Here is a 230,686-nt window from a genome sequence, read left to right as displayed (position 1 = left end):
CGTGCCTTTTCTAAAAACAGATTGGATTGTAACTCATTCATTAAGCTAAAAATAGGAGGAAATTTGTACTTACAACTACAAAAAGTAAGTTAGATAAACTGACAATACGCGTCAATTTGCTAAATACTTTACCTGATTTGCTTACTTTTAACTTTCTAAACTAATTATGAGCCAGGCAGGAAAGATCGAACAGCAAAAAATACTTCGTGTTTTCAAATTGATAAACCTTTTGCAAAGCAATATTGGTAAGCCTGTGCACAGACTTGCCGAACTTTTGGAGACGGACGAGCGGACGATCTATCGCTACTTCAAGCTGCTGGAAGCATTGGGTTTCGAGGTGGTGAAGGAATTCAGTAAATACAAAATTCAACAGCGCCCAGGGACTGATCAAACCTTGAATTACGGGGCTTTTTCGCAGGAGGAAAGTCAATGGCTGAGAAGTGTGATAGAAAGTCAGGGCAAGAATAACTTACTTCACGATTCGATTATCAAAAAGCTTGATGTAAGATCAGAAGTAAAACAGGGAACAGAGCAGCTTTTTAAAGCGAACTTAGGAAGACTGGTAGATGAAATCGGCCGGGGGATTCAGCAGAAAGTGCAAGTCTGGCTAAAGGATTATTATTCCCTCAGTTCGGATACCACCAGTGATCGCTTAGTCGAGCCCGTGGCTTTTTCCTCAAATTACGAAACTATCCATGCGTTCGAACCTGCAAGTAAAAGCATGAAGGTTTTCAAAATCGAGCGGATCGGGGAAGTGGTCTTAAGTCAGGGAACTTGGAAATATGAAGGGAAACATCAGCTTCCCGGAACGCAGCTATTTGGGTTTACCGGTAAAAATAAGTTCAAGGTAAAATTAAAACTAAGCAAGAAGGCCTATCAACTGATGATGGAAGAGCATCCGAATGCCCGCCCATTTATGGCTATCAAGAACAGAAATCAATATTATTTCAATGGAGAGGTACCCCAGTTGCCGGGTTTGGCCAGATTTATTCTGGGATTGCCTGGAGAAATCAAAGTGGAAGAAGGAGAGGAGATGAAGGCTTATTTAAGGGAGCAGCTGGCTGATGTGAGTTTTGTGTAAGGCTGTTTTAAGTTGGTCACATCTGTTTAACCCAGATTTTGCATTAGTTTTGCATTAGCATTTCTACAAAAGCATTCATAAGAGAGGACTTTACGAGCGGTGACGAAAGGATCAATTAAATCCTGCTTCTGGAGAAGCAGGATAACAGGGTTTCATCAATTTACCTTACTGGCGAATCTGTAAACTTTTTCCCAAAAACAATCAAAACTACTGCACCTATTAAGACTACGGAAATATTAATACTTCCACTTAGATCTGGCTTATTTAACCCAAATGCAGCAAAATATCCGGCAATTATTATTAACCCCATGAGACAAAAGACAATAAATGCGAATGTAGGCAAGCCGTTGCTTATCGAATTTTCTCTTTCTCTCTGGGATAATTGATTATAGCCTGCTAGTAAATTCGGGAATAATTTGATCAAAATTCCGATTGCTATAAAAGCTAAGCCTGTGATATGGTTCCCTTGATTGTACCGTTTGATGCTTAAAAATAATCAATTATGGAATATAGCGAATTCAAAGCTATTTGACAAGAAAGTTAGTTTTTCTTACTCTTATCTATGATCGCGTAGTTCTTTAAAATAGGCAATGGATCTAACTATCAGTTATCAAATATGCCATTACAGTAGATAAGAGCAGCCAGATGCCTCTCATCGGTTTTTTTCATAAATCACTTTTCCCACTCTCCTAATATGGTCTAGCAATGCTTCATTATTGATGTAACTCAATATAGCAACATCAAAAAAATAAGGCTGGTAGCTATCATCAAGGTCTCCTGAGAAATTCAACTGGTCTTTAAATTCGAGTTGATCTCCTACTATCACCAAGTCCAAATCACTTCCCGGTTTGAAAGTCCCCTTTGCACGTGAGCCATAAAGAATGACTTTTTCAATGGTTGGATATTTTTGGGCGAAATTCCTTATTTCCTCTAAATGGGCATCTGAAATGCCAATTTCTTCCGCTAGCAAATCTTTGATCATAAGCATTAAATTAACTTTCTGAATCAAGTCTTTCAATTAATTTTTTGAAAGCTGGGTGAAATTTCTTTTCTATATCATTCTCTACGAAGCTTGCTGTTTCCATGTTGTAGGTGTGACTGGTTAGATTTCTACTTTTAACCATCTCCATCCAGAGATCCCCATCTTGGATCAAATTTACTTGGAAAGCCAATCTAATTGTGTCTTTCGAACCCATCAGATCGGTATTTCCCTTCTGTATAAGAAAATCTCTCATGGTATTCCATGCCAGTTCGTAGGTATATTCAAATGATTTGATAAGCCCTTGCCTTTCTAATTCGTTAAAATCACCCTGGCGAACTGCCTTATCCAATTGAAAAAAAGCTTTCTTTAAATTATCAAACCGTTGTTTCCAGCGTACATCCTGATTTTCCATTGCTGAATTTATAAAGAATAAATCCAAGAGTGAAAAGTTTCCACCCTTGGATTTTATTGAATTTCCCAGTTTTACTTATATACGAGATACGTCAATCAACGAGTCTCGTCAGCTTCTCCACTTTCTTGCTCAAGTCCAAAATTGCTTTAGCATAGCGGGCATCCCATTCTTCCAAGCGGCCTGTTGATTTGGTTTCTACCTCGTATTTGATGCCTGGCAATATCCATGATGCGTAGCCAGAAAATGGATCTGTGCTCACATAGAGCGATCTATACCAGCTGCCAAAGTACATACCTTTGGGGTCGATCCAGCTTTTCTCCAATGCGATCAATCCTTTGTTCAATGCGACTATTTCTTTTTCAGAGAGCTTTCCTGCTGCCAAAGCAGCATTCATAGCAGTTTGATAAGCATCGGAACTGGATTTCAGTTTATTGATAGCAGCATCTACTTTGTCAAAAGAGGTGAATGTGGAGTCCAACTCCTTAACGGAATTCACGGCATTGTCAAAATGCATTCTCAAATCTTGCGCATATTTAGGAACATCATAAGGAATGATGGTGGCATTAGCCAACCGTAGGGTAAGTACACCAATCACTGAAGCTACGGTTCCGCCCATTTTGAACGTAGGATCCACAAACGTGCTGTAATAGTGGAAGTTGTCATAGTTAGAGTGATAGGCAGAAGTTCCACCGGTTCCTCCACTCAAACTTGGCACTCCGGCATACATATAGAAGGCAATGTGATCAGATCCACCTCCGAGATTTCCGATTCTAGGCTCTTCGTTCTTTCCGGCCCAGACCTCATAGACTGACTTCGCTGAATCCGGATAAGCAACTTCCTTGGAAGCTTCTATAATCAGATTCTTCAGCGTAGGGGCAGCGGACACACCAAAATTACGTCCTGAAACCGCTGCGTCAAAATTCATATATACTACCGCTTTTGCTCCCAGCTCATCCTTGAACTGTTCTACCCATTCGGTAGAACCGATCACACCTTGCTCTTCGGCATCCCAATGCCCTATCAGGATTGATCTTTTTGGGCCTTCTCCTTTTTTGATCAATTCTCCCAATGCTTCAGCAAGTGTGAGCATCATTGCAGTACCTGAATTCGGGTCAGTAGCACCAAAGCTCCATGCATCGTAGTGACTTCCCAGAATGATCCACTCGTCGGGATATTCACTCCCAACAAACTTTCCAACCACATTATTTGCCCTGATATAATCAATGGGTTGCTCCACTTTCACCCGAACTTTCAATTCTGATCCTCCGGTGATTCTATACTCGAAAGGCAACCCTCCCTGCCATTCTTCAGGCACAGAAGAACCTTTCATTCTGCTCAAAATCTCCTTGGCCGCACCATATCCTATCGGCGAAACAGGGATCGAGTGAAAAGCAACATCTTTTGGATCCAAACGCTTCACTTTTTTGTCGCCATCCAGTGGAAGCGCAGGTTCAAACGGGGTCAATGGATCTCCGGTGTAATCTAGCGTCAGCAAAGAACCCCTTTGAATAGTAGTTTCGTTATAAAATGGCCCATCCGGATATACATCGCCTCTCTCAAATCCGGAATCTTTTGGATCAGTATAAATAATCAATGCAGCAGCTCCATATTGCTCAGCAAATTGTGCCTTGTATCCGCGGAAGTTTCCTCCATAGCGGGCTATGACTACTTTTCCTGTTAGATCAACTCCCATTTCAGCAAGTTTTTCAAAGTCGGCCTTTACGCCATAATTAGCGTAAACCACCTCAGACGTGACATCTCCGGAGCCGGAATAAGCATTGAATCCCTTATGAAGCCTGGGATCTGTGGAGAATGGATCGCCTTCGATTGGGCCCTCTTGCTGAGATAATGTGATCTTGTCTGGTGTGATGATCTCCAGAAGTGACTCTCCGGGATCATTTGGCAAATACACATCATAAGGGTAGGAGATCACGTCCATTCCTGCTTCGCTCATCACGCTGGTCAAGTAAGTTGCTACCTCTTCATTTTCGGGTGTCCCTGCTATATGTGGTGATTTGGTCAGCTCTTTTAGATGGGCTTTGAAGCTTTCAAAGTTGATAGCTTTCAGCAAATCCTGCTCGATGGCTGTCTGCTTGCTTTTATCCTGAGGGAAAAAGCCGGTGACTTGTTGGGCATTAGCTGAAAGACCCAAGCTAATTACCATTGCAATTCCTAAAAAAGGTTTGGTGATGGACATATTTTTATTTGTTGGTTAACAGTTCTGAAACGGATAAAACATGCTCCGAAGGAACATTGACAATTCTTTTGGTTCTAAGGTATCTTCCTAATTCATACTCATCGTAATTGGGATTTTCAGGGTCAAAGCTTGAAATCCTCACCAAACCTCTAGAGTGGATAAATTCTCTATTCCCAATCCACATGCCCACGTGTACTACCCGCTCTTTTTTCTCAGGAGTACCTTTTACGCCGAAAAAAAGCAAATCTCCCACTTGCAGTTTATCCCAGTTTTTATCTGCATCTACCAGTTCACCCTCATGGATTTGCTGGGAGGCATCCCGGGGTATTATTTGTCCATTGAGGTAATATACCGTTTTGGTAAAACCGCTGCAATCCACTCCTTTGATGGAAGTTCCGCCCCAGAGATAAGGAATACCCATCATTTGCTTCGCCGTAGCTATTAAAGCCTCCGGTGATGTCTCTCTGGATGCTATCCAGCTTTCCCAGTCCCGGGCCTCGCTACTCGAAATCCAACCCTCACGTCCGTCGGGAAGGCTTACCTTCAACTGATCCTTTGTTTCTTCTTGGAGTGTTAGGATATTTCCGGCTACGAGGTCAGACACCATTTCCTTCTGATCAGTATTTTGCCAAAGGTGGCCGCTGAGTGCAGTGAAAACTATTTTCGGCTCTTTGTGCCATCGCTCCAATTCCGCTTCGCTCATCAGCTGTATTCCTGCTCTGTCTACCCAGGAAAGATAACCATCAGGAGTTTGTACCAGAAACCATCCATCGTCTTCTTTAAGGACATTCAAAGGTGTTCCCATCAATGCTTGCGTGGCAAGCTCAGCAGAGTGTTTGGGATTGCTTCGGATATTAGCAACAGAGATAGTTACCAAGGCTTTGGTTTTTTCTCCAAGTGATGAATCAGGCAACCGGTGCACCGCATCCGTAAAACTGATTTCCTGAGACTTGAGCTCGGCTAGTAGTTCTTCCAAGGCATCAATCAGATCAGTTTCCCCTTTCAAAGAATCATTTTCAAATTTTAAGTCCCAAATCGCAACCCTTTTGTCAGGTGCAACTTCGGCTCTTTTGGCTTCAATCAATGTGCTTACTTCATCACTATTCTCCTGGCTTACGCAAGAAAAAAAGGCAGTAATCAGGGATACTAAAATTGGGATATATATTCTTTTCATAACTGAGACAAAATAAAAGAAAACCACAAGAAAAGCTCATAATTTGAGTTTAACCTGTGGTTTAAAATGAAATAGATTGGAAGTTTAATTCATCTTCAGTCCAGGAGAACGATCAAGAAACTCTTGGTATAGTCTGATCTGACGGTTAGACAACGGCATTCTATAGCCGTCTATAAACACGTGCTGGATATTGGTTTTGGTTTCGAATGGATCTCCATCTGCGACGATTAGATTTGCCACTTTTCCTGTCTCTACAGACCCGTACTGATCGGCCAAACCGAAGATCTCGGCAGGATTGATTGTCACGGCTTTCCAAGCTTCTTCCTTTCCCATACCATATGCAGCAGCAAAGGCTGCGAAGAAAGGAAGGTTTCTCACATTTTCTTGACCGTTGGTTCTGATGGCAACCTTGACACCTGCTTTAGCCATTTTTCCCGCATTCGCATATGGGGCATCGTAGCGATCGGATTCCCTGGTCGGAAGTGATTGGATTGGTCCTGTCACTACAGGTATTCCTGCTTTTGCGATTTCATCGGCAACTCTCCAGCCTTCTGACACTCCCATAAAAATCACTTTAGCATCTTTTCCCTCTACCCATTTGATCGCTGCTTGAATGTCAGAAGCTGTATTTACTTCAATCAAAAGTGGAAGTTCGCCTGTCGTCGCTTTGGCGAACTGCTCCATTTCCGGATAATATTCCAATTCTGCACCATTTGAAGCTAGAGATGCATAGCTCTTTGCATTCTCCCAAAGTTCATCGGCTTCATTCAGTGCTTTTTCTTTAGCTTTTTTGATATCCTCATCAGATCTCCTGTCGTATCTTCCTCTTCTTCCGGAGCTTGGGAAATTCATCACAATTCCTTCAAAACCTGCATACATCTGATCGGGAGTGTATCCATTGAGATTGATTAGTGCGGCTGTTCCCGGAAATAATCCACCACCCGGAACAGAAAGCACCGTTGTTACCCCGGAAACTCTTGTCACTGGAATGGCGACAGAATTAGGATTCACGGCAGTCAATGCCTGCATGTTAGGAGTAAAATTTCCCAGTTCCATATAATCCACGGTTTCCTGAACAGAGTTGATTTCCACTAACCCAAGTTTGGTTCCTCCATCGATCATTCCGGGGTAGATGAATTTCCCGCTACAGTCAATGACTTCAGCTCCATCAGCCGAAATCTCAGCTCCAATTTCTTTGATTTTACCATCTTCAACCAAGACTGAGGTGTTGTTCAGGGTACCATTGGTGATGGTTACTACTGTGGCATTTTGCAGCAAGAACTTCCCTGCTCTAGGCTTGACAACTTCACCGTCAAGTTGTTGCCCTATCGCCATCATAGGCAATAAGGCAAGGAGAAAGGCGAAAAAGGTTATAGTTAATCTTTTCATATCTTTTTTAGTTGCGGCTGATTATTGATTTAAAAGGAAAAGAGAATTGGTGGTCTCGAACAGATGTTCAGTATCCTGCATACACCGGTCATTATGGTCGTCAGCTATCCTAACCGGTTCTACCATTTCAGTGGGGCTCACTTTTAATCGCTGGTCATCAGCATCTTCCTTGATATCGAAATATTTCACGCCATCTACAAAAGTCATTTGAGGAACAGTATAAGATGAAAGAGGATGTCCTTCAAAGATCACCAAATCAGCCTGCTTGCCTACTTCTATTGAACCTACTTTATCAGAAATCCCAAGTTGCTTTGCCGGGTTTATAGTAATCATAGCAAGTGCCTGCTCATCTGTCATTCCACCATAGCGCTGGGTTTTGGCCGCTTCATGGTATAGATGACGGATGAGTTCAGCGTCATCAGAATTGATAGAGGTGATAGCTCCGTTTTCTGTTAAGATAGCAGCATTGTAAGCTGTGGAGTAGTACACTTCAAATTTGTAAGCCCACCAGTCTGCAAAAACCGATGCACCCATCGTATACTCTGTAATTTCCGGAGCCACTTTGAATCCTTCGTTGGTATGCTGGAATACCAATTTGGTGATCCCAAAGTCCCTTGCCACAGTGATGAGCATATAGATCTCATCGGCACGGTAGGAGTGGCAATGGATGATTATTTTTCCCTCTAGAATGTCTGACAAAATCTGTAGTCTTTCATTATGGACAGGGGGTAGTACGGTGCTGTTCTTTTGGGAAGAAGCCGAGTTATATTCATCCCACGATTTTTTGTATTGAATTGCTTCATTGAATCCGTTTCTGAGAATCGCTTCTACGCCCATTCTGGTACGCGGCTGAATACCATTTCCTCTTCCGTGTACTCTGGTTGGATTTTCTCCCAAAGCAAATTTGATCGTACGGGGAGCATCCTGCATAATAATATCTGCCGGATCTGTAGATCCCCATCTGTGCTTTAGCGTAGCATTTTGTCCACCGATCACATTTGCTGATCCATGCATAGCGTGAGAAATAGTGACTCCACCCGCCAAAGCACGATAAATTCCAACTTCGTAAGGATTCACGACATCCTTCATCCTCACTTCAGCTACAATAGGGGAGGTAGCTTCATTTACCACATCCAGTCCAAGGTGAGAATGTGCATCTATAATTCCGGGCATGAGGTACTTTCCCGTAGCATCTATAGTCGTCACTCCATTCGGAGCACTAAGATTTTGTCCGACTTTTTTGATGATTCCATCCTGAACGAATACATCAGAATTTTCAAGAGTTCCTTCTGTAATCGTAAGAACGGTTGCATTTTTTATCAATATGCTGCCTTTTTTCACTTGGGCCGAGGCAAACTGAATACTCAGACCCAACAGAACGGCAAGAAAATAATTTGTTTTTTTCATGTGTTTATAGTTTGCTTTTCAAAGGTCACACGGAATCTTTGACGATTGAAATAATCACTGCTCCGTATGTTTTAATGATGATTTTAATCGTGTCGATTTCATGCCTTTATTTCTTTGCTGTTAGGGTTGGATTGAGTGTGCCATTGAATGGGAATGTCCCAAATTCCCCAACCGTCATGGTGGCTTCATAGCTGTCTTCGCTTACTTCTCCCGATACATCTACAGTGATCTCCATGCCATTTGCCGAAACTTTAAATGAAAAGGATAAAGTACTTCCGTCTAACGTCACATTCTGAATAGCAGCAGTAGCTTTTCCTGAACCTGATGGATCATCATAAGTAATCGTGCCGGTGTAATCAGCCCCTTCTTTCTTAATAATAAGTACTCCATCTGAAGATCCCGCAGGACTTTCTGATGTATAATCCCAGTTTCCTTCGATTTTCGCTGATCCCTCACCGTTGCCCTCTTTTGAGGCTTTCTTTTTAGCCTTGGTTTCATAGTCGTAGATAAAGCCATCCACCACCATGTGCTTGATTTGAGTATCTTCTGCGAAAAGGGAATCTGTACTCAAAATCAAATTTGCCATTTTGCCTTTTTCGATTGATCCCGAAACTTTGCCGATTCCTAAAATGTCAGCCGCATTGCTAGTCAAAGCTGCAAGAGCTGCTTTTTCGGAAAGGCCGTTCGCAATCATTGTCCGTAAGGCTTTAATAATATCTCCTGATTTTACTCCAACAGTAGTGAATGCGAAAGGAATTCCGGTTTCTTCCAATTTACTTGCCTGTGCAAGCGCCTTGTCATATGCTTCCTTCACTTTTGCATTTAGCAACTTCACCTCGTCTGTAGCATCCTCTTTCTGAGCTTTGATAGCCTTATCATCCGGAATTTGCAATTTTACCAGCACACCAACACCTGATGTTTTCAATACATCCAAGACTCCTTCGTATTCTTCTAGATCGGTCAGTATTAATTTGAATCCTTTTTCCTTTTGAAGACTGATAGCTCTTCGTATTTCCAATTCGGAAGATGCAGAAAACATTACAGGGATTTGACCCCTAATTACCTCTTCCATGGCACTGTAGGTAGGAGTGATCTCAGGGCGCTTTAGTCCTGATACGGTTGTGTATTTCTGTTCTCTCAGGGAAGTAAGCTTAGCATTGTCATATATCTCACGGAATTTGGCCATTACGCCTACAGCAGTCCCCGGGTACATACCTCTTGATCCCCTAAAATTTGCTGCCAAGGCTGTGTTTTCCAGTAATAAATTAGTAGAATGCCCATTGCCTAACAGCATAACTGCTGTCTTCCCTGCGAGCATACCGCCATCGGGCACAATCTGCACTATGGCAAAACCTGCTTTTCTCAGGTCATCGATTTTACCGTCCTTGATAGAAAATTGATCAACTGCCGATCTCCAGGGAGTGATACCGGCGATTTCATCCGATGGGTTTGAAGAAACAAAATCTTCAGTGCGCTCCGGATCATTTGGCTTCGTAATTCCGACATCACTCGCTCCGGCCACAAAGGCGGGATAGACGTACAAAGAGTCGCCGGCGATCGTTTTTGCTTCTTTGGGAAGTGCAATATTGCTTCCTACTCCTTGTATTAAGCCATTTTTTATAAGGACAGTTGCTTTTGTCCCTTTCTCGCCCGCTGCAGTAAAAACGGTGGCATTTGTAATTGCATAGGTATCAGTGATTCTTTTCTTGCCGGATGGGTCACTCTGAGCATGAGCCATGGTAGAGGAAAGAAAACCTGTGACCAACATGCAAAAAACTCCTGCATACAGTAGTTGTTTTTTCATATGATTAAAATTTGTTTTTCAGAGGTCATATGGAATCTCGCCATGATAATCATCCCGGTGTGCGACGTTCTTCGTCATGCTCGATTTCATATGTTTATATTTTGTTTTTCAATGGACATAATCAATCGGGATGCCTGTTCCGAACTCGATTCGAGTGAGTCCCGCATGGCTTATAATCATGCCAGTGTGTGACGTTTCTGTCATGCCTGGCCTCAGGCAGGCTCGATTTCATGTGATAGAATTGGTTTTAAATTAAAGAGGAAACATTGAAACTATGATTGAATGTTCTTATAATTATTTACTGCTTCAATCTCCTCCGGGTTGATGGTTGAGTTTAGGAAAGCAAGCTAATAAAAGCACTATCAGAATCCATTTGGAATTATTTTTTACAACTTATTATTTGATCAATGGCATGTTAATGGGTATGAAATGCTGTTTAATTTCTATAAGAAACATCCTCGCTAATGTAAATTTATTTGACTGGTAAATAAGGCATGGTTTTAAGCATTAGATATTATATTTGAGACTAGTATTACCTAAAAAAGAATGAAAAAAATCCTGATCATCGAGGATGATTTGCTTATTTCTAGCCTAGTTCAATTCCGCCTCAAAAAAGACGGATATGATACGGTAATGGTAAAAGATGGTAATGCAGGAATTACCGCCATCGATACAGAAACGTTGGATTTGATTATCACTGATGTCATGATTCCTTTCAAAAACGGAATTGAAATCATCCATCATGCCAGAAAGACAAAACCTGAAGTCCCTATTATAGTCCTGAGCTCTTTAGGGGAAGAGGAGAAAATCGTTTTGGAAGCGTTCAATTTGGGCGTTGCTGATTTTATCCCAAAGCCATTTAATCCGAATGAATTGGCTATTCGTGTGAAGCGTGTCCTAAAGTCTTGATCTATGTTTGGCAAAAACGCAGTTGCATTCGTGTTCTTGCTGTTTTTGATGACCAAAGCAGTGGTGGTTTTGGGTCAAGAAGAGGAAGTTTTCACTGACTCTGTTTCTTTTATCGGTTTTTTGGGCAGTCAGGGAGAAATTCCAGGATTGGAATTTCGCTTAGTTGATAATTCCGGAAAGGAATTTTTGGATACATCATCAACTCGCTCATCGGAAATATGGGCTACACATGATTTTGAAACAGCTCTTCTTCTAAAGGATAGTCTTTGGATTTTGAATCATGTCTATAAGATACAATTTCTTGTTTATGGAGAACCAAATTCCTTTACCGCAGCTCAGGAACATGTGGCAAATCTTCTGAGAAATGGAGATATAGAAGTCAAAACTGCCAGTAATTTAAACGGTAAAGATTACATTTCTCTAGCAAGCAAAGAAAGGTACTCACCTCTGTTTACTGGAAGATTCGCCTATTTGGACAATTTTAAAGCTTTTACGATACTCCTGATTCTTTCATTTTTCTTGCTTTTTGCTTTTGGGATGGCCTTATTTATGTTGATTTACAAAGCTCAGAAAAACCGAAAGGAAAAATTACTGTTATTATATGATGAGCAGGTTATTGAGCCTCTTTCTGAGATTTTATTTGAAAAAAGTTTAGAGGAGCTGGAGTTACTGAGTGATGAAGAACTCTATAAGAGCTTTCCGGCCAAACAGCTGCAGAAACCTCTATATGTGCAAGTACTCGTGAAGCGAATATTGACCCTGAACAAGAAGGTTAAAGGCGATTTTAAACTTAAACTAAAAGCACTCTATAGAAGACTTAAGCTTGACAAGATTTCTATTATGAAGCTTCAAAGCTCACAATGGGACACAGTCGGGATGGGGTTGGTAGAAATAAACGAAATGGATTTGAAAGAAGCATTAAGGGAAGTAAAACAGCTCGTTAATTCTCCCAATTTTCAAATTCGTTCCCAAGCTGTAGCTACCGTATTGAATCTTTCTGAAAGTATAGACCTTTCATTTCTTCGTGACCAGACTTATCCACTTTCCCGCTGGCAGCAAGTGAATTATTTGAGGATAATAAAATATCTTAATACTTCCAGAGATCTTCATATTAATGTCTTATTTACTTCCAATAATCAAAGTGTAAGATTGTTTGGATATAAGCTGGTACGAATCCTAGGGCTGACAGATTTATTGGAGGAATTAGAAGGAGGTTTTGAATCTGCTCCTTACTTAGAGAAAATTGAGATTATCAAGACATTCGAATATTTGGGGATACCTTCAGAAATACAACTTGTAAATGGCTGCTTAAAATCTGAAAATACTGCACTGGTTTCGACGGCAGCAAAGGCTGCGGGAGCTATTGGTGATGACAGTTCAGCCGAAATAATTTTGGAATTATTGAAAGATGGTCCTGATTTCAGACTGAAACTCATTTTGCTTAGAAGTCTTTTAAGCTTAAGCAGAGAACTTTATAATCAATTTATTGATGAAAATCCAACTTCTGATTTGCTCAGAATCAACAAGCACTTATTAGATCCTTTGCTAAAAGATGTATAGTTTCTTATTTTATTTTATAATGGAGGTATTGGGGATAGTTTTTCTTATTCTCAGTTTAATCGTGATTGTAATTTATTTTTTTATAATGACTCTAAGTGCATTGGAAATGCGCAGTCACAGGAAAAAAAACAGATTTGCCGATTACCAAGATATTATAACTTCACCGATTGCTCCCGGTGTTTCTATTTTGGCTCCAGCCTATAATGAAGGAGAGTCTATCGTACAAAACGTCAAGAGTCTGCTGTCTCTTCATTATGGGAAATTTGAAGTGATTGTAATCAACGATGGCTCAAAAGATCAAACGCTGGATAAGCTTATTGAAGCTTTTGAATTGGAAATTACCGATTTCGCCTATTTTGAAGAAATACCTGCGCAGCCGGTACGGGGCATCTATAAATCCAAAAATCTATCGTACAACAGGCTTGTGATAATTGATAAGGAAAATGGAGGGAAAGCGGATGCACTGAATGCTGGAATAAATGTTTCTTCAAAGGAGCTTTTAGCCTGTATTGATGTAGACTGTATCCTTTCGAGCGAGTCTATCACCAGGATGGTCAGGCCGTTTATGGAAGAGACCAACCGACAGGTCATTGCTGTAGGAGGTGCGATTGGTATTGCTAATAATTGTGATGTACAAGATGGGACTGTAACGACGTATCGGGCACCCGAAACGCTTTTGGGGAGATTTCAGGTTATAGAATACTGTAGGGCCTTTTTAATGGGAAGAATGGCTTGGACTAGAATAAATGGGCTGATGCTTATCTCAGGTGCTTTTGGTTTTTTCAAACGTGATCTTGTAGTGGAAGTAGGAGGATATTTTCCCAAAACTGTAGGAGAAGACATGGAGCTGGTAGTTCGTATGAGACGCTACATGGAGGAGCGGAAGATTCCACATAAAGTTGGGTTTGTCCCTGACCCGCTTTGCTGGACGGAGGTTCCTGAGAAGGAAGAGGTACTTTCCCGACAAAGAAATCGCTGGATGCGGGGAACAATCGAAACATTACAGCTTCATAGGTTGATTCGTTTTAATCCAAGTTATGGCGTCATGGGGACGGTATCCTATCCTTATTGGAATGTGTTTGAGAAAATGGCTCCCGTTTTAGAATTATTAGGCTTACTATATACCCTTATCTTAATCATTGTCGGGGATTTTTCAGCATTCTATTTTATTACTTTATTTATAGTTCTATACTTGTTGTCAATTTTGGTTACAATATTCAGTCTACTATATGAACAGGTTTCTTACAATAACTACAAGGACAAAAAGGATCTTCAAAGGCTTATCCTTACTGCTTTTCTTGAACCTATGATGATTCATCCAAAGATTGTTTATTGGGGTTTAAGTGGACATTGGGACTTTATTAAAGGAAAAGGTGGCTGGGGAAAAATGATCCGAACGGGTTTTAAGAAATCGGAGGATAAAAAGAATCTGGAGCCTAATACATTGAATTCATCATCATGAAAAAAGCTTCTATTCTTCTGATTTCATTCATAGTTTTCTCAACTGCTGTAACAGCTCAGGAGTCATTTGATCCGGATGTTTTGCTTGTAGATGCAAGGACTCTGATTATGGATGATAAATATATTGAGGGTAGGAAAATCGCTTTTCGAGCATTGTCCAAATATCCAGATTATGCAGACATTCTAATTTTGGTAGGTAGGAGTTACTCCTGGGAAGGGAAGAATGATTCGGCATCAATTTATTTAGAACGAGCTATCGTAGTTGCTCCTGATTATGTGGATGCCTATTCCGCCTATCTGGATAATCTGTTCTGGGCAGATCAGTATGACGATGCCGACGTAGTTCTGGACAAGGCTAAAATAAATCTTGGAGAAACCCTTCCCGACGAGCTTCGCTATAAAGAGTCTAAGTTGCTGTATTATAAAGAAGATTTTGATGCTGCCTACAAAATAGCCGGAGACCTTTTTAAAAAAAAACACAAGTATGAAGGTCTGCTTGATTACATGCAAACCTTACAGCGCTTGAGAAGAAATAACGCTGTGGGCGTTGCTTACGATTATGATTCTTTTGAAGGAGATATTTCCGCATGGAATACTTTTTCACTTTATGCAAGAACGAGGACTAAATTGACAGGAACCCTCATAGGAAGGGTAACTCAATCCTCTAGGTTTGATGATAACGGCACACTTTTCGAACTTGATGCCTATCCATCTTTGGGAAAGAAAATGTATGCCTATTTGAATGTTGGGGGATCTTCAGCAAACTTCTTTCCGGAGTTTAGAGTGGGAGCCTCACTCTATTACAATCTGCCCAAAGCATGGGAGATTGATGGTGGGTTTAGATACCTTCAATTTTCGGAGGCCACTACAATTTACACAGCTTCTTTAGGTAAATATTTAGGCAATTGGTGGTTTAACCTTCGGGGAAATTTGATCCCAGGAACCGGCAACAGCCTCGGAACCTCCGCCAATTTGCACGCTAGATACTACTTTAAAACAGGGGAGGACTTCTTCTCCGCACAGTTGAGTTCTGGTGTTTCACCTGATGAGGAAACACGGGATCCAACCCAGCTTTTAAATTCATACCGAATTAGACTGGGTTATCAGCAGTTGGTTACCGAACGTTTTATGGTTTATGCATTCTCAGGGTATAGCCATGATGAGCTTGGCCCGGATCGGTTTAGAAACAATTTGAACTTTTCATTGGGTGTTGAATATCGTTTTTAATGAAAGAAATAATTACTGAGGAGTTTAAATTCTTTGTAGGCAAGGTCTATCCGATCGCTGTGATTTTTGTTTTTTTGCCATTGATCAGTTATCTGATTTGGCTATTATCTCCCGCCAAGGAGATGGAAATTCTTATCATAGATAAGACCGTTCCCTCAGATAGCTATCAAGAGCACCGCTCTATTTTTTGGGCATTGGATTACCTCAAGTTTCAAAATGGTAATGGAGAGCTATATGACGAGGGAAGGGACTATTTCGGCTTTTTCCCAGATAAGACTCCTTCCTTTGGAACTGCGAGAGATCTGAGACAATTGTCAGAAATCGAGATTGTAGAAAAAGCCGCTAGTCTAGATCTAATTTATTTTGCTGACACCTATGGTGTGTATGAAGATGATTTCAAAGAGATGGATTCAGAGGAGAGATCAAAGAAGATTTACGGTGGATTGAACCGGGGAGATATCAATTTACTTCGTGAAGCAGCCGCACAAAATAAAACCATTGTTGCTGAATTCAATACCATGGCTTCACCTACATCTGTTGGTTTTAGAACTGATTTTGAGAACCTTATGGGACTCAAATGGACAGGCTGGATCGCACGGTATTTTGATGAAATGGATACCACTATCAATGCTGATATACCGGATTGGCTAGTAAGCCAATATGTAGAACAGCACAGTAATACTTGGGTAGCGGGCGGTCCTGGAATTGCCTTTGTCCATGAAAATGGAAGGGTCGAAGCATTTTCCAACAGTATAGATTACTTTGGAGAAACTCCCAAAATCCGTACTCAAAAGATCAATCAGCATGGATTTAAACTTCCTGAAGTTGTTCCGTACCCCGACTGGTTTGATATAGTGCTTATTGAGCGTGATTATCAGGTTATTTCCTATTTCGACATAGATCCATCTGAAGAGGGTAAGGCGAAATTGAGAGATATGGGATTGCCGCGGTATTTTCCTGCTGCTGTGATCAAAGAGATGGAAGGTGGACAATATTATTACCTGTCCGGAGATTTTTCCGATATGCAAAATTCCATCGGATCTTCCCGCTTTCGCGGTTTGCCAAAGCTTTGGAGAGGCCTTCATGTAGTTACCGATTACACCGATCGGGAAAGCTTTTATTGGAATTACTTCTACCCACTTCTTTCACAGATTTTGGCAAAAACATACACCGAAAAGCACTCCGACTAAGAATTAATCCTGGGGCAATAGCTTTCGAGTCTGTATGGTGTAATTATTTTTGCTTTTAAAATCCTCGAATTCTCCGATCATTTTATTTTTTAGACTCTGATCTTCCACAGGATCTATATTCAGGCCATCAGTAATAACAAAAAGTTGATCGTCTGAGAGGAAATATTCGCTATTCAAATATTCTATCAATTGGGTTTTAGTACGCATTAGAGGCATGGCGATTTTGGATTGAAACACACGGGAAGTATCCAGCACTTGTCCCATCCAAATTTTCTTATCAGGAAGTTCAATTCCCACTTGGGCTCGTAAGAATGCCAAAAGGGAAGGGGTGACTTCGAAGTGGCTTACCATCGCCTTAAAATACGATGGTCGATTGATCAATGGGGAATATATAATCAGGGGAACATGGAATCTGTCGATTCGGGAAGCCATAGGTATTTCCGGTAAGCGATGGTCACCGGTGAATACAAATATTGTATTGGCAAACTCTGGCTTCTTTCGGTATGATGTAATGAAATCCCTTACGGCATCATCAGCATAAAGTACCGTCATATAAATATTTTTATAGTCTCTATACTCAGTTTTTTTAGATTCGGGTAGTTTCAGGTAGTTTTCTAAGTGATCTTCAAACTTATGTGAATAGAATTCCCTTTCCGGAACCAGATAAGGATCATGTGTCGTGCTAGTTTGGAATATTCCAAGTTGAGGTTTGCCGTTATTTCCGGGAAAAAATGACAACCCGTTATTAAATAATTCTTTATCTCCATATCCCCAAGAGAAGCCATTGACAGAAGGCATTTTTTTATACTTAGGATCGAAATGCCGGATATCAACTAATTTTGAAACACCTGCGTATTCAAGAAAATCTCTTTCGTGATCAAAGCTTAAATCACTCCCCATAAAAAAACTGGACTCATACCCGTTCTTTCCCAAGATACTGAATAAGCTGTTGTGATGGGGAAAATCCTGATATAGCTCCATAAACCCCCTTTCTCCGTAAGGGAGCCCTGCAAAAAGCCCTGGGAGTAGACCAAAAGTTCTGCCAGTAGAAGATAAAGTATTAGTCCAGACTAAACTATGGGATTCCAATGAATCGAGAAAAGGAGTAAAACTTCCCAGATATGCATCTTTTCCGGAATATGCTTTACCAAGACTTTCGAGAAGTACAAAAACAATATCAGGAGGAGTGGAAAGACTGTCAAAATATGGACTCAGTACATCAGGATAATCTGTAAAATGAAGAAATGGGTATGTGGGATCGGTAAATTCTTTTTTGACAAACAAAGCATCGTTAAGTGATCTAAGATAAAAGTCAAAGTAAAACTCATTCTTATACATAAAGTAATCGAACGATTGCTCGGAAAGGTATTTGGATTTATTCAGCTGAATATTCGATTTTGTATCACTGAGTTTTTTTGAGTCTGTGACTGGTACGAAATAGAAAAAAATCAGAAAACAATACATAGTAATGGTAAAAATCAAGGCTGGTTTCGTGTTAAATACCAGGTATTTACTGGCAAAATTAAAAATGAAAAATATTAGAATGCTGATAAATAAGCCACAGAGGACAGTGGTTGCATTGAGCTGTCCTGAAGAGCGGACAGTAAGAATTATGTCGTTTATATTGTACGCAAAAAGATCTTTCCCCAGCGGCTGAAGTGTTTTGAAAAAGTATAGAGCCAAGGCACTTTGAATTAAAAGTGCAATCACTAGCCAAACTTGGGTGAAACTTTTTGCAAACCTCACTGACAATAAAAAACTATTGATGATATGAAGTATAAAAAGTAAGCCCAGAAAATAGAGAATCCAACTCAGATCCTCAAAGAGGCTAAAGCCGATCACATCTCCAAAACTTAATCGTACAGCATGATTATTGAAAATTAAAGTCAATTCAATGATTCTCAGTAAAATCATTAAAACAGAGAAAATCAGAGACATACCCCAGAAGTCACTTAAGCATTCTTGAATTTTTGCAGGTAGGTTGGATCGAATTTCAGCCTTTTGGGCCATATTTGTACGTTAACTTTTTGTCAATGGACTGAAAAGATAGGGCAAAATCAGGTATCTTCAAGAAGAGAATTAATTATTATATGGGTAAATCGGATTTGTTGTTGGAGCTTTATTCCAACCTGGGAACCACTGGAGCATTGACTTTCAGTTCAAAAACATTGGTTAAAAAAATGCTTACACATGTAGATTTTAAGGGAGCCAAACTGATTATTGAATTGGGAGGTGGGGACGGAAGTATAACCAAAGGGATAGTGGATAAATTGGATCCTGAAACAGAGCTTTTAGTTTTCGAAATCAGCAAATCTTTCTGTAGTACCATGGAAAAGTTGTTTCCCCAACCAAACGTCCGAATTATAAACGATTCAGCTGAAAATATAGGCAAGTATATCCAAGGCCGAAAGGCGGATTATGTACTTTCTAGCTTACCTTTCAGTTTTATTGCCCCTGATGTTAGGAAGCAGATTTTGGCACAGAGTAAAACAGCGCTTACACACAGCGGAAGTTTTATTCAGGTTTGTTATTCCTATATGTTGAAGAATCTATTCAAAAAATATTTTGGGGATGTGAACACGAGCTTTACCCTTAAAAATTTGCCTCCCGCATTTGTGATGGTCTGCAAGTAAATCTCAGCTATGGAAGTACTCCGAACAGCCATTTTAGACATGCTCAGACGTAAAAAAGGGGAGGGTTTTCTCACATCTGAGGTAGTAGAGCAGATGTTTCCTGAGGACTGGGAGGAATTTCTTGAAGAAGTGAACAGGGAAGCTATGATTTTGTATCGTGAGGGACTAATAAGTATCGATGGGATAGGTAGTCTTGAAGTGAGAGATACTTACAAGACTAGTTCTTTGCAGATATTACCGCCAAACAAACTTTAATAGATTCATTTACCTAAGGTTTTTGACGATCGAATTGTAACTGAGGTTTCGGCTCTCATTAAGTTTTACCGCCTCGAAGAATATCACAGAGATTATTATAATCAGAACGGAGCTCAGCTTTACAGGAGAAATCGCTTTTTAAAATACATTTCACCTCCTTTGGGGTTAACATGAAGCGGTAATCCAACATTTTCTATAAATGTTTCAATGCTTCAGATTTTAATCCCGAAGAGCATGCCCGCTACTGGGATAATAAGATTATAGCTTAAAATGTCTTTATTTTGTGTAATACCCCCGAAGGGTGGCATTATTTCTATCTAGAAAATTAAAAGTGATTTCCCTGTCAGCCTTATTGCCAGTTGGTAATCAAACCTAAAATAGATAAGTTGAAAAAATTCTTTGCTGAGCGCTTAAAATAGTATTTACTAGTTTTGTCTAGCAGAACCCATTTGCACTTATGATGAAAAGAACCCGAGCACACGAATCCAGAGCCGCGATTGAACGATTGTACATCACGATGAGGCACCTTTTTACCCGTGGCAGCTACAAGCCTATGGGGGTGTCGGGTGAAAGTTTGGTAGATGCCCTCCGTGTATTGAGTCCTGAGATTTATGGATTGGTTACGGATCATGAAAAGATGGAATTGGATGGTTTGCTCTATGTGATGGAGCGACTGCCAAGGGGAATAGAAGAATGCCGCTTTGTAAGACTGATTAGCCGTGAGGGATACGAAACATCTAAGTTGGAGGCTATTGTGCCTGCCAAGCGTAAGCGAAATTGCTACAGATTGGACGAGCACATCATGTATGTGGAAATGACCCGTGGCCGTTCTGATATCTATGATATTCTGACTCACCTGACATTTTTATACATAGAGTCAAATAAAATCTATAACAACAGCACTGATGCTAAAGGCAAGATTTCTACCAACTGGCTTATGCTGGAGGAGTTTGTGCAGAAGGAAGCAGCAGGTGAAGAGTTTGAAAAGGAAGCCGCAAGTGCTTATTTGAGTCATCTTATTGGCAGAACTTACGAGGAGACGGTACATGCGGTGGATAAATTTGAGAAAAGCAGTAATTCCAATAGCCTATTTTCCATTGTTTATCACATGGGGAAACTGGCGCAGGAAGAAGCTACCAAACACTTGGATCGTGAAATATCGTTTTCTACTACTCTAAGGGAGAGAATAGGACATCACGTCTATGGAGAGATGTGGGCGGGAAGAATAAAGATTGCGCTTGATAAGCATGATTTGCTGAAGCGTCCCATACATATCATATCCGCCAATCTTCACTCTGTAGCCAACACCATCTATGGAACGCAACTGCTCGGTCTGAAAGACTACGAAGCACTTGAAAATGTGGTGATGGACATCTCGGTAAAAGCAAAAAACAACAAAGGTGCAGCTATAGATAAGTATGCCGCAAATCACGGCTTCACCAACCTTCCGGATGAGTCAGGTACAAACATCGGTGCCCAGCTCATTGATACGGCTCTTTTGGAGAAGGATGAGTTGATCCCCGGCGTGAAACTACCAAAGGAAAAGGAGAAGAGACCCGTGTTTGTGGTGATGGATTATGCTTTCGGAGAACAGGCATATGAGTGTTTTGATGAGCTGCTTAAGCCTTACAATAAGGATGAAAAGACAATTCCCTTGAATGTGGTATCCACTTCAATCATGGGAAAAGCAGGGATACTCTATGGGGGAAAAGGCGATCTTATGATTCCGGATGCCCATGTATTTGAAGGTACAGCGGATAATTATCCATTTAAAAATGAATTGAAAAAGTCTGACTTTGAAGGATTTGGACTTGGGGTGTACTCAGGAACTATGATTTCAGTATTGGGCACTTCACTTCAGAATAAAGACATTCTCACCTACTTTATGGAGTCATCCTGGAAAGCAGTAGGTCTGGAAATGGAAGGAGCACATTACCAGAAAGCAATTCAATCCGCATCAAAAATCCGTAAATCCATACGTTCCAACGTGAAGGTTCTCTATGCTTATTATGCGTCGGACAATCCACTGGAAACAGGAAGTACACTGGCATCAGGGGCTTTGGGAATGGAAGGGGTAAGACCTACTTATTTGATTACCTATAAGATTTTGGAGAAGTTATTCGGTTAAAAATCAGGAGAATAGTAGCACTCATCCTAATTTTGTCGTCTTTTGGAAAAAAGACTGAGCATGAAATCGAGCCTGTCGAATGAGACACACCCTGGAATGATTATTTCCCATGCGAGATTCCATGTGACCGCTAAGGATCAAATTATAAACACATGAAACATTTTCTAACCCTTCCGCTTCTACTTTTCCTTTTTCTTCAAGGCTGCCAAGAAGAGAACACGTTAAATCCCGTGGAATTCTACTGGGAACAAACTCACTGTACTGATCCATGGTATAATAGTGCCCATGAGTCAGATGGAGGTCAGATGGAGAAATCCTACAAGCAGTTGAGGGTTATTTGAATGAAGAAGGAGTAAAGGGGGCAAAAGTAATTTCAATAGCAAGTGATCAATCTCATTTAGTTTGCTATGCATGCTCTTGCACAACCGGAAATCGGATTAATGTGACAGTTCTCAGAAATCAAAAAAGCAAGATGATAGCATTGGGATTTCAGGAATCTAACTAGCTAAAATTAGCTGTAATAGCCTTATTCATTGTGCTTTAATTTAACCGGAACCCAGAATTCCTCCTCAGAATCCGGGTCATTGTTTTTATACTTTTCTCCCATCAATGCAAAATGAGGCCTATGGTCAAGTTCGTACACTGAATTGGGTAACCAGTCTGACATTATGTATTGATACATTTTAGGAACTTCACTCTCGGATCCCCTAAATGGAAACACAGCATAAAGTCCTGTTGGAATAACCAGCTTTTCCATACCAACCGGAACAAACACAACATCTTCCACTTTTACAGCCGCCCATTTCTCAAATTCCCGGGCAGGATCAAAAGAATCGAAGTAGGAGAGGGAGTCATGCACTTCGACGGAATAAAATTCACCCGAGATGTTATGCCGGATTTCCTTTTTTCTAGGCATAAGCGACTTCCATAACTGTCCTGTCTGATTGTTCAGAAGGCTCATTCTTTTCTTTATCCCAACGAGTTTTGTCTCAGGAAGTGTGATGATAGTTGGACTGATCATGTTCTGCTCTTAGAAAAGGAAATTTCATTCCACCCATTTCAGATCAGGCTTTGACTTCTTCCTGTCTGAAATGGAATAGGAATGGTACATACATTAAATTTACTGAACGGTTGTATTATTGCAAATTGGAGTTAATAGGAGGAGGGCCATCGGGTACAATTCCTTTGTAGACATAATCTCCTTTTTTCTCCTTAAATTCTTCTTTTACGGCAGTTCTGAGTTCTGCACTTTGGAATAAATCCACCATAGTCATCGACAAGGCTTTTGCTGCATAGGCCATTCCTTTATGCCCGATAGACATCCCGCCGGAAGCTACCACGGCCCAGGAGTGCCAAGGCGTGCCATTTGGCGCAGTAGTGGCACTTAGACGTATTGTAGGGACTACATAACTCACATCTCCTACATCGGTCGATCCACCCATGGAATGTTCTGCAGTTTCTTCCATAGGCTTGATTTCAGACACCAAACCTATTTGAGGCTTGCCGGTGCTTTCCTGGATTTTCTTTGCAAAAACCTGCTCCTCTTCGGTGTATGTGATCGGACCAAGTGCTTCCAGATTCTTTTGCAAAGCAGCTGATCCGGTACGGTTGACCAATACTTCATGGATCCCTGAAATAAGACTCACTTTGTAATCCACATTGGCCATAATAGCAGCTCCTTCGGCCATTTTCTCTACCTGTTTCCATACAGGTTCTAATCCATCTCTGCTGGAATCACGAACTCTCACCCATATTCTGCTATAATCAGGTACTACGTTGACTACTTGACCTGCATCCTGAATATGGTAATGGATTCTCACGGTAGGCTTGATGTGTTCCCGATAGTAATTTATCCCAGTAGTATAAAGCTCTAATGCATCGCTAGCACTTCTTCCATTCCAAGGATCTGCCGATGCATGCGCTGCCTGACCGGAGAATTCCACCTGAAAATCCACCAGAGCCAATCCTTTCTGAACGGCAGCTTTTGTTTCTGCAGCAGGATGCCAGTCCATCACTACATCTACATCGTCAAAAAGCCCTGCACGGATCATCCATAGTTTGCCAAAGAATTTCTCCTCTGCCGGTGTACCATAGAAGCGTACGGTTCCTTTGATTTTGCCTTCATCCATCAGATCCTTGATGGCTGCGGCAGCTCCGAGAGATGCAACTCCGAATAGATTATGTCCGCATCCGTGCCCAGGAGCACCTTCATGCAGGGGGCTTTTGGTCGGCACGGTGTTTTGCGATAAGCCAGGCAACGCATCAAACTCACCCAAGATCCCTATAATGGGAGAACCACTTCCGTATTCTGCTACGAAAGCAGTGGGAATTTCCGCCACCCCCCGGGTGACTTTGAAGCCCAGACTTTCAGCATAATCGGACAATGCTGCAGCGGATTGCGTTTCTTGGAAAGCAATCTCCTCAAAGGACCATATTTTATCACTCAGGTCTGTCAAGGCTTCAAAACGTGAATCCACAGAGTTAACCACCTCAGCTTTTAACGGGTCAGCTTTGGATTTTTTCTGCGCTATAACATTCCCCGTAACTAAGAGGACAGGGATGAGTAAAAGATTAAAATAGTTTTTTTTCACTTTTGTAAGTTTATGGGTTGATATTTAGATTAGGCTATTCTGGGGGTGCATATATCTTACCATGCAATTCCGTAATCATCTCCATAATCGCTGGATCCTCCCCAGAAACTGCCATGTTTCCGGTCAAACCAAATCGCATTAATGGGACCTGAAGTCTTATTCCAAAATTCTAATTTATAGCCTCTTTTTAAGAGTTCTTTTCTGATCCATTCTGGTGTATCTTCTCTGAGTACGATAGCCCCCGGGCGGACTTCATGATCTCCAAAAGAGCTCTGCATCTGATAAGAATTGAAATTTGGTGCTTCAGTTGCTTCCTGCACATCCATCCCGAACTCTACGATATTCAAAAATAGTTGCAAGAGATTTTGATCTTGGGAATCCCCTCCCTGGACTGCAAATGAAAGAAAAGGGTTACCGTCCTTCATTGCCAAGCTGGGCGTAAGTGTCACTCTGGGTCTTTTTCCGGGTTCGGGCAGATTAAAAGGGCTTATCGTTTCATCCAGCACAAAACTCTGCATACGCTGGGACAGCCCAATTCCTGTATTCCCGGCTACCACGGCTGGAATCCATCCGCCACTGGGTGTCACGGAAACTACCCAGCCTTCGGCATCGGCAGTTTCTATAGAAGTGGTGCCGCTATGAAAGTCGGCAATAAACTGCTCATCTAAGGTGCTATTAATCTGATCCGGTGAAAGTGATGCCATAGCCGCTTGATTCTTCTTCAGCAATTCTCTGTAAGGGCTGGTCTCATTCCGGAAAGGATAGGGATCTCCTGCACTGATCTTAGGGTCATTTAGTTCTCCGATTAGCTTTGCACGCTCCTTGGCATACGCTTTAGAAAGGAGCCCCTTCATGGGAGACTTTACATAAGCAGGATCTCCATAGTAAAAATCACGGTCGGCAAAGGCCAAACTCATTGCTTGATATACCGTGTGGATGTAATTGACAGAATTGTAGCCCATGGGCTGCAGATCAAAGTTCTCCAAAATATTCAATGCCTGCAGCAATGCAGGCCCTTGGGTCCATTCTTGAAGTTTGTAGACGTCTATTCCTTTGTAGTTGACATGAAGAGGTTCTTCGATTTTCACTTTCCAGTTTGCCAAATCTGTCTCAGTGAAAAGCCCTCCTTGTTCACGGGTTCCTCTCACGATTTCTTTGGCTATGTCTCCTTTGTAAAATCTATCGTAAGCTGCATAAATGGCTTCTTTTCTGCTTTTGCCTTTCGCTAAAGCTCCCTTTTCCGTCTCCACCAATTTAGCCAGCATCTGATAAAGGTCTTCCTGTACGAAAATTTCTCCTGCCGACGGTGCTTCTCTAGCTTCTCCCAAATGAGGAAGGAAGATCTTTTTAGAATAGGGCCATTGTTTGATTCTCGTTTTTTGGGATTCTATAGCATTTGCCGTTTGCGCTTCTATGGGATATCCCTTTGCAAGTTCCATGGAAGGTGCTAGAATTTGTTCCAAACTCATGGTGCCATATTCAGCCAGCATGGTCATGATTCCGCCCGGAGTTCCCGGGGTAGTCGCAGCCAAGGGGCCATATTGCGGAGGGTAATCCATGCCTTGGGATTTGTAGAAATCTACTGTGGCACCTGTGGGGGCATAGCCCAACGCATTGATGGCAATCACCTTTTTAGTGTGTGGATTATAAATTAAGGCTTGTGTTTCTCCGCCCCAGGAAAGCACATCCCACATAGTTGAAGTGGCTGCAATCATGGCGCAGGCCGCATCTACGGCATTACCGCCTTGCTGAAAAATAGCCGATCCGGCAGTCGCACCAAGAGGCTTTCCTGTGATTGCCACCCAGTGTTTGCCATGTAATATGGGTTTGTTATTAGGGGTAGTTCCTGCTCCCAAACCGGGAAGTCCTTGGCTTTGGAGTTGGCAAGTAATGAAGAATAAAGTGATAAGGTAAAGTTTATTCATATGTTTATAATTGTTTTTCAATGGCCATATGGAATCTCGCCGTGTGAATAATCATCCCTCTGTGTGTCGTCTTCGACATGCTCGATTTCATATGATTATAAATTGATTTTTAAAGGCCATATGGAATCTCGCATAGCTGATAATCATTCCAGTGTGTGAGGTTTTTCCTCATGCTCGATTTCATATGAATTGGGAAAACGGTTTAGTTATATTTTACCAGCGTTGTCATTACCGGTTTGAAATCAGGAAATTTGGCATTATAAAAAGTGAACAGCTGAAACAAGGTTTTTGGATCTTTTACGGAAAGCTCATTTGAATCGACATATTCTTTCATTTCTTCGGCTTTTTGCCCGAAGATTCCGAAAAGCTTTTTCCGGTTGGTGGGCACCTCTATCACATCCCTGCCTACCAAGTAATAATAAAGATCCCGCTTGATTAGTTGATGGTTTCTATTGCCTATCATTAAGGCCTCATTGTAATTGGACTCTTTGAAAATGGCTATAGTTCTTCTCATAAGCGGTAGTTCACCATCCACCAGCACTTCAAAAAAGCCTGAAATTGGAGCTCCCTCATCCAAGAAATCTTTTCCATTGACAAAATACCGTGGAACCCTGTGCGCAGAATCCACCCAAACTAAATTTTGAACGCGAATTCCCGGTATTGTGCTGATTTTTAGTGTCTCAGAATTCAATAGCTCAAACAGATTGGAGGTAATGTTGTAACGGACTCTTGATCCTTCAAGCATTTTATTATCTCTATAGAGAAGGATAGAGGCAGTATTCCACTTGGAATCCAGGTAATTATCACCCTCTACTTGGGTAGGCTCGGGTGCGATGCCGTAGATCATATTGCCGCCCATCAGGTTAGGCCTTTCATTGAAAAGATTGGTGATGTTGGTAGCTCTGATTGTATGGTTCAGAGCTGCACCTGTCCCGGAAGCCCCTTGTTTTAGCAAATATATTGTGCCCAAGTCCAGTTCATCTTTGAGATTAACTACTTGCTCATAATGTACATATCCTTTAGCGTTTATGAAAAGTGTGTACCTGCCTTTGGTAATATTTTCTAATTTGAAATAGCCTCCTCCCACAGAGACTTCACTAATGTCTGAGCCCTTCAGATTAATATTCGCATTGTCTATGGTTTTTTGGGTTTCGGCATCAAGTAGCTTTCCCCTAATCCCAAAATTCTGCCCATTAATCACCAATGGGTCAGTGAAAAACAGAATGAAAAAGCATCTGAATAACAAGATAATCCTGTATTGGAGTTTAAAGTAAACCATGATTTATCAATTTCAATGAAATATAGCCTAAAAGAAGGATTCAAACCAACCCTAATCTTAGAGAAGGTTTGGAATTAAAGTAATTTGATTTCTAAAAATCCATGTATTTGTGTTTCTGTACATTTAGGGGTTATATTTGGGAAGGCGAAAAAGTATTGCCTGCTTTTTATAATACTACACTCACCACAATTTGGAATTCTCAGCATTTAATTTCGAAATCTCGCTCCAGGAAGGACTGGACGCAATGGGTTACGAAAAACCAACTCCAATCCAAGAAATGGCCATTCCGGTCATTATGGAAAACAAGGATCTTATCGCCTGTGCCCAGACAGGAACAGGCAAGACTGCCGCATTTATTCTTCCTATCCTTAATAAAATAAGCAAAAAAGGGAGCAGTACACTGAATACACTTATTCTGGCTCCGACTCGTGAGCTTGCTATACAGATAGATCAGCAAATCCAGGGTTTTGCCTATTTCTTGGGAATAAGCTCTATCCCAATTTATGGAGGAGGGGACGGCATCGTATGGGAGCAACAGAAAAAGGCTCTAGAAACAGGTGCAGAGATTATCGTAGCTACCCCCGGTAGACTGATTGCTCTGCTGGCGGGAGGTAAAATCGACTTGACATCGCTAGAACATTTGATTCTTGACGAAGCGGACAGGATGATGGATATGGGATTTTCAGATGATATTCTGAAAATAGTCAATTACCTTCCCAAGGATCGTCAAACGGTCCTTTTCTCAGCCACCATGCCTCCGAAGATCAGGCAGTTCAGCATGAAGTTTCTGAATAATCCTTCTGAGATATCCATTTCAATAGGAAAAACTGCTGAAGGAGTCACTCAGTCAATGTACTCTGTATATGATACGCAGAAGGAGGAATTAGTCAAAAATATTCTTTCTCAGAAAGCTTACGAAGCAGTGATAATTTTTGCTTCGACTAAGGATAAAGTGAAATCACTGTATAAAGTGCTGAAAAAGCATTTTGATATAGAGGCATTTCATTCAGATCTAGAGCAGGTAGAGCGGGAAAAGATCATGTCTGCCTTCAAGAATAAATCAGTGAAAATTCTGATAGGAACAGATATTATTTCCCGCGGCATCGATGTGGTAGGAATAGAATTGGTGATTAATTATGACACTCCATCTGACCCTGAAGACTATGTACACAGGGTAGGGCGTACCGCCCGTGCAGATGCTAAAGGCGCTGCTATTACGTTCGTCAATCCTAAGGATCAGCATAAGTTTGACCGAATAGAAAAACTAATAGGGATGAAAGTGCCTCAAATGCCTTTGCCGGAAGGATTTGAAGCAGGACCGGTGTATACAGGAACTGCTGAAAAAGGCAAATCTGACTTTGGTTCAAAGAAAAAACCAACACTCAGCAAAAATAAGAAATCAGGTTCCGGAGGAAATAAAAAGCCATTTCCAAAAAGAGAAAATTCTAAAAGCCAGACGAATATTGAAGGGCAAGCTAAGCCAATAGAGGGAAAAAAACCAACTGAACCGAAGGATCCTTCTGAGCCAAAAGCAATGAAAGCCAGTAAGTTTGGAATGCGTAAAAATGTGATTGATCCTGAATAATTGGTAATAAATGTAATTGCTAATATGAAGCGCTTCAGTTAACTTGAAGTGCTTTTTATTTTTAACTGATATAGCAATGCAAACTATAAGACTGAGATCAAGGGGCTCATCTGTTTCATTTTTACAGGAGCTTCTCGGAAAGGTTGGCTATGAGATTCCCGCATCAGGATATTTCGGAGTTGAAACCGATACTGCTGTCAAAGACTTCCAGAAAAAGGAGCAACTCGTAGTCGATGGGGTAGTGGGAGTAAAAACCTGGACTCTGCTCATTGACAAAACAAAACCTGCAGATGTATTTGGTGATGTATTTCTTGGGGAGCAGGATCTCATTGATTTCGCAACTAAATATCAACTGGAACTTGCTGCAGTAAAAGCTGTAAATGAAGTAGAAAGTTCGGGGAAAGGATTTTTAATAGATGGCAGACCCAAGATTCTTTTCGAGGGGCACGTTTTCTGGAGGCAGTTAAAAGCCAGAGGCATTGATCCGGAGCATTTCGCCAATTCTTCCAACAAAAGTGTACTGCATAAGAGTTTTGTCAAAAAACACTACTTGGGAGGTACAGCAGAGTACCGGCGCTTGGAGCAGGCAATTTCGATTTCCACTGATCCGGGATTCAAAGAAGCTGCACTTGCTTCTGCATCATGGGGAAGCTATCAGGTTATGGGATTTCATGCACTACCCCTTGGTTATGAATCTGTTCAGCAGTTTGTAGATGAAATGCACCTGCATGAAAGAAATCACTTGGAAGCTTTTGGTAGATATATCCTCAAAAATCGATGCTTGACGTATCTACAAGATAAAAACTGGGCAAAATTTGCGTACTGCTATAATGGCCCTGCATACGCTCAGAATAAATATGATGAAAAAATGGCTAAAGCCTATTTGAAATACTCTACATTTTAACAAATATGACAATTGAAGAATTAATACAACTTTTTGAGCGGGATACAGATCGACTGAAACAGGAAATCGAAGCTTACTCCAACGAAGAAAACTTGTGGAAAATAGACCACAGTATTGCAAACTCAGCGGGCAACCTTTGTCTTCATCTGCTGGGAAATATGTCTCACTTTGTAGGCAAAGAAATAGGAGGGTTTGACTACATCCGCAATCGGGAATTTGAATTTTCCGGCAAGGGTGTCCCCAGATCTGAATTGGTGGATATGGTGGAGAAATTACAAGGCATAGTGACAGCCAGTCTGGAAGGTTTGGATGAAGCAATGCTTGACAAAGACTATCCTTTGAAAGTATTTGGATCAAAAATGTCTCACAGTTATTTTCTAATACACCTTTATGGCCATTTCAACTACCATTTAGGCCAAATAAATTACCATAGAAGGCTTCTGGATAGGTAGCGTAGACTAAGAATGCAATGCAGTCTTCAGACTGCATTGTTCAGGGGATCAAATCAGTCTAGGTAAAAAGAAGTCTTGAGCCTTTATTACCATAAGTCCAAGGTTGCCTGCCGTTCCAGGCAGGTCATGAGATGTCGGTCAAGCAAAACACTTTTATCCTAAAAAACTCTTCAAGGGTTCGTTAACGTAAGTGCGTTTATTTTCAAATATTAACCCTTGAAGAGTTCTACAAATTGGAATTTTAGAGGTGATTTCCCTTCTGTAGTAGTTTATCTTACATAGCCATAACCTTTTCTCAGCAAGGAGAGACTTTATTTTCCAATAATTCTTCCCAGTGCATTTTTCAGGTTTTGTAATTCTTTTTCAGCTTCAGAGAGATTGCGAGAGGGGGATAAATGGATTCCGTTTTCGGATAACAATTTTAGAATATCCAACTTGTAAATATCTCCCATCAAAGCAAGTTGTGCAACAGTCGGCTGGGATTTGTTGCTCTCTATATTGGATAGTGTCTTTTGTGAAATGCCTAAAAGGTCGGACACTTCATGCTGGCTTAGTTTGTTAGATTCTCTGGCTTTTTTCAATTGATGGCCTATTTTCATCGCTTAAAAGGTTAATTGGGTTAGTAAAAAGTTACTGAAAATTAGAAAATACGGTATAGTCTTTTAAAAACTTATTTTTCAAATTTATTGAATCATTTTAAACATCAAAATTTTAGTTGAATTTTTATTTCTTCTCAATGGATAACTGTTTTGTCATTTGCAAGAGATTACTGGAAGCCCTTAAGGTGCCTTATACTGGCAAATTCCTTAAAGAAAAAATTCTCACCCATCCCCAATATCCCAGCTTACTTGGTATATCAGACACCTTAGAGGAGTATGGGGTTGGATCTATGGCGGTCAAGCTGGGGTCGGATCGGCTGGATGGCTTTCCTCTACCGGGAATCGTTCAGGTATCGCTGCCTAATGGCAGCTATTTTAATGTGATCACGGCTGTTTCTGAAAATTTAGTATCACTATTTGATGAAGAGGGAAAGCAAAGGGATGTATCCCGGCTGGATTTCTTAAAGAGTTGGACAGGTGTGAGTCTATTGGTAGAAGCTGGAGAAGATGCGGCGGAACCGGAAATCAACCAAAAGATTCGGGATCAGAGTATCATCCAAGGTATATCAATAGTTTCTGGAGTTAGCCTTTTGTTTTGGCTTGGACTTAGGATAATTGAAAATGGGATTTCAGGATTACACCTATTTTATTTTGTTCTTAAACTATTGGGATTGTCCATTTCGGCTGTCCTACTATGGTACCAGCAGGACAATGATAATCCTACCCTTCAAAAGTTCTGCTTGGGAGGTAAGCAGGTAGATTGTAATAAGGTTCTGAATTCAAAAGCTTTCCAATGGCTGGAAGGAAGAATCAACCCAAGTCTGCTGGCATTCGCATACTTTTTTACAGGGACGGTTTTGCTTGTAGGATCAGCATTCTCATCCATTACATTTCTTGCCTGGATAAGTGTAGCGACCCTCCCGTTGGTGATCTACTCTTTTTATTATCAGTCACTTGTAATCAAGAAATGGTGTAGTTTCTGTTTGCTGATTCAGGGAGTGTTAATATTAGAAGTTCTGGCTGTATCTGGAGGACTATTTTGGTCAGGCGGAATTGATGTGTCTGTAGTCGGTTTCTTTCTGTTTTTATTCTCTGGAATAATCTTAGTAGGGATTCTGATCAAACCCCTACTTGGTCTACAGGATAAGATCTATAGCACCAATAGAGAAATGGCTAAACTTAAAAGCAACAAGGAGTTATTTGAATTGTCTCTTTTGCGGTCCAGAAAGATCAAGAATGATCCTCATGGGCTTGGAATATTGATGAAAGGAGAAAATGCGAAACACCAAGTCATAAAAGTATGCAATCCTTATTGCGCCCCATGTGCCCAAGTACATCCAGTATTGGAAAACCTTTTTACAAAGGGGAATATAGATCTTCAGATTCTTTTTACACCGGGTAACGGGGATGAGAAAAAGGAAAAGACTGTTCGGCATTTATTGGCAATAAAAGGTAAAGGTGATTCAAAACTTACGCACCAAGCTTTGGATGACTGGTATGGAGCAGAAAAGAAAGAATATAGTGCATTTGCTGCCAAATATCCAATGAACGGTGAACTGATACAACAGGAGGAAAAAGTGATGGCTATGGAGGAATGGTGTGTTAAGGAAAACATTTCTTATACACCAACCTTGTTTATTAACGGGTATGAGTTGCCTCAAGATTATAACGTAGACTATCTAAAGTACTTACTTGATTAAATCAACTTTTCAATTTTTCCAGTTGGGAAGTAAATAATATTCAGTCGCGATGAATGGGCATATTCCTAGGTGCTCCGCCAGGTCTGGGAGGTTAAATACAGTTTTTAAACATTTAAAAAAACCAAATTATGAAAAAGTTAAGATTAGGTAAAATCAACTTTGCAGGAGCAGAGGTGCTAAGCAGAGAGCAGTTAAAAAGAGTGATGGGTGGAAGTGGTTCCGGTTCAGGTACACCAGGAGGCAACAACGGCAACCCTTGTCCGAATAATTGCACCCAATATTGTCACGCAAATAATAGTGGTAGCTATGGCTATGGCACATGTGGCTCTAGTGTCGGTGGTACAAGTTGCCATAACTACTGCTGTGACGGCGGCTCATATAACAACGGTTCTACCTATTGGTGCTAGTTGTAATTACTGCCAGCAAAAGAAATTGACCAAGAGAACCCGGAGCAGTCTCTTTTGTTGGCTTTAGTACAAGTTAGGATCTTCGCTTATATAGATTCTATTGCACTAACATCGGCTTGCTAGATGTTCAGTTCTTTAGACAAGCACTTTACTCTAATAAATATGCTACCTGATTTTTATAAGACGCTTTCCATTCTTTCATACCTGTTTATTTGGTGTGTTTCATGTTATTCGCAGAATGCCGAAGTGCTCTCTGATGAAAAGCCGGAAATCTATAACACAACAATTGTAATAAACCTCAAAAAAAATGCTGACAGGAAATATTTGTCTCTTGGCCAACATAATCCACTGTTTTTTAATCCTAGGTATGTTCCTCCCCCACTAAACACTATTGATACTACAACCAATCTAAAAACAGAAATAAAAGTTGCCATAGATAAGCCGGTTTATTTGTCCTTAGATTTTAGTTTTTTTTATATTGAGCCGGGAGACAGCTTAAACATGGACTTTGAAACCTTGCTACACACAAAGACAGTCTACAAGGACACCCTACACATTAATCATGGAAATGTATTCTTTACACATAGAAATGGAGGTCACCGGTCCTTGTTCGATAAATATTTGGACAATATTTACGGTTCTCTCAAAAATATAGAAACGGCTGACCGAATGGCTGAATTCCTGTCTACAGAAAGCCTAATGAACATGACTGATAGTTGTACCGTGCTGATTTACAAAGATCACCCCAACCTGAAACATGACAGTTCTACTTTTGGAACTGTAAAAAAAAGTGGTGCTGACCGGTTTTCACGAGAATTGATTTACAGGATTAAGCATCTTTATATTAATACAAAAGACGAATCTTTAAAAAATGCTATTGAAAAAAGTGTACTAAACATCCTTGAATACTCTTGTGTGCAAGAAAATGCTTATGATGACCCCATGACCTGGGGGAAATATGAAGCCATCTATCACTTTTTCAAGGAAATGGATCTAGATGCACAATCTATTATTGAAAAGTTCAATGGCTGTAATGATACCGTTAAGCAGTATGCAATCCTAAGTCTTTTTAATGACGGAATGTTAAGCGTAGAAGAAAAATCAGGCATTATTGACAGACTGACGTACCCGGCTTTTAAGGAATATGCAATTAAGGCAAATCAAAACCCCAATAAGGGGATTGAAAAATCGGGATATATAAACAATGCAATTAGAAGTGCCCGATTGTTTGATGTGAATGACAAAGAACTTGTTTTTGAAGAGCTGTTTAAGACAACAGACCAGCCCTATCTATTACTTGATTTTTCAGGATCATGGTGTAAGCCCTGTCTGGAAGAGATGTCTGTATATGCAAAAACAGGACATTTGGACAACTCCAAAAAAGTACGACCTATTTGGCTATTTTTCGAAAATGATAAAACAAAATGGCTCAATATTGTAGAGAAATACAATTTAAAAAAGGAAAACTGCTTTGTGGTTGTGGGTGAGCCAGGCCCCATATTGCAGAAAGAGTTCGCTTTGTTGTTTGGATGGGAAGGGGAATTTCCTCACTATTTTCTTTTTGCCAAAGACGGGGGAATAATAAATAAGAGAGCGAAACCACTATCCATGTTTGAGGAAAACGATGTGTCTAATTTGCCGCCAAGGGAAAACAACAAGAAATCCGGATCTTCAATACCCCCACCACCTCCAAAACAATAACCTAAAATATGATAAGAACAATTTTATATTTCTTTATCGGCCTCAGAGAGATTGCGGGGGGGATAAATGTATTCCGCTCTCGGATAATAATTTCAGTATATCTATCTTATAAATGTCCCCCAAAGCGGCCAATTGGAGGACAGAAGGTTGTGTTTTGCCACTTTCCATATTGAATAGTATTTTTTGGGAAATTCCTAAGCGATCCGATACTTCCTGCTTGCTTAGTCTTTTGGATTCTCTGGCTTTTTTCAATTTATGTCCAATTTTCATGGGGTAAAAGGTTAATTGGGATAGTAAAAATTTACTGAAATTTAGTAAATACGGTATAGTGTTTTAAAAACGTAATTCCCAAATTCATCCAATCTATTTAAACAACAGAGTTTTAGTTGAATTTTTATTTACCAGTCTATGGATAACTGTTTGGTCATTTGTAAGAGAGTATTGGAGTCGCTTAGGGCGCCTTTTACCCAGCAATTCCTGAAGGAAAAGATTCTCACCCATCCCCAATATCCCAGCTTGCTTGCTATATCGGATACGCTAGAGGAGTATGGAGTGGAGTCTATGGCTGCCAAGCTGGGATCGAACTGGTTGGATGAGTTTCCTCTTCCGGGAATTGTACAGGTTTCACAGGCTAATGGTACCTACTTTAATGTGGTCACGGCTGTTTCTGAAAAAATGGTTTCCGTATTTGATGAACAAGGGAAACAAAAGGATGTATCCAGACTGGAATTTCTGAAGAGTTGGACGGGTGTGAGTCTATTGGTAGAAGCTGGGGAAGATGCAGCAGAACCGGAAATCAATCAAAAGATCCGGAATCAGCGAATCATCAAAGGCGTGGCAATGCTATGTGCGGCTAGCCTCCTGCTTTGGTTAGGGTTTGGTATAGTGGAAAATGGAATTTCGGGATTATCCCTATTTTATTTTGTGCTTAAGTTATTGGGATTGTCTATTTCGGGTATACTACTGTGGTATTCACTTGATAAGGAAAACTCTATCCTTCAAAAGTTCTGCTCTGGGGGAAAAAGCGTGGATTGCAATTCCGTGCTGGATTCAAAGGCCTTTCATATTTTGGACGGCCGGATTAACCCAAGTCTGCTGGCCTTTGCCTACTTCTTTGCCGGGACAGGTTTGCTAGCAAGTTCAGGCTTATCCTCTGTGACATTCCTTGCTTACTTGAGTATAGCGACCATTCCGGTGGTGATCTCTTCCTTTTATTATCAGGCTCTAGTTATTAAAAAATGGTGCAGGTTCTGCCTGATGATTCAGGGAGTGCTGGTAATGGAGGTTCTGACAGTACTGGGTGGAGCGTTTCGGTCAGGAGGAGTTGATGTGTTTGTTGTCTCTTCGTTTCTTTTACTTTTAACAGGGGTGATCTTGGGAGGCATTTTGATTAAACCAATGCTTGGACTACGGGATAAAGTCTATAAAACCCAAAGAGAACTTGCCAAACTCAAAAGCAATAAGGAATTGTTTGAATTGTCTCTTTCGCGATCGAAAAAGATCAAGAGTGAGCCTCGGGGGCTTGGGATATTACTGAAGGGTGAAAAACCTAAATACCAAGTTATTAAAGTGTGCAATCCATACTGTGCCCCATGTGCCTGGGTTCATCCTGTATTGGAAAGTCTCGTTGATAGAGGAAATATAGACCTTCAGATCATTTTTACACCTGCGAGTGGAGATGAGCAAAAAGAAAAAACAGTTCGGCATTTACTTGCTATAGAAAGTAATGGTGATTCAAACCTTACCCGCCAGGCGTTGGACGACTGGTACGGATCAGAGAAAAAAGATTATGGAAGATTTGCCGCTAACTATCCGATGAATGGAGAGCTTAGGCTTCAAGAAGAAAGGGTGAAAGAAATGGAGGACTGGTGCAATAAAGAACAGATTTCCTATACGCCGACCCTGTTTATTAATGGTTATGAGCTTCCTAGTGAATTTAAAGTGATGGATTTGAAATTTATACTTGTCTAAGTTACAAATACAAGTGTGCTTGTATTTGTCCTAAAAATATTCGGTCGCGACGGATGGGCATACTCCCAGGTGCCCTAATTTGTCTGGGAAATTTTATAATAATAATTTTATTAGCATGAAAAATTCTAATTTTAAAAAAATGAATCTGTTTCCTGAGGAGTTACTTGATCGTACTCAATTAGCTACTATTATTGGAGGTACTTTTTATAATTGTACCTGCAATGGAGGTGAACCTTTTACTGTAATGACTGATGGAGACCCCGTAGACGATTCTGGATGTCCTATTGATCAGGATGTTAGTTGCGTCGAGGCGTAAAATTTTGATTAATTTTCATAATTAAATGGTAAGCCATCAGTTCGATGGCTTACCATTTAACTACTGGGTTAATAATATCGAATTTATTTTAAAATATTAATATTTTGGTATGCTGAAATATAGGTTTAAGAATTTAATTTTGTTTCCTTCTAGTTTTAAACTATTAATTGTTTGTATTGTTTTTCTTTATTTAAGTGCAGCGTGTTCGAACTCTATTTCGAATGATTTGCATTCGATTGATATTCCTGATACTGATTCAGAATTGTTGATAGAGGATTTAGCAAAGTCAATAAAATATATTCAGCTTGAAACAACCGATGGTTCCTATTTGACATCAATTATGGAAGTTAAGTATTCAAATGGGAACTTATATGTGAGAGATGTGAGTGGAAAGGTCTTGATTTTTGACTCAGAGGGGAAATTCTTGAATATTTTAGGTAAATTAGGTGATGGCCCAGAAGAATATTCTAGAGCTTATTCAGTAGCAATTGATAATTCTGGATTGATATATTTGGGCTCCCAGAGAAAATTGCAAGTTTATTCAAATGAACATGAGTTTATTAAAGAAAAAAAATTCCCATTTTTTATTCAATATTTAAGTGTTGAAGGGAGTGAGCCGTTAGTAATATCTAAAAAAAGTGGAATTCAGGTAGGAACAGGGTACTCTAGTCAGACTTTTGTATATAGTTTGAATACATCTCTTGATCTTATAGATAGTGTCCTTTTTAGGACTGAAATTCATAAGAAAAATACGTATTCAGGCTTTACAACTAAGAATTATATTTCTAAAAATAATAACGGATTGTTTCTGTATACCCCAGTGTTAATTAGTGAAAAATTTATTAGAGATACGTTATATAAGATTGATGCAGATTCGGTAGTGCCTATAATGAAATTTAATTTTGAAGACCCTACTATGTCTAGTGATGATGTTAAGACAATTGATCTTTATAATGTAATGTACTCCACTTCATACCTGCTGTGTCAATATTCTAGAAATAAAATTCCTATGTTATTTATATATAATATAGATAACGGAATTGGTTACAATTTTAAAAGGGGGATCTTGAATGAACAGGGAAATCGCCTTCAGTTAAAGCCTTTAGACTTAGCTAATGACATTTTTTATTTTATTCAAGAAGGAGTTTTTTTTGATAGTTCTTCAGAAGAATTAAATCCTTCAATTGGAATAGTTGAATTAAAGTAAATTTGAAAGTCTCATTTCCATTTTATAAACAACCCGACTCAAAGGACTGCGGGCCGACCTGTCTGAGAATCATTGCAAAGCACTACGGCAAGCTGATCTCTCTCCAGGAAATCCGAACCCTATCCGAGACTACCCGATCCGGAAGCAACTTGCTTAAGCTTAGTGATGCAGCAGAAGCAATTGGTTTTAAGACCATAGGTGCTAAACTGGATTTTAAAAGGTTGGAGCAGGCTCAGTTGCCCTTAATTGTACACTGGGACAAGAACCACTTTGTGGTAGTATATAAAATCAATAAGGGGAAGGTTTATCTTTCAGATCCGGCGTATGGGTTAATTCACCTTACGAAAGAAGAGTTTATCTCCCGGTGGATAGGTAACAATGCCACGGAAGAGAGTAAGGAAGGAATTACCTTGCTTCTTGAACCCACCCCCAGATTCAAAAAAATGAAATGGGAGAGTGCGGATAAGCGCTCATTGGGTTTTCTTTTCAAGTACCTGTTCAAGTATAAGAGCTTGATCGTTCAACTGGGTATTGGTTTGTTAGTGGGTAGCCTTCTCCAGTTGATTTTTCCATTTTTGACCCAGAGTATAGTTGATATTGGGATTCAAAACCAGGACGTAGGATTTATCTACCTAATATTGATAGCACAGGTGATGTTGTTTTTTGGCCGGACAAGTGTTGAAGTTTTTAGGAGTTGGATTCTGCTACACCTCAGTACCCGAGTCAATATCTCTCTGGTATCCGATTTTTTTATCAAGTTGATGAACCTGCCAATTTCCTTCTTTGATACGCGGATGACCGGGGATATTATGCAGCGAATCGGAGATCATAGCCGGATAGAAAACCTGCTGACAGGCACGGCATTGAACACCTTCTTTTCTTTTTTTAACCTTTTTGTGTTCGGTGGGGTGCTGATGTATTACAGCCCTATGATCTTCCTGATATTTATGGGAGGAAGCGTAGTCTATATCCTATGGATTCTCTATTTCCTAAAGCGGAGAAAAGAGCTGGATTACATGCGCTTTGCCCAGCTTAGCCAGGAGCAAAGTACCGTAATCGAGTTGATCAATGGCATGCAGGAGATCAAGCTACACAATGCCGAAACCCAAAAGCGCTGGAAATGGGAGTTTGTGCAGGCCAGTCTCTTCAATGTTTCTATCAAGACACTCGCTTTGGAGCAGACCCAAGGTGTCGGATCTTCTGTAATCAATGAGCTGAAAAATATTTTTGTGACCTTTGCCTCTGCACTTTTGGTGATAGAGGGACAGCTTACTTTGGGTATGATGTTATCTCTCCAGTATATCATCGGCCAGTTGAACGGTCCGATTATGGGTATCGTGAGCTTTGTGCGTACTTATCAGGATGCAAAGATCAGCTTGGAACGGCTCAACGAGATCCACGACAAAGAAGATGAGGAAAGCCGCAACAGGCAACTAGTCCATGAGATCATACCCGGGGAGGATTTAAGTGTTGAAAAGCTCAGTTTTCGGTATTTGGGAGCTGATGAAAATGTCCTCCAAGAACTCAGCCTGTGTGTTCCTTCGCAAAAGATCACAGCAGTAGTGGGGGCCAGCGGATGCGGGAAAACCACTCTGATGAAACTCCTCCTTAAATTTTACGAACCGACTAAGGGGGAAATCCGCTATGGGAGACATGGTTTTGATTCCATCTCACCCCGGAGCTGGAGAGACCATTGTGGAGTCGTAATGCAGGAAGGCTACATATTCAATGATACCATTGCCTCAAATATAGCGGTGGGAGAAGAAGTGATCGACCTCGATCGACTGGTCGTGGCTTCCCAGACTGCCAATATCTATGACTTTATCCAATCCCTACCCCTTAGATTCAATACTAAAATTGGGAATGAGGGAGTAGGGATCAGTACCGGGCAAAAGCAACGTCTGTTTATTGCCCGTGCAGTGTATAAAAATCCGGAGATTCTTTTTTTTGACGAAGCAACCTCTGCCTTAGATGCCAAAAATGAACGTATTGTAATGGAAAATTTAAATAGATTTTTGAAAGGGAAGACGGTTTTCATTATCGCCCATCGGCTCAGTACGGTAAGAAATGCAGACCAGATCATCGTGATGGATGAAGGGAGAATTAAGGAGACAGGAACCCATGAAGAATTGGTTTTACAAGCTGGTGTGTATTATAATCTGGTGAAAAATCAATTGGAACTGGAAAAAATTAGAGAAAACTAGTTATGCCAGAAAGCCCCCCAAGCATTGACAATCTACAGCTCAGATCCGAAGAGGTTCAGGAGATTATTACAACTCCTCCTGCCTGGCTGATCCGGTGGGGAATCACGCTGGTGTTTTTGATTACCTGTGGATTGATTTTTTTGTCCTTTTTCATCAAATACCCCGATTTTATTATGTCTAGGGTAATGGTTACCACAGTGGAACCAACTGAAAAGATTATAGCGAGAAGTTCAGGGCAGATTGATAAGCTATGGGTGGACAATGGCGAAAAAGTACAGGCCGGTCAGTCATTGGCCAGTATAAAAAGCACCTCTGATGTGCAAAGCGTATTGTTATTGAAAAAGATGCTGAAAGACATTCCCTTTGGGAAGAACAATGGGTTTTTCTTCCCGTTGGATTCTCTTTCAAATGCGGTCTTGGGAGAAATAGAACTGGCATTTGTGGAGTTTGAGCGAAGCTATATGGAATTCAGACTGCTCGAAAGGCTTCAGCCATCCCTGGTCCAGCTGGAAGGGAACCGGCAGTCTATTCAGGAAATCCATGAACGGCTCACAAGCCAAATGGCTCAAAAGGAAATTTTGGAGAGAAAGGTTAGTCTGGTAGAGACCGATTTTAAACGAAACAAGATACTCTATGAAGACGGGGTAATTGCATCCAAAGACTTTGAGAGCCGGGAGATGGAATACCTTCAGATGCAGGAACAGGTAAATGGAATGACCATAAGCATTTCCCAGCTTCAGGAAGCTTTAGTCAATGCGGGGCAAACGCTTAAAAGTACACAAGTGTCCAAAGAACAGGATGAGTCCAGAGCCTTAATTAATCTTATCCAGTCCTATCATGGTTTGAAACGGGTAGTAAAAGAATGGGAGAATAATTATGTGCTGGTTTCCTCTACCGATGGAGAGGTTAGCTTCCAGGGAGTATGGGGAGAGCATCAATTTGTCCAGGCAGGTGAACAAGTCTTTTCCATACTGCCTGAGCAGCGGTCAGAACTTCTGGGTAAAATGATTGTCTCTTCGCAAAATACAGGCAAAATCACCATAGGACAGCGGGTGTTGATCAAGTTGGATAATTTCCCTTTTCAACAATTTGGAACCCTTCGAGGAGAAGTAGGGAGTATTTCAGTTTCTCCTGATGAGGAAGGGAATTATCTGGTGTATTGTTCTCTTCCAGCTGGTATGGAAACCTCCTACGGAAAGGAGATACAGCTGAAGCAAGAACTGCTGGGTACGGCGGAGATCATTACAGAAGACCTGAGTGTGGCTGAAAGGCTGTTTTTTAAGTTGAAATCGGTGACAGAGTATTAATAAATCATATGCATAACCGTGTAACTACATGTATGGGTTTTGCAGAAACTATAGAAGTTCCTATTTGGCAACTCCCCCTTTTTCAAAGGGGGTAGGGGGATTTTCACTGGTTATAAACGACATTAATTCTGTCACATGCATTCATGTGGATACACTATAAAATTTAGTAATATGAAACAAGCATTGAAACAACTTCATAAAATCAACGAACTTCTATTGGAAAATGCCAAGGAAGAAAATGGGTTGGGCTTGCTGCACGGAAAGCTGGGATTGAGTATTTACTTATATCACTTGGCAAAGAAGACCGAAACCCAGGAATTTTTGGAGGCAGCGGAAAATCTGGTAGTAGAGATTTTAGAGAAGCTAAGCGAAGCCAAACTTTCTTTGGATTTTGAAAGTGGTCTGGCCGGTATTGCTTATGGTATTAGTTATTTGGTTAATTCAGATTTTGTCGAAGCGGATCTTGACGATACTCTGGGTGAGCTGGACGATAGGATTTTTAAGTTTTTGGAAGATCAAAAAAACAAGCTGCCGGCGAATTTAAGGAATGGGATCATCGGGTACCTCTTTTATTGCCTTGACCGCTTGGAAAGTTCCTTGAAATCAGGCCATCAGTCAAATATCTATGTTTTTAGGAGACTTGGTGCTGGCCTGCTTAACCAACTCGGACAATTGATAGAGGAGGAAAAAATACAGGATAGGGAACCGCAATTGTTTAACATATTTTGGGATCTGCCTCTTGCATTGATCGTGATGGCAAAGGCAAAAAGCTTAGAAGTGAACGCATATAAGGTGAATCGGATTCTTGAATACCTGCTTCCAAACTTGCTTTCTCTTTTTCCTTGTCTCCATAGCAATAGATTGTATCTGTTGCTGGGAATCGAAACGGTGCTGAAGGAGATTGATCATTCTGATTTAAGAAAACATGCATTGTTTTTACAAAGTACAATTGACATGGAAACGGTCCTCAACATCGAGTGTAAAAACCTTAATATCTCCTTCATGGATGGCACTAGTGGTCTATGGCAAATACTGCATAAACTTGAAGATAATTCTGGGAATATACGGCTTTTACTATCAGATGAGCAGTTTCTCAATAAGATCATTAATGCAGCATGTTGGGGTGATAATGATTTTTACAATTCATTTAAAAAAAGCATTGGTTTAGCGGCAGGTTTGTCAGGGGTTGCTTGGACTTTATTGGAAAGTATGACTGTGGCAGATATGGAAATGGGTAAAAAATCGGATGTAGTAAAAGTTTGATACTATGGGAAAGATAAATTTAAATGATTTTACTTTTTTGATTCCCTTGCGGATTGATACGGTCAATCGCTTGGAGAATACGTTGGTGACCATTGAGTATATTTTGTCTAATTTTGATACACAGGTAAGTGTGTTGGAGGCTTCGGGAAGAAATACTGGTTTGCTAAGTAAATTATTGCCTCAGGAGGTAAACTATGTATTTATAGAAGATATGGATACTGTTTTTCACAGGACTAGGTATATAAACCAAATGGTCAAATTGGTTGACAATGATTATATAATTGTTTGGGATACTGACATAATTATTCCTGTAAACCAGCTAAACCAGTCTGTTGATGTGTTGAGGAAAAAAGAAGCTGATTTTGTTACTCCGTATAAGGGTAAGTTTTTGGATACTTCTGAAGCATTAAGGGATCTCTATATTCAAACGCGTGACATAGAAGTTCTTAAAATTCACCAGGGTAAAATGAAGGCCTTGTATACTCCTGATCCTGTAGGCGGAGCATTTTTAGCTCATAGGCAAACGTACATAGCTTCAGGTATGGAAAACGAAAAATTTTATGGATGGGGACGGGAAGATGGCGATCGCGTGAACCGTTGGAATATTTTAGAATACAAGCACCAACATGTTGAAGGAATTCTTTATCACTTGACCCATGAGCGGGGAGTGAACAGCACTTTTCATAGTCCCAATCAAGACAGTAGGAAAATGACTGAAATTCACAGATCTATAGCTATGTCCAAAGATGAACTGCTGGAAGAGATCAAAAAATGGGAATGATTTTGTGAGAGGTATATTTTGGACATTCTTTCCAGATAGACTATTCAGGCTTTTTCAGTAGTAATACTTTACCGAAATTCAGAAAAAGTAAGTAGTGTAGATGCCTAGATTCAGGTGCGGTGTAAAATTCGATCACGACCTTAAACCAACAAAAAAGTCCCACCTTAGCGGGACTTTTTTGTTGGAAAAGAATCTTATTTCTTAATAAAGAACTCTAAATCGTATAGTTCCCGGAATAAGTTTCAAGGCATTGATGGCTTCATTGGAATATGCCTTGTCGATATCTGTAATCACATATCCGATTTTCTCGTTGGTCTTTAGGTATTGACCTACGATATTGATTTCAAAATCTGCCAAGATCTGGTTGATCTTTGCCAATACACCGGGCTCATTTAAGTGAATATGGATAAGTCTATGAGCATTTTGCAAGAAAGGCAACTGGATATTAGGGAAGTTTACGGAATTGTAGGTATTCCCCGTGTTGATGTATTCCATGATCTTGCCGGGAACGAACCGCGCTATGTTCTCCTGTGCTTCCAGTGTACTGCCCCCGATATGCGGAGTCAAAATTGTATTAGGCAAACCAATCAATTCAGAAACGAATGGCTCTTTATTATTTTTAGGTTCTTCCGGAAATACATCGAAAGCACAACCTGCTAATCTTCCGGAAAGGATGGCGTCACGAACAGCAGGGATTTCTACCACATGGCCACGACTTAGATTTACTAAGTAGGAGCCAGCCTTCATTTTCTCTATTTTCTCTCTGCTCAAGATATTATGATTTTCTTTTCTGCCATCTACATGAAGAGAAATAATATCGCATGTTTCAAGCAATTCGTCCAGAGAATTGACTTTCGTTGCATTACCAAGGGCTAGCTTTTCTATGACATCATAATAGAACACATTCAATCCCATATTTTCTGCAAGAACTGAAAGTTGAGCTCCGATATTTCCGTATCCAATGATTCCTAGCTTTTTACCTCTGATCTCGAAACTCCCTGAAGCAGATTTGTCCCACTTACTTTCATGCATGGAAGCGGTTTTATCCACGAAATTTCTCATTAGGAAGATGATCTCAGCGATTGCCATTTCCACCACAGATCTGGTGTTGCTGAAAGGGGCATTGAATACTGCGATTCCCTTTTCCTGGCAAGTTTCTAGATCAATCTGATTTGTTCCTATGCAGAATGCACCTACAGCGATCAGTCTATTAGCATGCTCCAATACCTTTTTGGTGACATTGGTCTTAGAACGAATTCCAAGAATGGAGACGGTTTTTATTTTCTCGCAAAGTTCTTCCTCTGACATGGCAGAGCTCACTACTTCTACTTCGTAGCCTTCTTCTTTGAGTAAATCGATACCGATTGGGTGTACATTTTCAAGGAGCAATACCTTGATTCTGCTTTTTGGATAAGAAAATTTCGTGTTCAAATTATTGACGTATAGGATTTCATCCAAACTAGGCGCAATATGGTCTGCCTCTTTGGTTACTTTGGGACGGTTTACATTTTCGGTAAAAGCATAAAACTTATTGGCCAAACCGGATTTCTTGATTTCGTAATCTGTGTAACCATCACCGATTACATAGATTTCTCCTTCAAGATTGATTTTTTTGATCGTTTCCGCTTTGCCGTTATTTTGGGAAAGCGGGTTGTCGCGGTTGAAATCCACGATATTATCCGATTCGTCGTAGACAAATTCATTGGCAAAAACGTTGTCGTGATGAATACCATAATCGGCCACAATAGGGATGATGAAATCCTTAAAACCATTGGAAACAATGTAAATATTCTCCGAATTATCCTGAAGAAATTCTTTGTTTCGTTCAAAGGATTTGGAAACTTTCAGCTTTAATGCCGCAATAAGATCCGTTATTTGGGACTTGCTGGCTTTAAGAATATCTATCCGTTGGATCAAGCTGTCCCGAAAGGTCACATTGCCTTCCATTCCTCTATCGGTAATATCCTTAATTGCCTGTAGTTTTACTTCCCGTTCAGGATCATTGAGAAGACTGATTTCTCCCAGTATATCCAGCGCTTCTACTTGCGTGAACGTACTGTCAAAATCAATGATGAACTTTGTTGGATGAGGCATGTGCAGGGTCAATAGGTTAATTAGTCTGCAAAATTACAGGATTGTTAAAAAAATCGAAGTTTTATTGAAAGAATTGTTTAAAATCTTTTTCGCAATCGATCTTTTCGTAATAAATAGAGCAGATAGACGGTAATTTCGAATTACTATAAGTTTTCCAAACATTTCAGTATTTCTTTTACGCTATAATTTTAACCCGTATTTTTGAGCATAAATATCAGCAGGCTATGAAAAACTCTCATTTGATTATACTCGTCTTCGGTCTTATGCTCAGCGCAGCTTGTCAAAATAAAAATTCTGAAACGGCTCTACCTGAAGTAGGTACTGAAGTGAATGCTACTGATACCATTCCTGGAGTCTATGGTGCTAAAGTGGATGCCTCAGGCGTAGTTTCTTCTGCCGAGATGCTTTCTGTGGTGGAGAAGGAGGGGGATTTCGAGGGGAAAATTTCCGGACAGATAAAGGAAGTATGCACCAAGAAAGGCTGCTGGCTTACCATGGAGCTTCCCAATGGAGAAAACATGCGTGTGACTTTCAAGGATTATGAATTTTTTGTTCCTACTACTTCTCAGGGATATCCCGTAATTTTGGAAGGCGTAGCTGTGGTGACTGAAACGGATGTGGAAACGCTGAGACACTATGCTGAAGATGAAGGAATGAGCAAGGAGAAAGTGGATGCGATCACTGAGCCTAAGCGTGAAATTACTTTTGAGGCTGTGGGAGTAATCATAAAGAATAAAGCCTAATATGCCCATAGCACTTGATAACCTACGTGTAGGAAGAAAATATCAGTTGGTCAATATGGGAGAAATCAGACAGGTGGAGATTATCTCCCGTCTGAGAGGGACGAATTTCAAAGTCAAGGATCTTGATACACTTGAATATTATACCATTGAAGAACTTCTTCAATGGGGGATAGGCAAGGATTACGATATAGACGAGATCTTTCGGTGATATTAGTCAGGCGATTTCTTCACCTATAGTAAAGCCCTTTATACCAGCCCGTTTCTTTCTGTAATTCCTTTACAATCCCAAGAACTAATAATGAGTAATAAAAGTACGATTAAGGCAGTCATAGGGGCCAAATGCCCTCAATGCCACGAAGGAAAGCTATTTCCTGTGCCTGTCAGCAGTTTTCGGAAATTGTCTGATGTCAATAAATCCTGTTCAGTTTGCGGAGCTAATTTTCATGCAGAACCTGATTTTTTTTACGGTGCGATGTATGTAAGTTATGCCTTCTCGGTTGCGTTGGTAATCACTGTCATGGTGGTTTTGAATGTATTGATGGAGAGACCTGCACTCTGGATGTACCTTACGACAGTTGCGGTGTCAAACATCATTTTAATGCCAATGATGCTCCGCTATTCCAAAGTGCTATACCTCTATAATGTCGGGAAACTGAAATATAGAGGCTATTGACCGTTCAAGCAGGGCTTGCTGAAAAACCGTTCGCATGAAATAGAGCATGACTCAAAAGTCGCACACTGGGATGATTATCTGTTATGCGACCTGCCTGTGGCAGGCGGGGATTCCCTGTCCTACGACAGGCTGGCACATGGCTTAAAAAATCAATTATAAACAGATGAATCGAGCATGTCGAGAGCGACACACACTGGGATGATTATAAGCCATGCGAGATTCCATATGACCATTGGAAATCAAATTATAAACAGATTAAAAAAGGGTTAATCATTCAAAACGATAGCCTTTGATCTTTTACCGGCGTTTTTCAGCATGTCCTAAATATTTTTTTGGAGAAATAAGAAGCATCAGCAGGCATACAGAAACTAAAAGCAAGAAGAATAAGGCAGGTAGTCCGCCTATCACTGACAAAATCCGCACACCGTCTATTCCTGAGTAGCTTATCATTATCCAGGAAAGAAAACCAATCAGTACTCCCCAAATGACTTTTAGGTTGGTGTCAGAGCGAAATGGATCCCCTTCTTGCTTTTTCATGCTAATACTGGCCAACGCATCGGTGCTTGAATCAGCAGCAGTTACGTAGGAAATGAAAATACCGAGAATGAATAGCTGTGCGAATAGTTTGAAATAACCCATATCCTCAAAAACCCTGTAAATGATAGATTCAGGCCCTGAATTCTCAAAAAGGATTATGTAATCGCCGACATTCAACGATGCGAAGTCAAGCGTAGTCCCTCCAAAAATCCCCATCCAGATTAGACAAAAAAGAGCCGGTAAAAACCAGTTGACTAACAGAAACTCCCTGACGGTTCTACCGACTGCTATTTTCCCCAGAAATAAAGCCGTCATGGGAGCCCAAGCCATCCACATGGCGAAATTGAACGTGGACCAATCATAAGTCCATTTGTTTCCGGCTCCACTCAGCTGTAAGCTTAGGTCCGTGAAATTTGCGAAGTAGTGGCTGAAGCCTGTCAGAATTGAGCCTACTATTTTACTTTTTTCTCCTAAAAACACAAATAAAACAGCGATTAGGAAAAAGAATCCCAAATTGAAAAGTGAAAGGTTTCTGATTCCTTTCTCAATTCCTGTGGAAGCAGAAATAATGAAGGTGATCAAAATGGCGAGTGTAATAAATCCCGTAAGTATAGTTGGGTCCAAACCAGGAAAGAAAGCTAAAAATCCACCTGAAAGACTCAATATTCCCGCTCCAAGGGCAGCTGCCATTCCTGTGACTAAAGCAAATAGACTGAACAAGTCCAATCCTGTTTCCCATAATCTATGAGGAGTATTGCCGATCAGCGGTCTCAGCATGATTCCAAGACTAAACCGGCTTCTGCCAGAATAATACATCAATGCAAAAACTAATGCGGGGACAGCGTAAATCGCATAAGGGGTAAAGCCCCAATGAAAATATAAAGCTCCCAATGCAAAAGCCTTAGCTTCTTCTGAGTGCGGGGGGAATGCTTTGAAATCCGGTGGGTATAGAAAGTGGGAGAGTGGCTCAGCAGCCCCCCAAAACAAGATCCCTACCGCTATGGTTGTGCAGAGAACAATAGCAAACCAACCGATTCTATTTAATCGCGGAATGGCTGAATCACCGCCAATTCTATATTTGCCCAATGGAGAAAAAAGAACAGCTAATACCAGTAAGGTCATCAGTAATGAAACCCAGCTAAATCCTAGCGAGAAGTTGGTAAGTATGTTCTGCTGTGTATTTCTGATTGTCTCAATAAAGGACTCAGGCAAGAGAATACTAAGCAATACCGCTAGTATCAAAAGGATAAATGGAGGCCAGAAGACCCAAGGGCGGATATTGAATTGAAAAAAACTTGATTTGTCGTTCATCGGAAATTAAGATACCTGATTTTGTAAAAGTCAAAAAATAATATCATATAAGTTTGCTGAGCGGTTAGCATCTCTTGTCATCTACAGGGTTCCAATTAGCTTATTTCAGGCTATCCTATAGTTGGGCGGACAGCCAAATGAGGTGAAAGAAATACGCTGACAGATGCTGTGATAGAGATGATGGTTATCTCCTTGGATTTATCAATTTTTGGACATATCCACTTTACGGGAGAATACTATTTGGTCTTTACTTTAATAAGGATCATATCGTTGTATAAGATCCTGAAACTAGTTATTGGTATTGCTTTTTGGTCTATCTACGAAATTTAATACTAGTCAATGTTTAATGGATGGAATTTTACATAGAGTTTGGTTTTGTTAGTAATACTAACTTTTTGAAAGATTTGTTAACTTTTTTGGGACATACCCGTTTCATAAATCGTTAATACTGCTTTTATTATGGAGAATTTACTCAATAATTTGAAGATGGAGGTGCATGACAATCTCTACCTAAAGGAACCATTTAGTTCAGAATTGGGTAGTTCCATAGTGCAGGAAGGAGCCATGCTTATACGGGATCTGGGTATGGAGCACTTTACATTTAAGAAGCTAGCGGTGCATATAGGAGTGACTGAAGCGGCAGTTTATCGCTACTTTGAGAACAAGCATATGTTGCTTCTATATCTCACTGCTTGGTATTGGGCATGGATGGAAGTAAATTATGTGTATGCTACAGCTAATCTGGAAAGCAGTAAGTCCCGTTTGTCCATAGCCATGAAACTTTTGGTCAATGGGCCGGTTTTTATAAAAAATGCACATATAGATCCTCAGGATTTGCGGAGCATAGTGGTCAATGAATCTCTGAAAGGGTATTTGACTAAAACAGTTGATACAGAGCATGAAAACGGTATTTTTGCCCAAGTCTATAGCTTCGGTGAGCGAATTTCCGAATTGATTGCTGAAATAAACCCATCTTATCCCTACCCAAAAACCTTGGCATACACAGTCATGGAGTCCAGTTTGCTTCATGCATTTAATTCGAAGCATCTGCCTAATATGACAGAGCAATCATTAGACTCAGAAAACAGGTTGGTCTTTTTTGAAGATTTAATAGTAAAGGCAATTTCAAATGAATAATGCAAAGAAAATCAGTCCGATGAAGCGATTTTTCAATCTGCTGAAGGAGGAAAAGGATCAGGTGTATTCAATCTACTTTTATGCTATTTTGAACGGTCTGGTAGCACTTTCTCTGCCGTTGGGGATTCAGGCAATTCTGAATTATGTCCTTGGGGGAAGAATTACTACTTCTTGGATCATCTTGGTTATAATAGTGGCAGCCGGTATTGCTTTCGGGGGCTTTCTGCAGATTTCCCAGCTACAGATTACCGAGAAACTACAACAAAGGATATTTGCCAAATCCGGTCTTTCCCTAGCCTATAGACTTCCCAAGATCAAGTCAGAACTCTTTCATGGTAAGTATGCGCCTGAGGTTGTAAATAGGTTTTTTGATACCGTTAATCTTCAAAAGGGAGTTTCCAAGATTCTAGTTGAATATTCTACCGCATTGATTCAGGTGGTGTTCGGATTGATCCTATTGTCCTTTTATCATGCTACCTTCATCTTATTCGGAGTTATACTTATCATCCTCCTATTGACTATCTTCTATTTCACTAGTCCCAAAGGCATGTCCACGGCTATGAAAGAATCCACGCACAAGTACGAAACTGCATATTGGCTGGAAGAGATCGGAAGGACACTCAACACGTTTAAGCTAGTGGGCGGCAATTCGAAATTGCCGATTTTACGTGCTGACAACCTATTGAAAAGATATGTAGAGTTCAGAACACATCACTTTTCTGTGTTGGTTTTTCAATACAAAATACTTATCGGTTTTAAGGTGTTGATCGTGACCAGCCTTTTGGTAGCGGGCAGCTTGCTGTTGATCAATGAGCAAATCAGTATTGGTCAGTTTGTGGCAGCGGAGGTGATTATTTTGATGGTAGTGAATGCTGTGGAGAAATTGATTATCTCGCTGGAGACTGTGTATGATACGCTAGTGGCTTCAGAGAAACTTGGTCAAATCATGGACATGGAACTTGAAGATCACAATGAATCCGAAAAGGATATCACATCGCAATCAAAAGGGATCAAACTTACAATGGAGAATGTAGTCTTTCAGCCTAGAGACGTAAGAAAGCCCATTTTGAACGGTGTGACACTTACGGTTGAATCAGGTTCAAAAGCAGTGATTACCGGCAAAAGCGGTAGTGGAAAAAGTGCGATGTTAGCACTCTTTTCAGGGCTTTATGAAAGTTATCTGGGAAGCATCAAGATCAATGACCTTTCTCTTGAGATGATTCATTTGGATAAATACAGAAGTGTAGTAGGGGATTGCATGGAACTGCAACAGATTTTCCATGGGACTATTGAAGAGAATATTTTGGTAGGGCGTAAAGTTGACCCGAAGCAGCTGGAGTTTCTTATAGAATTGGTGGGATTGAAGGATTTTATATATCAATTACCGGAGGATCTACAAACCATGTTACTTCCTGAAGGCAGAGGTTTATCAAGAAAATTGGCACAGGCTATAATTTTGGCGCGCTCAATGGTAGGAGAGCCACAGGCAATGATTCTGGAAAATGCCTTGCAGCATGTGGACAGCGACATTAAAGCCAGAGTAATGGCTCACCTGTTTGGCGGCAAATGGACTCTATTGATGGTCACACAAGACGAGGAAGTGATCAGGCAGGCCAATCAAGTAATCGTAATGGAGGAAGGTCAAATCATCTACCAAGGAAATCAGGCGGGATACCAAGACTTTTTAACCCTCAACTCATAACGCTATGTTAAACATCTCTGAAAATAAAATCAAAGATCGAAGGCCATTTGAGCAAGCAGAAAGCCTTAAGCTGACGGTGGCAAGTGAACAGAAGAGGAGGCGTGTAAGGATCTTGTTTGTGACCTGTTGTATAGTGTTTCTTATGCTGTTTCTTCCTTGGACTCAATATATCCGCTCTAAGGGTTATGTCACCATGCTGCAGCCTGAGCATCGTGCACAGACTATTCATTCGGTGATAGCGGGTAGAATAGAGAAGTGGTATGTAAATGAAGGTGCGTTTGTAAGTAAGGGAGATACCATAGTCAGTATTACGGAAGTAAAAGACGAATACTTCGATTCGTTGCTTTTGCCTAGAACGCAAAGACAAGTGGATGCAAAGAACCTTTCTGCCCTTTCTTATAAAGAAAAGGTAAAGGCATTGGAAAGCCAGATAGCTGCCTTGAAGCGAAACAATATATTAAGGAAGGAACAGGCTAGAAACAAACTTGAAATGGCAGAACTGCAGGTAGAATCAGACAGTATCCGCTTCGAGCAAGCCAAAGTCAACTATGAAATTGGCCTTAAGCAACTCGGAAGAGCGGAAAAACTTTACGAGGAAGGCTTACGGTCCCTTACAGATCTAGAAACCCGTAGACTTAAATTTCAGGAAGTGCAGGCAAGTGTGATCGGTGTAGAAAACAGCCTTTTGAGCAGTAGGAATGCGTTGATTTCCGCTAAACTGGAACTGGATGCAATAGACAATGACTTCAAGGACAAGCTGTCCAAGGCAGAATCGGATATGTACACAGCACAATCTAGCCAATACGATGCTGAAGGATCTGCCACCAAACTGGAAAACCAATATTCAAACTATGAAGCGCGAACCGGCTTTCGACACATACTGGCTCCTCAGGATGGATTTATAGCTGAAGCTATACAGGTCGGGCTTGGCGAGACGATAAAAGAAGGGGATCAGATAGTCAATATTGTGCCATCAAATGGTAAACTGGCTGTTGAAATGTACATATCTCCCGTGGATTTGCCTTTGATGGAGGTAGGCAAAAAAGTACGGTTCATCTTTGATGGCTGGCCTGCTATTGTTTTCTCAGGATGGCCGAGACTTTCTAACGGCACTTTTGGTGGAGTAATTGTGGCAATAGATCAGTTTGCAGGAAGAACAAATCAATACCGGGTCTTGGTGGCAGAGGATCCGGAAGAGATTCCATGGCCTGAGATGCTGCGGGTGGGATCAGGTGCAGATGGAATAGCCCTTCTAAACGACGTTCCTGTTTGGTATGAAATCTGGCGACAGCTTAATGGGTTCCCTGCTGATTTCTATACCCGAACTCAGAAGGAGGAAATAGCAAAAGGAAAGAAATGAAAAGATTACTCTTCACTTTCTTACTAATTTCAGGCAGCATGAGCCTACATGGGCAGACTGCCGATACATTGTCGTTTGAGACTTATTTGGAATGGGTAAAGGCTTATCATCCTATTTCAGCTCAAGCAGATATTGTCCTTACCATGGGAGATATGGAAGTCCGTACCGCAAGGGGCAATTTTGATCCCCTGCTATTTGGAAACCTGGATAAGAAAAGCTACGATGAAAAGACGTACTACGAAAAGCGTGAAGCCGGTATTTCGATTCCTACTTGGGCGGGAATCGAATTGAATGGAGCATTTGAGCAGAATTCAGGACAATATCTTAATCCTGAAAATTCGGTACCCTCAGGAGGTCTGTTTTCGGCAGGTGCCTCTGTAAATCTTGGTCAGGGTTTAATATTGGATGATCGAAGAGCTGGCTTGCGTAAAGCTCAGATTTATCAGCAATCTACAGAATCAGAGCGAAAAAACTTATTGAATGAGTTATACCTACAGGCATCAAGCGCATATTGGAACTGGTCTCTGGCTCATGCAAATAAGGCCTTACAAGCAGAAGGAGTGGCATTGGCCAGAACCAGATTTGAGGCTGTGAAAATAAGCTACGAACAGGGCGATTTTCCTGCGATAGATACTGTTGAAGCGTCTTCTCAACTTTTGAACAGAGAATACTATTTGCAAGAAGCAGAAAATGAGCTTTTCGTAAGAACTCAGGAACTCAACAATTTCTTGTGGGATGAAACAGGAAATCCAATTGCGCTGGATCAGGGGATTCTCCCTGAGGACCTGTATTCCGATCAGTTGCTGATTTTAAACGAAGAAGAGCTGCGCGTGATGATTTCAGATCATCCCGAACTGATGCTGGCAGATTTTGAATTGGCTAGTTTGGATGTGGATAGACGACTCAAGGCACAGCAGATCCTGCCTGTGGTGAAATTGAAGTACAATTTCCTCACCGAAAGTCTCAATCAATTTGATCAGGCAAATTTCTTCGAGAATGACTACAAATGGGGACTTACAGTTTATACTCCCCTTATGTGGAGAAAGGCCAGAGGGGGGATGCGCCTAGCGGAAGCCAAAATTAATTTTAAGCAAAACTCAAGGCAGTTGAAGGAACTTCAGCTCCGGACTAAACTCGAAAATGAACTCAATGGGTGGACTGTGATAAATTCACAGATAAGTACTTATACCCGCAATGTTGAGGCATTGGAAATGTTGCTTCAGGGAGAATTAAGGAAGTTTCAAATAGGTGAAAGTAGTCTTTTTTTAGTGAATACCAGAGAAGTATCTGTTTTTAGTTCAAGAATCACTTTAAACGAATTGCTAACTAAGCGAAAAATTTCCTTTGCCAAAACCAGGTATGCTGCCGGTGTAGGATTTGAATGATCCTAGTATTTAAAGTAAGTTTACCAATAACCAAAATCAGATTTTATGCCTGCCTTTGTAATAGTAGAAGTAGATATCACTGATCCGGAGAAGTACAACGAATACAAGGAACTGACTCCTGCGACTATCTCTCCATTTGGAGGAAAGTTTGTGCTACGTGGCAATCCCGTTACCGTATTAGAGGGAGATTGGAATCACGAGCGCTTGGTTATGTTACAATTCCCTACCAAAGAAAAAGCGGAAGCTTGGTACAATTCAGATGACTATCAACACGCCAAATCGGTAAGGTCCGGAGCTGCCAATGCAAAATTTTTATTGATAGAATCGTAACTATAGTGTTAAACCTGCATTATGCATTAGCATTTCTACGCCACGGCGTACAAGTTATTGCGACCAATAATTGCTTCTAAATCAGTCACTGCGTTGCAATTTTCGACTTCACCGTATCCGCCGCGCCGGACTCAGCCTCCAAACAGCCTGATTTTAGTGCAATTAATGGTCTCTTAACGAAACCTAATGCAAAATCCAGGTTAAAAACCTTATATAAAAAAGGCTTTCCATGGGAAGCCTTTTTTAATTGATTTACAGCTTGTTATAAATCAGGTTGAGGAGTAGTTCTCAAGTAAGGTTTGATCACTTTGTGACCTTTAGGAAATTTGGCAGGGATATCCTCGTCTTTAATAGCGGGAGCAATCACCACATCTTCTCCCTGCTTCCAGTTTGCCGGAGTAGCTACTGAATAGTTAGCGGTTAATTGAAGAGAATCGATTACTCTGAGTAGTTCTTCAAAATTTCTTCCTGTACTTGCAGGATAAGTGATAATCAGCTTGATCTTCTTGTCATTTCCAATTACAAAAACAGAGCGGACGGTAAAGTTTTCATTGGAATTGGGATGAATCATATCATACAATTCCGATACTTTTCTGTCCTCATCTCCGATGATGGGGAAATTAACATTGGTGCTTTGCGTCTCATTGATGTCAGAGATCCAGCCTCTGTGGCTTTCTACGCCGTCTACACTTAGCGCCATTACTTTTGTATTGCGCTTAGCAAACTCATCCTTGAGCTTAGCTACTGTACCCAGTTCGGTGGTACATACCGGAGTATAATCTGCAGGGTGGGAAAACAGGATTCCCCATCCATCACCTAGATACTCGTAAAAATCAATTTTTCCTTCTGTGGTGTCGGCCGTGAAATTTGGGGCCAAGTCGCCTAGTCGTAATGCCATGTTCGTTTATTGTTTAAAAGTTCTGAATTCAATACGTTCAATATAACATACATGGTGCTTTTCAGTTCCTGTTTTTTTACAATCTTTATAAAAAGCGGTCAAACCTAAACCCATTTCCAAAAATGTGAGTTGTAAGTCTAGCTAATACTTTTACTTCGTAAATATAATCCAATCAAAGCACTCATGAAAACTTACTACAATCCCGATGATCTTAAGAATTTTGGCAAAATAGGCGAATTTCAAAAGCCCCTTGCAGACAAGTTTTTCGATTATTACGGAGAAGTCTTTGCCGAAGGCGCACTTACTGCCAGAGAAAAATCACTGATAGCACTGGCTGTTGCCCATGCGATCCAATGTCCCTATTGCATCGATGCTTACACTACAGACACAATGGAAAAGGGCTGCGACGAAGAACAAATGATGGAGGCCGTCCATGTGGCAGCTGCCATCAGAGGAGGGGCTTCACTCGTACATGCCACTCAGATGATGAATAAAGTGAAGGAAATATCTATGTAATCAATGAAGTCCCTTAAAGCACAAGATCATCCATTATCCAGCTCTGAAGCTGAGATTCAATTCTTAGAAAGCAAGATGCCCGGCTTTTCGGGGGATCGCTTTGCTTCTGAGCTGAAAAAATCAAATCTCTTTCCGTTGAAACCGACCCAGATCGAAATATTACAAATCAATCTGGGGAAAATGTGTAACCAGGTTTGCAAACATTGTCATGTAGACGCAGGTCCAGACCGAAAGGAAATAATGACCAGAGAGACTATGATGGACTGTCTTGAAGTCATTGAAAATCATAAAATCAAAACAATTGATTTAACGGGAGGCGCTCCCGAAATGAATCCTGATTTCCGATGGTTTGTAGAATCCATCCGATCCATTGACACTGAGACAACAATAATTGTGCGATGCAATCTCACCATCATTCTGGCAAATCCCAAATACCTCGATTTACCCGGATTTTTCAAAAAGCATAGGGTTGAAATTGCCTCTTCTTTGCCTTATTTCACCGCTATGAAAACGGATTCACAGCGCGGAGATGGTGTTTTTGACAAATCCATAAAGGCTCTCAAACTGCTAAATGAGCAAGGGTACGGAATGAAGGAAACAGGATTGGTATTAAATCTGGTGTATAATCCATCGGGAGCTTTTATGCCTGCAGCTCAAAGTGGCTTGGAAGTCGAATTCAAAAAGCGGCTTGCAGATAAATTTGGGATTTTCTTTAATTCTCTCTTTACTATTACAAATTTGCCGATTAGCAGATTTCTGGATTATTTGATAAAAAGTGACAATTATGAGGGATATATGGAAAAGCTAATCGACAGCTTTAATCCGGTAGCGGCAGCGGGAGTGATGTGTAGAAATACGATCTCAGTAGGTTGGGACGGATATTTATACGATTGCGATTTCAACCAAATGCTAGAGCTAAAGGTGACGTCCGAAAATTCCCAACATATCAAAGACTGGAATGAAAAATCGCTTACAGAAAGAGATATCATAGTCAAAAACCACTGCTTTGGCTGTACTGCAGGCGCAGGATCAAGTTGTGGGGGAACCACCGCTTAAGATGAAAGATGGATTATTGATTTTCCAGAAAAATGCAGAACCGGGAAAAGTAAAAACAAGGCTTGCCGCTACCATGGGAGATCAGGCTGCTTTTGAAGTATATGGGCAATTGGTGGAATATACTCATAGTGTAGCTGCCCAATGTCCTGCCCAAAAGATTCTCTTTTTCTCAAATTGCCTAGAAGGAGACCTTTCGGTATATCCCACAAATTATAGATTTGAACTACAGTCAGGAGGCGGATTGGGTGAAAAAATGAGTAATGCGTTTCAGCTACTCTTCGGGGAGAAATTTGATCGCTTGGTAATAATAGGAACGGATTGTGTAGAGATTACATCAGAACACATTTCCGCAGCATTTGAAAAGTTGAATACAAGGGAGGTGGTCATAGGTCCTGCCGAGGATGGAGGATATTACCTGCTTGGCATGCGTAAATTTATACCGGGATTATTTACCGGGATTCCATGGAGTACGGATCAAGTAGCCTCTCTGACTAAGGAATATTTGACCCGAAATGAGATTTCCTTTGCCTTGCTTCCAATGCTTTCAGATGTAGATTTTGAAGAGGATTGGAACAGAGCTAAGGATAAGTTTAAATCTTAATGTTTCTTCAATCTTTGGGAGGAATTAAGGTAAACCTCCATCTTATTGTAGATTTGACCCATTGAAAATTATAAAGTCAGTCCCTTTACTTCTTGATAGATATATATGTTTTTAAATAGCTTTAAATCAGTTAGTTTTGTTTTAACAGTTCTTGCCCTTTCGTTAGGAGTAAGTCCCAAAGGCTTTAGTCAAACCAAAACAAATACCTATGATATTGTGCTTGCCGGATTTACAATCGGTAGCATGAAGGCTGATAAAACTACTACTCCGAAAGGGGAAGATTATCAGATTCACAGTAAAGTGGAATTCTGGTTTTTTGGTAAAATTCATGTGGAGTTTTTGCAAAAAGCACAGTATGAAAACGGTCAACTGATGAAGGCAACTACGAATTCAGACTCTAATAGGGGGAATTTTTTGACTTCAGTCACGTGGAACAAAGACCATTACGAGGTGGATGCGAATTCCTATAAATTCCACAATGGGGATCCCATCGATCAGGTCATTACTTCAAGTACGGCCACATTATATTTTCATGAGCCGAAAGCCGGGGATGTATTAATCTCTGAGAATTTCGGAATGTTGACTACCGTAAAGGAAGTAGAAAAGGGTGTGTATGAGATTGATGTAAATGGTAATATGAATCGTTTTTATTATGAAGGTGGGCTTTTGCAAAAGGTAGTGCTGGAAAACAACATCAAAAATTACTCTATCAAACGCAGAGTTGACTGAGGCGAATAAGATTTCGGTGATAATCCCATGCTTAAATGAGGAATCAAATCTCAAAGAATTGATTCCTTACCTTATGGAATATGGAGAGGGGTTGATTTCCGAAATTATTGTAGCAGACGGAGGATCTGAAGACAATTCTCTTGCAATAGCGGGGTCATTAGGAGCGCAGACTATTCTTTCTACTGTTTGCAATAGAGCTAATCAATTAAATCTAGGGTCAAAATATGCCAGAGGCTCCATTCTTTACTTTGTGCACGCAGACACTAGGCCGAATAAGAAATTTGCGAAAGTGATCCTCGAAAGTATTGAAAAAGGAAAGCAAGTTGGATGCTTTCGATACAAATTTGATTCTGACAGTAGCTTATTGAAAGTTAATTCATGGTTTACCCGATTTAATGGGCCTTTTGCCGGAGGGGGGGATCAAACGCTATTTATAAAAAAATCATTTTTTGACTCTTTGGAAGGTTTTAATGAGTCCTATTGCATCATGGAGGATTTTGAATTGGTAAGGAGAATCCGTCAAAAATCTGATTTCCATGTCCTTCCGCAGGAAATTACAGTTTCCGCACGCAAATACAGCTCAACTAATTGGGTAAAAGTACAGCTGGCTAATCTTATGGCTTTTTCTCTTTTTTTGTTAAAAGTTAAGCCGGCTTCAATCAAAAGTTTATATTTAAATCTTTTAAACCAAAAGAAGTAAAAGCATAACAGTAGTTGAATGAATCAAGCGACAATTAATGGAATCCAGCAAGTAGGGATAGGAGTAAAAGATGCAGATCAGGCTTGGGCTTGGTACAGAAAAGCATTTAGAATGGATGTGCCGATCTTCCAGGATAGTGCTGAAGCTAAATTGATGACTCGTTACACTTCTGGTAAGGTAGAAAGCAGACATGCTATTCTAGCTTTGAATATGCAAGGTGGCGGTGGATTTGAAATCTGGCAATACACTTCAAAGGAGCCCATGGCATCGGAGAAAGCGCTTAGTTGGAAAGACCTGGGGATTTTGGCTGTGAAAATGCGCTGCCACGATATTCAGAAAACCTATGCTCACCTTAGAAAGATAGGGGCAACCATGCTTGGGGAGCCTGTAAAAAACCCATTGGGCGTATGGCATTTTTATGTAAAAGACCCTTATGGCAATACGTTTGAATTGATTGAAAACGGTTCCTGGTTTAGCAAAAACAAAGACCTTACAGGCGGCGTTTTGGGTGTAGTGATTGGGGTGTCATCTGTGGACAATGCATTGCCTGTGTATCAAAAGCATTTGGAGCAAACTGAAATACTTTGTGATAAAACCGGTGTTTGGGCAGATTTCGCACAAGTAGGAGAAGGGGCTACAGAATACCGAAGAGCTATCCTACAGGGATCTTCGGTAATGACAGGTGCATTTGGCAGGTTGTTTTGTCAAACGCAAATTGAGTTGATCGAGACAAGTGCCCAACCTAGGAATAAAGTATTTGAAAACAGAAACTGGGGGGATTTGGGATTTATCCACGTTTGTTTCGATGTCAACGGTATGAGTGATATCAAAGAAAAACTGTCAAAAGATGGTATAGAACTTACCGTGGATAGCCAAAATGAATTTGACATGGGCAAAGCGGCCGGACGATTCTCTTATTTGGAAGATCCGGATGGTACCTTGATCGAGATGGTAGAGACTTTCAAAGTCCCTATTATGGAGAAGTTTGGCTGGTATCTCAATCTGGGGGAACGAAAAAAGAAAGGAAATCTACCAAACTTTGTAGTAAAGCTCCTTTCTCTTAACCGTGTAAAAGCTTAATCCTTACTTATTATTATTCTCTGATATCAAGCGGGCTAGGTCGACCAAACGGTTGGCATAGCCCGCTTCGTTGTCGTACCAGCCTACGAGTTTGATCATTTTTCCTTTAGCAGAAGTAAGCGCAGAATCTATAATACAGGAATGTGGATTTCCTATGATATCTATAGATACAATAGGGGAGTCTTCCACTTCCAGATAGCCCTTCAAATAGCCATTAGCGGCATCTCTGAATGCGGTATTTATTTGCTCTTCGGAGGCCTCCTCTTCTAGCTCCACGATCATGTCCGTCAATGAACCGTCCGGTACAGGAACCCGCATGGCCGAAGCTTCAATTCTGCCTGACAAATCAGGCAATATCCCGTCCAGTGCTTTTCCTGCATTGGTAGTAGTGGGAATAATAGAATAGGCAGCCGCTCTTGCACGTCTCAAGTCTCGGTGGGGTGCATCATGAAGGTTTTGATCATTGGTATAAGAATGGACCGTGGATGCGAAACCTTTAACCACTCCGAAATTGTCATCCAGTACTTTTACCATGGGAGCCAGGCAATTTGTGGTACAGGAAGCATTGGAAACGATTTTTTCATCCCCTGTCAAAATAGAATCGTTGACCCCCAAAACCACCATTTTGATAGTCGGATCAAGTGAAGGTGCGGAAATAATGACTTTTTTAGCACCGGCCGTCAGGTGTTTTTCGGCTCCTGACCTATCTGTAAATCTCCCCGTACATTCAATGACAATGTCAATAGCTAAACTTTCCCAGGGAAGTTTTTCGGGATCAGATTGTCCAAACAGCAGGATTTCATGCTCATTTACTTTAAGGATGGAATCCTTAAGCTCGATTTTACTTCCGGATTTCCCATGAATGGAATCGTACTTGAGCAAGTGTGAGATGGCAACTTGATCTGCCAAATCATTAATAGCTACCAGATTAAATCCTTTTTTCTCCAAGATCAATTTGGCTGTATACCTTCCTATCCTTCCGAAGCCGTTTATGGCTACTCTGATGTCTTTTGTTGGTTTCATGGGTAGTTTTCTAATTTGAAATCAAAAGTAGGAAAATCAAGAACAAACCATTCCAAGAAAATTTTATTCCTTTGGACTCAGCTTTTTAACTCAAATCAGAAGAAATTTTCGAAGCCAAATTGGTTTTAAAAACATAACCCTCTATATTTGCACAACCATTTGAAAAAGCAAGTTTTTCAAGGTCATTAATGGTCGGTTCGTCTAGGGGTTAGGACGTATCCCTTTCACGGATAAAACACGGGTTCGATTCCCGTACCGACTACATTGTCTCCTGTTTTACAGGAAGTTGTGAATATTTTTGATTTAGTATGGTCGGTTCGTCTAGGGGTTAGGACGTATCCCTTTCACGGATAAAACACGGGTTCGATTCCCGTACCGACTACCAAGACGTTTAAGCTCAATCCCCGCTTTGTCTTCAGAAATTTTTGTTTTATGGTTGTTAGTGGTTAAAGTGAACAAAATCCCGATCCTTGGTCGGGATTTTTGTTTTACTCTCTTTTTGATTAATGGCTTAAAAGGCATTTTTAATTTTGTTAATTTCAAATTTGGAATAATAAAATTAACCTATGCCTCAACCCAAAATTAAACAATGCTACGTCAAAATCATTTTGGCCGCCGCAATCCCTCTATTAATTTCTTGTAGTGAGAATGAACCGGTAGATCTCCGTGAACGGACATTGACCAAGGAAGAAATCGCCCCTATGGTTCAAGCAGCCGAAGCAGGAATAAATCCCACGCTCAGCCCCGGACTTAAACTGTCCTTATGGGCGGTTGACTCATTGGTGTATGATCCCATTTCGATCCAGGTGACTGATGATGGTAGTTTATATTACACCCGGACCAATCGCCAGAAAAATTCTGAATTTGACATCAGAGGTCATCAGGAGTGGGAAATTGAATCAGTTAGTTTGCAAACCGTCGAAGAAAAAAGAGCTTTTCTTCAAAAGACGTTATCTCCTGAGATGTCTGATAAAAATACTTGGCTCGGTGATGTGAACGGTGACGGATCACACGACTGGCGGGATATGACAGTGGAAAGAGAGGAACTTTATAGACTTGAGGACAGAGACGGGGATGGACTTGCGGAGTATTCCCAGATTATGGTTCAGGATTTCAATGATGTAACCACCGATGTGGCGGGTGCTTTGTTGAAACTCGAAGACAATCTCTTTGTAGGTGTGGGGCCGGATGTATGGAGACTTACTGACAAAAACGGCGATGGCATCATGGATAAGAAAGAATCAATCTCACATGGCTATGGCGTTCACATTGGTTTTGGCGGGCATGGGATGTCCGGGCTTAAATTGGGTCCCGATGGCAGGATCTATTGGGGAATTGGAGATATTGGTTTCAATGGAGTAGGACCTGACGGGACTGAATGGAAATATCCAAACAGAGGTGTAGTGGCCCGTGCAAATCCTGATGGAAGTGATTTTGAGGTGTTCGCCATGGGCGTGAGAAATACGCATGAGTTCACTTTTGACGAGTACAACAACCTTATCTCTGTAGATAATGACGGGGATCATGCAGGGGAAAGTGAAAGGCTGGTTTACCTAGTCAACGGATCGGATACCGGGTGGAGAATCAACTGGCAGTTTGGAAAATACCGTGATCCGGACAATAATACTTATAAAGTCTGGATGGACGAAAAGTTGTACCTGCCAAGACATGAGGGACAGGCGGCCTACATCACTCCACCGATTCAGAATTACATCAATGGGCCTACAGGAATGGTTTATAATCCGGGAACAGCCTTGGCAGAAAAATGGAAAAACACCTTCTTCGTGGCTTCTTTTGTAGGCAATCCTACGCGATCAGGAATTCATGCCTTCAAGCTGGAGCCTGACGGGGCTTCGTTTAAGATGTCCCAAACAGAGAACATCATGTCAGGGGTGTTGGCTACCGGATTGGATTTCGGTCCGGATGGCTCTCTTTATTTTGCTGACTGGATAGATGGCTGGAACACCAAAAACTATGGTAGAATCTGGAAAATCGAGGATGAAGGAGGAACAAACTGGGAAGCCAGAAAGATCACTGCCCAGGTGATGAAGACCGATTTCAAAACACTTACCGATGAAGCTCTGAGTGGCTATTTGAGTGATGAGGACATGAGGATCAGAAGAAAAGCCCAGTTTGAATTGGCAAAGAGAGGAGAGGACGGAGCGAAGATTTTTCAAGCTGCCCTTAATCAAAAAACCAATCAATTGGCTAGAATCCACGCTATCGTTGGGATGAGCCAGCTGGCGAGAATGGATAAAATGGACTATGCAGATGCATTGATTCCCCTGCTGAAAGACCGGGATTTTGAAATCCGGGCGCAGGCTGCCAAATGGCTTGGAGACATTAAGTATGCGAAAGCGGGGGCGGCCTTGATGCCCTTGTTATCGGACAGTGAAATAAGGGTAAGATTCTTTGCTTCAGAAGCATTGGGCAGAATCGCCCATGAGCCTGCGATTGAAGGCTTGATCGGAGTACTGGAAGCCAATAATGACCAAGATGCATTTTTACGGCACGCTGCGAGTTTAGCGTTGGCAAGAATCAATAAGAAAGAACCAATTATTGCGCTGGCTTCTCATCCCTCAAATGCAGTTCGCCTTGGAGCTGTTTTGGCACTGCGTAGAATGGTAGACCCGGGTATCACAGCTTTCTTGGCAGACTCGGACGAATATATTGTCACAGAAGCCGCCAGAGCGATTAATGATGATTTCTCTATAGAAGATGCTTTACCGGCTTTGGGTGACCTATTGGTAAATACAAATTTCGAGAACGAGCCGCTGATTAGAAGAGCTATCGGTGCAAACCTGAGAGTAGGGAACCAAAAGTCAATGGATAACCTGAAAACTTACATTGCAAAGCAGGGAGTAAATTCCATTCTGAAAGCAGAAGCAATTGCAGCGTTGGGAACTTGGGCAAAGCCATCAGTTCTGGATCGTGTGGACGGCAGAAACAGAGGAGCTATAGAAAGAGATCTTGTCCCTATTCAAAAGTCAGCTGAATCAACTTTGATAGGAGTTTTGGATGATAAGGATGAGGCTGTACGGGAGGCAGGAGTTAAAGCAATCGGGAAATTGAAGATCGCCAGCGCCGAATCGAAACTAGTTTCCTTGTTGAAAAATGATAAATCAGAAAATGTACGAGTAGCTGCAATTTTGGCATTATCGACGACAAATCCTGAATCCATCTCAGCTCCAATAGAACTGGCAATGAAAGATAATTCCAGAGCTGTACGGGTGGTGGGGTTGGACTTGTTGACTAAAACGGATATTTCTCAGGAATTAATGGTGAGTTTGCTTCAGGATGTGATTCAAAACAGGACCACTACAGAAAAGCAAGCCGCATTGCTAAGTCTGGGGAACCTGGATAATTCAGGTGAACTTCCTCTTTGGAATACGCTTCTGGATGATTTGTCAAAAGACAAGTTGCCGAATGAAGTGATGATAGAGTTGGAGGAAGCTATAGACGCTACCAAGTCTACTGACCTAAAGGCTAAATATGACAAAATCCAAGAGACTCGTACCAAGGGGAACTTGGTGGCTCTTTATAGTGGTGCCCTCGAAGGGGGTAGTGCGAGAGCGGGAAGGGCAATATTCTTCCAAAATCAAACCGCACAGTGTATTCGCTGCCATGGATATGATGATATGGGAGGTGTCGCCGGGCCGCACCTGAATGGTATAGCCAATAGAGTCTCTAAGACAGAACTTCTGGAAGCACTGATCGATCCAAGCAAGCGTTTGGCGCCGGGCTATGGATTTGTGCAACTGGAATTGAATGACGGAACTTCTTTGAACGGAACCCTGATGGAAGAGAAGGCGGATGGGTTAGTCATTAAGGAGGGGGCTAAGCCGGATACCTTGATTATGAATAGCAGTATTGCTGAGCGGAAAAATTCTCCTTCCAGTATGCCTGACATGAAAGTATTGCTTACCAAAAGAGAAATCAGGGATTTGGTAAGTTTCCTAAATACGTTAGACAAGGAATGGGAGTGAGAAGTCTAATTATCGGCTTGATAATTATTGGGATCATCACTTTGGTGGTGGTCCCTTTGATTTTGATTCAGGTTGGCAAATCGCAGCTACATGATTCCGAAATTCCACAACATGAGCTACTATTCCAATCCGATGGGCCGAAGACTATTATGGCATTTTTTCCTCACCCTGACGATGAAGTGACCGTCTCCGGCACCTTGATGAAAATGAAAGATGAGGGACACCGAATCATTTTAGTTTGCTTGACCAAAGGAGAAGCAGCCGAAACGGAAGGAAAATATTCCAGAGAAGAGCTAGCCCGGATTCGAACATCAGAAATGCAACATGCGGCGCAGACAATCGGAGCAGACCATTTGGAACTTTTAGACTATTCTGATGGCGGAATGGAAAAGTTGGGCTTGGATTCGCTCAAATCCATTGCGGTAAAATTAATAGGACAATTTAAGCCGGATGTTTTAGTGAGTTATGATTCAAAAGTAGGACTCTATGGACATCCGGATCACCGGCTGACTGGACTGGCAATTGAAGAGTTATTCATGGAGGAATTTAGGAGAGCAAACTTTACTCCACAAAGGTTGTTTCAGGTTACGCTATCACCCAAACAAATCCGGGTGGAGCTGAAGCTTTCGGAGGGATTTCAAAAGCATTATCCAAAAGACTTGACCCAAGGACTTCCTGAACCTGACTTTTCCATCAATACTACCGAGTATTTTAATCGGGTATTGCAGGTAATTTATGGTCATGAAAGTCAGGCAGAGACCTTGAAGGACTTGCTGCCGTACCATGATCAAGTTCCTTCAATCATCTACTCTAGAATTTTTGACCGGGAATATTTCTATGAGGTAAAACCAAAAAAGCCACCCGGAAATTTGCGGATGGCTCTCAGGTAAATTGGGCTAATGTTTATCAGTTTTTGCATCAATGACAAAATCAGCGAGATGAGCCACTCATTTTTGTCAACTTGTTGTAGGAATACCAAGAATTAAGAAGTCCTAAACCTCAGAAAATAACCGCCTGATTCATTCAAGCGGCCTGGATATAAGGTAGTATTCAAACAAGTGCTATTGCACAGGTAAGTCATTCCCAGGGATTGCGTTTGGATTAAGCAATGGTATATTTGATCCCCATTTTGCATTTATCTTATGTATAAATTCATTGGCAATAAATCCATGAGCTCTTCCATTGGGATGTACTCCATCGACTGAGAAACCTCCGTTTGGAGGAATAATACTTGCCGTAAGTGCCGCTCCGCCGTAGTTTACCTGTCCTTGGAGAACACGATTCAACATTCCGTTTATATCCACTAAGACCAATCGCTCCGCATTGCTCTCAACTGCTGATGAAATCACTGCATTGAAGGCGTTGATCTTATCTTGGATTTCATTTTGCTCAGTCGGAGTGAGGACGTAGGGATCTTCTACCGGAAAACTTACGCCCCTTACTGCTTGTGGGTTACCATTTATAGGTTGACCCAAAGCCTGAGAAAGTGTTAATGTCGGTTTATCGGTTGATTTACTTTGTCTGATGGACGGAAGTCCGAATTGTGTCAAATCGGTTAAACTTTCATCAGACATCAGAAACCCGTTTTGTCCTGCTGTAAAATTTATTGTACGTAAAATCCTCTCCTCTTCCGTGATAGCCTCCATTGACTCCAACTGGAGTAGGGCACCATTGTAAGCGGCAAACCCTTGGTTAACCGCCCCGGCAGTCGGGCCATCCAGTGGCAAAGCATTCCAAGGGACAAGATTGAAATAAGGAAGAACATTTAGGTTCGGAATGTTTGCTACAGCTCCTTTAGCCTCCGGATTGGCTTGAAGCATAGCGCCTAGCGCCAAAGAGAATCTTTGAGCGAAGGCATCATCAGATGTCAAAATATCAGGATTGGAGGCACCTCCAATAGCATAACCCAATACATCGCTATTACCAAGCCAGAAAGTAAAGAAAGTTCCGCTTGATCCCAGAGCTGCAGCAGCATCCCCAATTGGTGTAGAAGTCCCCGGGTTAGAAGCAAATCTAGCATAAAGTGGATTGTAAGCCGGATTCTCAGGGACATTTGGCCCACCGGCCTGTGGCACTAGTGACACACCTAAGGTCATATTCGGAGCCGAGAAATTGTTCAATTCAGCTTTATTTCCATCGAAAGGAGTAGGGATGTCACCTATCCCAATCGGAGCAGGAGCTGTAGTTCCGTTAGTGGTTTTTAGTATCAACCTTCCCAACACCGTATTTCCCGGTCCCAAGGCATAAAAACCATTAGGTGAATCAATGGAAGGCAGATTAAAATCGCTTCCATTGATTAGCTTCATCTGTTCTGCTAAATGAACAGCAAAGGAATTACCTTGCCCCCGGTCATAGAGAGCTCCATCCATAAAACCTGCAGCAATTCCATCACCGATGACGATCATCTTAGTAAAATCTGCGGTACCTGCTGTAGGTTCCTGAATATCTTCCACAGGAAAATCATAGTTACATGAAGCTAGAACTCCTACAACCGGTATAACTATATATTTTAGAATATTTTTCATAAACAATTTAGTTTAGCAATTCATCAAATGTGATGGAGATGTAATAAATGGATCCAATAGTAGGTCCTCCAAAATTCATGAAGTACCTATTGTTAAAGACGTTTGAGCCTCCCACTTTGATGATTGATTTGATAGAACTTACCTTGTAGCTAACCTGAGCATCGAAATTAGAAACCGCGGGAACATCACCTCTAGCAAATGAAGATTCCCAGCGAAATGAAGTCTGGTATCTCCAAGCTACATTGAAACCAAGATTTTTAGTCAATTTCCTATTGCCGAAGACAAGGTTTCCTTTATGTTCGGGAGTGTTGAAGTCATTCAAAAATCCTTCTGTAGGTGAAGAAATAAGCTTATTGAAGTTATAGTTTCCTGAAAGACTGTAGTTCTTTGGTAGATTAAATGTCAATCCAAGTGCAGCCCCATGTGCCTTTACATTTCCACCGGTAAAGTTCGTGTAGGTCTGAAAAGTATTTTCACTACCCGGAGTGGTAATGGGAGTAAGCAGGGTAGGGGCGTTTACAGCATTGATAGCCAATTCCTCTCCGTTCGCAGGGACAGGAAAGATGGGACCAGGAGCCTTTCTTACTGCGTTTTGAGTAATGAAATCATTGTAAACATTATAGTAATAAGCAAAATCGACCAAAATCTTATTGCTGTTCAATAAGCTCTTGTATCCGATTTCAATTGATCTAACCTGTTCAGGTCGCAACTCAGGAAAATCTTCCTCAGTAGCCGGTTTTAGCAAGCTTGTAGCTTCAGGTGAAACCGGACTTGAACCGGAACCAACTTTAGCAACATATTCCTCAACAGAAGCGAGCGTAAACGCATTGGTTAAAATGTCGTATTTCTCACGGTAAAAAGGCAGTCCTCCAATTAACCTTGCCGACACAACGTTTAAATCGATATGTTGTGCTTGTGTAGTAGGCATTCTAAAGCCCGTCTGATAGGAAACTCTGAAATTATGGTTTTTCTCAGTCAAGACCCCGGAAATTCTCGGGCTGAATTGACCATCGAAATTTTCGTTTTTATCATATCTCAAACTTCCCGTGATTTTTAATTTTTCATTCAAGACCTTTTTACCTGCTTGCGCAAATGCGCCGTATTCGGAAATGGTGATATCATTTCCCTCTACATCGGCGAAGATTGTACCGTTGGAACGGAGATCATATACCCGATATTGAGCTCCCACTTGGAGGTCTATAAAATCAATTTCTTCACGGAAGTCATATTGACCTTCTGCCATGTACATCCTCGATTTATCATTAAATAAGGAACCCTCCGGAATAAATTGTCCACGAACATTTCTAGACGCATTTTCAAATTCCGCCGAACCCGGTTCATATCGACCTTGATCAGCAAATCCTCTGGCAGCACCGTGGGCAATGGCTTGCTGGTCTGATGTACCCAAAGTACCCGGTGCAACTTGCTGCTGGGCTAATGCACCCATGTAAGCTAAAGTGTACTGCCCAAACCAGCTGGAATTGTCCTTCCACATTGAATTAATGTTTACCCCTGTGAGATCAGCGATATAGGATTCCCCTGAGTTTTCGAGTGTGGTATATGCCCGTACAAAATAATTAGATCCCTTTAGTTCAAGCTTGTGCTGTGTGATCTCAAAATTTCTCAGTGAATAACGCTGAGCTCCGGTGTAAACTGATGTTCCTGCTCCATAGTTTAAGGTGTAAGAAAGCTCTGATTTGTCACTTAATCTGTAGTGAAGTGCTCCGTTTACTTTATAGTTTTTAGCACCATAATCCACTAAGTCACGCTCATCATATCCTGTCCGGGATACAATTTGATCCGGAATACTACTTAGATATCCTTGCAATCCCAAAGCTTGGGCTTGTTGCTGAATAGCTCCCACATTTCGGAGTAGACCAATGTTATTGGCTACTTCATCGCCAAATACATGGACTCTGTTAGCCCCTGGATTAAATGACAAGTCTCCTTGAGCAGAACTTGAAAGATCCGTTTGGTCTGTACCATACCAATCCTCAGCCTGCATGAAAGATACGTTTATTTTGAATGCAAACTTATTGTTGAAGGCTTTTGCATAACGTATAGACCCTTCATACATAGGTTGCGGGCTGGTGGGTTCACCGGCAGTCCCTCCAAAATGATTGAACCCCTGCTTGTAAAACGCACTTAGTCCCTGATATTCAAATGGGCTTTTACTGTTGACAAGTAAAATACCGTTGAATGCATTTGGACCATAGAGAGCGGAAGCTGCTCCGGGTATAAATTCTACACTCTCCACATCCAATTCAGATGGTCCGTTAAGGTTTCCTATAGGAAAATTCAAAGCAGGTGCCTGCGTATCCATACCGTCAGTAAGCTGGACAAATCGTGTGTTACCTGTAGAATTAAATCCCCGTGCATTGACAATCTGAAAATTGATAGAAGAGGAAGTGACGTCCACTCCCTTCAAATTTGCAATTGCTTTATAATAGGTGTCCGCAGGAGTGTCACGTATTGCAAGGATATCCATCTTTTCTATTGAGACAGGAGATTGTAAAATGCTTTCCTCAACTCTGGATGCAGAGACGACCACCTCTTGTCCTAGAATGGTAGTTTCTGCAAGTTGGATATCTACCGTGGATTGGCCTCCTGTGATCTCCACCTCCTGGGAAGTATAGCCTACCATTGAGAAAACCAGTGTCAATGGCGGTTCCTGATTTACATTAAGAGCGTACTTTCCGGATAGATCGGTGATTGTTCCGATTACCTTGCCTTTCACCAAAATATTGACGCCTACTAGGGTCTCTTTGGTATCTGCATCGGTTACTGTCCCAGAAATTCTCGTCTGGCCAACAACCTTACCTGCTGTGAGGGAAACCAGGAGTGTCAATAAGAACACTGAAATCCTGATTTTTAGTGTAAAATTGCTCATAGGCTATTTTAGTTAATATTAGGGTTTATTGAATTACAACTGAAAATTCATATTGTAATTATCGAAAATTAGCCTAAAAAACGAATATTTGGCATATTTCAAATAAAATATAAAGCTATCCAAGGAAGTCCTAAATATTGGTTTAATTGGAAACTTGAGTATTCACTTAAAAATCTAAAAATATTTGATCGCTTTATTGTCAATCCCGAATCCAGTGATCTGTTTCATTGACAATTCAAAAAACTATATATTTTTATGAAAAGGCATAAAAATATAAAAGCCCGATAGATGCCGGGCTTTTATTGCATGGAAATAGAATAATTACTTCTCAACCATTTTTATTTTCTTCATTTACATGTTTTACCAAGCGGTCACATAGGACTTTAATTTCCTCAGACATGTACTCGTCAGCTGTACTGTTGAGGATGGTTTGGGCCATTCCTCCCAAAATATCTATATAAAATCGCTTCATTTCGACCACAGACATTTTTTCTGTCCAAAGGTCAATCCGAAGTGTGCTGTGATTTTGATTGTCCCAAACATTTAGACTGATGCTTTTGGTGTCTTCCAGACCGGCACCTTCTTTATCTGAAGCATCCCACTTGATAGTTTTGGGGAAGCTGTTTTCATCTAAATCCACTTGGAATTTAATCTCTGAGTTTTTCATGTAATTATAATTTGATTCTTATAGAATCCTATGTTGATTTTGCAAAATTAATCAGGTTAACTATAGGAGTGTTGCCTGAGTTCATTTTTGGTTGTTTTATTCTAAAATCATCTCAGGCACTTCTCCTTCTATAATAAGTTTACCGGCAGTTTTGGATTTGATTTCTTCTACAGAGATACCGGGGGCTCTTTCCTGAAGTATAAAACCTCCATCGGGTGAGATTTCCAGTACAGCAAGATCTGTTACTATCTTTTTCACGCAGCGAAGTCCCGTGATAGGCAGGGAGCATTCCCGGAGAAGTTTTGACTCCCCGGAGCGGGAGCAATGCTGCATGGCAACAATGATATTGACTGCCGATGCCACTAAGTCCATGGCACCTCCCATGCCTTTCACCATTTTACCCGGGATTTTCCAGTTGGAGATATCCCCATTCTCCGAAACTTCCATTGCTCCTAATATGGTCAAATGTACATGACCACCTCTGATCATTCCAAAAGACTCTGCGGAATTGAAAAGTGCGGAACCCTTTGTCATTGTAACAGTTTGTTTTCCTGCATTGATGAGATCGGGATCGATTTGATCTTCGGTGGGGAAGGGACCGATTCCCAGAAGTCCATTTTCAGATTGGAGTACAATCTCCAAACCATCCGGAATGTAATTGGCTACCAATGTGGGAATTCCAATACCTAAATTTATGTATTGCCCATTTTTCACCTCTTTGGCGATTCGTTGGGCTATTTGATCTTTGGTTAGCATTTTGGGTTGTTTTTGAGGTCAAAGGAAAAAGACGAGATCAAGTTTCTTGAGTTGTGGTAGCCAAAACCTATCAGGTTTATACCACTGTGATGAAAAACCCGGCAGGTTTGTTTATGCGTACTATTTGGAAACTGTTCGTTGTTCAATTCTCTTCTCGTAGTTTACTCCCTGGAAAATACGCTGCACATAGATTCCGGGGGTATGAATTTGATTTGGATCAAGTTCACCTGCTTCCACCAATTCTTCCACTTCAGCAATGCAAATCTTGCCTGCCGAAGCCATCATGGGATTAAAGTTCCGGGCGGTTCCCTTAAAAATCAGATTTCCGGCTGTATCGCCTTTCCATGCCTTGACGATCGAAAAATCAGCTTTTAGCCAGTTTTCCAAGAGATACATTTTCCCGTCAAATTCCCGGGTTTCTTTTCCTTCAGCGACTTCAGTACCGACTCCAGCGGGAGTAAAGAAGGCAGGAATTCCTGCTCCACCCGCCCGCACCCGCTCTGCAAGGGTTCCCTGTGGAATCAAGTCCACTTCAAGCTCTCCACTTAGTAATTGGCGTTCAAACTCGGCATTTTCTCCCACATAGCTGGAGATCATTTTCTTGACCATCCGCTTTTTGAGTAAGAGGCCAATGCCAAAATCATCCACGCCCGCATTGTTTGACACGATAGTCAATCCGGAAATATCTCTTTCCAACAGTGCAGAGATACAATTTTCGGGAATCCCGGTCAAGCCAAAGCCTCCCATCATCAGCATGCAGTCGCTGGGAATATCCGCTACTGCTTCACGGGCATTTTTTACAGTTTTGTTGATCATATCGTTTGGGTTTATAGCAAGTTCTTGGCATTCTTCTGATCTAAAAAAAGCTGTGCCTTTAGGGACTTCAATCCGTCAAATTTCCTTTCTTCCCGAAGGAATGCCTTGATGTAAATTGTAATTTGCTTGTCGTACAAATCACCCTGAAAATCAAATAAATTAGCCTCTACGGTTTTTTGAGTTCCATTTACAGTAGGCCTATTCCCGATGTTCAGCATAGCTTTGTAAAGCGAACCATTTACCAAAGCTTCTACTGCATAAACGCCATCTTTGGGGATAAGTTTGTAATCGTTTGGAATATGAATATTAGCAGTCGGAAAACCAATTGATCTGCCAATCTGCTGTCCTTTGATTACCAAGCCGTTCAATTCATACGGCCTACCAAGGCAATTGATTGCAGTTTCAATGTCGCTGGTTTCTAATGCACGACGGATTTTTGTGCTGGAAACGCCTATGTCGTCCACGTCCTGTCGGGGAATTTCTTCCAGTTCAAATCCGTATTCCCTGTGGTGAGTTTTTAGGTATTCGAAACTTCCCTCACGGTTTTTCCCAAAACGGTGATCGTAACCGATGACCAGCTTTTTAGTTTGGATCGTGTCTACCAGAACTGATTCTATAAATTGCTTGGAGGTAAGTTGGGAAAATTCCCTGGTAAAGGGAATCGTGATCAAATGGTCTATACCAAATTCCCTTAGTAGCTTAGCTTTTTCTTCAAAAGTGCTCAAAAGCCGGAGATTATGCTCATCCGGATAGAGAACTAGCCTAGGATGCGGCCAAAAAGTAATTAAAACGGTCTCTCCATTGATAGATCGGGCTATTTCACGTATTCGATGAAGGATTTTCTGATGTCCAAGATGCACTCCATCAAATGTACCGCTGGTGACTACCGCATTGTAAGGTTTCGGGAAATCACTTAGTCCTTCATAGATTTTCATTCGTTCTTGCTTTGATTTCTTCTACCAAAGGTAAAAGCTCATGTGCTTCCGAGAGTTTAAAATTACCAATTCTTGTTCTACAAAGCGAACTCATATATGCTCCCACATTTAGTTTTTCGCCAAGATCCCTTGCCAAGCTACGGATATAGGTTCCTTTGGAGCATACTATTCTAAACGCTATTACGGGGTTTTCAAACTTTGTAATTTCAAATTCACTGACCGTGACGGGGCGAGGATCCATTTTTACCTCTTTTCCTTTTCTGGCAGATTCATAGACGCGCTTTCCATCGACCTTGATAGCGGAGTGCATAGGAGGAATCTGTAGAATATCGCCTGTCAGTTCGGCTACAGCTTCTTTTACTTGCTCGATTGTAACTGCTGAAGGATCTGCTACATGAATTATTGGCTGCTCCAGATCAAAAGAATCCGTAGTGGCTCCGATCACGAAGGTTCCCGTATATTCTTTCTCCTGCCCCATGAAAGAATCAATTTGCTTGGTCATCTTTCCTGCACATACGATCAGAAGACCTGTAGCCAACGGATCCAGTGTACCTGCATGGCCTACTTTTTTGATTCGAAGTGCGTTTCTGACTTTTTTTACCACATCAAAAGATGTCCATTCCAGTGGTTTGTCTATCAGAAATACTTCTCCGTAAGGTTCTTGCATTCTATAAATATAATCCTGCTACAATAGCTATTATACCAACTATCAGACAGTAGATGGAGAAATATCTTAGTTTACTATTCTTCACGAGTTTGATCATCCAGGTACATGCTGCTATGCCGGCAATAAAAGCTGCGGCAAATCCGGCAGTTAGGTAGCCTATTCCCTCAGTTTCCATAGAAAGTCCCCCGTCTAAAATATCCTTGGCTATTTTCCCCAGGATCAAGGGAACGACCATTAAAAAAGAGAACCTGGCAGCTTTCGCCTTGTCAATTCCCAAAAGAACAGAAGTGGAAATCGTAGCACCTGACCTGGAAATTCCGGGAAGAATAGCAATTGCCTGCGCTATACCGATGATCAGTGCCTGTCCGAAAGTCACGGGTTGGTTTGTAAATTTGGCTTTGTCTGCCAGATAAAGAAGCACAGCCGTCAAAATTAACATACAACCCACAAACACAATTTGCCCGCCGAATAATGTCTCTAGCTCTTCTTGGAAGACAACTCCAACTATAGCAGCGGGAATCATTGAGAGTACTATTTTAGCTACAAATTGTGTCTCGCTGTTCCACTCGAATTTGAATAAACCTCTGAGAATCTCTGCAATATCCTTACGGAAAACAACTATTGTACTCAAGGCTGTGGCAAAATGAACCACTACTGTAAACATCAGGCCTTCAGCAGGCATTTTACTTTCTCCCAAAATTGCTTTTCCGAGTTCCAAATGGCCGCTGGAGGATACCGGCAAAAATTCTGTCAATCCCTGAATGATTCCAAGGATAATCGCATCAATTATTTCCACGCTTAGTTACTTTCAGTTTTGGCAAAAATCGCATAGAACTCAAAAATAAATCCGGCCAATGTCACTATTGGACCAATGGTCAAACCCAAAACACCGTTTCCGTGCGGTTCGCTGTCCATACCAATAATGATAAATCCAAGAATAATCAGACCTATGCCTATAAACATCAGCTTGTAATTTTTGCGGGAAAATGGAAAGGAAGATTTGCTCATTACGTTAATATAGTTCGTCCAAGGACATATTTAAATACTTATTTACAGCTCGCAAGGTACTTAGGACAGACAAAATTCCACCTACAGTTATTAAAATACCAAAGAGAACCAATAGCAATTGTTGGTTTTGGAGCATGGCAAACCCCTCGATATTTGCCTGTGTGTATTTCACCAAAGCAAAGAGAATCACGGAAGCAAATGCCCCTGCCATCAAGCCAAACATAAAAGCCCTCGAAAGAAATGGTTTTCTGATAAACCCTCTTGTAGCCCCGACTAATTGCATAGAGCGAATCAGAAAACGCTGAGAGAATAGTGCAAGTCTTATGGTATTATTGATCAGCATGACCACTGTGATGATCAGAATAAGGATGAACCCACCAAGAACTATACTGACTTTGAGCAAATTCTTGTTAATAGAATCCACCAGATCTGTCATATAGGATACCTCAAAGACTCCGGGAATAGCCTCGATTTCTGCTACGATTGCTTCTAGTTGTTCTGAAGTTTGGAATTCTTCCGCGATAGTCAACACAAAACTGTCACGCAGCGGATTATCTTCCAGAAATTGGGTGAAATCTTCCCCGGTACTTTCTATGAACGTGGCAGCGGCTTCTTCATCGGATACAAATTTAAGATTCAGCGTATCTCCTTTTTGAAGAATAAAAGACCGCTTGGACAGATTGCCCTTTATTGCATCAATTCCTTTTTGATCCAAGTTTTTTTCCAAGAAAACCTGTACTTCGATATTTTCCCGGATCATGCTTGTCAGCGTTTTTGCCTGAATCAAGATTACGCCGAAAAGACCTACAATAAAAAGTGATAATGTGGTACTGAAGAGAACACTTCCGAATTTGAAGTGCCCTAACCTTTTTTTCTTTCTCGGATAATTGGCCATAAAGTATGATTTCTGCTCAAAAGTAACCTTCCCCAAGGATATTGCCAATCTATTCCCAAGAAAGGATTATGAAGAAATTTTAAGTACTGTTTCAATTACACCAAGAAATGGGGTGTATCTAGACCATGCTGCATACCTACTAGTACAACAACCAATTGATTTCTACCAGAATGGAAAACCATTGACTTGCATAACGAAAATAGCCAAAAACAAAAAGAACTGATTTGTGTTTGGTATGGTTTTAGGTTAAAAATAGTTAAGTGTGATATAATTCATGTGATTACATTTCCAATGTTTAACTCAATTGATTTTTATGAAACCATGTAATTATGCTTCTTTATCCGTGGTAATGGTCCTTCTGGGCTTAGGTTCACTGCATGCCCAATCCAAATCTAAAGTAGAAGGTGTGTGGTCAAATACTGAAAATACTGCACGGATTGAGATTATGGAAACAGAAGCTCAGCTAATCGGGAAAATAATCTGGATCAAGCAGGAGGGAAGGGAGTCAGGCTCTTCTACAGATGCGGTAAATTCAGATACCACATTACGGAATCGCCCACTGATGGGGCTTACGATTTTGGAAGGCTTTCAATATAACAATGGAATATGGTCAGACGGGAAAATATATGATCCCGAATCGGGATTGAGCTATGCCTGTGATTTACAGCTTAAAAAGAAAGATATTCTTGAAATTAAAGGATATCTCGGAGAATCTTGGATCAGCCGGACTATGGAATGGAAAAGAGTAAAAAAATAAGAAACTTCAATAATTAACAATCGCTTTATTACATCATAAGTAATGTTCTGTGAATCAATTATTTTTGAATGAAAGGTCAAAGAAAAAAGAGGCTATCTCAAAACTCATGATTGTCGTATGGAGCAACCAGTCTGACAAGAAGAGCTGATTATGAAACAGCCTCTTATTTTTGTTTTCAAGACTTTTTCAATGTTTTTGCTGTAAATAAAATGACTTCAGAATATACGATAATTGCTCAAACTCGATCAGAAATGCATCGTGTCCGGCTGTGCTAGTGATTTCCTTATAGGTTCCTTTTAACACATTTTTACTGATATATTGGGATTCTTCCGGAAGAAAAAGCAAATCAGAATCCACTCCAATTGCTAAAACATTCGCTTCAATTTTGCCCAACGCTTCGTCTAATCCGCCACGATTTCTTCCTAAATCATGGGAATCCATGGTTTTGCTCAGTGTCCAATAAGAAAGCGCATTGAAGCGTTTTGCAAGCTTTTGGCCCTGGTATCGCAGATAAGAAGAAGCACGGTAATCGTCCAGTTTATTGGCTGCGTCAGACTGCTTAGCAGCCAAGTCAAGTGGATGTCTATAAGTTAGCATAGCGATAGCACGCGCGGTTTCCAGTCCTTTCTGCCCCGCTGTTTCATTGCATTCTCCCCAGGTACAATCAGATTCTATAGCCATCCGCTGTGTTTCATTGAAGCCAATTACCCATGGTCTGGTTTTGGCAGTGGATGCCAGAATAATTGCATTCCTAAGCTTGTTACCCAATAGATATGCCCACTCCAAACCAACCTGCCCCCCTAAAGACCCGCCGATAAGGGTATGGATGGTTTCTATTTTCAAATGAATCCTCAAGCGTTCCAATCCCTCAGCGAGATCCCGTGTTGTCATCTGAGGAAAATCGTAATAGTACGGCTTACCGGTTTTGGGATTTTCGCTGAATGGCTGGGTAGAACCATAGCAGGATCCCAAAAGATTGGCGCAGATAATAAAATGATCGGCAGGGTCGAAGAATTTATCTTCCCCGATCAGACCACTCCACCACTCTGAAGCATTCGAATCTCCCGTAAGCGCATGGATAACCCAGATCACATTGGATTTGTCTGAATTGAGTTGGCCATACGTGGTATAGCCAAGGTCAAATTCAGGGAGAATTTCTCCTGATTCCAGATGTAAAGGCAAACTTGAATAAAATATTTCCTGGGTCATGGTAATCGAAGCGTACTGACTTTTAAGATTCATTTGATAAGATTAGATTTTATCGAAAGCTTGTTGCAGATCCGATTTGATATCTTCAATGTGCTCGATTCCACAAGAGATTCGCAACAGCGTAGGAGTGACTCCTGCGGCTAGTTGCTCTGCATCTGATAATTGTTGATGGGTAGTAGCTGCAGGCTGGATGATCAATGTTTTGGCATCACCCACATTGGCCAAATGGGAAATTAATTCCAGATTATTGATCAACGCAGAAGCTTGCTCTTTGTCACCTTTCAGCTCAAAACTCAGCACTCCTCCAAAGCCGTTTTTCAGATATTTTTTAGCCAATTCGTGGTAAGGAGAAGACTCCAATCCCGGATAATTCACTTTCTGAACAGAAGGATGTGTTTCCAGCCATTGTGCCAGAGCTAAGGCGTTTTCTACTGTTTTCTTAACCCGGAGTGAGAGTGTTTCAATCCCCTGAAGTAATAGAAATGAATTGAATGGACTGATGGCCGGGCCGAAATCACGAAGACCTTCTACTCTTGCGCGGATAGCAAAAGCTATGTTAGGCAGTCCCAACGGATTGTTTTCTCCGAAAACTTCCCAAAAGTTCAAGCCGTGATATCCTTCTGAAGGCTCGGAGAATTGTTTGAATTTTCCGTTTCCCCAGTTGAAATTCCCACCGTCTACTATAATTCCTCCGATGGAAGTACCATGTCCGCCTATCCATTTGGTGGCCGAGGAGGTTACAATATTTGCTCCATGAGTGATAGGCTGGCATAAATACCCTCCGGCTCCGAAAGTATTGTCTACCACCAGCGGGATATCGTGCTTTTTAGCGACAGATGCAATAGCTTCGAAATCGGGAATATTAAACTCAGGATTTCCTATGGTTTCTAGATAGATTGCTTTGGTTTTGCCATCAATCAAAGCTTCAAAATCATCAGGAGATTTACCTTTGGCAAACCTGGCATCGATGCCTATTCGTTTGAATGAAACTTTGAATTGATTGAATGTTCCTCCATATAGAAACGGACTGGAAACGAAATTATCACCCGCTTCCATGATGTTATTGAGTGCGAGAAACTGGGCTGCCTGTCCTGAGCTCGTAGCCACTGCTGCCACACCGCCTTCCAGTGTAGCTATTCTTTTCTCGAATACATCCGTAGTCGGGTTCATGATGCGGGTATATATATTCCCGAATTCTTTCAAGCCAAATAGGTTTGCTCCATGTTCAGCCGAATTGAATACATAGGAAGTCGTTTGGTAAATAGGTACCGCACGTGAGTTTGTAGACGGATCAGGCTCCTGCCCAGCGTGTACTTGAAGTGTGTCGAAGTGAAGTTTTTTTGACATGATTTTTTGGATTTATGGTTTGAAAAATAATAAACGTACGAAAGCGCATGACGAATTACTCCGACATAGGCGTAAATGAAATCAACACATGAATAAAGCGGAATGCTTGAGCACGGATGATGATGAAGTAGTAGTGTAAAGTGTATGATGTCCTGAGTGCATTTTACATTGAACTTATAGTTCCAAAAGAGAATATCTCTCTTGGCAGGAATTGGCACCTTGGACTTTCCAGGTTGCCAGAGGGTCTATGAGCCTGTCTCTCGCCTCTTCTTTATAAATCCGAGCACTTAAAAAGTGAAAGGATGCTGCAAATAAAAGGTCAGCGAATGGAAAATCAAAATTAATTTTCACCCGCTGACCGAAAAACTTGAATTATTTATCCAATTCTTCCAGATCGAATCTGAAAATAGGATTGATCGTCTCAAAATCTGATTCGATGTTTACCAATTCTTTGACCAAACCATCTTTTAATCCATAGACCCAGCCATGAATTTTCGGAGCTGATCTATCTCTCCATGCCTTCTGTATGATTGAAGTCTTGATCAGATCCTGGCACTGTTCTATCACATTATATTCTACTAAAGCATTTACTTTATCTTCATGGTTTTCTAGAGCATCAATATCTTTCTGATAAATTTTGTACACTTCTTTGATATTGAGAAGCCATTTGTTGATTAGACCGAAACTTTTATTACCAAGTGCAGCTTCTATTCCACCACAGCCATAGTGACCGCATACGATGATATGCTCAACCTTCAGCACTGCTACGGCATATTCCAATACACTGAGTAAATTAAGATCGGTATGCACCACCATGTTGGCTATGTTTCGATGTACGAATATTTCTCCCGGATCGGTACCTGTGATCTGATTAGCGGGAACTCTACTGTCTGAGCAGCCAATCCACAGAAATTTAGGGCTCTGCTGTTTTGCCAATCTTCCAAAAAAGTTCTCGTCGATCAGCTTTTGATCGTCTGACCAAGCTTTGTTTTGAATTAATAGTTTCTCGTAAGGGCTCATATGTTTTCGTAAATTTTATGCTTAAATCCTTCTACTGTAACGCGGATATTCCTATCTGCACTCGAAGCTATAAAGTCATTTAAGACTTCCTGAATGTCATGATCTATAAACTGCGCTTTTTGGGCATTGATAATCACTTTACTATCGGAGGGGATTTTGGATAGATTCTTCATTAGTAGTGCTTTATTGAGGAAGGAAACATCTTTGTGAAGCTGAAGGAGATAGTTTCCGTTCATTTCTGTAAGTGATATCGCCCGTACAAAATTTGTTTTAATCACAAAGAACAGACCGAACACCATCCCAATCCCTATTCCCACCAAAAGATCTGTAAATAAAATCGCCACTACAGTCACAATGAATGGAATAAACTGATCCCAGCCATTCTTGTACATATTGACAAAAAGTGAAGGCTTGGCCAATTTATAACCCACCACAAACAAGACAGCCGCAAGACAACTTAGCGGTATTAGATTTAGGATGTTTGGAATACTCAATACCAATATCATCAATAAGATACCATGGAAAATAGCAGACATTTTTGTTCTGGAACCCGAAGCTATATTTGCCGAGCTTCTGACAATTACGGCCGTGATCGGAAGTCCGCCCAGCAGCCCTGAAAAGGTGTTTCCTACACCCTGAGCAAAGAGTTCCTTGCTCGGTGGGGTAGTTCTTTTTTGCGGATCAAGTTTGTCTGCCGCATCGATGCTCAATAAAGTCTCTAAGCTGCCAATGATCGCAATGGTAGCCGCAACGATCCAAAAAGTACCCTCACCAATCATGGAGAAATCAGGGAAAGTCAATAAATCGCCTAATTGCGCAAAATCCTGCAATACAGGAATACTTACGAGGTGATCTCCACCTAGCTGCCATTCAGGTTTCCATATACCATATAAGGTATTAATAATTATCCCCGAAATAACAGCCCATAAAGCACCCGGTACCGCCCCCAAAAGTTTATGATTTTGAATTCTTGGCCGTTCAAATAAAATAAGGATAGCTAGTGCTATAAGTACAATAGGAATAGCTCCCGGGCTTAAGTATTTGAAAGCATACCAAATTTCTGTAATCGTATTATGATTATCAGCCTGAAGAAATGCCTGGTCTCCCATCGCATCTACATCATAGCCCAATGCATGTGGAATCTGCTTCAATATCAAAATTAGCCCAATGGCGGTAAGCATACCTTTGATCACCGCATGGGGGAAGTAATAACCTATTACTCCGGCTTTGGCTATTCCCAAAGCCAACTGGATTAAACCCGCAATTACAAGTGTGGCGAGAAAAAGAGGGAAGGTCCCCATGCTATTAATGGAATCTAGGACTATCACAGTCAATCCGGCTGCAGGTCCGCTCACACTTACGTGAGACCCTGACAGTGCACCGACCACTATTCCGCCGACAATCCCTGCTATAAGACCTGACATTGGAGGCGCTCCACTGGCTATAGCAATACCCAGACATAGGGGAAGCGCCACCAAAAAAACCACCAAACTGGACTTTAAATCATATTTTAAATTTTTTCCTAGAAGGGTATTCATTTGCGTAATATATGTTTAAAGGCCGGTGGTATACTGTTTGTATTGATTTTAATTAGAATATTTAGCTAAAATATTCAAAAAATCAAATTATTCTTATTTTACCATATGCGTAATGACTTGATTAATTGACTTAAAATTGAATTGCTTAACAGCCAGATCCATCTTGTGTGCAATAGCCTCAAGATTTAAATTACCTATACTTCCCTCGTGCGTATGATTAAGCTTACTTTGATCAGGTGAGAAGCGATCTGATTCTATGTCCATTCCCACTTGCTTATAAGCGTCTCTAAAAGGTACTCCCCTCAAAACTAAGTCATTAACTACTTCCACAGAAAAAAGATGCTTATAAAATGGATCCGATAGTATGTTTTCTTTGACCTTTATTGAGTTCAGCATGAAACTTGTCATACGGATACAGCTTTTCAAGGTTTCTATCCCGGGGAAAATCTCCTCTTTGAGCAGCTGCAAATCTCTGTGATAACCCGTTGTAGTATTGGTCAACAGCAACGCTACAGCATTGGGGATTGCCTGGATTTGATTGGTTTTTGCTCTGATTAGCTCAAATACATCGGGATTCTTCTTGTGTGGCATAATACTGCTTCCCGTTGTGAGATCATCCGGAAAAGTGATAAATGCAAAATGCTGATTCATGAAAATACAGACATCTGAAGCGAGTCTGTTTAGCGTACCGGCCAGTCCGGCCATCGCAAACCCCAGTGTTCTTTCCGTTTTTCCCCGGCTGTTTTGGGCGTTGATCACATTGTGATGCAAGTCTCCAAAACCAAGAAGTTCGGTGGTAAGGGTACGGTTCAGCGGAAAACTTGATCCATAGCCGGCAGCCGAGCCCAGCGGATTTTTATTGGCCAGATCAAAGGCAGCTTTGAGCAGTCCCATATCTTCTGACAGGCCTTCGGCAAAGGAACTAAACCAAAGACCGAAAGAAGAAGGCATTGCCAGCTGGGTATGGGTATATCCCGGCATCAAGTCATTTTTATGCTTTTCCGCAAGAGAAATAAGCAATTCGAACAGCTCAGAGCATTCCTCTACGATTTCCTTGACAGCATTTCTATAATAGAGCTTCAGATCAACCAACACTTGGTCGTTACGACTTCTACCGCTATGCAGTTTTTTGCCAACATCACCGAAACGCTCCGTGAGTAAGAATTCTACCTGAGAGTGCACGTCTTCCACACCGGGAGCAATCTCAAATTCGCCCTTTTCTATTTCCGAATAAATATCCTTTAATCCGCGCTGCAGAATTTCGTTTTCTTCAGCAGTCAAAAGACCAATGGTAGAGAGCATCTGCGCATGAGCCATAGAGCCCAGCACATCAAAAGGAGCCAAAAGTATATCAAACTCTGGATCGCGACCAATGGTAAACGATTCTACTTCCTTTTTGCTTCCGGTTTCTTTTTGCCAAAGTTTCATTTCAAATTAGTTTGATTAAGCATATCAGCATAGGCTTCAAGGATTTTTATGTATCCTTCTATTCCTTTCTGAATTTCGTTCAAATAAATATATTCATCAGCAGAATGTGATCTTGCAGAGTCGCCGGGACCAATTTTGACAGACGGATAAGGGATCAAAGCCTGATCAGATAGGGTAGGGCTTCCATAAGTATTCAGCCCCAGCTGCCCACCTACCTTAAGAATTAAATGGCCTTCCGGTACATGCGAAGATTGGAGCCTCATTGAGCGGGGAACCAGTTCAGCACGTAGAGTCCCTCTTAGTTCTTCTAGTGCTTCCTCTAGTGTATATGCATCGGTCACTCGAACATCCAATACAAACTCACAGAGATCGGGAACCACATTATGTTGCTGCCCTGAGTGGATTACGGTAGCTGATACCTTCGTCTTACCTAGAAATAGTGATTTTTTTTGAAATTCAAAATCCCTGATTTTCCCCAAATCATCCAAAGCAAGGTAAATTGCATTTACACCTTCTTCACGGGCAGCATGACCTGCTTTGCCATGAACTATAGCGTCGATCACCATTAGGCCTTTTTCGGCTACTGCCATATCCATCATCGTAGGTTCACCCACGATTGCCAGCTCACAGGATGGAAGCTGATCGATTACAGAAGCAATACCATTCTTACCGGAAATCTCCTCTTCGGCTGAAGCAATCATAATTAGATTGAAGGGAAGGGATTTTCCATAAAAATGAGTAAAAGCAGCCATCAAGCTTACCAAAGACCCTCCTGCATCATTGCTCCCAAGACCATAAAGTTTGCCATCTTCGATAATTGCCAGAAATGGATCTTTGGTATAACCCGCATTGGGTTTTACCGTATCGTGATGGGAATTCAGCCAGATCGTTGGCTTATTTTTATCAAAAGTAGCTGCGAAAGCCCAGATGTTGTTTCCGGATTTATGGACATCTATGGCTCTGCTGTCAAAAAACTCCTCTATGACCTCCGCTGTAGAACTTTCTTCTTTGGAGTAGGATGGGATTTCTATTAACTGGGTAAGAAGTTGAACCGCATCTTCGTATAAATCCATCGTGGTCGTCAAAATTTAGGGTTAATAGAGGTCATATCGGCTCCGCTCAATGGTTGTTCCGGAGAGCTTGCCTTTGGCGGCTAAATGAAGGTTTTCCGCTTTGCCAATCCATACATGATTTACTCCTTTTTCCAATGCTTCGAATGCATTGTCCAATTTGGGGATCATGCCCGAGTGGATCACATTTTCTTTGCGAAGTTCTTCATAGATATCCTCATTGATCAGCGGAATAATAGAATTTTCGTTCTTTTCATCAAGCAATACTCCGCTTTTGTTGAAACAAAAATAAAGATTCACCTGATGTTCCTTGGCTAGACTTGTGGCTAGAGCCGAGGCAATACTGTCCGCATTCGTATTCAGAAGTTGCCCTTTGGCATCATGGGTGATTGCATTCACCACAGGAAGCAAATCACCCGAGAGTAAATGGTCAATTAATTTAATATTGACTTCCTGGATATCACCTACAAAACCGTAATCAATCCCTTTCACAGGCCGTTTGATAGATCTGATAATATTTCCATCAGCACCTGTCATTCCTATAGCATTGACTTTCAGCGCCTGAAGCTTCGCCACGATATTTTTATTGATCAAGCCGGCATAGACCATAGTCACCACATCAAGAGTCTCCTGGTCAGTGATTCTTCTTCCATCGACCATTTCGGGCATCACCCCAAGAGACTCTCCAAACCGGGAAGCCATAACTCCTCCTCCATGAACCAATATTTTGTGTCCGGGGAACTTGGCAAAAAGGGCCAAAAATTCATTTAACTTTTCAGGAAAATCGATGACATTTCCGCCGATTTTGATAATGCTGATTTTCATCTGATTATAATTTGTTTTTTAAAGGTCATTACCTGTCCGGGGTGCCCGCCTCCAAGAGGGCCGGGAATCTCGCATGTACTATAATCATTCCAGTGTGTGACCCTTGAGTTGTGCTCGATTTTCATAAATCGAGTTTACTTTAAAACTGCCCGAGCAGATGACTAATAACTGCTTGAGCAGCGAAAATTCTGTTTTTTGCTTGCTCTTGAACCAAGGAGCGTTTTCCGTCCAATATTTCGTCAGACAATTCCAAATTTCTACGCACGGGCAGACAATGCATCACTTTTGCATCAGGAGCATGGACGAAATGATTTTCGGTAAGCATCCAAGAGGAATCTGTAGAGATTATTTTACCATAATCATTAAAAGAAGACCAGTTCTTAACATACACAAAATCAGCATCTTTTAATGCCTCGCTTTGATTATATTCTATAGTCGCACCTTTTGTAAATGCTTCATCCAATTCATAACCTACAGGATGTGTAATTGTAAGCTCATGATCCATTCCAAGCGTCCACTCTGCAAAGGAATTTGCCACAGCATGTGGAATCGCTTTGATGTGGGGCCCCCAAGTCAATACTACTTTTGGTTTCTTTTTCCCAGCCCAATTTTCACGGATGGTGATCTGATCAGCCAGGCTTTGCAGTGGGTGACGCGTGGCAGATTCCAAGCTTATCACAGGAATTCCGGCATATTTCGCAAACTGCGAAAACACAAAATCACTGCTGTCTTCTTCCTTATTTGTCAATGAAGGAAATGCACGGATCGCAAGAATATCAAAATAGGACCCCAAAACCGCAGCAGCATCCTTGATATGCTCCACAGTTCCTTGGTTCATGACTGCTCCATCCCGCATTTCCAGAGCCCATCCTTCTTTGTCCATATTCAGCACGATAGGCTCCATTCCCAAGTTCAACGCTGCCAGCTGGGTAGATACCCGCGTCCTTAGTGATGGATTCAAGAAGATACATCCTATACGTTTTCCTACACCTTTTGCTTGATCCAGTGCCGGATTTTCCTTGTAAATAAGTGCTTGCTCGATCAAGTGATTGCCCAAATCGAGGGATTCAAATTTGGTAAAGTGCTGAAGTGGCTGGTTACTATTGCCCATTGGTTAACTGGAAGGGGATTGACTTAATATTTCTTTTAATGCGGATAAAAACGAATTTAATTGATTCCACCCGATATTTAAAGGTGGCAGCAGTCTTATCGTATTCTTTCCTGCGGCACTTCCGGTGAACATGTGGTATTTCTTAACCAATTCTGAGCGTACCGGTCCGGCTTCCCGGTCGAGATCAATGCCTATCATCAATCCCGTACCACGAATACCTGTGATTTCCGGAATTTCGTTTAGTTCTTCCAACAGCTGTTCTCCAAGTTTTGCTGCATTTGACAGAAGACATTCTTCTTCAATTACTTCCACCACCGCCAATGCCGCTGCACAAGCTAAGTGGTTGCCCCCGAATGTAGTACCCAAAAGTCCATAGGTGGCTTTAAACTCAGGAGAAATCAGAATTCCTCCAATCGGAAAACCATTACCCATTCCTTTAGCCATGCTGATGATATCCGGTTTTATCCCATCAACTAACTGATGGGCAAAGAATTTTCCGGTACGTCCAAAGCCTGACTGAACCTCATCTAAAATCAATTTCGTTCCATACTGATGGGCTAAAGAAGCCAATCCTTTCAAGAAATCAGGACTTGGAACCTGAATACCATTGACTCCCTGGATACCTTCGATGATTATACCGGCTATTTCATTGGATTTCAATGTCTCTTCCACAGCGTTCAAATCGGCCCATGGAAGAATATGAAAATCTTCCCGTGCATTGCAGGGAGCAACGATTTTTGGATTGTCCGTCAAAGCTACTGCCCCTGAAGTTCTTCCATGAAAGCTACCGGAGAAAGCAATAAACCCTGATCTTCCGGTCGCAAAAGAGGCAAGCTTGATGGCATTCTCGTTTGCTTCAGCACCTGAATTGCACAGAAAAAGTTCATACTCAGGATAGCCGGAAAGATTTCCAAGTTTTTCGGCGTATTCTTGTTGAATGGGTATTTGAACCGAATTGGAATAGAAAGCGACCTGATTCAACTGATCCTTGATCCGCTTTACATAATGGGGATGTGTGTGTCCGATTGAAATGACGGCATGACCGCCATATAGATCTAAATATTCCTGTCCCTGTTCGTCCCAAAGTTTAGCACCATCTGCCTTAGCTATGGTCACGGGAATCAGCGGATATACATCAAATAATTTCATTTTGAATTACGATTGACGAAATATGATTTACGGGGTCATTCTGAACTTCGTAAATTGATTTCTAGATTTGTGAAATAGTGAATACTGAAGGTGAACAGCAAATTTCTGAGCGTCCACTAATCTGTCTTGAATCTTGTGTCTAACGTCTAATATCTAATCAGAACGCTATGCTCTTTAGTTTCAAGCCCATCCTCTCCTCCAATCCAAACGCTAAATTGTAATTCTGTACAGCCTGGCCCGAGGCTCCTTTCAGCAGATTGTCAATAGCAGAATAAATAACCAATTGTCCCGCTTCTTTTTGTACATGAACGATACATTTATTGGTATTCACCGCTTGTTTCATGTCAATGTCCTGATCTGAAACGTGCGTGAATGCTGCATTTTTATAAAATTCCCTGTAAGCAGTTACCGCTTCCTCATGAGTTCCTTCAAAAGGAAAATAGGCTGTAATCCAGATTCCTCTGGGGAAATTACCGCGGTAAGGCACGAAGAGTAAATCAGAAGAAAAAGCCGGATTTACCTGCGTGAAAGTCTGATTTATTTCTTTTAAGTGCTGATGTGTAAACAGCTTATAAACAGACATATTTGAAGATCTGTAGCTGAAGTGAGAGGTTTCGGCAAGTTTCTTTCCTGCTCCGGTGCTTCCTGTGACTCCAGAGATCTGTATCGTATCTTTTACCCAGCCTTTTGCGATAGCCGGAAGCAGTGCCAATTGAATCCCGGTAGCAAAACAACCCGGGTTTGCAATCTTTTTGGCTGACTTGATTCTCTCCGCATTCACCTCAGGAAGACCATAAATAAAGCCATTCGACTCGTCACGGAAATCCGTAGACAAATCAATCAAAACTGTCTCGGGAGAAAAGGAATGTTGTTCTAAGAAGCCTTTGGTTTGACCATGCGGTAATCCAAGAAATACAGCTTCAATTCCTTCTGTCTGCACTTCATCCGTGAATATCAGATCACAATCTCCGATCAGATCGGGATGGACTTCACTTACTTTTCTGCCTTTCTGGCTATTGCTGTGTACGTAGATCAGTTCGCAGGCAGGATGGTGAACCAGCAGACGAAGCAATTCGCCGCCAGTGTATCCCGCTGCGCCTATGATCGCTGTTTTGATTTTAGTCATTGCCTGAGTTTACCTTGTGGAAAATCGAAGTTTGATTACCCAAAATCCGGGTAAAACCTTTTACATCTTCTGCAGTGTAGCCTTTGTTCATTTCGCCGTAGCTACCAAATTTATTGGACATCAGATCATGTTCTGAATTGATTCCCAATAAAGTAAATCGATAGGGTTGAAGTAATACACGAACTTCTCCACTTACGTAAGTCTGGGTGCTGGCCATGAATTCTTCCAAGTTTCTCATTACCGGATCAAGGTAGTGCCCCTCATGAAGGTGGTTTCCGTAGAACTCAGCCAATTGGTTTTTCCAGAAGAGTTGCCATTTGGTAAGTGTATGTTTCTCCAGCAACTGATGCCCTTTGATGATAATCAGAGGGGCTGCTGCTTCAAATCCCACACGCCCTTTTATTCCTATGATCGTATCTCCCACGTGGACATCACGGCCGATGCCATATGGCGCTGCTAATGCCTGAAGAGCCTGAATAGCCTCAACTGAATCCTCATATTTCTTACCATCAACTCCCTTTAATTCCCCTTTCTCAAATGAAAGGATCAATTCATAGGGTTCAATAGCAGTAGCTTGGGTAGGCCAAGCTTCATCAGGAAGGTAATCAGAAGAAGTTAAGGTCTCTTTTCCTCCCACGGAAGTTCCCCAAATGCCTTTATTGATAGAATATGCAGCTTTTTCGAAGTTCATCGATACACCGTGCTTCTTCAGGTACTCGATCTCTTCGGCACGACTCAATTTCAAATCACGGATAGGAGTGATGATCTCGATATCAGGAACGATAGTCTGGAAAATCATATCAAAGCGGACTTGGTCATTTCCCGCTCCTGTAGAACCATGCGCCACAGCTTTTGCCCCGATTGACTTGGCGTACTCAGCAAGTGATTTGGCCTGAAGAATCCGCTCAGCGGATACAGAAAGTGGATAGGTCTGATTTTTCAATACATTTCCAAACACGAGGTACTTGATCACTTCATTGTAATAGGTATCCATCACATGGAGCGTTTTGAAAGATGCCACACCTAGGCCATTAGCCCTTTCTTCAATATCTTTCAATTCTTCCTCTGAAAATCCCCCTGTATTTACCAAAACTGCGTGCACTTCATAGCCTAGTTCTTTGGAAAGATGCAGTGCGCAAAATGTGGTATCCAAGCCTCCACTGTATGCTAAAACTATTTTTTTCATCCGTGTATTTTTTTAATGGTTAGATAGTCCGTCCCGTCCGCCGCAGCAGACCGGGAAAATCCCGCGTGATAGATAATTATCCCTCTCCCGAAGGAAGTTCGGGACAAGGTGTGTGACATTATTCGTCGTGCTAGACTTCATCGAAATCTGGTTTTTAGCTTCCCAAAAGGAAGAGTTTATTTATAAAAAGATGCCTGAAATGGTGTCTTTCGACTTATTCAATTTAAGCATCACGTATTTCTTTAATCTTACCCAGCGATCAAATAATTTCAGTTCTTTTTTGAAATCATCGCGCAGAGCCAATTCCTGTGTATGATTTCTCTTTGAGTTGGGATCATAGAGCATGGCTGTGCAAAGACAGTTTTGCCTGTTTTTACTCATTAGAATCTCGTAGTTGATACAGCTTTGGCAACCTTTCCAGAATTCGTTGTCATCTGTAAGATCGGAATAGGAGACAGGAATATACCCTAGTTCAGAGTTGATCTTCATCACAGCTGCGCCCGTAGTCAATCCGAAGATCTTGGAATCCGGGTATTTTTTTCTGCTGAGTATGAATACTTCATTCTTGATTTTACGGGCAAGACCGTATTTTCTGTATTCCGGAGAAACTATCAAACCGGAGTTGGCAACGTAGTTTCCGTGTCCCCAAGCTTCAATATAGCAGAACCCAGCCCATTTCCCATCCGAAGTCAATGCAATAACAGCCTTTCCCTCTTCCATTTTGGTCTCCACATAAGCCGGGCTACGCTTGGCTATACCCGTCCCACGGGCTTTGGCAGAATTCTCCATCTCCTCAGTGATCTGAATAGAATAATTCTTATGAGAAGCATTTGCTACAATAATCTGGAAGGTAATGTTATCCATGATGGATTTGCATGTGTTAATTCCGACGGAATCGGAAGATTGGTAAATAAATCAAAGTATAGTTGGGCGGGTAAGTACTCCACGTAGGAATACAATTATTTATCAAAGGGTTAAACCCTATAGAAAAATCTACACGTCCTTATAGGAGTGAAAAAAGCAATAGCATCAACTTTCGACCCTACAGAAGTAGTTCGAGTGCAAATGGGTGCTATGTGATTTACTTGTATCATGCGTAATAGGATGGCAAAATTCATTCCTTACCAATGAAAATCCAAGTGTTTTGGCAAAAATATTAGTGCAAACATGATTTTTTTACAGTATTTACAATTATCAACTGTCTGGCTTGCCAATATCGTACAACTCAGAATATTATTTGGTGATTTGGTGACGAATACGAAAAAGTTCAACTGCAGGTTGTGTTTTTTTTTAAACCCCAAAGTCCACCAAGGAGCGCAAAGGTTAGAGTTGGCTTTCCCTTGACCATTGAATTTGGGAATTGGAAATTGATCATTTTTTTAAACCACATAGAAAAGCATAGAAATGATCTGACTAGAAGTGAGATTAATTTTTCAGCCTGCATAAGCTCATTCACTGAAAGATGGTTATTGAAGGCCATTCATGATGATGCGAACGGCAGCCATGCCGATGATCAGGTCTGAAAGACTGTGGGGCTTTGGTCTTACACTTTATGTACTTTGTTTCTTTTGTGGTGAAAAATGATAACCGGAAAGCCATAAAGCGACCGGTCTACCTGATAGAGCAAGTCTATATTTCTGGCAAAAACTATGAGTCCGTCCTATGATTCTGTGTGGTTTGAATAGCTTTACCACATAGCATAGCCAACATAGAGGTACCTGTATTTCAACAGGTCCAAGCCCTTAAATGTTTTTTGTTTTTTGCCGCAAAGTACATCTACAAAGAAATTCGTCTCACAGAATGTAGCTGAAAATCCAAACCAAGAGAAGTACAATAGCGACCCAGGCAATCCATGGTGAGCGTTGTGGGAATTCGAATTGGCATATGGGGCAGACTTTGGCTTTGACATCTACTTCCATTGCGCAGGATGGGCATTCTTTTGTTTTCACGGTTTGGTTGAACTCTTTTAGCTTGATTTATAGTTTAGCTAAAGTTAATTAAAGATTCTAGCGATGAAACAGGGCATGGCAAAATCGTCACAACGAAAGATGATTATCACCCTACGACCTGCCTGCCGCTGGCAAGGATTCCGTCCCGTTTCCTTTGTCACGGGACAAGTTATGACCATTTAAAACCAAATTATAGACACATGAAAATAGAAATATGGTCTGATGTAGCCTGTCCTTTTTGCTACATCGGAAAAAGAAAAATAGAAAAGGCAATTGCAAAATTCCCCCACAAAGATCAAATAGAGATCGAGTGGAAAAGTTTCCTCCTTAATCCTGATCAGATCACGCAGCCAAACAGGAGTTCTGAGGAATATCTGGCCGATGCAAAAGGCTGGACTTTGGAACAGACGAGGGAGATCACCGCAAATGTAGCCAACATGGCTGCCCAAGAAGGTTTAGAATATCATCTGGACAAAACCGTGGTAGCAAACACCAAGAAAGCCCACCGAATTTTGCACTTGGCAAAAAGTACTGGGAAAGGTGATGAGATGAAAGAAAACTTGCTTAAGGCATACTTTACTGATACACTCAATATTGATGATGATGCAGTTTTACTGACTTTGGCCACGGAAATTGGACTGGAAGAAAGTAATGTCATGGGAGTGCTGCATTCTGATAAGTTTGGTGATGAGGTAGATCAGGATATCTACGAATCCCGACAGCTTGGAGTAAAGGGGGTACCATTCTTTGTATTGGACAGGAAATTTGGAATTTCAGGAGCTCAACCGGACGGGGTTTTCGAGGAGACACTGGCAAAAGCATGGAGCGAATTTGCGAAAGCAAATCCTACACTTGAAATCTCAGAAGGGGATGGCGAGGCCTGCGGGATCGATGGGGAGACTTGCTAAAGTAATTTTATGAACTTCAGAGGTGATGTCAGAACATGAAATAGGACTTGAATGAGCCAATTTTCAACGGTTTGGGGATTTTTTTTCATGGTTTACGCAGACACTGGGAGACTTTTTTCATCTTTTATTTTATTGGAGTACCAACCATCAATAGCATAGTGTATTCAGTGCTCTAAAGCCCTACATTTTTTTTGGTTTGCCAATTATGGCATGCCACTTGAATCTAATAGAAGCATAATCTTAAATTTTAACACACTTAACATATGACTACTACAAAAGCAACCCTAGCTAATCATTTGAAATTGGATACCAAAGCCATGAAAAATGTATCAGACAAGCTAAATGACCTGCTTTCCGATTACCATATTTTCTACCAGAATGTAAGGGGATTTCACTGGAATGTGAAGGGAGAAAACTTCTTTGACCTGCACGTCAAATTTGAGGAACTGTATTCTCAACTCTATGAAAACATCGATGAAATGGCGGAAAGAATTGTAACCATTGGTTTCAAACCCCTGCATGCGTATTCCGATTACTTGAAAAACACAATACATAAAGAAATCACCGATGTATCCGACGGAGATGAATGTGTAAAGCACGTGATTGATGGTTTGGGCATTCTGGCGCAATCCCACCGAAAAGCAGCCAAGACAGCGGAAGAGGCTGATGATATTGCCACTGCTGATATGCTGACCAAATTTGTAGGAGATATTGAGAAAAGAATGTGGATGTTTACCATGTTCTCCAAGTAATTTCAAGAAAAGGCAAAATAAAACCGCAGCTCTCACTGCGGTTTTATTTTGCCCATTTTTCATTGAAAACGCTAGACCCCGCATCTTTAGGGCACTCTCAGCGTAGATTTTTTTTTGCAGGAGTTAATCAAAATAGGCAGAGTGTTCTTAATGGCAACTTATTTATTAATCGGAGAAAACCCATCAAATGTGAGCGAGAGATAGTAAAACCCGCCTATTTCAGGACCACCTGTATATTGGCTATAGCGATTATTGAGTAAATTGGTTCCACCCAGTTTAAAGGCTGTTTTAATGAAAGCAAATTTATAGGAGACTTGCGCATCAATAGTTTGGTAGGATTTTACAATCCCATTGGCCAAAGGGGCTTTCCATTCGAAAGCACTCTGAAATCTCCAAGCTATGCTATACCCCAAGTTTCTCATCAATTCTCTATCGGTGAGATTCATGTTCAAAATATGCTTGGGAGTATTGAAGGGAGTTTCCAGCCCATTGTCTCTATTGTCTACTTTGTTCAATTGCGCATGGCTGTAGTTTCCGGAGATAACCATTTTTCTATAAAAATTATATGATATTCCTACAGAAGTACCGAAGTTCTCATAAATGCTCTTGGAATTTGTCCACATGCGGTAGCGGGTGTGCAGGGAATTACTTTCCATTTCAAACCAAGTAGGATCGATTCCTCCTGCTTCCTTCCCTATAATTCCTGTCTTCGGAACCGCTATTTCTATTTGGTCTATGAAATTTTTGTACCGGTTAAAATAAAAGTCAACATCAAAATACAGTCTGTTTCCAAGTAAATTTGCTTTGTATCCAATGTCTATTGCTTTGATCTCCTCAGGGACCAAGTAGGTGTATTCATTCCTGCGAAGGATACCGGAATTGTTGATCACGGCAGTCCTGCTGTCTATGCCGTTGTTGATGTCAGCAGTATTTGCTTGTTGGAATGCATCCACAGAACTCCTTAAATAAGAATTTTCGAAAAGCTGTTGGTTTTTTGACATCAGTTCCAATCCTCCATACCGAATTACCCCTCCGTTATTGACGGTGCTGAATGCCTCGAAAAGTGTAGGGAATCGGAAACCATTCTGAACTGAGGTTCTAATATGATGCCGCTCATTTGGTGAGAGCACTGCTGCCAGTCGTGGATTAAATTTCGCATCAAAATATTGAGTTTTGTCTAACCTTCCAGAGACAAGGACCTTTAGTTTTTCTTGCCAAAACCTTCTGCTGATCTGAACAAACCCACCTATTTTTTTATAATGAAGTGTGGCAAACGGATCTTCCCCAATGGGATTTGAAAAACTATTCCCTTCGGGATGAATATTGAAATCCCTGAAATCAGCTCCAACCAAAAGATCTACGGCCTTTATTTCATTTTTGAAGTCATACTGTCCCTCCAGATGATAAAAACTATGCTCCATGACCAATTGGGCACCGGTATCCCAATTATTGATATGGGCTAGCTCACGTAGTTTATCATCAAAATCAGAAGTGCCCGGCTGAAATCTTCCTGCATCTGCTACACGACGGGCTACAGTATGAGAAACGGCAGGATTCCGGCCAAGTGCAATGGATTGATTATAGGCGTCAGAATAATCAGTAAACCAATCTTGATCGGATTTAAATGCCCTGTCCATATTCTCCCCGATAGGACGGAGGTTGTATGAGTCCAGTGTATGTTCTTTGGTCAAATAACCCTGTAAAAGATAATTATCCCCTCTAAGAGTAAGTTTATGCTGCTGGATTTGATAGTTGTCCAGCCTGATGCGGTTTCCTCTTTGATAGACTGCATCAGTAGTTCCTATTCTGTAGGTGTATGAGGCCTCGGTTTTTTCATTTGGCTTGAAGTGAATTGCCCCATCAGCTTTTATATTACTAACCTGATAGTTTTTATTGACTAGGTCTTTTTCATAGTATCCTGTTCTACGTATTTCATAACGTTTACCATCTGCAAGTGTCAGAATTTTTCGGTTTTGATTTTCATTTCCATAGGAATTGAGCGGATCAGAACCGGGATTTTCCACTCCGACCAGCCCTGTGGATTGGTTAGAGTTGGGACTAAGTTCATCCGTGCTATTTGCCACCCAGTCGGTTCCCTTAATCCATCCTATGTTAACTTTGAACGCCCACTTATCGTTGAGTTTTCCGGCATAGCGCAGGGCAGATTGAATGAAAGTTTTAGGCCCAAAATCCGGGCTATTCAGATGATTCAGACCTATTTGTTGGTAGAAACTAAGTCCGGTATAAAGAAACGGGGATTTGGTTATCATATTGGACGTTCCGTTTAGTGCATTCAGTCCATATAGTGCCGAAGAAGCTCCCGGAATGATTTCGATACTCTCTATATCCAATTCTGTTGGCCCTACGGTATTTGCTATAGAGACGCCCAATCCAGGTGCCTGTGTATCGGCTCCATCCACCATGGAGAGAAAGCGGGCGTTGGTGGTATTGGCAAAACCCCGGGTATTGGGGACTTTGAACCCCATACTTAGGGTGGTCATCTGGACTCCTTTGACAGATTCTATAGCGTCAAACAGGGAAGGGGCTGGTGATTCCCGCAGGTCTTTAATGGTTAACTTCTCGATTGCTACAGGGGATTCCATTACTGACTCCTCTACCCGTGAAGCCGTGATGACAACTTCTTCTGTATTGATCACAGATGGACGAAGTAGAATTTGGATTTCTTGGTTAACCGCTGTGATTGTGTACTCCTCACGTATATACCCTAAGCCGGTAATGACCAATGTTAGCGGGATGGTCTGACTGGATCTAAGAGTAAATCCACCTTCCAGATCGGTGGCAACTCCTTGTTGCGTGCCTTTGACCTGCACGGCAATCCCTACTAAAGTTTCTTTGGAATCTTTGTCGATGATTTTCCCCTTGATTTCCAATTGCTGTGCTGTCAGAGTTGAAGTGAAAAGAAACAAGCCAAGTGTGGTGTAAAGTAATCGGTTCATTTTATATCATATTAAATTGGTAGGAAAAGAATGATACAAATTAAAAGCGGATATTTTTTAAAACCTACAAATCCTATAAAATTGGTAGGAAATAAAATTATTGTGGTTAATTTTGGGACTGATACATTCATTCTTATCAATTGAACCTATGCAGCGAATCCTTATCAGACTAAAGACAGAGCCATTTTGGGCAATGTTTTTTGGTTTTGCCTTAATGATGTTTGGGCTCATTGTCACTCAGACATTCTCTCAAGCCATTGACAACTGGGAACTTGATATAGAATCTTTTTTATGGTTCTTGTTGGTAGGGTTTGTGGCACAAAGTATCGATGGAGCCTTGGGAATGGCTTACGGAGTCAGTTGTAATTCAATTTTGCTGGGGATCGGTGTACCTCCGGCTGCTGCATCTGCATGGGTACACTTTGCTCAGGTTTTTACGAGTTTGGCTTCAGGCATTTCTCATTGGAAAATGGGAAATGTAGATTGGAAACTGGCGAAGAAACTCCTGATTCCGGGTGTGTTAGGATCCATAATAGGGGCATTTTTACTTTCTAATATTGATGGAGATCTGGTAAAGCCGGTGATCGCGGTTTATTTATTCGTAATGGGTATTGTGATTTTGGGCAAAGTATTCAAAAAGAAAAAGCCAAAATTTAATCCCAACAGCAGAAGCTTACCCATCCTTGCAACGACGGGTGGTTTTGCCGATGCTGTTGGTGGTGGGGGATGGGGGCCGATTGTCAACAGTACCCTTCTTAGCAAAGGCAAAATCCCACGGTATGCCATTGGTACGGGTAACTTTGTCGAGTTTTTTGTTTCGTTGGCAAGTGCAAGCACCTTTCTTTACTTTGTAAAAGAACTGAGTTTGGCTCCAGTGCTCGGGCTGATTGTGGGTGGAGTTGTAGCAGCTCCTTTTGCAGCTTACATCTGCAAATTGGTCAAGCCAAAGTACCTTATGATTATGGTCGGACTACTGATTATTTTTCTGAGTATTCGAACGATGTACCTCACACTTGCCTAAAGAAATCTGGGCTTTTGGAGGAATTGTGTAATTTCAGGCAACCAAACTCCTGAGATGCTTTCCAAACGCGCTAAATACGCCATCAAAACCATTTTATATCTCCAAGATCATGTGGAAGATAAACCTCTTTCGGCAAAATTGATCTCGGCACACGAAAACATCCCTTATAAGTTTCTGGAGAATATCCTTCGTGATCTCAAAACCCATCAACTGGTGAAAAGTGTGCGCGGAGCTGAAGGAGGTTATACACTTGCCAAAGATCCGAATGAAATAACCGTTGCCCAGATCATGCGGGTAGTGGACGGGCCAATAGCTTTAATTCCCTGCGTTTCAGAGCGATTTTACGAATCTTGTGGGGAGTGTACCGACGAAGAAACCTGTAGAATTCGCAAACTTTTTTCTGAACTTAGAAATGAAATGCTTCCCATTCTGGAACGTCCCATCACGACACTTGCTGAGGACAGATAGATCTGCCAAGGAAATTTATAACTGCATCGTTATTTATTCCGCACTAATTTGAGACATTTTTAAAAGGAAAAAGCGGCAGATCTGAGTCCGCCGCTTCTAAAAATAGCTTGAAAAAGCTTTATGGATAATAGTACACGCTATTAAGTTAACACTTTTTTGCAAAAATCAAGACATTTCCACACTTTTTTTACTGCATCCGAACCGTCAGGTACTTGATGATCCCCGGAGCAACGTGTACCCAAGCAGAAGTCAAAGTTAGTCCTCCGGCTTCAAGTGCAGATTTCATCAAAAATCCTCTTCTGTTTTTCAAGTTACCCCGGGTTCGATTGTTGAGTTTGACTTTAAATTAGTATTTACATTCTCTTTTTTGATGATAAGTTTACCTCTACTTTCGTTTTCAGGTCTGATCGGTTATATATACGTTCAAAGGAATTGGGACCTGCTGAATTAATAAAGAAATGGATCAGGAAGAGAAAAATATAAACGCTAGAATAGCAAGGGGAGACTTTCTCAGTGAACTCCAATTTATCACCTCAAGAAGTGGGGGAGCAGGAGGGCAAAATGTCAATAAGGTGGAAACCAAAGTTCAACTGAAATTCAATATTCCCAATTCCCGTCAGTTGAGTGAGGAAGAAAAGAATCTGTTGCTGGAAAAGCTACAGACAAAGACAGATCAGACAGGCGTATTACAGCTGCAGTCTCAGGAAAAGCGTTCACAGATCCAAAACAAAGAACTGGTCATCCGAAAGTTTGAGGATTTGCTCCGCAAAGCTTTTCATAAAAAAAGAATTCGGAAAGCCACAAAACCCAAAAAGGGAGCAATTGAAAAAAGACTAAAAGCAAAGAAAAACCAGTCCGAAAAAAAAGCCAACCGTGGCTGGAAGGAATAGGGGCAGTGATCAGTGGACAGTCTCAGTAATCTATTACGGCCATGTCTAATTGTTCAGATATACTGATCAGTAATTTTAGGGCAAATTAGTGACCACCGAGATCAGTATTCTTTTATCAAAAGTGTAAAATTTTTGGAAGAGTCAGCTTCGTAAATTTGAATTGGGTGGTCACCCGAAGGTTTGAAGATTCTCAGCGTATATAGCTTTTCAGGATTTTCTACAAGTTGATTCTGATCTTTAAAATACAGGAGATTTGTATCTCCGATAGAAGGGTTTAACAGCCCTAGGCCATCAAATTCTTTGAAAGGAAATGAATCGTTGAAGAGCCCGTTTTGAGCTGTTGAGTCTTGAATTTTATGAAAATTCTGACTATAATCCATGGTGTGAGGAGTGAAGTTGAGATCGTACTTTTTCGAGCTGATAGCCTGAGAAAATGCAGAAATACATGTAACACTTGTGAATATCAGAAATAGTAGCAGTTCCTTCATCTGGCTTAACGTATAAAAATCATGGATCTATTACTTGAACAAGAATTGACAACGTAAAATCGAGTAGCTGGGTTTCAGTCTGTGAAAAAAGTTTTATAGTGTGACCTCCTTCCTACGTACTGCTTTGAAGTAGCTTTTTCATTATTCTTCTCTGAAAACAATTCCATTTTATCCGTACAAAAGGATAGTTTTGTCCTGGCAAACTTTTCTACGAAATGAAAAATATTTTAATCACAGGTGGAGCAGGTTATATTGGCTCCCACACCGCGGTCCAATTGGTAGAAGCGGGATACAATCCGATCATCATAGACGACCTTTCTAATTCAGAAGAAAAAGTCTTGGATAGATTGAAAGAGATTATTGGCAAAAGCCTTACTTTCTACAGAGGTGATTGCAGCGATCGCAATCTTTTAGATCAAATTGCCTCCGAGCATGTGATTGAAGGGGTTATTCATTTTGCAGCTTTCAAGGCTGTTGGTGAAAGTACGGTTCAGCCGCTGAAGTATTACCGAAATAACCTGGGATCCTTGCTTACGGTTCTTGATTTTATGGAGGCTAGGCAAATTAAAGATTTGGTTTTCTCTTCCTCATGTACTGTGTACGGCCAGCCTGAAATCTTGCCTGTGACAGAAGATACTCCCCGCCAGGACGCAGAGAGCCCATACGGGAATACTAAAAAAATATGTGAGGATATTCTGATGGATTTTGTAAAAAGCCGGTCTGGAATCCGGGTGATATCTTTGCGTTATTTCAATCCTGTGGGAGCTCATCCCAGCGGTAAAATCGGTGAATTACCTATTGGCACACCTGCTAACTTGGTTCCCTTTGTAACCCAAACAGCTGCAGGAATCCGTGAGAAACTTACTGTTTTCGGAGATGATTACGATACTGAGGATGGATCCTGTGTCAGGGATTTTATTCATGTAATGGATTTGGCTGATGCCCATGTGAAGGCTTTGGCATATCTGGGAGAGCAACAGGATAATTTCTATGATGTGTTCAATGTGGGCACAGGAAATGGAAACACCGTATTGGAAGTGATCAGAACCTTTGAAAAAGTCAACGGAGTAAAAGTTAATTTTGAAATAGGAAATAGAAGGGCAGGTGATATTGTGAAAATCTGGGCAGATACTGCCAAAATCAACACTGTGCTAAATTGGCATCCTAGTTATTCGCTGGAAGATTCTCTGAGAGATAGCTGGAATTGGCAAAAGACATTGTAAGGAAACACTTCGAAATTTCCAGTTTGACCTATACCCCCTATGAAACAAGCAATTTGTATATCACAGGGGGGTAGGTTGTATTTGGTTCCTAAGCTTCTCTTTTTAATGCGATAAGTTAATATGTGTGTACAGGCAAAGTATACTTTTTAGAGTAGTTTAGATATAACAGGGGAGGACTATCTTGTTGCTATTCAGATATTTAAAAATGCAGCAGAAAGCGAAAAATGTTAGTAATAGGTCTTCAACAGTCCCACATCCCCAAGTGCAAGTTTCGTGTGATTCACCACACTTTGGGCGAAATCAGCGACTTTACCTTAAAAAATCAGAAAGAAACCGGTGCGCTCTTTCTAATTAAAAAAGGCTTAGACAATCGCCTAAGCCTTAAGTGCACTCGGAAGGATTCGAACCCTCAACCCTCAGAGCCGAAATCTGATATTCTATCCAGTTGAACTACGAGTGCAGAAAGTAATGAGAATTGCTCCTCATTACTGTATTTTATGTTAAGCTTCCAGTACTGCCTGTACTTTTTCAGCAGCTTCTTTCAATGTAATTGCAGAAGAAACCTTCAATCCTGATTCGTCGATGATTTTTGCACCTTCTTCAGCATTAGTTCCCTGTAGTCTCACGATAATAGGAACTCTGATGTCTCCGATAGATTTGTAAGCTTCTACCACACCGCTGGCGATTCTGTCACATCTTACGATACCACCGAATACGTTGATCAGTATAGCTTTTACGTTAGGATCCTGAAGGATGATTCTGAAACCTGCTTCTACGGTAGTAGCATTTGCCCCTCCTCCCACATCTAGGAAGTTAGCAGGCTCGCCGCCGACCAATTTGATCATATCCATAGTAGCCATCGCAAGACCGGCACCATTCACCATGCAACCTACGTTTCCGTCCAGTTTCACATAGTTCAGTCCTGATTCTCCCGCCTCTACTTCCAATGGATCTTCTTCAGCCACATCTCTCAATGCCGCCAATCCCTTTTGTCTGTAAAGTGCATTGTCATCGATATTCACTTTGGCATCTACTGCCAAGATCTTATCATCGGAAGTCTTCAATACCGGGTTGATTTCAAACTGAGAAGAGTCAGTTCCTTCGTACGCATTGTAAAGGGCAGTGATGAATTTCACCATTTCTTTGAATGCATTACCGGAAAGACCAAGTCCAAATGCCACTTTTCTAGCTTGGAAAGCCTGAAGACCAACTTTAGGATCGATCCACTCCTTCATGATTTTCTCAGGAGTGTGCTCCGCAACTTCCTCGATGTCCATTCCACCTTCGGTAGAGGCCATGATCACGTTGCTTCCCGTAGCTCTGTCCAATAGGATAGAGAGGTAATATTCTTTTGGCTCAGAAGCTCCCGGATAGTATACATCCTCAGCGATCAAAACCTTATTTACTACTTTTCCTTCCGGACCGGTCTGGTGCGTAACCAATGTACCGCCAAGTATATTTTTAGCCTTTTCAGAGACATCTTCCAATTTTTTGGCAAGAACTACTCCGTTAGAACCGGTTTCGTTGACTTTGCCTTTTCCACGTCCACCTGCGTGAATCTGAGCTTTGATCACGTACCAGCTAGTACCGGTTTGCTCGTTTAACTTAACGGCTGCTTCATGAGCTGCTTCAGGGGTGTCTGCGACTATACCCTCCTGAATACGGACCCCGTAACCTTTTAATACTTCTTTAGCCTGATATTCGTGAATATTCATTCCTTTGGAAATTTTTGCCCGAAGTTAAGTCGTAAGACTCGATAAATCAACCCTGACTTTTTCCTTTTTCAGGAAAAAAAGCCGTTAATTTCCCATTGAGATAGGCATTTGTCCTATTTTTGAACGAATTAAACATGTTAGTATGCTGAAAGCCAACGGTATCCATAAATCTTATGGAAGCCTTCAAGTATTAAAAGGTGTGGACCTAGAAATTTTAACTTCTGAGATTGTTTCCATAGTCGGTTCCTCGGGAGCCGGCAAAAGCACCCTTCTTCATATTTTGGGTACTTTGGATCATCCTGACCAAGGTACTTTGGAGATGGATGGGAAAAAACTTCTCAGTCTGAAAGGGGAGGAGTTGGCAAAATTCAGAAATGAACGGATTGGATTTATTTTCCAATTTCATAATCTCCTGCCTGAATTCACCGCCCAGGAAAATATTATGATCCCGGGTTTTATCGGCCAGACTTCCACGGAAAAACTGAATAAGAAATCAGGAGAACTTGCCGAATTGTTGGGGATTTCACATAGGTTAGACCACAAGCCATCCACACTTTCCGGAGGTGAGCAACAAAGAGTAGCCGTGGCCAGGGCTTTGATCAATAGTCCTGCTGTGGTGTTTGCGGATGAACCGAGTGGAAATCTGGATACCCAAAATGCCCGGGGGCTGCATGAATTGTTTTTTACGCTTCGCAAAGAATTGGGTCAGGCTTTCGTAATCGTGACGCACAATGAGGAACTAGCAGAAATGGCCGACCGAAAAGTAGTGATGCAGGATGGACTGATCCTTTGAGGTATTTTTATCCTCGAAGGTTTTAATGTAGCTCCCGCAAAAGCGCGGCGGCGCAAAGGAAAATTAGTTGACAGTCTTCTACTTAGTTCGTCATAGGTAGCATAGCGCGGCGATCCTGTAGTAAGGAGCACACTCATGAGATTGCTTCGTCAAAACCGATTCCCTTCGCTCATTGGTTTTTCCTCGCAATGACGAACACCGACCTATGAGGTTCAAATAAATGTACCCATTATCAAGAACGCCGTAAATCCGATATCGTAAATCGTAAATAAACGAATCTCGAAGTGATCCACACTTCAGCAGCTATTCGTCATCGCGAGCAAAGCGCGGCGATCTCATCGTAATGAGTACTCATAAGAGATTGCCACGTCAAAAACAATTCCCTTTGGTCATTGATTTTTCCTCGCAATGACGAACGCGCCGAATGATGAGCAATGAAATCTAATGAGCCTATGAGGTTCAAATAAATGTACCCATTATCAAGAATGCCGTAAATCGTACTTCGTAAATCCAAAATCAAAACGGATTGCTCAGCAAATCAATTCCCCACATCAGCGGAAGCACAAAATACACCATCAAAGTCACCAAAATAATCGAAATGATATTTAGCCAAAAACCGGCACTCACCATATCCTTCATCTTCAAATAACCCGAACCAAAAACCACGGCATTGGGCGGAGTGGCCACCGGAAGCATAAAGGCACAACTGGCGGCCAAAGTAGCCCCAATCATCAATCCAAAAGGATGCAAATCCAGTTTGAAGGCCACCGAAGCAAGAATCGGAAGCAACATGGAAGCTGTCGCTACATTGGAAGTGACCTCGGTAAGGAAATTAACCGAAGCTACTATTACAAGGAGTAGGGCAATGTAGCTGATGCCCTCCAGCAGCGTGAATTTCTGACCGATCCATTCTGCAAGTCCTGTGCTCTGAAAACCCGCAGCCAAAGCCAGTCCGCCACCAAATAGAATCAACACTCCCCAAGGGATTTTCTCGGCAGTTTTCCAGTCCAAAATCCGCACATTCTTGGTAGAGGAGGGGAGGACAAAGAGGAGAACTACTCCTATCAATACAATGATCGTATCGTTTATTTCCGGTAGGAATTTCTCCAGTAAAAAACTCCGGGTAATCCATGCCAGGCAAACCAATCCGAAGACGATCATCACGGTTTTCTCTTCGAAATTAATCTTCCCAAGTGCTTCCAATTGCTTAGAAACGATGTTTTTACCATCAGTAAGGCTGAAGTTCTTGGGAAGTGGATTCGCTGAGTTCACCAGATAAAACCAGCAGATAAACAACAAAACAGCCGCTAATGGAAGTCCAAAAAGCAACCATTCGTTAAACCCGATGGTGTAACCATACAGATCAGAGACTACAGCGGCAAGTATCGTATTGGTAGGTGTGCCGATCAGCGTGGCAACTCCGCCTATGGAAGCTCCGTAAGCGATTCCCAGCATAATATTTTTACCCAAGCTATCCGCAATCACTGAATTAGAAGAACCTAGTTGATCTTTGAATTGATTGACCACTGCCAGACCGATGGGCAGCATCATCAGGGAAGTGGCTGAGTTGGAAATCCACATGGAGAGAATTCCGGTAGCAAGGATAAATCCCAAAACGATGCGTCGCAGATCAGTGCCTAATAAATTTATTATGTTAAGTGCAATTCTGCGGTGCAGATTCCATTTCTCAATTCCTGTGGCCAGAAGGAAACCGCCCATGTAGAGCATAACTGTAGGATGCATGTAGTTGCTCGATACATCTACTATAGGCAATATCCCGAGCATAGGCATAAATATCAGCGGGAGAAAAGCCGTGGCAGCAATAGGAATGGCTTCAGAGATCCACCAAATCGCCATCCAGGCAGCAAGCGCCAGCATGGCCCGGGATTCGGGAGTTAAGCCCGGAGAGTCCACGAGAAAAATAATAAGCAGAAAAGCTATAGGTCCAAGAAAAAGCCCCAGTCGGGGAAGTTGATTATTCATAAAGCTTGCAGGTCGGGGTATAGGGAATCCAGAGCCTTAAGTTAAAAATAAATGGGAAATGGAGGGAGATTGATTTTTGTATTTAACATAATATAAATTATGTAACAAATAGTAAAACTTCATCTAGGGCTAGAAGCCACATAGAACTCCTTTCTGATTTTAACAAGCATGTCATTCAATTCCTTTTTATCCGGTTGGTCTGGCAAATCAGATTTTTCATACACCGCATTGATAGAGGCAATCTTGGCCTCAGTGATTTCAACAAGCTCATCATATTGAAATTCACCCTTCTTTATTCTTAGCAGGTAATCTCTATCCTCCCTTCTGACATTAAGCTTTCCCTCCAAACCAATCTCTTCACACATGGTTAAAAGCCTGATAGTGTGCATCATATTCTTAGCGTCATAGTTCTTTCCGTGATCCAGTGTGTTTTGATACCTGGCATCATTCCTTTGTTCAACCCATTCCCAATACTCCCTGTAATCTTTACAATATTTAGAGTAAGCAGATTTGTTGAATGACATAACGGCAAGTGGCTCAATGCCTTTAGGGATAGAACTTAATGAAACCTCATTGGCGTTTTCCTTTCTAGCTATTCCTTTAAATGACGTTTCTCCGTAATACAAACCATACATCTCATGCATGTGTGGAATTCGTGAAAGACCGCATTTAGACTGATCTATTTTGTTGATGGCTAAAAAATCTATGACTGGAATCGAGCCTTGTTCATAAGCTATAAAACAGAAATCCAAAATACCTTTTCGTTCCTCTTCTACTGGATTCAGGATCTTCTTATTCAGTCCTTTGGCTTTTCTAACCTGTGTCATGGCATAGCCGCCAAAGGTTTCCTTGCATTGTTTCGACAGGAGATTCATGGATCTGATTTTTTCGAATGTTGAATGAACCTTGCGTACTGAATCACCTGGTGTATAGAGTAGTTCCAGGATGTTGGGATTGCTTTTTGAAAGCAGTTCAACAAAACGTTTTAGCTCATAGTAGACTATATCATTGGTTTCATTGTTGACCTGCTCTACATAGTTCAAACCAAAATAGTCTTCCTCTGGCAGTATGAAGACGCCTTTTACATCAACATCCGATTCAGGAGTGGCCAAACCATAGGCATGACTTCCGCTGAGACAGTCAAAGACAATGATATCTTTTGAATAGAGTTCTTCTAATGTCATTGGTATTCCCCTTTTACTACTTTTCGAAAGAAACTGTCCAACCGTTCAATATCTCCTTTTGCTGAAGGCAGGTCGTTTGCAACAGCTTCATTTTCCTTAATGGTTTCTGTAAGAAAATCATCAATTAAAGGCTCTTTTTTGTGCAGATAATCTTCATTTTTTAGAGCTTTTATTTTGATGAGTTCTAGGATTTTTTCACGCATCTCTTCCGTTACGACATCAAGCATCTTTGTCAATTCGATGTGCGGAATAGTCCCCATCTCTCGCACCCATTTTCCAGCGATAGCGGTTCTAAGTGCGTAGAAATACTTCTTAAGTTTGATACGATCATTTTCTTTACAAGCTTCATAGTACTTCTTTGACATACTCAGGTAATGATGCATGACGGCAATTGGAGAAAAGTACGCTAAGCATAAGTCTTGAATATCCTGAAAGAATCTATTTTCCGCCTGATAGACGATTGGAGATTGTAACCATTCCAATAAAGGTGGATTTGATTTCCAAAGCAGCCCGAGCGCTTTCTTGATTTCCCAACCACCAATATCCAGATCATCATTAATTGGAAGATCAATGGTGTCTTTTTTATCCAAGAGTGACAAGTGCCAATCAAGATCTTGTGTATAGATGAAGCGAACATCATAATCGCTATTTGGAGATGGGAATCCCCAAGCCCGCGAGCCTGATTCGCAGGCAAAGAGGATCTTGATTGAATGTGTATTCTCTAGTTCAGAAAGCTGATTCTTAATCAATTCATACATAAGTTCTCTCCACTATGTCAAATTCGTCACTGATTGCTTTGATTGGGACAGCTGATCCTTGGTAAATTTTGGAATGAATTTCTCCAATTACTACGCTCGCCAAATAGATAAAGTCTTCTTTGAGCTTCATAGCTCCAAATTCATCAATACTATTTGAATGAGCATATACGTTTCTTTGTGCATATACTTGATCTAAAACAGTGTTAACCCATCGCTCTATATCCTTAATAAAGTCTTCTTTTCTTTCCGTGTGATGTTTAGCCATTTGCAGATTCTTACTTAATACTCGAGAGCCAATTTTCTCTGACATGGTTAAGAAATTCTGTTTAAAATCATTGCCAGCAATAATCTTCTGCCCAATTTCAATATGAAGAATTTCCAGTTTTGTTTGGTCTGCTTCTGAAAAAGATTGATAGGATTCTTCCAAAAAATTGAATTGTCTCCCTAGTGAGTCATAAAAAAAGCCTTTTAAGTAGTTGATATAATGCCGGTCCAATCTTAGAATAAGACATTTTAATGAAAACCTCTTAATCTCGTGAACATCGTTAGGAAAAAATGATTCAAATACCTTAATCCACAGTTCATTGAATTTGAATTTCCAAGGTTCGTTCCGATACTTCTGAAGCAATGAATTACACTCGATCACTTTTTTGTTCAATAGATCTTTCACACTAAGGCAATTCATGTAGTCAACAAAGTCTTGTGCCATTTTTAGTTGGGGCATCTGCAATTTCAATTCCTCAACTTGGTTGAATGGACGATGGGGAGATTTAACCGAATAAAACTCCGAGGAAAGTATTATATGGTTCCTGACATCAATAATGCCATTATGTTGGACACAAAATGTGTCGTACATATTCCTTATTCGGTTTAGACCCACAAGTGTTTCTTGCGCACTTTTGAAAGCTTTGAATAGACTTCCTTGACCAATTAAGAAACCATCCTCATATTGATATTGGAAAGGAACTAAAATATTACAAGTAGATTTCTTTTCCTCAACATAAAACAATTCTGATTCTACCCAACTTTGATAAATCCATTCCTTAACTCCTTGTCTTTTTATTTTAGATTGAGTCTGTGGATTATATATTTCACTACCCCAAAGTTTAACCGGTTTATCTAACTGGAAATCAATTCCATCAACTTTGAAAATGTAATAACCATCATGAGGTTTCCTTAGAAGAAAAGTTTGTAACCCTCTCAATCGAGTCCCTAAAGTAACATTTTGTGTATATTCAGGGATTTTGTTTTCCTCAAAAACTTCATGAGGAAACCCTGCCTCCATAAAGAGAATAATATCAGGTACTCTTTTTATGAAATCTATGGAATATCCTATGTGGAAAAACTCAACAATTAAAGCATTAACTAAAAAATCTAAATCTTGCTCTATTCTGCTATCTAAGTCTTTCTCATTAGAAAATATTTTAACCAAATAATTAGTTATAAGCCCCGTGTAATCAGAGTTTTGATCACCTAATATTAAATTCCGTATCTCCGAAATTTTATTGACCGCTTCTTTCCGTGAATATTTATCCTTATTTGATTCAAGCTCCTTTTTAATCTTGTCGAAGCTTTTTTTAATCTCTAAATTCTCTCGAATAAAAAGATTTCCTTTTTGAAATAAGCCAGACGACAAGTACAATTTTAGAATATTACTTATTGATCTTTTTACATGTTGATCACCTGTAGATTCTAATTCTACAAGACAATTACTAAGTAGTGATCGGTGAGAATCAAACCTGGCTGCATCTAAGTACAGTGATTTATCCCTTTTGTCAGTATGTAAAACCAATGACCAGTAATGATGAAAATACTCAAGCTTTTTATTGAGGATTTGATCTGGAACTCCATCTTTCTGGAAAAGAATTTTTCTGAATCTCATACTTTCAATTTTACAACCTCGGATCAACAGCTTTGCTTTCTAAAGCCATCACTCCAAATATACATTCCTCTATTCTTCAAGATTTTTATGTTCTTATCCAATGATGTGACGACCATCCCCTCTCCTCCTCTTTCAGCCAATTCAGTCCAACACTTAATTGCGTCTATGATTACCTGTTTTTTATTCTCCAAAATCCTCTAGTTCCTCCAACTCTTTCTATTGCTTTCTTTTCTTTCAGTGCGTCAAAATGTCCTTGTGCAGCTGAATTATTGATACCTAGCCTTTCGGCCACTTCCCTGTATCCAATTTTATCATTCTCCCTAATTAATTCTAACACCTCAATTTGCCTATCTGTAAGTTCTATTGCACCACCTATTGCACCACCTATTGCACCACCTATTGCACCACCTGCTTTTTTTATAGTTTTCTTAAATTCACCATGAATCGGAAACTCTATAATGAAGTGCCTTCTATCAGGATCATCTGTGTCGAATGAAGGCTTGTTAGAGCCGTTATCATGTAGGGACTTTATAATCGTAGGAATGCCGGTACCTCGACCTTCTGTCAACCGTAGCTCCTTCAAAAATTCTCCCACACGTCTATTTCTGTATCTTCTTGCTCTGATCACTCCTTTGTCAAAATCTTTCTGCTTAATAGATGGATCTACACCATTGTAGCTTATGATCCCTATGCTATCAGGCAGAATTCTGACTTCAATAGGTTCCTGTAATTCATAATTGCGATGATACACCGCATTGGAGAGCGCTTCTTCAATAGCTTGATACGGATAATTATAGATCTTATCTGATTCCTCCCGATTAGCATGCTTGACTACTTTACCCTTGATGATATTTGTTTTCAGGAAGGACAGCACGTCCACTAACTGATGCTGAATGGGGCCATCAAAAGTCTTTTCATTGAAACGCTTGGCCCCTAGCCCATCCGGGAATTCTACTACATCTATTTTGGCGTAGGGAAAATACTTCTCAGTATCCTCAGAAAACATCAGCAAGCCCACATTTTTTGGAAAGCGGTACTCCTTAGATCCCTGACAAAGATTCATTTGCTCTGCCAACTGCTCCACGCTCATTTTTGCACTTTTGCTGTAAAGCTTACTTCCCGTCTGAGCCAAATGCTCTCGCATCAGGCCAAAATTCAGGTCGGCTACTTTCGCTTGGGTATTCACCCGATCATCAAAAGGAATCTTGGCTGTAAGCTGAACTAATTCTGCTTCTTGTTCAATACTGGGTATTATGCTACTGGAATACTGTCTGATTCTATAATTATATGTTTTTTGTTTTGCCAAGACATCATCGGGAACTTTGTAAGGTCGATTGCTACCTGAAGGTACCCAGATCACAAGCACAAGCTTTTCATCAACTTCTTCTAACGACAATCGAGGGAAATATGGAGGCTGCACCAAATTAGCATAGATCACCATTTGCTTTTGTATCTTTTCCAAATCATTCGGATTAAATCCAAAAACGGGACGAACCGGCCTGCCATCTACCTCTTCTACTCCTAGTATAATGTAACCACTTCCGGTATTCTCAAAATCATTGGCAAAAGCGCAAACAGTACGCATAATGGCCTTCGGGTTCCAGCCTTTTTTAAGTTCCAGCCTTTCTCCTTCCACGATTTTGCCAGATAATAAGTCTTCTATGGTGATCAGTAAACTCATCTTTTCCAGACTTCAGGGTTTAATTCTTGATGGATTTTAAATATCATCCGTAAACGACTTACTGTATCCAACTATGTTTTCTGATCTCCGATCTAACGTTGATGATATGTCTGTCTTCAGAAACCAATATAATTAAATTATTTGATGGCATCATCGGATCCAACCCCGGTTACCTGGGTATAACTCCCCTCAATCCCCAAAATAAAAATACACCGCACACAAAAAGCATCGCATCATAGCTGCCCAGTTCATGAGCTGCATATGTTCCTTGAGCTTGGGGTCATTTTCCAGAGCATAAATTTCCTCAGGACTTATATCAAGTCCCACGTTCTTCAACTTATCCATAAACTCCTGATAATAGGAATCGCCTACAATAGACGTTATCGTATGTCCAAATTCCTGTTGTATCTCCCCATGACTGACTGTATCCAGGATCAATGAAATGATTTCTAGTTTGGAGTCTTCCGGGTCTATCTCTGGCCAGATGGCAGAAGGATTTTGGTAAAGCTCCTCTCCCACTAAGCTCCAGCTTAAATCGAGCAACGTAAACAATAGGAACCCAATTTTAACCATGGAACGGCATTCTTTATCACAGGGGATCGGAAGTGGGACCTTTCCTTTTAGGATTTCCTCCAGAGAATAGTCCTCCAACAATTCAGGCATACTAAAAAAATTCCTTAAGGCACAATGGTCTTCCCTTTTGCCCAACCAATGTACAATGCCTTCTATATGCACATCAGCGGTAAATTCGGTAAAAAGAATCCGAAAAGTTGCCTGGGCTTGTTCTGTGCTGCTTACCAAATTTTTGAATTGCGGTTGATTTTTCTTTCTTGCTGCCATATCTTGAAGTACAATGAGTTAGACGGCAATAATCAGTTAAGCTGGCTTAGTTTGCTATTCCAGGATTGGATATTTTATTCCGGTAGAATGGGTATTTTAGACGTCATCTTCCGTTTTGAAATAGGCTGATTTAGGAAATATGGCTTAACTTTAATCATTATAAAATCTGAACAAATGGAAGCAAAGATACACGAAGGACGAAATGTGAAACGTTTTAGGGAAATGCTGGGCATCAAACAGGAAGCGCTGGCCTATGAATTGGGCGATGACTGGAACCAGAAGAAAATCTCCCTACTCGAGCAAAAGGAAAGCATCGAGACAGCACTGCTCCAAGAAATAGCTGATGCATTGAAGATTCCTGTGGAAGCCATCAGGAACTTTGATGAGGAACAGGCGATTACTTTTATCTCAAATACTTTTAATGATCAATCCAACGGATACAATTTTCATCCAACCTTCCATTTTAACCCAATTGAAAAATGGCTTGAAGCCATGGATGAGAACAAAAAGCTGTACGAGCGTATGCTGAAGGAAAAGGATGATATGATCCTGACCTTGCAGGCGATGCTGGAGAATATGAAGAAATAATAGAATGTCGACAGAAGAAAAATTGATAGATTTAGCGGCAAAGAATCCCCCTTCCAACTGGAAGGAGAAAGTTGTTTTTAGAAAAGAAAACAAGGAATGGCTCAAGAGTTCTAGAAAGATAGCTTTATGCATTCTGGATGCATTGGATGATAAAGGCTGGAATCAAAACGATCTGGCCAATACACTGAGTTTAACTCCTCAGCAAGTAGGCCAAATGGTAAAAGGTGAATTTGATTTTAATTTATCAACCATATCCCAATTGGAAAGAGCCTTAGATATTGATTTACATGCTGTTCGGGATTTGTAATCTCATGTGTCCTTCGCGCCTTTGCGGTTTAAAAAAAATCACTCCGCTGTAAAAAACCTCAAAGGTTATTCGCATCGAAAACCCTACGATATAGGTTCATGATCAACATAGGTGGTTATAAAAGAAATTTCCCGGTTTTTTCACATCAGAAACCTAGTTCTGTTCTGCCCGATAAAAAACATCTTGCAAAGCTGTTCGAATATTCAAATTATACAAGTTCTGGTGGTTTCTGGACGGATACACCCGGTTGGATAGAAATATAAACGTGAGCTTTTTTTCGGGATCGGCCCACACAAAAGTTCCCGTAAAACCGGAGTGACCAAAACTTTCGGGACTTGCCAAAGGCGAAGGATAAGCTTCTGCCAAGGGAAGCTCGGCATTATTCAAAAGAGGTTTGTCAAAACCCAGACCGCGGCGGTTTTCATTTTCGCGAAACTGCACCTCGGTAAACGCTTTCACGGTTTCGGCAGAAATAAGCTGCTGACCATCCACACTGCCATAATTCTGATAAAAGAGCATCAATTTGGCCAAATCATCGGCTGTACCGAACAACCCGGCATTCCCCGAAACCCCTCCTTTAAGCGCTGCGTTTTCGTCGTGTACCCATCCTTTTACCAAGGTTTTTCTTAAGAGGGAATCCACTTCGGTGGGGACGATGGCATTTACATAATTTTTTCCCTCGGGTAGATATCCCAAGGTATTAGCCCCTAACCGTTGATAGAAATTCTCTTCCAAATAGCTTTGATAGTCGGTTCCCGTGAGTTGCTCGATCAAACTGGGAAAAATCAAAAAAGTGAGTCCCGAATACAGGTATTTCTTTTCGTCCGAGACTTCGGACCGGTTAATGATTCGGTTCATTTTCCGTTCAAACCGATTGTTGATATAAAGCCCATCGTATACTTGCCCTTGAAATCGTTTATTGGAGGTATTATGCACAAATCTTGGTTTGATCTTGCCATTTTTCCGAACCACCTTTTCCAAAAACACAATGTAGGGGACTAAACCAGCCTGATGTGCCAAAATCTCCCGGAGTGTAAGCTCTTTTTTGTCTTTTCGGTTTCTCCAAGGTTCCCAATAGGTACTGAAAGGCTTGTCCAGATCAAGTTTCCCCTCGTCCACCAACTTCATTAAGGCGGGCAAAGGCCCGGCAATTTTGGTCACCGAAGCTAAATCGTATAAGTCGTTCAATGCGACGGGTTGAGTGTTGCCGTAGGTATGATAACCGTAGGCTTTGTGAAAAATAACCGTATCGTTCTTCGCTACCAAAAGTTGTGCTCCCGGAAAAGCCAAACTGTCGATGCCCATTTCCATAATTGAATCCACTTTTTGGCTGATGAAATCTTCATCAAATCCTAATGTAGCCGGCTTGGCATGGATCAGTTCCCGTTGGGCAAATCCAAGTTGCATCACAGAAGTAAGTAAGAAAAACGAAAACGCTAATATTTTCATCTGAGCTAAGTTGTATGCATAAATATGCAAAAATCTTTCGCAAAATAACCGGCAATAGTATTAGCGGTATGCTTTTTTGATTTTTCACCTTTAGCGGCAAGAAATTGGTAATTAGTGTATTGAAAATGGGGCTGATTATGAAAACGAGATGGTATTCGTTTTTCATTTATAGAACTTTTTTAGAGAGCTTGAATCGATACACTATACAAGCGAGTTTTCAAAAATCCACAAAATCTGCTTATCACTTTACCACATTCATGTTGCTCTTTATTTCGAAGATCTTACTGCCGGTATACTCTTTGCATCTTTATTCCCAATGCAGTTTAAACACAAAGTTTTTGCGGGAGCAGTGATCCTCACTGTTTTGGGAGCGGTTTCGTACGCCATCAAAAATGCTTCTTCCCCACCGGCTGAATCCCCCAACTTTTCCGAAGGTATAAACCCAAAAGTCAGAAATGCTTTCTTGGATGTTTGGACACGGTATGATTCATTGCATCGCTATGGATTTGAAGTGATTCAAATGGATTTAAGTACATCTACCATGCAGGCCCAGCCTGTGATCGATCTCAGAGAGATTTTCAGCAATAAGCGTCGGTACAAATTAAACGTTGCCAAAAAGGTCTTAGACTCGGGAGATCTGAATATTTCGGATTTGCCTGAAGATGTTCTTAGGGGATGGTTTGCCCATGAACTGGGGCATATTGTGGATTATGAGAATCATTCAAATATGGGGATGGTTCTCTATGGAGTACGGTATTCCCTCTCTGATAAATACAAGCGCGAACGGGAACATGAAGCGGATAGTATCGCTATCAGACATGGCTTCAGAGAAGAAATTATAGCAACCAAAAAGTACTTGATGGAAAACGACTTTATTTCTCCGGTGTACCAAAATCAGCTTAAGAAATTCTATATGTCAGTGCGCGGAGCAGAGCTTTGTCCCGATGAGCGAGTGCCTATTTTGCCTAAGGTTGATTTATAATTTTCAATAACTTTTCCATTTTCTCAGCCACCATGACTTTAGGCGTTTTAGTCTGCCCTCCCTTTTTATTGGTTTGGGATAAATAGTTGGTATACTGATCCTTGGAAATAACTTTAACGGAAATACCTTTAAGTGCTTTGGACCGGGCTACCGCGTAATTTTTGTTGGCTGATTTGAGCAATTCGTCGAGTTTGTCCGCTAATCCTTCGGACTTTATATCGGAGACAAGCACCCACTGATGGATATAGTCACCATGCTCATTTTTAATTGCCCCCACCATATATTCGTTAATGGTGGTGCCATATAATTCTGCCAATTCCAAAATAGCTTTATCCATCTTTTCCTCAGAAAGCTGAGAGCCTACTACATTGAGGAAGAATTTGGTACGGCCCGTAATCTTAATTTGGGGTGGTTCCATACTTTCAAACCGAACCACATCTCCGATCGTATAGCGCCAGGCACCTGCACAGGAGCTGAGCAATAGAACATATTCCTCCCCTACTTCCACTTCATCTATTCCCAATACTAGCGGATCACTTAGCAACTCTCCCGAATCAGTGATTCCGCGCTTATCGAAAGGAATAAACTCGAAAAAATAGCCATGGCTTAACGCCAGTTTCATCGCCATCGTGTCCGGTGTGCCCGTATAGGCAATAAAACCTTCTGAGGCCAAGTAAGTGTCTAAAATGGTAACGGGAGTTTTACAAATCGCTTCAAAATCTTCCCGGTAAGTTTCGAAGGCAACCCCTCCTGAGGCATATACCTGAAAGTTTGGCCAGATCTCATGAATAGTAGTCAATTCATGGCGTGCTATAATCCGTTGAAGCATCAAAAGCACCCAAGAAGGGATCCCGGCAATGGCACCAATATTCCAGTTTGGAGCTTGCGCTGCAATGGCTTCAACTCGCTCGTCCCAGTCACTGATCGATGCTATTTCTTTCCCCGGTCTGTAGAAAATATCAAACCAACCGGGGAAATTACTCACATTGATTCCTGAGATTTCCCCCTCTTTAAAGCCTTGTTCGTTGTCTTCCAAACTGGCAGAACTGCTCAGCATTAAAACCTCCGATTCAAATAGAGTTTCGGGAAAGTCAAACTCGTGAAGAGAGTTGATCATAGACGATCCGACCGATCTCATGGAAGCCAAAAACTCTTTGGTAATGGGAATTCGCTTACTGCTTTTACCGGTGGTACCACTGCTTCTAGCGAAAAAATCAGGTTTGCCCGGCCAGGTAATATCTTCCAAACGCTCCTGTCTGCACCACCACTGTTCGTGCATGTTGTCGTAATTGAAAATGGGAACCTCTTGTCTGTAAGCTGAAATAAGGTCTTCAGCTTTCAAAATTTCTCCGAAACCATAATATTTCCCGAAAGCGGTGTTCTTGGCTTGGGTTAAAAGTTCTCTAAGCTGATTTTCTTGAGCGTTTTGAGGGCTTTCGTCCTCCGTTTGAAATTTTGAAGTTAGGTCTATACCGGCTTTTACAAGCTTTCCAATGATGGCCATATGTGGAGTTTTTTGGACGAGTGAATCAAAGGCTGTGCCTTTAAAGGGAATTCAAATGTATGAAGTCAATTCGTGCTTTATTGACAAATCACGATTTTGGATTTACGGCATTTGCAAGTTTGGGCCCCTTACTTTAATCCTCAAAGGTTAAACTTGCTTCTTAAGTATAAAAATTCCTTTCTTATTCAATACACAAACAAGTGCAAATTAGCCTAATTGATCTCCAGCAAGGAAATATGCATCGTAAATCGTAATTCGCATATCGTAAATAAAAGAAGTCAGAATTTTCCATCTACCCATCAACCCGATTCACGTATCCCTAATTGCTTTTCAAGCCATTTGACTTAATTTTGACTTTCAATTTTGATCTATGACTGAAGAATCCGCAACTCTAAATTTTATTGAACAAATCATCGCTGACGATTTGGCCGCAGGCTTTTCTCCGGACAAACTTCGCTTTCGTTTTCCTCCGGAGCCGAACGGTTACCTACATATAGGCCATGCCGCATCCATCTGTCTGAATTTTGGCTTGGGTGAGCAGCATGATGCTCCTGTCAATCTTCGTTTCGACGACACCAATCCAAGCAAAGAAGAACAGGAATATGTAGACGCCATCAAAAACGACATCCAATGGCTTGGTTTCAAATGGGCTCAGGAATGTTATTCTTCGGATTATTTCCAGCAAATGTATGATTGGGCGCTTCAACTGATCAAAGAAGGAAAGGCTTATGTAGATCAACAATCGGCCGCAGCTATGGCCGAGCAAAAAGGCACGCCCACCACTCCGGGAGTGGCTAGTCCCTATCGTGATCGATCTGTGGAAGAAAATCTGGATTTATTCGGGCGGATGAAAGCCGGCGAATTTGAGCAGGGAAGCTATGTGCTTCGCGCCAAAATCGATATGGCTTCGCCGAATATGCTGATGCGTGATCCTCTTTTGTACAGAATTGTGAGAAAGGCACATCACAGAACAGGTACAGAATGGTGCATCTACCCGATGTATGACTGGGCACACGGAGAGTCAGATTACATAGAGCAGGTTTCACATTCGCTTTGTACACTGGAGTTCAAAATGCACCGTGAATTATACGATTGGTTTTTGGACCAAATTTATGATCCTGCTAAACTGAGGCCTAAGCAACGGGAATTTGCCCGAAGAAACCTCAGCTATACGGTGATGAGTAAGCGAAAACTGCTTGAATTGGTACAGACTAAAACTGTCTCTGGCTGGGATGATCCGCGTATGCCGACCATCTCCGGTCTGCGAAGAAGAGGCTATACACCGGAATCCATCCGTAAATTCTCTGATCTCTCCGGGATCTCCAAGCGCGACAGCGTGACGGATGTTTCATTACTGGAATACTGCATCCGTGAGGATTTGAATAAAACCGCCACCCGTGTGATGGCAGTGTTGGACCCGGTGAAATTGGTGATTACCAATTATCCGGAGGGAAAAACTGAACTTCTTTCCGCAGAAAACAATCCTGAAGATCCAAATTCGGGAACGCATGAATTACCGTTTTCCGGCGAACTCTACATCGAGCGGGAAGATTTCAAAGAGGAAGCAGGAAGCAAGTTTTTCCGCTTAACCCTGGGAAATGAAGTCCGGTTGAAAAGCGCTTACATCATCAAAGGTGAATCTGTGGTGAAAGATGATGCCGGAAATATTATTGAAATCCATTGTACGGCTGACTTGGATTCAAGATCCGGAACGGGAACAGAAGCCAGCACCCGAAAAGTAAAAGGAACACTTCACTGGGTTTCTATCCAACATGCCATCAAAGCGGAAGTCCGGGAGTATGACCGACTTTTCTTGGACGAAGCTCCGGACAGCCACGAAGACAAGAGTTTTATGGAATTTGTCAATCCTAATTCATTGAATGTCATCAAAGAGGCATACCTGGAGCCGTATCTGAAAGAAGCCAAACTGGGTGATAAATTTCAGTTTCAACGCCTAGGTTACTTCACAGTGGATAAAGATTCTACAGCCGACAAACTTGTATTCAACAAAACAGTGGGTTTACGTGATTCCTGGGCTAAGCAGCAGCCTGCTCCTGTTGCGCAGAACAATCAGCCAACTAAGCAAGCAAATCAAGGAGGAGGACAACCTCAGGGCCAACGATCTGCTTTGAATGAGATTCAGAAGATTGCCAAGAAATACACCAATCTTTCGGGAGACAAACTTGCAGCAGCCAGAGCGGATATAGCGCGCTTGGCTGAAGAGGTGACTTACGAGGAATTGGAACCTCTATTTCAAACCGCTGCCAAAAAAGTGGGTACCCGAATCGGGGCAATGATTGTACTGGGTGTGTTGTTGAACAAAGGTCAAGAGAGAAATTCTGAGATTGATTCCTTTATCGCATCGGGATTGGCAGATGGTAATGTGGAGCTGGCCAAGGAAGCCGGGAGTATTTCCAAGTGAGCAATCGCGGTTGTTAACTCTCGTTATTCAGTTTTTCAGCAAATAGGAAACGCCCGATGGATTTATTCAACGGGCGTTTCCTATTTATTCCTAATAAGCAAAAACTCTACACCTGGATTCATGTGCTAAAAGTAAATCTACGATGCTTTTATTAACGGCATAGGAGAACACGGGCATAAAATTTCAAATCGCTACCCTACTCTCTGAGTATAAATCATACACTGCAATCAGTGCTTCGGAACCTTTCGCATCCGGATATAGCTCATAGTTTTCTATCTCATCCCGGCTTTCCACATAGACAGGATTATACTTTTCATCATAGACATTCCAGACAATCAGCATAAAATGGTAACTGATCATACTGGCTCTACCCTCTTCCAGCCAGGATTCAAAAAGTTCTTCTTTTATGGATTTCGGATAATCAGGTCCTTCGAACATGCGGATTGTAAGTATTTAAATGCTTTGCGGAAAGTCAATGTCAACTTTCACGGCAACAAAAATGGGGGTTTACAGACTTGAATCCCAATTTTTGGACTTCTATAATTTAACTCTCCTATAGTCAACCGGTGTAAAACAAACTTTGACACAGATCGATTTGGATATTCACAGATTGATATTTGCGAAAAAAATCTTTCTTCATCCCGGATTTTGCATTAGAGGATCCGTAGTGCCTGTCCCGGTCCCTTTTCGGGAAGGACTAACCACAAGAAAATCGGCATGTTTGGAGACAGAGTCCGCCGCGGCGTATATGGTAAACTTCAAAACAGCAATGAATGGCTGCAATAACCAGCGCGCCGTGCCGTAGCATAATACGGCTCTAACCCTCCATTCATACAGGGAGAGTAAGAGTTCATAAAATCTTCTCTTGTATAATTTTTGTGTTAATTCTTATCCTAATTATTATATTTTTGCGGAGCTAAGCATTTAAAAGCTCCTGATTGGAACATAACGAAAACCTGAAAAAATGAAGACAGCAGAATTGATTACGGAAAAAGGTACAATGAAAGTCGAGTTTTATGAAAAGGATGCGCCGATTGCGGTTCAGAATTTCATTGACCTTGCCAATAAGGGTTTTTACGATGGATTGACTTTCCATAGAGTTATCCCAAATTTTGTGATACAGGGCGGTTGCCCCAAAGGAAATGGTACCGGCGGACCGGGGTACCACATCAAATGTGAACTAGACGGCGAGAATCAATACCATGACCGCGGTGTACTTTCTATGGCACATGCCGGTAGAAATACAGGAGGATCTCAGTTCTTTATATGCCACAGCAGAGACAATACTGCCCATTTGGACAGAAATCACACCTGTTTCGGCAAAGTAGTGGAAGGACTAGATGTTATCGACTCTATCAAAGCGGGGGATAAAATCGAGAAGATTGTAGTTTCTGAGTTATAGTCTTGACTTTGTATCCCTTACGAATGCCCTCATAGGAAACTTACTTTTGAGGGCATTTTTTTTAAGTCTATTTGCCACAGAGGGTACAAAGAATTGCGCAGAGGGATTCCCGTTTACTGAAATACAACAACACGAACGCCGTCTTGACAATCGCTTTTGTTCGTGTCACGCACGGAGAAACAGGATCAAATACCTTTTGACTACATGAAATTGAAAGATTGGAATAGTTATTGAACACCAGTCATTTCTGTTGACAATAACCTATGAAAGCACGCCTTACGCTCATTGCAATCATTTTTTTCACTTCATTTACCATCACACACGCTCAGCGCTATGGAACCGCTGTGGGACTTAGATTTGGCAACAATAATCTGTACAGAACTATTGGACTTACAGCTCAGCAAAGAATAACGAAAGGACTGACCTTAGAAGGAATTTTACAATCGGATTTCAAGCTCAATACAACATTTTCTCTCTTGATGGAAAAGCACCGCCCCATCATCTCCAAACGCTTTAATTATTACTATGGAATTGGTCCCTCATTTGGCGTAGAGGAGAGTTTTGTAAAAGATCCGGAAAGTAAACAAATCCTGCATACTTATGGAAATTCTACTGCTGGGGTGGATTTGATTGGAGGCTTGGAGCTTACCTTATTGAATACTGTCATTTCTCTCGATTATAAGCCCAATATCAATCTGGCAGGGCGGGAAGAATTTTATAGAGGGCAAGTGGGGATCTCCGCACGTATGGTTTTGGTAAAAAGCAAAGAGCAAAAGAAAAGACAGAGAAAGCGGCAAAAAGCCAAAAAGAGAGCCCAAAAGCCAACATTCAATGAGCAGATCAACTCAATCTTTCAGAAGAAGAACTAGGCCCTTTTGAACTCAAGTAAGCCTTCTCATGCACATCTGCTCTCTTCACCACCGATCTATACCACTTCATTCTCAAGAGTTGTTTTTCCTGCTCTGTCAAGTAAAAATCAGGATGCTCGTACCTTTCCACTTTTTTTACCTGCTCATATAGCATAATGGATGCTGCCACGGAAATATTAAAACTCTCCGTAAAGCCCAACATGGGAATATGCACCAATCCATCCACGCTTTCCTGAACTTCTGCACTGATACCCTCATGCTCATTTCCGAATACCAGTGCCAGTTTTTCATCGGGTTCTAAATCATAGATTGAGATAGAACCCGGTAACGGACTGGTACCATATATTTTATACCCTCTATCTCTCAAGCTAGAAAAACAATCCTGAACCGCAGAACCCTCCTTGCTGTAATACTTATGCAAATCCACCCACTGGGAAGCACCCCGGGTCACATAAGGATTGATTTTGTATGCATTCACCTTTTCGATGACATGCACATCCTGAATCCCAAAACAATCGCATGTGCGTAAAACAGCACTGGCATTATGGGGTTTGAAAATATCCTCTAAGACTACGGTAAGGAAGCGGGTTCTTTGAGCCAACACCTTCTCCATTACTGCTTTCTTATGTACAGTGATGTATTGGCTCAAATAATCCAACCAGCCTTGATCTATAGTTTCTAAGTGATTTCCCTCTTCCATCTTGAAAAAACATGGGGCGTCAACCCGCATTCCGTATTAGCAATTCTACTTTGGCTTTTAATTACTTCAAAATCAGCCACAACTATTATTATTGTTTTCTACTTTACCATATCCGTCGCGGCGGACTCAGACTCCAAACAACCTGATTTCTTGCAATAACGAAAACTAATGAGCAATGCCGGCTTTAAAATAGTCCCAGTTGATCTTCATCGTCTTTATTGACAGGTGGGTCTATTGTAGAGCCAATTTCCAAGTCATCGTCCAAATCAGTTTCATCTCCCTCTGCGCCAGCTTCATCAGATGCCTCAGCTTTTTTGGAAGGAATCAAACTGAGATCCTTTATTTGGTAGGTGCTCAACTTATTTCCCAATGCCTTCCAGCCTTTGATATCAATCAGCATATCCAAGTCATACTCCATCACTTCTTCCTCTTTGCCCTTGATCAGAGTCACGCGTGCCTGTGGCTGCTTCTCAGTGGAAATAAGCTTCAGATAAGACTGCTTATGATCTGAAATAAAATTGAAATTCTTGTTTAAGGTAGTTGTCTCTATCTGAAACCTCTTTATATAATACGTTTTACTACCACCATCAAAGTAAATGGCTGACAGCACTTTATCGGGATCAAATTTCTCTATCAGTACGACATTGGGAGCATCGTATCTATTGGTAGTTTCGAAACTGGTCAATTCATAATCGCCACTTTTGTAGCACACCAACACTCTGTCGTCTCCCAGAAAATTACCAATCAATTTCCCGCGCTCATCAGTATTCAGTCTGCCGACGATCGAGTCATAATAAATATTTAATCCCCCCAGCGTAGATACACCTTCCATTTTCAACTGGATTTTCCGTATCGGATGTCTAGTCAGGATATTTCCTCCCGCACCCCTGCCCTTGATATCTATTGAAGCAAAATCAAAGTCAAAAACTTTCACACGGGCTTTTGCACCTTGGGTCAAATAGACTGTGATGATCTCGGCTTCACCGTTTGCATTGGCTGTGAGATAGAGTGTCTTACTGCCTTTACTCCCTTTGGTAAGCACGTATTCCTTGTCCCGAGTGACGGCCAGTACCTGAAAACGCTTGACCATCGCCCGTCCGGTAGCTCCATCCAAATAGATATAGTTGTACACCATCCGTTCGTCTCCTTTGCGGAACACAGCTACGTGCAAAATATCCTTACCCATGAAGTTCTTTTCCTGAATCTTGGACACCATGCATACGCCGTCCTTACGAATCACTATGATATCATCCAAATCAGAGCAATCACAGACAAATTCATCTTTCTTGAGCGCATATCCCACAAAGCCATCTGCACGGTTCACATAAAGCTTCGCATTGCTTGCCGCAACTACATTTGCCTGAATGGCATCAAAAGTCCTGATTTCAGTCTTACGCTCACGTCCTTTGCCATATTTGGTAAGCAGATTTTCATAGTATGCAATTGCATAGTCTGTAAGATGCCTTAAATGATGATTCACTTCCTTCAGCTCATCTTGAAGACGTTTCATCAGCTCGTCCGCCTTGAACGTATCAAATTTGGAAATACGCTTGATCTTAATTTCTGTCAAACGGACCAAATCCTCTGTAGTGATCTCTCTATAAAAATCAGGTTTATATGGATCCAAACCTTCATCTATTGCCTTCAAGACATCATCCCAAGTAGTACACTCTTCAATATCCCGATAGATCCTATTTTCGATAAATATTTTTTCCAGAGATGAAAAAAGCAATTTCTCCATCAATTCCGCTTTGCGAATTTCTAATTCGCGCTTGAGAAGTGCTTTGGTTTGCTTGGTATTATACTCCAGGATATCATTTACGGTAAGGAATATCGGAGTATCCTTGATAATCACACAGGCATTTGGCGAAATCGACACCTCACAATCTGTAAATGCATACAACGCATCTATCGTCACATCGGGAGAAACACCCGGCGCAAGCTGTATGGCTATTTCTACATCCTTGGCAGTGTTGTCGACGACTTTCTTGATTTTAATCTTTCCTTTATCGTTGGCTTTGAGGATAGAATCAATCAATGTGTCAGTTGTGGTTCCATAGGGTATATCCTTAATTAATAAGGTTTTACTATCTTCCTCTTCAATTCTGGCTCTAACCTTAACTTTCCCCCCTCTAAGACCTTCATTGTATTCGGAAAAATCTGCAAATCCGCCGGTGATAAAATCCGGAAGCACATTGGATTTATTTCCATTGAGAATCTCAATTGACGCAAGAATCAACTCACAGAAGTTATGCGGAAGGATCTTGGTGGAAAGTCCCACTGCAATTCCTTCTACTCCTTGTGCAAGTAAAAGCGGAAATTTGACAGGCAACGTTACCGGCTCGCGTTTTCTACCGTCATATGAAAGTTGCCACTCGGTGGTCTGGGAATTAAACAATACCTCAAGTGCAAACTTGGAGAGTCTGGCTTCAATATATCTGGCCGCTGCCGCCCGATCTCCGGTACGCACGTCTCCCCAGTTACCTTGAGTTTCAATCAACAGGTCCTTTTGACCGAGATTTACGATAGCGTCGCCTATGGAAGCATCACCGTGGGGGTGAAATTGCATGGATTGGCCAATGATGTTGGCGACTTTATTGAATCGCCCATCGTCCATTTCTTTCATCGCATGCAGGATACGACGCTGTACGGGTTTCAAGCCATCCTCGATTGCCGGAACAGCCCGTTCCAGAATCACATAAGAAGCATAATCCAGAAACCATTCCTGGTACATTCCTGTCACAGGGACAGATGTGTGCAGAGATTCGTCGCCGTCCTTTGGCAAATTGTTTTCGTCACTCATGTTATAGTCCGGTAGTTATAAAGTTGGAAGGTCACCAATACCAATCCAACAGAAATCAAATTTCCTATCAGGAAGTAATCATTTGAAATTTTATTTTCATACGATTATAATTGTTTTTCAATGGCCATTACCTGTCCCGAAAATCGGGATAGCCCGTCCCGATTGTTCTTCGGGAGAATCTCGCATAACGGATAATCTTTCCTCTGTCTGACGTTCTTCGTCATGCCCGATTTCATGTGTTTATAATTTTATTTATAAGGCCACATGATACATTAGTATCCACGATCTCATACTGCATTAGATTTACATCATTATTTTATTGTAAAAAAATGCAATGCTACGCCGCTTCGATTTCCTCTTCCCCTGCTTCTTTTGCCTTTGGATCCTCAAGTGCCAAGTCCTTTTCTATCTTTAGATTCTTTATAATAAAGTTCTGACGGTTAGGGGTGTTCTTTCCCATATAGAAAGTCAGCAAGTCTCCTATTTTAGTTTCTTTATTCAATATTATCGGCTCCAAACGAATATCCTCTCCGATAAATCCTCCGAATTCCTCCGGAGATATCTCCCCCAAACCTTTAAATCGGGTAATCTCAGGCTTGTTACCCAGCTTATGAATTGCCCGCTGCCGTTCCTCGTCTGTATAGCAATAGATTGTCTCTTTTTTGTTCCTAACCCGGAAAAGCGGGGTGTCCAAAATAAATAAATGCCCATTCTTCACCAAGTCCGGAAAAAACTGCAAGAAGTATGTCATGATCAGCAAGCGGATGTGCATCCCATCGACATCTGCATCCGTTGCGATTACAATCTTCCTGTACCTAAGGTTTTCTATTCCATCCTCAATATTCAGTGCATGTTGGAGAAGGTTGAATTCCTCATTTTCATACACCACTTTCTTGGTCATCCCAAAGCAATTCAAAGGTTTTCCTCTAAGGGAAAACACCGCCTGCGTCTGTACATCACGGGATTTGGTGATAGATCCCGAGGCAGAGTCACCCTCAGTCAGGAAGAGCATAGTATTTGCTTTCACATCCTCATTGGCCTTGGGATCATCATAGTGCACACGGCAGTCTCTGAGTTTCTTATTGTGAAGATTGGCTTTTTTTGCCCGTTCGTTTGCCAGTTTCTTAATACCGGAAATCTCTTTGCGCTCACGCTCAGATTGAAGGATTCTTTTTAAAAGGGCATCGGCAACAGCGGGATTTTTATGCAAATAATTATCCAGCTCAGTCTTAAGGAAGTCATTGATAAACGTACGTACGGTCGGACCATCAGGACCTACAGATTGTGACCCTAGTTTAGTCTTGGTTTGGGATTCGAACACAGGCTCCTGCACCCGGATGGAAATGGCTGCTACCACACTCTGACGAATGTCGGAAGCATCGTAGTCCTTCTTGAAAAATTCCCGGACAGTCTTAACCACTGCTTCCCGAAAAGCGGCCAAATGCGTGCCGCCCTGGGTTGTGTATTGCCCGTTGACAAAAGAATAATACTCTTCCCCATACTGATTGGAGTGAGTGAGAGCCATTTCTATATCATTCCCTTTCAGGTGAATGATAGGGTACCGCTGAGTCTCCTCATCTATCTTGTTAGAGAGCAAATCGTAAAGTCCCCTATCAGAGAAATACTTCTTTCCGTTATAATTGATCGTAAGACCTGCATTCAGATAGGCATAGTTCCAAATCTGATTTTCCAGGTATTCAGGTATAAAATGGTAATTTTTGAAAATACCGCCATCAGGAGAGAAAACGACTTTTGTGCCATTTCTGTCTGATGTTTTGTTGATCGGGGGATCGTTTACCAAGATGCCTTTTTCGAATTCGGCTACTTTGGTTTCCCCCTCACGATAAGCCTGTACTTTGAAAAAGTCAGACAACGCATTCACTGCCTTGGTACCTACCCCATTTAGTCCTACAGACTTCTGGAAAGCCCCTGAATCGTATTTACCGCCCGTGTTGATCTTGGATACACAATCGATGACTTTGCCTAGCGGAATACCACGGCCATAGTCACGTACTTCCACCTTGTGTTCGGAGATCTTGACATCTATGGTTCTCCCATACCCCATCATGTGCTCATCAATAGAATTATCCAGAACCTCTTTTACAAGGACATAAATCCCATCATCCTGGGCACTGCCATCTCCCAATTTACCGATATACATACCGGGTCTTAGCCTGATATGCTCCCTCCAATCGAGGGACTTGATACTGTCTTCTGTGTATTTAACTGCTTCAGCCATATGCTATTTGATACTTATTCTGCTCAAGATCTATTTTTCACTTGGTTGAATTTCCCCACAAGAATAGCGAACAATCCTATCACCCAAACGACAAAAAGCCCGGGAATGAGATAAAAGAAGAAATTGTACTGGCTAGCAGCGATTTCCTCTTGATTATTGATCGCATGAGTATAAAATACCAACATGCCCAAACTCATGTTAAGGATACCCCCGAAAGAATAAAACCAACCCAAATAATAATCCCGAAACTTATCACCAATCGGGAAAATGCGGGTCAGGCCTTGATGATTTTTGGTTTCAAGCAATTTGGGAGGAAGTAGAACAACCATGTTCATTATAATAAAAATGGCGATCATTCCATAAAAAAACATCTCCTTACTTACCTTTTCGGGTGACAGCCCATTTTCATCAAAATTGTAACTGACCTTCTCCGGCAAAGCTGAATAGAAATACAGGAGAAAGAAAATGAACAGGACAACACTTAGGAAATAAAAGGCTTTTCCGAATCGGTAATACATAATTGAGGGGAATTGAATGCGCTAATATAAAGGATTTGAACAAACTGAATCCGACTTATCGCCGATCCTTTTATCTTTATCTTTGACAAGTAGCTTCGCAAAAACACCCAAAATAATGAACCTCAGACCAGTAGTGATCGCTATTACGATATATTTGATTTTGATGGCAGCAGAAATGATTGTCCTCGGATTTACCTACATGCTCTTTCTCCTGAACGTTTACAGCTTTAACTGCCTACCCAAAGTCCTAGTGAGTATACCGATCATGTGGACTCCTGTGAATTTTTCAGGAGTCTTTGAAAACAAAAAGCGGTGTTTACCCTAACAAGTAGCAAGAATTGTGGCTTTTGTCACTGTTGCCTTTTTCTTAGTCCAATCTCTCCTACCTTTGCCGATCCTAGTCGGAATCTTAGGCACCTATTGTTTGGGTTCTTTCTATTGGCTATGGAAAAATCAGCAACTCAAATCCCAATTCCATTTCTGTGCAATCATGAATAAATCCTTACTCTTTTTCTCTGCTCTATTTCTTTCCATCGTCTTTTCATGCAGTTCCAAAAGGGATACGGGAAGTATGAATATGGAAAACTGGAAGTCTGACCGATATGGATGTAAAGGATTAAGGATACAAGATCTGGAAGAACTTGAGCGGTTAAAGCACTCTTATTTGGGAGTTGATAACCAAGCTTTGATCAAGACATTTGGACGTCCCGACCGTGTGGAGTTGGTGGATAAAAGCCAAACCTTCTTTTTCTACTTTCTAGAACCCAGTGGCAACTGTGATGGAGTAGAAATAGAAAAAGAACCCCTAAGAGTTCTTTTTCGACTGAATGCCATAAGCAAAGTATCCGAAGTGACTATTACAAACCAGAACCCATAAAACACAGTGCAGCTGCACCGAGTGTACCTGCGTTGTTTTCAAGAGTGGCCTTTTTCAACAACAGATCTTTACTGTAGTACTGAGATAAATATTGTTTGATCGTACGGTCAAGCGTGGGCATCATAAATTCCAAACCCGCAGAAATTCCGCCACCAAAATAAACATCGGTAACATCTAAAATACGAATAGCCGAGACAATCGCCTCACCCAAAATCCTTCCTACTTCTTCGAATACCATCAATGACACCGGGTTTCCGGCCTTGGCCGTGTCAACCAGAAGATGAGTCCCCAATTCTGCACCAACCAAAACTCCCGCCTTTTCAGGATATGCATCTATAAAACGTGACATAATATTCAAAATCCCCTGTCTTCCGATAAGCGTCTCAAGCCTAGCTGCCCCTTGGGAAAGCATATGTCCCATTTCCATTGCATTGCCTCGGGATCCTTTGAACACTTCTCCATCCAATACCAAGGCACTACCTATTCCGGTTCCCATGGTGATAAAGAGGAAATTCTGTGAAGGATCGTCCTTTCCAAAATAAAACTCCCCGATTGCCGCAGCTGCAGCATCATTTTCCAAAACAAAATCATATCCGGGGTACTTCTCTTCCAATCCCTTTTTAAGATTGAAACCGTTAAGTGTGGGGATTGCCGGGATTTCAAGAGCTGTTGTCCTATCCTTTGAAATCATGCCGGGCAAACCGATTCCTACATTTTTCACTTCGGGGTATTTGGTCAAGAATTTCCCCATACCTGCGATAAAAGCAGGCCCAAATCCCTCAGGATGATCACGATAAGAGGTGGTATCTTCCTTTACAAAGTCTAAAATATTACCTTCCTTATCTACAAGGCCGATTTTCAAGTGAGTTCCCCCCACGTCCACTCCTAGGAAACGTGATTCCTGATTTTGCATAATATTATTAATAGGTTTATGATTTCAAAAAAGCAAAAGAATAGCATTACTTCCTATAATCCTTGCCAATCTGCTGGAAAATTTTGAAAACAGCAGGACAAACTAGCGTATTTTTAAGCGAAAGCTCCAAAATCCCATGCATTTTTTTACGGTCGGTATGCGGATACTCCCTACAGGCCTTAGGCCTGTCCTCATATACAAGACATTTATTATCCATCCCCAAGAAAGTGCATGGAGCCGAATTTAAGACATAATCGCCTTCCTCGTCCCGATGCAGGTACTCATCGATAAAAGCACTGCTCTTCATTCGAAATACTTTAGCCAGACGGTCAATATCCGTATTCAGAAAAATCGGACTTGTAGTTTTACAGCAATTTGCGCAAGCCAAGCAGTCTATCTCACCAAACGTCTCTATATGCAACATCTCAAATCTTTGGTCCAGGATTTTCGGCTTTACTTTTCTGAGTCTAGCCTTTAATTTCTGGTTGGAAGAATATTCTGACTTGCTCTCTTTACCGAAATTTTCAAGATCAATATCCATTCTATATGGAGGTTCAATAATTCAAAATAGCTATTTAATGAAAATAATTCTTTTATAAAATATAGATTTTCAGTATCTTATAAAGCATCAAAATACCCTTAGCCATGAAAACTCATCCTTCAGAACTGTATTTCTATCATTCGCCTACTCAGGTAGTGGATAAGCAAACACTTGCTTATGCCAAATCAATGTCCCAATTCGTCAATACAATAGACCTGAGTAAAGAAAGGCTTACACCCACCCAATGGAATAGTCTTTTGCTCAAATTGAATCTCCGGGCAAAGGATCTTCTCAACCGGGCACATCCGGATTATCAGCGGTTTATTGCAGGCAAAAACTGGGATGACGAAAGTTGGCTTAATATCTTGATCAAATCTCCCAATCTGATCAAAGCCCCGATAGCCAGTCTTCGCGGAAGCGCAGTGCTATGCCTTACGCCCACTGATATCCTAAAACTCAATTCGATGCATTTAGTCTGATTCCATCAGGCTCAATTTGAATCATTCTCGCTTTGTACAGCTGGCCGATACATTGTTTGAAATGCTTTTTGCTCATGCTCAAATGCTCCTGAATTTCCTCAGGAGATGATTTGTCATGCAAAGGCAAAAAACCTTTGGATTCCAAAATCGCAAGTATTTTCTCTGACCCCTCATCGTACTTCACACGCCCGAAAGGAAGCAACTGCAAGTCCAACTTACCGTCTTCACGGTTCTTTTTCACGTAGACTTTGCGTTTTTCGCCCAATTCCAAGGATTGGAAAACTTCATTTTTGAAAAGCAAACCTTCATATTCATTGTCTATCAATACTTTGAAACCCAAATCAGTTTCCTCGAAAATGACTCCCTCAAGTTCCTTTCCCTCCTCCCAATCCAGCGGTGCCAACCGCATAAAGTCACGATACTTATTGACTCCGATTAATCGGTTGGTTTTGTAATCAACACAGATTTTCACCAAATACTTTTGGCCAACCTCCATGTTTTTGCCCATTTCAGATTTGGGAACAAACAGATTTTTTGGAAGCCCCCAGTCTACAAATGCTCCGAAAGAAGTGACTTCCTTAGCTTCCAAGACAGCAAATTCGTCCAAGAGTGCCAAGGGCTTCTGAGTCACGGCAACCGGCCGATCCTCACTATCCGTGTAAACAAAAACTTCAATTTCGTCTCCTTCTTTTTCCTCACCTGTGAGGTATCCTTTGGGAAGCAAAAGTTCTTCTCCTGAACTGAGAGCCAAATAGGCACCGAAATCCGTAAATCTATTAATGGGTAATTTTGAAATTAGACCAAGTTCCTTCATGCCTTAAAGGTACGCAATAATCGCAGTTTGAAACTGAACTTTTATGACAAACAAAGTCAGGAATCAAAAGTTAAAAAATTGGATTTAGTGACAGGCAGGATTAGCTTTGAACTCTTCAACAGCCTAATTCCGTTGAAATAAACCCAAATTCTAACTTTAACCTTCAATTACCTTTTTATGAAAAACATCTCAGTCATAGGTTCCGGCACAATGGGAAACGGCATCGCCCATGTATTTGCGCAGCATGGCTATGAAGTCAGTCTGATAGATATCAAACAGGTTTTTTTGGACAAAGCCATGACTACTATCAACAAGAACTTAGACAGACAAGTTGGCAAGGGACTGATTACAGAAGACGATAAAAAGGCAACATTAGACAGGATTCTTACATTTACCGACTTGGAAGCAGGTGTAAAATCAGCTGACCTTGTGGTGGAAGCAGCCACGGAGAACATGGAGGTCAAACTGGATCTTTTTCAGCAAATCGATAAATTCAGTCCTGAAACGGCTATTCTGGCCAGTAACACTTCTTCTATATCGATTACTAAAATAGCTGCCGTCACTTCCAGGCCTAAGCAGGTGATTGGAATGCACTTTATGAATCCGGTACCTGTGATGAAACTGGTGGAAGTAATCCGGGGCTATGCTACTTCTGACGAAGTGACCGCCAGAGTAATGGTTTTATCTTCCAATCTCTCAAAAGATCCTGTGGAAGTAAATGATTATCCTGGATTTGTGGCAAATAGACTATTGATGCCGATGATCAATGAGGCGATTTACTCCCTCTTTGAAGGAGTAGCTGGAGTGAATGAGATTGATACTGTGATGAAACTTGGAATGGCACATCCCATGGGGCCTTTGCAGCTGGCAGACTTTATCGGCTTGGATGTTTGCCTCTCTATCCTCAGAGTACTTCATGAGGGCTTTGGCAACCCAAAATACGCTCCATGTCCTTTGCTGGTGAATATGGTTCAGGCCGGTTATAAAGGAGTAAAGACCGGTGAAGGCTTTTATAAATACACTGCCGGAAGCAAAGACATGGCAGTTGCTCCCCGCTTTGACAACTAACTAAACTATGCACATCGCTGTATCCGGAAATATTGGTAGCGGGAAGACTACCCTTACCGAAAAACTAGCTAAACACTATGGCTGGAAAGCTGAATTTGAAGCTGTAGATGAAAACCCTTATCTCCCTGACTTTTATGAAGATATGAAGAGATGGGCTTTTCATCTACAGGTGTATTTTCTAAATTCCCGATTCAACCAAATCAAGACCCTTCAGGAAAGTAAAATTCCTACAATTCAGGATAGGACTATTTACGAAGATGCCTATATCTTCGCTGCCAATCTCTATAAAAGCAAATTGTTGACCGAGCGGGATTATCAAAATTATCAAAGCTTATTCACAAGCATGATTGCCCATGTGAAAGCTCCCGACCTGTTGATTTATCTGAAAGCTGATATCCCGAAACTTGTGGGTCAGATAGAAAAACGCGGGAGAAGCTATGAGACGACCATGCGGATAGATTATCTGAAAAACCTCAACACACATTATGAAGAGTGGATCACCGGATACGCTGAGGGAAAATTATTGATTATAGATGTCAATAATCTGGACTTTGTGGAGAATCCGGGCGATTTCTCTTTTGTGGTGGAAAAAGTGGAAAGAGAGATATTTGGACTATTTTCCTAAGCTATAAAGCACTGAAATCAATCATATAGTCACATAGAAAAACTAAGAGCTGATCTGACTTGTAGAGAGATTGATTTCCCGATCTCTATGGGCCCACTCTCGTATTGAGAACGAGTCTATATTTCTCAAAAAACTATGAGTCCTATGATTCTAGGTAATCAAGAACAAACTGTATCTGACTGATGGCCCATCCGTATTTACAAAGTAGAAAGTCCATTATGGAAAACCTCCGATCAATGTAAAAAACTAGGTATGAACTACTAAGCGGCAAGAAAACACATTGTTCTTGCCCATCCGACATAGCGACCTCTGCGAAAACCTTTGTGGCCTCTGTGGTGAAAAATCACCCTTTATATTTCCGGATAAACCAATTCAACAACATCGCGCGTTGCTCCTCTTTTGGGTTGACAAGCAATTGGTCCAGTCGCTTTAGGGATCCTCCTGTCATTAGTGTCTCGAAAGGCGTAATGCGGAAAAGTTTATAGCCATGAATCCTTGTTTGGATGTCAAATTGGGAGTCGTTGTAGGCGGTAAGCTTCCATCCTACCGCTCCATTTGCAGAGAAGTCTCCCGGCTCAGTCGCTTCACCAAAACAATGCCTGGCCAAAGGAACTCCACTCCAGACCCTTTGCTGCATCCCCACCTTCAGACATTCTTTCTCATAGCTTCTGCATAATCTTTTTTGAGTTTCCAGAAAGGGGAAATTTAATTCAGAATAAAGTTCTGATCTAAAGGAAATTAGTCGATATCTATTGAAGTGGGTTTCATCATCATACACAAATAAATTTCGGTTGATTTTAAAGTCAAATTTCAACTTCTCAAGCAAAGGAAATCTTCCAACTCCCCCTAGATCTTCATAGATTTCAGAAAGCCAACCCTGTCCTTTCCGATCTAAGTATTTTGGTTCTAATTCTAATTCAAAATTCCGCTCAAAAGCGACTTTCCCTTCCCGTAAAATAAGGTCAAGCTGACGGGTCATTAAGTTATCCATTGAGTTGGTTTTAGCCCGGTAAGACTACCGGGTAATCGTAATCCATCGTACAAACTTATACAACAGCAGTTTTATTTCCCTCCCTTTTCCAAATCATCACCTATCCTCTGCTCTAAATTCCCCTTCGAACCCGGAAAGGTGGTTCTCTGCGAAATATCATAACCGATCCAGCACATGATCAACATGAATATCACAAACAGGATCAAAAATATCTTCTTATTCCGCTGCATACCGTATTTTAGCTGTCTTGATGGGGTGCAAAATTAACCAATCATGGGAAATCTAAGACCATTATTCATGAATTGTTGAAAACGTTGGCAGAAAATCATACTTTTTAGAAAATGTGTTTAATTTTAGGAAGACGGTTGCCAAACCGACTTTTTCACATTTTAGCACCTTCTTCATCCAGTCATGTATAAATTCATAAGTGAACAATCGATTTATCAGTACTTTGGGGAAGATGAGCCAGAGATGATCAGAGAAATGGTTCAGATAATTCTAGAAACCAATATCAAAGATTTGAAGGAGTTGGATATATTTTATAAACAGAATAGCTACACTACAATCAAGAATCTTTGTCACAAAGCCAAGCCAACAATGGTGTACATAGGAGCTCTAAAGACACGAAAAATTTTAGAAGAAATCGAAAAAAATCCTTCCGGTTTCCCAGAATTGAATGAAAGCCTTCAAGCAGACCTTATCGGTATCGAAACGGAATTGAATCAGTTTCTTATAGCACTAAATTGAATTCAGAATAAACAAACCCATACGAATATGCAGCGAAAACTACTGTTTCTGCCTTTGCTTTGCTTTGTCCTTTTGCAAGCCCAGGCTCAATCATCTTTAAGTGTAGAGTACATTATGAGGGACCCCATGTGGATGGGAACTTTCCCTTCTTCAGCATCCTGGAGTGATGATTCCCAAACTATTTACTTTCGGTATAATCCTGAAAAGAATCCCGCTGATTCAGTCTACAAACTAAATTTAGCCAATAAGACTACTGTTTCTAAAGTAGATTGGAAAGAGCTAAAGAACAATGAGCGCAGTGAAGAAGATTTTAATTCCGATAAGTCTCTGCGTATATATCAAGTAGACAAAAAGCTGATGCTTGAAAATATGAATACGCTTACTTCGGAGGTACTTCTTGAGTGGCCGGAAAACTTTACCAATCCAAAGTTTATGGCAAATGAATCGGAGATCTCATTTACTTCAAAGAGCAATATTTTCATCTTCAATAGATCTTCCAAAACATTTCGAAAAGTGACCTCCATATCCACGGAAACCAAACCTAAGGACAATTCCAAGGATAAGGAAGAAAAGATGGCCTGGCTGGAATCAGAAAACCTAGAACTTCTTGGAGTGGTAAGAGAACGGAAAGAGAAAAGTAAGATGAGAAGTGATTACAGGGATGCCTACCGTGATTCCGATGAGGACAAATTCACCTACTATACGGAGGGGAAAAGCCCTGTAAATCTACAGTTGTCTCCTGACGGAAACTACGCAACTTTCACCATCTATAATTCTTCGGAGAATAAGAATACCAAAGTTCCGGATTACGTGGATGCCTCTGGATACACAGTGGAGCTGAACGCACGGTCAAAAGTCGGGGCAAGCCCTACTAAAACGGACGTGGGAATCTACGATTTACAGCGGGATACGGTGTATCTCATTAGTTCTTCTGATCTGCCCGGAATCAAAGATCTGCCGGATTATGTAACTGACTACCCTGATAAAGAATGGGAAGAAAAAGAAAGAGACGTCATTTTCTCAAATCCATATTTTTCTCCTGATGGCAAAAAAGCTATCCTAAACATCCGGTCTACAGACAATAAAGATCGATGGATTGCTTCAATCGATTTGAAAACAGGGAAATTAACCACACTTGATAGACAGCGGGATGAAGCTTGGATAGCCGGTCCAGGCATTGGTTATTCATTCTCCGGTGGCACCATGGGATGGCTCCCCGACAACAAACACATTTATTTTCAGTCTGAAGAAAGCGGTTATTCCCATCTCTACCTACTGGATGTAACTTCGGGTGAAAAGAAAGCGCTAACATCAGGAAATTATGAGATCTTTAATCCCTTTCTTTCTAAGGACAAGAAATCATGGTACTTGACCACCTCTGAAGTACATCCTGGAGAGCGGCATTTCTACAAGATGCCGGTGATGGGGGGAAAAATGCAAAAACTTACATCTCTGACCGGTAACAATGAGGTCTCGCTTTCTCCCGATGAGAAAAAGCTGGCAATCATCTATTCCTACAGCAATAAACCAGCGGAGCTTTACCTTCAAGACAACAAAGCAGATGCAAAAGCCGGGCAATTGACCTTCGGTCAAAGCGAGGAATTTAAAGCTTACAGTTGGAGAGAACCCGAGCTGGTGAAGTTCACAGCAGAAGATGGGGCCCAGGTACCCGCAAGACTTTACCTCCCGGAACCGGCCAAAAAGAATGGCGCAGCTGTAGTGTTCGTACATGGAGCCGGTTACTTGCAGAACGTTCACAAATGGTGGAGCAGCTATTTTAGGGAATACATGTTTCATAATCTGTTGACAGATTTAGGATACACAGTTTTGGACATTGACTACCGTGGATCTGCCGGATATGGCCGTGATTGGAGAACGGGAATCTATCGTCACATGGGAGGAAAAGACCTGTCCGATCAAGTTGACGGAGTGAAATACCTGGTAGCCTCTCACGGAGTTGATCCGGATCGTGTGGGTTTATACGGCGGTAGTTATGGTGGTTTTATTACGTTGATGGCGCTTTTCAATGCTTCTGAAACATTCAAATCCGGTGCAGCTCTTCGCTCGGTTACTGATTGGGCGCATTACAACCACGGTTATACTGCCAATATTCTTAACACCCCTGAAGAAGACCCTATTGCTTATCGTCGTTCCTCTCCTATTTACTTTGCCGAAGGCCTAAAGGGAAACTTGCTGATGGCTCATGGAATGGTGGATGTGAATGTGCACTTCCAAGATGTAGTAAGGCTTTCGCAGCGATTTATAGAATTGGGCAAAGACAATTGGGAAATGGCTATTTATCCCGTGGAAGATCATGGGTTCGTGGAGCCAAGCTCCTGGACAGATGAATACAAGCGGATCTTGAAGTTGTTTAATGAAACACTTTTGGAGGAATAGGGATGAGTGAGCTTGGGTGTCGGAGTGCTGGGCGTCTGATGGAAAACCCAAAGACGGGAGATAGAAGACCGGAGAGCGTTTGAAATATGGGAAGTGTAGGTTTGAGATAAAAAGTAAACTGTTACGTGCCGGATTTTAAATTCTACCAAAGAGAGTTTGGGATTGCAAATCCGAACAGCGGTTTTTTAGATATAATTAATTTTTGAAAAAATCTCAGATCGAAAGGTCTGAGATTTTTATTTTGCTGGATGATGGGTGACTTTTACGGAGCAACATCCTAAACTCTTTGCAAATTTTCTATAAAGATTCTTCTTCAATGGAGTTCATATGAACAATACTGACGCCAATAATTATCAGGCCCAAAGGGGAAATGCTCGCTCATTTCCAACTGGTATTCAAGTATAGTAAGTTATTTGTACATATACACTAGTACCAATCCCAGCGGGACGGCCCATATTCTTGCCAATCTCCAGAACACAAATCATGGATATATAAAATTTGTAAGTCCGGCAAATTAATCAAACTTAACCCACCCTACAGGCTGGCTGCTCGCTAGATTTGTCCACTGGACAAATCTTTAACGCTCGCCCCTCAGCGGGACGACCCATTTCATTGCCAGCCATTTCAATAGCTGGATCTCTGAATTGCAATATAATATGGCAAAGTCCCAGAGGGACAGACGATATCGGTTCAACACCATACATGATTTTATTGTAGAGATTCAATCTATTATTGGGAGATATGATACTATATCGGTCATGCCTAAAGGCATTTTGCAAACCATCGTTTTATCCTTTTTACCAGCCATTAAAATGGCTGGCTATAGAATCGGCCATGCCTACGGCATTAATTTGAATCGAAACCCTTCATTACATTTTACTGATAATCAAGTTGCTGGTTTATATATCGTTCATATTTAATAACATTTAATTCCTTATCAGTCCCAGAGGGACGACCCATCTTATTGCCAGCCATTTCAATGGCTGGATCTCTGAATGCAATATGATCTGGCAAAGTCCCAGAGGGACGGACGATATTTGTTCTCTAACTATTTCAAAAAGGAATTCCGGGAAAAGAGGCAATTTGCCGCACTATTGCCCTTCCAGCTTCTTCAGTTCCAAATAGCATTCATTGGCTAAAGGCCGGAGATTTTTACGGCTACAAGTAATTTCTAAATCCCTACATTTCTCTATATGTCCCCGATAGACTTTATAAAACTTATCTATTGATTCCTCCCCTCTCACCCCCATCAACTCCGCAATACAAAAACAAAGATCCAAAGAGTAAAATCCTTCCTCCGTAAAACCAATAGCCTCCAATCCATAGATCAACTGCATATGCCTCAGATCCTGAAGAATCAATTCTTCAATAAATAAATCCTTATTCATCCTCCCCTCCTTTTAATTCTTTGGCAAGCTCGACCAAAGACTGATAGCATTCTTTGGCTAAAGGACGAAGTTCCTCTCCTAAGTGGGTAATGGGAAAGTCACTTGCCTTGTGCATGTAGCAAAGATAGGTATGGGTAAATCCATCAACCCCTACGCATCTTTCTACTTGAAAAATTTTAAGCAGCAGATCATAGATTCCGAGGTAATGGTTTTCAGTACATAAATCCAACGCTCCTAATCCATCAGTCAGCTGGGAATGCTTCATATCCGCCATAATCAGTTCTTCAATCAGTTCATTTATAGAGACGTTTAGGTCAGTTTTCATGATGTATTTGCTTTTGAAGTGGTTGGAAATAATGTTCATAATGGCGCTGACATAGCTTCTGAATCTGTCTGGCACGATCAGTCAGGAGCTCAGCAATCTTTTTCTTTATCGGAAAATCTACCTTATACCTTGCCTTGCAGTAGGAATCTTCCAAGGTCTGTAGTAGGTGTTTTTCCTCTATACAGTCTTGTGGAAAAAGCGATATCAGTTCGGGAATAAACTTGTAGCATTCCCGAAGCAGTATCCTTATTTCATGGCTTTTTCGCTCATAGCCTTCCCAGGCCAAAATCAATCCCCGAAGACGTAATTCCAGACTTTGATGGATAAAGTACAGTGACATACCCCAATTCGAATCCTCCTGCTCCTGTATGGCATGTCTCCAAAACAGATCTGAAGTCTCCCAGTTTTTATCCAGACTCTGGCACACCAGCACCATCTTCTCCTTCAACTGTTCATCATCCATCTCTGGGAGACCTTTTACTCCTTCTTTTTTGAAAATCAGTTTCCCAGAATGAAAATGTGTTATGAAAAAGAGGTTACCGGTACGAAGTTCTTTGCCTAAGTAATTCCGATTTATAGCGTGGATGGCGATCTCCTGTTTGCCCGCAGCCAGAAAACTGAACAGTCCCAGTGTATTCTGATACATTTCCAGCTCCTGATGCTTGAGCACCACATACACTTCCCGTCGGCGTGAGATATCCAGATGTCCGAGATTGGGAAGATCAAACAGAAAGATCATTTCGGGATCCACAAGAATCTTCAAGGCTTCGATCAGCTGAAGAAAGTAACTCTCTGAAGTTTGGATAACCTCGGGAAAAGGTTCGGGTTCTGGAAGGGGTTCAGCTTGATATAGCGCATCTACCAAGGATTGTAGATTCTCATAGAACCGAATCATTCCCTTTCGTTTATTCAAATCCTTTTCAGCGTCAGGATCAGCTATCCAGGACTTGAAGAGACGCCAAAGTTGAAGCTTCACTCCTGTCTCCTCCCCAAACTCAGCAAAAAGATTTGATAGAAGCTCCTTTCTTGCCTGGCTGGAAGTAAAGTGATTTTGTCCCATTATTAAAACAGTTTATTGTCTCTGCTGGCAACTAATGATCAGCATTGGGATAAAGCTCAAAAAACATTTATAGGTAATCTATTCTGAGAAAGGATAGCTTATTCTAGCAGAAGGATTAAATACAGAAGGTTATGCTAGAAATATGGGTAGGCGATTAATTAGTAAGTTCAACCCCTTCAGGGTTGATCCTATATCCCCATTACGTCAGCTAACCACCCATTTCATGGGTGGCTATTGAAAAGTTTGACCACTTCGTGGTCGGCTTTCAATCGGTAATATTTGCTAAGTGATGACGAACAAGTATGATTTCATACTTTCTTTGAAACAATTCCTATTAACACTAACTAATCCTCCCCATTATCATGACTATACGAAAGAAATAGTAAACCGGATGACCTACCAAACTCTAAGTCTTTTTTGTATTCAATGATCCTGAAGAGCCTGTCCCGATCCTGAAGGGATCAAACCCTCAATAACCATGGGTGCAACCCATGGATCATAGCAGATCACGTCTGTTTAGCCCAACCCCATAGGGGGTTGAACAAAATCGATCTGTAGTCACTGCCAGACATAAACTGACGCGAAGATTTTAGAAATAGAATAAATTATCACCGCCAAATGCCTATTTTACCTAAGAAATCCAGTCTCACATCCTGTGTAAAAAGCAGGAAAGGCTTAAATTTGATCTAACACAGAAATAAGTCCATCGCTTCGGGCCGTGCCTGTCCTCCGTGGCGGATCATCACAGACCGAAATAAAAAGAAACACCCCATGAACGACTCCCCATCCAAACACATCCACCAAGGCAGAAACGTCAAGCGCTTCAGGGAAATGCTGGGCATCAAGCAGGAATCTCTGGCGTATGAATTGGGTGAGGAATGGAACCAGAAGAAGATCTCCCTGCTGGAGCAAAAAGAAGAAATCGAAACAAGTTTGCTTTCGCAGATTGCTGATGCGCTGAAACTACCCGTAGAGGCTTTCCAGAATTTTGATGAGGAACAGGCAGTGAATATTATTTCGAATACTTTTAATAAGGAAGCATTTATTGCCAATTCTGGCGCAAACTTTCATTTCGATCCAGTTGATAAAATCCTCAAGCTTCATGAGGAGAAGATTGAGTTATACGAGCGTATGCTGAAGGAGAAGGATGAGATGATGGCGAGGTTGGAGAAGTTGATTGGGAGGTAACAAAATTCCATTTGGATTAATTATCCTATTTTTGCGTTCTTTTAGTAAAATCAGCTCAAAGCATTGAATACCACTCCCTATAATATTGCCCGAATAGAACAGCTTATCCATCAGTTCAGATTGGAGAAGGAAGAGTTTTTGGATTTAGTGAGCGAAGGATTAAAGAATAAATTGGAGTGGGAAGATATTTTTAAGCCTGAAATTCAACTCAATCATCTGAAAAGGATCGATAAGATTTTCAGCAAAGGTCTATCCTATTATTTGGATCCAAACCCTCCTATTCAAAGTCAGGAAGCCAGTATATTTTTTAGAAAGGAAAAATTTGGAACTGATCTTAACCTTGCTTCCAAAAAGATTGTTACTCAGTTTGAAGAGTTGAAGCTGTCCTTATCGGGATTGGCCAAGATGTCTGATCTTAAAATAGATAGGGCTTTGCCTATTTATAATACGGCTGAAGATGCACTAACCGTTGCTAAAGAAGTTCGAAAAACACTTTTTCCAAAGTTTAGAAAAGACTCCAAGAAGTTCTTGGAAGCACTGATCAATAAATTTGCTGAAGCAAATATTTTGGTCTTTGAATTTGTAGAGCACCCTTCCTTAAAACAAAAAAGCAATATTGACGGGTTCTATTTACAACCTAATGTCATTGTACTAAGAAGGAATCAAGATTACTTCAAGCGCGAGATCTTCACCTTAGCCCATGAGTTGGGTCATTACCTGCTCAATCAAGAAGAAGTCGAATCCATGGATTACGACCAACTGGCTCATAATACAACCACATCTAAGATTGAGACTTGGTGTAATAATTTTGCTTTTGCCTTCCTTGCTGGAGATGAATTAGCGGCTCTTGATAATCTACCGGAAATAGGCAAATCCAATGATTATTCATTTGATGAGATCAAAACCATTTCTGATAGCACCCACCTGAGCTTTACAGCTATCCTTACTTATCTGGTCAGAACAAACAAGATGAGTGGTGCTATATATGGCAGAATGAGAAAAGACCAAGATGATACCATTCAAGCTAAAAAAGACGCTGAGAAAAAGAAAAGAGAACTGGAAAAGGAAATGGGCAAGAAGCCAATGGCAAGTCAGGCCAAACCCATCCAATCCCCATTATTTGTCTCAGCCGTTCAAACCGCTTTTTACGATGGGGTGATCAATGAATATGAGCTTTGCAAGACGCTACATCTCAAACCTGAACAACTCGAAAAGTACCTGAGATGATTGTAGTGATCGACACCAGTTCTTTATTGAGTTTGGTTCGGTACTATTTGCCGTTTGATAAAAAGGGCGTTCTATTCGAAGTGATCAAGAGCAAAGTTTCTTCAGGTGAGATCATTCTGCTTGATGCGGTTTACGAGGAAAGTAAATTTGTTGGCCAGAAAATCATCCTGCAAAAGCTGGATTTTCTGACTGATAAAGGATTTTTGAAAGAAAATAAGGTCATCACCAAGACAGATGAACTGATCCCCTTAGCTCCGACTAGGTTTTTAAACATGGTAAAGAACCAGTTCGTCGCCAATCCATTTCAATTAAAAAAACTCAACGAATCAGAATTCGAAGTTCAGAAAAACCGCTTTATGGAATCTGCCGATGCAAAGTTGATTATGTATTGCCAACATCTGATCAAAGACAACCCAGAGGAAGAAATTTACTTAGTGACAGAAGAGACTCCTTCAGCCAATGACCTAAAACTTTTCAAAAAGATCCCTGCCATCTGCGGTATTCTAGGTATTCCTGTAATCACACTTCCGCAGCTTTTAGAAAAGTATCCTGAGGTGGATTTAGGGTTTAGTTAAATCTCCTATTTTTATTGCTAACCTTAAGGTAGGCCTGAGCTCTCCATAATGGATACTATTCAGATGTTTTACCATATTCAACTTTCGGCTCCGCCACCCGCATCTCTGACCTGCCTTCAAAAACCCCATACTTTTTCAACTCTTCCTGCACTTTTTCCTGAAAAAGTTCCTCGGTCATAACCTTGAAATCCAAACCCAATTCCATGGACATCTTTGCCAGAATATTCCAATTTGGCTTACGATCTCCTCTAAAAAGCTGGGTAATAAAGGAAGCAGAAGTGCCGATTTTATCTGCCAACTCCTTTTTGTTCATATGAATTTCTTCCATTTTTTTGTCTACCAGACCCAAGTACTGCAAAGCCAATACATCAGCTTTTGAAGCTACTTGGTCCTCATAGGACATCTCATTCATGAGTGCATCCCATTCATTTTTAATAGAATCTGTCATGGTTTTGGTGTTAAGTCGTATTCGTATTTAGCTACTCTTCGTATGATGCTTTTTTCTGTTGCTGTCAATTTTTGGGATTTCTTCTTCTCTTGAAGTTCTATTCCAATGATTACAAAACGCTCCGTGTCTCCGTCAGCATATTGCCTGCAGTAAATCCTGGGATTCTTCTTCCCTTTAAACAATTTAATGGCAGTAACCTGTTCACATCCTTTTTCAAAATTCTCTTTATCGTATAAATCTCTCGGAGCCTGATGGTTCAAAATCAACTCTATGGCAGTATAAAACTTCTTCAAATTTGCTTTCTCGGATCGCAGGAATGCCATGATATCCCCGGAATTCTCTACGTCCAGATAAAAGGCTTTCTTGCCATCGTGGGAAGTTCTGATTAGGTTCGCCTTTCTTTTCACAACAAAATTAAGCAATAGGTTAACTTATGCAAACCATTCATAATAATACTAATTCTTTTTTGTAAGATTTTTGTCCTGTCGCTATCATCACCTCCCAAGCTTTCCCCACACATCCCCCCACTTCCCGCTAAACCAACTCATTCCAAAAAGCCTTTTTTAGATCGCCAGTGGATAGATATTAGTCGCCACAGATTGAGCAATAGTAAAAAGGATTGGAAACCCAGATCCCAAATGTAAAAACTTAGACTGGCTCAGTCTGGATGATCATTATGGTAGTTTTAGTCTGGAACAAGATAAAAAGCCTGATAACAAATAATGAAAAATTAGAGTCATTTGAAAGGAGATTCGTCTATTCCTTGAATTAAAAGTTATTCTTATCCCGAGAAAACGATCGAGCCACTTATTTCCAAAAAGGTAGATTAAATAAATCTCACTTCTAACCTTAATATATCCTCCATTTTCAACTCAGTAAGGCCTCCAAACTCCCATCCGGGATATTTTACCTCCCCAAGGAATACTTTAGAAATAGCATTGTCCAGAAATTAGGAATTCACACCAACAATGCTAAATCATGCAAATAATCACAATTAAGCACAACGATTTTCTTCTTCAGGTTCCAAGTTGCCCTTTAGATATACTGGATGGCTATTATAGTTTCACTTTTATCGAACACGGTAGATACAAGCTGGGATTGATTCTGGAATCTTCTATTTCCAAGAAACCCTCGAAAGAGCTTAAAAAAGACCCATCTTATTTATGCTACGAGCTAAAAATGCTCAAGGAATTGGTGGTGGGATTATACCTCCTGAATGAGCAAAAGGAAAAGTTTTCTCGCTTGACTGGCAAATACACCACCAAATTCCTAAAACAGCTATCGAAAGGTATCTACGGGAAAAAGCATAAGCTATCAGAATCCTGCTTGGCATTATCGGAAGATGAGTTACTGAACCCTTTCAAATTCCTAAAAAAGGTATCCAAAGCTGTAGTGATGACAGAATGGTTTGAATTCTTTGAGCAATGTGAGCAGAACAGTCTGGCCTTTGACTATGAGCCTTATTGGGAGGGGATTGAAAAACAAACAGCCTGCACCTATTTCCTTCCCAAGCTGCATGATCTGGGATACCTGATTGTAGCCTCAGAAATGCCAGCAAAGTAATATTTCAATCCTTATACCATTTGGTGCTTATTGGTCATGAAATAAAGGCAATCCAATCCTTTTCTAGCTTCTTACATACACGCCATCTTCCCGGCATCTCCCCCACCTTTGCTATATGTTTGTCAGCATGCAAACTAGCATATTTCCACATTCAAAACCATATCATGACCAATACAAAACCAATATTTTAACAGTATAAGATTATTATAATATTGCTATTTTATTGTTTTTAATATGCTAAAAATTCATTTTTCTTTAGTTTTTACTAGCTAATATTGCTAAGACATAACTATATTATGCTGTAAATCAACTACTAAGCATATGGCACGAATCACTAACTCAATCCTAGCTGGGCTATCCGGTAATGTGGGAGATCTGATTTTTTACAAAGTGGGCGGAGTAACGTATGCCCGCAGAAAGCCCGGCAAACAAAGTAAAAGTACCAAAGCAAGAACTTCTGAAAGAAAGCGCAACTCCCAATCGGTGAGCACCCAGACGCAAAAATTCCTGAAGAACATCACGCATATCTTACGCTTTGGCTATCAGAATCATGAAAATGGGGCAAGCAGACCTTACCATGCGGCGGTATCTTATACAATGAAAAACTCCTTCAAATTTGTAGGAACCTCAGCATCAAAAGTACTGGATATCAGTTTGGTGAAAGTGAGTAGAGGAAGTCTGCTGGGCCCTCAAGATCCTAAAGTAGAGCGGGTTCCTGAAGGGATAAAGTTCACTTGGACAGACAATTCCTGGCAGGCAGCGGCCAAGCCCACAGACAATGTATTTGTTTTCCTACTTTCCGCTGAAGAAAATGGCACTGGTTCGGAATGGGAGTTTCTAGGAAATACCCGAAATAAGGAAAGTCATACCATCCAACCTTATGGTAAAGCCTCAAAATGGCATGCCTGGATTGCCTTCAGCCAAGAAAATGCCTGGACGAAAAAAAGGGACTTGTCAGATTCTGTGTATCTGGGGATTGTGTAGTGCAAAGACAATCCGCTGAGATAGGATTCAACACTCCCAAGCCACTTCTTCTCCCCTTCAGCTTTCTGGCTTTAGCTTTCAGATTTCCCCTAATTCCCTTGCAAACCTAAAATTATAGAAGTATTTTCAGGAGCTTTTTAGAGGGGAGGAATGGTGTTTTTTTTGAGAGAGAAACATTCAAACAAGTGCATATTAATGACGAATTGGGTCCAAAAATTTATAGCAATAAACAAGTAAGCAAAAATTTTAATGGAAAATATCACATTATTTCTTAAAGACATAGCTCCTACAACTATTTCTCTAATATTTACAGGACTAGTGAGCTTAGCGCTAGGTATTTATTTTGAGAAATTTAAAAATCGACTTACGTTCATAAAATACAATTTTCTCTTTCAGCCTCTCGCAACTTCCAATCAAAACGAATACTGGGGAAATATTGAAGTTTACTACAATGGGCTAAAAACCAACCATCTAAATTTCATTACTGCAATTCTAAACAATGATAGCAATATAGATTTTCAAGACATTTTTGTAGATATCTGGGTAGATAAAGATTCTTTCATAAAAGGACAGAATGGATATTATGTTGACTCAGGAAAAAGAATTTTTCTAGATGCAAACCACTATGACAGACTTGTAGAAGTAGTTGAACGCAATAAAATAGATATGGAACAAAGGAATCAAGATCCTAATTATACAACCCCACTTCAGTTACAAAATGATATAAATTATTTTCAAACCAATTCTAAATTTTATCTTCCTGTTTTTAATCGTAATTCAGAAATTAGATTTAATATTCTAGCTGAAAACAATAATGGTAAACAACCAATAATAGGAATTGACATCAAACATAAAGGACTCAAATTAATCATAGAAAATGATAAATACGATGAAGAAAAAAAATTAGGAATAGGAATGATTGCTTACGGTGCAATCTTTTTTATTATGACCGCTATCTTATTATCAATTAATTTTCCTTATGCGCTTAAGCCACTAATTATTTTAGGAATAGTAGGAATTTTTAATTTAGTTTTAGGTCTTTTTATTTATCGATTAATACAATTTATTAAAAACTATTTAAAATAACTGTTGCCAACAACTAGGTTTTCGTTGCGTGCGTAGCACGAACAATGAAACCGCTGTTGCATGGAACCGGAGAGGTTCTTATGGGGAACCAGAATCGAGACACCTTATATATGGGTTTTTCGTCACTATAGAAATAGCTTGTAAAAAATTGTAAATCAGTGATTTAACTTTCGAAAATATGCACAAAACAAAAAAAAATAAACAATTGATTTTCAAATGGTTACAAATATTAAAATTTTCAAATTCCACGCCTCAATTTAGAAATTTTGGGTCGAATTTGAAACTACCGCAGGTTTAGTGCAACAACTTGATCCCTGAAGATTTGTACCGTCAACGGTTTAATAATATAGCACCTACCATCCTACGTTTATAGTAGTCAAACCATCAATCTTGCTTATGTAGAATCCCCTTCTGGGCGTAGTCAAATCATTGATTTTTGGGACTGGGTGGAATTTGTAATTCCACCCTATTATCCCACCCCATTTCTAATAGTGTTAAAAACCTCACCTCCATTTTCTAAACCTCTTCTCGCCAGTCCAGAAAAAACTATTATGAAGATTTTAGTACTACTTTTTTTCGCGATGTTGAGTTCTGAACTGTATGCTCAGTCGGTGATTGTGAATCCCGATGGTACTCATTCTGTGGTTCATGGTCATGGTGACAGCAAAGTGATGGTTAATCCCAATGGAACACATTCCATTTTAAACACACAGGCTTCATCTCAACAACGGGATGGAGGTTTTACTTATTGAATCCTGACAAAAGGTTTCGAAAAATAGATGATCCTTCATTTGGAGTTTGTCTATCGAGAGATCTGGGAATAACGACGATTTTATCAAACGATATATTTTTGATATCGGCCATGCCTATGGCATTTGCAAAACATTCAATTATCATTTTACCAGCCATTGAAATGGCTGGCTAGGCAATCTGTCATGCCTACGGCATTATTTAGGGAATTATCCCACCCTGCAGGCTTCCTGCACACTAGATTCCACGCTGCATGCTGGCCTCCCGATACGCTGCGCTACGGGGCAGGCTCTCACTAAAACAGTCCCCCAGACTGTTTCCTCACCCTCGGTCCTACTGGCAAAAGGCATGGACTACCCGGCATTCGCACTGGGAGAATCCCAAACATGATTGTATTGATCCAAAAATGACAAATCCTGTGGATATGCATTTCTGCATAGCACAAGCACCACAACCAAAGTACAGTAAAAGCGGAACGGTTTCATTGAAGATCAACCTATAAGAAGCGATTTGCCTTTCTTTCCTGTTGTGTGCTGTCCCGTGTCCGGTGTTGGAAGACCGGTGATTTAGATTGTAAAATTGGAATATTGAAAGATTAAGAATGACTTAACCTCAAGTCACAAGGTTCAGCCCTGATAACTGAGACTGATTACCGGGCATTCCTTAATTTTCTCTTGGCTCTGGCTTCTTGATTCTTGAAGCTTGATTCTTGGCTCTACAGCGCCCTCCGCGAAAAACTCTGCGCTCGCTGCGGTTCAAAACTCCTGACGAAAAAAAGAGTCCCACACATGCGGGACTCTTTTTTGAAAGTACCGGGCGAAAGATTTTTCGCCCCCACTTATAATTAACTCATCAACAATTCAATAATCTGGGCGGGTGCCTGTATACCTTCAACTTTGTCATCAGCTATCTCTTTTCTTAGTTCATACTCCAGCTCAAAAATCAAGCCTGACACAAAGACCTTGTCCATACGTAAATCGCTTTCGAAAGAAGCGTATTTTCTTTTTCCTGTCAGATCTATTCCATATTGATGGAAGACCTTGAATATTTTCCGGAGGTCGGTATAGTTTTTCATTGGGGACGATTAGTTGGTTTTATTACTGCCTTACACGTAAGCAGCGGCTTCAGATTCAAACTCCGCCACGTCAGTCTCTTCGAGATCAATATGCTTCTTCTCAGATCGCCCTATTTTCACCATGAATCTATCAAACAGGTAGTATATCACGGGCACCACAACCAGAGTCAGGAACATCGAGGAAAGCAAACCACCGATGATCACCCATGCCAGGCTATTTTTCCATTCAGCACCCGCACCGGTCGCCAAGGCAATAGGCATCATACCTATCACCATCGCAATGGTAGTCATGAGGATCGGACGGAACCGAATCTTCACAGCTTTCTCCAAAGCCGCCTTCACCTCTACCCCGGCTTCTTTCAACTGATTGGTAAAATCGACCAGCAGGATCGCATTTTTGGCAACCAGACCCATAAGCATAATCAGCCCCATGATGGAGAAAATACTAAGTGTACCCTTGGTCAGGGCTAGGGCAAGCAAAGCACCTATCAAAGCCATGGGAAGTGAGAACATCACTACCAGCGGATAGACATACGAATCATACAGTGCCACCATGATCAGGTAGATCAAAATAATGGATGCCATGAGTGCTACTCCCAAAGAGCCGAAACCCTCGCTCTGGTTTTTCATATCACCGTCATAGTTGATCTGTACCTGTTGCGGAAGAACCATCTGGTCAATCGCCGCAGTCAACTCAGCCCCAACAGTACCCGAAGGGACACCTGCGACCTGTGAGGTAATCTTCACAGAGGAAACCCGATCCCTTCTTTCCAATTTTGTAGGCCCTTCCGACTGGTTTACAGTTGCAAACTGTTCCAGCTTGACCAATCTACCATCTCTGTTTAGAAATGTAAGATTCTGAACATCAGAGATAGATTTTCTGTCAAACTCATTCAGCTTGACCATAATATCATATTCGTAATCCTCATCAGTGTATTTGGAATCGTCATTACCGTTAAACGCCACCTGAAGTGTTCCGCCAACCATATCCATGGATAGGCCTAGCTCATTCATTTTATAGCGGTCCACTTCCACCCGGATTTCCGGGTTTCCATCCTCCAATGAGCTTTCTATTTTCCGGGTACCTTTCAACCCGGCGAGAATAGCTTCTATCTTCTCAGACACCACGCGGATGGAATCCTTGTCAGGTCCGGAAACAATCACCTGAATAGGAGCATCATTCGCAGTACCCATAATAGAAATCGGCACCCCCGTATATTCGGATCCGGTAATATGCTCTTCTAGGTAATTTTCAAGACTTCTGGCATAGTCGGGGCCTGTCATAGATCTGTACTCAGGTTCTACCAGTTTCACGAAGACCTCAGAAGTGAATGGGGAAGACTGCGAACCTGTAAACTGACCACTAGCCACCCCTACCGTGGTGAATACTTCAGTCACTTCGGGCAAAGTTCTCAGATAATCTTCCACTTCCCTGGTTTTGAAGTTGGTCTGCTCCAATGTTGCATCCTTAGGCAATTCCAGTCTAAGAAGGAATTCCCCTCTATCACCTTCTGAAACGAATTCGGAACCAATAAAGCCTTGGATTACCAAGAAGAACGAAGAAATAAAGAGCAGGAATGTGATCGCAAGCAAAGCAAATTTATGTGCAAATCCCCATCTCAAAATCCCTATTAACCAGTCCACAAAAGCATCTAATCCGGCTTCAAATCCATAAACTATTTTCCCGAAAAAGGAATTCTTATCCAAATGCTCCAGCTTCGAAAACCGTGAGGTGAGCAGCGGAATCAGCGTAAAAGCAACCAGCAAACTGATCAGTGTAGCCGTAGCTACCGTAATACTAAACTGGGTCAGAATACCTGCAATCAAACCTCCAGTCATCGCTAGCGGCACGAATACCACAATAATCACCAAAGTGATGGATACTACTGTGGAACCGATTTCCCGGACCCCGTCGTATGAAGCCTGGCTTATACTTTTACCCATTTCCAGGTGCCGGTAGATATTTTCAATTACCACAATGGCATCATCCACCAGAATACCCACCACAAGTGAAAGTGCCAACAATGACATTAGATTCAGTGTAAATCCCGCCAAGAACATCACCGTAAATGTGGCCACGATAGATGCCGGCACTGCCACCATTACAATGACCGCATTCCGGATACTGTGCAAAAACAACAGCATAATCAAAGCCACCAACACAATCGCAATAATCAAATCCTTGATTACGTCATTTGCCGCTTCCAACGTGAACTCGGAAGTGTTCTGGGAAATTTGGAAAGAAACTCCTTCTGCGGTATAAGTCTGTTCTATTTTATGTAGTTCATGCTCCAGCATCTCCGAAACCTCCACTGCATTGGCATCAGATTGCTTTTGCACGGTAAGCCCAATTGCCGATTTACCATTCAATCTCGTAATTATATCCTCATCCTTATAAGAATCAGCCACTTCGGCTACTTCCTTCAGCTGTATTGGAGATTCGTCCTCACGGTAGGCAATCACCAGATTTTCTATATCCCTGATGTTTTGGAATTTTCCCGCTAGACGGATTAAAACTTGACCTTCGTTATTTTTCAATCTTCCCGTCGGGAAATCAAGGTTACTTGAATTGATAATCTGTGCTACCGAGACAGGGGAAATCCCGTATCCATCGAGCTTGTTTCTATCCAAATTCACTTTAATCTCACGCTCGGTGCCTCCCAGCATATTCACTTGGGCCACACCTTTGATCTGGGCCAAGGAAGGCTGAACCTTGTTCTTGATCAAATCATAAAAATCGGAAGGGTTCAGGTTGGAATAAACCGCCAGCTGCATAATCGGCAAATCCCCCAAATCAAACTTCCCCAAACTGGGAGGATCTGCATCTTCAGGAAGATCACCCAAAATTGCATTGATCTTACGCTGTGCATCCTGCATAGAATAATCCACATCTTCGCCGGCATCCAATTCTATGGTAATGATGGAAATACTCTCTTGGGAAATGGAACTCATGGATTTGATACCCTCCAAAGAAGCTACTGCATCCTCGATCTTCTTGGTCACTGAAGTTTCCACTTCCGATGGAGCTGCTCCCGGGTAGATGGTGGATATGGTCACTACATTGGTTTCCATCTTCGGCAAAAGTTCGTATGACAACTGCGTATAGGAAAAAATCCCCAGCAGAGTCAGTACGGTGAACAGTACGACCACCATGGTCGACCGTTGTATGGATATCTTAGTTATTTGCATGCTTATTGTACTTTTACTTTTGTTCCTTCTTTCACATTGATCAGACCCGATGCTATCACTTCATCACCGGCCTTCAAGCCTTCCAGAATCTCCACAGATCCATCATCCAATGGATTGATTTTTACTGACTGATATACTGCCACTCCGTCTTTGATCAAATAAACCCCGGGGTTTTTAAGGCTTCCCGCAATTGATTTCCTGTCAATTTTCAGCACTTTCTCTTCCTGCGAGAATTTAAACTGAGCCGTGCCGAACATCCCCGGCTTGATCTGATCTTGATTTTTACTGTTCATGATCAGCTCCACTTGATATTTAAAAGAACCGTCTGCTTTATCTGAAATGAAATGTACTTTACCGGTAAACTCCTCATTGGACATTGCATTTACTCTCACAGCGACCTCATCCCCCTTATTAACTTTAGCGATTTCGCTTTCAGTGACATTCACCGATAATTTCAAAGGATTCTTATTGATGATATCTGCCAAAGGCATTCCAGGGCTCACCAATGTTCCCAATTCATAGTAATCTTCGTTGATAAAGCCCGCTATAGGAGCGGTTACTTGCGTATCGTCAAGTCTCTTCTTCAAAGCCGCCAATTGTGCATCGGCGATTTTGAAGGCATTTTCGTTTTCTTCCAACTGCTTCTTGGTAATTGCGTCAGTTGCCGCAAGGTTTTCAAAACGCTTCAAATCCTTCTCTGCCTGATCCCTGTTTAGTTTTGCTATTGTATAGTCAGCTCTGAGCAGTCGGTCGTCTATCTGTACCAACAAGTCTCCCTTGCGTACATAATCACCTTTTCTTCTTTGGATCTTCGTAATCGCTCCGGAAGTTTCGGACATCAATTTCAGTTCTTGGGAAGGTTCAAAGACCCCGTTTGCTTCAAAATTTCTATTAACAGTTTTCTCCTCCACTTTTTCCACTGTCACGGATATATATTCACTGGACTTCATGGCAAGCGTGGCGGCTTCGTTCATTTCCTGCTTATTGTTGTAAAGCGTAAAAGCTACTGCCCCTACACCCACTAGGAGAAGTGCTATGATTAGTAATTTTTTCATCGTTGGTATGAGTTTTCTATTACAGTAAAAGATTTGTGATTTTTCCGGTAGAGTTCAAAATTTCCAATTGGGCAATTCTGACCTGTATGAGTTGATTGTTATAATTGGCTTGCGCCTGACGTTGGGTAGTCTCCGCATCTAATAAGTCAGTCAATGGACTTAGCCCTTCTTTGTAAAGCAATGTGGTCTCTTTTAACACTTCATCAGCCAGATCAAGATTTCCATCCAGAGACTTAAGCGTGCTTATGGAATTATAATATTTATTGAGCGCATTCTTGTATTCCAATTCAGCTGCATCCTCTGCCTCTAGACGGTCAAGGTTTAATTGACGCGCATTTACTTTGGATTGGGCAGCTTTATATTTCGTCTGCATGCCGTCGAAAATCGGAATTTCAAGTTTCAAACCGATCAAAAAACCCTGATACCATACTTTATTTTGACCTATAAAATCAAAATCCTGAGAGAATGCATTCTTGTTGAAGTCAGCAAAACCTACTAATTGGGGCTGATGGGCTGCCTTGATATTTTTGTACTCGTATTCATAGAGCTGTTGCTGCACACCCAGCACCTGAATATTTTTCCTATTCAGAATATTGAAATCTTGAATCTCGAATGCTTCGATGAGCTGATCTGTATCGGCTACAGATTGATCAAGATTGATCTCTGTATCCACCGGAATTCCCATCAACAGTTTCAGGTACCCCTCCTGCTGATAAATTGTAATCTCCAGATTTTCCAGTTCACTTTTGATAGAGGTAAGATTTACCTTCACACGATTTAGATCCACTTTGCGGGCCAGATCATTCTCATATTGAGACTGGAGTATTTTCTCAAGACTTTCCAACTGATCTATATTCGCCAGCAAATTTTCCTTTTGGAGCTCCAGTTGAATTACTCCCAAGTAATTCATGGAGATTTCGTGGATTACACTTTCTTCAGACTGTTCTGTCAATATTCGGTAAAACTCCTCTCCGGTCTTTGCTGCTTTCAATCCTATCAAATAGGAATTGCTGAAGATCAATTGATTCAATTGGGCTCCGGCCTGGAGAGATTGGGGTACACCCAGAGCAATCACATCAATATCATTTGGACCACTGGGGCCAAACAAACCTCCCGGTACGGCCTGAGGAAACACATCTATGAAATTATTGTAATTACCATAGGCCGAAAGCTGCGGAAGGCCTGCTCCCCTGATCTCATTCCGCTGATACTTTGCCTTTTCTTCATCCAGAATCGCCTTCTTCAATGTCCGGTTATTCTCCAAACCGATCCGGATGCTCTCTTTTAATGTGAGTGTGTCCGCAAGATTAAAGTCCTGCACCACATCTTGCCCTATGGCAACCGTCGGTGCCAATAAGAAAAATGCATACGTTAAATACTTCTTTAACATGTCGTTTTATAATAGTTGGTTTTAAAATATATAGTTGGTTCTGTTTTTAACGAACTTAATATTCAAATTTTTTTAGGCCTGTTGTCTTCTAAACCGCTCAAACAAGATTGGAATCTCCTTTTTGAAAAAGCCCAAAAAGTTAGAAAAGTCCTTCATTTTACAATTGAATTCTTGGTTTTTATCCGTCCTAACTTCCAGTACCTCGTCAATAAATTTTTGAATCTCAGCAATGTTTTCGAGTTCCTTAGCAAAATCTTCTCTCCAGTCACTCAGCTTCAGGGCGAAATATCTTTTTCTGTCACCGGGACGGGTAGAATAGACACATCTACCTTTGGCCTGCAAGAAAGTCAGTGCATTACTTACGGCACTTTTACTGACTCCCAGATGCTCTACAATTTCATCAAAGGAAACTTCGCCTTCTTCGTGAACCAAAAGCAAACCTATAATCCTTCCTACCAACGGCTGCATCCCTTTGTGTTCATGAAATACGCCTATTCGCTCGATAAGCTCCTTATGTCTTTCTGTTAAAATCATCTTAAATTAATTTGGGTCATGCGCTGATAACGGTACAAAGGTATATAAAGTTCTCTTGGTTCTGCAAATACAGAACAAAATATTTTTTCAAGCAAATACGATTACCCTGATTTTCAATTCAATTTTTCTGAGATAATCATTTATTGATCAAAATAAAGAAGAGCCTAGGCAAGATGATCCTTGTCTGCCGGTTCCTTCGACAAATCATTTCCAAAAATTTTCCGTCTGTGATTTGCACCCCAAACATGCAGTGCTCCAATCACATCCTTGAGTGTTTCTCCATATTCGGTCATGGTATATTCCACTGTTACCGGAAATGTATCATAGACAGTCCGGTTGACCAATTGATTTAGCTCAAGATCCCGAAGCTCCTTCGAAAGCATGCGATCAGTAATCCCATGTACTTGTCTGGATATTTCCGAAAACCGCCTATATCCATGGAGCAAAGCAACAATAATAGGTAGCTTCCATTTCCCATTCAATACGTCCAAAGCATCCTGTACAGGCCGAATAATGCCTGTACACTGCGGGTGGTTTGATTTATTTAGCTTCTCCATTAGTCTTCTGATAGTAATCTAGTCAAAACTATACCAAAGTATAGTGCTATACAACGTTATAGTACTTACAAATGTATAGTTAATTCCTTTAGGTTTGTGAAAAAAATTACACTTACGAAATCGAGCATGTCAAAAACGACAGACCCTGGGATGATTATCCCATATGCGAGATTCCATGTCCGACGACAGGCGGGCATGTGGCTTTTAAAAAACAAATTATAATCACATGAAAAACAAAATTATTTACTGGGTAGCTACAGGATTGGTGTCACTTATGATGCTTTTCAGCGCATATGCATATTTCTCCGATCCAAGTGTATCTGAGGGATTTGCCTCGATGGGATTCAAAGATTTCTTCAGAATTGAGCTTGGAATTGCCAAACTGATTGGAGCCTTGGTATTGCTGATTCCCGCAGTTCCCAAACTGATCAAAGAATGGGCCTATGCAGGTTTTGGGATCACGTTTATCTCTGCTTTTATAGCTCATTCTGCCAACGGGCATCCCGTCAACACCCTTGCAATGCCTCTAATAGCACTCGGCTTATTGGTTATTTCCAGGATTTTTCTCGAAAAGATCGACTAAGGATAAACTCCCGCCCTACCCGCTATTCAAGCGTTGACTTGGCACCATTCTAATTTAAAGAGGCTGTCTCATAATTGGCAATTATTTTATTCTAAAAAAGTAACATCCTATTAAGCAATCCCTTTTGGGTAAAGGAGAAAGGATAAAGGTGAAAGGTTAGCTTCTTTCACCCTTGTCACTTTCACCTTATCTGGCTTGAGTCACAATACAATAGTTGTTGAAGCAATCCCGAAAGTGACATATGAGACAGCCCCTTCTTACCCATATCCCATCCTTTCCGCAATATTACGGGACAGTCAGAGATATAAAGCTAAAATAGGACTTTTTACCTACCCGGTATAGGCAACATAACGTTTCCGACTTCCCCCTAAAACAAAAGAGTATTTACGATAAGCAAGCAAGGGATGATGCCAATTGTCATCACTGCGGAGAATCATATACCTTTAGGAAAATCTAAGAACTTTTGCTTGATGGAATCCGGTTATAATGGGAACAATTTCTGAAATATGCCTCTGATATACGTCAAAAACATGGTCTGTCCCCGCTGCATTGCTTCTGTGAAGGAAGTTCTAAACCGGCTGCAACTGCCCTACTCTACGGTGGAATTGGGAAAAATAGTGCTGGATTCCCACCCTGAGTTTCCTCAAAAGAAGCAACTGGCGGAATCGCTCGAAGCACGTGGCTTTGAATTGCTGGAAGAAGGCAAGTCAACCTTAATCTCTCAGATCAAAAGTATTTTGATCGGGCAGATACAGCATTCTGATCAGCCCATGTCGGAAAATTATTCGAGTTTTATCTCCGAAAATCTCATGCATGAATACACGTATTTGAGTAAGCTTTTTTCGCAAGTGGAAGGAATAACTATAGAAAAATACATCACCCGATTGAAAATCGAGCGGGTAAAAGAGTTGATTTTCTATAAGGAGAAAAGCCTCTCAGAAATAGCTGATCTGCTCAATTACAGCAGCGTCGCATACCTTTCTTCCCAATTCAAAAAAGAAACGGGTATGTCGCCAAGTGCATTTAGGAAACAAGGCAGCCACAAACAAACAAGCTTGGATAAAATTTAGGCGTTTAAACTATTCTCCAAATGAATAGATAAACCAGAGATACTTCACCTATTTTTTTGGAAAACGAAAGAGAGATACGCTATTATTCCAGTCAATATATTTTCAAAAACTAATTTTTCTAACCTTTAAATCCCTTCTTTCCCAAGTTTTTAGCCTACCATTTGTCACTATAATGTTTTTTGCGTTTTATAAAATTTGTTAATTGTGGTTTCAATTCAATTAACCCACTATAAAATTGCCCTTTTCTAATACGTATTTATTAGATGAGCCTTCTGCCCCACAATTGTGGAATGAGCTTCGCTCAGGTGATAAAACCGCCCTAGAGGCTATCTATAAACTATTTATCAAGGATCTTTACAATTTCGGCATGAATCTCCACGCAGAGGATACCATTGTCAAGGATGCTATACAGGATATTTTTATAGATCTATGGCAGTATAGGGCCAAGCTCAGCAGTGATGTGATAGTAAAGCAATACTTGTATAAGTCTCTTTCCAACAGAATACAAAAAGAGCTTGGCAAAAATCTGAAACGCTCAAAACTAAACTGGCTAACAGATTTGGAGAAATCTCCCGTTATTTCAATAGAAGATGAAATCGTCAATCGACAGACAGAAATAGAGATTACTTCCAAAATGAAACGGGCCATGAACCTCCTACCCCTCCGTCAGAAAGAAGTAATCCAGCATTTATTTTTTGATAAGCTCAGTTACGAGGAAACCTCCAACCTATTGGACATCAACATACGCTCCACCTATACCCTGGCCTGGAAGGCAATCAATGCGCTGAAGAAGGCTATTATCGTACTTTTTTTCTTTGTAGCGTAACTTAAACCTGACAGGTTTAAAACACAGGAGGCCACATACTCCTTTCGAAATCCACAAATCTACACTCTTATCATTGTCGATTTCGCAACCGATTGCGAAATTTTTTAGAATAACTGTAATTCTTAAAAATTATTAAAATTTAGAAGGATAACTTTTACCGCTTCGCTCCTTAATGTAGTGAAAAGGCTCATTATGGATAACTCAAATTTTTCGGTAGAAGATTTCGTCTTGGACTCTGACTTCAGGAATTGGATACTATTCCCAAACAAACAAAGAAATCTTAGATGGGAACGCTACCTCCAACAATATCCTGAGCGCATCAACGCTATTCAGTTAGCGCGCGAAATTGTACTTCACCTCCCCAAGACGGATTATAGCCTCGATGAGAAAGAAATATCAACTCTTTGGAAGCAAATAGAATTCAAACTGGGAAATCAAGCAGAAATAGTAAAAGAAGCAATACCGATTCCTATTGGCTCTCAAGCAACTATCGGAAAGCATATTGGGAGTTCGTCCAAAACCAGGTTCAATTTCCCCTTACTGAAGATTGCGGCGATGTTTTTTCTAACCGTATTGCTGGGCTTCTTGTATTACTCACTTCCTGATCGGGAAGAATCAACAGAGACCAATTGGCTTACATACAGCACAAAACCGGGTGTAAAATCCTCTCTTACGCTAAGCGATGGATCAAAGGTGACACTCAATGCAGGAAGCAGCATCCGGTACGCACAGGACTTTGCAGGAGATACACGGGAGGTATTTCTGGAGGGCGAAGCTTATTTTGAAGTTGCCCATGACCCCAGCAAGCCTTTTATAGTCATTACCGAAGATATTCTTACTACAGCTTTGGGAACCAGCTTTAATATTCGTGTAAATCCATCTGAGAAAATAGTCATTTCATTGATCTCGGGTAAAGTGGAAGTAAAATCCACCGAAGTACAGGACTTTACAGATCAGCTACTCCCCGGAGAGCAGATGATCACTTTGGCCCATAGCAGATCATGGGAGAAAGAGTCCTTTGCCGAAGAAGAAATACTGGCGTGGCTCAACAAGACAATTATTTTCGACAAAACCCCTCTTCCTGAAGCGATTAAAGTTCTAGAAAACTGGTTCGGCGTAAGCATCTCCCTCAATAATTTCAGAGATCAAAACTTGACGCTTTCAGGCAAATTCAAGGACGAAACACTACATAACATATTGGAAGGATTGAGCTATACCGCGCGATTCAAGTACGACATAAACGGCAAAGACATTCAAATCAATTTTCAACAATAACCCCCTCTTAGTTCTATGCAGAAAAAACAGCTTAAAAATTATGTAAAAATGACTGAAGATGCGTCAACATCTCCAGTCTGAGGTTTCGGAATGCTTCGTCAAAAGTATTCGGAATTTAAAAAGTAAACCAATACAGAATAGTTTAAACCAAATTTAAAGTTATGAAAAATGACAAACGGTTACACATTTTAACCATGTCTAAGAGATTTTTCCAAATAATCTTAGTACAGTGCCTTACCATGACTGTTCTTTTTGCCGCCAATGGCAAAATCCAAGACAAAAGAATGGATAAGGTTTATTTGAGCATGCAATTACAAAATGTAACAATTGAGGAGGCTTTCTCCCAGTTGGAAGCAGCCACAGGGTTCAATTTTGTTTATACCAACAAGGAGATCAAGGGCGTTTCGAAAGTACAACTGGACATCAATACAAACGTTTTTGATGCTTTGGTAGAAATGTCCAAACAAACCAGGCTGGAGTTTAAGCAGATTAATCAAAATATCATAGTACGCAAGAGAGCGGTATATGTACCGGAAACTGCTGTTACCATCGAGGAAGCGGCGGCAATTACCGTAACGGGGGTAGTGGTAGATGAAAGCAATACTCCACTTCCGGGTGTATCGGTTATCGAAAAGGGAACATCCAACGGGATAATCACAGATTTGGATGGTAAATTTACGCTTACCGTCGAATCTGAGGAATCCGTATTGGTTTTGAGTTTCATAGGCATGTCCACACTTGAAATCCCTGTGGGCGATCAGAAAACGTTCAATCTGACTATGAACTCGGATGAGACAGATCTTGACGAGGTTGTTGTAGTCGGATACGGAACAGTAAAAAAGTCGGACTTGACAGGTTCAGTGGGAGTAGTAGGTGGCGAAGAACTTCTGAAGCAGCCTATCAATAATGCTCTTCAAGGACTAAAAGGTAAAGTAGCGGGTGTGAATGTATTCCTTAACTCAGGATCTCCTTCATCCAGTCCAAGAGTTCTTATCAGAGGTCTTGGAACAATCAATTCATCGTCTCAGCCACTTTATGTAGTAGATGGTGTGGTCATGGAAAACATAGAATTCCTAAACCCAAATGACATCGAAAGCATGGAAGTGTTGAAAGATGCTTCCTCTACGGCTATTTATGGAGCGAGAGGTGCCAATGGCGTAGTCATGGTCAGCACCAGAAGAGGTGCTAAAGCTGTCGGTTCAGTCGTCGGATATGATGGGTTTGTGAGTATCGGAGTTCTTCCTAAGAAATTAGACCTTTTGAATGCAGAAGAGTTTATGGAAGTGTTGGAGCGGGGGTATGCAAACCATAGCAAGTACAGACCAAATTCTCCGATTCCTGCATTTACTAAAAATGACCCGAATTTATTTGATGCGAACGGAAACCCTCTATACGATACAGATTGGCAAGAGGAAGCAACCCGTACTGCAATTTCCCATAACCATCAATTGTCTTTCCAGTCCAAATCAGAAAAATCATCTTTTGGGGCATTTCTGAATTATGCCGATATGGAAGGGATTATGCTTAACAACTACCTTAAGCGTATCAATGGTAAATTTGCCTATGATGCCCAGCCGAAAAAATGGCTTTCTGTAGGAATCAACTTGCTGGCAAACAACACTACAGAAAACGTCTTTGAGGAAAGTGGCGGACATCAAATGCCTAGAAGATCTATGATAGAAATGCCGGCTATCTTCCCGGTACAGTTCCCTGATGGCACCTACAGTAATTCGGGTATGGTTTCAGACGCATATGGATTGGAAGCAATTCCTAACCCCGTTCATGTATTGAAGACCCAAGACCGTCTGAGAAAAAGAACCAAGTTATTTGGTAACTTCTATTCTACTTTCCATATCCTTCCGGGACTGGATCTGCGTACCCAGATAGGATTTGACAAGAATGATTTCAACGAGCAAATCTACAGCCCAACTGATCTGATCAATATCTCTTCTCCAAACGGTTATGCTTACCTAGGGAACAGCAATACATTATACTGGCAGCAGGAAAATTACCTGACCTATACCAAGGATTTTGGAGACCACTCTATTAATGCAATGGCCGGTTTGAGTTGGCAGAAGAGAACCCAGGAATTCTTCAATGTTTCTGCGACAGGATTCTCTGATGATACATTTACTTTCAATAGAATTCAGGCAGCTAGCCAGCCGGGAACGCCTAATTCAGGTTATGATGAATGGAGCATGAATTCTTATTTCGTAAGAGGTAATTATAGCTATAAAAGCAAGTATCTCGTGACCTTCACCGGTCGTGTGGACGGTTCATCCAGATTTGGGGACAACAATAAATATGGCGTTTTCCCTTCTGTGGGCGTGGGATATGTACTTTCCAATGAGCCATTTATGCAAGGAATGGCTAATACGATCAATGAATTGAAATTAAGATCCAGTTTTGGTATTACCGGTAACACGGAAATCCCTACTTATCAATCGCTAGGTACTCTTTCATCAGAAACAACTCTTTTGAATGGGACAAGAGCTCCAATTAGTTATGTGAACAGACTTCCTAATCCTGATTTGGAATGGGAGAAAACAAGACAATTTGACATTGGATTCGACTTGTCTTTATTGGATAGAGCATTGGTATTTAGCTTTGATTACTACTACAAGTTGACAACGGATCTTCTTTTGGATAGACCTGTTCCTTCCTCTTCAGGATTCTCTGCCGTAAGAGATAATATTGGATCTGTTTCCAATAGGGGTGTTGAAGTGTTGGTAAAAGCATTTCCTATCACAACCAATGACTTTAGCTGGGAGTCTAATTTGAATTTCTCTTTCAATAAAAACCAAATCGAGAAACTTGGTGAGAATAACGAAGACATCTTCCCCGGCCCTAACTGGGTGTCCGGTAGCCAAACCATCTTAAGAGTTGGAGAGCCTTTGAGCTCCTTCTGGGGATTTGAAAGATTGGGTACTTGGGGTACTGACGAGATAGCAGAAGCTGCTGAAGTCGGAGCGGTACCGGGTGAAGCGAAAAGAAGTGCAGAAAGAAAGATCATAGGAAACGGCCTCCCAAAATGGACAGGAAGTTTTATAAACAACTTCTACTATAAGAATTTTGATTTGACTTTGGACATACAATTTGTCGCAGGCGTGGATATCCTTCAGCAATCCTTTCATTCCACTCAGGATAGAACCGGTTTTGCCAGTGGGCTGAAAGATGTACTGTATGATGCATGGACAGAGGACAATCAAAACACGATGGTTCAGCAAATCAGAAACGGTCCTTATTCAGGCCAAAACAGTGAGGTGGATAGCCATTGGGTAGCTGATGGATCTTATATCAGAGGAAACCTGATTTCTCTTGGCTATACCTTCAACGAAATAATGGCAAGAAATTCCGGACTTAGCAAACTGAGAGTCTACGCTAATGTCCAGAATGCGTTCTTAATAAATTCTAAGGACTTTAAAGGATATGATCCTGAAGCTTCTTCTTGGGAAGGAAATCAGTGGGGACAGAATATTTTCTTCTTCCAATATCCTAGACCAAGAACGTTCACTGTCGGTGTTAGTCTTCAATTTTAATCCTTTAAATCAAATGAAATCGAGCACGGTTCTGAGTGTCACACAGTGGCATGATTATCTATCAAGCGAGATTCCATCCCGATTTTCGGGACAGGTAATGGCCATTGAAAAACAAATTATAAACACATGAAAAAGACATATATTTTATATTTAGGGATATTGCTATCGACTGCTTCATGCGAAAGCTTCTTAGAGGAAAAGCCAAGAGACGAGGTAGCATCTAATCAATATTTCAGTAGACCTGAGCATGCTAGAGATGCTGTAAACGCACTGTATAGAAGAGGTGCTATGCAAATGTACACAACGGGTACCTATTCGGGAGCGCGAATGATGTTCGGTCCATATCTTTCCGGTTTTGTGGACAATGATTACAAAGGCCAGGAATTCCATGTGCAAAGAGGTCAAACGATGACTTATGATGGACTTAACCTTTCTGATTATTTTAACTCCATGTGGTCGGATATTTATGCCGGCATTTCGAGATCAAACAATGCCATCAAATATATTCCTACGACACCGGGACTATCCGAAACGGACGCAGAAAGATACATGGCTGAAGCGAAGTTTTTCCGTGCCATGAATTATTATTATCTGGTAAGGATGTTTGGCGATGTGCCTTTGATCACAGAGCCATACGAGAGCCTTGAAAATCTATTTCTCGAAAGAACTCCGGCGGCACAGATCTATGAGTTGATCACAGCAGATCTTAATGCAGCTATAGATGGCACAGGTTTGGCAAATGTTGCTATGTCGGATAACTCAGGTAGAATTTCCAAAACCGTAGCACAAACTATTCTTGCAGAAGTTTACCTGACTATGAGTGGAGCTGCTGTTGGGGCAGATAATTATGCCAACTCTGCTGAAGTTGCCAGGGCAATTATTAATTCCGGCGTTCATTCCTTGGCACAGCATACCATGACTGCTGAAGGTGAACTTGCACCGGAAGGTTCTGCCTACAATAAATTGAAGTCTAGCGTAAGTATTCCGCAAGAGTATATTTACTATTATGAGTTTGATGAAACCATCTCTAATAATGGATATCCGGCGATATGCTATCCGGTGACTATGGCTCCGCAACTAGCATTTGCTATTACTAACAATGCTTACGGCCCAACCCCACCTTTACTAAATTCTTACGACCGGGAAAATGATCTAAGAGTTCAGGAAAAGCAGTATTTCCACTCTTCCATTACTAAAAACGGAGAAGTGATAGAATTTGCCACTTCACCTTACATGTGGGTAGATGAAGAAGCTGCTAATACTTCTGCCCTTTCCAGCAAAGACAAAGTAATTTACTCCTACGCAGATGTATTATTGATAGCTGCGGAAGCAATTGCCCAATCTGAAGGCGTTACTTCTGAAGCTGTTGATTACCTGGCTCAAGTAAGAGAAAGAGCATTGTGGAAAACAGAGTCTACTGAAATCAGAAGTCAATTAGCCGGCTTATCAGTTCAAGAGTTTGTGGAAGAAGTGTGGAAGGAAAGGGTTAGAGAACTTGTTTTCGAATTCCCAATTTGGTTTGATGTGATGAGAACCAGAAAAATGCCTGCACCTACTGACAATGGTAGCGGTGAAATCAATTTCGTCGATGCTGTAGGTTCAGTTAATTACTTCAATGGTCCTATCAGGGAAGCAAATATGTTGTTTCCTTTACCAGAACAAGAGTTACAGAGAAATCCATCTTTAACTCAAAATCCGGGATACGCCAATTAAGAATCTCTCCTAGGTGATTGTTAAAAGCAATTACCTAGGAGATTTTGATTTTTTCAACTATAAAATATTAGTTGCCTGATGCCTACCCCCTTTCTACTTCAGTTTCTTTGGGCCACATTTCATTAAAAAATTCCAAAAAAAGAATGATCCATCGTGTATCTTTCGGATTAATAAAATTGGGTATCAACTCCTTTTCCAACTTATTTATACACTTCATCCAATTAGGGTGAAGCAATAGTGCCTCATTATCAAGTAAACAAAACTATCTATTAATCTATGTTTTTGAACCCCAGATTATTTGGGTTGGGAATAGCCATGGCTGTTGCCACCCCATTGATGACTGCACAGGGCCAAACCGTATCCAAACTCACGCTGGACTCCTTTAGCAATAACAAAGGTAGCTGGACAGAAGTAGGAAATGTTTGGGCTGACCCTACAGTTCCTAACCAACTTCAATCCGCAGACGGATCGGGAGTAATGGCAAATCTTCCTTCCAAGAAGAAACCGGGCACTGATATCATCTCTACCGATAAATTCGGAGATGTGGATCTTTCCCTCGAATTTATGGTGGCTCCGGGCTCAAACTCCGGCGTGTACCTTCAGGGAAATTATGAAATTCAAATTCTGGACAGTTGGACTTCCACCACCACCAAACCCGGTGATAATGGCGGAATCTATCAGCGCTGGGATGAGAGCAAACCGGAAGGACAAAAAGGCTATCAAGGATACGCTCCGCGTCAAAACGTCTCAAAAGCGCCTGGCATTTGGCAGAAGTTGGAAGTCTCCTTCCAAGCTGCAAAATTTGATGCTTCAGGCAACAAAACCGAAAATGCACGATTCCTTTCTGTGAAGCTTAACGATGTCACAATTCATGAAAATCTAGAAGTCTTCGGCCCTACCCGTGGCTCTATGACCGGTGAAGATGTAGCAGAAGGCCCACTTAGAATCCAAGGTGATCACGGAGCGGTAGCTTTCAGAAACATTGAGATCACTCCTTTCAATGCAAAAACTCCTACCGTATCCAATGTGAGTTATGAAACGTACCAAGGTTCTTTCAACAGGCTGGAAGAGCTGGAAGGCAAAACATCCGTAGCAAAAGGAAAGGTAGCTTCTTTCGAAGAAGTTCCAGCGTCTGTCTCCGATGTCAATTTGACAAAGTATACCGCAAACCTGAATGTGGCAGAAGCGGGTGAATACCTAATCACACTACAGGTTCCTGGTGGGCTTTCAGGATTTGCTCTAGGCGACGAGCCCGTATCTAACCTATCCGAGAGAGGAGTTCGGGTTAAAAAACAATTGAAAGCGGGTGACAATCCCATTCAGATCATTGCTTCCAAAAACAGAAATTGGTCTGTGGATGGATTCAATTTTTCTATCTCCGGACCGGGTCTTAGAAACACAGATCTATTGGTTTCTGAAGCAGGAGCTTATCAGGATACAGATCCTATCTATGTAGATGCTGATGCTACACCTGTGCTTCGTAGCTTCCGGGATATCCCAAATTTCAAAAGGCTGAGCCATGTAGTTTCAGTTGCCGGCAAAGAACGGGTAAATTATGCCTACGATATGGAAACAGGGACATTAATCCAAGTGTGGCGAGGTGAATTTCTTAACGCTACTCCTATGTGGAATAGCCGTGGAAATGGTGTTTCAGTACCTCGTGGTGCAGTAATTAATTTGACCGTCCCTGCAATTAATGCAGTAGGAAACGACTACAGTGTTTCAGAAGAGTTTAGAACCAAAGGATATCAGCTCATGGATGGTTCTCAAGACATTGTATTCTCCTATTTACTTTCGGGCAAGTCTGTAAAAGATGAAATCAAAGTATTGGAATCCGGCAAAGGAATCAACAGATCTGTATCGGGTATTGGCAACGGTTTTTACAAAGTAGCTGCCGGTACTGAGATCCAAAAAGTGAATAAAGGCTATTATTTACTGCCGGAAACGGGGGTTTATCTACAATACGATGAAGCAGCTTATGGTGCTCCTGTATCACATACAACTAATGGCAATGCCGGAATTTTCTTGCCTACAAAGGGAAACATCGTTTACAATCTTCTCTTTTAATCCAAAGTCAGCGCAAAGATGAAAAAATTGATAAAGAATAAATTCACAAAAATTGCCTTTGGACTAGCAGCTATAATTCAGCTGATACCCGGGCAGGTAGATGCACAAGAATCCCCAAAAGAAGAGGACTTCTTCAAAATCATGCGGGTGACTGCTCCGGAAGGAACACTTTTGGAAGTAGGTGGTCTGACCGTTTTGCCCAATGGAGACTTAGCGGTAGCAACCCGTAGAGGCGATGTATTTATCGTAGAAAACCCAACCAGCCCAAGACCTTTCTTTAGAAAGTTTGCTTCGGGACTTCATGAGATTTTGGGGTTGGTGTATGAAGATGGGGCATTTTATCTTGCTCAACGGGGCGAATTGACCAAACTGGTCGATACGGATCAAGACGGGAAAGCTGACTTGTACGAAACAGTTTATGCTTGGCCGCTTTCGGCTCATTACCATGAATATAGCTTCGGCCCAAAGATAGGTCCTGATGGTTCTTTCTTCGTATCAGCAAACGTAGCTTTTGGTGATCAGGAATGGTGGAGAGGTGAAAGCCGGGTGCCAATGAGAGGCTGGATCATGAAGATCAATAGGGATGGTAGCATGGAACCTTATGCCACAGGGATGCGATCCCCTGCCGGATTGGGTATGCTGGGCGATCAATTAGTGTATACCGAAAACCAGGGAGATTACATGGGTTCAGGTGGACTTTGGTTTATCGAAAAAGGGGATTTCACCGGCCACCCTGCCGGCTTGGCATGGACAGGCCTTCCAAATTCTCCTTTAAAATTAACCGCTGAAGAATTTGACAAAGTGGTTGATCCACAAAAAATCCCTAATGGTTCCGGCGGATTTATGAAGCCCGAGAATGTAATCGATGCTCCATACATCACCAATGCCCAGGCAAAGGAAAAACTTCCTGATTTGAAATTGCCTGCCGTTTGGTTGCCCCACGGGATCCAGGGTATTTCAAATGCCGAACCTGTTCTAATTCCGGAAGGTCATTTCGGCCCTTTTGCAGGCCAAGTATTGGTCGGTGACCAAGGACAAAGTAAAATCATGCGTGTGATCCTTGAAGAAGTAAACGGTCAAATGCAGGGAGCTTCCATCGATTTCAGATCTGGATTTCAGTCTGGAATCTTAAGAATGGCTTGGGCACCTGATAAGTCGTTGTTTATCGGGGAAACCAACCGTGGTTGGGGTTCTGCCGGTGAAGCAAATGAAGGCCTGCAGAGACTGGTTTGGAACCACAACATTCCATTCGAGATGAGAACTGTCAAAGCTCAGCCTGATGGGTTCTTAATTGAATTCACAAAGCCTGTGGACAAAGCTTCAGCTGAGGATTTGACTTCTTATGCCGTAGAAAGCTTCACTTATAAATACTATCCTGTATATGGCAGTCCTCCCGTAGACAACAAAACCTTGAAAGTTTTAGGTGTGGAAGTGGCAGAAGACGGTATGTCGGCTAGAATAGCAGTGGAAGGATTAAGACCTCACTTCGTTCACAAGATCAGCCTTGAAGGCATACGAGCAGTAGACGGTAGTTTCTCTTTGGTTCATCCTGATGCTTATTATACCTTAAACAGTATTCCTTCAGGCAGTAAAATGGTGATCAAAACTCCTGCTCCTGAGCCGGTGAAAGAAGTGGTAACAAAACCGGCTACAGCTAAGCCTGTTGCTGTGAAAGCCGTAGCTTCAGCAGTTCCTACTGATGCGGAAATCAAGTCCATCTTGGCTAAAAATACCTGTTCGGCTTGTCATCAAAAGGACAAAAAAGTGATAGGCCCCGCTTATGTGGATGTGGCAAAAAGAAGGTATTCTGACGAAAAAATCGTGGAATTGATCTATAACCCCCAACCTCAAAACTGGCCTGACTATCCTACCGAAATGCCTCCAATGGCTCAAGTATCCAAAGAAGACGCGATGAAAATCGCGAAGTGGATTAATTCCTTGAGATAGATTGGTCGACCGACCATAGTAAACGGTCCACAGCAATTTGGTATTCAGATTGTATTTCCAAATCCAGCTTCTAGAGAAGCAGGACAACTTCAAAGGCTTAGCGAATCGATTCGCTAAGCCCTTTTTTGAATAAGCCAACAGACACGGCTGTTCAGGAAAAAATTAGCTTGAGTGTCCCATCGCACAAAACAGGTGAAAATCACTTATTAAAATACCATTCAAAGAACAGGTATGTTTGTGCCCTCGGGTAAAGTTCATCCTGACCCTCCCTGTCTTCGAGAGTCCTTGCATTTGGCATAGCATTGTTCATAAGCCGATCCTTATAGTTCGAGTAGAGTTTTGCTTTGGAAAGAAATTTTCCTGATTTACTGTAATTCTCAATTCTTCCCCGTCTGCTCAATTCAGTGGAAACTTGTTCGCAATTCGAAAAGAGCCGTCCAGTCCTAATAAAATGTAGCAAGAACCACATTTCAAAACATGGGTTATTTTCAAGAACTTTGACACCCGCATTCTGGACTTCCATTTTTCGACGGTAATACTCCCCCTCTTGTCTGTCTTGAATAATTGTATCCATGTCAATTAGAGCATACACATAGGTATAATCTTTGCTCAATTCTAAAGCACGGTCTAGCACCCCTCTATAGCTCCCGATTTTGCCTGGAAAATCAGGGAAAATATGCAAGTTTTTTGGCCTGTCTGTGTCACGGACATCCGCAAAATATATTGCCTCAGTCTGTCCGTCCCCAACGATAGCAACTGTATCCCTCAGTGGTATTCTTTGATGGCGATGTCTCATGGATTTAGCCTTCTGTTAAAAATGGTGAGCCGAGATTTGGCTTAGCACCAAGCTTCCCTACTTTATAGGCATTAATAATGCTTGCGTTCTTTCGAAGAACAGAGCTGTCAAAATCAGATGCGGAATACAGATTCATTGCTCCTTCATTATTTTTTTCGCTGAACCATAAAGCATCTTTCCTTATAAAATCTTGATTATCAAGCAACGAAACATTGTGGGTGGTTATCAAGAGCTGGGAATTAGTGGAGTTTAGTAAAAAGACCTGCAGAAAATGTTTCATAAGATCCGGATGCAATGATGTTTCAAGTTCATCAATGCACAGCATGTGTGGATTGTGGATAATTTCATACAAGGCTCCCCCTAGCCCAAAATACCGTTTTGTTCCGTTGCTTTCAGACTGAATGGATAATGTATAATCCTGGTTGTTAAGTTTGTGAATGAAATCAATCTTCCTTTGTATTGAACCACCACCATAATATTTCAACTCACCTTTGCCTGTTCCCTTATCAGATCTAACGACAGTTTCCATCGGGAAACTTCCTTGAGAAATGACTTTCGGATAGAGATCCAATAAAGGGTCTTCATAGGGTACGCTAATATCGTAATCACTGATGTTTACCTTCGAGATCTGATTGTCTGCTTTATGCAAAAAAGTACTGATCCATTTTCCGATTAACGGATTATGGTCGAAATAAGAAGTTGTCAAATGTGTCAGGTCCTGAGATGCACTGATCATTCCGAGAAGGTATTGATTGAACCACAGATTCAATTTTTCGAGTTCTGCGATGTCAACATTCGTTCGCGCATATGCTCCGATTACCGTATTGTTGTGGAGTGTGTTTGCTTCCAGCAGATCTCTTTCACGCGCTGGCACCCTTATTCGACTGCCAAAATCAATTTTTGCAAGCCGCTTTTCAGGATCTGTGATTCTCGTAAATAATTCGGTCGGTTTTGCCGTCTGGTAATAGACAATCCTTTCATGTAGAACTCCCTGTTTGTTGAACTTCAGATTATAGATGTATCGCACGTCTTGTACATAAAATGAGAGCTCAAAATCTGAAGGAATAGTATAGGGAGAATCCCGGAAAAAAAAGGGGTCAAAATCCAGTTCAAAGGCTTTATCAGATTTCGGTTTCAGCAGTAGTTTTCTCAGAAAATCAAATGCCTTCAAAACGGTTGTTTTTCCAGAAGCATTGGCGCCATAAATATAGCCAAGTTTAAGAAGCCTGCGACCGTCTGGCATTTCAACTTCATAAGCTTCAGACTCCCCTACCTCCCCTACTTCAAAATCCAATACTACTTCATCTTTGATCGGGCCGAAATTGGTTATTTTAAGATAATGAATCATTATTTTTCTATATTTTGCAATTATAACGCATAATATAGAAAAATAATTGCAATTATATCATTTTAATTACTCTTTCCCTCCTTTTGGAGCCAATTTCCAGATTTCGTTCTTTGCTGCCAGACAATTGGTTTTTAGTATGATCCGGAAACAGACGTAAGATATCCGGTTGGCACAGGCCATGGACACCAAAGTGGCAAACTGTTCAGCTTCTTTAATCCACTTGTGGATCACACTTAATATCAGATTGGTTATCAAGACCATCCATCTCTGCGTTTTGATCCCCTCTCGGTTTCCGGAATTTATAATTCCGTTTGCTAAACTCTGGTACAAGCCTTCAGGCACATACGCTACTTTATTTCCAAAACTCAAATCGTTCTGTAGGAAAGTCTCATCTGTAGCTAACAAATTATTGAGATGCCTTTTTCGTTCCGTAGGAACGGCTGGTAAAATATAAAACCACCATTCGTTCCGATGGAACAAAACTCAAAGTCCAGCTTCTGGAGAAGCAGGACAACAACATTCTTGCGTCCTCTGCGCCCACTATGGTTAAAACACAAAATCTCACAACTTTTACACAAAATTCCATAACATTTCCCTCCTTCCGTATTCCTAAGTTTGTAATGTCAACTAAAGACAAGAACTCATGGAAGAATCCACTCCAACATTACACAAGGAAACATTCCCAGTCACCGGCATGACCTGTGCAGCCTGTGCATCCAGTGTAGAAACAATTCTGGCACATACAGATGGGGTGAAGTCTGCCCAGGTAAACTTCGCTTCAAGCACCGTGCTGGTAGAATATTCGGATGAAATAAATCCTGAAGGTCTGAACGAAGCGCTTTCAGCAATAGGATATGGACTGATCACAGAAACAGAAAATGCAGATGAAACTGTCTCTGCAAACCAGGCTGAACATTGCCAAAAGTTAAAGAAACATACAATTGGTGCGGCGATTCTAACCCTTCCAATTTTCATCATCGGGATGTTTTATATGCATTGGCATGCAGGGATCTGGATTTCCCTTGTCTTGACTATTCCCGTGATGACAGTTTTTGGAAAACGTTTTTTTATCAGTGCCTGGAAACAGGCCACTAATAAAAGTGTCAACATGGACACACTGGTTGCGCTCAGCACAGGGATAGCTTTTGCATTTAGTCTGTTCAACACCCTGTTTCCGGAATTCTGGATCAGCCGTGGTTTTGAGCCGCATGTCTACTATGAAGCTGCCACTGTGATCATCACCTTTATCCTTTTCGGAAAATTGCTGGAGGAAAAAGCAAAGTCGAGAACTTCCACTGCGCTTAAAAACTTAATGGGACTTCAGCCAAAAACCCTGAAAACCATTGTAAATGGTAAAGAACAGGAAATCCCCATTTCCGCTGTTCAAAGAGGGGATGAAATAGTCGTGCGCCCGGGAGAGAAAATCCCTGTGGATGGAAAAGTGATTTCCGGAAATTCATTTGTCGATGAAAGCATGATCACCGGCGAACCCATTGCCTTGGAGAAGGCTGAGGGCGATAAAGTTTTTGCAGGAACCATCAATCAAAAGGGTAGCTTCCATTTCACAGCCGAGAAAGTCGGAAGTGACACTCTCCTATCCCAGATCATTAAGCGGGTGCAGGAAGCACAGGGTAGCAAGGCTCCTGTCCAGAAATTGGTGGACAAAATCGCCTCGATCTTTGTCCCTGTAGTCATTGGGATTTCGATTCTGACCTTTATCATTTGGATGCTTATCGGAGGAGAGGACGCGCTTTCGCATGCTGTTTTGAACGCTGTTGCCGTGCTGGTGATTGCCTGTCCCTGTGCATTGGGATTGGCCACGCCTACTGCCATCATGGTAGGAATCGGTAAGGGTGCCGAGAACAACATCCTTATAAAAGACGCTGAAAGTCTGGAAATAGCCCACAAGGTCAGTGCAATTATTCTGGATAAAACCGGAACCATTACCGCCGGAAAACCTACCGTTTCAGATATTTCTTGGGAAAGCGAAGAGCTGAAAGACCGGTATGCCCCTATCCTACTTGCTATAGAGTCAAAATCTGAGCATCCTCTGGCAGATGCAGTAGGCAAAAAGTTACGAGAAGATGGTTTCACGGCAGAGTCTGTTTCAGATTTTCAAAGTTTGACAGGACAAGGAGTAGAAGCCAAAAATTCCTCCCATCAAAAGTTCTATGTGGGGAACACCAAATTGATCCAACTGAATGACATTTCAATTAATTCCGAATTAAATGAACTGGCAAAAACTTGGAGTAATGAAGCCAGAACTGTAGTCTTCTTTGCCAATGAGCAATCAGTGCTTTCTGTAATTGCCATTTCCGATGAGATCAAACCCAGCTCCAAATCAGCCATTCAAAAACTAAAAGCAAAAGGCATTGATGTGTATATGCTCACCGGAGACAATCAACAGACTGCAGCTTCTGTTGCCAAGCAAGTGGGTTTGACTGACTTCAAAGCTGATGTGATGCCTTCAGATAAATCTGAGTTCGTCAAAGCACTTCAAGCAAAAGGCAAAATTGTAGCCATGGTCGGTGATGGTATCAATGATTCAGAAGCATTGGCACAGGCAGACATCAGTATTGCGATGGGACACGGTTCGGATATTGCGATGGATGTGGCAAAAATGACCATCATTTCCTCCGATCTTGAAGTCATTCCCAAAGCATTGAATCTGTCAGGGCAGACCGTCCGAGGTATTAAGGAGAATCTCTTCTGGGCATTTATTTACAATGTGATCGGCATCCCTATTGCCGCCGGGGTTTTATATCCTATCAATGGATTCTTGCTCGATCCTATGATTGCGGGTGCCGCAATGGCCTTCAGTTCTGTGTCGGTAGTATTGAATAGCCTTAGGTTAAAGAGTAAACGTATTTAGTAGCTAGTATCAAGTAGCAAGATACATGAGTCAAAGAAGCAAGAGTATAGAATCAAGAGCCAAGATGGGAATGTCAAGGTACGTCATTGCGATAAGCGAGGTACGAGCGAAGAAGCAATCTCTTACTTTACTGGAATCATTAACATTAAGAGTTAAAAACAAGAAACAAAATCCACGAGTCAATAGACGAGAGTCTAGTAATAAGACCTGCGGAACTCTCCCTTAGATTGATAACTTGGTATGGAAATATAAATCCATGAAAAGGGGGCAAGGAGGATTTTATAGAGAGTAGCCTGTAATAACCTGTAATAAGTAGTTAGTATCAAGCAGCGAGAAATAAGATCCACCTCCCGATTTAGTCCTTAACCTTTTTCTAAACCCTTAATCTTTTGATCCTTTTAAATTCAATACAAATGAAAACTCAAAAATTCAAAACAAACATCAACTGCGGCAATTGCCTTGCAAAGGTCACTCCTATTTTAAATGCCGAACCCAAGATCAATTCATGGTCTGTGGACTTGCAGAGTGAGGACAGAATCCTATCTGTGGAGTCTGAGGATATCACTTCCGACGAAGTGTTCAAAACTGTCTTAAAAGCGGGATTTATCGCAAAACCGGAGTAAATTAATTGTGAGAATTAAAACCTTCGAGGTTTTGAAAACCTCGAAGGTTAAACAACGCATGCATTCTGCTATCTGCTGCTCGGGATTTGCAATCCCGAGCTTTTATCCAATTCTAACCTCTAAATCCCCATGTACTTCCTCCATCAGATCCATCTTCCCACAAGCAGAAGCCCTCAGTTTCCATTTTCTATTAAATCATTGACTGAAATGGGATCTATGACGTTCGAGAATCCAGTGACGGTTTTCGTTGGAGAAAATGGATCGGGAAAGTCAACGCTTCTAAAAACGCTGGCTATCAAGTTGAATTTACCTGCCATTGGCAGCACTGATTTGGAGCAAGACGACACACTTGATGGAGTCAAATCCTATGGAGAAAGTATAGTTACCCGATGGAATAATAAAGCATATCGTGGCTTTTTCTTCAGAGCTGAAGATTACTTTGGCTTTGTGAAACGCCTTAGGAACCTAGACGATGAACTGAAAGGAGACATCGTTGATTTCGAAAAAAGATTGAGCGGATCTGGATTAAAATTAGCAGTCGGAGCTGTGCAAGGGCAAAAAGAAGCCCTTCTACGTAAATATGGAAATCTTACAGAAGTTTCCCACGGAGAGGGTTTTCTAAAAGTCCTGGAAGGCAGATTGCAAGCAGAAGGAATTTACCTGATTGACGAACCTGAGGCTGCCCTTTCACCCCAGCGGCAACTGGCACTATTCTCCCTAATTAAAAACCTGGCTGAAAATCATGGTTGCCAGTTTATCATTGCTACCCACTCTCCTATTTTAATGACTCTCCCCAATGCGACCATATTCCAGTTTGGAGATAAAATTCAGAAAGTTAATTATCAGGAAACAGAGCATTTTACGATTTTGAAAAACTTCCTCAATAATCCTGATGCTTTCTTACGGCATTTGTAGCTATATGAAATCGAGCATGTCGAAGACGACACACAGAGGTATGATTATTCACCTGGCGAGATTCTCCCGAAGAAAAATCGGGACAGGCTATCTGACCTCTTAAAACAAAATATAAATAGATGAAATCGAGCATGTCGAGAGCGACACACACTGGGATGATTATCCAATATGCGAGATTCCATATGACCATTGAAAAACAATTATAATCATATGAAATATGCGATAACATTCTAATAGTCCGTGAAACCTTCGGGGTTTTAGAAACCCCAAAGGTTAATTACCTTCAGGTTCCAAAATGATAAAACAGTCTCAAAAAGCGCAAATGAAAAACTTATTACTTTCCCTTCTGATACTTATTTCCAGCCAGATGCTAGCCCAACAAACTACTTTGCTTCCAATTGTAAGATCAGAAATAAAAGGAATAAATATCTATGGTAAAACAGTCGATAACCAGACCCGATGTCAGCACTGGCATTCGGATCTGGATATCATTGCCATCAAATTCAAGTGCTGCGGGAAGTACTATCCCTGCTTTTCATGTCATGAAGAAGAAGCTGACCACAAGCCGGAAGTTTGGCCTAAAGCAGAGTTTAACACCCAAGCGATTCTCTGCGGAATATGCGGTACAGAACTGACAATCTCGGAATATCAGGAAAGCGGAAACACCTGTCCAAAATGCACCGCCGCTTTCAACCCCGGTTGTAGCAAGCATTATCATTTGTACTTTGAGACAGATTCAGGTAATTGAACTCACTATATATTTGATAGCTAATTAATTATCAATAAATTACAAACGATCCTGTCTTATCAGATTCATTAACTAGTTGAAAAAATCAAACCCACTGAACATTAATCCGTAATTTTAACCTGTTGAAAAAGCAAATTTCCATAGCCCTGGCACTTCTGCTGATGTTCTCAAACATCGGAATGGCCAAGAGCACCCATCTATGTATGGGTTCAGAAATGATGGCGGAATTTGGAATTGCAATTAAGCACTTGGATTGTGGGATGGGCAACCCACACAAAGAGGAATCTTCCGACTCAAAACAAAGCTTGGATCCAATTGACTGCTGTCAGAATCAATACGAGCTGATTCAAAACGATAAGGATCAAAATCTCAAAGTCGTAAATACCGATGCTGCCCAACTAGTTTTTATAGCGGCATTTACGCAATCGTTTATCTTCAAAATTGCCGTAACTTCCGATGACAGGCAACCACAACCCTACCTAATCCCCCCCACGATTGAAAAGGACTTTAGTGTTCTGTTTCAATCCTTCTTGATTTAATTCTTCCTGGTAATAGGTCATATGACCTCTTTTTAGCTAATGGAATAAATCCATAGCTCATTCTATTTTATTTCCTTATACCAGGATGAAATCATGCTTAACTCGATTATCAAGTATTTTCTAGAAAATAAACTTGTTACTTTTCTTCTGCTGATCGTTTTGATTGCCGGAGGAATTGCAACAGCTCCTTTTGGATGGAAAGTCGGCGCCCTGCCTTCTGATCCAGTTCCCGTGGATGCTATTCCCGATATTGGTGAGAACCAACAGATAGTCTTCACGAAATGGCCAGGCCGATCCCCACAAGATATTGAAGATCAAATTTCATATCCCCTAACTACCTATTTGCTTGGGCTCCCCGGAGTGAAATCAATTCGTAGCTCCTCTATTTTCGGCTTTTCCAGTATCTATATTATTTTCGATGAAGACACTGAATTTTACTGGTCTAGGTCTAGAATCCTTGAAAAACTCAATTCATTACCCTCAGGATTGCTTCCGGAAGCAGTACAACCCGCACTGGGACCTGATGCCACTGCATTAGGCCAAGTATACTGGTACACATTGGAAGGAAGAGATGCCGAAGGAAATCCAACGGGGGGCTGGGATTTGCATGAGATTCGATCTGTTCAGGATTTTTTTGTGAAATATGGGCTCAATGCCGTAGAAGGAGTTTCCGAGGTGGCTTCCATAGGTGGTTTTGTGCAGGAATATCAAGTTGATGTGAATCCGGATGCCTTAAAAGCCTACAACATCCCTTTGGACAAAGTGATGCTGGCCGTCAAACAGAGTAATCGTGATGTGGGTGCCAAGACCGTGGAGATCAACCAAGCTGAATACCTCGTAAGGGGCTTGGGCTATATCAAAAACGTGGAAGATCTGGAGCTGGCTGTGGTAGATGTCAAAGATAATGTTCCCATCAGAATCAAAGATATTGCAGTAGTAAGTCTTGGCCCTGCAAATCGAAGAGGGCTGTTGGATAAAGACGGCGCAGAGGTAGTTGGAGGTGTTGTCGTGGCGCGATACGGCTCCAATCCGCTTCAGGTGATTAATAATCTGAAAGAAAAGATCAAAGAAATTGCTCCGGGTCTACCACGTAAAACACTGGATGATGGAAGAGTAAGCCAACTCACAATAGTTCCGTTTTACGACCGGTCTACACTGATCCAAGAAACATTGGGAACCCTGGAAGAAGCTCTTTCATTAGAAATCCTTATTTCTATTCTGGTAGTGATAGTGATGGTTTACAATCTCAGAGCTTCTATCCTGATATCGAGTTTATTGCCTATTTCAATAGTGATGGTGTTTATAGCCATGCGGTATGTTGGAGTAGATGCAAACATCGTTGCGCTGTCAGGTATAGCAATTGCGATTGGAACCATGGTGGATTTAGGAATTATTCTTACCGAAAACATCCTAAAACATATAGATGAAGCACCTCCGGAGCAGAAATTAATTACTACAATCTATAAAGGTTCATCAGAAGTAGCCACCGCCATTCTTACGGCAGTCTCTACCACTATTGTAAGTTTTGTGCCTGTGTTCACTATGGAAGCTGCTGAAGGAAAACTTTTTGGTCCTTTAGCTTACACGAAGACTTTTGCATTGATCGCAGCGCTGATAGTCTCTCTATTGATTTTACCTATGCTTGCGCATGTGCTCTTTGGCTTTAAACTAAAAAATAACAGAAGTAAACTAGTCGGTAATTCACTAGTGGCAATTTTAGGTATTCTTGCCTTGATTTATGGGTATTCCCGGTCAGGGATTATGCTTCTGGCGTTTGCAGGTATTGCACTTTTCAAATACATAGTAGAAACTAAGCCTATTGAGCTACCAACACGAATACGGCCTGTCTATAATCGTCTAGAAATCATCTTAGTAATAGCCGGAGTGATATGGCTGCTGGCAAGCTACTGGTTACCGTTAGGCCCGGGCAAATCCTTACTGGCAAATGTGGTTTTTGTGGGAATTTTGGTAAGTATAATACTTGGGGCATTCAGTGCTCTCGAAATCTTCTACAAACGCATACTGATCTGGTGCCTGGATCACAAAGCCGCTTTCCTTACTATTCCAGCAATTCTGATCTTACTTGGGGGAACCATATGGATGGGCTTTACTAAGACTTTTGCCTTTATCCCCGCAGTCACTCATATGGTCGGATGGAATATCGAATCAGGCGAGTCCTGGTCAAAACTGGATCATACTTTTCCCGGCATGCAGAAGGAATTTATGCCCTCCTTGGATGAAGGGAGCTTTCTGCTAATGCCAACAGCCATGCCCCATTCCGGTATTGCTTTTAACAGAAAAGTAATAGGTCAGTTGGACATGCTGCTAACAAGTATTCCGGAAGTGGAGCTTACAGTAGGAAAATTAGGACGGGCAGAATCGGCTCTGGATCCAGCTCCCATTTCCATGTACGAAAACATAATCAACTATAAACCGGAGTATCAACTAAATAAAAAAGGCCATCGACAGCGCTTCAAAACGGACAAAGAAGGTCGTTTTATTTTTACTAGCGGGGATACACTTAGCAATCAGGAAGCTATAGAAAAAGCTACACCTACAACTGGACTAATCGCGGATGAAGACGGACTCTACTTTAGAAACTGGAGGGAAAACATTCATTCTCCGGATGATATATGGAACGAAATCATAGCCGTAACCAAAATCCCGGGCATCACTTCCGCGCCTAAACTGCAGCCGATTGAAACCCGTCTGGTCATGCTCCAAACCGGTATGCGTGCGCCAATGGGGATTAAAGTCTATGGTCCAGACCTTCAGACTATCGAAGACTTTGGTATACAGGTGGAAAATATTCTCAAAGAAGTGCCCTCGGTCAAGCAGGAAGCAGTTTTTGCAGACCGGATTGTAGGCAAACCCTATTTGCAACTAAATATTGACCGTGAGTTAATCGCCCGGTATGGTTTGAGCATAGAATCGGTCCAGCAGGTAATAGAAACAGCCATTGGCGGAATGAATATCACCAACACGGTAGAAGGCAGACAACGGTTTCCCGTACGTGTACGCTATCCCAGAGAACTCCGGGACGATCCCGAATCGCTGGGCAAAATTCTGGTTCCCACTCCTACCGGAGCACAGGTTCCTCTTAGTCAGCTCGTGAAATTTGAATACCTGCGTGGTCCTCAGGCAATAAAAAGTGAGGACACCTTCTTGGTAGGATATGTTCTCTTTGACAAAAAAGATGGTTTCTCAGAAGTAACTGTAGTGGAAGACGCCAGAGAACTCATTCAAAGTAGGATTGATTCCGGAGAGTTGGAAGTGCCACAAGGTGTGAGTTATAAATTCTCAGGAAGCTACGAAAATCAGGTACGTGCAGAGAAAAGACTCAGCATTATTGTTCCGGTGGTTCTTCTGATCATATTCTTGATTTTATATTTTCAGTTCCGCTCAGTGACTACTTCATTGATGGTTTTCACCGGAATCGCCATGGCATTTAGCGGAGGCTTTATAGTGCTTTGGTTGTATGGTCAATCATGGTTTGGAGACTTCAGCTTCTTTGATACGAATTTCCGCAACCTCTTTCAAATCCAAACCATCAACCTAAGTGTTGCAGTTTGGGTGGGTTTTATCGCTTTGTTTGGTATTGCCACAGATGATGGTGTGTTGATGGCTACCTATTTGGACCAGAGTTTTGCCAAAAACAAGACTGACAATTTCAGAGGTATCCGAATGGCGATAGTAGAAGCCGGTCAGCGAAGAATCAAGCCGGCTATTATGACTTCAGCCACCACAATTATTGCTTTACTGCCAATTTTGACTTCTACAGGTAGAGGTTCTGACATCATGATTCCTATGGCCATTCCTGCTTTCGGAGGAATGATCGTAGCGGCTATCACTTACTTTATTGTTCCCGTACTGTACTCCGTCAGGGAAGAACGAAAACTTAAAAAAAGCTGAAAATGAAAATCATCACACTTTCCCTTCTTTTGCTTCTGGGAGTTAGTTATTCAGCAGCTTCGCAAAGCTTAGCCGACTATTTCCAACTAGGCGCAGAAAACAATCCGGGACTAAAAGCCAAATACAAGGCTTTTGAAGCAGCATTGGAAAAAATCCCCCAAGTAGGCTCACTGCAAGACCCAAGCTTATCTTTTGGATATTTTATTTCTCCTGTGGAAACCCGTGTAGGGCCACAAAAAGCCCGTTTTTCACTGACCCAAATGTTTCCTTGGTTTGGTACTTTACAAGCACAAGAAGACGTAGCTTCCTTACAGGCCGAAGTAAAATATCAGGAATTCCTTGATGCAAAAAACCAACTTTACAACCAGCTGGCTGCTGTATATTATCCTCTGCTGGAGACCCATGAGTTAATTGCTATTGAGGAGGAAAACCTCCGCATCCTGGAAACCTACTTTTCCCTTGCCACTTCGAAATTTGAAAATGGAAAGGGATCTCTCACTGATGCCCTTCGCGCGGACATAATGATTCAGGCAGCCAAGACGAATCTTGAGGTGCTGCAGCTTAAAATAGACGGAAGTAATTCATGGCTCAACTCCCTGCTTTCACGACCTCATGATTCCCCTGTTGAGATCTCGGAAAAGTTAGAAATCATAGCTGAAGAGCGGGTAATTTCACCGGATTCTATTCAGTCCAACCCTCTTTTGGAGAGCATGGATCTAAAAATTCAATCCAGTGAAGCCAGCAAGCGGGTAGCTCAAAAGCAAGGCATGCCCAAACTAGGCGCTGGTGTGGATTATGTGCTGGTAGGAGAAAGAACCGATATGGTCATACCTGATAACGGCAAAAATGTATTGATGCCCATGGTCACGATGAGCCTGCCCATTTTCCGTGGAAAATACAAAGGAGCTCAAAAAGAGGCTGAGCTGATGCAGGAGTCCTATAAACTGGAAAAGGAGGAGTTAAACAATAAGCTCTATGGCTCCTATCACCGCTATTCTTCCGATATGAAAATCCAGGATGATCTGATCTCACTATATGAGCGACAAATCGTGACTACTCAGCAAAACCTAGACCTTCTTTACAATTCCTATAGCAACTCAGGGAAGGATTTTGAAGAGGTTTTGAGTGTGCAGCAGCAATTGCTAGAATTCAAAAAAATGAAACTCAAAGCTTTGGTAGCTTATAAAACATCCTTGGCGCAAATCAATTACATAACCGCCAAAACTTACTGACAATAAAAAGTAAATTATAAACACATGAAAACTGTACTCAGCAATAAATTTGTCCTGATAGCCATACCATTGGTGGTAGGACTGGCCATCGGTTGGCTGATTAAGCCTACTTCCGAGCCAAAAACAGAAGTCGATAAACATGAGCATATAGAATCTATTGCCGGAATTCCTCTCACCTACACCTGTTCCATGCACCCCCAGATTCGCCGAAACGAGCCGGGTGACTGTCCTATCTGCGGGATGGATCTTATTCCACTGGAAAACGATAATACAGAAGCTGATCCTATGGCCGTGACCATGTCTCCTACTGCCATGCAGTTGGCAGGAGTACAATCAATGGTCGTCGGAAATGCCAGTGCCGGAAAATCCATCCGGCTGAATGGTAAAATCCAAGCAGATGAGCGGCAGAATTATACCCAGTCGGCACATATTCCCGGAAGGATTGAAGACCTTAAAATCAACTTCACAGGAGAATACGTCAAGAAAGGCCAGATGCTGGGACAAATTTATTCACCGGAATTAGCGACTGCCCAAGAGGAACTTTTCCAAGCAGAGAAAATAAAAAACCACCAACCGGCACTTTTCAATGCAGCCAAAGAAAAACTCAAAAACTGGAAACTTACAGATGTGCAGATCGAGCAGATTTTGGCAACCGGAAAAGTGACTGAGCAACTCCCTATTCTAGCCAATGTCTCCGGATATGTCACCGCAAAAATGGTTAGTTTGGGTGATTATGTAAACCGCGGTCAAGCAATCTATCAAATCGCTGACCTCAGCAAAGTTTGGGTGCTCTTTGACATCTATGAATCCGAGCTCCAATGGATCAAAAAAGGTGATAACATACAATTCACGGTACAATCATTTCCCGGAGAGACACTCACGGGCAAGCTAAGCTACATAGATCCCGTCATCAATTCTCAGACCAGAGTAGTGAAAGCACGGTTGGAGCTAAGCAACACTGATTTGAAATTCAAACCCGAAATGTTTGTCTCAGGACAAGTGAACGGCAAAGTCCAGTCCGGCGAAGACAATAGCATTGTGGTACCAAAAACGGCTGTGATGTGGACGGGAACCCGTTCGGTGGTGTATGTGAAAAACGCAACTGATCAATCCGTGACTTTTCAACTTCGGGAAGTTACCCTAGGTGCATCATTGGGCACGGAATACCTCATTACCTCAGGATTGGAGCCAGGTGAAGAAATTGCCGTAAATGGCACCTTTAGTATCGATGCGGCTGCCCAACTGGCAGGAAAACCGAGCATGATGTCTCCCGAAGGTGGGGCTGCGATGACCGGTCATAATCATGGCGAGATCACTGAAAGAAAAACAACCACCAAGGTTTCTGCCGGTCATACAGAGATTTCTGCCAAAGCCAAGGATGAGCTGAAACCCGTTTTTGATACTTATTTCAAACTGAAAAATGCCCTGACCAAAGATGACCTAACCCGATCAAGATCTAACGCAAATGAAATGTTGGTTTCCTTGGAAAAAGTGAATATGGCTGAGTTCAAAGGTGATGCACACAATGAATGGATGAAATACAGCAAAAAAATCAAAGCAGCGCTCGCTCAGATCAATTCCCAAAAAAAATTAGAAGAAATCCGAAAATCATTTGGTTCCCTATCCGATGAGATGCTTGGATTAGCAGAGAACTTTAAGCCATTATCCACCAAAATCTATGTCCAGCATTGTCCCATGGCAGACAGCAACAGAGGTGCAGATTGGTTGAGTTTGGAGAAAAAAGTAGTTAACCCCTACTTTGGTGAGGCTATGCTTACATGCGGCGAGGTCACCAAAACAATTCCTTGAAATTTATAGACTTAACAATCAAGTACAGATGCGCAAAAACAATCAATATTACACACGCAGGATCCATAGATTTTTGGGAGTGTTTATTGGAATTCAATTCCTCTTCTGGACCATTTCCGGACTCTATTTTAGCTGGACAGATATTGATGAAATCCACGGGGATCATTTCCGGACGGAACATATGATGCATGAAAATGCAACTGAACTAATCGATATAAACAGACTGGACACTACCCTCATGATATCAACCCTTGAGCTTAGGTTTGTCAACCACAAACCTTACTATTGGGTAAATCAAAGCAAATTATTTGACGCTCAAACAGGAGAACTCCATCCCGGAATTTCAGAGGCAGAAGCAAGAGAAATATCCCGGATCTATATCAAAGACGATCTCCAAATTAAGAAAATGGAATACTTAACCAAGACAGGGGCACACCATGAATACCGTGGAACTAGCCTACCGGCTTGGGCTGTACATTTTGATCATCCTGAAAATCTTGTGGCTTATGTAGATGCCAGGAGTGGACAGTTCACCAAAGTCAGACACAGATCTTGGCGTTGGTTTGACTTTCTCTGGATGTTTCACACTATGGATTATGCCGGCAGGGACAATTTCAACAACCTTTTGCTACGAATATTTTCCCTGGCAGGATTGGCAGCCGTAGGTTCAGGCTTTACCTTATTCTTTATGACTAGACCGAAAAATAAAAAACCAAAAAAATAAACACATTTCACTATGAAAAACCTAAGAACATCTGTTGCCTTTTCTCTGTTGATAGCCCTTTCTGTTGCCTGTTCAGGTAAATCCGATGAAAATCACTCACAAATGAATGATTCGGAAACTCATGAAATACACGAAGCTAAACCAGACGAGAAAATCGCCGCAACAACCTCAACAATCACATTCAAAGAGGAATCAACCACCCGGATCTTCAATGCATACTTGGCATTGAAAGATGCCTTGGTACAAACTGATGGTGAAAAAGTAAGTGTTGAGGCGAAAAAACTGGAGACTCTTCTGACTGAAGCAAAGTACAATTCGATCAGGGAAGACGTACAGAAAATTGCAGAAAGTATTGATCCTAAGATTCAGAGAGAATCATTTATCAGTCTTTCAGATCAAATGATAACATTGGCCAAAAACAGTGAGCTTGCAACGGGAAATTTATTTCTGCAACATTGCCCGATGGCAAATGACAATAAAGGAGCAAATTGGATCAGCCTGTCGGAAGAAATCAAAAACCCATATTTCGGGGATAAAATGATGAAATGTGGTTCTGTAACTGAGAAAATCTAATCCTTCACAGCGCATTAAGTCTGTCAGAGTAGGCCGTTAGTGGTATTTAGGAAAAACTCCCGCCGTCTAATTACAATTTGAACCGAGCTCTCCCATTACCATTGACGGTCTTTCCTATAATTGCAAATCATCATATTCATAGTAACTTTAATGCATTATATATCTAAAAAAAAGCTAAACACTCAATGTATAGTTTTAAGAACAATGCATTTTTTATAAAAAAATTATGAATCCAGATGAAAAGTCAACTTGGGAATTTCCTTTTTATATTCCCACAAACCCGGTTAAAAAATTCCTCAAAAATTCAATTGGAAAAGCAGCCTTACTCGCCTCACCGGAGATAAAAGAGGAATTGATGAATGGGAAAATACCCAAAAACAAGTTTGAACGTGCTGCCCTCACATCAATTTTCATTGAATTAAAGGACAAAAAACTCCTTGATGAATTAGCTGAGCTTCATAAAAAAATTTGGACCTCAAATGACAATCAAGGCTACTACGATTTCACCTCAAATCGTCTTCGAGGTATGTTTGAACAATTAAAAGAGCCTCTTTACACTACTATTTCCAGCCAAACTAAGAAAAATGCCTATGAAGAATTCATCGAATTAGGCTGCGGTGAAGGACTTATTGTCAACAGAATATCAGAGACATTCAAGGAGATTAAAAGTTTTCTGGGAGTGGACATCAATACCGCTCAAATTGAGATAAATAAGATTACATACGCCGCTAACAAGAACCTAAGATTTCAGTCAGGTGATTTGTCAAAAGACCTAGATTCCATAAAAGGTCCAAATAAAATCTACCTGACATTTGGAGGCGTGCTGGAGTATTTGACGGAACAAGAATTGCTATTTCTTCTAAAGGAATTATCTGTCTTGAAAAACACGGTATTTATACTTTACGAGCCTATCGAACCGGGATTCAATATCAAAGAAGAAAAACACTCCAAGCTTTACGGCAGTGAATTCAGCTTTTGCCATCCATACCATTACTATTTATCCAAAATTGGATTTGATATTATTGGTGAAAAACTCGTGACCTCTGATACCACCAGCTGGATATATCTTGCTTCCAAAATTAATTAATATGATTACCCGAAATGATGACAGTCCCCCTCTTATCTGATAGAAAGCCTCCCTGCTACCGTAAGTATGTATGGCAAAGCACAAAATGAAGGATAAATCCTCTTTTTAGTTCACCTTATAATTGCATAAAAAAAGAGCATTATTTGAGAGTGCTCTTTTTTCTTCAACTTTTCATACTGTTTTTGGATTGATTATTCTATCAATACCTGCTTATCAATGGAAAGTCCTCTTACCTTAAACACAAAATTGGTGCTGTTGCGATAGTTTACTCCTTTCATATAGCTTTCATCGATGTTTTGAATTTGCGCTTTTTTGAAAGCTAGCTTTTTGATGACTGATCTTTTTTCCAAATCCGTTACGGTAATCTCCCCATCTAGAATAGCGGGACTTTGCGCTACCCAAGCAAGAAATCTGTCATCAGCTAAACTGAAAAGACTCGCAGAAATGATCACCTCATTTTCAGCTTTGATACTGTCGGGCGTGGCGGCTGAAGTTGTGAAATAGTAGTTGAAATGGTTCAGCTCATATTCCAGTTTATTGTTGCCTTTTTCATCCTGTAAGTGCAACATGATTTTCATGTTGATTTCTTGCTGCGCCCAAGTAGATTGTGCCGCCAATACAAAAATGAGACAGGCAATCATTTTGATTGTTTTCATAATAAGGATTCGATTTTAGTTTGCAATTTATTTAGATTGATGTCCGGTTTGTTGGGATTTTTGAATGGAATTAAAACCGATAGCTTCTCCCCTTCTAACACTACACTTTCTGATTCTTTGGCAATACCAAGTTGAATCGAGCTTACACTTTCAGAAAGTGCCTCCAAGCCCATCGGGTCTTTGCATACTTCCACAATAGTATCAGACAGGAGCTCTATGATCATCTTGAATTGGTATCTGGTCAATGCACTATGTTCTTGATCGTGATCTAGAATTAGTTGAATAGAGCTTTTGACTTCTTGGGATATAAGTTCGGCCTTTTTCTGCACCAGAGCCTTCAGCTCCAGATTGCTTGGCGCCTGATTTTCTTCCAGAAAGGAAGCCACGTTTCCGTCCGAAAGAGTCCACAGATATCTGGAAGATCCATGAACCTGAAGGTTTTGGATTCCTGAAGTGCTGATGTATTGCAAGCTTACTTCCGCATCTGCAATTTCAGCCAAAATAAGCAGACCTTCACTTGCATTATATTGTACCAAATGACCGGAGAAACTATTGCCTGCATGATTGTAAATGGTAATCAGAGGCAACTCTAAACGTTCTTTGGAACCTTCACTTACGCTCTCCATCAGTTTTTTGAAAACCGTGTCAAGAGATAAAATAGGTAAGTTTAATAAATCGCTGTATTGCATCTTATATATTTTTTTATTTTACTTCACAAAGATGCCCAGCAAATAATGCCATAAGTTCACTGGATTCCGGTATATCCTGAATTCATGGTCAGCAGGTATATACACTTAGCTCTTCTCACTTAAATTTGACCTTTCCTAGCCATATAGAAGAAGTTAGGTTAGACCTTTACTAAAATCAAATGACTTTTGGGCACACAATTCTGGCGATGATCGCAGCTGTTTTGATGGCTACTTATGCTTGGTTGATGTATATTTTTATTGCCAGCGCCAATACTGTTGCAATGAAGAGCTGGCAGGAGTGGGTTGTTAATTCAGGAATCTACTTAATACCCGTATCAGGAGCGATTGCGGCCTGTTTAGCGTATCTGTTTTTCAAACAAAATTATCCTGCTTCAGGCTATTGGATTGCCCTGCTTCCTGCAGCAATAATGGCCGTTTACCTCCTATTTCTTTTCTGTTTGGGAAAGTCACAATGACTTCCCTCTACTGAGTTTATCACGGTATTCCGGTATATCCACAATTCACGGCCATCGGTTAAAAGTTAACAATATACTGTCGGTAGTTTTGTTTGAATCAAATACTTAGAAGACCATGGAAGAGAAAAAAATCAATAAACTGGTCGCCAATATTCTTAAGGCAAAGGGATTGAGCGAAGAACAGTTGGAGAAATTGGAAGAAGTTGGTATCTACAGCAGGGAAGATTTTGAGATTGTCAGCGATGCAGGCACTTTGAGTGAAATTCTTTCTTTGGATATTGAAGTCTGTCAAAAAGTGATGGAATGGGCTTTGGGAAGATCTCTCAATGTTCAGACACCCCATCATTCAATCCCTTCCTCTCAGGAAGCCTCCACTCCCATTATTGTCGAAAGTTCGGATGTGGTAAAATGTGTGCATTGTGGAACGCGCCAGCCAAAGGATTATAAGACAGGTGACTTATGTCTTTCTTGTGGCAATCAAGCTGAACCGGTACTCAACTGTCATTGGTGTCTTTCTACAGGCCCCGGAAAATTCTGCCGTTCATGTGGTTCTGAATTTGTGACCTCTTCAGATTATGAAATAGCCTTATTGCTCAAGCGGGAAGGAGAATCCAAAAACAGTATTGTCAACATGATCAAGTCACTCACTGCTCAGGAAAAAGAGAATATGTGGGCTAAAATAAGGAAATCAAGATAAAATGGCATTAGCAATTTATTGCGAGCAGTGTCAATGCAAACAACCACATGATTGGCAGGCAGGTGATGCTTGTATATCATGTGGTGGAGTGGTTAGAAAAGAAGTACGCTGTACCTGGTGTGTACAGTTGACTCCCCATGCAAAGTTTTGTAAACACTGTGGTAGCGAAGTCCACGATGATAAGTTTTTTGGACCGGCTAGAATTCTAAAAAGTCTGGGCGTAGATCAACTAGAGCTTCCCGCAAAACTCAGGGCACTGGATGAGACCAAATTAAACCAGTACCAACAACAATATAATCAGCATTATGCACTGATTGAAAAAACCGTTCAGGAATTAGAGCATCTTGAAGATCTTTTATTGATAAAAGGTAGGTCAAAGTATAGCAGGGTAGAAGAAGAGTTGCTTGAGAAAATCCCGTTTAGCCAAAGTCAGATTGATAAATTCCAAGAGTATGAAGGTAAATTCTTGGATAAATCTCCTGACAAGCTAATGATGACGGCAGACCACCCATCCAGATCCGGTGCAGAGCTTTCTTTGGTTGCCGATTTGAGAAGGATGCCTCCTTATGGAAACTATTATAGCTCACAATTTTTTGTCGGAATAATCATAGAATATTCCATTTGGAACAAATCATGCCATCCCCAAGAATTCGCATTGGTGTTGTCCCATCCAAATTGTTTTTTCCATAATTTCAGATGGGATCTGTTTTTGGATCCGGACAACCATTTCTTAGAGCCAGGAAAAACCATTCTGGAGATGTTGGTGCCCTTGCTAGAACAGGCAATGGAAACCTCCTATTTGCAACCTTATGCGGCAGTAGCACTTACAAACTTATTGACCAATACCAGAAATACACATTGGCCTGAATTTAAGAAGTATGAGTATCTAGCAAAAGAGGCTTCAGATCATCCTGATGTAGCATTGCAACTTTCTGTGGCATTGCTGTATAACGACCTAGACAAGGTTTCTAAAATTGCCAAAATTGATTCTGATTATGGTGGCTATGCTTTTGAGTGGTTGCTTGATAGACATAGACCGGAATTGGAAACTGTAGCAAATGATGCAGTATTAAATGATTTTCAGCTCAAGGTAATCGAGAAGAAGCAGAAAATAGATGTTTCAGAACATAACTATGATTTGCAGGTATGGAACTTTGACAAGGGTGAATTGATCAAAAAATGGAATAATAAGTTTTCAAAATCTGTCCTTACAGGTATCTCAAAAGAGAAGATTCGTGAATGGGAGGCTCAAAAAGAGATGGAGTTTGCACAAATGGAAAGCAAGAAACCATTTGATGCCAATTACGAGTCGGACTACAAGATTTTGTCATCTTTGTTTATCCAGCGGTTGGTGGATTATGGGAAGTTTTCAAATGATGTGGCTAAGGATGAAAATGATATTCCCTTATATACCCGCCTGTTATTGTTTGCACTTCAATATGGGGCTTTCACACAAGATGAATTGGAAACCCTTCTGGATTATGGAGCAAAATTGGGCAGGAATGAACTTACTGAAATCATTTTATCCTATTCACCGCAGGAGGAACTGAATTATTCAAGACTTTACACTGCCGTATTCAATGATTTGTCCTGTTTCTCAGACTACATCTCCGGATTTGACAGAATGGTCTCTTTGGGGGAGTTTGTCGAGGCTGGCCACCATCCCCAACCAGACATTATTTCCAAAATTTTCGATTTTTTAGATATCCATATCTATCAGATTGTAGCTAAAGATGATATAAAGCGCAATAAGATGGTTGATTTTTTCGGCATCCTTTTCAAAGCCGAAAATGCTTTGTCTTACACTGCTGCCAACTATTGGCTGGGGAAAATTTTTGACAATAGCACCGGCACCATGTCCGAATGGTTTGCATATACCGCTATTGCCAATGGGTTCTTTGCTACAAACTCGGTTTATTACATAGAAGGGTCTAAAAAGCCAAAGAATTTTGTTCTTGGAGATAGGTTAATTGAGGATTTCTTCGATAGGAGCTGGAAAAAATTTATCCATACTTACCAGGAGTTTTCTTGTGGGATAAGCCAAATGGGTTCTGGATCGGTTGACTTGCTGATGAATTGGATAAATAGCAATCCTGCGGCACTTGCTGACCTGCTATCCGAGAATTTGGATTGGGCTATCGAATTGATCGCATATCAGAAAGAGGCTTTCTTTTCCAATAGTCCTGTCATTATGGATATCCAGGATAGTGCGGGAAATTATCCATTGATCGAAGCGCTGGGACATGTAACATGGGGAATGGGAGAAGTTGCGCTCTATTCTCTCCGTCCAAGTATTTTTGAATACGACCAACCTGAAAAATGTCTAATTCGATTTTATGATTGGCTCAGCTCCGAGAATGGCATAAATCTGTATAGCCCAAACTTTGAAAAGTATGCGAAGCAATTTTTCAATTTCAGCGAAGCTAAAAGAATTCCAGCCTGCATGATAGGTTTTTGGATTAAGTATGGTGCTCCAAACAACCAAGACAAAGACATTCAGACTTTTGTAAATGATAGGTTTGATGCACTGCCGGCAAGCCATGGCGATAAGGAATTCCCAAAAGTTCTGAAGGATGGGCAGCTTTTTCAATTAAGTGGACGCTATATCATCGAAGAAGTCATGCAGGGCATGGAAAATACCATCTCCCATGCGATAGTGAATTTCAGAAATGGCCTTGAAATAAAGACTAATAGGTTTTTGATCCATGCCTTGTATGATTACCTACTTGAATACAATGTTAAGTCGAAAATAGACGCCAAGCAGTTGGAATTGTTTGTCAATGTATTGATCCAAGTGGTAAGACATACGGCTAACAAGCCCCAAACATTGGATAATTGGGCCAGCTATGTGGTTAAGGTGTTGATCTCTTTTGGTTCATATATCCAAGATAAAAACAGCCTACTGAGTGCCTTGATGGAATTTCAGGGGATCCACTACAGCATACAGGAATTGCTGTATGACAGTTCAAAGAAAATGATGACGCAGTATTTGGATGAAAATCCCGAAAAAGCCTGTCCTGCCTTCTACTACTATGTGGAAACAGCCTTTTTGGGAAATAAAAAACCTTTGTATTGGATATTTGAATTGCTGGAGGAAAGAAAATCCTTACTCTTTGATGCCATGTCTTTGAATCAAGCAAAGACGATTGAGTATGCCCAAACGATATTCAATTTATTGATTTTTCCTTCTGATCTCTTCGATGACAATAGTACTCTGATCGGCAGAATGCGGAAAAAGCTTGAATTACACCTGCTTGATTTACTGGACAGTTTACCGCATGAGAGTATAAGCGAACCCTTTGTTGACCAATTGAACGCTACTTTGGAAGACGGTGTCTTCAATGGATCAATAGGTGAAAAAATCAATAACTGGATAGAAAGATCAGGACAATCCGATTATACGGAAGTAGAGAAGGTTGAAAATATCACAGAACCTGAATGGAATTCTGATGATGAGGCTGATTCTACAGGAGAAGATATTGAAGAAATGCACTTTGATGTGCAGCAAATCAGTTCTTTCATGGTATCCTTTACCGCTACTTCCGAAAATTTAAATTCCCTGATCAACCACTTGCCTTATTACAAAAAAGACAAGTCCAACAATCCTATTTTCCTATCGGTCCTGATCATGAAGCAAGCCGAGATTATGGCATTTATTGGCAAAGACATGGCTTTAGGGCTGAAACTTTATCAGAAATTATATGAAATGCTCCTGGATCCTGTATGTGCGCCTGACGGGCCATATTCTACATATGGTCAGTTGGGGGCAATCATCTTCCAGCAATACCTGCAAGGTTCAATCTTTTCATTCCAATATGAAATGGCAATCCAGGCGATGTTGGAAGCTGGAAATTATTCCTCCCCTCATTCGGATTTGCTCAAGGGAATAGTCGAACAGCTTCGCCAAAACCAAACTTCCAATACATAAAAGCGAGTCTGCCTGAGGCAGGCAGATGCAGGATTCCAAGGCCTGCACCGACTAATCAGGTTGGCCCATTCAAAGAAAAACATAAACACATGAATCAGGAAACGATAGAAAAGAGACTGAATCAAGGACTTAATCTTTCAGCATTGATGCTCAATGCGCTTGGGGGACAAAGCGAACTTTCATTGTCGGGGTTTGAAAATCCTGATCGGGGGGTTCTCAACCATTTGATGCGTTTTTTGAACAGCAAAGGGATCTTTCATGAACAAAGCACCATAAAAATCCTGCATGAAATCTTGAACGACAGCGGACCAAATAACTCGTTCATGAATCAACTTCGCATTTTCGATACTTTTTCGGAGGCTGATTTCATGACTTATCTAAATGGACTTGAGGACTCATTTGCCGGCAAAAGTGCACAGGTCGTATGGATCAATAGGGTGAAGCTGAGAAAGGTAGGCATCAGAGGTTATGACATCAGTTTATATGTCTTGCTCAGCAGGCTCTCTTTTACCTGTGGGCTGATCTCAGACAAGGAGCTGACCAGGAGAGTGCTTCACATCCTTCCCATTGCAGTATCTCAATTTTCGGATTGGCAGGAATACAACGACAATGTCATCTTGGGCAACCATTACACTACCCCTACCCTGCAACTGGATTCAATGGAAATATTGCCTTCCAACAACCTTTATGCTGCTTGGCACAGAATGATGCAACAGGAAGGAACACTAGTGCATCCATTTAAATTTTGAAAATCAATAGCAAAACCATGTTCAATAACTATATCGCTTTGGCTTATAAAGCTTTTGAAAAATCAAATTTTGGAGCAATGAGGCATGCTTTGGAAGATGCGGAAAACCATGTCCAAGAGCAAGAGGCAAGCCATGAGATTCTTTTGTCCCGCGCATGGCTGAAGTGGATAGGAAAGCGATGCAAAGGTCAAGAACTTTTGGATAGCTCCAGGATTCAGTTTGATAGATTATTGACACGTGATGCCTTAGAGGGCGATGATTTCCTATTTTTGATAAGCGAAGCTTGTGAAGTGTCCCTTGAGCTGATCGATCAGGGTTTGCAATACGCCCCTGATCATGTTGGATTGACTAAATGCCTTGGGGATTTTTATTTGCAAAATCAAGATTATACCAACGCCATAAGCTATTATCAAAAAGCACTTCTCAGCATCCCTGATGATACGTTGACGATTTTAAAATTACAAAAATGCAGGTATAACCGCATTCAGGAGCTTGAGAGTTTGTTCTCAGAGGAAGAGAGTGAAGCAGTGTTTTTTGAATTGCTTCCGTTGTACAAACAAACTCACCAACCGGATAAGCTATCGAAATTGATCACAGAGATGGAAAGCCATGCTTGGTTATCCGACTATGAAGTATCGGATTTTTGGGCGATTTGTAATCTGCAGCAAAATCGGACGGAACAGGCAGTGAAGATATGGGAGATTCAGACGAAGCAAAAATCCATCAACCAAGAAAGTGCATTGATTCTTGCCAAAATGTATATTCATTCAGGGAATCCAAAAAGAGCATTGAAGGTGCTAAGCTCATTTGAATGGGAATTTGGGCAGACCCATGTAAAGTCAATGGATAAAGTTGCGCCTTTGGATCTTCAAGCTGTAGTGCATCAAGCTTTTACTCTGAGCGCGGGGATATTGAGGGCTTCAGCATTGGTAAAAACAAAAAGTATGGGCGAGGCCAATGCCATCCTTGATGACTTGCTGAAAACTTTCCCCAAAGAACCTCGGCTATGGTTGTTGAAAGCTGAAATCCAGAGTGAAGCACAAAACCATGAAGCCGTTTTCCACTGCTTTTCAAAAAGTAAACTAAATGGAGGAAACCCTCTTCAGCTTGAAGAAGCTAAAGCCTTACATTTTTTTAGAACACATGATTTCCAAAAAACAGTTGGGGTTTTGGAAAATATCAGAAAGTCCAGCCAGCCCAGTGCCCAAGGCAATTACATATTAGGCTTAGCGTATGAACAGCTTGGGGAAAAAGAAAAGGCAGCAATGACTTTGAATAGCTGTGTCAGACAGCTTGTCACAACAGAAGACCGCCTGCAAGCATTACATTCCCTACTTTTGATTTATTTGGATACGAAATCTCTTGATGAAGTCATCAGAACTCTCCAGTCAATACTCCCTTATTTCCAAGATGGATCGGAGAATCATAGAAAATTCTCCCTAATGCTCGCTGAGAATTACTATCAAAACAAGGAAGCTTCCAAGGCTGTTGAATTATTGGTTTCGCTACACAAGAAAGAATCCTTGTCACGTCCCTATTTGAGTTATCTAGAAATGCTGTTTGCGCATGATTTTGGGAAAGGGTTTGACGTCACAATGGAACCTGCGAGTGAAAACTCACTGATAGCAGATCCTACCGATGCATATAAGCACTTTCACAATGGCATGGTGTATTCCTTGTTGAAAAATAATATGGAGGCTTCAAAAAGCTATGAATTGGCTGCTGATGGAGGGGTGTTTGCTGAGTCTTACTATAAAGAAGTGCTTCACAAAGCTTATCTTGAATCTTCTTTTGATGATTGCATCCGGATCTATAAAAAGCTAAAGTCAGTCAGCCCTGCACTGTTTGAAGACCATTATGATGCGATTTATGCCTATGCCATTTTTATGACAGAGCAAAATGAACAAGTCATTCGGGAATATGATCGCCTACTTTATACCTACCCAAAATTGTTTTCAGGAAAGGATCTTGTCAAGATTTGGTCAAATACCTTGGGAATAGCCCACTTCAAACTCGGACAATTCGAAAAAGCCAAAAGATATATTGGGATGAATCTAGGAAGACTAGAGTCATTGGAGGAGAATTTAATGATTATGCTGAAGGATATCGCAGCAGCATCTGAAGGCAAAAAGACTGAATATTACTTGATGTTGGACATTCTGCAAACCTGGGATTATAAGGTGACAGACGAAGAAAAACTGGACTATAAACGGATCAAAACAGAACTTCAAGCGGCCGTGGCTCACGCATTCTAATTGAACATATAAACTATCCACTTCCCCAATGGGATTTTCGCAGGAAAAATCCAGTTCTTTAAATTAAAAGTGATCCAAAAAAACTGAGCGTCATTAAACCCGAAATATGCATTAGCAATTCTACGCCACTGTGCACAAGTATTACTATACGTGGCTTAATTACTTCAAAATCAGTTACCGTGTTATTATTTTATTGAATTAAACCCTTTCTCACGCAATCTAATGCAAAGTCCGGGTTAACCGATATAACAGGTGGAAAAACAAAAAACCGGAATTTCTTCCGGCTCTTTCATTCCTAAAGTTTAAACTCAGGTAGTCGTACTTGTCACATCACCCGGATAGCTTGCATTTAGCATATTCATGGTTTCGTGAGCTACTTTGATATTGTATTCATAAGCCAAACTCTTGTAATTGACCAAGTCAACTATGGTACCGATAAAGCAAAGTCCAATAGTCAAAATATACAGAATACCCAGTCCTATCTGTCCCAGAATAAAGCGGTGAAGTCCTGCAAATCCAAAGAAACCGAGCAAAGTAAGGATCAAAATCATCTGGGAATCCTTTCTTCTAGCCCGGTAAACCTGTGCGAAAAGAGAAGCTTGGTCCTCATCCATATTTTTCATCAAACCCTGGATGTAGCCCAGTTCCATTCCTTCCAACTCGGGAAGATGTCTTAATACATTAGCCATAATTGTGTGTTGTTTTTAAGTTTCTAATAAGTTGCCAGATTCTAGAAATAATCACCGTATACGCAAGCACAGCCAGCGGATGCATATCCCAGGATGCCTGAAATTCCCCTCTCGCGAGTAGACTCATTGACCTTCCCAGTCCACAACCGGGACACCAATCAATTCCTATTTGGCTCAGTGGACAGAGACTTAAGTGACTGTCACCATGAGGGTCAAGGAAAAAGATTGCTACCAAGCTTCCGATCCAAAAGATCAGCTCCAGCGGCAAGTTTGATATCCAATGGGTGATTACCTTCATGTTCTGTTTAATTACGAAAAAGGTGCCATTCCCCAAACATAGCTTAAAACGGCGAATTTCGAATGTTATGCATTTTTTATGCAAAGTAAATGAACAGCACTATGTCCGATAATGAACATGAAATTATCACTGCATCTACGTTCAATGATATCGGCTTCCCAATTCTATTCTGCCGGGAAAAGGAAATATACACCTAACTGATTTATTAGACCGGATATTATTACCGCTAGGATTTCTCCTGACAAACCTATTTCGTATTTTGCCGATTCAATTTTGAGTAAAAAATGAAATACTTCTTCCCCATTTGTTGCTACATTCTATGTTTCGCCGGCATTTTCCCACTTTATGGTCAGACAGACCTTTGGGTGATCAATACGGACGGAAAAGGGGGGAATTTGAAACTGCTGACAGAAACTGCCCGCAAGCTGACTGACAGACCTGAATATGATAATCAGCCAAGTTTTATCAATGACCATCAATTGGTGTTCTCTGCTGCTGATGAAAATGGCAATCATGATATCATAGTTTACAATTTCAGATCTGATAAATTCACCAATCTTTCAAAGACTCCAGACCGAAGTGAGTTTTCTCCGAGTATCACGGACTGCGGGATGTATATAGCTGCGGTGGTAATGGAGGAAGACAAAAAACAGCGGATTTGGCTCTACCCTACCAGTTTTGAGCCGGCTGAGCTACTCTATGATGACCTAGAACCGGTCGGTTATTACGACTGGTATGACAACAAAGCTGCGATGTTTGTTTTGGGCGAACCGAATAAACTAATCTATGCAAGGGGAAGAAATGACCTGATAGAAATTGATTCAGGGATAGCCCGATCTATAAACAAACGGCCAAAAACATCAGAAATCACGTACCTTTCCCCCTCTTCTGCCGGGCAGCCCGGCATTATTAAGAGCTATGATATTGAAAAAGGAACTAGAGAAGTATATCGTGAGGGCGTTTTAGATGCGCAGGATTTCATTTGGCTGGACAAAAAACATCTTATGATGGCATCCGGAAACGAGATTTTAATAAGAAAATATAAGAATACTGAATGGAGATCTCTGGGTAAAATCACTTCCGAAACGCATGAAAACATCACCCGGATGGCCTATAGTGAAGACCTGGATGTACTAGTGGTCGCAATTGACAGAAAATAACAAAAAACTATGAACCCTATTAAATCAACCCTTTTTATGGCTGCGCTTCTTCTCGGAGCCCAGTCTTTTTCCCAAGAAATTGAAGACAAAAAAGGTATCGTTGCCAAAAATGCAGAACTGGTCAAAGTCCAGGATGGCTTTGCGTTTACTGAGGGCCCTGCCGTCAATCGTTTTGGCGATGTTTTTTTTACCGATCAGCCTAACAACCGAATCCATAAGTGGAATGCATTGTCCAATGAAGTAAGCATTTTCACAGAAGACGCAGGAAGATCCAACGGCATGTACTTTCTACTTGACGGTACTTTGGTAGCTTGTGCGGATAATGAAAATGAACTTTGGGCTTTTGATACCGATGGTAATTCTGACGTATGGATTACGGCTTTCAAAGGCAAAAAACTGAATGGTCCAAATGACCTTTGGGTACGTCCAAGAGGAGGTATCTACTTTACAGATCCCCTTTATCCCAGACCTTATTGGGAAGGACGAAGTGAAGAGTCTGAGCAACAAGGACAGGATGTCTACTTCTTGTCAGCAGACAAGACAGAGCTCTTTAAAGTTGCTGACGATCTTGTAAAACCGAACGGAATAGTGGGTTCGCCAGACAGCAAGTTGCTTTTTGTATCTGATATAGGTGCGCAGAAAACCTACAAATACGAAATACGGGATGATGGCTACCTAATTAACAAAACGCTTTTCTGTGAAATGGGATCCGATGGAATGACGATAGATGAGCGTGGAAATGTGTATCTTACGGGGGATGGAGTAACAGTGTTTGACCGGAAAGGAGAGCAAATTGCCCATATCCCTGTTCCTGCCAAATGGACTGCAAATGTGGTCTTTGGATCACTGGACAGAAAGACACTGTTTATCACGGCCTCTGATGCAGTATATACTCTACAGATGAAAACCAGAGGAGTTTGGTAAGAAGCAAAATCCGTCTCAGCTACGTACTTAGGAGATTAATCTTTCCCTAATGTGCCGGAGGATAAGCCCAGATTGACAAACAGTGTCATTATGACCGGCAAAATACCGTGAATGGCACCATTCACGGCGGCAAACTTTCAACTATTTCCATTTGCTTTCTTCACACTTTGCGGCTAATGACATATATCACCTCCTCGCCCATGTGAGTGTCTCCACTCACATGCCAAAAACCCTTTGTGAAAACCTCCATGCCTCCACTGTTTAAAAAAATCCCGGAGAAAAAGCAGTAACAATGCTTCTTCTCCGGGATTATAATTTTTTTGGCTACCTATACCCTTTTCCTCTTAAAAAGTAGGGATGAATTTAGAAAATACCGATGTAGTGATTTCCCGGTTCATTTAAAAGCGTTGCTCCTTTTGTTGCCTCACCTGTATTGCTGTCCAGAATATAGATATTTCCATTTTTACCTACCGGAGTAACAGTAATATAAACGTCTGCTCCATCAGCCACAAAGCCTTGGTATTGGTTAAATTCCAAGTCAGGATCATATGGCAAATCTACAATAGAAGCCGTTCTTGAATTCAGATCCATCCAAACTACAAATCCATTTTCGGCTCCATCATGCGAAATCAATGCAAAAGCTTTTCCTCCCTGAGCATATTTCCAAGCTTCAATAGTCACACCTGTAAGCCCAAGCGCATCATTCAAACTAAAAACATATGAATTGTCATATTCATTGTTCTGGTTGATTCTCAAGATATGAGAACCGTTTGGATCTCTCTCCGTGGCCTGATAGATGTTGTCATCATCACCCAAGTAACTGAAGTGACTTCTGTAACCGCTATTATCCCCGTGGCCTACTGAGGAATTAATCACAGTAGGATTCTCCAACGAAGGATAGTCAACAACCACTGACTTGGTTCCCAATCTTTCGTAAGCTCCTTCTGTCTGACCTGTTTCCACATTGTACTTACGCATCCAAGTTCCAATGATTAACTTATTACCTGCAGCATTTAACACAGACCCATCCAATCTGAAAATGGTATGACCTGCAGCTTCCTCCTCTTCAGAAAGTGGGATTGGGTACTGGACGTAGTTTCTAATCAGGGATTCTTGAAGATCCAATGCCAAAATAGTAGCAGTTCCTCTATAGTATGCAAATGGATCACTTTCATTACCTGTATCCGGAGCATTATTAGCCTGAATATTGGCTATATTCAAAGCAACACCCGTTTTATCTCCATCAAATAGCTTCAACCAGCGGGGAGATGTACCTGCATATTGTGAGATATTAACAGACACGTCAGACTGTGTGAATCCTCCTCTTCCATTCACTGCATATCTGGAGAACTCTCCTCCATTGTCACCAGTATAGGCAATATTGAAAAGTGTAGAACCATCTTCTGAAGACTGTAGACGGGCTGTTCTATTGGATTTTACACCAAATCCATCAGAGTAAGCACTAATCTGCGTCTCTGGATTTTTAGCTTCCTCTATGGATACAGAGTATACCTTAGTACCACCATTGCCATCACCGGGGTTTTCACCCATAAGTGCTCCTGCCACAGTGATCCATCGATCTTCTTGCTCTGCCGGCGGATTTGTAGGATTTCCTTCGTTATCGTCACTGCAGCTGCTAAGGGCAACGATGCCCAGCAAAGCCCCAAGTGTCAAAAAGTTTAATAATTGCTTTTTCATAATTTACTTATGGTTAATATAAATATATAGGTTGATTTAAAATTTATTAATGGTGTAATTGATTTTCAGGTAAAACCCTCTTCCGGGTTTTTGTACGGCAAAATTGTCATACGCCTGCTTGTCGAAAATATTTCGCACGTCAGCACTTAGTACCAATTTTTCACTTGGAAAAACGTAATTCATTCCGATATCCTGAATAAATTGGCGAGGAGTTCTGAAGTCTTCAATTTCCAACCAAGTTGTGTAGAACCTATCAACAAAGCCAAAACTGTAATATAGGTTTAGGCTAGCTCGTTCTTGCAGCATATCCTTAAGTCCATACTGTACTGTGGAATTGATAGTGAAAAAAGGTTCATTTGGCAATTGCTGATTATAGTAAGTGTATTCATTTCCATTATTGTCGTATCTCATATTGAACACCGAATTGAACTTGGAGAAATTGACGAGAATACTTAAATTATTTTTAAAGGAATAGTTAACCTCCCCTTCAAATCCGATGGATTTAGTTTTTCCCAAATTTTCAAATGGATCTGTCTGTACAGCATCGTTCAATCTGGGATTGATTCTCCTTACAATTTTATCTTTTGTATCTCTCAAAAATCCTGAGGCATAAAGAGAAATTTTATGGTCAGCGTTAAGACTATAAGGGCCGCTTCTCAATCCTATATTAAGATTGTTGCTGATTTCAGGCCTGATTCCCAAGTTTTCAATGATATTTTCTCCCGGGCTGCCGAAAATTTCATTTTCCGAAGCCATTCTTACGGCTTTCTCCCCAGAGAGTAAAACTGTTACATTGCCTTTTAGGGAATAAGAAGTTGCCAGACCATATCCAGTAGTGTTTCGGTTACTTGAGACCCTGTCTTCAATCTTTACTCTTTCGCCATTTTCTGTGACCAGCCGTGGATCCATTCGGTCAATTTTCTGTTGGTAGTATTTACCAAATAGATTGGTTTTGAACTTTGAGTCGAAAAGAGAAGCTTCATAGGCCAACGCAGAAACGTTTTTGTATAAATCTCTTGTGCCAATAAATTCTCGCTCCGCTGCAGGTCTCCTTTCATCACGCTGCGTCCTGTCGATTGTATAATACATGTGACTAAAGACCACGCGGTGTTTTTCGGAAAAAGCATAATTAAAACCGCCTCTGAATGTGGCTACATTTCTATTGATATGATTAATCGTAGGAGCTCCCTGCTGCGCACCTGAGGGTCTTAGTATAGGGCCACCATTCAGTCCGATGCTTTGCTCCCCAAACCAATTGTAATTCCATCTCACAGTATCGTTCACTACTTGCTTACGGTCGCTGATCATCCCATTAAAAGTCAATTCCAATCCTTTGGTGAGAAAATCACTTTTGATATAATTCAGGCTAAGTACATTTGCCTGTGACTCGGTAAATCGGCCTTTGTAAGGAATGGTCATGTAGGTACCGTGCTGGATCTCGTTGTAATCATCAGACACGTTATACCCTAGATAAAACTGATCCGTCCATTTCACATCGGTAAATCCGACTTGGATATTTGCTCCCACAGATCGGTAAGCATCATTGAAGCGCCTTGCTCTTACATATTCATATCTTCCATTGGCAAGAATATTTCTTACAAACTTGCCCCATACTTCATAGTCGTTGTCGGAGTAATTGTAGAAAGCAGAAGCTTTTGCAGTAAACCCGGTGTTGGAGTTTCGGTAGGAACCACTCAAATTTGCCTGCTGCGTATTAAAAGAACCGTATGAAATAGAAGCTGTCAGGTTGTTTATCGCTCCTTTTTTCAGGATAACATTGATAGCCCCTCCAAGCGCATCGTCTGCCAAATGTGCGGGAATTACGCCTTTATAGACTTCTATACGTTCTATCAGGGCTGGTGGAATACTGTTCAGACTAAAAGAAGGGCCGTAAGTAGAGATGGGAACCCCATCGATGAAAATACGGACAGAATTTCCCGACATCCCGTTGAGATTATAAGAGACAGCAGACCCCAAACCTCCATTCTGACGAACTCTTACCCCTACTGACCTATTGAGCAGATCATTGGTTTGCAAAGATTGTACAGATGCTTTTAAGGTTTCTATGACGTTAACGGCAAAACCGGTGGTTTCTATCTCATTTTTATGAGATTCTCCTACTACCAGTACTTCAGCCAACTCATTGAGATCGGCACGTTTTAAAACAGTCTTAATTTCTAAGCTAGGTCTGTCTAAGCTAATATTAAAACCATGCTTCTGAATCTCAATGCTGCTCACTTCCACCTGATGTGGACCAAAAGGAATATCAGCAAGTTCATATCTGCCTCTTTCATCAGATAGCGCATGCTTTTTGAGTGATTGGATGAATACAGAGGCATAAGCTACCGGTTCACCATCCTCAAAAGTCAGCATCCCTGATACCTTTCCGGTTTGGGCATAACTATAAACAGAAACCAGTAAACTGAACTTAAAAATCAATAAGGTAAAACTTGTTTTCATGTGCCGCCCGTGAGTGAATACGGCAGCAAAAGTATACTTTAATTATAATTAATCTAAATAAGAAGTATAAAAAAGTTAACAACTCAACTATTCTATCATCAGAAATAAATCATATACGACTTTAAATCAAACAGTTAATCCGTTAATTCTTTAAAATAGAATTCATGGATTAACTGTTTAAAGTATTTTTCGCTAGTTAAGGCAAAGCTTATCTCTACAAATCGTACTGCTTCATTTTATTGAAGAGTGTTTTACGGTCTATGCCCAATTGCTTAGCCGCTTGAGTCCTGTTGTATTTCACTTCCTCCAACACCTTTTTCAGCACCTCCGCTTCCGCTTCAGCAGCAGCATCCTTGAGATTCAATGGCATTTTATGGGCTTTATTTTCAGTTCTATCCGAATCCAAATCTGAGAAATTGAACTTCTGAGAATAAACAATCTCCGGAGGAAGGGCCGAAACAGACATTTTGCCACCATCCGTCAAAAGTGTAGCCCTACGGATTACATTAAGCATTTCCCGTAAATTACCCGGCCATGGGTATTCTTTTAATACATCCATCACTTGCTCATCGAAGCCAAAGACTTTCTTATTCAGTTCTTCATTGGAAAGCTCCAAAAAATGGTAAGCAAAAGCCTCAATATCTGCCTTCCTATTTCGCAAAGGTGGCACCGTAATACTAAATTCATTAAATCTAAAGTATAAATCCTCTCTAAACTTACCTTCTGAGACAGCCTTTCTCAAGTCTTCATTGGAAGCCACCAAAATACGTACGTCAATAGATTTATCTTTCGTTCCCCCTATTCTTCTTAACTTTCTCTCTTGGACTAACCGAAGTAAGCCCACTTGTGTCTCATATGAAAGGTTTGCTATTTCATCCAAAAAAATCGTCCCTCCGTCAGCCAATTCAAATTGTCCGGGCTTTTCAGTCAATGCTCCCGTGAATGATCCTTTTTCATGTCCCCACAGTTCGCTGCCCGCTAGCTCTTTGGTGAGTGCTCCACAGTCTACAGCGATAAAAGGCTTACCTGCCCGCTCGCTTTGATCATGAATAGTACGTGCTATATTCTCCTTACCTGCTCCACTTTCTCCATAAATGACCACGCTAAGACTGGTAGGTGCAACCAAAGCAACCTCTTTATATAATTTTTTGGATTCCGCTCCAGTACCTTTCAAAAACTTCGAATCAGATTTATGAGTTTTTGACTCAGATTCTTTCTTCAGCTCGGTAGCTTTAGTAAAGGTCTGGGTGTTCGACTTACTTACTTTAGAAGCAGCTAGAGCACGTTCGATTAGGTTTATAATTTCATCAGGGATCAAGGGTTTGGTTACATAGTCAAATGCACCATTCTTGATCACTTCTACCGCAATTTTCACATCGGCATACCCGGTAATTATAGCCACTTGCGTACCGGGAGAAATCTCTCTGACCTTCATCAGCACATCCCTACCTTCCATATCGCGCAATTTGAAATCACAAAAAATCAGGTCAAAAAAAGTTTTCTTAACCATATCCAGACCATTCTTTCCTGAAATCGTAGTTTGGACATCATAGCCTTTCTTCGTGAGAAACCGCTCTAGAAGTTGACATATGTCAATATTATCATCAATTACGAGAATCTTAGCCATGGTTTTCCTTGGTGTTATTATTTGTATTGTATAATTGGCTCTGAACAACCTGATCCAGACGCGCTATATTGAATGGTTTGCTAAGGAAGTCTAATGCTCCATATTGGATTGCTTCCAGTTTTACTTCACTGTGATCAAAAGCACTCATCATGATTACTTTGTATTGGAATTTGCCGGAATTGATATATCTGAGCTCATCTAGACCACTTCCATCCGGAAGATTTACGTCCAAAAAGATCAATTCGGGGTTTAATTGATCAAACAATCTTCTTCCTTCTTCAAGTGTGCCTGCAGCCTCTACAGAAAATCCTTTTCTAGCCAAAAATCGGGTTAAAAGCGTCCTGATTTCCGGTTCATCGTCTATTACTAGAATTAGTTTATTCTTCATCACGTCATAGTCTACTCTCGTTATGCTGGGGCACATTCACATCGTTTAATTGGGGATTTTAACTTAAAATAGGTAGATTTAAAGAAAAGGTGCAGCTACTTGCCACACCTTTTCGTTAATTCTAAACCTATTTCACTTCACTTTTTCTACTTTATCTTTAGCAGCCTGTAAGGCTGTCTTAGTGGCCTCCAGCCCTTCTGATTTTGCTTCCAAAAGTTTAGTTTTCAGATCACCTATAATGGATTGAAAATCTCCCAACAGACTATTTAACTTTTCTTTTTGAGGACCAAAGTCATCCTTATTCTTATAAAGGTATGCTCCTACCAAAGCGCCTGTTACTAATCCGCTTAGCCAAAGTGTTTTATTTATTGTTGATTTGTTCATTGCTTTTTTGTTTAGTGATTATAATTGATTTAGAATTTCAGATTGATTTAAATTCGATGAAAATCCCCATCTCTATTTTTCAAGCTTCTTCAATACTCATTTATCCGGTGATTGGCGAAGGTCAATTCATCATTGGAATTAATTTTGTCGTGCTTTTTCAATTCATCTTTAAATGCGTTCCAATTTCCTTTTATTTACGTAAAATTCATTGTACGGTTGGTTCAGAATTTCAAACGTCCACCAAGACTATCTTAAAATCTCGCAGGCTTATATGAAAAACTAGACTGATCGTCCGGAAATCAATCTGAAAATTACCGCTATGACTGCTAATACAAGTAATATATGGATTAAGCCTCCTACGCTATAGGCAAATACTCCGATTAGCCAGCCAATCAGAAGAATTACTGCGATGAAATACAATAAAGAACTCATAGTTTTGGTGTTTAGGTTGTTAAATTAATTTACATCTGTTAGTTCAACAGGCATGCCTGAAATCAAGTAGATGATATAAATGAGGCTGAATGCACCGTTTGCCCTATTAAACTCATTTTTATACCCATTTTATTAAAACAAACTCATTCTTATTGAGTAATTAATTACCCACTACGGGGAATACCTTCTAATGAAAAAAGAACAAAATCCTTCAATCCGCCAGGTCAAAATCTATTCGATTGTGACGCTTATTCTAATTATTATAGGCAGCGGGGTTTCTTACTGGACAGCAGGGCGGATCGATTTCTACACAAAAGCTGTGATGCACACTTCTGAGGTGCTACAGCGTACGGACCAACTGTACTCAAGTATTTTAGAAAGGGAAACCAATATTAGAGGGTATGTATTGACCGGTAACAAGGATTTCTTGACTCACTATAATCAATCAAACATCAATGCAGAATTGCTCCTCACACAGCTGCAGGGATTGACTTTGAATAATGCTACCCAGCAAAACAACATTGAAGAACTTCGAGGACTTATCAATGCCAGAGTCAGGACTTTTGAAGCTACCATAGGGTATATGAATGAAAATGGAAGTCTGGACGGTTTCTTAGACTCTACCAAGGCCAATAATGCACTGCAAGGTTATAAAATGATCAAAAGTACTGTTTTACGGATTAATGAAGTGGAAAACAAACTTTTCCGGGAAAGCAATCAAGTCTTGATAAACAACATCAACGCCTTGCCATTTATCGTAGGTCTGATATCGGTTTTCTCCATAACCATCGGTTTAGTCACCTTCTTCTCTATCTACCAATATAATAAAGCACAGTTGCTGGCGAATAAGGAGATTACATTATTTCAGGAAAAACTCCGGGATCAGATTAAGCTTTTGGACGATTCCAATAAGGAATTAGAGCAATTTGCCTATGTTGCTTCCCACGATTTGCAGGAACCTTTAAGAAAAATCACTGCATTTTCCGATCTGCTAAATGAACAATACAGTGACAAATTGCAAGGTGATGGGGATTTATACCTAAACAGGATCACCGCAGCCTCAGTTAGAATGAGATTATTGATTACAGATCTCCTGGAATACAGTAGAGCTGGACGCGTTGACCCTGAACAAGTAAAATCAGTGAATCTTTCCCAAGTAATCTCAGAGATGCTTGAAGACTTTGAAATAACCATACAAGACAAAGCGGCCAATATCACTGTGGGGAAATTGCCGAAAGTCAAAGGTTCCGATACTGAATACAGACAGGTCTTTCAAAATTTAATTTCAAATTCGTTGAAATTCGCGAAAACAGGGATAAATCCTGAAATCACAATAACCTCCGAAAAGGCCAGTCAGGCACTGGTCAGTAAATACCCAACACTGAACAAGAACGGAAACTACTATCGGATAAAACTAGTTGACAACGGAATAGGATTCGAGAAAGAACATGCAGATCGAATTTTTTCGATCTTCCAAAGGTTACATGGGAAGAAAGAATATGAAGGCACAGGAATAGGTCTTTCAATTACCAGAAAAATTATAGAAAAATACGGTGGAATTATATATGCGGAGAGTAGTCTGGGAAAAGGATCTACTTTCAACATTATTTTACCATCTACTGAAACGTAATTACCGCTTGTACCAAAAAAATAGGACAGTATTTAATTACCAAAAAGCTGCTTATCTTTTCACCGAAATTCATCCCCTTGTTCGTCAACACTCTATGCTCATGTCCTTCGAGAAACCTATCCAAATCCTAGTCGCTGAAGACGATGAGGACGACAAATTACTCATCCTGAAAGCCTTTGAACGAACGCTTCCAAAAGAGAAAGTCACCTGTGTAGAAGATGGTGAAGCTCTTCTCAGATATTTGAAACGATTATCACCCTATGATAATCTCGAAAAATATCCCAAACCCGATATCATTCTCCTGGATCTGAACATGCCGCGCAAAGATGGTAGAGAAGCGCTTGCTGAAATAAAAGGAAATGATGATCTCAAGTCCATTCCCGTGATCATCTTTACTACTTCAAATAGCGCAGATGATATCCGGGTCACTTACAAAATGGGGTCTAGTAGCTTTATCACCAAACCCGGATCATTTGACGAATTGGTCAAAATCGCTGAAGAAATTGAAAATTACTGGTCGAAAACAGTCTTGCTACCGGCTTAGAGAATATTATGAATAGTACAGAAATAATAAAAATACTCTACGTAGATGATGATCCCGATGATTTTTTTCTGGTATCTACTTTACTAAAAAAAATTCCTGATACTATCTATGAATTAGAATCAGCAACTACCCTTAAGGAAGCCATACCGAAGTTAGATCAAAGCTTCGATGTATTTCTGGTAGACTACAGGCTGGGGAAAGACACTGGTTTAGAGCTGATTCGAGAAATAAAATCGCTGAGAAAGCATGCACCTGTAATCATGCTTACAGGCATGAACACGGGAAATATTGACCGTGAAGCGCTCACCCTGGGGGCATCTGACTATTTAGTAAAAGGGGAATTTGATGCGCATACGCTGGATAGAACACTAAGGTATGCTATTCGTGATGCTCAGCTAATGGAATCGCTGGCAAGCGCCGCAGTGAAATTCAGATCAATTTTCGAATTGGCAAGTGACCCCTTCCTTTTGATGGATGATGAAGGTGAAATCATAGAAGCCAACCCTGCCTTTCTGAAGAAATTTGGAAGCAAAGCTTACGATCCCCATTCCGAAGAAAGCTTCTACTTCAAAAATCTACTTACCGAAGAATCTTCGCGGCAGGAATTGGATGATTTGTTTTTCAAAAATCAGGAACTTTACGACATGGAGGCAGTTATGACTATTGACCATAACCATACCATCAACTGCCTTATAAGTATAGTAAAGCAAGATGTAAGCATCTTTCAGGTATTGATCAAGGATCTAAGTGCGATCAAAGCGAAGGAAGAAGAAGAACTCAATCTGAAGAAATTCTCCTCCACAGGTAGAATTGCAAGGCTTTTGGCGCATGAGGTAAAAAACCCTCTTACCACAATTTTACTTTCTGCGGATCAATTGCACATGGAACTTCCTGAGTCAGTTCTTACAGAAAGCGGTGATTTGATCGATGTGATCAGGAGGAATTGCGACAGGATTAACCATCTAGTCACTCAGTTGCTGGATAGTACCAGGTTTACAGAACTGGATGCTAAGTCTCTTTCCATAAACACGCTTTTAGACGAGGCATTGGAACATGTACAGGACAGGATAGAATTCAAAGGCATCTCCATACTCAAACAATATCAAACAGATATTTGTGATATACAGGTAGATGGAGAAAAAGTAAAGATAGCCTTGATCAATCTGATCGTAAATGCCATAGAGGCTATGGACGAAAGGACAGGGAAATTGCTATTGAAAACTTCTGTGAAGAACAAGCAGTGCAGAATTGAAATTCGGGACAACGGGGAAGGCATTCCTAAGGAGAATTTAGAACGCTTGTTTGAGCCATTCTTCACCAGCAAAGCAACCGGATCAGGATTGGGACTTACCAATACGCAGAATATTATTTTAAGTCACGGTGGTTCTATACGGGTGAAGAGTGAAGTAGGCAAAGGCACTACCTTTCTGATTTCTTTTAATCTTTCGAACGAATAGCCTATTACAACTTACTGCTATTTTCAGATCCCGTCAAAAGCTAAAGTTGAAGGGATTTTTTATTTTAGGCTAATAATAATCGAAGCTCTCAATATCAGCACTAATGCCAAGACAGTGTTTCACCTATTGGCAGCACGGAATGATGGAGGCAAAGCACAACTAGTAAAGTAAAGGGCATTGCCGGATTGTGGATATTCGTTAGGCGCGGATTATCTTTTTACTTAACACAACAAAATGATAGAATTTCAGGCAAATTTGGATGCATTTGAATTTAATCATTGGCAATATCACATTCCGGTATCCGATGATATTTCCAGCCAAATGATGGATGAAAAACACCGCAGGGTTTTGGTCTGGATAAAAGATGAAGGACCATTTCACATGGCACTCATGAAAGCCAAAGACTACTGGTATGTCTTGGTCAACCAAGAACTTCGGAACAGATTCAACCTCAATGAAGAAGCTTCCTTTTCAGTCAAAATAGCAAGGGATCACAGTGAGTATGGCCATGAAATGCCCGAGGAACTCCAAGTACTCTTGGATCAGGAAAAGGAAGGAGCTCACTATTTCAAAAGTCTTACGCCAGGAAAACAGCGGATGATGGTCTATACAGTCACCAAAGTCAAAAATCCGGAAAGCCGAATGAAAAAAGCATTGGCTATTATTCACCATCTAAAATTGACCAAAGGAAAATTAGATTACAAACAACTCAATGAGCTGATTAAGCATTATAATAAGTTATAGGAAATATTCGAAGCCTTAAATGGGATTTCGTATTTTAGGCTTTATTCAATTTTTCCCCTGCAATGAAGAAACTGCCAGAAATAAACTGTGATTTAGGTGAAGGCATGCCAAACGAAAAACAAGTTTTTCCACTCATCGACACTGCCAGCATCGCTTGTGGAGGGCACTATGGAAATAAAGAAACTATCACTAGAAGCATCGAGCTGGCATTGACCTACAAAAAGAAGGTTGGCGCACATCCCTCCTACCCTGACCGAAGTAATTTCGGTAGAAAAACCATGAAAATTCCCCACAAGGATCTCATTAAATCTATTTTAATCCAGATTCTGAAATTCGAGCAATTGGCGGAAAAATCCGGAGTGGCGATGGATCACATCAAATTCCATGGAGCCTTGTATAATGATGTTGCTTCCAATGAAGACCTTGCTGATCTACTCACTGATTTCATCGCAAATCACTTTCATAACACCCCGATTTTCACTCCTCCCCATTCCCAGTTAGAAAAGCAGATCAATGCGAAGGGCTTGATTAGTCGGATAGAAATTTTTGGTGATCGGGGTTATTTAGACAATTACCAATTGATGCCGAGATCTATTTTCGGATCGCATCTCACCACCGAGCAGGAAATATCCGAACACCTGCAGAATATTCTGGGCAATGGGTATCTGATCTCCAATCAGGGGAAAAAGCTAAAGGTAAAGGCCGAAACGCTCTGTTTTCATGGAGACAATCCCGGCATCACTGACTTTTTACCCATAATCCGAGAACACTTCTGGTCATGATTCCCAAATCAACTCAATTCTCTCCCCTGCTCTATGAATTTGATTGGAGCTCTGAGGTTTCGGATAAACTACTTCAGCAGCAATTAACTTTCAAAGCAAAACTTTTATACGCCTTTAATTCAAAGATTGTTGATCTGAGAATTGGCTTTAAAACCCTTACAATAGCCTTATCAACACCATTGGAATCTACTGTGATCGATGGTTGGTTGAAATCTTTAGCACCGGAAGAATCAGGCGATCCTCTCCCCGAAACAATTTGGGAAATTCCCGTTTGCTATTCCCCTAAGGCAGGAAGGGATCTCGAAATCTTAGCCGAGAACAAAAGTCTTACATCTGAAGAGCTGATTTCAATACATACTGCACCACTATATCGACTTCATTTCTACGGTTTTTTACCCGGTTTTATGTATCTGAATGGACTCAGAAAAGAATTGCATACGTCCAGAAAAAGTGTGCCTGATCGAATGGTACCGACAGGGTCTGTGGCTATCGGAGGATCGCAGACAGGAATATACCCATCATCCAGTCCTGGAGGTTGGCATCTTATAGGCCGGACTCCTGTTGCCCTTTTCGTTCCGAATGAGCCTATTCCGGTTTTCGCCTCAGTTGGAGAGCGAATAGAATTTATTCCCATTACAGAGAAGGAGTTTGATCAACTGAAAAGACATCCCCAAAAACCAAACTCTAAATGAACAGGGATATTGGTTATTTAAACATCTTAAAAACAGGACCCGGAACTTCCGTTCAGGATTCCGGCAGAATTGGATTTGCCGGTTTTGGCGTTCCTGTTTCAGGAGCATTGGATCGTCTGTCTTTCTTATGGGTAAATCACCTATTGAAAAACAAAGATTCTGATGCAGCTTTGGAGATCTCCCAGCCCGGGTTAAAAATCCAATTTGATTCCCCTACCCTGATCTGTCTTTCCGGTGCAAAAACGGAGGTAAAATTGAATGGTAAAACAATTACCTACAAAGGAATCCATTCAATATCAATAAATGATCAATTGGAAACTGGCCCTTTTCTTAGGGGCTCAGTGCTATATTTAGGGATCAAGAATGGGTTCCAAACTGAGAAAATCATGAATTCCAGAAGTTGGTATGAGGGAATAACCCACGAAAGTTATGCTAAAAGCGGAAGCAAAATACCTTTTTTCACAGCTCATGAACTCCCAAAATCCACTGCTTCAAAAGTAAAATGGGATTTAAACTGGGCACAGGATGGCATCATAACAGTATATCCGGGACCTGAATGGAAATTTCTAGGCGAAAAAACCCGGATGCTGATCAAAGAAATGGATTTCACGATCTCCGCCCTAAAAAACAGAATGGCTATTCAACTGGAAGAATTAATACCCCATGAGCTCCCGGAGATGGTCACTGCTCCGGTTTTTCCCGGCACGGTACAGTTGACTTCAGGAGGTAAATTAATTGTCCTTATGAAGGATGCGCAAGTCACAGGCGGCTACCCCCGAATTCTTCAGATACCCGGGGAAGTGCTTTCGGTTCTGGCGCAAAAGCAACCTAAGCAAAGAATAAGGTTTCGATTGATGAATGTCAGTTGAGTTCGGTTTTATGTACCAAAATTCCATTTTTAATGGATGCGTATGCGTTTAACTTTATGTATGTATTTGGAATTAATGCGAGGATTTCAAATACCGCAACTCCCTCTTCCCCAGCAGAGGACAAGAGCCTATTCCAATGGCTGTTGGGGAGGAATATTTCACAGGAATTCCTCCACATCCACTAGTTCGGGTAAAGTAATCTGTACGCTTTGCCCTCCTTTGCTCACGACGGCTAAAAAAGACTTTCAAAAAAATCACACATTCATCTTGAGGATAGCCGTAAAGCCTATTAACTTACACGCTATACTTTTATCAGAAACCTAATGGAAAATCACTTAACAGACCGAATTTTGGCGCAGGGTATGGATCCTAAAACCGTAGTTCAACAAATTAAACATTTTGAAAATGGCTTCCCTTTCTTAAACATCACAGCCCCTGCCACGCCGGGGGATGGTATAAAAGTTTTGACTGACAAGGAATTAAGACATTTCCTAATGACTTACCCTGAAAAGGCTTCTCATATCGAAGTATTGAAATTTGTACCCGCAAGCGGCGCAGCTTCACGGATGTTCAAAGATCTTTTCGCTTTTCTGGAAGGTGATGGGGATATCAGCAAGTCGGCCTTTGTACGGAAGTTCATGGACAACATCGAGAAATTTGCATTTTACGAAGACCTTGACGAGGTGTTGGAGAGTAAGGGGAGCAGCATATACCAAGCACTCGACACCAAAGATTACAAGAGTATCCTGGCAGCTTTGCTTTTGGACGAAGGGCTAGGCTACGGGAATTTGCCCAAGGGGCTGCTGAAATTCCACCGCTACAAAGAAGGTAGAAGAACACCTGTTTATGAACATTTAATCGAGGGAGTGCAGTATGCTATCGGGACTGGGTCATTGGTAAAAATTCATTTTACCGTATCTCCGGAGCACACAGAGAAATTCGAAAAGGAAATTGGCACCATACTTCCGGGGATAGAGAAAGAATTTGGGATTAATTTCGAAATTAGCTACTCACAGCAGAAGAAGTCTACAGACACCATTGCGGTAAATACCGACAATACGCCATTTACTGAGGAAGACGGCAGCATACTTTTCCGTCCAGCGGGCCATGGAGCATTGCTGGAAAATCTAAATGAAGTTTCTGCGGATCTCATCTTCATCAAAAACGTGGACAATGTAGTTCCGGACCGATTAAAAGAAGAGACTAAAAATTACAAAATGGCAATCGGGGGATTGCTGTTGGAGGTTCAGGAGAAAGTATTCAGCGCTTTGAAAGACTTGGATGACGGAATTGATGAGAAATCTTTAAGGAATGCAGAAGCCGTATTTACACATGATATCGGCGGGAAATTGCCGGAGGACTTCCATACCAATTCATTAGAGCACCGAGGTATTTTTCTTAGAAGCAAACTCCACAGACCAATTCGGGTATGCGGGATGGTGAAAAATACAGGAGAGCCCGGAGGAGGTCCTTTCTGGGTAAAAGAGACGGATGGTTCCCAATCTCTTCAAATTCTGGAAACTGCACAGATTGATTTGAACGATGCTGAATCAAAAAAACATTTTAATGCAGCGACCCATTTTAATCCGGTAGATTTGGTATGTGCTACGAGAAATTACAAAGGTGAGCCATTTGATCTACTGAAGTATCGTGACATGATGACCGGTTTTATCACCGAGAAATCAAAAAGCGGTAAAGATCTCAAGGCATTGGAACTGCCCGGGCTATGGAACGGGGCTATGGCAGGGTGGAATACAATTTTCGTAGAAGTTCCTCTTATCACCTTCAATCCTGTAAAGACTGTCAATGATCTGTTGAGAGACGAGCATCAGTAAAAGTTAATTTCCCGCAGATTTACGCTGAAAAGAATCGCTGATTGCCGCAGATTTATTCAAAAAAATAGATCTTCGGATCTCTGAGGATTTAATCTGTGCTCATCTGCGGGAAAGTTTTAACTAGTACAACCTATTCTTCCTTCTTTCCCTCGTACAGATCGTACTTCAACAAGCGGCAATCAATTGTCCCGTTCCAGAATTCTATTCTTCGATTAGCCTTCAGTCCTATTTTTTTGGCCAATTCCAAATTTCCCGTAAAAATGTACCCTCTATAACCTGCACATTTCTGTTTCAAAAAATCCCCCATACGCTTATATGTGACTTCCAGTTCATCATTTTCCCCCAGTCTTTCGCCATATTCAGGATTGAACATAATCACCCCACGCGGTCTTTCGGGTATCTCAGTCTCAGCAAAGTCACACACCTGAAATTCGATCATATGATCCACTCCGGCAGTGATGGCATTCTCTTGGGCAAAGGAAATCGCCTGTAAAGAAATATCCGAAGCTATAATCTTTAGTTCGGGAAGCTCCATGATTTTCCCCTCCAGCTTTTTCTTTTTAGCCAAGAAAGCCTGCTCCTCGTATCCTAAGATATGTTGGAAAGAATAATGATCTCTATATAGTCCTGGATAGCGTTTGGTTGCCAATAGCGCAGCCTCAATAGCCAGCGTACCGGAACCGCACATCGGGTTGATAAAGGGAACCCGTGTATTCCATTCGGTCGCAAATATAGTCGCCGCAGCCAGTGCCTCCATCATGGGAGCTTTTCCTGGAATCTTGCGGTAGCCATGCTTGGCAAGCGTATCACCGGAGGTATTGATGTAAACAGAGCATTGCGTGTCTTTCCAGTAAACCTGAAAAACCAAGCCATTAAAATCGGATCCGGAATCAGGTCTCCTTCCCTTTAACTCGCGGAAACGATCCACAATAGCATCTTTGACTTTTACATTCACGATCAGTGGGGTAGTGATACTTTCATTTTCAGCTACAGAGTTCACTGAGAAATAACCATCCACATCCAGATAGTCTTCCCAAGGAATAGCTTTGAACCGGCGATAGATATCGTCAGCATTTCTTAGGTAAAAAGATTTGATCTCATAGAGAACCTGCGATGCCGTGCGTAAATGAAGATTGAGATCCATACATTCCTCCATGGTGGCTCTCAATTCAATTCCTGTTCGGGTGACAGATTCAGGGACAAAACCCAGTTCACGAACTTCCTTTTCCAAGTAAGAAACCGAGCGATCCTTACAGGTTACAAAAACTTTTCCTTTGAGGTTAAAATCAAGCATGCGCAAAAGTAATAAATCAAGCACTACTATAAAGTCGAAGGAAGAAATGATTATTCCGAGATTCTCCCGAAACGAGTTCGGGACAAGCTATCTGACCATTACAAAACAATAATAAACTGATGAAATCGAGCATGTCGAAGACGACACACAGTGGGATGATTATAAACCGTGCGAGATTCCATGTGGCCAATAGAAAACAATTATAAACACATGAAAGATTACCGGATTCTTCTCCGACCTTCCCCGCACCGATGTTATTCATCACTTATTTCCATACTACTCGCAAACGATTGCGTAACTTAAAAGAATTCCTTTTGGAGCAATGCACCTAAATCTTGAATTTTATGCTCAACAACAATACCTCAATTTTATGAAATACACCCGAAATATACTCGCGGTTTTGATCACTTCTATGGCGTTGGTAAGCTATGCCGGAGCACAAGAAACGGATGATGGCTGGACGGACTTATTCAATGGAAAAGATCTTACGGGCTGGAAACCTGTAGCAGGAACTGCCACATTCGAAGTGGTAGATGGGACTATAGAAGGCACTGCTGTGGCGGGATCTCCCAACACATTTCTAATCACAGAAGAAATGTTCGGGGATTTTATCCTGGAGCTGGATCTTAAGATCAGTCACCTTTCGAGCAATTCCGGAGTAATGGCGAGAGGGCAATTTGACCCGGCTGCCAGAGACGGTCAGGGTTTGGTTTTTGGTTACCAGATCGAAGCTGATCCTTCCGAAAGAGCTTGGTCCGGTGGCGTATATGATGAAGCACGAAGAGGCTGGCTATACCCACTTGACCTAAATTCTGAAGCAAAATCCGCTTTCAAAATGGGAGAATTCAACCATTACAGAATAGAAGCAATCGGGAACGAGATCAAAACTTGGATAAACGGCCAAGAAGTGGCGTATGTAGTCGATGATATGGACAAAACAGGCTTTATCGGCTTGCAGGTGCACAGTATTCAAAAGCCGGAGGACGCAGGAAGAAAGACTTCATTCAAAAATGTAAAAATCCAAACTGAGAATCTTGAACCCAAGGATTTCAACAAAGATATTTTTGTAGTTAATAATAGTCTAAACTCACTTACAACTTACGAGAAAAATAATGGCTGGAAGCTATTGTTCAATGGTCAGAATTCTGATGGCTGGAAAGGTGCCTATAAGGAAACTTTCCCGGAGTCAGGCTGGTCGGTCAATGATGGAATTTTGACTATTGCAGCCTCGGATGGTAGAGAGTCTGCCAATGCCGGTGACATTGTAACCAAGGAGAAATTTTCGGCTTTTGACTTGGCATTTGAATTCAGACTTACAGAAGGTGCTAATTCCGGTGTAAAATATTTTGTAACGCTGACCGAAGGCAATCAAGGCTCTGCAATAGGACTTGAATACCAGGTATTGGATGATGATAAGCATCCCGATGCAAAAATGGGAAGAGATGGGAACCGTACGATGGCATCTCTATATGACCTTATCAAAGCTGATAAGAACGGCAGGTTTATCAAACCTGTGGGAGAATGGAACAAAGGCAGAGTAGTGGTGACTCCGGACAATAAGGTCACTCATTACCTCAACGGCGTGAAAGTGGTAGAATATGAAAGAGGTTCAAAGGAATACCGGGATCTGGTTGCGATCAGTAAGTACGCAAAATGGGATAAGTTTGGCGAAGCTGAGGAAGGCTATATCCTTCTCCAGGATCATGGAGATGAAGTAAGTTTCAAAAACGTCAAAATCAAGCCACTAAACTAACTGCCATTATCGGCAGCTTTCTGCCAGTAAGTAGACAAAAGCAGCATAAGATTTTGTGATCTTTAGTTTTTAGATCCCAGCGGCAAGCTCCCCCGTAGTGGGTCCTCCAGTTCTTCTGTCACCCATCTTCCATACTTTCGTACCAGGGAAAAGATAGGCTACCGATGTCATTGCAGATATTCATATGATGTAAAAACCAACCTCAACTAAGTAACACCTGCCGGATCATTCTTGCAGGTGTTTTTTTTGCAAAGCGAAGGTTTTAAATACTTTGTAATGTGCTATATCACAGATTCTTCACCAAGATTGAATCTATAGTAGGTACCGGAAGTCTTTTCATTCAGACTCTCTGTTCACTGTCAACGCAATCGATTGCGTAAGTCAACCGCTTATCCTCTTGAAAATAGGGTTTAAACAAGCTAACTTGACTTCATCATAGCGTAGGGGTCTGCCAGTTTACACAGAAATGCAAAGCTTTCTCCCCGCTTTGAAGCTAATTTATTATTAACAACAAACCCATTTTACTATGCAATCAAAAATTTACACGCATCTGCGGGTAGTGTTATTTTTGCTGCTCAGCGTCTCCTATAGCTGGGCACAAGAATCACAAGTGACTGGTACAGTTCACGATGAAACCGGTCAACCTTTACCCGGCGCTACCATCTTAGTCAAAGGTACTACTGTAGGAACCACTTCAGATCTGGATGGAAAGTACAGTATCGCAAGTCCTCCCAATGGTACCCTAATCATCTCTTTTATTGGATATACTCCTATGGAAATACTCGTAGGAAATCAATCTGTAATTGATGTCAACTTAGTCCCTGACCTGGGAGATCTGGAAGAAGTGGTGGTCGTGGGATATGGTACGGCCAAAAAAAGCCAGCTTACAGGGGCAATTTCCTCTGTAGGATCCAAAGAAATTCAAGAATTGCCGATCACCGATGCAAGACAGGCACTGCAGGGTCGGGCAGCAGGTGTGGATGTGACTCAACCAGGATCCAAGCCAGGGTCTGCCCCCCAAGTGCGAATCAGAGGTAGAAGATCCTTTAATGCTTCCAATGAACCACTTTATGTCATTGATGGTATTCCGATAACGGGTGGAATAAATGATATAAATCCACAGGACATTACTTCCATGGAGGTACTTAAGGATGCATCGGCTACAGCTATCTATGGTTCCAGGGGTTCCAATGGTGTAGTGTTGATCACTACCAAAAGAGGAACAGTGGGCAAAACCGTTGTGTCATTTGACTCCTATTATGGAATCAACAATGAGCTGGGAAAAATCGATGTAATGAATGGTGCCGAATTCGCAGAATACAAAAGAGAGTCACGACGGGCTAGTGGAGAATATCCGGAAGGTCCTGCAACACCTGCAAGTGATGAATCTCTTTTTGAGCCGATTGAATTAGACGGTATTGCTACCGGCAGAAGTACCGATTATGTAGGAGGATTAATGAGAACTGGAGCTATTCAGAGTCATCAAATAGGTGTGAGTGGCGGTAGTGATAAGACAACCTTCTTTGTATCCGGCAACTTCTTCAAGGATAAAGGGGTAATCATTAATCAGGATTTTACACGGTATACTTTCCGCGCAAATATTGATCATCAAATCAATAAGAAAATCAAATTCGGAACTTCCACTTTGGTTTCTTTCAGCGAGCGCAACGGAGAGAATTTTAACCCTTTGGGAGGAGCTCTGGCAGAAAACCCATTGGGCAAACCATACGATGATGAAGGGAATTTGATTTTCCTTCCCACCTCTGATGGTCTGAGAACCAATCCTTTTGCGGAAATCGTACCCGGTGCTCAAGTAGACCTAACCAAAAACTACAGAATCTTCAACAGCATCTTCGCCAACTATGATATTATTCCCGGACTGACCTATAGATTTGTTTTCGGGCCGGATATAACCATCAGCAGAAATGGAAGATTTACAGGTTCGCAAACCAATGCCCGTCGTGGCGGTGATGCCACCGGCAGTGTGGACGATCGATTTACTTTTAACTATACGGTAGAGAACATCCTGAATTATACCAAAACATTTAACCAAGTGCATAACCTGAATTTCACAGCACTTCAATCCATACAAAAAGACAAATATGAGCAGACTACAGTCAGTGTGCTGGGAATTCCTGCTGAATCCCAATTCTTCGATAGGCTAGGCGATGCTTCACAAATCACAGGTGCCAACACAAACTTAATCGAATGGTCTTTGATGTCTTTTATGGGAAGGTTAAACTATGATTACAAAAACAAATACCTGTTTACCGCTACCCTAAGAGCAGATGGAAGTTCAAAATTCGGTGCAAATAATCGCTTTGGATACTTCCCCTCAGTAGCACTGGGCTGGAATATCCACTCGGAGAGCTTTATGCAGAATTCTTCCACAATAGATCAGCTGAAGATGAGGGTTTCTTATGGGTCAATCGGTAACCAAGCTATAGATCCCTACCAAACACAGGCACTTCTGGGCAGAACCAGCTATGCATATGAAAACAGTGGTGCTTTTGGCTATCGTCCAAGATCCATCGGTAATCCTGATTTGAGATGGGAAACATCCACCTCCTTTAATGCAGGATTGGATTTCGCAATTTGGAATAGTCGAATTTTCGGATCTTTGGAATACTATATCACCAATACCTCTGATCTACTGGCGCCACAGCCGCTACCTGGTTCCACAGGGTTTCAGGGATATATCACCAATATTGGTGAGACACAAAACCGCGGTATCGAACTTAGTCTCTCCACCCTAAATATAGAAAAGGGAGACTTTATTTGGTCTACAGACTTGATATTCACTAAAAATACCGAGGAAATCATATCCCTGCCAAATGGAGATGATATCGGTGCGGGCAGATTTATAGGCCAACCGCTGACTATTTTCTATGATCTAAAGAAAATAGGAATCTGGCAACTGGACGAAATAGACGAAGCTACGGCTTATGGAAGTGTTCCGGGTGAGATCAAAATCGAAGATTTCAACGGTGACGGGGTGATCAATTCTGAAGACAGGCAATTTTTGGGGTCAGCTGTAGCAGATTTCTCGCTTGGAATGACCAATAGATTTAGTTACAAGGGGTTTGATTTCTCCTTCTTTATTTTCGGTAGATTCGGATCCATGTTAAGATCCCAGTTTCATACAGGAAATAACTCCTTGGCGGGAAGGTATAATAACTTGGACGTGAACTATTGGACACCGAATAACCCTAGTAATGACTACCCTAGACCGAATGTGAATCAGGAGAGCGCCAAGTATGCCAGCTCTATGGAATATTTTGACGCAACCTTCATCAAGGTAAGAAACATTAATTTCGGCTACAATTTCACTCCTGAAGCTGCCAAAAGAATCGGTATGACAAGCTTGAGAATATACAGCAGTATACAACAGCCATTCATTTTTGCCAACTATCGTTCGGAGCATAAAGGAATTGATCCTGAGGTATTCTTGGATGGAGAACAGGGAATTACAGCAGGGGCAGTAAATGCAAACGTTTCGCCGGCAGTAACTTCTTTCACATTTGGTATCAATGCAAAATTCTAATCAGCAATGAAAAATTTAGCTATAACTATAAATTATTGGGCAAAATCCACTGCCCTTATACTTGGACTTTCGGCAATGGTCTCCTGTGATGGGTTTCTTGAAGAAAATGTAGTCTCCCAAATCGGAAATGATTACCTCAATACACCAAAAGGTCTTAACGATGGAGTTAATGCTGCTTACAGCTCTATGAGAGCATGGTACGGATCCGAACGGGGAAATAACCTTACTATATTCGGCACTGATATCTTTACTAATGGTGCAGATGGTTCGTGGAAATTCATGAATTTCTATACCAATCAATTTGATTCCCAAAATGGCCATGTGCGTGAAGTATGGGATGAATTCTACAGGGGAATAAATACCTGCAATGCGGTAATTGACCGGGCTCCAAACGTTACCGGGCTTTCGGAGGAAGTGATCCTACAGAGAGTAGCGGAGGCGAAATTTATCAGAGCCCATCACTACTTCATTTTGGTACAGCTTTTTGGAGCAGTGGATCTACAGCTTGAAGAGACTATTCTCCCGACCAACGTAGTAACTCGTTCATCAGTCTCAGAGGTTTATGCGGCTATTATCCAGGATTTGGAAGAAGCGATTCCAAATTTGGAAGCTAAAGCAAAATCCGATAATTATGGACGGGCTACCCGTCCGGCCGCAGAGCACCTGCTGGGGAGAGTGTATATTACGAAAGCTACCTCAGAAGCCGGTGAAGCGACTGATTATGCCAAAGCAGAGCCATTGCTACAAAGCGTAATCAACAATTACGGACTTATTTTGTTGCCGGAATTCGGTGATGTTCATGCTTTTGGCAATGAAATAAATGACGAGGTCATCTGGTCCGTTCAGTATACCCGTGATCCCCTTAATAATCAGCAGACAAACACAACTGCCAATCCCGTTTTCAACGAAGGAAACAATGCCCACGTATTTTTCCTGATGGAATATGACGTGCAGCCGGGTATGCAGCGGGATACAGAAAACGGACGTCCGTTCAAACGTTATAAATCCACGGACTATACGTTGAACACTATTTTTGCTGATAGAGTCAATGATTCCAGGTATAAAAACACGTATGTGGATCACTTTCTGTCCAATAGACCGGGCGAGTATAATACCACCTTTGACAAGTCTAAAGAGACAGTGACCTTTGCCCAGGGAGATACCACGATTTGGCTACCGGGTTATAATATGTCCGAGGCTGAAAGAGCTCAATATCCGTATCAGGTACTTACTCCGGAGCTTTACACAGAAAGACTATTTCCTCCAATGAAAAAACATATGGACCCGGGGCGTGTAGACCGGACGCAATTTGAGGGAGGAAGGGATTACATCGCCATGAGATTGGCAGACACCTATCTCCTACTTGCTGAGTCTCAGTTTCGTCAGGGAAAAATCGGTGACGCAACTGAAAGCATAAATGCCGTGAGAAGAAGAGCTGCATTTCCCGGCAAAGAAGCTGAAATGGAAATCTCTGAGTCTGACTTGACTTTCGAATTTATCACCGAAGAAAGAGCGAGGGAGCTTATCGGCGAACAAACAAGATGGCTTGATCTGAAGCGATGGGGAATATTGGTAGAGCGGGTGAAAGCCCACAATCCTCAAGGAGCTGCCGGTATTCAGGAATTCCATAACCTGAGACCTATCCCTCAGAATCAGATAGACCGTGCTGAGGGCAATGCCGGTGCATTTCCACAGAATCCGGGATATTAAAATTTATGAGTATCCGTTTACCTGCACGTACGTGCTTTGAATTAATGCTAAAGGTTCAGATTTGGCAATTCCCCCTTTCTAAAAGGGGGCAAGGGGGATTTTTTCAGGCTAGAACCAGACATAATTCTAGTACGAGCATTCATGCAGATACACATATTAAAATTCAATTGATATAAAAACCAAAAACTGCTCTGAGTATATCGGAGCAGTTTTTTTTTGAAACTTTCTTTAGCACGAAGTCTGCGTGAGCACTAACCCATGAAAAATGGGGTACTAAAGGCCGGTCGTGATGACACGAACGGCGGCAATAAATCTTCACTTCTTCTTGATCCCATAAATCGTCATTCGCATTTCGCAGATACAATGAGATTGCTCATTACTACGAGATCGCTTCTCCGCCTCAGGCGGATCGCAATGACGGATAAACAGATGATGTGATTTACAGGGAAATAGTCGACTCCCTGACCGTAATCTTAGATGGAATAGTAATCACCTGATCTATAAGATCATAATGCTTAGGCTTGGTCAGTTTTCTGATCAACAGCTTTGCGCATTCTTTCCCTATTTCAAGTGTCGGCTGGGTAATCGTAGTGAGCGAAGGATTTAATAAACCTGTTATCGAAGAATTGGAAAAACTAATCAACTTAACATCTGAGGGTATGTTCAATTTTGTCTTTTTCACAGCCTGATACGTAGCAAAAGCAAGCTTCTCCACGGAAGCCAGCACTCCGTCCGGACAATTGGGAGAAAGTAGCAATTCCTCTATTAATTTGACATTATTCTCTTCATCATGGTTGCAATAAAGCGTCATAGCAGGATCCAATGTCCATCCTTCGCTTAAGATGGCATCGTTATATCCGCGCTGCCTCTCTTGGCTAATCGATAGATCTCTGCCCAATGTAAACAATGCCACTTTTGTGCATCCTTGCTTAATCAGGTGTTTTGTTCCTTCATAAGCACTCTCGTAGTCGTTCGTAATGAATTTGGTGGTTGGAATTTCTGCCCGTATTCTATCAAAAAATATAACAGGCAGTCCCCTATCATGTAATTTCTGCAAGTGGGAAATATCACTTGTTTGACTGGTAACCGACATCACGATGGCATCTGCTCTTCCATTGAGTAGCAAATTCACAATTTTACGCTCCCGCTCTATATCCTCATGCGTATTGTAAATCAAAAGATGATAGCCATGTTCCTGAGCTACTTCTTCTATTCCATCCATTACTTGCGCAAAAAAACTATTGATCCGCTCAGGGATAATTACCGCGATAGTTTTACTCTTATTTTCGCGTAAACTCCGAGCAAATGGATTGGCATGGTAGTTCAGTTTCTCAGCCATGCTAATCACCTTTTTCTTAGTTGCTTCTGATATCTCGTAACTATCGTTTAGAGCTCTCGACACAGTAGAAGGTGCGAGTTTCAGTTCAGCGGCCAATTCTTTCAAACTAATTCCTGAAGCCATGGTAATTAAGGGTAAATCGGGTTTATTACAGTGCACAAATTACAAATCATTGGGCGTATTAGGTCTATACCGACTACATAATTTCGAAATCGTTTCCGCATTTTATTACTTAAATCCAGTTGATTCAGGGTATTTTTAGGTCAATATTAAGTTGTAGAATTTTAGCCTAAATAACCAATGCCCTACTCAACGACGAAGGCGTCATTCTTATCTGACGATTTTCTATTGCAAAGTGATTTTGCAAAAATTCTTTATCATCAGTATGCCAAGGATTTACCTATTATAGACTATCATAATCACCTGCCGCCTGCCGAGATAAATGCAAACAAAAAATTTGAAAACATCTCCAAAATCTGGCTTGCCGGCGATCACTACAAATGGAGGGCGATGCGGACTTATGGTATCGACGAAAAATTCATCACAGGAAACGGTTCTGATGAGGATAAATTTAAAAGCTGGGCAAAAACACTTCCCTATACACTCCGAAATCCTCTTTATCACTGGTCCCATCTGGAGCTAAAACGATATTTTGGATTTGATGAGTTACTTTCAGAGGCAAATGCCCCCGGACTTTACAAACAATTCAACACTGTCTTGGAGCAAGATTCCTTTTCTACTCAAGGACTTTTAGCCAAAATGAAAGTGGAAGTAGTATGCTCTACCGATGATCCCATAGATTCCTTGGATCAGCATGTATCCTTTCACAAAAAAGGCAAAGACTTGGGCATGTATCCTGCATTCCGCCCTGATAAATCCTACGCAGTAGAAAATCCTTCGACTTACACTACTTATATCTCAAGTCTGGGGGAAAGTGTCGGCTTTGAGATTTCTTCCTATGAGAAACTGCTGGAAGCGATGGAAAAAAGAATAGACTACTTCCACGAACGTGGATGCAGACTTTCCGACCATGGGTTGGAGAAACTCTACTTCTTCAAGGAAAATACCTTCTCCATTGATTCCATCTTTGCCCGGGTCGCTTCAGGAAATGAACTTACCCAAGAAGAGATCAATTTCTTCAAGTACACCACTCTCCTAGCCTTATGCAAGATGTATCATGCCAAAGGCTGGGTACAGCAGTTTCACTTGGGTGCTCTCAGAAATACCAATGAGCGCTCGCTTCGAATTCTTGGACCGGACACGGGGTATGATTCCATTGGGGATTTTGACCAGGCGAAGGCTATGTCAGGTTTTTTCAATGAGTTAAACGCTGATGATAAGCTTACCAAAACAGTGATATACAACCTTAACCCCCGCGACAATGAAGTTTTTGCCACGATGATCGGCAACTACAATGATGGATCTGTAAAAGGCAAAATCCAGTTTGGATCCGGCTGGTGGTATCTGGATCAGAAAGATGGTATGGAAAAGCAAATCAATACCCTTTCGAATATGGGACTTGTCAGTTGCTTCATAGGCATGCTTACCGATTCCCGTAGCTTCCTTTCTTTTCCACGGCATGAGTATTTCCGTCGGGTACTTTGTAATCTTTTAGGACAGGATGTAGCCAATGGCGAGCTTCCCTGGGATGAAAAATGGCTGGGTGGTATCATATCTGATATCTGCTACAACAATGCAAAAGAATACTTTGATTTCGATTCTAAAAACATTCACGTTTGATTATGAGTAATTCACTATTCTCACTTGAGGGAAAAAAGATAGCCTTTTCAGGTGCCACAGGAGTACTGGGTACATCTCTGAGTATTTATCTGGCTAAAGAAGGAGCAGAAATCCTAATTCTAGGGCGTACCCCTGCAAAAGTGGAAGACTTGGTTAAGACTATAACGGAATTTGGCGGCAAAGCGGTAGGCTATATCTGTGATGTTACGGATGAAGGCAGTATTCAGGGAGTTTATACAGCAATAGAAAATGAGCACGGATACATTGATATTCTGATCAATGCTGCCGGCGGCAATATGCAGGGAGCTGTAATCACACCGGACAAGACATTGAAAGATTTAGAACTGGATGCCTTACGAAAAGTAATGGATTTGAATTATCTGGGAACAGCTATTCCTTCCAAAGTTCTTTTCCCCCTTATGTTGAAAAATGGCAAAGGCAATATCATCAACATTAGTTCAATGGCGGCTTCACGGCCAATGACCCGAGTAATGGGCTATGCTTCGGCTAAGGCTGCAATCGACAATCTCACCAAATTCTTATCAGTGGAGCTCTGCGCCAAGCATGGCCCTGAATTTAGAGTAAATGCAATAGCCCCTGGGTTCTTCCTTACCGAACAAAACAGAGCGCTTCTCACTGAATCTGACGGAAGCCTTACCGGCAGGGGAAATCAGATTATCAGCCATACTCCCATGCATAGATTCGGCAAACCTGAAGATTTAAACGGAGCATTGCACTGGCTATGCGCAGACGCATCCAAGTTTGTGACAGGAACCATCGTCGCTGTAGATGGGGGATTTGGGGCTTATTCCGGTGTTTAACAATTTGAAATCTCAAATTTAAAATCTCAAATTAATAATATTATGACCCATAAAATGGAGCAAACCATGCGTTGGTATGGACCAAATGATCCTGTTAGCTTAAGAGATATTCTCCAGTCCGGCGCCAGCGGCATTGTGACGGCCCTTCACCATATTCCTAATGGGGAAACGTGGTCACGTGAGCAGATAAAAGAACGTAAAAGCATTATCGAAGCCGCCGGGTTAACTTGGTCGGTAGTGGAGTCTGTTCCCGTACATGAAGTCATCAAAACCCGTTCTGGAAATTACCTAGAGGTAATCGAAAACTATAAAGAAACAATTCGGAATCTTGCTGCTGAAGGCATTTTCACGGTATGTTATAATTTCATGCCTATTCTTGACTGGACCAGAACAGACTTGGAGTATGAGCTTCCCAACGGTGTTAAAGCATTACTTTTTGAGAAAAAAGCAGTTCAGGCATTTGACCTTTTTATCCTAAAAAGAGCAGGTGCTGAAGCGGAATACTCTAAGGAGGAATACGATGAGGTCAAAGCTTACTATAAAGCCCTCAGTCCTGCCAAGCATCAAATGGTCATCGATAATATTCTAAAAGGACTTCCCGGATCTGAGATAGGATACACTATGGACGAATTTAAAGCAATGCTGGCAACCTATGACGGAATCGATGCAGCCAAACTTGCCGAGCATTTGAGGTTATTTTTGGATGCCATAGTCCCTGTAGCGGCAGAAAATGGTGTTTGTGTGGCAATACACCCGGATGATCCTCCTTTCCCGCTTTTTGGACTCCCTAGAATCATGAGCACGGCAAATGATGCCAGAAGAATTCTTAGGGATCAGCCGAGCCCTTACAACGGACTTACCTTCTGTACAGGTTCTTTTGGGGTAAGAGCAGACAATGACCTTCCTGCTATGGTACGGGAATTTGGTGATCACATCCACTTCATCCATTTGCGAAGTACCAAACGGGATGAAGCGGGAAATTTCTTTGAAGACAATCATCTGGAAGGAAATGTGCCGATGGTGGCAGTAATCGATGAAATCATACAGGTGCAACAGAAGCGGGGCAAAAGCCTTCCCATGAGACCGGATCATGGCCATCTAATGCTGGATGATTTGAGCAAAAAAACCAATCCAGGATATTCTGCAATCGGCAGACTAAAAGGATTGGCTGAAATCAGAGGTGTGGAAGCAGCACTGCTTTATACAAAATCAAAATGACTCAAAAGGAGAAAATGCTAGCCGGTGAACTCTACCAAGCCGGAGATCCGGAATTGGTAGCCGAGCGCTTAGAGGCTAGAAAGCTATTGAAAACCTTTAATGATTCAGATCCGGAGGATTCTGTATATAGAATTTCTCTGGTAAGAAAACTCTTCAGGAAATCAGGGAAAAATCTATGGGTTGAGCCTCCTTTCTATTGTGACTACGGTTCAAATATTGAAGTTGGGGACGATGTGTTCTTCAACTTCAATTGTGTCGTACTGGATGTATGTAAAGTAACACTGGGCGACCGGGTGCTGGTGGGGCCGAATGTGCAATTTTATCCTGCCACCCATCCACTAGACCCTATCCCAAGAGGGCAGCTATGGGAATATGGAAAACCCATTGCTATAGGTTCAGATGTATGGATTGGCGGATCCGCCGTGATCTGTCCCGGAGTAAGTATTGGAGAACGAACAGTCATCGCTGCAGGGGCAGTAGTGACCAAAAATTTTCCTTCTGATGTAGTCGTAGCCGGAAATCCTGCCAAAGTGATTAAGCATCTGGTGTAGCAAGATTTAAATCCCCCTTCCCTGATTTCTTTTTCTTACTATTAATAAACATTTGCTTATTTTTGAATTCCAGTGTTTTTAACCCTTTTGTTTTAACTGAATGAAGCGAGTATTAGTAAGTGGTGGTGGTGGATTTCTCGGTAGTCATCTTTGTGATCGTCTTCTAAAAGAAGGCAATGAGGTTCTTTGTGTAGATAATTTTTTCACTGGTAATAGAAGGAATATTCACCACCTGCTCGACAACAAGAATTTTGAATTACTTCGTCACGATGTCACGCATCCACTTTATGTTGAAGTAGATGAAATTTATAATTTGGCATGTCCTGCATCTCCTATACATTATCAGTTTGATCCGGTTCAGACCACTAAAACATCCGTGATCGGTGCAATGAATATGCTGGGCTTGGCAAAGCGCTTGAAAATCAAAATTCTCCAAGCCAGCACTTCAGAGATTTACGGAGATCCGGAAGTTCATCCGCAGCCGGAAACCTATAAGGGGAGTGTAAATACACTTGGACCACGGGCATGCTATGATGAAGGAAAGAGATGTGCTGAAACGCTCTTTTTCGATTATTACCGCCAGCATAAGGTTGCGATCAAGGTCATGCGGATTTTCAACACCTATGGGCCAAGAATGCATCCTAACGACGGACGTGTAGTCAGTAATTTCATTGTACAGGCACTTCAGGGAAAAGACATAACCATGTATGGAGATGGAATGCAAACCCGTTCTTTCTGCTATGTGGATGACAACATAGAGGGGATGTTCAGGCTTATGAACAGTCGTGATGGATTTACAGGACCGGTCAATATTGGAAACCCAGGTGAATTCACTATGCTTGAACTTGCCCGGCAGATCATTGAATTAACCAACAGTAAAAGTAAAATGATCTTTTTGCCATTGCCCCAAGATGACCCTATGCAAAGGAAACCACTAATTGATCTGGCAAAAAAAGAATTGGATTGGGAGCCAACGGTGAACCTTAGAGAGGGATTGGTCAAGACTATAAAGTACTTCGAATCAGTGATCTGATCTAAAAACTGATCTTCAAGACGAAAGGCCTTAAAATAGTTTTTAGGGTTTCAAAAAAAGCATTTTACAAAATGATGAGACTTTTCAAGTAGTCTGCCATAAAATTACGCTTTCTGATAAATATATTTTTTTATAGGTTTCACCCCTTATTGGATTTGCTTTTGAAGTAGAACTTTACTGTGTTCCTGCTAAAGGTAGCGCACAATGGTTTTTGCCCTGCCTCTGACGGTGTAAAATGAGGAGATATTTGATCTAGACTCATGGTGTTTGGCTTTCCGTCTATCGTCTACTGCTTAGTGCCTGGCAAGCAATAAAGAAACCAAAACCATGAAAAAAGCGGGTAATATCCTCCTGAATCAGAAACCAAGTGGCAATCCCGATACTTGGGACAGGCCATGCTCCGGATGTTCCATATCGTTAAGAAACGTTGTGGATTACTCTCAAATCGACCAAAGGTAGCTTCATGAACACCTTATATACCAAACCAATAAGTGAATAAATCGGTGCTTTACAGGCAGGCCAATGCTGGATACTTAAAAATATGGACTGAAATCCGGTGGTGAATTGCGTTCAAATCGACCAAAGGGAGATTCATGAACACCTTATATACCAAACCAATAAGTGAATAAATCGGTGATTTACAGGCAGGCCAATGCTGGATACTTAAAAATATGGACTGAAATCCGGTGGTGAATTGCGCTCAAATCGACCAAAGGGAGATTCATGAACACCTTATAATATCAAACCAATAAGTGAATAAATCAGTACTTTACTAGTGAAATCACAGCTTATGATTTTTTTGATAGGAGCATCCCAAAGTTGTGAATTGCTTTCAAATCAGTACTTTACTAGTGAAATCACAGCAAGCCAACTGGATGAGTTCGTAATCTCAAGTTGTGAATTGCTTTCAAATCAGTACTTTACTAGTGAAATCACAGCTTATCAGGAAGAGTTCCGCCGCTCATGCAGTTGTGAATTGCTTTCAAATCAGTACTTTACTAGTGAAATCACAGCACGAAGGAGCTTCAAACCCCGAAGGTCCACGTTGTGAATTGCTTTCAAATCAGTACTTTACTAGTGAAATCACAGCTTATCAGGAAGAGTTCCGCCGCTCATGCAGTTGTGAATTGCTTTCAAATCAGTACTTTACTAGTGAAATCACAGCGGTTCCTGGAGATATAGATTTACCTCCAGAGTTGTGAATTGCTTTCAAATCAGTACTTTACTAGTGAAATCACAGCTTGCGGGAATATGCGTGGCCAAAGTACGCAGTTGTGAATTGCTTTCAAATCAGTACTTTACTAGTGAAATCACAGCCTCCGGTTTTTACGCTTGCGCAGGAGCTAAGTTGTGAATTGCTTTCAAATCAGTACTTTACTAGTGAAATCACAGCTCACATACGATACAGAAGAATTGAATTTGAGTTGTGAATTGCTTTCAAATCAGTACTTTACTAGTGAAATCACAGCAGGTCTTTTCATAGTAGGCATACTCCATGGGTTGTGAATTGCTTT

The 230,686-nt window shown here is 41.2% G+C and carries 196 protein-coding genes, 3 tRNA genes, 1 CRISPR repeat array and 1 riboswitch (2 of these 201 running past the window's edge); of the genes, 109 read left to right on the top strand and 90 right to left on the bottom strand.

All coding sequences use genetic code 11. From position 1 onward, the window contains the following. A protein-coding gene (locus tag ID165_RS08150) for a hypothetical protein (RefSeq protein WP_192349863.1) crosses the window boundary here: on the bottom strand, positions 1–41 show its 5' portion. The gene continues 1,552 nt to the left of window position 1, outside the view; 41 of the gene's 1,593 nt are visible here — the first part of the coding sequence; it begins with the start codon at positions 39–41; its stop codon lies beyond the left edge, outside the window. A gap of 125 nt (positions 42–166) precedes the next feature. On the opposite strand from ID165_RS08150, the gene ID165_RS08145 reads away from it, so the two are divergent. After that, positions 167–1,081 (top strand): YafY family protein, encoded by a 915-nt coding sequence (locus ID165_RS08145; RefSeq protein WP_192349862.1) that lies wholly within the window; start codon positions 167–169, stop codon positions 1,079–1,081. Between the two features lie 160 nt (positions 1,082–1,241). On the opposite strand, the gene ID165_RS08140 is transcribed toward ID165_RS08145, so the two are convergent. The 8 genes from ID165_RS08140 to ID165_RS08105 all read right to left on the bottom strand — a co-directional run bounded on the left by ID165_RS08140 (position 1,242) and on the right by ID165_RS08105 (position 10,446). Beyond that, complete coding sequence (locus ID165_RS08140; protein WP_192351384.1) at positions 1,242–1,538, bottom strand: DUF3784 domain-containing protein; 297 nt, start codon at positions 1,536–1,538, stop codon at positions 1,242–1,244. Between the two features lie 195 nt (positions 1,539–1,733). Continuing rightward, complete coding sequence (locus ID165_RS08135; protein ID WP_192349861.1) at positions 1,734–2,063, bottom strand: nucleotidyltransferase domain-containing protein; 330 nt, start codon at positions 2,061–2,063, stop codon at positions 1,734–1,736. A gap of 10 nt (positions 2,064–2,073) precedes the next feature. Then, positions 2,074–2,475, bottom strand: coding sequence for a nucleotidyltransferase substrate binding protein (locus ID165_RS08130; RefSeq protein WP_192349860.1), 402 nt, complete (start codon positions 2,473–2,475; stop codon positions 2,074–2,076). A 91-nt stretch (positions 2,476–2,566) separates the two neighbouring features. Continuing rightward, a complete protein-coding gene (locus ID165_RS08125; protein WP_192349859.1) occupies positions 2,567–4,672 on the bottom strand; it encodes a M28 family peptidase in 2,106 nt (701 codons plus the stop codon). A gap of 4 nt (positions 4,673–4,676) precedes the next feature. Further along, complete coding sequence (locus ID165_RS08120) at positions 4,677–5,846, bottom strand: C40 family peptidase (protein ID WP_192349858.1); 1,170 nt, start codon at positions 5,844–5,846, stop codon at positions 4,677–4,679. A gap of 84 nt (positions 5,847–5,930) precedes the next feature. Next, positions 5,931–7,235 carry an amidohydrolase family protein gene (locus ID165_RS08115; RefSeq protein WP_192349857.1) on the bottom strand — a complete coding sequence of 435 codons (1,305 nt, stop codon included), beginning with the start codon at positions 7,233–7,235 and terminating at the stop codon, positions 5,931–5,933. A gap of 21 nt (positions 7,236–7,256) precedes the next feature. Then, positions 7,257–8,642 (bottom strand): amidohydrolase family protein, encoded by a 1,386-nt coding sequence (locus tag ID165_RS08110; protein WP_192349856.1) that lies wholly within the window; start codon positions 8,640–8,642, stop codon positions 7,257–7,259. Between the two features lie 106 nt (positions 8,643–8,748). Beyond that, on the bottom strand, positions 8,749–10,446 hold the full coding sequence (locus ID165_RS08105; protein ID WP_225587031.1) for an amidohydrolase family protein: 1,698 nt from the start codon (positions 10,444–10,446) through the stop codon (positions 8,749–8,751). 546 nt (positions 10,447–10,992) lie between these two features. Between ID165_RS08105 and ID165_RS08100 the strand changes: the two genes are divergently transcribed. From ID165_RS08100 to ID165_RS08080, 5 genes are all read left to right on the top strand, one after another. Further along, positions 10,993–11,355 carry a response regulator transcription factor gene (locus ID165_RS08100; protein ID WP_192349855.1) on the top strand — a complete coding sequence of 121 codons (363 nt, stop codon included), beginning with the start codon at positions 10,993–10,995 and terminating at the stop codon, positions 11,353–11,355. Between the two features lie 3 nt (positions 11,356–11,358). After that, complete coding sequence (locus ID165_RS08095) at positions 11,359–12,915, top strand: HEAT repeat domain-containing protein (RefSeq protein ID WP_192349854.1); 1,557 nt, start codon at positions 11,359–11,361, stop codon at positions 12,913–12,915. Positions 12,916–13,000: 85 nt separating this feature from the next. Beyond that, positions 13,001–14,377 carry a glycosyltransferase family 2 protein gene (locus tag ID165_RS08090; protein ID WP_225587030.1) on the top strand — a complete coding sequence of 459 codons (1,377 nt, stop codon included), beginning with the start codon at positions 13,001–13,003 and terminating at the stop codon, positions 14,375–14,377. Beyond that, positions 14,374–15,603: a YaiO family outer membrane beta-barrel protein gene (locus ID165_RS08085; RefSeq protein ID WP_192349852.1), complete on the top strand. Its 1,230-nt coding sequence runs from the start codon at positions 14,374–14,376 to the stop codon at positions 15,601–15,603. The genes ID165_RS08090 and ID165_RS08085 overlap by 4 nt, the downstream gene beginning before the upstream one ends. After that, the gene (locus ID165_RS08080) at positions 15,603–16,793 is read left to right on the top strand and encodes a hypothetical protein (protein WP_192349851.1); all 1,191 of its coding nucleotides are present in this window, start codon (positions 15,603–15,605) and stop codon (positions 16,791–16,793) included. Before ID165_RS08085 ends, ID165_RS08080 begins: the two co-directional genes overlap by 1 nt. 3 nt (positions 16,794–16,796) lie before the next feature. On the opposite strand, the gene ID165_RS08075 is transcribed toward ID165_RS08080, so the two are convergent. After that, positions 16,797–18,803 (bottom strand): LTA synthase family protein, encoded by a 2,007-nt coding sequence (locus ID165_RS08075; protein WP_192349850.1) that lies wholly within the window; start codon positions 18,801–18,803, stop codon positions 16,797–16,799. Between the two features lie 80 nt (positions 18,804–18,883). Between ID165_RS08075 and ID165_RS08070 the strand changes: the two genes are divergently transcribed. From ID165_RS08070 to ID165_RS08050, 5 genes are all read left to right on the top strand, one after another. After that, the gene (locus tag ID165_RS08070) at positions 18,884–19,426 is read left to right on the top strand and encodes a class I SAM-dependent methyltransferase (RefSeq protein WP_192349849.1); all 543 of its coding nucleotides are present in this window, start codon (positions 18,884–18,886) and stop codon (positions 19,424–19,426) included. A gap of 9 nt (positions 19,427–19,435) precedes the next feature. After that, a complete protein-coding gene (locus tag ID165_RS08065) occupies positions 19,436–19,681 on the top strand; it encodes a hypothetical protein (protein WP_192349848.1) in 246 nt (81 codons plus the stop codon). A gap of 3 nt (positions 19,682–19,684) precedes the next feature. Further along, positions 19,685–19,855, top strand: coding sequence for a peptide-methionine (S)-S-oxide reductase (locus tag ID165_RS08060; RefSeq protein WP_192351374.1), 171 nt, complete (start codon positions 19,685–19,687; stop codon positions 19,853–19,855). 286 nt (positions 19,856–20,141) lie between these two features. Then, complete coding sequence (locus ID165_RS08055) at positions 20,142–21,809, top strand: hypothetical protein (RefSeq protein ID WP_192351372.1); 1,668 nt, start codon at positions 20,142–20,144, stop codon at positions 21,807–21,809. A gap of 152 nt (positions 21,810–21,961) precedes the next feature. Next, positions 21,962–22,150, top strand: a complete 189-nt coding sequence (locus tag ID165_RS08050) for a hypothetical protein (protein ID WP_192349847.1) — start codon at positions 21,962–21,964, stop codon at positions 22,148–22,150. Positions 22,151–22,335: 185 nt separating this feature from the next. Here the strand turns inward: ID165_RS08050 and ID165_RS08045 are convergent, their stop codons facing one another. The 4 genes from ID165_RS08045 to ID165_RS08030 form a co-directional block, all read right to left on the bottom strand. Next, complete coding sequence (locus tag ID165_RS08045; RefSeq protein ID WP_192349846.1) at positions 22,336–22,830, bottom strand: GyrI-like domain-containing protein; 495 nt, start codon at positions 22,828–22,830, stop codon at positions 22,336–22,338. 115 nt (positions 22,831–22,945) lie between these two features. Next, positions 22,946–24,400, bottom strand: a complete 1,455-nt coding sequence (locus ID165_RS08040) for an amidohydrolase (protein ID WP_192349845.1) — start codon at positions 24,398–24,400, stop codon at positions 22,946–22,948. Positions 24,401–24,456: 56 nt separating this feature from the next. Continuing rightward, a complete protein-coding gene (locus ID165_RS08035; protein ID WP_192349844.1) occupies positions 24,457–26,325 on the bottom strand; it encodes a gamma-glutamyltransferase family protein in 1,869 nt (622 codons plus the stop codon). A 202-nt stretch (positions 26,326–26,527) separates the two neighbouring features. Beyond that, the gene (locus tag ID165_RS08030) at positions 26,528–27,604 is read right to left on the bottom strand and encodes a carboxypeptidase-like regulatory domain-containing protein (protein WP_192349843.1); all 1,077 of its coding nucleotides are present in this window, start codon (positions 27,602–27,604) and stop codon (positions 26,528–26,530) included. Between the two features lie 190 nt (positions 27,605–27,794). Here ID165_RS08030 and ID165_RS08025 point away from each other — a divergent pair, with 190 nt between their 5' ends. The 3 genes from ID165_RS08025 to ID165_RS08015 all read left to right on the top strand — a co-directional run bounded on the left by ID165_RS08025 (position 27,795) and on the right by ID165_RS08015 (position 30,545). Next, positions 27,795–29,189: a DEAD/DEAH box helicase gene (locus ID165_RS08025; protein ID WP_192349842.1), complete on the top strand. Its 1,395-nt coding sequence runs from the start codon at positions 27,795–27,797 to the stop codon at positions 29,187–29,189. A gap of 76 nt (positions 29,190–29,265) precedes the next feature. Further along, on the top strand, positions 29,266–30,093 hold the full coding sequence (locus tag ID165_RS08020) for an N-acetylmuramidase family protein (RefSeq protein ID WP_192349841.1): 828 nt from the start codon (positions 29,266–29,268) through the stop codon (positions 30,091–30,093). A gap of 5 nt (positions 30,094–30,098) precedes the next feature. Next, positions 30,099–30,545 carry a DinB family protein gene (locus ID165_RS08015; protein WP_192349840.1) on the top strand — a complete coding sequence of 149 codons (447 nt, stop codon included), beginning with the start codon at positions 30,099–30,101 and terminating at the stop codon, positions 30,543–30,545. 311 nt (positions 30,546–30,856) lie between these two features. On the opposite strand, the gene ID165_RS08010 is transcribed toward ID165_RS08015, so the two are convergent. Then, positions 30,857–31,144, bottom strand: a complete 288-nt coding sequence (locus tag ID165_RS08010; RefSeq protein WP_192349839.1) for a helix-turn-helix domain-containing protein — start codon at positions 31,142–31,144, stop codon at positions 30,857–30,859. A gap of 137 nt (positions 31,145–31,281) precedes the next feature. On the opposite strand from ID165_RS08010, the gene ID165_RS08005 reads away from it, so the two are divergent. Continuing rightward, a complete protein-coding gene (locus ID165_RS08005; protein ID WP_192349838.1) occupies positions 31,282–32,844 on the top strand; it encodes a vitamin K epoxide reductase family protein in 1,563 nt (520 codons plus the stop codon). Between the two features lie 569 nt (positions 32,845–33,413). After that, positions 33,414–34,952, top strand: a complete 1,539-nt coding sequence (locus tag ID165_RS08000) for a hypothetical protein (RefSeq protein WP_192349837.1) — start codon at positions 33,414–33,416, stop codon at positions 34,950–34,952. A gap of 42 nt (positions 34,953–34,994) precedes the next feature. On the opposite strand, the gene ID165_RS07995 is transcribed toward ID165_RS08000, so the two are convergent. Continuing rightward, a complete protein-coding gene (locus ID165_RS07995; RefSeq protein ID WP_192349836.1) occupies positions 34,995–35,222 on the bottom strand; it encodes a helix-turn-helix domain-containing protein in 228 nt (75 codons plus the stop codon). Between the two features lie 138 nt (positions 35,223–35,360). On the opposite strand from ID165_RS07995, the gene ID165_RS07990 reads away from it, so the two are divergent. The 6 genes from ID165_RS07990 to ID165_RS07965 all read left to right on the top strand — a co-directional run bounded on the left by ID165_RS07990 (position 35,361) and on the right by ID165_RS07965 (position 44,001). Then, positions 35,361–36,923 carry a cysteine peptidase family C39 domain-containing protein gene (locus ID165_RS07990; RefSeq protein ID WP_192349835.1) on the top strand — a complete coding sequence of 521 codons (1,563 nt, stop codon included), beginning with the start codon at positions 35,361–35,363 and terminating at the stop codon, positions 36,921–36,923. A gap of 542 nt (positions 36,924–37,465) precedes the next feature. Further along, complete coding sequence (locus tag ID165_RS07985; RefSeq protein WP_192349834.1) at positions 37,466–38,446, top strand: 6-bladed beta-propeller; 981 nt, start codon at positions 37,466–37,468, stop codon at positions 38,444–38,446. Between the two features lie 2 nt (positions 38,447–38,448). Next, positions 38,449–40,650, top strand: coding sequence for a peptidase domain-containing ABC transporter (locus tag ID165_RS07980; RefSeq protein WP_192349833.1), 2,202 nt, complete (start codon positions 38,449–38,451; stop codon positions 40,648–40,650). A 2-nt stretch (positions 40,651–40,652) separates the two neighbouring features. Beyond that, complete coding sequence (locus ID165_RS07975; RefSeq protein ID WP_192349832.1) at positions 40,653–41,957, top strand: HlyD family secretion protein; 1,305 nt, start codon at positions 40,653–40,655, stop codon at positions 41,955–41,957. 171 nt (positions 41,958–42,128) lie between these two features. Next, positions 42,129–43,220 (top strand): lanthionine synthetase LanC family protein, encoded by a 1,092-nt coding sequence (locus tag ID165_RS07970; RefSeq protein WP_192349831.1) that lies wholly within the window; start codon positions 42,129–42,131, stop codon positions 43,218–43,220. 4 nt (positions 43,221–43,224) lie between these two features. Beyond that, entirely contained in the window at positions 43,225–44,001 is a 777-nt protein-coding gene (locus tag ID165_RS07965) for a galactosyltransferase-related protein (RefSeq protein WP_192349830.1), read from the top strand. A 201-nt stretch (positions 44,002–44,202) separates the two neighbouring features. On the opposite strand, the gene serA is transcribed toward ID165_RS07965, so the two are convergent. Then, on the bottom strand, positions 44,203–46,095 hold the full coding sequence (gene serA / locus ID165_RS07960) for a phosphoglycerate dehydrogenase (protein WP_192349829.1): 1,893 nt from the start codon (positions 46,093–46,095) through the stop codon (positions 44,203–44,205). Between the two features lie 224 nt (positions 46,096–46,319). Between serA and ID165_RS07955 the strand changes: the two genes are divergently transcribed. From ID165_RS07955 to ID165_RS07945, 3 genes are all read left to right on the top strand, one after another. Next, entirely contained in the window at positions 46,320–46,838 is a 519-nt protein-coding gene (locus ID165_RS07955) for a DUF4920 domain-containing protein (RefSeq protein ID WP_192349828.1), read from the top strand. Position 46,839: 1 nt separating this feature from the next. Then, positions 46,840–47,046: a hypothetical protein gene (locus ID165_RS07950; RefSeq protein ID WP_192349827.1), complete on the top strand. Its 207-nt coding sequence runs from the start codon at positions 46,840–46,842 to the stop codon at positions 47,044–47,046. 90 nt (positions 47,047–47,136) lie between these two features. Continuing rightward, the gene (locus ID165_RS07945) at positions 47,137–47,511 is read left to right on the top strand and encodes a DUF983 domain-containing protein (RefSeq protein ID WP_192349826.1); all 375 of its coding nucleotides are present in this window, start codon (positions 47,137–47,139) and stop codon (positions 47,509–47,511) included. Between the two features lie 297 nt (positions 47,512–47,808). Here the strand turns inward: ID165_RS07945 and ID165_RS07940 are convergent, their stop codons facing one another. Then, positions 47,809–49,359, bottom strand: a complete 1,551-nt coding sequence (locus ID165_RS07940; protein WP_192349825.1) for a BCCT family transporter — start codon at positions 49,357–49,359, stop codon at positions 47,809–47,811. 459 nt (positions 49,360–49,818) lie between these two features. Here ID165_RS07940 and ID165_RS07935 point away from each other — a divergent pair, with 459 nt between their 5' ends. Genes ID165_RS07935 through ID165_RS07915 form a run of 5 tightly spaced genes read left to right on the top strand, consistent with a single transcriptional unit; the run spans position 49,819 to position 55,273 of the window. Next, a complete protein-coding gene (locus tag ID165_RS07935) occupies positions 49,819–50,496 on the top strand; it encodes a TetR/AcrR family transcriptional regulator (protein ID WP_192349824.1) in 678 nt (225 codons plus the stop codon). 19 nt (positions 50,497–50,515) lie between these two features. Beyond that, entirely contained in the window at positions 50,516–52,198 is a 1,683-nt protein-coding gene (locus ID165_RS07930; RefSeq protein WP_192349823.1) for a peptidase domain-containing ABC transporter, read from the top strand. 4 nt (positions 52,199–52,202) lie between these two features. Further along, entirely contained in the window at positions 52,203–53,558 is a 1,356-nt protein-coding gene (locus ID165_RS07925; RefSeq protein WP_192349822.1) for an HlyD family secretion protein, read from the top strand. Next, positions 53,555–54,943 (top strand): TolC family protein, encoded by a 1,389-nt coding sequence (locus ID165_RS07920; RefSeq protein WP_192349821.1) that lies wholly within the window; start codon positions 53,555–53,557, stop codon positions 54,941–54,943. The genes ID165_RS07925 and ID165_RS07920 overlap by 4 nt, the downstream gene beginning before the upstream one ends. A 45-nt stretch (positions 54,944–54,988) precedes the next feature. Continuing rightward, entirely contained in the window at positions 54,989–55,273 is a 285-nt protein-coding gene (locus tag ID165_RS07915; protein WP_192349820.1) for a DUF1330 domain-containing protein, read from the top strand. Positions 55,274–55,535: 262 nt separating this feature from the next. Here ID165_RS07915 and ID165_RS07910 read toward each other — a convergent pair whose 3' ends face one another. Next, the gene (locus ID165_RS07910; RefSeq protein ID WP_192349819.1) at positions 55,536–56,171 is read right to left on the bottom strand and encodes a peroxiredoxin; all 636 of its coding nucleotides are present in this window, start codon (positions 56,169–56,171) and stop codon (positions 55,536–55,538) included. Between the two features lie 183 nt (positions 56,172–56,354). Between ID165_RS07910 and ID165_RS07905 the strand changes: the two genes are divergently transcribed. The 6 genes from ID165_RS07905 to ID165_RS07880 all read left to right on the top strand — a co-directional run bounded on the left by ID165_RS07905 (position 56,355) and on the right by ID165_RS07880 (position 60,853). Continuing rightward, positions 56,355–56,687, top strand: a complete 333-nt coding sequence (locus tag ID165_RS07905) for an arsenosugar biosynthesis-associated peroxidase-like protein (RefSeq protein ID WP_192349818.1) — start codon at positions 56,355–56,357, stop codon at positions 56,685–56,687. 3 nt (positions 56,688–56,690) lie between these two features. Continuing rightward, on the top strand, positions 56,691–57,743 hold the full coding sequence (gene arsS, locus ID165_RS07900; protein ID WP_192349817.1) for an arsenosugar biosynthesis radical SAM (seleno)protein ArsS: 1,053 nt from the start codon (positions 56,691–56,693) through the stop codon (positions 57,741–57,743). Position 57,744: 1 nt separating this feature from the next. Next, positions 57,745–58,344, top strand: a complete 600-nt coding sequence (locus ID165_RS07895) for a TIGR04282 family arsenosugar biosynthesis glycosyltransferase (RefSeq protein ID WP_192349816.1) — start codon at positions 57,745–57,747, stop codon at positions 58,342–58,344. 105 nt (positions 58,345–58,449) lie between these two features. Continuing rightward, positions 58,450–59,073: a DUF6134 family protein gene (locus ID165_RS07890; protein WP_192349815.1), complete on the top strand. Its 624-nt coding sequence runs from the start codon at positions 58,450–58,452 to the stop codon at positions 59,071–59,073. Between the two features lie 16 nt (positions 59,074–59,089). Beyond that, positions 59,090–59,773 carry a TIGR04283 family arsenosugar biosynthesis glycosyltransferase gene (locus tag ID165_RS07885; protein ID WP_225587028.1) on the top strand — a complete coding sequence of 228 codons (684 nt, stop codon included), beginning with the start codon at positions 59,090–59,092 and terminating at the stop codon, positions 59,771–59,773. An 18-nt stretch (positions 59,774–59,791) separates the two neighbouring features. After that, positions 59,792–60,853 (top strand): VOC family protein, encoded by a 1,062-nt coding sequence (locus ID165_RS07880; protein ID WP_192349813.1) that lies wholly within the window; start codon positions 59,792–59,794, stop codon positions 60,851–60,853. Between the two features lie 3 nt (positions 60,854–60,856). On the opposite strand, the gene gap is transcribed toward ID165_RS07880, so the two are convergent. Next, a complete protein-coding gene (gene gap / locus ID165_RS07875) occupies positions 60,857–61,876 on the bottom strand; it encodes a type I glyceraldehyde-3-phosphate dehydrogenase (protein WP_192349812.1) in 1,020 nt (339 codons plus the stop codon). Positions 61,877–62,066: 190 nt separating this feature from the next. Here gap and ID165_RS07870 point away from each other — a divergent pair. From ID165_RS07870 to ID165_RS07855, 4 genes are all read left to right on the top strand, one after another. Beyond that, positions 62,067–62,138: transfer RNA gene (locus ID165_RS07870), tRNA-Glu, on the top strand. Positions 62,139–62,186: 48 nt separating this feature from the next. Further along, positions 62,187–62,261, top strand: a tRNA-Glu gene (locus tag ID165_RS07865). 181 nt (positions 62,262–62,442) lie between these two features. Beyond that, positions 62,443–65,862 (top strand): HEAT repeat domain-containing protein, encoded by a 3,420-nt coding sequence (locus ID165_RS07860; protein WP_192349811.1) that lies wholly within the window; start codon positions 62,443–62,445, stop codon positions 65,860–65,862. Continuing rightward, a complete protein-coding gene (locus ID165_RS07855) occupies positions 65,853–66,752 on the top strand; it encodes a PIG-L deacetylase family protein (RefSeq protein ID WP_192349810.1) in 900 nt (299 codons plus the stop codon). Before ID165_RS07860 ends, ID165_RS07855 begins: the two co-directional genes overlap by 10 nt. Positions 66,753–66,923: 171 nt before the next feature. On the opposite strand, the gene ID165_RS07850 is transcribed toward ID165_RS07855, so the two are convergent. The 10 genes from ID165_RS07850 to ID165_RS07805 all read right to left on the bottom strand — a co-directional run bounded on the left by ID165_RS07850 (position 66,924) and on the right by ID165_RS07805 (position 77,021). Beyond that, complete coding sequence (locus ID165_RS07850; protein WP_225587027.1) at positions 66,924–68,387, bottom strand: hypothetical protein; 1,464 nt, start codon at positions 68,385–68,387, stop codon at positions 66,924–66,926. Between the two features lie 7 nt (positions 68,388–68,394). Then, complete coding sequence (locus ID165_RS07845; protein ID WP_192349808.1) at positions 68,395–71,277, bottom strand: TonB-dependent receptor; 2,883 nt, start codon at positions 71,275–71,277, stop codon at positions 68,395–68,397. Between the two features lie 328 nt (positions 71,278–71,605). Continuing rightward, a complete protein-coding gene (gldC, locus tag ID165_RS07840; protein WP_192349807.1) occupies positions 71,606–71,944 on the bottom strand; it encodes a gliding motility protein GldC in 339 nt (112 codons plus the stop codon). Positions 71,945–72,040: 96 nt separating this feature from the next. Next, positions 72,041–72,700: a 3-oxoacid CoA-transferase subunit B gene (locus tag ID165_RS07835; protein ID WP_192349806.1), complete on the bottom strand. Its 660-nt coding sequence runs from the start codon at positions 72,698–72,700 to the stop codon at positions 72,041–72,043. A gap of 120 nt (positions 72,701–72,820) precedes the next feature. Beyond that, positions 72,821–73,516, bottom strand: coding sequence for a CoA transferase subunit A (locus tag ID165_RS07830; protein WP_192349805.1), 696 nt, complete (start codon positions 73,514–73,516; stop codon positions 72,821–72,823). Positions 73,517–73,527: 11 nt separating this feature from the next. After that, entirely contained in the window at positions 73,528–74,451 is a 924-nt protein-coding gene (locus ID165_RS07825) for a bifunctional riboflavin kinase/FAD synthetase (RefSeq protein ID WP_192349804.1), read from the bottom strand. Further along, positions 74,438–75,118, bottom strand: a complete 681-nt coding sequence (truB, locus tag ID165_RS07820) for a tRNA pseudouridine(55) synthase TruB (protein ID WP_192349803.1) — start codon at positions 75,116–75,118, stop codon at positions 74,438–74,440. Before truB ends, ID165_RS07825 begins: the two co-directional genes overlap by 14 nt. Before the next feature lies 1 nt (position 75,119). Further along, a complete protein-coding gene (locus tag ID165_RS07815; protein ID WP_192349802.1) occupies positions 75,120–75,914 on the bottom strand; it encodes an undecaprenyl-diphosphate phosphatase in 795 nt (264 codons plus the stop codon). Between the two features lie 2 nt (positions 75,915–75,916). Further along, positions 75,917–76,126, bottom strand: a complete 210-nt coding sequence (locus ID165_RS07810; protein WP_192349801.1) for a DUF3098 domain-containing protein — start codon at positions 76,124–76,126, stop codon at positions 75,917–75,919. A 4-nt stretch (positions 76,127–76,130) separates the two neighbouring features. Continuing rightward, entirely contained in the window at positions 76,131–77,021 is an 891-nt protein-coding gene (locus tag ID165_RS07805; protein WP_192349800.1) for an ABC transporter permease, read from the bottom strand. A 313-nt stretch (positions 77,022–77,334) separates the two neighbouring features. Here ID165_RS07805 and ID165_RS07800 point away from each other — a divergent pair, with 313 nt between their 5' ends. Continuing rightward, positions 77,335–77,778, top strand: coding sequence for a DUF2147 domain-containing protein (locus ID165_RS07800; protein ID WP_192349799.1), 444 nt, complete (start codon positions 77,335–77,337; stop codon positions 77,776–77,778). A 186-nt stretch (positions 77,779–77,964) separates the two neighbouring features. On the opposite strand, the gene metX is transcribed toward ID165_RS07800, so the two are convergent. The 12 genes from metX to ID165_RS07740 form a co-directional block, all read right to left on the bottom strand. Further along, the gene (gene metX / locus ID165_RS07795; RefSeq protein ID WP_192349798.1) at positions 77,965–79,020 is read right to left on the bottom strand and encodes a homoserine O-acetyltransferase; all 1,056 of its coding nucleotides are present in this window, start codon (positions 79,018–79,020) and stop codon (positions 77,965–77,967) included. A gap of 9 nt (positions 79,021–79,029) precedes the next feature. Further along, entirely contained in the window at positions 79,030–80,334 is a 1,305-nt protein-coding gene (locus ID165_RS07790) for an O-acetylhomoserine aminocarboxypropyltransferase/cysteine synthase family protein (protein ID WP_192349797.1), read from the bottom strand. A 171-nt stretch (positions 80,335–80,505) separates the two neighbouring features. After that, positions 80,506–80,614: riboswitch (SAM riboswitch) on the bottom strand. Positions 80,615–80,706: 92 nt separating this feature from the next. Then, entirely contained in the window at positions 80,707–81,354 is a 648-nt protein-coding gene (locus tag ID165_RS07785; protein ID WP_192349796.1) for a carbonic anhydrase, read from the bottom strand. Further along, the gene (locus ID165_RS07780) at positions 81,351–82,892 is read right to left on the bottom strand and encodes a SulP family inorganic anion transporter (RefSeq protein ID WP_192349795.1); all 1,542 of its coding nucleotides are present in this window, start codon (positions 82,890–82,892) and stop codon (positions 81,351–81,353) included. Before ID165_RS07780 ends, ID165_RS07785 begins: the two co-directional genes overlap by 4 nt. Positions 82,893–82,985: 93 nt before the next feature. After that, positions 82,986–84,320, bottom strand: a complete 1,335-nt coding sequence (gene argH, locus ID165_RS07775) for an argininosuccinate lyase (protein ID WP_192349794.1) — start codon at positions 84,318–84,320, stop codon at positions 82,986–82,988. Beyond that, entirely contained in the window at positions 84,317–85,393 is a 1,077-nt protein-coding gene (locus ID165_RS07770) for a M20 family metallo-hydrolase (protein WP_192349793.1), read from the bottom strand. The genes argH and ID165_RS07770 overlap by 4 nt, the downstream gene beginning before the upstream one ends. Positions 85,394–85,414: 21 nt before the next feature. Then, entirely contained in the window at positions 85,415–86,215 is an 801-nt protein-coding gene (gene argB / locus ID165_RS07765; RefSeq protein WP_192349792.1) for an acetylglutamate kinase, read from the bottom strand. 139 nt (positions 86,216–86,354) lie between these two features. Next, positions 86,355–87,326 (bottom strand): acetylornithine carbamoyltransferase, encoded by a 972-nt coding sequence (locus ID165_RS07760; RefSeq protein ID WP_192349791.1) that lies wholly within the window; start codon positions 87,324–87,326, stop codon positions 86,355–86,357. Positions 87,327–87,329: 3 nt separating this feature from the next. Beyond that, a complete protein-coding gene (locus ID165_RS07755) occupies positions 87,330–88,475 on the bottom strand; it encodes an aspartate aminotransferase family protein (RefSeq protein WP_192349790.1) in 1,146 nt (381 codons plus the stop codon). A 157-nt stretch (positions 88,476–88,632) separates the two neighbouring features. Next, a complete protein-coding gene (argC, locus tag ID165_RS07750) occupies positions 88,633–89,601 on the bottom strand; it encodes an N-acetyl-gamma-glutamyl-phosphate reductase (RefSeq protein WP_192349789.1) in 969 nt (322 codons plus the stop codon). Continuing rightward, positions 89,594–90,787, bottom strand: a complete 1,194-nt coding sequence (locus tag ID165_RS07745) for an argininosuccinate synthase (RefSeq protein ID WP_192349788.1) — start codon at positions 90,785–90,787, stop codon at positions 89,594–89,596. The genes argC and ID165_RS07745 overlap by 8 nt, the downstream gene beginning before the upstream one ends. Before the next feature lie 180 nt (positions 90,788–90,967). Continuing rightward, positions 90,968–91,651 carry a GNAT family N-acetyltransferase gene (locus tag ID165_RS07740; protein WP_192349787.1) on the bottom strand — a complete coding sequence of 228 codons (684 nt, stop codon included), beginning with the start codon at positions 91,649–91,651 and terminating at the stop codon, positions 90,968–90,970. A gap of 1,285 nt (positions 91,652–92,936) precedes the next feature. On the opposite strand from ID165_RS07740, the gene ID165_RS07735 reads away from it, so the two are divergent. Then, complete coding sequence (locus ID165_RS07735; protein ID WP_192349786.1) at positions 92,937–93,644, top strand: DsbA family protein; 708 nt, start codon at positions 92,937–92,939, stop codon at positions 93,642–93,644. Between the two features lie 263 nt (positions 93,645–93,907). Further along, positions 93,908–94,396: a Dps family protein gene (locus ID165_RS07730; protein ID WP_192349785.1), complete on the top strand. Its 489-nt coding sequence runs from the start codon at positions 93,908–93,910 to the stop codon at positions 94,394–94,396. A gap of 158 nt (positions 94,397–94,554) precedes the next feature. Here the strand turns inward: ID165_RS07730 and ID165_RS07725 are convergent, their stop codons facing one another. Continuing rightward, complete coding sequence (locus ID165_RS07725; protein WP_192349784.1) at positions 94,555–97,353, bottom strand: TonB-dependent receptor; 2,799 nt, start codon at positions 97,351–97,353, stop codon at positions 94,555–94,557. A 148-nt stretch (positions 97,354–97,501) separates the two neighbouring features. Here ID165_RS07725 and ID165_RS07720 point away from each other — a divergent pair, with 148 nt between their 5' ends. Together ID165_RS07720 and ID165_RS07715 are read left to right on the top strand one after the other, a co-directional pair. After that, on the top strand, positions 97,502–98,374 hold the full coding sequence (locus ID165_RS07720; RefSeq protein ID WP_192349783.1) for a sulfite exporter TauE/SafE family protein: 873 nt from the start codon (positions 97,502–97,504) through the stop codon (positions 98,372–98,374). Positions 98,375–98,428: 54 nt separating this feature from the next. Then, complete coding sequence (locus ID165_RS07715; protein ID WP_192349782.1) at positions 98,429–98,842, top strand: Rrf2 family transcriptional regulator; 414 nt, start codon at positions 98,429–98,431, stop codon at positions 98,840–98,842. Between the two features lie 187 nt (positions 98,843–99,029). Here ID165_RS07715 and ID165_RS26905 read toward each other — a convergent pair whose 3' ends face one another. Beyond that, complete coding sequence (locus ID165_RS26905) at positions 99,030–99,152, bottom strand: hypothetical protein (RefSeq protein WP_255505167.1); 123 nt, start codon at positions 99,150–99,152, stop codon at positions 99,030–99,032. A gap of 148 nt (positions 99,153–99,300) precedes the next feature. Between ID165_RS26905 and arfB the strand changes: the two genes are divergently transcribed. Beyond that, entirely contained in the window at positions 99,301–99,732 is a 432-nt protein-coding gene (arfB, locus tag ID165_RS07710; RefSeq protein WP_192349781.1) for an alternative ribosome rescue aminoacyl-tRNA hydrolase ArfB, read from the top strand. Between the two features lie 101 nt (positions 99,733–99,833). Here arfB and ID165_RS07705 read toward each other — a convergent pair whose 3' ends face one another. Beyond that, positions 99,834–100,220: a hypothetical protein gene (locus tag ID165_RS07705; protein ID WP_192349780.1), complete on the bottom strand. Its 387-nt coding sequence runs from the start codon at positions 100,218–100,220 to the stop codon at positions 99,834–99,836. Between the two features lie 215 nt (positions 100,221–100,435). Here ID165_RS07705 and galE point away from each other — a divergent pair, with 215 nt between their 5' ends. Then, positions 100,436–101,443, top strand: coding sequence for a UDP-glucose 4-epimerase GalE (gene galE / locus ID165_RS07700; protein ID WP_192349779.1), 1,008 nt, complete (start codon positions 100,436–100,438; stop codon positions 101,441–101,443). Positions 101,444–101,829: 386 nt separating this feature from the next. Here the strand turns inward: galE and ID165_RS07695 are convergent. Together ID165_RS07695 and sucC are read right to left on the bottom strand one after the other, a co-directional pair. After that, positions 101,830–101,903 (bottom strand) — tRNA-Arg (locus tag ID165_RS07695). A gap of 40 nt (positions 101,904–101,943) precedes the next feature. Then, positions 101,944–103,158, bottom strand: coding sequence for an ADP-forming succinate--CoA ligase subunit beta (gene sucC / locus ID165_RS07690; RefSeq protein ID WP_192349778.1), 1,215 nt, complete (start codon positions 103,156–103,158; stop codon positions 101,944–101,946). A 142-nt stretch (positions 103,159–103,300) separates the two neighbouring features. On the opposite strand from sucC, the gene ID165_RS07685 reads away from it, so the two are divergent. Then, positions 103,301–103,951: an ABC transporter ATP-binding protein gene (locus ID165_RS07685; protein ID WP_192349777.1), complete on the top strand. Its 651-nt coding sequence runs from the start codon at positions 103,301–103,303 to the stop codon at positions 103,949–103,951. A gap of 516 nt (positions 103,952–104,467) precedes the next feature. Here ID165_RS07685 and ID165_RS07680 read toward each other — a convergent pair. From ID165_RS07680 to ID165_RS07650, 6 genes are all read right to left on the bottom strand, one after another. Further along, complete coding sequence (locus tag ID165_RS07680; RefSeq protein WP_192349776.1) at positions 104,468–105,934, bottom strand: DASS family sodium-coupled anion symporter; 1,467 nt, start codon at positions 105,932–105,934, stop codon at positions 104,468–104,470. A 119-nt stretch (positions 105,935–106,053) separates the two neighbouring features. Further along, positions 106,054–107,118 (bottom strand): DNA polymerase beta superfamily protein, encoded by a 1,065-nt coding sequence (locus tag ID165_RS07675; protein WP_192349775.1) that lies wholly within the window; start codon positions 107,116–107,118, stop codon positions 106,054–106,056. Further along, on the bottom strand, positions 107,115–107,876 hold the full coding sequence (locus ID165_RS07670) for a nucleotidyltransferase domain-containing protein (RefSeq protein ID WP_192349774.1): 762 nt from the start codon (positions 107,874–107,876) through the stop codon (positions 107,115–107,117). Before ID165_RS07670 ends, ID165_RS07675 begins: the two co-directional genes overlap by 4 nt. Beyond that, positions 107,869–109,758, bottom strand: coding sequence for a hypothetical protein (locus tag ID165_RS07665; protein WP_192349773.1), 1,890 nt, complete (start codon positions 109,756–109,758; stop codon positions 107,869–107,871). The genes ID165_RS07670 and ID165_RS07665 overlap by 8 nt, the downstream gene beginning before the upstream one ends. Positions 109,759–109,927: 169 nt before the next feature. Beyond that, complete coding sequence (locus tag ID165_RS07655) at positions 109,928–111,439, bottom strand: RNA-binding domain-containing protein (protein ID WP_192349772.1); 1,512 nt, start codon at positions 111,437–111,439, stop codon at positions 109,928–109,930. 189 nt (positions 111,440–111,628) lie between these two features. Continuing rightward, complete coding sequence (locus tag ID165_RS07650; RefSeq protein WP_192349771.1) at positions 111,629–112,279, bottom strand: hypothetical protein; 651 nt, start codon at positions 112,277–112,279, stop codon at positions 111,629–111,631. A gap of 174 nt (positions 112,280–112,453) precedes the next feature. On the opposite strand from ID165_RS07650, the gene ID165_RS07645 reads away from it, so the two are divergent. Both ID165_RS07645 and ID165_RS07640 read left to right on the top strand, forming a co-directional pair. Next, positions 112,454–112,867, top strand: a complete 414-nt coding sequence (locus tag ID165_RS07645) for a helix-turn-helix transcriptional regulator (protein WP_192349770.1) — start codon at positions 112,454–112,456, stop codon at positions 112,865–112,867. A 4-nt stretch (positions 112,868–112,871) separates the two neighbouring features. Then, the gene (locus tag ID165_RS07640; protein WP_192349769.1) at positions 112,872–113,174 is read left to right on the top strand and encodes a helix-turn-helix transcriptional regulator; all 303 of its coding nucleotides are present in this window, start codon (positions 112,872–112,874) and stop codon (positions 113,172–113,174) included. 153 nt (positions 113,175–113,327) lie between these two features. On the opposite strand, the gene ID165_RS07635 is transcribed toward ID165_RS07640, so the two are convergent. Further along, positions 113,328–114,623, bottom strand: coding sequence for a serine hydrolase (locus ID165_RS07635; protein WP_192349768.1), 1,296 nt, complete (start codon positions 114,621–114,623; stop codon positions 113,328–113,330). 316 nt (positions 114,624–114,939) lie between these two features. On the opposite strand from ID165_RS07635, the gene ID165_RS07630 reads away from it, so the two are divergent. Further along, positions 114,940–115,605 carry a hypothetical protein gene (locus ID165_RS07630; protein ID WP_192349767.1) on the top strand — a complete coding sequence of 222 codons (666 nt, stop codon included), beginning with the start codon at positions 114,940–114,942 and terminating at the stop codon, positions 115,603–115,605. Here ID165_RS07630 and ID165_RS07625 read toward each other — a convergent pair. After that, entirely contained in the window at positions 115,589–117,109 is a 1,521-nt protein-coding gene (locus tag ID165_RS07625) for a GH3 auxin-responsive promoter family protein (RefSeq protein ID WP_192349766.1), read from the bottom strand. The two genes, ID165_RS07630 and ID165_RS07625, sit on opposite strands and share 17 nt — an antisense overlap. Positions 117,110–117,479: 370 nt before the next feature. Between ID165_RS07625 and ID165_RS07620 the strand changes: the two genes are divergently transcribed. Further along, positions 117,480–119,531, top strand: coding sequence for a glutamine--tRNA ligase/YqeY domain fusion protein (locus ID165_RS07620; protein ID WP_192349765.1), 2,052 nt, complete (start codon positions 117,480–117,482; stop codon positions 119,529–119,531). 183 nt (positions 119,532–119,714) lie between these two features. Here the strand turns inward: ID165_RS07620 and ID165_RS07615 are convergent, their stop codons facing one another. Beyond that, on the bottom strand, positions 119,715–119,969 hold the full coding sequence (locus tag ID165_RS07615; protein WP_192349764.1) for a hypothetical protein: 255 nt from the start codon (positions 119,967–119,969) through the stop codon (positions 119,715–119,717). Between the two features lie 526 nt (positions 119,970–120,495). Here ID165_RS07615 and ID165_RS07610 point away from each other — a divergent pair. Next, positions 120,496–120,933, top strand: coding sequence for a peptidylprolyl isomerase (locus tag ID165_RS07610; protein WP_192349763.1), 438 nt, complete (start codon positions 120,496–120,498; stop codon positions 120,931–120,933). 263 nt (positions 120,934–121,196) lie between these two features. Beyond that, positions 121,197–121,802, top strand: a complete 606-nt coding sequence (locus tag ID165_RS07605; RefSeq protein ID WP_192349762.1) for a hypothetical protein — start codon at positions 121,197–121,199, stop codon at positions 121,800–121,802. Here ID165_RS07605 and ID165_RS07600 read toward each other — a convergent pair. From ID165_RS07600 to ID165_RS07585, 4 genes are all read right to left on the bottom strand, one after another. Then, positions 121,774–122,502 (bottom strand): RNA methyltransferase, encoded by a 729-nt coding sequence (locus ID165_RS07600; protein ID WP_192349761.1) that lies wholly within the window; start codon positions 122,500–122,502, stop codon positions 121,774–121,776. The genes ID165_RS07605 and ID165_RS07600 overlap by 29 nt on opposite strands. Positions 122,503–122,686: 184 nt before the next feature. Next, positions 122,687–125,305, bottom strand: coding sequence for a DNA gyrase/topoisomerase IV subunit A (locus ID165_RS07595; RefSeq protein ID WP_192349760.1), 2,619 nt, complete (start codon positions 125,303–125,305; stop codon positions 122,687–122,689). A 337-nt stretch (positions 125,306–125,642) separates the two neighbouring features. Next, a complete protein-coding gene (locus ID165_RS07590) occupies positions 125,643–127,544 on the bottom strand; it encodes a DNA topoisomerase IV subunit B (protein ID WP_192349759.1) in 1,902 nt (633 codons plus the stop codon). A gap of 23 nt (positions 127,545–127,567) precedes the next feature. Beyond that, the gene (locus ID165_RS07585; protein WP_192349758.1) at positions 127,568–128,062 is read right to left on the bottom strand and encodes a DNA topoisomerase IV; all 495 of its coding nucleotides are present in this window, start codon (positions 128,060–128,062) and stop codon (positions 127,568–127,570) included. 490 nt (positions 128,063–128,552) lie between these two features. Here ID165_RS07585 and ID165_RS07580 point away from each other — a divergent pair, with 490 nt between their 5' ends. Beyond that, on the top strand, positions 128,553–128,939 hold the full coding sequence (locus tag ID165_RS07580) for a hypothetical protein (protein WP_192349757.1): 387 nt from the start codon (positions 128,553–128,555) through the stop codon (positions 128,937–128,939). Here ID165_RS07580 and ID165_RS07575 read toward each other — a convergent pair. Together ID165_RS07575 and ID165_RS07570 are read right to left on the bottom strand one after the other, a co-directional pair. After that, positions 128,920–129,852, bottom strand: a complete 933-nt coding sequence (locus ID165_RS07575) for an ROK family protein (RefSeq protein WP_192349756.1) — start codon at positions 129,850–129,852, stop codon at positions 128,920–128,922. The two genes, ID165_RS07580 and ID165_RS07575, sit on opposite strands and share 20 nt — an antisense overlap. A gap of 46 nt (positions 129,853–129,898) precedes the next feature. Continuing rightward, positions 129,899–130,393, bottom strand: coding sequence for a YkgJ family cysteine cluster protein (locus ID165_RS07570; RefSeq protein ID WP_192349755.1), 495 nt, complete (start codon positions 130,391–130,393; stop codon positions 129,899–129,901). A 104-nt stretch (positions 130,394–130,497) separates the two neighbouring features. Between ID165_RS07570 and ID165_RS07565 the strand changes: the two genes are divergently transcribed. Next, positions 130,498–130,872: an arsenate reductase family protein gene (locus ID165_RS07565; RefSeq protein ID WP_192349754.1), complete on the top strand. Its 375-nt coding sequence runs from the start codon at positions 130,498–130,500 to the stop codon at positions 130,870–130,872. Here the strand turns inward: ID165_RS07565 and ID165_RS07560 are convergent. Continuing rightward, positions 130,850–131,686, bottom strand: coding sequence for a S1 RNA-binding domain-containing protein (locus ID165_RS07560; protein WP_192349753.1), 837 nt, complete (start codon positions 131,684–131,686; stop codon positions 130,850–130,852). The two genes, ID165_RS07565 and ID165_RS07560, sit on opposite strands and share 23 nt — an antisense overlap. A 177-nt stretch (positions 131,687–131,863) precedes the next feature. Here ID165_RS07560 and ID165_RS07555 point away from each other — a divergent pair, with 177 nt between their 5' ends. Further along, on the top strand, positions 131,864–132,754 hold the full coding sequence (locus ID165_RS07555) for a 3-hydroxybutyryl-CoA dehydrogenase (RefSeq protein ID WP_192349752.1): 891 nt from the start codon (positions 131,864–131,866) through the stop codon (positions 132,752–132,754). Between the two features lie 7 nt (positions 132,755–132,761). Continuing rightward, a complete protein-coding gene (locus tag ID165_RS07550) occupies positions 132,762–133,379 on the top strand; it encodes a deoxynucleoside kinase (protein WP_192349751.1) in 618 nt (205 codons plus the stop codon). A 343-nt stretch (positions 133,380–133,722) separates the two neighbouring features. Here the strand turns inward: ID165_RS07550 and ID165_RS07545 are convergent, their stop codons facing one another. Further along, positions 133,723–134,370, bottom strand: coding sequence for a hypothetical protein (locus ID165_RS07545; protein ID WP_192349750.1), 648 nt, complete (start codon positions 134,368–134,370; stop codon positions 133,723–133,725). 411 nt (positions 134,371–134,781) lie between these two features. Here ID165_RS07545 and ID165_RS07540 point away from each other — a divergent pair, with 411 nt between their 5' ends. Next, entirely contained in the window at positions 134,782–135,117 is a 336-nt protein-coding gene (locus ID165_RS07540) for an Hpt domain-containing protein (protein WP_192349749.1), read from the top strand. A gap of 27 nt (positions 135,118–135,144) precedes the next feature. Next, positions 135,145–137,514: a S9 family peptidase gene (locus tag ID165_RS07535; RefSeq protein WP_192349748.1), complete on the top strand. Its 2,370-nt coding sequence runs from the start codon at positions 135,145–135,147 to the stop codon at positions 137,512–137,514. A 1,091-nt stretch (positions 137,515–138,605) separates the two neighbouring features. Here the strand turns inward: ID165_RS07535 and ID165_RS07530 are convergent. Genes ID165_RS07530 through ID165_RS07520 form a run of 3 tightly spaced genes read right to left on the bottom strand, consistent with a single transcriptional unit; the run spans position 138,606 to position 140,287 of the window. After that, complete coding sequence (locus ID165_RS07530) at positions 138,606–138,902, bottom strand: hypothetical protein (protein WP_192349747.1); 297 nt, start codon at positions 138,900–138,902, stop codon at positions 138,606–138,608. Continuing rightward, on the bottom strand, positions 138,895–139,227 hold the full coding sequence (locus ID165_RS07525; RefSeq protein ID WP_192349746.1) for a hypothetical protein: 333 nt from the start codon (positions 139,225–139,227) through the stop codon (positions 138,895–138,897). Before ID165_RS07525 ends, ID165_RS07530 begins: the two co-directional genes overlap by 8 nt. Continuing rightward, entirely contained in the window at positions 139,217–140,287 is a 1,071-nt protein-coding gene (locus tag ID165_RS07520; RefSeq protein WP_192349745.1) for a HEPN domain-containing protein, read from the bottom strand. Before ID165_RS07520 ends, ID165_RS07525 begins: the two co-directional genes overlap by 11 nt. Before the next feature lie 771 nt (positions 140,288–141,058). On the opposite strand from ID165_RS07520, the gene ID165_RS07515 reads away from it, so the two are divergent. The 3 genes from ID165_RS07515 to ID165_RS07505 all read left to right on the top strand — a co-directional run bounded on the left by ID165_RS07515 (position 141,059) and on the right by ID165_RS07505 (position 143,277). Continuing rightward, entirely contained in the window at positions 141,059–141,475 is a 417-nt protein-coding gene (locus ID165_RS07515) for a helix-turn-helix domain-containing protein (protein ID WP_192349744.1), read from the top strand. A 63-nt stretch (positions 141,476–141,538) separates the two neighbouring features. Next, positions 141,539–142,702, top strand: coding sequence for an ImmA/IrrE family metallo-endopeptidase (locus tag ID165_RS07510; RefSeq protein ID WP_192349743.1), 1,164 nt, complete (start codon positions 141,539–141,541; stop codon positions 142,700–142,702). Beyond that, positions 142,699–143,277, top strand: a complete 579-nt coding sequence (locus ID165_RS07505) for a DUF4411 family protein (protein ID WP_192349742.1) — start codon at positions 142,699–142,701, stop codon at positions 143,275–143,277. The genes ID165_RS07510 and ID165_RS07505 overlap by 4 nt, the downstream gene beginning before the upstream one ends. A 55-nt stretch (positions 143,278–143,332) precedes the next feature. Here ID165_RS07505 and ID165_RS07500 read toward each other — a convergent pair whose 3' ends face one another. Then, positions 143,333–143,725: a helix-turn-helix transcriptional regulator gene (locus tag ID165_RS07500; protein WP_192349741.1), complete on the bottom strand. Its 393-nt coding sequence runs from the start codon at positions 143,723–143,725 to the stop codon at positions 143,333–143,335. After that, on the bottom strand, positions 143,722–144,132 hold the full coding sequence (locus ID165_RS07495) for a hypothetical protein (RefSeq protein WP_225587026.1): 411 nt from the start codon (positions 144,130–144,132) through the stop codon (positions 143,722–143,724). Before ID165_RS07495 ends, ID165_RS07500 begins: the two co-directional genes overlap by 4 nt. A 571-nt stretch (positions 144,133–144,703) precedes the next feature. On the opposite strand from ID165_RS07495, the gene ID165_RS07490 reads away from it, so the two are divergent. The 4 genes from ID165_RS07490 (at position 144,704) to ID165_RS07475 (ending at position 148,110) form a co-directional block, all read left to right on the top strand. After that, complete coding sequence (locus ID165_RS07490) at positions 144,704–145,288, top strand: hypothetical protein (protein ID WP_192349739.1); 585 nt, start codon at positions 144,704–144,706, stop codon at positions 145,286–145,288. Positions 145,289–145,609: 321 nt separating this feature from the next. Beyond that, a complete protein-coding gene (locus tag ID165_RS07485) occupies positions 145,610–146,272 on the top strand; it encodes a DUF6266 family protein (RefSeq protein ID WP_192349738.1) in 663 nt (220 codons plus the stop codon). Between the two features lie 249 nt (positions 146,273–146,521). After that, complete coding sequence (locus tag ID165_RS07480; RefSeq protein ID WP_192349737.1) at positions 146,522–147,358, top strand: hypothetical protein; 837 nt, start codon at positions 146,522–146,524, stop codon at positions 147,356–147,358. 551 nt (positions 147,359–147,909) lie between these two features. Further along, the gene (locus ID165_RS07475; RefSeq protein WP_192349736.1) at positions 147,910–148,110 is read left to right on the top strand and encodes a hypothetical protein; all 201 of its coding nucleotides are present in this window, start codon (positions 147,910–147,912) and stop codon (positions 148,108–148,110) included. Positions 148,111–148,952: 842 nt separating this feature from the next. On the opposite strand, the gene ID165_RS07470 is transcribed toward ID165_RS07475, so the two are convergent. From ID165_RS07470 to ID165_RS07445, 6 genes are all read right to left on the bottom strand, one after another. Continuing rightward, complete coding sequence (locus ID165_RS07470) at positions 148,953–149,183, bottom strand: acyl carrier protein (protein WP_192349735.1); 231 nt, start codon at positions 149,181–149,183, stop codon at positions 148,953–148,955. Between the two features lie 30 nt (positions 149,184–149,213). Then, entirely contained in the window at positions 149,214–152,372 is a 3,159-nt protein-coding gene (locus ID165_RS07465) for an efflux RND transporter permease subunit (RefSeq protein WP_192349734.1), read from the bottom strand. A gap of 2 nt (positions 152,373–152,374) precedes the next feature. After that, on the bottom strand, positions 152,375–153,427 hold the full coding sequence (locus tag ID165_RS07460; protein ID WP_192349733.1) for an efflux RND transporter periplasmic adaptor subunit: 1,053 nt from the start codon (positions 153,425–153,427) through the stop codon (positions 152,375–152,377). Between the two features lie 19 nt (positions 153,428–153,446). After that, positions 153,447–154,817, bottom strand: coding sequence for a TolC family protein (locus tag ID165_RS07455; protein ID WP_192349732.1), 1,371 nt, complete (start codon positions 154,815–154,817; stop codon positions 153,447–153,449). A gap of 72 nt (positions 154,818–154,889) precedes the next feature. Next, positions 154,890–155,351 (bottom strand): GbsR/MarR family transcriptional regulator, encoded by a 462-nt coding sequence (locus tag ID165_RS07450; protein ID WP_192349731.1) that lies wholly within the window; start codon positions 155,349–155,351, stop codon positions 154,890–154,892. A 164-nt stretch (positions 155,352–155,515) separates the two neighbouring features. After that, a complete protein-coding gene (locus tag ID165_RS07445) occupies positions 155,516–155,908 on the bottom strand; it encodes a helix-turn-helix domain-containing protein (protein WP_192349730.1) in 393 nt (130 codons plus the stop codon). 226 nt (positions 155,909–156,134) lie between these two features. Between ID165_RS07445 and ID165_RS07440 the strand changes: the two genes are divergently transcribed. The 8 genes from ID165_RS07440 to ID165_RS07405 all read left to right on the top strand — a co-directional run bounded on the left by ID165_RS07440 (position 156,135) and on the right by ID165_RS07405 (position 168,928). Then, positions 156,135–156,491 carry a DoxX family protein gene (locus tag ID165_RS07440; RefSeq protein ID WP_192349729.1) on the top strand — a complete coding sequence of 119 codons (357 nt, stop codon included), beginning with the start codon at positions 156,135–156,137 and terminating at the stop codon, positions 156,489–156,491. Positions 156,492–156,997: 506 nt separating this feature from the next. Next, positions 156,998–157,561 (top strand): AraC family transcriptional regulator, encoded by a 564-nt coding sequence (locus ID165_RS07435; RefSeq protein WP_192349728.1) that lies wholly within the window; start codon positions 156,998–157,000, stop codon positions 157,559–157,561. A 235-nt stretch (positions 157,562–157,796) separates the two neighbouring features. Continuing rightward, the gene (locus ID165_RS07430; protein ID WP_192349727.1) at positions 157,797–158,387 is read left to right on the top strand and encodes an RNA polymerase sigma factor; all 591 of its coding nucleotides are present in this window, start codon (positions 157,797–157,799) and stop codon (positions 158,385–158,387) included. A 192-nt stretch (positions 158,388–158,579) separates the two neighbouring features. Continuing rightward, a complete protein-coding gene (locus tag ID165_RS07425; protein ID WP_192349726.1) occupies positions 158,580–159,662 on the top strand; it encodes a FecR family protein in 1,083 nt (360 codons plus the stop codon). A gap of 194 nt (positions 159,663–159,856) precedes the next feature. Beyond that, entirely contained in the window at positions 159,857–163,201 is a 3,345-nt protein-coding gene (locus tag ID165_RS07420) for a TonB-dependent receptor (RefSeq protein WP_225587025.1), read from the top strand. 126 nt (positions 163,202–163,327) lie between these two features. Beyond that, positions 163,328–164,914: a RagB/SusD family nutrient uptake outer membrane protein gene (locus ID165_RS07415; RefSeq protein ID WP_192349725.1), complete on the top strand. Its 1,587-nt coding sequence runs from the start codon at positions 163,328–163,330 to the stop codon at positions 164,912–164,914. Positions 164,915–165,196: 282 nt separating this feature from the next. Beyond that, entirely contained in the window at positions 165,197–166,981 is a 1,785-nt protein-coding gene (locus tag ID165_RS07410; RefSeq protein WP_192349724.1) for a DUF1080 domain-containing protein, read from the top strand. Positions 166,982–166,999: 18 nt separating this feature from the next. Further along, positions 167,000–168,928, top strand: coding sequence for a hypothetical protein (locus ID165_RS07405; protein WP_192349723.1), 1,929 nt, complete (start codon positions 167,000–167,002; stop codon positions 168,926–168,928). Positions 168,929–169,127: 199 nt separating this feature from the next. Here the strand turns inward: ID165_RS07405 and ID165_RS07400 are convergent, their stop codons facing one another. The 3 genes from ID165_RS07400 to ID165_RS07390 all read right to left on the bottom strand — a co-directional run bounded on the left by ID165_RS07400 (position 169,128) and on the right by ID165_RS07390 (position 171,477). Next, positions 169,128–169,724 (bottom strand): RloB family protein, encoded by a 597-nt coding sequence (locus tag ID165_RS07400; protein WP_192349722.1) that lies wholly within the window; start codon positions 169,722–169,724, stop codon positions 169,128–169,130. Positions 169,725–169,728: 4 nt separating this feature from the next. Next, positions 169,729–171,072, bottom strand: coding sequence for an ATP/GTP-binding protein (locus ID165_RS07395; protein ID WP_192349721.1), 1,344 nt, complete (start codon positions 171,070–171,072; stop codon positions 169,729–169,731). A gap of 66 nt (positions 171,073–171,138) precedes the next feature. Further along, positions 171,139–171,477, bottom strand: coding sequence for a hypothetical protein (locus tag ID165_RS07390; RefSeq protein ID WP_192349720.1), 339 nt, complete (start codon positions 171,475–171,477; stop codon positions 171,139–171,141). Between the two features lie 238 nt (positions 171,478–171,715). On the opposite strand from ID165_RS07390, the gene ID165_RS07385 reads away from it, so the two are divergent. The 11 genes from ID165_RS07385 (at position 171,716) to ID165_RS07335 (ending at position 186,106) form a co-directional block, all read left to right on the top strand. Beyond that, entirely contained in the window at positions 171,716–173,944 is a 2,229-nt protein-coding gene (locus ID165_RS07385) for a cation-translocating P-type ATPase (protein WP_192349719.1), read from the top strand. Positions 173,945–174,357: 413 nt separating this feature from the next. After that, positions 174,358–174,567 carry a heavy-metal-associated domain-containing protein gene (locus ID165_RS07380; RefSeq protein ID WP_192349718.1) on the top strand — a complete coding sequence of 70 codons (210 nt, stop codon included), beginning with the start codon at positions 174,358–174,360 and terminating at the stop codon, positions 174,565–174,567. 129 nt (positions 174,568–174,696) lie between these two features. After that, positions 174,697–175,482 carry an AAA family ATPase gene (locus ID165_RS07375; RefSeq protein WP_192349717.1) on the top strand — a complete coding sequence of 262 codons (786 nt, stop codon included), beginning with the start codon at positions 174,697–174,699 and terminating at the stop codon, positions 175,480–175,482. Positions 175,483–175,804: 322 nt separating this feature from the next. After that, positions 175,805–176,230, top strand: coding sequence for a CHY zinc finger protein (locus ID165_RS07370; protein ID WP_225587024.1), 426 nt, complete (start codon positions 175,805–175,807; stop codon positions 176,228–176,230). 122 nt (positions 176,231–176,352) lie between these two features. Beyond that, the gene (locus ID165_RS07365) at positions 176,353–176,769 is read left to right on the top strand and encodes a hypothetical protein (RefSeq protein ID WP_192349716.1); all 417 of its coding nucleotides are present in this window, start codon (positions 176,353–176,355) and stop codon (positions 176,767–176,769) included. 93 nt (positions 176,770–176,862) lie between these two features. After that, a complete protein-coding gene (locus tag ID165_RS07360) occupies positions 176,863–180,681 on the top strand; it encodes an efflux RND transporter permease subunit (RefSeq protein WP_192349715.1) in 3,819 nt (1,272 codons plus the stop codon). A 2-nt stretch (positions 180,682–180,683) separates the two neighbouring features. Then, positions 180,684–181,913, top strand: coding sequence for a TolC family protein (locus ID165_RS07355; RefSeq protein WP_192349714.1), 1,230 nt, complete (start codon positions 180,684–180,686; stop codon positions 181,911–181,913). Between the two features lie 24 nt (positions 181,914–181,937). Next, complete coding sequence (locus ID165_RS07350; RefSeq protein WP_192349713.1) at positions 181,938–183,722, top strand: efflux RND transporter periplasmic adaptor subunit; 1,785 nt, start codon at positions 181,938–181,940, stop codon at positions 183,720–183,722. Between the two features lie 28 nt (positions 183,723–183,750). Continuing rightward, positions 183,751–184,446, top strand: coding sequence for a PepSY domain-containing protein (locus tag ID165_RS07345; RefSeq protein ID WP_192349712.1), 696 nt, complete (start codon positions 183,751–183,753; stop codon positions 184,444–184,446). A gap of 12 nt (positions 184,447–184,458) precedes the next feature. Further along, the gene (locus ID165_RS07340) at positions 184,459–185,019 is read left to right on the top strand and encodes a DUF3347 domain-containing protein (protein WP_192349711.1); all 561 of its coding nucleotides are present in this window, start codon (positions 184,459–184,461) and stop codon (positions 185,017–185,019) included. Between the two features lie 226 nt (positions 185,020–185,245). Beyond that, positions 185,246–186,106 carry a class I SAM-dependent methyltransferase gene (locus ID165_RS07335; RefSeq protein ID WP_192349710.1) on the top strand — a complete coding sequence of 287 codons (861 nt, stop codon included), beginning with the start codon at positions 185,246–185,248 and terminating at the stop codon, positions 186,104–186,106. A gap of 191 nt (positions 186,107–186,297) precedes the next feature. Here ID165_RS07335 and tssD read toward each other — a convergent pair whose 3' ends face one another. Together tssD and ID165_RS07325 are read right to left on the bottom strand one after the other, a co-directional pair. Then, on the bottom strand, positions 186,298–186,762 hold the full coding sequence (tssD, locus tag ID165_RS07330; protein ID WP_192349709.1) for a type VI secretion system tube protein TssD: 465 nt from the start codon (positions 186,760–186,762) through the stop codon (positions 186,298–186,300). Then, entirely contained in the window at positions 186,759–187,451 is a 693-nt protein-coding gene (locus tag ID165_RS07325; protein ID WP_192349708.1) for a hypothetical protein, read from the bottom strand. The genes tssD and ID165_RS07325 overlap by 4 nt, the downstream gene beginning before the upstream one ends. A gap of 206 nt (positions 187,452–187,657) precedes the next feature. Here ID165_RS07325 and ID165_RS07320 point away from each other — a divergent pair, with 206 nt between their 5' ends. The 5 genes from ID165_RS07320 (at position 187,658) to ID165_RS07300 (ending at position 195,556) form a co-directional block, all read left to right on the top strand. After that, positions 187,658–187,927, top strand: coding sequence for a hypothetical protein (locus ID165_RS07320; RefSeq protein ID WP_192349707.1), 270 nt, complete (start codon positions 187,658–187,660; stop codon positions 187,925–187,927). Between the two features lie 115 nt (positions 187,928–188,042). After that, positions 188,043–188,624, top strand: coding sequence for a hypothetical protein (locus tag ID165_RS07315; RefSeq protein WP_192349706.1), 582 nt, complete (start codon positions 188,043–188,045; stop codon positions 188,622–188,624). 1 nt (position 188,625) lies between these two features. Further along, positions 188,626–192,552 carry a hypothetical protein gene (locus ID165_RS07310; RefSeq protein ID WP_192349705.1) on the top strand — a complete coding sequence of 1,309 codons (3,927 nt, stop codon included), beginning with the start codon at positions 188,626–188,628 and terminating at the stop codon, positions 192,550–192,552. 89 nt (positions 192,553–192,641) lie between these two features. Beyond that, positions 192,642–193,301, top strand: coding sequence for a DUF1266 domain-containing protein (locus ID165_RS07305; protein WP_192349704.1), 660 nt, complete (start codon positions 192,642–192,644; stop codon positions 193,299–193,301). Continuing rightward, positions 193,298–195,556, top strand: a complete 2,259-nt coding sequence (locus tag ID165_RS07300; RefSeq protein ID WP_225587023.1) for a lipopolysaccharide assembly protein LapB — start codon at positions 193,298–193,300, stop codon at positions 195,554–195,556. Before ID165_RS07305 ends, ID165_RS07300 begins: the two co-directional genes overlap by 4 nt. Before the next feature lie 308 nt (positions 195,557–195,864). Here ID165_RS07300 and ID165_RS07295 read toward each other — a convergent pair whose 3' ends face one another. Beyond that, entirely contained in the window at positions 195,865–196,245 is a 381-nt protein-coding gene (locus ID165_RS07295) for a TM2 domain-containing protein (RefSeq protein ID WP_192349702.1), read from the bottom strand. Next, positions 196,238–196,543: a DUF2752 domain-containing protein gene (locus ID165_RS07290; RefSeq protein ID WP_192349701.1), complete on the bottom strand. Its 306-nt coding sequence runs from the start codon at positions 196,541–196,543 to the stop codon at positions 196,238–196,240. Before ID165_RS07290 ends, ID165_RS07295 begins: the two co-directional genes overlap by 8 nt. Positions 196,544–196,827: 284 nt before the next feature. Between ID165_RS07290 and ID165_RS07285 the strand changes: the two genes are divergently transcribed. Both ID165_RS07285 and ID165_RS07280 read left to right on the top strand, forming a co-directional pair. Next, entirely contained in the window at positions 196,828–197,703 is an 876-nt protein-coding gene (locus ID165_RS07285; RefSeq protein ID WP_192349700.1) for a hypothetical protein, read from the top strand. A gap of 9 nt (positions 197,704–197,712) precedes the next feature. Continuing rightward, positions 197,713–198,627, top strand: coding sequence for an SMP-30/gluconolactonase/LRE family protein (locus ID165_RS07280; RefSeq protein ID WP_192349699.1), 915 nt, complete (start codon positions 197,713–197,715; stop codon positions 198,625–198,627). Between the two features lie 363 nt (positions 198,628–198,990). On the opposite strand, the gene ID165_RS07275 is transcribed toward ID165_RS07280, so the two are convergent. The 6 genes from ID165_RS07275 to ID165_RS07250 all read right to left on the bottom strand — a co-directional run bounded on the left by ID165_RS07275 (position 198,991) and on the right by ID165_RS07250 (position 205,616). Continuing rightward, positions 198,991–200,325, bottom strand: coding sequence for a hypothetical protein (locus tag ID165_RS07275; RefSeq protein WP_192349698.1), 1,335 nt, complete (start codon positions 200,323–200,325; stop codon positions 198,991–198,993). A gap of 36 nt (positions 200,326–200,361) precedes the next feature. Beyond that, a complete protein-coding gene (locus ID165_RS07270) occupies positions 200,362–202,785 on the bottom strand; it encodes a TonB-dependent receptor plug domain-containing protein (protein WP_192349697.1) in 2,424 nt (807 codons plus the stop codon). A gap of 214 nt (positions 202,786–202,999) precedes the next feature. Further along, a complete protein-coding gene (locus ID165_RS07265) occupies positions 203,000–204,412 on the bottom strand; it encodes a sigma-54 dependent transcriptional regulator (RefSeq protein ID WP_192349696.1) in 1,413 nt (470 codons plus the stop codon). Further along, complete coding sequence (locus ID165_RS07260; protein WP_192349695.1) at positions 204,405–204,800, bottom strand: response regulator; 396 nt, start codon at positions 204,798–204,800, stop codon at positions 204,405–204,407. The genes ID165_RS07265 and ID165_RS07260 overlap by 8 nt, the downstream gene beginning before the upstream one ends. 132 nt (positions 204,801–204,932) lie before the next feature. Then, the gene (locus ID165_RS07255; RefSeq protein WP_192349694.1) at positions 204,933–205,184 is read right to left on the bottom strand and encodes a hypothetical protein; all 252 of its coding nucleotides are present in this window, start codon (positions 205,182–205,184) and stop codon (positions 204,933–204,935) included. 279 nt (positions 205,185–205,463) lie between these two features. Further along, a complete protein-coding gene (locus ID165_RS07250) occupies positions 205,464–205,616 on the bottom strand; it encodes a lmo0937 family membrane protein (protein WP_192349693.1) in 153 nt (50 codons plus the stop codon). A gap of 190 nt (positions 205,617–205,806) precedes the next feature. On the opposite strand from ID165_RS07250, the gene ID165_RS07245 reads away from it, so the two are divergent. The 8 genes from ID165_RS07245 to ID165_RS07210 all read left to right on the top strand — a co-directional run bounded on the left by ID165_RS07245 (position 205,807) and on the right by ID165_RS07210 (position 214,169). Further along, the gene (locus ID165_RS07245) at positions 205,807–207,246 is read left to right on the top strand and encodes a CHASE3 domain-containing protein (protein WP_192349692.1); all 1,440 of its coding nucleotides are present in this window, start codon (positions 205,807–205,809) and stop codon (positions 207,244–207,246) included. A 100-nt stretch (positions 207,247–207,346) separates the two neighbouring features. Next, positions 207,347–207,790 carry a response regulator gene (locus ID165_RS07240; RefSeq protein WP_192349691.1) on the top strand — a complete coding sequence of 148 codons (444 nt, stop codon included), beginning with the start codon at positions 207,347–207,349 and terminating at the stop codon, positions 207,788–207,790. 8 nt (positions 207,791–207,798) lie between these two features. Then, positions 207,799–209,247, top strand: coding sequence for a hybrid sensor histidine kinase/response regulator (locus ID165_RS07235; protein ID WP_192349690.1), 1,449 nt, complete (start codon positions 207,799–207,801; stop codon positions 209,245–209,247). A gap of 234 nt (positions 209,248–209,481) precedes the next feature. Next, positions 209,482–209,991, top strand: coding sequence for a YdeI/OmpD-associated family protein (locus tag ID165_RS07230; protein ID WP_192349689.1), 510 nt, complete (start codon positions 209,482–209,484; stop codon positions 209,989–209,991). 62 nt (positions 209,992–210,053) lie between these two features. Further along, positions 210,054–210,773 (top strand): LamB/YcsF family protein, encoded by a 720-nt coding sequence (locus tag ID165_RS07225; RefSeq protein ID WP_192349688.1) that lies wholly within the window; start codon positions 210,054–210,056, stop codon positions 210,771–210,773. Continuing rightward, a complete protein-coding gene (gene pxpB, locus ID165_RS07220; protein ID WP_192349687.1) occupies positions 210,770–211,465 on the top strand; it encodes a 5-oxoprolinase subunit PxpB in 696 nt (231 codons plus the stop codon). Before ID165_RS07225 ends, pxpB begins: the two co-directional genes overlap by 4 nt. Further along, positions 211,462–212,334, top strand: a complete 873-nt coding sequence (locus ID165_RS07215; protein WP_192349686.1) for a biotin-dependent carboxyltransferase family protein — start codon at positions 211,462–211,464, stop codon at positions 212,332–212,334. The genes pxpB and ID165_RS07215 overlap by 4 nt, the downstream gene beginning before the upstream one ends. A 323-nt stretch (positions 212,335–212,657) precedes the next feature. Further along, a complete protein-coding gene (locus ID165_RS07210) occupies positions 212,658–214,169 on the top strand; it encodes a DUF4301 family protein (RefSeq protein WP_192349685.1) in 1,512 nt (503 codons plus the stop codon). Between the two features lie 130 nt (positions 214,170–214,299). On the opposite strand, the gene ID165_RS07205 is transcribed toward ID165_RS07210, so the two are convergent. After that, on the bottom strand, positions 214,300–215,463 hold the full coding sequence (locus ID165_RS07205; RefSeq protein ID WP_192349684.1) for a class I SAM-dependent RNA methyltransferase: 1,164 nt from the start codon (positions 215,461–215,463) through the stop codon (positions 214,300–214,302). A gap of 370 nt (positions 215,464–215,833) precedes the next feature. On the opposite strand from ID165_RS07205, the gene ID165_RS07200 reads away from it, so the two are divergent. The 3 genes from ID165_RS07200 (at position 215,834) to ID165_RS07190 (ending at position 222,470) form a co-directional block, all read left to right on the top strand. Continuing rightward, positions 215,834–217,216: a DUF1080 domain-containing protein gene (locus tag ID165_RS07200; RefSeq protein WP_192349683.1), complete on the top strand. Its 1,383-nt coding sequence runs from the start codon at positions 215,834–215,836 to the stop codon at positions 217,214–217,216. Between the two features lie 526 nt (positions 217,217–217,742). After that, on the top strand, positions 217,743–220,760 hold the full coding sequence (locus ID165_RS07195) for a TonB-dependent receptor (RefSeq protein WP_192349682.1): 3,018 nt from the start codon (positions 217,743–217,745) through the stop codon (positions 220,758–220,760). Positions 220,761–220,766: 6 nt separating this feature from the next. After that, the gene (locus ID165_RS07190; RefSeq protein ID WP_192349681.1) at positions 220,767–222,470 is read left to right on the top strand and encodes a RagB/SusD family nutrient uptake outer membrane protein; all 1,704 of its coding nucleotides are present in this window, start codon (positions 220,767–220,769) and stop codon (positions 222,468–222,470) included. A gap of 439 nt (positions 222,471–222,909) precedes the next feature. On the opposite strand, the gene ID165_RS07185 is transcribed toward ID165_RS07190, so the two are convergent. After that, a complete protein-coding gene (locus tag ID165_RS07185; protein WP_192349680.1) occupies positions 222,910–223,932 on the bottom strand; it encodes a LacI family DNA-binding transcriptional regulator in 1,023 nt (340 codons plus the stop codon). 177 nt (positions 223,933–224,109) lie between these two features. On the opposite strand from ID165_RS07185, the gene uxaC reads away from it, so the two are divergent. The 5 genes from uxaC (at position 224,110) to ID165_RS07160 (ending at position 229,172) form a co-directional block, all read left to right on the top strand. Next, on the top strand, positions 224,110–225,549 hold the full coding sequence (gene uxaC / locus ID165_RS07180; protein ID WP_192349679.1) for a glucuronate isomerase: 1,440 nt from the start codon (positions 224,110–224,112) through the stop codon (positions 225,547–225,549). 2 nt (positions 225,550–225,551) lie between these two features. Continuing rightward, a complete protein-coding gene (locus ID165_RS07175) occupies positions 225,552–226,370 on the top strand; it encodes an SDR family oxidoreductase (protein ID WP_192349678.1) in 819 nt (272 codons plus the stop codon). A 42-nt stretch (positions 226,371–226,412) separates the two neighbouring features. After that, complete coding sequence (gene uxuA / locus ID165_RS07170) at positions 226,413–227,588, top strand: mannonate dehydratase (protein ID WP_192349677.1); 1,176 nt, start codon at positions 226,413–226,415, stop codon at positions 227,586–227,588. Further along, positions 227,585–228,139: a sugar O-acetyltransferase gene (locus ID165_RS07165; protein WP_192349676.1), complete on the top strand. Its 555-nt coding sequence runs from the start codon at positions 227,585–227,587 to the stop codon at positions 228,137–228,139. Before uxuA ends, ID165_RS07165 begins: the two co-directional genes overlap by 4 nt. 100 nt (positions 228,140–228,239) lie before the next feature. Further along, the gene (locus tag ID165_RS07160) at positions 228,240–229,172 is read left to right on the top strand and encodes a UDP-glucuronic acid decarboxylase family protein (RefSeq protein ID WP_192349675.1); all 933 of its coding nucleotides are present in this window, start codon (positions 228,240–228,242) and stop codon (positions 229,170–229,172) included. A 758-nt stretch (positions 229,173–229,930) separates the two neighbouring features. Beyond that, a CRISPR array of direct repeats spans positions 229,931–230,686; the repeat unit is 30 nt; unit sequence AAATCAGTACTTTACTAGTGAAATCACAGC (it continues 1,853 nt past the right edge of the window).

This window comes from Algoriphagus sp. Y33 (assembly GCF_014838715.1).
GTDB lineage: Bacteria > Bacteroidota > Bacteroidia > Cytophagales > Cyclobacteriaceae > Algoriphagus.
Note: the sequence above shows the minus strand (reverse complement) of the source record. Positions and strands in the feature narration are given on the sequence as shown.

What these genes read in the sequence shown, in the direction of transcription:
- ID165_RS08145 (WP_192349862.1), top strand. Translation starts at nt 167, where the DNA reads ATGAGCCAGGCAGGAAAGATCGAACAGCAAAAAATACTTCGTGTTTTC.
- ID165_RS08135 (WP_192349861.1), bottom strand. Translation starts at nt 2,063, where the DNA reads ATGATCAAAGATTTGCTAGCGGAAGAAATTGGCATTTCAGATGCCCAT.
- ID165_RS08130 (WP_192349860.1), bottom strand. Translation starts at nt 2,475, where the DNA reads ATGGAAAATCAGGATGTACGCTGGAAACAACGGTTTGATAATTTAAAG.
- ID165_RS08125 (WP_192349859.1), bottom strand. Translation starts at nt 4,672, where the DNA reads ATGTCCATCACCAAACCTTTTTTAGGAATTGCAATGGTAATTAGCTTG.
- ID165_RS08120 (WP_192349858.1), bottom strand. Translation starts at nt 5,846, where the DNA reads ATGAAAAGAATATATATCCCAATTTTAGTATCCCTGATTACTGCCTTT.
- ID165_RS08115 (WP_192349857.1), bottom strand. Translation starts at nt 7,235, where the DNA reads ATGAAAAGATTAACTATAACCTTTTTCGCCTTTCTCCTTGCCTTATTG.
- ID165_RS08110 (WP_192349856.1), bottom strand. Translation starts at nt 8,642, where the DNA reads ATGAAAAAAACAAATTATTTTCTTGCCGTTCTGTTGGGTCTGAGTATT.
- ID165_RS08105 (WP_225587031.1), bottom strand. Translation starts at nt 10,446, where the DNA reads ATGAAAAAACAACTACTGTATGCAGGAGTTTTTTGCATGTTGGTCACA.
- ID165_RS08100 (WP_192349855.1), top strand. Translation starts at nt 10,993, where the DNA reads ATGAAAAAAATCCTGATCATCGAGGATGATTTGCTTATTTCTAGCCTA.
- ID165_RS08095 (WP_192349854.1), top strand. Translation starts at nt 11,359, where the DNA reads ATGTTTGGCAAAAACGCAGTTGCATTCGTGTTCTTGCTGTTTTTGATG.
- ID165_RS08090 (WP_225587030.1), top strand. Translation starts at nt 13,001, where the DNA reads ATGACTCTAAGTGCATTGGAAATGCGCAGTCACAGGAAAAAAAACAGA.
- ID165_RS08085 (WP_192349852.1), top strand. Translation starts at nt 14,374, where the DNA reads ATGAAAAAAGCTTCTATTCTTCTGATTTCATTCATAGTTTTCTCAACT.
- ID165_RS08080 (WP_192349851.1), top strand. Translation starts at nt 15,603, where the DNA reads ATGAAAGAAATAATTACTGAGGAGTTTAAATTCTTTGTAGGCAAGGTC.
- ID165_RS08075 (WP_192349850.1), bottom strand. Translation starts at nt 18,803, where the DNA reads ATGGCCCAAAAGGCTGAAATTCGATCCAACCTACCTGCAAAAATTCAA.
- ID165_RS08070 (WP_192349849.1), top strand. Translation starts at nt 18,884, where the DNA reads ATGGGTAAATCGGATTTGTTGTTGGAGCTTTATTCCAACCTGGGAACC.
- ID165_RS08065 (WP_192349848.1), top strand. Translation starts at nt 19,436, where the DNA reads ATGGAAGTACTCCGAACAGCCATTTTAGACATGCTCAGACGTAAAAAA.
- ID165_RS08055 (WP_192351372.1), top strand. Translation starts at nt 20,142, where the DNA reads ATGAAAAGAACCCGAGCACACGAATCCAGAGCCGCGATTGAACGATTG.
- ID165_RS08050 (WP_192349847.1), top strand. Translation starts at nt 21,962, where the DNA reads ATGAAACATTTTCTAACCCTTCCGCTTCTACTTTTCCTTTTTCTTCAA.
- ID165_RS08045 (WP_192349846.1), bottom strand. Translation starts at nt 22,830, where the DNA reads ATGATCAGTCCAACTATCATCACACTTCCTGAGACAAAACTCGTTGGG.
- ID165_RS08035 (WP_192349844.1), bottom strand. Translation starts at nt 26,325, where the DNA reads ATGAATAAACTTTACCTTATCACTTTATTCTTCATTACTTGCCAACTC.
- ID165_RS08030 (WP_192349843.1), bottom strand. Translation starts at nt 27,604, where the DNA reads ATGGTTTACTTTAAACTCCAATACAGGATTATCTTGTTATTCAGATGC.
- ID165_RS08020 (WP_192349841.1), top strand. Translation starts at nt 29,266, where the DNA reads ATGCAAACTATAAGACTGAGATCAAGGGGCTCATCTGTTTCATTTTTA.
- ID165_RS08015 (WP_192349840.1), top strand. Translation starts at nt 30,099, where the DNA reads ATGACAATTGAAGAATTAATACAACTTTTTGAGCGGGATACAGATCGA.
- ID165_RS08010 (WP_192349839.1), bottom strand. Translation starts at nt 31,144, where the DNA reads ATGAAAATAGGCCATCAATTGAAAAAAGCCAGAGAATCTAACAAACTA.
- ID165_RS08005 (WP_192349838.1), top strand. Translation starts at nt 31,282, where the DNA reads ATGGATAACTGTTTTGTCATTTGCAAGAGATTACTGGAAGCCCTTAAG.
- ID165_RS08000 (WP_192349837.1), top strand. Translation starts at nt 33,414, where the DNA reads ATGCTACCTGATTTTTATAAGACGCTTTCCATTCTTTCATACCTGTTT.
- ID165_RS07995 (WP_192349836.1), bottom strand. Translation starts at nt 35,222, where the DNA reads ATGAAAATTGGACATAAATTGAAAAAAGCCAGAGAATCCAAAAGACTA.
- ID165_RS07990 (WP_192349835.1), top strand. Translation starts at nt 35,361, where the DNA reads ATGGATAACTGTTTGGTCATTTGTAAGAGAGTATTGGAGTCGCTTAGG.
- ID165_RS07975 (WP_192349832.1), top strand. Translation starts at nt 40,653, where the DNA reads ATGCCAGAAAGCCCCCCAAGCATTGACAATCTACAGCTCAGATCCGAA.
- ID165_RS07970 (WP_192349831.1), top strand. Translation starts at nt 42,129, where the DNA reads ATGAAACAAGCATTGAAACAACTTCATAAAATCAACGAACTTCTATTG.
- ID165_RS07965 (WP_192349830.1), top strand. Translation starts at nt 43,225, where the DNA reads ATGGGAAAGATAAATTTAAATGATTTTACTTTTTTGATTCCCTTGCGG.
- serA (WP_192349829.1), bottom strand. Translation starts at nt 46,095, where the DNA reads ATGCCTCATCCAACAAAGTTCATCATTGATTTTGACAGTACGTTCACG.
- ID165_RS07955 (WP_192349828.1), top strand. Translation starts at nt 46,320, where the DNA reads ATGAAAAACTCTCATTTGATTATACTCGTCTTCGGTCTTATGCTCAGC.
- ID165_RS07950 (WP_192349827.1), top strand. Translation starts at nt 46,840, where the DNA reads ATGCCCATAGCACTTGATAACCTACGTGTAGGAAGAAAATATCAGTTG.
- ID165_RS07945 (WP_192349826.1), top strand. Translation starts at nt 47,137, where the DNA reads ATGAGTAATAAAAGTACGATTAAGGCAGTCATAGGGGCCAAATGCCCT.
- ID165_RS07940 (WP_192349825.1), bottom strand. Translation starts at nt 49,359, where the DNA reads ATGAACGACAAATCAAGTTTTTTTCAATTCAATATCCGCCCTTGGGTC.
- ID165_RS07935 (WP_192349824.1), top strand. Translation starts at nt 49,819, where the DNA reads ATGGAGAATTTACTCAATAATTTGAAGATGGAGGTGCATGACAATCTC.
- ID165_RS07930 (WP_192349823.1), top strand. Translation starts at nt 50,516, where the DNA reads ATGAAGCGATTTTTCAATCTGCTGAAGGAGGAAAAGGATCAGGTGTAT.
- ID165_RS07925 (WP_192349822.1), top strand. Translation starts at nt 52,203, where the DNA reads ATGTTAAACATCTCTGAAAATAAAATCAAAGATCGAAGGCCATTTGAG.
- ID165_RS07920 (WP_192349821.1), top strand. Translation starts at nt 53,555, where the DNA reads ATGAAAAGATTACTCTTCACTTTCTTACTAATTTCAGGCAGCATGAGC.
- ID165_RS07915 (WP_192349820.1), top strand. Translation starts at nt 54,989, where the DNA reads ATGCCTGCCTTTGTAATAGTAGAAGTAGATATCACTGATCCGGAGAAG.
- ID165_RS07910 (WP_192349819.1), bottom strand. Translation starts at nt 56,171, where the DNA reads ATGGCATTACGACTAGGCGACTTGGCCCCAAATTTCACGGCCGACACC.
- ID165_RS07905 (WP_192349818.1), top strand. Translation starts at nt 56,355, where the DNA reads ATGAAAACTTACTACAATCCCGATGATCTTAAGAATTTTGGCAAAATA.
- arsS (WP_192349817.1), top strand. Translation starts at nt 56,691, where the DNA reads ATGAAGTCCCTTAAAGCACAAGATCATCCATTATCCAGCTCTGAAGCT.
- ID165_RS07895 (WP_192349816.1), top strand. Translation starts at nt 57,745, where the DNA reads ATGAAAGATGGATTATTGATTTTCCAGAAAAATGCAGAACCGGGAAAA.
- ID165_RS07890 (WP_192349815.1), top strand. Translation starts at nt 58,450, where the DNA reads ATGTTTTTAAATAGCTTTAAATCAGTTAGTTTTGTTTTAACAGTTCTT.
- ID165_RS07880 (WP_192349813.1), top strand. Translation starts at nt 59,792, where the DNA reads ATGAATCAAGCGACAATTAATGGAATCCAGCAAGTAGGGATAGGAGTA.
- gap (WP_192349812.1), bottom strand. Translation starts at nt 61,876, where the DNA reads ATGAAACCAACAAAAGACATCAGAGTAGCCATAAACGGCTTCGGAAGG.
- ID165_RS07860 (WP_192349811.1), top strand. Translation starts at nt 62,443, where the DNA reads ATGCCTCAACCCAAAATTAAACAATGCTACGTCAAAATCATTTTGGCC.
- ID165_RS07855 (WP_192349810.1), top strand. Translation starts at nt 65,853, where the DNA reads ATGGGAGTGAGAAGTCTAATTATCGGCTTGATAATTATTGGGATCATC.
- ID165_RS07850 (WP_225587027.1), bottom strand. Translation starts at nt 68,387, where the DNA reads ATGAAAAATATTCTAAAATATATAGTTATACCGGTTGTAGGAGTTCTA.
- ID165_RS07845 (WP_192349808.1), bottom strand. Translation starts at nt 71,277, where the DNA reads ATGAGCAATTTTACACTAAAAATCAGGATTTCAGTGTTCTTATTGACA.
- gldC (WP_192349807.1), bottom strand. Translation starts at nt 71,944, where the DNA reads ATGAAAAACTCAGAGATTAAATTCCAAGTGGATTTAGATGAAAACAGC.
- ID165_RS07835 (WP_192349806.1), bottom strand. Translation starts at nt 72,700, where the DNA reads ATGCTAACCAAAGATCAAATAGCCCAACGAATCGCCAAAGAGGTGAAA.
- ID165_RS07830 (WP_192349805.1), bottom strand. Translation starts at nt 73,516, where the DNA reads ATGATCAACAAAACTGTAAAAAATGCCCGTGAAGCAGTAGCGGATATT.
- ID165_RS07825 (WP_192349804.1), bottom strand. Translation starts at nt 74,451, where the DNA reads ATGAAAATCTATGAAGGACTAAGTGATTTCCCGAAACCTTACAATGCG.
- truB (WP_192349803.1), bottom strand. Translation starts at nt 75,118, where the DNA reads ATGCAAGAACCTTACGGAGAAGTATTTCTGATAGACAAACCACTGGAA.
- ID165_RS07810 (WP_192349801.1), bottom strand. Translation starts at nt 76,126, where the DNA reads ATGAGCAAATCTTCCTTTCCATTTTCCCGCAAAAATTACAAGCTGATG.
- ID165_RS07805 (WP_192349800.1), bottom strand. Translation starts at nt 77,021, where the DNA reads ATGGCCAATTATCCGAGAAAGAAAAAAAGGTTAGGGCACTTCAAATTC.
- ID165_RS07800 (WP_192349799.1), top strand. Translation starts at nt 77,335, where the DNA reads ATGAAACCATGTAATTATGCTTCTTTATCCGTGGTAATGGTCCTTCTG.
- metX (WP_192349798.1), bottom strand. Translation starts at nt 79,020, where the DNA reads ATGAATCTTAAAAGTCAGTACGCTTCGATTACCATGACCCAGGAAATA.
- ID165_RS07790 (WP_192349797.1), bottom strand. Translation starts at nt 80,334, where the DNA reads ATGTCAAAAAAACTTCACTTCGACACACTTCAAGTACACGCTGGGCAG.
- ID165_RS07785 (WP_192349796.1), bottom strand. Translation starts at nt 81,354, where the DNA reads ATGAGCCCTTACGAGAAACTATTAATTCAAAACAAAGCTTGGTCAGAC.
- ID165_RS07780 (WP_192349795.1), bottom strand. Translation starts at nt 82,892, where the DNA reads ATGAATACCCTTCTAGGAAAAAATTTAAAATATGATTTAAAGTCCAGT.
- argH (WP_192349794.1), bottom strand. Translation starts at nt 84,320, where the DNA reads ATGAAACTTTGGCAAAAAGAAACCGGAAGCAAAAAGGAAGTAGAATCG.
- ID165_RS07770 (WP_192349793.1), bottom strand. Translation starts at nt 85,393, where the DNA reads ATGGATTTATACGAAGATGCGGTTCAACTTCTTACCCAGTTAATAGAA.
- argB (WP_192349792.1), bottom strand. Translation starts at nt 86,215, where the DNA reads ATGAAAATCAGCATTATCAAAATCGGCGGAAATGTCATCGATTTTCCT.
- ID165_RS07760 (WP_192349791.1), bottom strand. Translation starts at nt 87,326, where the DNA reads ATGGGCAATAGTAACCAGCCACTTCAGCACTTTACCAAATTTGAATCC.
- ID165_RS07755 (WP_192349790.1), bottom strand. Translation starts at nt 88,475, where the DNA reads ATGAAATTATTTGATGTATATCCGCTGATTCCCGTGACCATAGCTAAG.
- argC (WP_192349789.1), bottom strand. Translation starts at nt 89,601, where the DNA reads ATGACTAAAATCAAAACAGCGATCATAGGCGCAGCGGGATACACTGGC.
- ID165_RS07745 (WP_192349788.1), bottom strand. Translation starts at nt 90,787, where the DNA reads ATGAAAAAAATAGTTTTAGCATACAGTGGAGGCTTGGATACCACATTT.
- ID165_RS07740 (WP_192349787.1), bottom strand. Translation starts at nt 91,651, where the DNA reads ATGGATAACATTACCTTCCAGATTATTGTAGCAAATGCTTCTCATAAG.
- ID165_RS07735 (WP_192349786.1), top strand. Translation starts at nt 92,937, where the DNA reads ATGAAAATAGAAATATGGTCTGATGTAGCCTGTCCTTTTTGCTACATC.
- ID165_RS07730 (WP_192349785.1), top strand. Translation starts at nt 93,908, where the DNA reads ATGACTACTACAAAAGCAACCCTAGCTAATCATTTGAAATTGGATACC.
- ID165_RS07725 (WP_192349784.1), bottom strand. Translation starts at nt 97,353, where the DNA reads ATGAACCGATTACTTTACACCACACTTGGCTTGTTTCTTTTCACTTCA.
- ID165_RS07720 (WP_192349783.1), top strand. Translation starts at nt 97,502, where the DNA reads ATGCAGCGAATCCTTATCAGACTAAAGACAGAGCCATTTTGGGCAATG.
- ID165_RS07715 (WP_192349782.1), top strand. Translation starts at nt 98,429, where the DNA reads ATGCTTTCCAAACGCGCTAAATACGCCATCAAAACCATTTTATATCTC.
- arfB (WP_192349781.1), top strand. Translation starts at nt 99,301, where the DNA reads ATGGATCAGGAAGAGAAAAATATAAACGCTAGAATAGCAAGGGGAGAC.
- ID165_RS07705 (WP_192349780.1), bottom strand. Translation starts at nt 100,220, where the DNA reads ATGAAGGAACTGCTACTATTTCTGATATTCACAAGTGTTACATGTATT.
- galE (WP_192349779.1), top strand. Translation starts at nt 100,436, where the DNA reads ATGAAAAATATTTTAATCACAGGTGGAGCAGGTTATATTGGCTCCCAC.
- sucC (WP_192349778.1), bottom strand. Translation starts at nt 103,158, where the DNA reads ATGAATATTCACGAATATCAGGCTAAAGAAGTATTAAAAGGTTACGGG.
- ID165_RS07685 (WP_192349777.1), top strand. Translation starts at nt 103,301, where the DNA reads ATGCTGAAAGCCAACGGTATCCATAAATCTTATGGAAGCCTTCAAGTA.
- ID165_RS07680 (WP_192349776.1), bottom strand. Translation starts at nt 105,934, where the DNA reads ATGAATAATCAACTTCCCCGACTGGGGCTTTTTCTTGGACCTATAGCT.
- ID165_RS07675 (WP_192349775.1), bottom strand. Translation starts at nt 107,118, where the DNA reads ATGACATTAGAAGAACTCTATTCAAAAGATATCATTGTCTTTGACTGT.
- ID165_RS07670 (WP_192349774.1), bottom strand. Translation starts at nt 107,876, where the DNA reads ATGTATGAATTGATTAAGAATCAGCTTTCTGAACTAGAGAATACACAT.
- ID165_RS07665 (WP_192349773.1), bottom strand. Translation starts at nt 109,758, where the DNA reads ATGAGATTCAGAAAAATTCTTTTCCAGAAAGATGGAGTTCCAGATCAA.
- ID165_RS07655 (WP_192349772.1), bottom strand. Translation starts at nt 111,439, where the DNA reads ATGAGTTTACTGATCACCATAGAAGACTTATTATCTGGCAAAATCGTG.
- ID165_RS07650 (WP_192349771.1), bottom strand. Translation starts at nt 112,279, where the DNA reads ATGGCAGCAAGAAAGAAAAATCAACCGCAATTCAAAAATTTGGTAAGC.
- ID165_RS07645 (WP_192349770.1), top strand. Translation starts at nt 112,454, where the DNA reads ATGGAAGCAAAGATACACGAAGGACGAAATGTGAAACGTTTTAGGGAA.
- ID165_RS07640 (WP_192349769.1), top strand. Translation starts at nt 112,872, where the DNA reads ATGTCGACAGAAGAAAAATTGATAGATTTAGCGGCAAAGAATCCCCCT.
- ID165_RS07635 (WP_192349768.1), bottom strand. Translation starts at nt 114,623, where the DNA reads ATGAAAATATTAGCGTTTTCGTTTTTCTTACTTACTTCTGTGATGCAA.
- ID165_RS07630 (WP_192349767.1), top strand. Translation starts at nt 114,940, where the DNA reads ATGCAGTTTAAACACAAAGTTTTTGCGGGAGCAGTGATCCTCACTGTT.
- ID165_RS07625 (WP_192349766.1), bottom strand. Translation starts at nt 117,109, where the DNA reads ATGGCCATCATTGGAAAGCTTGTAAAAGCCGGTATAGACCTAACTTCA.
- ID165_RS07620 (WP_192349765.1), top strand. Translation starts at nt 117,480, where the DNA reads ATGACTGAAGAATCCGCAACTCTAAATTTTATTGAACAAATCATCGCT.
- ID165_RS07615 (WP_192349764.1), bottom strand. Translation starts at nt 119,969, where the DNA reads ATGTTCGAAGGACCTGATTATCCGAAATCCATAAAAGAAGAACTTTTT.
- ID165_RS07610 (WP_192349763.1), top strand. Translation starts at nt 120,496, where the DNA reads ATGAAGACAGCAGAATTGATTACGGAAAAAGGTACAATGAAAGTCGAG.
- ID165_RS07605 (WP_192349762.1), top strand. Translation starts at nt 121,197, where the DNA reads ATGAAAGCACGCCTTACGCTCATTGCAATCATTTTTTTCACTTCATTT.
- ID165_RS07600 (WP_192349761.1), bottom strand. Translation starts at nt 122,502, where the DNA reads ATGGAAGAGGGAAATCACTTAGAAACTATAGATCAAGGCTGGTTGGAT.
- ID165_RS07595 (WP_192349760.1), bottom strand. Translation starts at nt 125,305, where the DNA reads ATGAGTGACGAAAACAATTTGCCAAAGGACGGCGACGAATCTCTGCAC.
- ID165_RS07590 (WP_192349759.1), bottom strand. Translation starts at nt 127,544, where the DNA reads ATGGCTGAAGCAGTTAAATACACAGAAGACAGTATCAAGTCCCTCGAT.
- ID165_RS07585 (WP_192349758.1), bottom strand. Translation starts at nt 128,062, where the DNA reads ATGTATTACCGATTCGGAAAAGCCTTTTATTTCCTAAGTGTTGTCCTG.
- ID165_RS07580 (WP_192349757.1), top strand. Translation starts at nt 128,553, where the DNA reads ATGAATAAATCCTTACTCTTTTTCTCTGCTCTATTTCTTTCCATCGTC.
- ID165_RS07575 (WP_192349756.1), bottom strand. Translation starts at nt 129,852, where the DNA reads ATGCAAAATCAGGAATCACGTTTCCTAGGAGTGGACGTGGGGGGAACT.
- ID165_RS07570 (WP_192349755.1), bottom strand. Translation starts at nt 130,393, where the DNA reads ATGGATATTGATCTTGAAAATTTCGGTAAAGAGAGCAAGTCAGAATAT.
- ID165_RS07565 (WP_192349754.1), top strand. Translation starts at nt 130,498, where the DNA reads ATGAAAACTCATCCTTCAGAACTGTATTTCTATCATTCGCCTACTCAG.
- ID165_RS07560 (WP_192349753.1), bottom strand. Translation starts at nt 131,686, where the DNA reads ATGAAGGAACTTGGTCTAATTTCAAAATTACCCATTAATAGATTTACG.
- ID165_RS07555 (WP_192349752.1), top strand. Translation starts at nt 131,864, where the DNA reads ATGAAAAACATCTCAGTCATAGGTTCCGGCACAATGGGAAACGGCATC.
- ID165_RS07550 (WP_192349751.1), top strand. Translation starts at nt 132,762, where the DNA reads ATGCACATCGCTGTATCCGGAAATATTGGTAGCGGGAAGACTACCCTT.
- ID165_RS07545 (WP_192349750.1), bottom strand. Translation starts at nt 134,370, where the DNA reads ATGGATAACTTAATGACCCGTCAGCTTGACCTTATTTTACGGGAAGGG.
- ID165_RS07540 (WP_192349749.1), top strand. Translation starts at nt 134,782, where the DNA reads ATGTATAAATTCATAAGTGAACAATCGATTTATCAGTACTTTGGGGAA.
- ID165_RS07535 (WP_192349748.1), top strand. Translation starts at nt 135,145, where the DNA reads ATGCAGCGAAAACTACTGTTTCTGCCTTTGCTTTGCTTTGTCCTTTTG.
- ID165_RS07530 (WP_192349747.1), bottom strand. Translation starts at nt 138,902, where the DNA reads ATGAATAAGGATTTATTTATTGAAGAATTGATTCTTCAGGATCTGAGG.
- ID165_RS07525 (WP_192349746.1), bottom strand. Translation starts at nt 139,227, where the DNA reads ATGAAAACTGACCTAAACGTCTCTATAAATGAACTGATTGAAGAACTG.
- ID165_RS07520 (WP_192349745.1), bottom strand. Translation starts at nt 140,287, where the DNA reads ATGGGACAAAATCACTTTACTTCCAGCCAGGCAAGAAAGGAGCTTCTA.
- ID165_RS07515 (WP_192349744.1), top strand. Translation starts at nt 141,059, where the DNA reads ATGAACGACTCCCCATCCAAACACATCCACCAAGGCAGAAACGTCAAG.
- ID165_RS07505 (WP_192349742.1), top strand. Translation starts at nt 142,699, where the DNA reads ATGATTGTAGTGATCGACACCAGTTCTTTATTGAGTTTGGTTCGGTAC.
- ID165_RS07500 (WP_192349741.1), bottom strand. Translation starts at nt 143,725, where the DNA reads ATGACAGATTCTATTAAAAATGAATGGGATGCACTCATGAATGAGATG.
- ID165_RS07490 (WP_192349739.1), top strand. Translation starts at nt 144,704, where the DNA reads ATGCAAATAATCACAATTAAGCACAACGATTTTCTTCTTCAGGTTCCA.
- ID165_RS07485 (WP_192349738.1), top strand. Translation starts at nt 145,610, where the DNA reads ATGGCACGAATCACTAACTCAATCCTAGCTGGGCTATCCGGTAATGTG.
- ID165_RS07480 (WP_192349737.1), top strand. Translation starts at nt 146,522, where the DNA reads ATGGAAAATATCACATTATTTCTTAAAGACATAGCTCCTACAACTATT.
- ID165_RS07475 (WP_192349736.1), top strand. Translation starts at nt 147,910, where the DNA reads ATGAAGATTTTAGTACTACTTTTTTTCGCGATGTTGAGTTCTGAACTG.
- ID165_RS07470 (WP_192349735.1), bottom strand. Translation starts at nt 149,183, where the DNA reads ATGAAAAACTATACCGACCTCCGGAAAATATTCAAGGTCTTCCATCAA.
- ID165_RS07465 (WP_192349734.1), bottom strand. Translation starts at nt 152,372, where the DNA reads ATGCAAATAACTAAGATATCCATACAACGGTCGACCATGGTGGTCGTA.
- ID165_RS07460 (WP_192349733.1), bottom strand. Translation starts at nt 153,427, where the DNA reads ATGAAAAAATTACTAATCATAGCACTTCTCCTAGTGGGTGTAGGGGCA.
- ID165_RS07455 (WP_192349732.1), bottom strand. Translation starts at nt 154,817, where the DNA reads ATGTTAAAGAAGTATTTAACGTATGCATTTTTCTTATTGGCACCGACG.
- ID165_RS07450 (WP_192349731.1), bottom strand. Translation starts at nt 155,351, where the DNA reads ATGATTTTAACAGAAAGACATAAGGAGCTTATCGAGCGAATAGGCGTA.
- ID165_RS07445 (WP_192349730.1), bottom strand. Translation starts at nt 155,908, where the DNA reads ATGGAGAAGCTAAATAAATCAAACCACCCGCAGTGTACAGGCATTATT.
- ID165_RS07440 (WP_192349729.1), top strand. Translation starts at nt 156,135, where the DNA reads ATGAAAAACAAAATTATTTACTGGGTAGCTACAGGATTGGTGTCACTT.
- ID165_RS07435 (WP_192349728.1), top strand. Translation starts at nt 156,998, where the DNA reads ATGCCTCTGATATACGTCAAAAACATGGTCTGTCCCCGCTGCATTGCT.
- ID165_RS07425 (WP_192349726.1), top strand. Translation starts at nt 158,580, where the DNA reads ATGGATAACTCAAATTTTTCGGTAGAAGATTTCGTCTTGGACTCTGAC.
- ID165_RS07420 (WP_225587025.1), top strand. Translation starts at nt 159,857, where the DNA reads ATGTCTAAGAGATTTTTCCAAATAATCTTAGTACAGTGCCTTACCATG.
- ID165_RS07415 (WP_192349725.1), top strand. Translation starts at nt 163,328, where the DNA reads ATGAAAAAGACATATATTTTATATTTAGGGATATTGCTATCGACTGCT.
- ID165_RS07405 (WP_192349723.1), top strand. Translation starts at nt 167,000, where the DNA reads ATGAAAAAATTGATAAAGAATAAATTCACAAAAATTGCCTTTGGACTA.
- ID165_RS07400 (WP_192349722.1), bottom strand. Translation starts at nt 169,724, where the DNA reads ATGAGACATCGCCATCAAAGAATACCACTGAGGGATACAGTTGCTATC.
- ID165_RS07395 (WP_192349721.1), bottom strand. Translation starts at nt 171,072, where the DNA reads ATGATTCATTATCTTAAAATAACCAATTTCGGCCCGATCAAAGATGAA.
- ID165_RS07385 (WP_192349719.1), top strand. Translation starts at nt 171,716, where the DNA reads ATGGAAGAATCCACTCCAACATTACACAAGGAAACATTCCCAGTCACC.
- ID165_RS07380 (WP_192349718.1), top strand. Translation starts at nt 174,358, where the DNA reads ATGAAAACTCAAAAATTCAAAACAAACATCAACTGCGGCAATTGCCTT.
- ID165_RS07375 (WP_192349717.1), top strand. Translation starts at nt 174,697, where the DNA reads ATGTACTTCCTCCATCAGATCCATCTTCCCACAAGCAGAAGCCCTCAG.
- ID165_RS07370 (WP_225587024.1), top strand. Translation starts at nt 175,805, where the DNA reads ATGAAAAACTTATTACTTTCCCTTCTGATACTTATTTCCAGCCAGATG.
- ID165_RS07360 (WP_192349715.1), top strand. Translation starts at nt 176,863, where the DNA reads ATGCTTAACTCGATTATCAAGTATTTTCTAGAAAATAAACTTGTTACT.
- ID165_RS07355 (WP_192349714.1), top strand. Translation starts at nt 180,684, where the DNA reads ATGAAAATCATCACACTTTCCCTTCTTTTGCTTCTGGGAGTTAGTTAT.
- ID165_RS07350 (WP_192349713.1), top strand. Translation starts at nt 181,938, where the DNA reads ATGAAAACTGTACTCAGCAATAAATTTGTCCTGATAGCCATACCATTG.
- ID165_RS07345 (WP_192349712.1), top strand. Translation starts at nt 183,751, where the DNA reads ATGCGCAAAAACAATCAATATTACACACGCAGGATCCATAGATTTTTG.
- ID165_RS07340 (WP_192349711.1), top strand. Translation starts at nt 184,459, where the DNA reads ATGAAAAACCTAAGAACATCTGTTGCCTTTTCTCTGTTGATAGCCCTT.
- ID165_RS07335 (WP_192349710.1), top strand. Translation starts at nt 185,246, where the DNA reads ATGAATCCAGATGAAAAGTCAACTTGGGAATTTCCTTTTTATATTCCC.
- tssD (WP_192349709.1), bottom strand. Translation starts at nt 186,762, where the DNA reads ATGAAAACAATCAAAATGATTGCCTGTCTCATTTTTGTATTGGCGGCA.
- ID165_RS07325 (WP_192349708.1), bottom strand. Translation starts at nt 187,451, where the DNA reads ATGCAATACAGCGATTTATTAAACTTACCTATTTTATCTCTTGACACG.
- ID165_RS07320 (WP_192349707.1), top strand. Translation starts at nt 187,658, where the DNA reads ATGATCGCAGCTGTTTTGATGGCTACTTATGCTTGGTTGATGTATATT.
- ID165_RS07315 (WP_192349706.1), top strand. Translation starts at nt 188,043, where the DNA reads ATGGAAGAGAAAAAAATCAATAAACTGGTCGCCAATATTCTTAAGGCA.
- ID165_RS07310 (WP_192349705.1), top strand. Translation starts at nt 188,626, where the DNA reads ATGGCATTAGCAATTTATTGCGAGCAGTGTCAATGCAAACAACCACAT.
- ID165_RS07305 (WP_192349704.1), top strand. Translation starts at nt 192,642, where the DNA reads ATGAATCAGGAAACGATAGAAAAGAGACTGAATCAAGGACTTAATCTT.
- ID165_RS07295 (WP_192349702.1), bottom strand. Translation starts at nt 196,245, where the DNA reads ATGGCTAATGTATTAAGACATCTTCCCGAGTTGGAAGGAATGGAACTG.
- ID165_RS07290 (WP_192349701.1), bottom strand. Translation starts at nt 196,543, where the DNA reads ATGAAGGTAATCACCCATTGGATATCAAACTTGCCGCTGGAGCTGATC.
- ID165_RS07285 (WP_192349700.1), top strand. Translation starts at nt 196,828, where the DNA reads ATGAAATACTTCTTCCCCATTTGTTGCTACATTCTATGTTTCGCCGGC.
- ID165_RS07280 (WP_192349699.1), top strand. Translation starts at nt 197,713, where the DNA reads ATGAACCCTATTAAATCAACCCTTTTTATGGCTGCGCTTCTTCTCGGA.
- ID165_RS07275 (WP_192349698.1), bottom strand. Translation starts at nt 200,325, where the DNA reads ATGAAAAAGCAATTATTAAACTTTTTGACACTTGGGGCTTTGCTGGGC.
- ID165_RS07270 (WP_192349697.1), bottom strand. Translation starts at nt 202,785, where the DNA reads ATGAAAACAAGTTTTACCTTATTGATTTTTAAGTTCAGTTTACTGGTT.
- ID165_RS07265 (WP_192349696.1), bottom strand. Translation starts at nt 204,412, where the DNA reads ATGGCTAAGATTCTCGTAATTGATGATAATATTGACATATGTCAACTT.
- ID165_RS07260 (WP_192349695.1), bottom strand. Translation starts at nt 204,800, where the DNA reads ATGAAGAATAAACTAATTCTAGTAATAGACGATGAACCGGAAATCAGG.
- ID165_RS07255 (WP_192349694.1), bottom strand. Translation starts at nt 205,184, where the DNA reads ATGAACAAATCAACAATAAATAAAACACTTTGGCTAAGCGGATTAGTA.
- ID165_RS07250 (WP_192349693.1), bottom strand. Translation starts at nt 205,616, where the DNA reads ATGAGTTCTTTATTGTATTTCATCGCAGTAATTCTTCTGATTGGCTGG.
- ID165_RS07245 (WP_192349692.1), top strand. Translation starts at nt 205,807, where the DNA reads ATGAAAAAAGAACAAAATCCTTCAATCCGCCAGGTCAAAATCTATTCG.
- ID165_RS07240 (WP_192349691.1), top strand. Translation starts at nt 207,347, where the DNA reads ATGTCCTTCGAGAAACCTATCCAAATCCTAGTCGCTGAAGACGATGAG.
- ID165_RS07235 (WP_192349690.1), top strand. Translation starts at nt 207,799, where the DNA reads ATGAATAGTACAGAAATAATAAAAATACTCTACGTAGATGATGATCCC.
- ID165_RS07230 (WP_192349689.1), top strand. Translation starts at nt 209,482, where the DNA reads ATGATAGAATTTCAGGCAAATTTGGATGCATTTGAATTTAATCATTGG.
- ID165_RS07225 (WP_192349688.1), top strand. Translation starts at nt 210,054, where the DNA reads ATGAAGAAACTGCCAGAAATAAACTGTGATTTAGGTGAAGGCATGCCA.
- pxpB (WP_192349687.1), top strand. Translation starts at nt 210,770, where the DNA reads ATGATTCCCAAATCAACTCAATTCTCTCCCCTGCTCTATGAATTTGAT.
- ID165_RS07215 (WP_192349686.1), top strand. Translation starts at nt 211,462, where the DNA reads ATGAACAGGGATATTGGTTATTTAAACATCTTAAAAACAGGACCCGGA.
- ID165_RS07210 (WP_192349685.1), top strand. Translation starts at nt 212,658, where the DNA reads ATGGAAAATCACTTAACAGACCGAATTTTGGCGCAGGGTATGGATCCT.
- ID165_RS07205 (WP_192349684.1), bottom strand. Translation starts at nt 215,463, where the DNA reads ATGCTTGATTTTAACCTCAAAGGAAAAGTTTTTGTAACCTGTAAGGAT.
- ID165_RS07200 (WP_192349683.1), top strand. Translation starts at nt 215,834, where the DNA reads ATGAAATACACCCGAAATATACTCGCGGTTTTGATCACTTCTATGGCG.
- ID165_RS07195 (WP_192349682.1), top strand. Translation starts at nt 217,743, where the DNA reads ATGCAATCAAAAATTTACACGCATCTGCGGGTAGTGTTATTTTTGCTG.
- ID165_RS07190 (WP_192349681.1), top strand. Translation starts at nt 220,767, where the DNA reads ATGAAAAATTTAGCTATAACTATAAATTATTGGGCAAAATCCACTGCC.
- ID165_RS07185 (WP_192349680.1), bottom strand. Translation starts at nt 223,932, where the DNA reads ATGGCTTCAGGAATTAGTTTGAAAGAATTGGCCGCTGAACTGAAACTC.
- uxaC (WP_192349679.1), top strand. Translation starts at nt 224,110, where the DNA reads ATGCCCTACTCAACGACGAAGGCGTCATTCTTATCTGACGATTTTCTA.
- ID165_RS07175 (WP_192349678.1), top strand. Translation starts at nt 225,552, where the DNA reads ATGAGTAATTCACTATTCTCACTTGAGGGAAAAAAGATAGCCTTTTCA.
- uxuA (WP_192349677.1), top strand. Translation starts at nt 226,413, where the DNA reads ATGACCCATAAAATGGAGCAAACCATGCGTTGGTATGGACCAAATGAT.
- ID165_RS07165 (WP_192349676.1), top strand. Translation starts at nt 227,585, where the DNA reads ATGACTCAAAAGGAGAAAATGCTAGCCGGTGAACTCTACCAAGCCGGA.
- ID165_RS07160 (WP_192349675.1), top strand. Translation starts at nt 228,240, where the DNA reads ATGAAGCGAGTATTAGTAAGTGGTGGTGGTGGATTTCTCGGTAGTCAT.